Raw genomic sequence first — 230,686 nt, 5'->3', positions numbered from 1 at the left:
AGCGGGTGCAGGAATTGTTGGTTTAGCAATAGGTTTTGGTGCTCAAAGCTTAGTAAAGGATGTTATTACTGGATTCTTTATTATTTTTGAAGACCAGTTTGGTGTAGGCGATTATATAAAAATAAATGCTGCAGAAGGTACAGTTGTAGAAATTGGCTTACGTACAACAAAAATTAATGGTGCTACTGGTGAACAGTTCATCATTCCCAATGGTGCCATAGGCGAAGTCGTCAATTATTCTGTTAACAACTCCAAAATTTTTATAGATTTACAAATGGCCACGGATGCTGATTTTGAGAAAGCAGAAGGGGTTATTAATAAGTATTTAGAGACATTGCCTAAGATGCATAAAGAATTAATTGCAGCTCCGGTATTTCTAGGTGTGCAAAATGTGAAAGGGACAGAAGTAACCATTCGTATAGCTGCTGAAACATTACCGCAGCAACAATATGGAGTAGCACGTACCATACGCCGCGATATTACGAAACTCTTTGAAGAAAATAATATACCAATGGTCTATCCAAAAATGATGTTCTATGGCAAAGATGAGGGGAGAAGTGTGTAAGATGGAGGCAAAAAAATTTGGTTTAAACGATATTGTTGAAATGAAAAAACAACATCCATGCGGTACTAATAAATGGAAAATTATTCGTATGGGGGCGGATGTACGTATCAAATGCGAAGGATGTCAGCATAGTGTCATGATTCCACGTCGTGAATTTGAGAAAAAAATGAAAAAGGTTTTGTTTTCTGCTGAAGAGTTGTAACATCAGGCATATTAGACTTTTTCTAAGTGAATCAATATAATAGATAAGGTTATATGAGAGAAAATTTGAACTGAGTATAGAAAGGTTGTGTCCATCCATGGCATTAACAGCTGGAATCGTTGGTTTACCTAACGTTGGAAAATCAACATTATTTAACGCAATAACAAAAGCGGGCGCATTGGCTGCAAACTATCCATTCGCAACGATCGATCCAAACGTTGGTATAGTTGAAGTACCTGATGCACGTTTAGATAAATTAACAGAATTAGTGGTACCGAAAAAAACTGTGCCAACTGCATTTGAATTTACAGATATCGCTGGAATTGTTAAAGGTGCTTCCAAGGGTGAAGGATTAGGAAATAAGTTCCTAGCTCATATTCGTGAAGTAGACGCAATTTGTCAGGTAGTACGTTGTTTTGTAGACGAAAACATTACTCACGTTTCTGGTGCAGTAGATCCAATTGACGATATTGAAGTTATTAATCTAGAGCTTGCACTAGCTGACTTAGAATCTGTGGATAAACGTTTACAACGAGTTAGCAAAATGGCGAAACAAAAAGATAAAGAGGCTATGATAGAAGAGCCAGTGCTTCTAAAAATTAAAGAGCAACTAGAAAACGGTAAACCAGCTAGAGCAGCTGAGCTATCAGATGATGAATTAAAGGTAATTAAAGGTCTTCATCTACTAACAATTAAACCAATGCTTTATGTAGCAAACGTTTCAGAAGATGAAGTAGCAGATGCAGACAACAACGAGTATGTGAAAAAAGTACGTGAGTATGCATCCGCTGAAGGTGCACAGGTCATTACTATTTGTGCAAAAATCGAAGAAGAAATTTCTGAGTTAGATGATGAAGAAAAAGCTATGTTCTTAGAAGAATTAGGAATTAAAGAATCTGGTTTAGATCAACTAATTCGTACTTCTTATGACTTATTAGGACTAGCTACTTACTTCACTGCAGGTGTACAGGAGGTACGTGCCTGGACGTTCCGTAAAGGAATGAAGGCACCTCAATGTGCAGGTATTATTCATACTGACTTTGAGCGCGGCTTTATTCGTGCAGAAACAGTGGCATATGATGATCTTCTTGAGGCAGGTTCGCAAGCAGCGGCTAAGGAAGCTGGTAAAGTACGTCTTGAAGGTAAAGAATATGAAGTACAAGATGGCGATATTATGTTATTCCGCTTTAATGTATAAAAAACTTACAAGGGCAATCTAAAATGGTTGCCCTTTTTCGATTGCTTAGTTATCAGAATTTTTAATGTATGGAGGCGACTTATGAATGAATCCTGTGCAAATTAAGGAACGTGGTTTAGAGTTTGAGCAACTGGGGATGTTACCACAAGATGTCTTAGATTATATTTATGAACAACGATTATTCAAATTGTTCACTCCAAGAGAATTAGGTGGTATGGATTTAAATTTAGTAGAAGGTGTAAAGATATTTCAACAGATGTCTGCACTTGATGGCAATTTTGGATGGCTCATTACTATTGGTACAGGTGGAAACGCATTTATTCCAACATTCAGTAAGGAAATTTGTGAAAAAATCTATTCTCCTAAAGAAGCAGTTATAGCAGGTAGTGGATATCCAACAGGGATAGCTGTAAAAACAATTGGAGGCTATTATGTAACAGGGCAATGGAAGTATTGTAGTGGTTCTAATTATGCATCAACATTTACGATGAATTGTTTAATTGAAGAAGATGGTTTCAAAACCGAAAAAATTATTAGCTGCTCAGTAAATCCACATGATGTAGAAATTTTGAATGATTGGTCTGCAATGGGTTTAAAGGCAACAGCTAGTCATACAATCCGTGTAAACAATGTTTGGGTACCACAGGAAGCTACTTTTCAATTAGGGGTCATCAGAAATGATTATGGCAATTCAGTACATAGCTTTCCATTTACCACTTTTGCAGAGGCTTCTTTTTTAGGCGTTTGTCTTGGGATGACAGAGAATTTTTTAGAAGAAGCTTTTGCTTTAATAAAGCAACGAAATCATGATGGAAGCAGAACTGAGCGAATTGGAGCCTTCCAATTTTTATTGATGCAGCAGCATAAACGTTTCAAGCAATGCGAGGAACAGTTTTATGCAACATTATCTGTCTTTTGGCAACAGCATCAAAAAGGTGAACAATTAACGGAAGAGGAATTATCACAATTTACTCAATTGGCTAAGGATATAGCTGCTGCTTGCTTAGAGATAGCGAATAATTTAATACGCTGTCTTGGTATGGATGCTATTACAGAAACATCTACGATTAACCGTATTTGGAGAAATTTATATACAGCAGCCCAGCATGGATTTTTAACTCCTTAAAGTATAAATAGAATCTGTAGTTGTTCATTTCTAATCTACAGATTCTATTTAATTATGTAGTCTTATTTTAATGATGATCCTTTTCCTGCAATAGATAAACATACAGCTTTGGTAATTTAGGATCATCCTGTACGATAGCATTACGTGGATATTTACGTAGCTCTTTATACATGGCAAAATCGCCTACAGCTCCAGCTATTAACACCGCCCCTATCAATATTAAAACAGTACTGTTAAGATAAAACCCAACAATGGTTGGAAGTACTCCAGTCGTCCAGAATGGCAGTAATAAAGCTTTTTTCATAGCATGGTTGGGGAGAGGTTGCTCAGTAGTTGCATAGGCAATACCTTGCTCTAAATTTATGCCATATTTTAAAGCTTTAAAGGGAACTCTGCCAAAAATCATAAAGCCAATTAAATGAAAAGCCTCGTGTAGGATAATAAAAATTATATACAGCACAACAAATAGTGCTGTGCCACCAATCATCTTCCAAAAAGAAAAATGGAAATCTTTAAAGCAAATATATTGAATGGCAATAAATAATATGACAAGACCACTTGTAATCACAAAATTGTCGATCATTAACTTCTTTAAATCTAATTCGATAACGATAGGCTCCTTATCGTTGGTTAACATGAAGGCACTCCTTTCATAGATAATGAAATATACTGCCATTATATAACGAATTATTAGTTTGTGACTTGAAAGACATGTACCTATATGTTACAATTCATTGATGTGAGTAATAATTAATTACTTGCTCCTTGCTCCCTTAATTAGGAGAGCCTAAGTCCATAAGGAGGTGTAAACAGATGAGAAAATACGAATTAATGTACATCGTACGTCCGAACATTGAAGACGAAGCGAAGAAAGCTTTAGTTGAACGTTTCAACGAAATGTTAACTTCTAACGGTGCAGAAGTCATCGAATCAAAAGAGTGGGGCAAACGCCGCTTAGCTTATGAAATTCAAGACTTCCGCGAAGGTTACTACCAAATCGTAAAAGTAAACGCTACTTCAGATGCAATCAACGAGTATACACGTCTTGCTAACATCAGCGAAGACATCATTCGCCACATTGCAGTTCGCGAAGAAGCTTAATAATTAATTTTTTACAAAACGCTGAAAAGGAGGTTGTATTCTGATGATTAACCGTGTCGTATTAGTTGGAAGACTAACAAAAGATCCTGAGCTACGTTATACACCGAATGGAGTTGCGTCTACAAGATTTACAGTAGCTGTAAACCGTGCATTCTCAAATCAACAAGGTGAACGCGAAGCTGATTTCATTAGCTGTGTTGCTTGGCGTAAACAGGCTGAAAACCTAGCGAACTTCATGCGAAAAGGAAGTTTAATTGGGGTAGAAGGTCGTATCCAGACAGGCAGTTATGAAGGACAAGATGGTAAGCGAGTATACACAACAGATGTCGTGGCGGATAGCGTACAGTTTTTAGAACCCCGTAATGGTAGCGGTGCTCCTGCTCCTCAATATGGTGGACAAACTTACGGTAATAACCAACCGTCATATGGCGGTGGTCAACCACAACAACAGTTTAGTGGCGCTATGCCAGGGCAGGGTTCCTATGGCGGCGATTCGTATCAGCAAAATCAACCACCTATGAATCAGCCGAATTATACACGTGTAGATGAGGATCCATTTGCGAATAGCAAAGGGCCAATAGAAGTATCTGAGGATGATCTTCCATTCTAATGCTTCTAAATGATAAAAAAAGATAAGGAGGAGACACACTATGGCACCACGTCGCGGAGGCCGCAAACGCCGTAAAGTTTGCTACTTCACTGCTAATAACATTACGCATATCGACTATAAAGATGTAGATTTATTAAAAAATTCATCTCTGAGCGCGGTAAAATTTTACCACGTCGCGTAACTGGCACTAGCGCTAAGTACCAACGTAAATTAACTTCAGCTATCAAAGTATCTCGTATCATGGGATTACTTCCATTCGTAGCAGAAGATAAATAAGATTGATGACGTTAAGGTAACTGACCTTACATCAATTTTAACTACCAGCATATTACGATATTCGTATCGGTATGCTGGTTTTTTGTTATGGTTAAAAAGAAAATTATCAGCTACTTAGGTAAAAGTTCGAATTAAAATTGAAAAAATAATGACAATGTACATAGTGATCTAAGTGATTTTTGTTCAATACTATGAAAAAATGGTACAATAAAGGGTAGTAAGTTTGACTGAAAAAAAGGAAGGTTTTCAATGCCGAATAATCAAACAAAAGCGCTTGTACAAGGCTCAATGATGGTTGCACTTTTTACAATTTTGATGCTAATTTCTGCATATGTACCATTCATCTTTATAGTAGCTTTATTATTCGCTCCACTACCGATTGCTTGGTATAGCGCAAATTACAAGCGTTCCACATCAATACTCGTAGCAATAGTAGGCTGTATCCTAACCACTATAACGAGTGGAATATCCATGCTGCCATTTGCCTTTATTTTAGGGCTAGTAGGTGTCGTTATGGGTAACGCCATTTATTTGAAGAAGAGTAAGCTTTATTTATTTATGTCAACGGGGATTGCTAATCTCCTTTCGATGGCAATTGTTTATGTTGCTTATGTAAAGCTTTCAGGGATTGACTTCATAAGCATGAGTTTAGAGATGGCACGTAAAAATTATGAGCAATCTAATGAATTTGCGAAGAATGTAACAGGCCAAGTAGCCATTAATCCAGAGCAGCTTGAGGCAATGTTTAAAACAATTGAACTGACTATGCCTGCAACGATAACAATCTCAGCATTTTTTGCTGCATTTATTATCATTACAGTCAATTTACCAGCTCTAAAACGACTAGGGGTAGATGTTCCAAAATTTGCTCCATTCCAAAATATGAGATTACCACGCTCTATTTTATGGTATTACATGATTGTTTTATGTATTAATTTATTCATGCGTCCTGAGGCTGGATCTACGCTAGATATTATTGTATTAAATGTTTCTTATATTTTATGGTTGTTACTGATTTTACAAGGAATATCTTTTATCCATTATTTTATCTCTAAAAAGGGGATGCCAAATGGAGTTAAATGGGTAGCAACTTTATTAGCAATTCCATTATCATCCTTTATGATCTTACTCGGTATTGTTGATTTAGGTTTTGACGTACGTTCACTTGTAAAGGGGAAGACTAAAGAATAAGGGGCTGATTGTAATGGGGACATTTAGAAAACGACCAATTCGCTATCCGCTTTTTGTTCTTTCCATATTTGGAACTGTGACGTTCGTGCTTCTATGTATTTGGAATATCGGGATAGGTATCGGTTATGGTGTAGGTTTTGTTTTACTGATGGCCTACACATGGAAAGTAGAGAAGATAGCTTTTGAGGAAACAGAAAAGCACATTGAATCTATCTCCTTCCGTATGAAAAAAGTGGGGGAAGAGGCACTGCTTGAAATGCCAATTGGGATACTGCTGGTTAATGAGCAGTATGAAATCGAATGGTCTAATCCATATATGCAAGGCATTTTAAATATGGAATCATTAGTTGGAGAAGGTATTGTAAATATATCTGATGACATCTATGTATTAATGAAGACCGAGGAGACTAATGAGGCGACGATTACACTACGTGATCGGAAATATCGTGTTTATTATAAAAAAGAGGAACGACTACTGTATTTCTTTGATATAACTGAACAGATTGCCATTGAAAAGCAATACTATGCAGACCGTACAGTAATCGCTATATTGTTTGTAGATAATTACGATGAAATCACGCAAGCCATGGACGATCAACCACGTAGTTTAACCAACACAATGGTTACTTCAATTGTCAATGAATGGGCTGCAGAGCATGGTGTATTTGTCAAACGAATATCATCAGATCGTTTCTTAGCAGTCTTAAATGAATCCATTTTAACGGAGCTAGAAAAGAAAAAATTTGCTATATTAGATACCATTCGAGAAAAAACAGCTCAAAAGAATTTATCATTAACATTAAGTATTGGTGTAGGAGCTGGATCATCCTCATTAGTGGAGCTTGGTGAGTTGGCACAATCCAGTCTTGATCTTGTATTAGGACGGGGTGGAGACCAAGTGGCGATAAAGCAACCTACTGGAAAACTTAAATTCTATGGTGGAAAAACAAATCCAGTCGAAAAACGTACACGTGTTAGAGCGCGCGTTATTTCACATGCATTACGCGATTTAATTCAAGACAGTGACCAAGTGTTTGTTATGGGACATAAAAATCCTGACATGGACTCCATTGGTGCTTCTGTAGGTGTACGGAAAATGGCACAAATGAATGATGTAAAGGGTTATGTCATTATCAATTTTGATGAATTAAATGGTAGCGTTACACGATTAATGAATGAAATAGAGAGTAAATCAGATTTCTATGAAAATTTCCTTACACCAGAGGAAGCCGCTGGTAAAATGACTGAGAAATCGTTGCTCGTTATTGTTGATACACATAAGCCGAATTTAGTAATTGATGCACACCTATTGAAATTAGCTGAAAAGGTGGTTGTAATCGACCATCATCGTCGAAGTGAGGACTTTATCGAAAATCCTACACTCGTTTATATGGAGCCATATGCGTCGTCCACAGCAGAGCTAGTGACAGAGTTACTAGAATATCAGCCGAAGCGTGCAAAAATTAATATGCTAGAAGCTACTGCATTACTAGCGGGTATTATCGTTGATACCAAAAGCTTTACACTTCGAACAGGAGCACGTACATTTGAAGCAGCTTCTTACTTACGAACAAATGGTGCCGATACAGTATTGGTCCAACGTCTCTTGAAGGAGGACGTGGACACATATATAGAGCGCTCCAAAATTGTGCAAACAGTTAAGTTCGTAAAACCAGGAGTAGCTGTTGCTGTAGGTGAGGAATCAAAAGTGTATGACTCTGTCTTAATTGCGCAAACAGCCGATATATTACTAACGATGAAGGATGTTAGTGCATCCTTTGTCATTGCACATCGGGCAGATGGCAAAATTGGTATAAGTGCACGATCACTTGGCGAGGTCAATGTACAGCTAATTATGGAGAGGCTTGGCGGCGGTGGACATTTAACGAATGCTGCCTGCCAAATAGATGCTAAATCCATCGATGGTGTGAAAAAACATTTAGAAGAGGCCATAAATGAGGTCTTTGAAGGGAGTTCTGACTAATGAAAGTAGTATTTTTAAAAGACGTTAAAGGAAAAGGAAAAAAAGGTGAAATTAAAAACGTAGCTGATGGCTATGCACAAAATTTCTTAATCAAGAATGGCTATGCAGCGGAAGCAAATGCGCAAGCTTTAAGCCAAATAGAGGGGCAAAAGAAATTAGAGGCCAAAAATGCTGCTGCCGAATTAGCTGAAGCACAAGCATTAAAGGAAAAAGTAGAAGCACTAACAGTTGAGCTAAAAGCAAAATCAGGTGATGGTGGCCGCTTATTTGGCTCAGTATCTACAAAGCAAATTGCTGATGCATTACAAAAAGTGCACGGCATTAAAATTGACAAACGTAAAATGACTTTACCTGATGGGATTCGTTCACTTGGCTTTACAAATGTTCCTGTAAAACTACATCATGAAGTATCAGCAACGTTAAAAGTACATGTAACGGAAGAATAAGGAGCGACAATCCATGAGTGAACCGATGATGGACCGCGTTCCACCGCATAACCGGGAGGCGGAGCAATCGGTTATCGGTGCTATCTTCCTTGAGCCACAGGCATTAATAACAGCATCAGAAATTTTATTGGCAGATGATTTTTATTTAAATGCCCATAAGAAAATTTTCGAAACGATGTTGCGCTTGAGTGATCAAGGAAAAGCGATAGATGTTGTAACAGTTACAGAAGAATTATCAGCTAAAAAAGAGATTGAGGACGTTGGCGGGCTTTCTTATTTACTAGAGCTCGCCAATGCTGTCCCTACAGCTGCCAATGTCGCTCATTATGCCAAAATCGTTGAGGAAAAGGCCCTCTTACGTCGATTGATTCGAGTGGCTACGAAAATTGTCGAGGACGGCTATACACGTGAAGACGAAGTAGAGGCATTATTAGGCGAGGCAGAGAAGAAAATGATGGAGGTTGCCAATCGAAAGAATGCAGGTGACTTTAAGCATGTTAAAGATGTGCTAGTGGAAACTTTCGATAATATTGAGCAACTGCAATCACAAAAGGGAGAAGTAACAGGTATCCCGACTGGCTTCCGTGATTTAGATAACATTACTGCAGGCTTTCAACGCAACGATTTAATCATTGTTGCTGCTCGTCCATCTGTAGGGAAAACAGCCTTTGCATTGAATGTTGCGCAAAGTGTTGCTGTACAAGCTCGTGAAAATGTTGCAATCTTTTCTTTAGAGATGGGTGCAGAGCAACTGGTCATGCGTATGCTTTGTGCAGAGGGAAATATTGATGCACAAGTTTTACGTACAGGTGCTTTAACTACAGAAGATTGGGGTAAACTAACTATGGCAATGGGTAGTTTATCGAATTCAGGGATTTTTATTGATGATACTCCAGGTGTACGTATCAATGAAATCCGTGCAAAATGTCGTCGTTTAGCTCAGGAGAATGGACTAGGAATGATCTTAATTGATTATTTACAGTTGATTCAGGGGAGCGGCAAGCCAGGAGAAAACCGTCAGCAAGAGGTATCAGAGATTTCCCGTTCTTTAAAGGGATTAGCCCGTGAATTAAAGGTACCTGTTATTGCGTTATCACAGTTATCTCGTGGTGTTGAGCAACGACAAGATAAACGGCCAATGATGAGTGACTTACGTGAATCGGGAAGTATTGAGCAAGATGCTGATATTGTTGCGTTTTTATACCGTGATGATTATTACGATAAAGAATCTGAGAATAAAAATATGATCGAAATTATCATTGCGAAACAACGTAATGGTCCAACAGGAACTGTTACATTGGCCTTTAAAAAAGAATTCAATAAATTCATTAATGTGGATTGGTCACAAATGCCACCTCCACCGCCACGTGATTAGTCAAGTTACTCGTCATTCAGATAAGTTGCCTATTAGTAATGAAATATTACCCTTAGATTAAATTAATCTGAATGTTCGATAATATTCATACCATTCTGTTATTAAACACGAACGTTGAATCAGATTTTTTGATTTTATGTTCGTGTTTTTTCGCTATTTTTTATTGACGAGTTGTTTCTATCATTGTTACAATAATTGAGGCTTGAAAATTGAGATACAAAGGTATCTAACGGAGGTGCTGATTATGACATCAGTAGTAGTTGTAGGAACACAGTGGGGAGACGAAGGAAAAGGTAAAATTACAGATTTCCTTTCGCACAAAGCCGATGCCATCGCTCGTTTTGCCGGTGGAGATAATGCAGGACATACCATTAAAATTGATGGTGAAACTTATAAATTACATTTAATTCCATCAGGGATCTTCTATAAAGATAAAACTTCAGTAATTGGTAATGGATTAGTTGTGAATCCAAAATCATTAGTAACAGAGCTTAAAGGTTTACAAGAGCGTGGTATTAATACAGATAATCTACGTATTTCTAATCGTGCACATGTGATTTTGCCTTATCATATTAAACAAGATATTGCGGATGAAGAAAGTCGTGGAGACAATAAAATCGGCACAACTTGTAAAGGTATTGGACCTTGTTATCAAGATAAAGTAGCACGTATTGGGATTCGTATGGCTGACTTACTTGATAAGGAAATCTTTGAGGAAAAACTACGTCATAATTTAGCCATTAAAAATAAGTTATTTGAGAAATTCTATGAAGTTGAAGGCGTAACATTCGAAGAAATTTTCGAGGAATACTATGGTTACGGACAAGAAATTGCTAAGTATGTTACGGACACGTCTAAAATTTTGAACGATGTCCTAGATGAGGGCGGTAAAGTGCTATTCGAAGGTGCACAAGGAATTTTACTTGATGTCGATCAAGGTACGTATCCATATGTAACATCTTCAAATCCTGTTGCTGGGGGAGTAGCAATTGGGGCAGGTGTTGGGCCATCACGCGTAACAAGCGTTATTGGTGTATCTAAGGCCTATACATCTCGAGTAGGAGATGGACCATTCCCAACGGAGTTGTTCGATGAAGTAGGTCAACAAATTCGTGAGGTTGGTCGCGAATATGGTACAACAACAGGTCGTCCACGTCGTGTAGGCTGGTTCGACACAGTCGTTGTTCGTCACTCACGCCGTGTAAGTGGCATTACTCATCTTGCTCTTAATTCTATCGATGTTTTATCGGGCTTAGAAACAGTAAAAATTTGTACAGCCTATAACTATAAAGGTGAAACAATCACAGAGTATCCAGCAAATCTTCATATTATTGAACAATGTGAGCCGATTTATGAAGAGCTTCCAGGCTGGTCAGAGGATGTAACAAGCTGCAGAACTTTAGAAGAGCTACCTGAAAATGCACGCCGCTATGTGGAGCGTATCAGCGAACTAACGGGCATTCAAATTGCTACTTTCTCTGTTGGACCTGCACGTGAGCAAACAAACGTGTTAGTGGACGTTTGGGAAGCATAATGAAATAAAATGAAAAGGGCGTGCCAAATGCGGCATGCCCTTTTTTAGTGAATATCTTTCTTCTTAAAGCGACCACCTTTTACCTCGGCGATATTACCGATGGCTAGAAAAGCATTGTCATCTATTTCAGCGACGATTGTTTTCAATTTAGATTCTTCTAAACGAGTAATAACGGTAAATATGACTTTCTTGTCATTCCCCGTATAAGCTCCCTCTCCGTGAAGGAAAGTAACGCCACGACCAAGTCGATCCATAATCGTTTGTCCAATTTCATCAATGTCATCACTTATGATATAAACCGATTTAGATTCTTCCAATCCTTGAATAACAATATCAATCATTTTATAGGCAATATAGTATGCAATGATGGAGTACATGGCTTGCTCCCAATTAAAAATAAATCCTGCCACCGTAAAAATAATGATATTGAAGAACATGATGATTTCACCAACTGAAAAAGGTGTTTTGCTATTAGCTAAAATAGCTAATATTTCAGTTCCATCCAATGAACCTCCATAACGAATGACAATTCCGACACCAACTCCTAAAATCATTCCTCCAAAGACTGTTGCCAATAATGTGTCTTCCGTAAATGGATGGATATTATGTAAGGCGAGTGTTGAAAATGAGAGTACGGTAATACCTAGACCTGTGGACAATGCAAAGGTTTTACCAATTTGTTTATAGCCTAAAAAATAAAAGGTAAGTTTAAAATGAAGATGAAAATACCAAGGGGTAATTTTAATAAATGAGATGTGATAATGGAAACACCTACGATGCCACCATCCATAATGTGGTTGGGTACTAAAAACAGTTCCAAGCCCAATGCCATTATAATCGCGCCTAGCGAAACCATAATAATTCTTGCAAAAACTTTACGTATGCTATTTTTCTGAGGTCTCAACATTTTTGTTGTGATCTCAGAGGTTTGTGAATCACTCAATTTAATCGCTCCAATCAAATAGTGTACCTTCTATATATATTTTATCGGAATATTAAAAAAGTAAAAAGTATTAAGTCAAAATTCACTTGAAAAAATTTGAGAATAGTATACCGATGATAGTTAAATTGAATTTTAAGAACCAATATATGAATAAAATTACAGTATTTATAAACTATATAAAATATATTCTATGTAACAATAAGTAGATAAATAATACATTTACATTACAAAAGAGTGAAATCGTTCAAACGTCATTTTCTTTATGGTACATTATAGGGGTGCAAAAAATCCTTGTGGGTAAATCATCCTACAGTAGGGTAAAGTTGGAAGGGGCTTTATTGATGAATTCGTTTTGGAAAAGAAAAGAAGAAAACAATAGATTCACCTACAATTTTTCTTCTTTTAAAAAGGCTTCAATCATTGTAGTTTTAATGACAAGCCTAACGATTAACATGGGATTTGCTAAGGAATATAACAAAGAAAACTTAAATAAAATTTACCACGTATATGTGGGGAATGAATATATTGGTGCAGTATCTGATGAGAAAGCAATTCAAGAAATAATTGCATCAAAAGAAAAAGTGGCAAGTCAGCAATTCAAAGGTTTATCCATTGATGCTAGCTCAGCTGTTAAAATAATCCCAGAACAAGTATTTACAAATGAAACAAAAGATGCAGAAACATTATCAAAACTTAAGCAATCTTTAGTGGCCAAATCAGATGCCTTTACATTATTAGTAAATCACAAACCAGTAGTATCACTAAAGAATACGGAAGCTTATGAGAAAACTGTTCAAATGTTAAAGCTACAATATGTTTCTCAGCAAGAATTAGATAACTTATCAAAACGCCAAGCTAGCAATAATCTACCAGAATTAAAAGATGGTGAGTCTAGACTTCTAAATGTTTCCTTTAAACAAGGAGTTTCAGGGTTAACACAAAAAGTGACACCCACTGATATATTATCACCTGAGCAAGCCGTGAAGTTTTTAATGACAGGCTATCTTGAGCAAGAAACATATAAAATTGAATCAGGAGACGTGTTAGGGTCAGTTGCTAAAAAACATAATTTAACAACAAGTGAACTACTAGCTCTAAATCCGGATATCACAGTAGATACAGTTTTACAAATTGGACAAGAATTAAATGTTACTGTGGCAAAGCCATTTGTGACACTTGAAGTAAAAAAGGAAAAGAAAGTTGCGGAAGTCATTCCGTTTAAAAAAGTAATTGAAGAAGATCCTACTATGTATAAAGGTGAAAAGGTCATCAAGCAAGAAGGTGTTAATGGAAAAAAAGAAACAACTTATGCATTAACATCTGAAAATGGTACACAGACATCAAAAGTTGCCTTAGAGGAAAAAATACTTCAACAACCAGTAGATGAAATTGAAGTAGTTGGTACAAAGGTTATTTCTTCACGTGGAACTGGAGAATTTGCATGGCCAGCAGTCGGGGGCTATATTTCAAGTGGTATGGGTGAACGTTGGGGAGCCTTCCATCGTGGTATTGATATCGCTCGACCAAGTAACTATAATATTTTAGCTGCTGATAATGGTGTAGTTGTTGCTGCTGGCACTTCTGGCACCTATGGTAATCGTATTGTTATTAATCACAATAATGGTTTTACAACACTTTATGGACATTTATCTTCAATTAATGTTGAAGTCGGACAAGTAGTGGAAAAAGGTTCTGTGATTGGTATTATGGGTTCCACTGGAAATTCGACAGGTACACATTTGCACTTTGAAGTTGAAAAGAACGGTTCATTAGAAAATCCGTTATCTTATGTAGGCCGATAAAACATGTTGAATAGAAGGCAGTCCGAATAATGGACTGTCTTTTTCTATTATTTCCCGAGAAATAATTGTTGAATTACATCGCTTTTTGTCACAGTATTAGAGGGATTGAATATCGATTAATGCATAGAATCCGAAAGCATGATAGAGTTAAGAGTAGTGAATTTACAAATACACATTGTTTAAGAATAGATAAGAAGCGAAAGGGAGAGTATGTATGAATAAAACAATTTTAGTTGTTGATGATGAGAAACCAATCGCAGATATTTTGCAATTTAATTTAATAAAAGAAGGCTATAAAGTTATTTGTGCTTATGATGGTGATGAGGCATTAAAGAAAGTAGAGGAAGAGCAACCAGATTTAATGCTTTTAGATATTATGCTGCCAAAGCGTGATGGGATGGAAGTTTGTAGAGAAGTACGTAAAAAATATGATTTTCCGATTATTATGCTAACAGCTAAAGGCTCTGAAATTGATAAAGTATTAGGATTAGAGATGGGTGCAGATGATTATGTCACAAAGCCATTTAGTACAAGAGAGCTGATTGCACGTGTAAAGGCCAATATGCGCCGTTTACAAGTAGTCGCTCCAGCAGCAGAAGAGGCTGAGGAGGAGTCGAATGAGATTGTCGTAGGTTCGCTTGTTATTCAACCAGATGCTTATTTAGTAATGAAGCGTGATGAAGCAATTGAATTGACACATCGAGAATTTGAGTTACTTCATTATTTAGGGAAACATATTGGACAAGTAATGACACGGGAGCACCTCCTACAAACAGTATGGGGCTATGATTACTTTGGTGATGTACGAACTGTTGATGTAACAATTCGCCGTTTACGTGAAAAAATTGAGGATAATCCTAGTCATCCCGCTTGGATTGTCACACGACGTGGTGTAGGTTATTATTTACGAAATCCTGAACAGGAGTAATAGGAATGCAGAAAGTGAGCTTCTTTAAATCCATTCATGTCAAACTAGTGCTGATTTATATTTTATTAATATTGCTTGCTTTACAAATTATCGGTATCTATTTCGCTCGTGAATTAGAAAGAAATTTGAAGAGCAACTTCCAAGATTCCATTTTTCAGCGAGTTGACTTGATGCAATATAGTCTTCGTGAGGAAATTTTAAAGGAACGCGATGAAAGCATGCCTAAACTAGAGGAGAGCCTAAAGTCAATTGTTATGGAGTTTTCTACTGGTTTAAGGGATGTTTCAAATGGTGATATTTTAGAAATTCGTGTCATTGACGATAGACAAAGAATACTTGCAACATCTGAGCTTGAAAACCAGAATTTAATAGGTCAGCGCTCTAATACTGACCTTGTACGTCGAGCGATATCTGCCGAAACACTGTTTGATATTATTAAGCTGGACAATAAGACGAGAAATCGTGTGTGGGTTTTAGCGAATCCCATTCGTGCGGGTGCAGGACCAGATGATGAAATCATTGGTGTACTCTATATTGAAGCCAATATTGAATCCGTTTTTGAACAAATGAATGATATTAATCAGATTTTCCTTGGTGGTACGGCAATGTCCTTGGTCATTACCATCTTCTTAGGTATTCTTGTGGCAAGAACGATTACACAGCCTATTGCTGATATGCGAAAGCAGGCTCAGGCAATGGCGAAGGGGAACTATTCTCGAAAGGTACGTGTATATGGTACAGATGAAATCGGCCAGCTAGCCATCACCTTTAATCATCTAACCAACCGTTTGCAGGAAGCACAATCGACCACAGAAGCTGAACGTCGAAAGCTAGATTCAGTTCTGAGTAATATGACAGATGGTGTAATTGCAACAGATCGTAAGGGACGTATTATTCTCATCAATGACCCTGCATTGGAATTACTGCATATTTCAAGAGATATTACATTAGGGCGTCCTATCGCCTCTGTATTGGGGATTGATCAGGAATATAGTTTTGAAGACTTAATTCATATGAATGATGCCGTGAATTTAAACTTTAGTACAGCAGATGCTCCCTATATACTTCGTGCTAATTTCTCTGTTATTCAAAAAGAAACAGGCTTTATTAATGGTCTGATTACTGTTTTGCACGATATAACAGAGCAAGAAAAGATTGAAATGGATCGTCGGGAATTCGTCTCGAATGTATCACATGAGTTAAGAACGCCATTAACAACAATGCGTAGTTATTTAGAGGCACTTGCAGATGGTGCATGGAAAGATGAAAATATTGCTCCTACGTTTTTAAATGTGACACAAACCGAAACAGAGCGTATGATTCGTCTAGTAAATGATTTACTGCAGTTATCAAGAATGGATAGTTCAGATTACGAGTTGAATAAAGATATTGTCTTATTTAATTCATTCTTTAACCGCATTATAGACCGATTTGAAATGTCTAAGTCTGACAAGGTACATTTTGAACGATTATTCCCTGAAACCTCCTTTTATGTAGAAATTGATACGGATAAAATCACACAAGTTATTGATAATATCATTTCCAATGCTATTAAATATTCTCCAGATGGTGGCAATATTCGCTTTGGCTTTACGGGACAGGATGACATGTTGAAAGTCATGATTTCAGATGATGGCATGGGCATTCCTAAAGAAAATGTTGGCCGTATTTTTGATCGCTTCTATCGTGTGGATCGTGCACGCGCTCGTTCTATGGGAGGAACAGGCTTGGGACTAGCTATTGCGCGGGAAATGATTGAAGCACACGGCGGTAAGATTTGGGCTGAAAGTGAAGAAGGACAGGGTACAACAATTTTCTTCACATTACCATATGATGCAGATGAATTTGGTGAGGCAGGTGAGTGGGAATGAAATATATAGAGCCAGTTAAATCTGTTGTATTATTTCTACTTGTTATGCTGAGTGTGATTTTAACTTTTTTAATTTGGACCTATACACCTGATTATAAATATATTGAAAAAACAGAGGGAGAGGAAATTTTAATTAAGCCGCAAAAGGATATGGAGGATATTATTCGACCATACAAGGCTATTTTCCGTTCTGAAGAAGAGTTTACAGGCACAGTTTCTAATGCAGCTATGAAAGACATGATGAAAGTATTTAAAGGCTGGAATGTTTTAGATTTGGTGCCTGTAAACAATAATCTTTCTGCAAACTATGTGAATCAAATTATTGGCGCTGATCATCGAATGACAATATTTTTTACAGGAGAGATTCCATTTTCAGCTTTTAACACAACCTTTCAGTTCACTGATAAGGAATTACCAGAAACAACGTTCAATCGTATGATTATAGATTGGAGTAATTACAATAGCAAAGAATTGATGTTGTATTACATTAGTGGTAATAACCAATCATTATTCCGCTCACATGTCAGTGTGCCAAACATGAATCAATTTATACAGGAAGTCATAGAGCCTGCCAAAAAATATGAGGTTTTTAAAGAAGTAGAAAGAGAAGGCTATACGTCTCTTTATTTGGCGAACAGTAATATTGAATCTGTAAAATATACGTATTTTATTGAGGATATTACGCCAGAACTATTTAAAAATGTATTATTCCCAGATCCAAATATTGTGCAGCGGAATGTGGAAAGTGCATCCTCTGAAAAATATACAGATGGTATGTCGTTAATGACCTTAGAAACAAATCTTAAATCATTAAACTATGTTTATCCTGCTGCAGAAAGTAGTATTAGAGTCGAGCCATCCAAGCTTTTAAAGGATAGCTTTGAATTTATTAATGAGCATGGAGGATTTACCGCAGATTTCCGCTATGCTTCATCCAATACCAATAAAAATCAAATAGATTATCAAATGTATTTGCAAGGTTTCCCTGTCTATAGCAATCATGTCATTACACGAATGACAACGATTTGGGGAGATAGTCGAATTTTCCATTATAAGCGCCCATACTTCTCATTGGATATGGATATATCATTGGAGAAAGAAATCAAAGAGTTAGCATCAGGTGCGGAAATCGCAGAGAGATTAAAAAGCGCTAACAGTATTCCTCTGTCTGATATCGATGAAATCGTCTTAGGCTATTATTTAACACAAAATCAAGAACAGAATATATTTATATTTGAACCTTGTTGGTTTGTTATTCGTAATGGTACATGGACTAAACTGACTCCTGAAGTATTAGGAGGTGTTAAAAATGGATTGGAATAGAACAAAATCTATTTTTATATTCGTTTTTTTAATACTGAACATCTTCTTGTATTCACTTTATGTCAATCGCTATAATGAAGCAAAAGATATTGAGGTACCAGGTGAAAGAACAATAGAAGCTCGTTTAAAGGATGATAATATTACGTATGGCACGTTACCAAATAATATTGAATCTGCTTCGTATATGACAGCTCAAGTGCATAAATTCACACCAGCCGAATTTAATAATAGTAACCAGCAAGTTAAATTTAAGGATGATAATAATACAAAGGCTCGTGTTATCTTTATGAGGCCTGTTAAATTACGTAATGTAAGTGATGACGCAAGCTTTACAGATTTTGTCCTAGCAAACATCATTGAAGGTGCATCTTATGCTTTATGGAAAATAGACCGCGAAGAACGAGTCGCAATTTTTTTCCAAAAGACAAACAATCGAATGTTCTATTATAGTGGTTCATTAAAAATAAAATGGAATGCTAATAACGAAGTAACAATGTATGAGCAAACAATGATTGATAATATTGAAGAAATGGAACAGCAGGAAACAGTTATTCCTCCACTTCAAATTATTCAAACTTTGTATGCAAAGGGACCGCTCAAGCCAGATTCTCGCATTACACAAATGAAACTAGGTTACTCAACGCTTGTTAAATTGACACGTACTCAGGTATTGGTGCCAACATGGGAAGTTCAAGTGAAATTATCTGATGGGACAAAAGAGGAGTACTTTGTGAATGCAGTAGAAGGTAAAGTCATCGAAATCCAGGAGGACAAGCAAGAGAGCGAAGAAGAAGACTGGGGAGTTGAATAATGCGATTTAGTGTTTTAGCAAGTGGCAGTACAGGGAATTCGATTTATGTAGAGAATGACGATCATGCTTTTATCGTTGATGCGGGTCTTAGTGGGAAAAAGATGGAGCAGTTATTTACAAAAATCGACCGTAATATGAAGCAGCTCAGTGGTATCTTTGTTACACATGAGCATAGTGATCATATTAAAGGAATTGGTGTACTGGCACGGAAATATAATGTACCAATTTACGCAAACGCCAAAACGTGGCAGGCAATGGATGGGCTTATTGGGGACATTCCTGTAGAGCAACGTTTTGAATTTGAAATGGATACAGTGAAGCATTTTGGTTCTTTAGCTGTTGAATCCTTTGCTGTTTCACACGATGCAGCAGATCCAATGTTCTATACTTTTCATGAAAATGATCGCAAGCTTGTTATTATTACAGATACAGGCTATGTCAGTGATCGTATGAAAGGAATTATTCGAGGCGCTGATTCTTTTGTCTTTGAAAGTAATCATGATGTCAATATGCTGCAAATGGGACGCTATCCTTGGTCTATTAAACGTCGTATTTTAAGTGATGTAGGACATGTGTCTAATGAGGATGCAGCAATTGCAATGAGTGAGGTTGTATTTGATAAGACGACCAATATTTATCTTTCACATTTAAGTAAAGATAATAATATGAAAGAGCTAGCACGTATGAGTGTCGCACAAACCTTACAATCTTGTGGCATCCTTGTTGGTGAGCATGTTCATCTATTTGATACGGATGCAGAAGAACCAACAAAATTGGTGACGGTTTAATCATAGGCTATTTAGACAAAATTTGAAGCTGTTCAACGCATAAAAAAATGCATTGAGCAGCTTTTTTTATGCCTATTTTATTTGTTTTTCATCTGATTTTAATGTTTGAATCGTAAGATTAGGGTAACAACTAATTAGATAGCACTCAAAGGAAAGGATGACGAACATGAGCTATTTCCAAGATGATGATAAAAACAGTGATTTCCTTAAAAATGATGAAGTACCAAAATCACCTCTTCAAGAAAGACTAGAGCGCGAGGAGCAAGAAATGCAGACTAAGCGCATGAAAAAGAAAGGTGGAGGAGGTAAAGGCGGCTATTTCTTTAGTGGTCTGGTCGGTGTCATTATAGGTGCTTTACTTGTGTGGCTTATGCTACCGGGACTTGTCAATCAAATGCCTGGAACAACAACAAGTAATACAGGAAAAAATAACACAACAATTAATCAGGTAGCTACAGAAGTAACGACAGATGTGACAACTGCAGTTGATAAAGCCTCACAAGCAGTTGTTGGTATCACAAATATTCAAGAAGTCACAAGCGGAGGTTTTTGGAGCCCACCATCAACGACAACAAAAGAAGCGGGAAGCGGTTCAGGTGTCGTTTATAAAATTGAAGGTGACAAAGCCTTTATCATCACAAATAACCATGTTATTGAAGGGGCAAAGCAGTTAGAGGTCACAATGCCAGACGGAACAAAAGAACCAGCTCAATTAGTGGGTCACGATGTTTGGACGGACCTTGCAGTTATTTCTATTAACTCTAAAAATGTTAAAACAGTTGCGACATTCGGGAATTCGGATGTATTAAAACAAGGCGAAACAGTGATTGCCATTGGTAACCCACTTGGTTTAGACTTCTATGGTTCTGTTACAACTGGTGTTGTTTCTGGTAAAGACCGTTCTGTACCGGTAGACTTAAATGGTGATGGCACAGAAGATTGGCAACAAGAAGTATTGCAAACAGATGCTGCGATTAACCCAGGGAATAGTGGTGGAGCACTTGTGAACTTAGCTGGAGAATTAGTAGGAATTAACTCCATGAAAATTGCTGAATCCTCAGTGGAAGGTTTAGGGTTCTCTATTCCAATTAATTCAGCTATTCCAATTATCGAGGAATTAGAGAAAAATGGAGAAATGAAACGTCCAACAATGGGAGTTTCACTTGCAGATTTAACAGATGTGCCATCATTCTATCAACAACAAACATTAAAATTACCTGCAGAGGTGACAACAGGTGTTGTTGTAACAGATGTCATGAATAACTCACCAGCTTCAAAAGCAGGGGTTCAACAATACGATGTTATTGTAGAGATGGATGGTCAAAAAATTGAAACAACTATTGATTTACGCAAACATTTATATAATGACAAAAAAATTGGTGATAAACTAACATTAAAAGTGTACCGTCAAGGTAAATTAGTCGATCTATCACTAACATTAACAAATGGTAATACATTGTAAAGAAGATGAAAAGCGATGGAGATCTAATCAATCTCCATCGCTTTTTTTATGAGGATGGAGAAAATACTTTTATGAAATATTGTGGATAACTAGAAAATTGTGAATACTAATTCCGCACAGCAAATCGGGAGTAAAAGGCACTTCTTCCATACATGCTATTACTTTGTTACAATAGATTGTGGATAACATAGACTGATTTGTGAATAAGTTTGTGGAAATTTCGGAAAATAAGGAGACATCAAAAAATGGAAAAGTACAGCTGTGAAAGCCATATAGATCACGCTTTAGACATGTTTGTAGCAGAGCAAAAAGTGTTCCCAATTATGGATAAAATCGAAGAGGATAAAAAGTTATCCACAAAGTGTAGCTACTGTGAACAGGCAGCAGAATATATTGTATCAAGTAAATAACTTTACACAATATATAGAGAGTGCTTGTGGATATGTTGATAACTTTTGTGGATAATTTGTTTGTAAATGAATTGTAAAGGTGGATAACGTGTGAATATAACGATTGTATCAGTCGGCAAGCTAAAAGAAAAGTACTTAAAAATGGGGATCGATGAGTACGTAAAACGTCTTGGCGGCTATGCAAAAATGGATTTGGTTGAAGTGCCAGACGAAAAGGCACCTGAACAACTAAGTGAAGCTGAAATGGATATCGTCAAGAAAAAAGAGGGCGAACGCATCCTAACGAAAATCAGTCCAGATGCCTATGTAATTGCCCTAGCCATCAACGGCAAAATGAAAACCTCCGAACAAATGGCTGCCGACATCGAATCCCTCATGACCTACGGCAAAAGCAAAATCGCCTTCGTCATCGGTGGCTCCCTCGGTCTACATGAAGATGTGTTAAAGCGTGCAGATGAGCAGCAATCTTTTGGTAAGATGACACTTCCTCACCAGCTCATGAAGCTTGTGCTAGTCGAGCAGATTTATCGTAGTTTTAGGATTATGAAGGGTGAACCGTATCATAAGTAAGTGCGTTTTTCTTAGTTCTATACATCTAAAAAGCTACATTTTAGAGGAAAGAGAATACCTGAAAGATAATTATATAATGCGAAATTTGTAGAAAAAGTATCAGGCACTATTAATAGTGCCTGATACTTTTTAGTTTTATCGGAAGTAGATTGGGTATTAACTATCATAAGCAAGTTATATAGCAAGAAAGGATTGTAGGAATAATCGAAAGAGAAAGGAGTTATAGCCAACATGTTGTTGAGTAAAAAGTTTTTATTGGTCTTAAGTACAATCGTAGCCTGCATGTTGTCTGGTTGTGGAGAGAAGCAGAAGCTTGAAGATGGATCTGAACTGATCAATAAAAATCAATTTGTTTTTGCTACTTCTGGTGAATTTAAGCCATTTAGTTATATAAATGACGATCTTACAATGTCGGGCTTTGATATTGAGGTTGGTGAAGCGATTGCAAAGGAAATGGGCCTTGAGCCGGTTCAGAAACGAATCAAGTTCAAAGGGATTGTTGAAGGGGTGAAAACGGGAAGAGCGGATGCAGCCGTTGCAAGTCACACGATTAACCCGCAGCGGAGTAAACATGTTTCTTTCTCTACCCCCTATTATTATTCAGGACCGAAAATTTTCACCAGACCGGATAGTAAAATTAGGACTGTTGAAGATTTAGAGGGAAAGGAAGTAGCTGTTGCAAAAGGATCAACATATGCCGATACAGCTTCCAAGTATACAGACAACATCAAAACATATGACAGCGATATTACGGCATTAAAGGCATTAAGCAGTGGGCGTCATGATGCAGTAATTACAGATTTTGTTACAGGAAAAACTGCTGAAAAGGAAGGTTTTAAGATTAAAGGACAACAATTAATTAATCGCAGTGAACAAGCGATTGTGTTGCCTCAGGATAATCCAAAGCTAGTGAAGCGAGTTAATGAATCTTTGGAACAACTTCGGGAAAATGGAACATTGACTCAAATCAGTATCAAATATTTTGGTGAGGACATTACCAAAAAATCAGAATAAACCAATGCTATAAAAGAAAGGAAGTAGTACTTTGCCAAGTTTTTCACATTTTTTTCAAATACTAATGGAAACAAAAGGTGTATTCTTTAAAGCTATGCTTTTAACATTAGAGCTGACGGTGGTTTCTATCTTACTGGGAATCATCATCGGACTAGTCTTTGCCTTATTAAAAATTTCTAATATAAAAATTTTAGAACTTATTTCAGATATATATGTCTATTTGGTTCGAGGAACACCACTGATTGTTCAAATATTTATCCTCTACTTCGGAATTAGCGGGATTTTCCTTCTCCCTGATTTTTGGGCTGCTTCCCTTGCTCTAGCGCTACATAATGGAGCTTATATTTCTGAAATCCTTCGGGGAGCAATTCAGTCAGTCGATAATGGCCAATTTGAAGCAGGACGCTCTTTGGGAATGACAAAGACACTGACATTAAGAAGGATTATTCTCCCACAGGCATTCCGTAGAGCATTGCCGCCTTTAGGCAATCAATTTATCATCAGTTTAAAAGATTCTTCGTTAGCCGCATTTATCTCCATGAATGAGCTGTTTAATGTGGCGACAACACTTGGGTCGAATAATTTCGATGAAATGACCTACTTACTCATTGTAGCAGTCTACTATTTATTGTTGGTAGCGTTGATGACATTTGTAGTGAACCGAACTGAATTAAAATTAGCAGTAAGCGACAGATAGGAGCTGAAAAAATTGGAAACTAAGGAAATGATTAAAATAAGTCAATTGAATAAATCGTTTGGAGACTTACATGTATTGAAAAATATCGACATGACAGTCTATGAGAGCGATGTTGTTTGTCTAATAGGATCGAGTGGGTCAGGGAAAAGCACCCTCCTTCGCTGCTTGAACTTTTTAGAAAGAAAAGATAATGGCAATATTATAATTGAGGGAAATGAAGTCAATCCACGGACAGATGATCTTAACAAGATTAGAGAAAAGGTTGGGATGGTGTTTCAAAATTTTAACTTATTCCCACATAAAACGGTTTTAGAAAATATTATTGAAGCACCTGTTATGGTAAAGGGTGTAGACAAAGAAAAAGCTATCATCAAAGCAAAACAATTACTGAAAAAAGTAGGTTTGGAGGATAAGTCGGATGTCTATCCTAGTAAACTATCAGGGGGGCAAAAGCAACGGGTGGCGATTGCTAGAGCACTTGCGATGGAACCAGACATTATGCTTTTTGATGAGCCAACATCGGCACTCGATCCTGAGCTTGTGGGAGAGGTTTTAACAACCATGAAAGATTTGGCTGAAGAAGGAATGACTATGGTTGTTGTAACCCATGAAATGGGATTCGCAAAAGAGGTAGCTGATTGGATTGTCTATATGCATGATGGGAGAATTATTGAACGCGGCACACCTGAACAATTTTTCAATCATCCAAAAGAGGAGAGAACACGAGAATTTTTAACTGCAACAATGCTTAAATAAAACTAAAAGGTTCTGAACAGTAATGTTAGGATCTCTTATGGTTTTGCATTAAATATTCGATTACTAGATAAAGCTTGTACAGAAAAACTGTACATAGACTCGTTACAGCCAACCTTATCATGAGTAAGTGAAATTTAAATAGCAAAAGGAGAAATTGCAAAGCGCAATTTCTCTTTTTGCTGGAACCGTACTTATTTAATTATAACTCAACTTCGGTAACTTCATTATTACCATTACCATTGCCATTGCCATTGCCGTTGCCGTTGCCATTGCCGTTACCATTACCATTGCCCGGCTTTTCAACCAATACATCAAATGTTAATGTGTGGTCACCATACGTTGCTGTAATTGTCGTAGTACCTTGACCTTTACCTTTTACAGCCCCTGCTTTTACAGTAGCTATTTTATCATTTGCTACTTCGTAGGTTGCAAGCGTAGTAACATCTTTTTCTGTTGTTCTACCCTCAAAAGTAGTTACTTCAGTAATCTTAACCATAACCTCTTTACCTATTCTAGTTTCAACCTGAGCTTGGTCAATTTCTAGTGTTATGATTGGTGTTTCTACAACAGGTGCTTTTACTGTAACATTTACCGTAACTTCATGATCACCATATGAAATAGTAATCGTAGTCGTGCCCTCACCTACAGCAGTTACTAATCCATTTGCTATTGTTGCAACATTTTCATCTCCCACAACATAAGTTGCTTTTGAAGTTACATCTTCCTCTGTTGCTTCACCTTCTGGAGGAGTAGATGTCTCTGTTACCGTAAGTTGTGCAGATTCCCCAGCTGTTAGGTCTAGCTCAGTTGGATTGACAGAAAGTGTTACTTTTGGTTCAACTACATCTTTTTCATATATTAGTGCTTCACCAACATTCCCTGCAGCGTCTTCAATTTTTACTGATACAGCATTAGTTTCTGATGTTACTGGGAATGTGAAGCTACCGTCTTGATTTAATTCAAAAGGAACTGGCGCTTGTATTTCGCCATTCACAGTAGCAATATAGGAAGCTTTTAATTTATCATTTAAATTGTAGTTTAAACCATATAAATATAACTCTTCATTGTAGTCGATATACTTATCTGTTACCTTTCCTGTAGTGACACCTTCAGCTACTGAACCAGTAATTTCTGGTTTAGTTGTTTTCACGATAATTGGTCCAACATAATCGGAAACTACCCCTGATGCCGCAAGACCAGTAAAGTCAATAGTATAGAGACCATCTGGAATTGTTGTGGCAGGTTCTGTTCCCCATGGTTTGTATTGCCCAGCGATATTCAGCGTATAAGAGCCTTTTCCTAGCGCAGTACCTGCATGTAGATAACCGATGTAGCCATCACCATATTCTCCACCTTGAGGATTCATAATATCCCATAGCTCGATATAGTTAGTTGTTACATCGCCAGTTAATGTAAATGAAAGTACAGCTGAATCTTTCGCGCCATCTCCATTAAAGGAGAGGTCTGTTTCTGTAATCTTTAAATCTTTAATTTCAGTTACTGCCTCGCTTCCAAAGTCAGCTGCGAATGGCAATGAAATTTCTGTAGCACCACCGCTGATGTGAATATACCCCAGTATTTCCGAGCCGTTTGGAGCTGTAGCTTGTGAAGCCGTTAATGTAAGATTTAACACTTGCTCACCAACTAGATTAAATGTTGGCTGGTCGACTGTAACAGTTGCATCACCAAATGATTTTGTCACATCAATTGATACATTATAATTACCGCCGTTCCCCTTTATATCTTTTACTAAAACTTGTTTCGTTACGGAAATATCCTGGTCTTTAAGTGATTGTGGACCAAAAGTAACTGTCCCTTTTAAGTTTTCTGAAACAGCTCCTGTTCCATCTAAAATTGCACTATCCAATGCATAGGCAAGAATTTCTGGATGTGCTGCAGCATAAGCATTTACACGACCTGCACCTTGAGAGAACACATCGTATTTTGTTTTATCTAAAACCTTTGCTGTATTAGAAAGCGCCACTTTTATGTCGAACGCATTCCAATCAGGATTTGCTTGTTTAAGTAATGCAACAATACCTGTAATATGCGGTGTTGCCATAGAGGTTCCTGTTTTACGATCATATGCCTCTGCGTAATCTGCATTAGGGAAATCCTTTTTATACATTGGAATCGTTGACATAATGTTTGTTCCAGGTGCACTTACATCTGGTTTAATATCAAAGTTTGGCGTAGATGGTCCACGGGAGCTTGAATCGTTTACTTCATCCCCCAGTGTCTTTGTGGAAGTAAATTGACTAAAGCTAACTTTTCCAGTTCCACCGGCTAATGCAGCACGAATTGCATTGCCATCCGTTTGGGACATATCAAATGTTGGTAGAAAAGCAAAGGAATCACCCAGGAATGTACCTGAAATATTAGGTGCATTTGTTCCACCAGCAAAGTTATGAATAATTGTGGCGACTGCTCCATTTGCCTTTGCATTCGCAATTTTATCAACAAATGCGATACTGCCACGAGAGATTAATGCCACTTTACCTTCTACATCGATTCCCTCATAGTCTTTTACTTCTCCGTTTCCAGGAATAGCAACTAGGTCAAATTCTCCTTGAAGCTGTGTTGCTAAATCCCTTCCAAAAGTTGTGCCCATTAATGGGAGCTGTTTTGTTAAGTTGTAGTCACCAACTGTAACATTCACTTCACCGTTATACATTGTTTCTGGATTTGTTGTGTTACCCACAGCAATTCCTAAACGAGCGGTTGCAGGCGTGCCCATTGTTCCTCGATTTGGGCCGGAGTTCCCTGTTGCAATTACTCCGATTGTTCCAGCCATCATTGCATTATTAATAGCAAATGAACCAGCGTCCGTTTCAGAGTTAGCCCCCCCACCAAGAGAAAGGTTGATTATGTCCATTTTTTCTGTTACAGCCGTTTCAATTGCTTTAACAATACCAGATGTAGCCCCACTTCCATATGCACCAAGAACACGGTAAGCATAAAGGTCTACTTTGGGAGCAATTCCTTTAATGCCGAAATTGTTAGCTCCAATTGCTGCAATGGTTCCAGCAACATGGGTACCGTGAGAAGTATAGAACGAGCTTCCCTTTTCATTAAATTCAGGTGTTCCAGCAGGACGCTCAGAAGGCAAGGTTTCCGATGCATCGTCATCTGCCCGAGGCTTTGTGTAAGTTGATGAATTTGGAATGAAGTTTTTCCCACCTTTGTAAATTCCAGCGAACTCAGGGTGATCTGCGTCAATACCAGTATCTAATACTGCTACCTTTATACCTTGTCCTTCAATTCCTTCATTCCAAAGCTGTTCGATGCCGAGGAAAGAAATACTTGTATTCATTTGAGCCTCTAATTGATCTTCCTTAATCAGTTCTGATGATTTCATTGTATTATCTTCAGATGCGTAAACAATTGCATCAGGTTCAATTAATGTTATTCCTTCTATTGAAAGCAGCTTTGGGAGATCATTTGCTTTCACAGTTGCTGCAAAACCGTTTAAAACAGTATCAAATGTGTAGCCTTGAGTCATTTGAACATTTTTAGTAGCTAATTCTTTCTTAACTTGTGCTTGTTGAGATTTTACATTTGATCGAACTTCATTTGCTCGCGCATTAGAGAACATTTGGCCTTTCAATTGGCTCATTCCTTGCTCTAGTGCCACAGGCTTTTCAGATAAATGTACGATGACTGCAACTTCTTGATTGCCTGATACATTTTGTAAGCTTTCGTGAAGAGTTGGACCATCTTTAGACAAGCTTAGCTGTTCAGCGATAGCCGCCTTTAATTGAAGTATACTTTCACTTTGGCTATCCTGCTTGAATGGCTTCGAATCTTCAGCATTAGCACTCGATAATGGAACCAATAGAAAAAGCACCATAACGAAAGCTATCATACTACTTAAAAACTTCGTAAACTTAAACTTTTTCAAATCTCATTTCTCCCTCCGCTCTTAATTATCACACTTTTCAGTTTAGTGTGATATTTCCAATTTATCACAGGTGAGATAATTCGAATATCGGAATATTGAAAAATCTCAAAATATTGATAATTAGTATTACTTTGTTAAAAATGGATTAATTCTATTTTCCTAGTAATTTAATAAAAAAGTAGAACTTTCAAATGAGTATTGACTTACAGTGATTCATACTTTTTATCATTTAAGAGTTTTATAAAAAATCCATTTGACGTCCTGTATTATTTTTTGTACGATATTGTAGAAAAGAATGCCCGGACTAGAACGGGAGAGGTTCATAGCTGATACCCTCTATAAAAAACTATGGAAACATGACAATATGCCATGTCCATATCGGACGTGGCTTTTTTTATCTGTTTACTTATGTTTTAAATAGAATGATTGGTGATGCCTCTCTTGAAAAGTGTTGGGAAACATTTTACAAGGAGGTTTTTTTATGTCTGGCAGAAGTCATGAAGAAGGATTAAAGGATTTGACCCTATTAGGTAATCAAGGTACAAAGTATTCCTATGATTATGCACCTGAGGTATTAGAGGCAGTGGATAATCTTCATGCTAATCGAGATTATTTTGTTAAGTTTAATTGCCCAGAGTTTACTAGTTTATGTCCGCTTACAAATCAGCCGGATTTTGCAACGATGTACATTTCATATATCCCAGATAAAAAAATTGTTGAAAGTAAATCTCTAAAGTTGTATTTATTCAGTTTTAGAAATCACGGCGATTTCCATGAAGATTGCGTGAATATCATTATGAATGATTTAATTGCATTACTTGATCCAAGATATATAGAGGTTTGGGGGAAATTTACTCCACGTGGGGGTATCTCGATTGATCCATGGTGTAACTATGGGAAGCCAGGAACTAAATACGAAGAAATCGCCAATTATCGTTTAATGAACCACGATCTTAACCCAGAAAAAATTGATAATCGATAAATGAAGCAAGACAGAGGTTTTTAGCTACCCTCTTAAAAAAACTAAGAAGAAAGCAGCACTTTTTCTTAGAGTGCTGTTTTTTCGATATAAGGGAGTCTTTATAGATGAAAAAGGAAAAAGCAATTGTAGTATTTAGTGGAGGTCAGGACAGCACAACTTGTTTGTTCTGGGCAAAAGAACGCTTTGAAGAGATTGAGGCAGTAACTTTCGATTATGGTCAAAGGCATCGTCTTGAAATTGACTGTGCGAAGGTGATAACAGAGGAGCTTGGTATCAAGCATCACATACTTGATATGTCTCTCCTGAATCAACTTGCTCCGAATGCATTGACACGACAAGACATAAAGGTGAAGGACGGAGAAAATGGTGAGCTCCCATCGACTTTTGTGCCTGGCCGCAATCTCCTTTTTCTTTCATTTGCGGGCGTTTTAGCGAGCCAAGTAGGGGCAAAGCATATTGTAACAGGTGTTTGTGAAACTGATTTTAGTGGATATCCGGATTGCCGAGATGTCTTTATTAAATCCTTAAATGTAACGTTAAATTTATCGATGGATGACTCCTTTGTGGTTGATACACCCTTGATGTGGCTGAATAAGGCACAAACATGGGAATTAGCTGATCAGCTTGGTGCACTTGAGTTTGTACGACAAAGAACGTTGACTTGCTATAACGGTGTCATAGCAGATGGATGTGGTGAATGCCCAGCATGTAAATTGCGAAATAAAGGGCTTGATGAGTATTTAAGTTATAGGAAGGAGTCTTAAGGCATGTCAGATTTTAAAATCGTTGAGAGACTCCAGAGAATTGATGTGGATATTCAAAGAAATCAATTGAAATATCATGCAAAGCGTGTTCTCATAAGCAAAGAATTTACCTTCGATGCTGCCCATCATCTACATCATTATGAAGGGAAATGTAAAAATCTACATGGGCATACCTATCGAGCTATATTAGGACTGAGTGGCTACACAGATGAACGTGGTTTGATGATTGATTTCGGCGATATAAAAGAAATATGGAAACATAAAATAGAGATTCATTTGGATCACCGTTATTTAAATGAAACGCTTCCACTCATGAATACGACGGCAGAGAATATTGTTGTTTGGATTTACGAAAAGTTGACTGAGGCTTTGCTTGATGAAGGATATAACGGTGTACGTGTAGAGTTTATCAGGCTTTACGAGACTCCAACAAGCTATGCAGAAGCTAGAAGGGAGTGGATGGAAGTTGAGTAAAGTACCTGTTATCGAGATTTTTGGGCCAACGATTCAAGGAGAGGGTATGGTCGTTGGCCAGAAGACAATGTTTGTAAGAACTGCGGGCTGCGATTATTCCTGTTCTTGGTGTGATTCATCGTTTACGTGGGATGGCAGTGGAAAGCACCTTATTGTCCAAATGACAGCGGAAGAGATTTGGTCTGAGTTGAAACGTTTAGGGGGCAATGGTTTTTCATTTGTCACAATTTCAGGCGGCAATCCTGCACTCAATCCGAATTTAGCAGAGCTTATTGCCATTTTAAAAGAAAATGACATAAAAATCGGGGTAGAAACACAGGGGAGTAGGTGGCAAAAGTGGATGTATGAGATTGATGAACTGACAATTTCACCAAAGCCACCTAGTTCTGGAATGACCACAGACTACTCGGTGCTCTCTTATATCTTCGAAAAACTTAAAGATCGGAACAGCAATCACCATGTATCCCTCAAAATAGTCGTTTTTAATCAAGAGGATTACGATTATGCTAAACAAATTCACCATCGATATCCCATGATTCCTTTTTATCTTCAAGTCGGTAATGATGATCTCACGGCAACTGATAATTCACAATTAATGATGAATTTATTGGATAAATATCGTGCACTGATTGATAGAGTAATGAAGGATGAGGATTTAAGAGATGTTAAAGTACTGCCACAGTTACATGCCCTTGTGTGGGGAAATAAAAGAGGCGTGTAGGGTGCTCTTACAAAAATTAAATTTACTTGAGGAGTAATAGTTTGAGAATATTATTTTATTTATTATCTATTGTTATTGCTAATGTGGTAACGGCAGCATTTGCACCATTCCATTTTGGTATGTTTATTGTTCCAATGGGAACGCTTTTAATTGGGGCAACCTTTATTTTTCGGGATCTAGTACAAAATAAATATGGTAGAAAAAAGACGTATTTATTTATTATTACAGCTTTAATTTTATCAGCTGTGGTGTCATTCCTACTAGGTGATACACTTTTAATTGTGGTAGCCTCAGCGCTATCATTTGTTGTCGCTGAAACGGCTGATACTGAAATTTATACTCGATTAAAATTACCAATGGCTTGGCGTGTGTTCTACAGTGGTATTGTTGGAGGATTTCTAGATTCTGCAATTTTCGTAGTAATCGGCTTAAGTCCACTTGGTGCCAATATATTGCCATGGGAAGCGGTACCTGCCGCCATTTTGGGGCAAATTATTGTGAAGACGATTATACAAATGATTGGCGCAATTATTTTAAATAAAGTTGGGCCAATGAAAGAAAAATATATTATTCCAGAATAATTATTCCTTATTATGAAGATACGGATCACAAGTAAGCTTTTTAAAAACAGGCCCATTCGCTTTATTCGAATGGGTCTGTTTGATTTATATTCTTTCTAAGGTACCTCTTGCATTTTTTATGCTGTTTTCTTTTGTTTAAGGTCTAAATGATAACTAAAGAAAGTTAGTAGACTTGCACTGACGGCAACTATACCACCGACCCATGTGACATTCATCAAATTTCCTTGATGATATACAATGCCGCCTAATGCAGACCCAAAAGCGATGCCTACGTTACTTGCCACGGGCATAAGAGAAGCAGCGAGTCCTTTAGCATCTGGTTTATAAATTTCGGCCAAATCTATTAAATAAAGTTGAGTAGATGTTGTTAAGAGGATGGCCATTAGTGACATTAGTCCGATGTTCGCTAATCCTAAAATAAAATGGTTTGTTGTCCAAAATAAGCTTGTCAATACAATAGCTTGTGCGAGAAAGACAAACCGAAGTCGGCCGATGGCATTGTGAGTGGCAATTTTACCGGCAAGAATGTTGCTGAAAATCGAAAGAAAGCCGTAGCCGAATAAGATTAAACTTATAGAATTATTTGGTGCACCCATTCCCTTTAAAATAGGAACAAGGTACGTAAAGACTGCATAGGTTGCACCAAACCCGAGAGCAGGAATGAAAAAGGCAATTAAAATTCGAGGCTGAATCATTAAAGAAAATTGATCCCGTATTGAGCTTCGTACTTGGCTGAGTCGAGTAGGTAAGACAAAAAAAGATGCCGCAAACGCCAACCCTCCGAGAAGAGTGGTTAACATAAAAGTGGCATTCCAGCCGTACCATTCAGCGATTACAATTCCAATGGGTACTCCAACTACATTGGCCAGTGTAAAACCACCGAAAACAAATGATATAGCAAGGCCGCGTTTATTAATTGGCATGGTTTCGCTTGCAACAATCATGGCTAGAGAGATCAATACACCTGTTACAATCGCGGTCATAACCCGAAGTATAAGGAGCATAATATAGCTCGTTGAAATTACACACAGAGCATTTAAGGCAATGAAGGAACCTATCAAAAACAACATCCATTTACGCTTTGGAAAATGGCTTGTTGCTGACATCACGAGTGGTGTAGCGATGGCAAATGTGATAGCGAACGCAGAAACGAGTGTGCCTGCTTTTGCATTTGTCATATGAAGGCTTGAAGAAATATCAGTTAAGATCCCGACAATAACAAATTCGCTTGTCCCAAGAACAAATGTTAAGAATGCAAGTGTTAAGATAAGTAACCAATGTCGCTTGGATAACTGTGTATGATGCATAAATACCTCTTTCTTTGAAGAATGTAACTGTGCTACTTAGTAGACACACAATTTAAACATCATATCATAAAATGCATTTATGAGAAATTAGATTGGTTTTCTGTAAATAACAGTGTTTGTTTCCGGTCATTTTCCTTTTAAAGAAGGATTTTGTAAATATTACTCGAATTTTTTAAATTGGAAGATTAACTTTACAATTTTATCAATTTGATATCTATACATAATAAGGGGATAAGGGGGATTCACATGATTCAATTCCTTCAGATGGGAGCAAATACAGTTATAAGTTCCCAAAAAGGTAGTGTTACTATTAGCTACGAAATGTCTAATTCGATCGATATTTCGTTAACTGCATTCCTTTTAACGGATGTAAACAAGGTACAAGGAGATAGCGGCATTATATTTTATAATCAACCAACTAGCTTATCTGGTGCAGCTACCCTGATACCACCTGAGAATGTAGGGAATATAAAAATACATAAAATGAATTTCGACATGAGTAAAATCCCTGAAGGTATTACTAAAATAGCTATAACACTTACAGAAGATAATAGCCGAGGTTTTTCAAATGTGAAAAATTTAAAGGCAGAAATACGTACTGATAACAATATTATCAATTTAGCACCAGCTAATTTTGCAAATGAAAATGGAATCGTAGTATTAGAATTATATCTAAGAAATAGTCAGACAAAGGTGAGATCTATTTGGCAGGGATTTGATTCTGGGTTAGAGGGGTTATGTGAAAATTACGGTGTTGAGGTTGAACCTGAAGAACAAAACAAGCTTTCTGAATCAACAACTATAAAAAAACAAATGCTGATAGAACCTGATCAATCATTAAATGTTCCAGAAAGTACAAATAGACAAAACATGTTATCACAGATAAATCTTGAAAAGGTAAAGGGGAATGTCAGTCTCACCAAAGGTCAAAAGCCAGTTATCATTGATAAAACGCCTGAAATTACTGCTACGGTATCATGGCAAACTGGTACTGACTACGATATATATGCTTTAGTCTATACAAAGGATGGTCAGCAGATCGATGTAGCTATGTTTGGGGCGAAAAATACACCCCCACTTAGGAGTTTTCACAACGGGGTAGTCGAACACATGGGGGATGTTGGGAGAGATGCTGGTTCAACAAAAACTGAAGTAATCAAATTGAGATTAAATAATAATGTTTTAGCTGTTGTTCCTGTGGTTTATTCCGCCCAATCAAATGGCACAGGCTCATTCTACAGATATAAGGTGTCTATGAGTATAGATAATCATAATGGAACCTCCGTTACTATTTTTGCTAAAAATGCTAATAATAATGATAGAATTTATTCCTGTGTGCCTGGAATACTTCATAATACTCCAGATGGTGTGATTATCAGCCCATTAGAGCTTTATAGTGAACCAAATTCTGAACGTAGACCTAAGCTGAAGATGGGCTCTTCTAATATGGTAGAAGTTCTAATGGATAAAGGCCCAATAAATGATTACAAGTAAAAGCAAATAAAAAGGAGAGTGGCGAAGCCAATCTCCTCTTATTTATTCTCCTTTAGTTCGTGGGCAATATACGTAGCTAGTAATTCACGGACTTCATCCGTAGAATGTGCACCCAGTAATTGAACTCTCAATTGACTAGCCCCTTTGAAGCCACGTACATATATTTTAAAGAAACGTTGTAATGCTTTAAATGAACGTGTTTCGAATTCCTTGGAATAGTGGTCATGAAGGTTAAGGTGTAAGTATAGTAAATTAAGGTATTCTTTGGCACTATGCTCTTTAGGTTCCTTTTCAAAGGCAAATGGGTTTGAAAACACCCCGCGCCCAATCATTACACCATCGATACCGTATTGCTCAACTAGTTTTAGACCTGTTAAACGATCAGGAATATCACCGTTGATCGTCAGTAATGTGTGGGGAGCAACTTCATCACGTAGTTTTTTGATATCTCCAATTAATTCCCAATGTGCAGCGACCTTGCTCATCTCTTCCCTTGTACGGAGATGAATAGAAAGATTGGCGATATCCTGTTTTAAAATATGTGTAAGCCACTCACGCCATTCTGCTACATCCGTAAAGCCAAGTCTTGTTTTGACACTGACGGGTAAGCCTCCTGCTTTGGCTGCTTGAATAATATCTGCGGCTAGGTCAGGATGAAGAATTAATCCAGCTCCTTTACCTCTTTCTGCTACATTATCAACTGGGCAACCCATATTAATATCAATTCCCTTAAAGCCTAATTCCTTCATACCAATACTCATTTGACGAAAATGTTCAGGGTTGTCTCCCCAAATATGTGCAACAATAGGCTGTTCATCTTCTGTGAAAGCTAAGCGGTTACGTACATTATCTAACCCATCTGGATGACAATAGCTCGTCGTATTGGTGAATTCCGTAAAATATACATCGGGTCTCCCTGCTTCCTGAATGACATGACGAAATACAACATCTGTCACATCCTCCATTGGAGCTAAAATGAAGAATGGCCGTGGTAAATCAAGCCAGAAATTTTTTTGATTCATTGCTAAAAATCCTCTCTTTCCAAAATACTACCTTGCAAAAAGATATCATATTTATTTTATTTCTACATAGTTAATTGGCTTAGCTTAAGGATAGAAATGCATCATTGTAATTAGACTTTGGCTCTCTTAGATTAGAAAGTAATTAAAAATATCCAGCAAAATCCTGTATTATCTATAATGATATAATATGTAATATAATGTAGAAATTTAGGGGGGGAGAGTTGAAGTGGGAAAATATAAATATAAAACAATCGATGTGAATGATGTACCCACAATGGCTGAATTACTCGAAAATAGACAGAGCCTTGAGGGTGAAGTATATCCATTTCTAAACAACAGCTGTCTTCATGCTGAACATATAACAAATATGCTTGAAAACTTATTTGCTCATAATACTATTAAGGGGATTGGAGCATTTATTAAAGATGACCTAGTAGGATATTTAATCGGAGTCATCAAGAATGACTCTCTAAGAGGCAGACATGTATGGGTACCATATGAAGGGTTGGCAATCAGAAAGGATCAATCCGCTGAGCTTATTAGAAAATTATATGCAGAGATTTCAGTGGTATGGCTAGAGCAAGGTTGCTTTATGCATTACACGATAATCCCTCTTGGAAATCAGGCTTACTATGATGCCTACCAACGATTAAGCTTTTCTATACAACAAGTACATGGGGTCATGAACATTGGGGATTATAAACCATTTGAAAATACATGTAATGCAGAGATTAGGGTTGCAAATAAAATGGATAGTGAAATGATGGGGAAAATGTCTAGGATCATTCAATCGTATCAAAATTCCGCACCTACATTTGAGCCTGTATTCCCTGAGGTTGTCATGAGCATAAAAGACTCATATAAAAGTATAGTAGAGGAGAATGATGATACATGTTTCGTTGCAGTAAAGGATGGGCAGGAATTAGGATTTCAAAAATATTATCCTATACATTCAGATTTGATGACACCTGAGCATGCAATAGAGCTAACGATTGCAGGTACTTACTCTTCACAAATGGGAAGAGGTGTGGGAAAAAAGTTGATGAATGAAGGCTGTAGAAGGATGAAAGAGGCGGGCTATGAGAATATCATTACAGATTGGAGAATAACTAATCTTGCTGCATCGGCATTTTGGCCAAAGTGCGGTTTTAAGCCAGTAGCCTATAGAATGGTTAGGTACATTAACAGTGATATAGCCTGGGCAAACTTTAATAACCCAAGTATAGGATTATTGTAAATTTAGTTAGATTTATTAAATTCTGCTGTTATGAAGAATTCAAACAGCTGGCTAGACACTTAAAATTTAGTTTTAGATTGCTTGCCTATACTTCGTAAATATTGACATTTATTTTTTAGACAACTAAGCTTAATGGAAAAATAGTGCTGGGGGGCTGCCAGTGGAATTTATTAAATTAAATTGTCCAAATTGTAATGGGAAAATTGAATATAAAGAAGAGCAAACATTCAAATGTCCTTTTTGTGATACGGAAATCATGTTGAAAGAGAATAAAATTTATTATGTTGATCAAACGATTAATAATTATTATGGAACAGCTTCTCCTCATACACCATCCCGTCCAAAAACAAATTTAAAGCTGCTCTTTATGATACCAATTGTCATGATGTGTGTATTCCTTGGGTATTTTCTTTTAAGTAGTAATCAAACAGAGGATGGAAACCGTGAAGAACTATCCGTTCGAACAATGCCTGAAAGTGAAGTTCTACTGTTCTTTTTAAAAGATATTTTTGATAAAGGTGGGACGATGCCAGCAAAAGAAGAGATTGCAAGTATTCGATATTTGGCTGCCTACTATTCTGACGATCAATGGCATTTTGATTATAGTCTAGAAGATCCTTTTACAAATAAGGAAGCTAAAATTTCTACTTATATCATTATGGATAAATTATTAAATACGCAAAAAATTGAACAAAAGGACTTTGAGGCCTTTACTGGATTAACGGTTTTAAAGCTCATGAATGATTATGAAATATCACAAAGTGAAAAAGTAAGCTTCCAACATCTTGAAAACTTAAAAAGTTATACAGGTAGTTTTAATGAATCATTTAGTAAAATCGCAGGATATTTTAGTGATAAGTCTAATGTTAAAGAGCTCTCTATCCAAATTAGAAGTAATGATGAACTTGCTTTATTATTAGAGTTCCCCAATCTTCAATCTCTAGAACTATCTTATGTGGCTGAAGAGGTGACAGATTTTCAGATTCTAAATAAATTATCGCTGAAATCACTTTCCTTAAAATCAATTAATGATTTAAAGTGGCTGTCTACACTAACTAATCTAGAATCGTTAGCAATAGACATTAGTGAAGCTACAGATTTTAGCCCACTATACTCATTGACTCAATTACAAGAATTAAAACTTACCTCAGTAAGAAATTTAAAAACACTTGATTTTATACAAAATATGCCTAAACTACAATCTTTAGATCTTGAAAACATGAATATCATCAATTTAGATAGACTTAGAAATATGTCATCTTTAACAAAGCTACGTTTAGCTTCTCCTGGTCAAGTGGAATTGTTGGATATGGTTAACAGTCTAACGTCATTGACGGAGTTATCGTTAACTGGCTATCATGGTGATATTTCATCGATTGTAGCGCCCCATTTGAAAAAAGCAGAGCTGAAGAGTTCATTTTTACCACAGCTAGAAGCACCCGCTTTAAGAGATTTGACGGTTTCTATAAGTGGATCGGATTCGCAATTGAATGGTGCAGAACTACTGAAATACCCACAGCTAGAACAGCTTACAGTCATGGAGTATGGAATTCTTACAGGTATTCGTTCATTAAATGACCTACCTCATTTGCAAACAATCAATTTAAATGAGACCCTCTTTTATGAAACCAATGACTTATTCAATTTGCAGCATGTAAAAATGTTAATCTGTAATGAATGTAATTTTCAGGTGAATAGCAAGCCATTTACGAACAACGTGCTGGAGCATTTAACTTTAAATGATGTTTCCATTCAAATTGGTAATGGGGAATGGGTGCAAGAAGTAGATAAGATCATGCCTTACTTTGCTGGCTTTACAAATTTACGTTCATTCACTTTACAAGATAGTTCACTACAATCGTTAAATTTCTTGGGAAATTGGCAACAAATAGAGGTGCTTCATTTAGAAAATAATGCTATTTCGAATGTAGAACCCTTAGTGAATTTGCCCAACTTAAAAAAACTATATATTTTAGGGAATCAGGTACAAAATAAATCTGTATTAGACAAGGGAATTATGATTTATTGAAATAATGTGAATTAATAGCAACCTACGAAATTAATATAGTAGAAATAAAAAGAGACAATGACAGGAATATTCTGTCATTGTCTCTCTTGGATTTGTCCTACAGTTTGGATAGTTTTATAATGAATTGATGCTTAACAAGAGGAGTTGAAAAGGATATGTTCGTACGTAATAAAGGTTTGTTCTTTATGCTATCTCTGCTAGCCATTATTGTTGTTTTGACAGGCTGTGGTACAGCTAAGGATAGTGAGAAAACTGAGGGAAAAACAGCTAAAGAAACACAAGAAACAATGGATTATGCGTCAAAAGTGAAGGAAAATCCAATTGTGACGATTACGATGAGCAATGATGAAAAAATTGTTATTGAATTGGAGCCTACTGTAGCACCAAATACAGTAGCTAACTTTATTGCTTTAGTAAAAGATGGATTCTATGATGGTCTTATTTTCCATCGGGTTATTCCTGATTTTATGATTCAGGGTGGAGATCCTAAAGGGAATGGTACTGGAGGATCTGATTATTCGATTGATGGTGAGTTTACCTCAAATGGATTTGAAAATAATATGAAGCATGAACGTGGTGTTATTTCGATGGCTCGTTCAGATGATCCAAACTCAGCAGGCTCACAATTTTTCATTATGGTAAAGGAAGCATCACATCTTGATGGAAAATATGCTGCTTTTGGCAAGGTGATTGCAGGTATGGAAACAGTTGATGCCATTGTTGGAGCAGAGCGAGATGCTACAAATAAACCACTAGAAGATCAGCAGATGAAAAAGGTAGAGGTGGATACAAAGGGCTTTGATTATCCAGCACCTAAGGTAAACAAATAGTTTTCGTCCCAATGCTATTGGTTAAAATCTATACTATAAATATTAAAAAGGCTAAATCAATTGAGATTTAGCCTTTTATATTTGTTAAAAAATTGAAATTATAAATATTTTTGAGTAATATGAGAAGAAATTTAAGATTGAGCGATGTTTTATATAAAGGATCCTTTATGTTTATGGAAGAAAGGGTGTTTGCATGAGGGTAACAGATGAAAATTTTATAAAACATCTTAAGAAAAAACGAGAAGAAGCACTTCAATATGTCATTGAGGAATATATGGGGATTATCAAAGCGATTATTTATAATGCTCTAAAATCCTATAATGATCCTCAAATAATAGAGGAATGTATTAGTGATACATTTCTAGGGGCTTATGAAAATGCTAAACAATTTAGAGGCGATAAAGAGGATTTTAGAAGATGGATTTGCACGATAGCAAAGTTTAAAGCCATATCGAAACAAAGAAGGTTGTCTAAAACGCCATATTTTTATGAGCTAAATGAAACAGGTGAAGCCGCAATATCGGCTGAAGAGGAATACTTAATCAAGACAACAACAGAGGAAGTGCTCATCATGATGACGCAATTAGAGCAGTTAGACCGGGATATTTTTACGATGAAATACTTTTTAAATATGAAAAACGAAGAAATTGCTACTCATTGTGGTTTAACAAAAGCCGCTATTGATAATCGATTATATCGTGGGAAAAAACGATTACAGCAAATTCGTTTGGGGGGAAGTATGACATGAAAAAGCTATATAAACAATTTAATGATTTAAATCTTGATATAAATATAGAGCCGATGGAAGTGAGCTCACTTGAAAAAGAGAGAGTGAAAAGAAATGTCTTGATAGTTAAAAAGAAAAGGCATTTCATTAAAAATTTTATTGTTGCAGCTACTTTTTTTATTGCATCCAGTATGACAATTGGTTATTCGTTTCCTACATTTGCTGCAAATTTACCATTTATTGGAAGTGTATTCGGATTGTTTATTGATGATGAAAGGTATGTATTTAACAATTATGATCAGTATTCTACAAGTGTCGGAGTGAGCCAAGAAAGTAATGGAGTTGAAGTCACTGTTACAGATGCTGTATATGATGGTGAAAATATTACTATTGCTTACACTATAAAAAGTGAAAAGGATTTAGGAGAAAGGCCAGTTTTATATGGTGACAATCGTGAACTAACTGCTGAGGAATTTGGTAATAGGTATCGATATGGTGGCTATTCAACAAATTATTTGGTTCAAAAAATAAACAGCAATGAGTATGCAGTATTGTATATTTTTGAACTCATTAGAGGCTCTAAGCCCGAGGAAGTTCACATTAATTTTCAAGGAAATCAAATTGTTGATTTAAATAATGTAAATAAGTCAGTAGCAGGAGACTGGGCATTTGAATTTACTTTAGAGAAGCTTGAAAGTGAAACAATAAAGGTGGAAAAAGATAGTATGAAAACAGAAGGGGAAGGTATAAAAATTGAAGCTTTTAAAATAACCAAAACACCTATCGCTACAACATTTTATCTTTCCGAAGAAGTCTTGGTGGAAAAAGAAAATGAAGCTTGGCGAGGAGTTCTCATTGACTATATTGTGACAGATGATTTAGGGAATGATTATAATGTCATTCATTTTAGAGGAACTGGTCATAGTACAGATTTTCAAGGGCGTGGAAATTTCCCTCGTATTGTTGCAAACAAATTTGATGAACAAGCTACCTCGATTATGATCACCCCTGTAGTAGGTGTATACAAAATTAAGGATAGTACAGGGGCATTAGAACCGATAAAAGAGCCATATACATTAAAGCCTATTGCTGTTCCGATAAAGTAAAAAATTAAAAGAGTATGTAAGAAGAACAACCTTACATACTCTTTTTACTTATCATCTTTCTTTGGGATTGAAATAAGCCATAAAAAATCATCTTCTATTAATATTTGAATGTCTTGCCCCTCACGGATTAGTTGCTCAGCTTTATGCTGCTTGGCGCTTATACCCCTACGTTTATTACCAAGCACAACGAAATCAGTATGTTGTGTAACAGCTCCCTGTAAATACCCTCCATAGGCTTTTACTTGTTTGAAGGCTTCGGATCGTGTCATGGTAGAAAGGGCGCCTGTGAATACAATTTGTTTCTTATAAAAGGGGTGGGTTAGATTTTCAACTGGATCAGAAAAGAAAATGATTTCTGAGTTATCCTTATTAATCATATTCGTTACTCCTTAAAAAATTAATCGATAAATAAATCCACAAAATTTTATATGTATGCTACATTAAAATTAAAAATATAAAGAGGTACATAGACATGAATTCGCAATTGACTGCTTTCATTACTCTTAGCTGCACATCAGGTGTACTAAATTTGTATTTATGTTTATACGTATTTCTAAAACGCTACAATTATACAAAAATTGCTCAATTGTTTATTAGTTATACCGCATTAATTGCGGTATATTGTTTTGCCTCTGCTTTTGGTTTAATCGCTACAACATTAAGTGCCATAAAGGTTTGGACGGCCATCCAATATGTAGGTATGGCTTTTTCAACGCCTCTCGGATTATTGTTTATCATGCAATACCTAGGCTTTCATCTGACAAGGAAAAAGATAATGGCTCTTCTTGCCATTCCATTTATTAGCTTAGTCATGGTTGCTACAAATGATATACACCATTTTCATTATAGAGTATTTGAAATAGATCCTATATTAGGGGCACCTTATGTTCATCAGGAAATTGGCATATGGTATATCATTCATGGCATATTTACTTTTGGCTGTATGTTCGTATCCTTCTTATTAGTATTAATCCATTGGAAAGAGACTACTAAGGCCTACCGGCAACAATTAATTGCCTTAATGTGTGGTCAACTTATTCCTATGATAACAGCATTCATCTATTTATTGGGCTTAACACCTCAAGGAGTTGATCCTGTTCCTATGGTATTATGGGCTTCTTCATTTTTATATTTATGGTCTATTAATTCCTCACGGTTATTTAGGGTGATGCCTGTTGCCAAGGATGCAATATTTCATAGTATCAATGATGGGGTTATTGTCTTAGATGAATCTGCTCGATTAATAGAGTTTAACCAAGCCTGCAGCAAGGTATTTCCTCAGCTAACCAGATCCATGATTGGTAGGGATATTAGGAAAACATGGCTTGAAGTAACTGGACAACCGATACCATTTACATTGGAGGCAGTGGTGAATACGCAAGACATCGAGATGGTGCTTTCTGATCATACTTATCAAGTGCGTGTTACAGAGCTGCAACATGTTAATCATGGTAAGGGGTTATTACTTATTTTCACTGATATAACAGAGTTGAAGGAGCTACAAAGACAGTTAGAGCAACTCGCTTTTTACGATGAACTTACACAAATTTATAATCGTCGAGCTTTTTTTCAACAATGTAATCAGGCTTACAGCGAGGCAAGAGAATCATCCTCAGCTTTTACTGTCATTTTAATGGACATCGATCATTTTAAAAACGTCAATGATACGTATGGGCATGCTATCGGTGATCAATTACTAGTTCATGTCGTAAAGGTTTGTCAGAGTGTGTTGAAAAAAGGAGAACTGTTTGCACGGTATGGCGGTGAGGAATTTGTTCTTGCACTCAAGGACTCTACATTATTAGAGGGGCAAGCATTAGCTAATTTGCTCTGTAATAGCGTAGAATCCCAGCCACTTATGACTACTGAGGGAGCAATTCGTGCTACTATAAGCTGTGGTGTAGCAGAAGGCACAAAGGGACAAGAGACACTGTATCAGCTTTTAAACAGTGCGGACAAAGCACTGTATGCGGCAAAACAAGCAGGCCGTAATCGAGTACATGTTTTTCTAGAATAAAAAAGCTAAAATATACAATCATTGAGGCAATGATGTATATTTTAGCTTTTTACTTACCAATTTGTATGGAAAACACCTTGTGCATCAATTCGTTCATACGTATGCGCACCGAAATAATCACGTTGTGCCTGTAACATATTAGCATTAGATGAACCTGTTCGATAACTATCGTAATATGTGAGAGAAGCACTCAAGCAAGGGAACGCGTTTCCTGCTTGGATGCCTTCACAAACTATTTTTCTTAATCCATTTTGATAGTCCATCGTCTTTTCTGCAAAGTACGGATCAATTAATAAATTATTTAGAGAAGGTTGCTTTTGATAGGCTTCACTAATAACATTTAAAAATTCTGCTCGAATAATACAACCACTACGGAAAATTAATGCAATATCTTTTAATGGTAAACGCCATTCATAAAGCTCTGATGTCATTTTATATTGTGTAAATCCTTGCGCATAAGCACATATTTTCCCCATATATAGCGCTTGGCGGACGTATTCAATCCAGACATCTTTATCTAGATTTTGTTGTTTATAATTTGGTCCAGATAGTATTGCCTCTGCTTGAATTCGTTCCTCTTTTAATGATGAAATATAGCGAGCGAATAAGGCCTCCGTAATAATTGATGTAGGAATACCATTGTCTATAGATTGCAGGCTTGTCCATTTCCCAGTACCTTTTTGACCAGCTTTATCAAGTATCATATCAATCAGTGGTAATCCTGTTATCTCATCTTTTTTCCTTAAGATTTCAGCTGTTATTTCGATTAAATAGCTTTTCAATTCGCCCTGATTCCATGTTTCAAAGATAGTAGCAATTTCCTCAACGGATAATCCTATATTTTTTCTTAAAAACGTATAGGCCTCCGCAATGAGTTGCATATCTGCATACTCGATTCCATTGTGTACCATTTTGACGAAGTGACCTGCGCCCTTGGGACCAATATACGTACAGCATGGTGTATCATTCACTTGTGCTGCAATCTTTGTCAGTATAGGTGCTACTTTGTTATAGACCTCTTGATCACCACCAGGCATAATAGATGGTCCTGTCAATGCTCCTACTTCACCACCAGAAATACCAATCCCTAAATACCCGATTTCTAAAGCTTTAAGTTCATCGTATCTACGCTCTGTATCTTTATAATGAGAGTTGCCGCCATCCATAATGACATCGCCCTTTTCAAGGAAAGGCACTACTGATTGAATAACTGAATCAATAGCATTCCCAGCTGTCACCATCAAAAAAATCTTTCTTGGTTTTTCTAAAGCTTGTACAAACTCTTCTATTTCATAGTAAGGAGTAAGCGCTTGTCCTTCAACTTTTTGTAGAAGTTTGTCGGTTAAATCTCGTGTGTAATTATAAACGGCTACTTGCTCGCCCTTATTAGCCATGTTTAAAGCGATATTACTGCCCATAACACCTAATCCAATAACGCCAATTGTATTTAACATTGTACTTGCTCCTTTTTAAATATTTTTTAAACAAATAAACTAAGTAATAAAATAAACCCTAAACCAGCTACAGATACAATTGTTTCTAGCAAGGTCCAAGTAGCGAATGTTTCCTTCATGCTCAATCCAAAATATTCTTTAAACATCCAGAAACCTGCATCATTAACATGTGAAGCAATTAAGCTTCCTGCACCTGTTGCCAACACGACCAAGGCAAGGTTTACATCACTTTGACCTAACATTGGAATGACTAAACCAGCTGTTGTTAAAGCAGCAACCGTAGCTGACCCTAATGAAATGCGTAAAATAGCCGCAATAATCCATGCTAGTAAAATTGGCGATAAGGTAGTTCCATGGAAGAGTTCAGCTACATAATCACCGACACCACCATCAATTAAAACTTGTTTGAAGGCACCACCGCCCCCAATAATTAAGAGCATCATACCGATATGGGATATTGCTGTTGTACATGACTCCATTACTTGCTTAATAGGAATTTCCCTTGCGATACCCATTGTATAGACGGCAACTAATAAGGAAATTAACATGGATGTACCAGCTTCACCGATGAAGCGGATACCTGCTAAGAAGCCATTATCTTCAAAGCCAATTGTTTTTTGTAACAGTGTAATAATAGTAGCAATGGACATTAAAATAACGGGTAATAGTGCAGTAAAAACACTTATTCCAAAACTCGGTGTGTCCTCTAGTTCAAATGTTTTTTGTTCACCTAGAGAGGCAATATTTCCAGTTTTGTTGAATGATTCAGGCACTAACCTTTTCGCTAATTTTGTAAATAATGGTCCAGCTAAAATAACAGTCGGAATGGCGATGATAAAGCCATAAAGCAACACCTCACCAATATTTGCCCCAAATTCGCCAGCAATAACAGTTGGTCCAGGATGTGGTGGCAAAAATCCATGTGTGACAGATAAGGCTGCGGTCATTGGAATTCCTAAATATAAAATAGAAACCTTTAATTGTCTTGAAATAGCAAAGACAATTGGGATTAATAGCACAAGACCTACTTCAAAGAAAAGAGCGATACCGATAATAAAGGATGCTGCTACAACTGCCCATTGAATGTTCTTTTCTCCAAATTTATTCACAAGGGTCATGGCAATACGCTGTGCACCGCCAGAATCGGCAATTAATTTTCCTAGCATCGCTCCAAGACCAAATATTAGTGCCAAGTGACCTAATGTTCCACCTAACCCTGCTTCAATCGTTTTTACGATAATATCCAAAGGCATCCCAAGAGCTAAAGCAACACCGAATGAAACAATGATTAATGAAATAAACGTATTTAATTTAAAGCCCATTATTAAAATTAACAGCGCAATAATACCAATACCTACAATAACTAATGGCATGTATTCTCCTCCTCTTTAGTCGGGCTTAATTAAGCTCCTTTGATACTGAGCAATTGACGTATAGTCGTCTGCTAAAACTCTAGATAAACGAATGAAAATTGGGAGTAGCTGTCTATATTCTTTGGCTGCTTCTTCGATTGGCGTATGTTTATAAGTGTCACCAACCATATCAGCGACAACGTCAAAGGAATCAATTTTTCCTGTAGCATATAAGCCTAAAATACAAGCGCCTAGACAGGAGCTTTCATAGCTTTCAGGTACTACCACTTCGGATTCAAAAATATCCGCCATCATTTGTCTCCAAATCTCAGAGCGTGAAAACCCGCCTGTTGCTTGAATACGAGTGACAGGGCTTTCCATACATTCCAGTAATGCTAAATAGACAGTATATAAATTGTAGATAACCCCTTCGAGGGCAGCTCGTATCATATGTTCCTTTTTATGAGACATAGTTAAACCAAAAAATGAACCACGGACATCTGGATTCCATAAAGGCGCACGTTCACCTGATAGATAGGGATGGAATAGCAGCCCATCAGCACCAGGTCTAACACGTTCAGCAATTTTCGTTAACACTTCATATGGATCAATACCTAGTCTTTTAGCTGTTTCAATCTCAGAAGAGGCAAACTCATCGCGAATCCAGCGTAATACCATACCACCATTGTTTACGGGTCCACCAATGACCCAATGGTTTTCTGTTAGTGCATAGCAAAAAATTCTACCCTTTACATCTGTTTTGGGCCTATCAATTATGGTACGGATAGCACCGCTTGTCCCAATAGTGACAGCAATTTCGCCTTCTCGAATGGCGTTTACACCTAGATTAGAGAGCACGCCATCACTTGCACCAATGACAAAAGGTGTTTGTGGGTCAATACCAATTTGTTTAGCTAAAAGGTCATTGCAATTTAAAAATAGTTGAGTTGTTGGTACGAGTGTGGATAATTGTGCTTTCGCAATACCTGCAACAGCTAAAGCTTCTTCGTCCCAATCTAATGTATGGAGATTCATCATACCCATACACGAAGCTAATGAATAATCGACGACATATTGATCAAAAAACTTTTTAAAAATGTATTCTTTAATACCGATATATTTCTTCGTTTTGCGCGCGATTTCAGGATGTTCATGCACAAGCCAAGTAATTTTGCTTAGTGGTGACATTGGATGAATAGGTGTACCTGTTCTTTTATAAATTTCATGGCCATTCCAGTCAGTTTTAATTTTATGTGCCCATGCTTCACTACGATTATCCGCCCAAGTGATGACAGGTGTTAACGGTTGATCATTTTCGTCCATAGCGATCACACTATGCATAGCACTACTAAAGGAAACAAATAGTAATGGTTTATCAGAATGGACTTTCATAATGTTGGTAATGGCTTGTAGTACAGCTTGAAAGATTTCTTCTGGATTTTGTTCTGCTGTCGAAATATCCGGTGTATATAATGGATACCCAATATTTTCTTGTTGAATAACCTTCCCATGTTGACTAAATAATACGGCCTTAGTGCTAGTAGTCCCTATATCAACACCTAACATATAGTTAGTCATTTTGTGGCTCAACCCCTTTAGATAGCATTTGCTGTGACCGCCATAAATCTTCTACTTTGCCTTGAACATCATCAAAATTTTCATGTAAGGATTTAATCATAAGCTCTCGATCTTTGGCTCTAATAGCGTCAATATAGAGCTCATGATTTTTCACAATACGAGTAAAATCCTCATATTTCTCTTTAAAGCGCATGCGCATAGATAGTAAAATCAAGCCTTCCATTACTGGCTTTAAATTATTCCAAATCATGGTGATATAGGAATGTCCGATGGAACGAATAATTGTCTCATGGAACATAACATCCTGATAAGAAAATTCGTCTGCATCGTTATACTTAATGGCAACCTTCATCATTTCTAATGTTTTGCTAAGTTCTAGTGCTAAGTTAGTTGTATCCATTTTTATGAGACGTTCAAACACAAATGTTTCAATCAGCAATCGAACATCATAAATTTCTTCAATCTCTTTTTCAGATAAACCAATGACAACAGCACCCATTTTCTCTAATCGAATGATATTTTCAGAAGCTAATATTCTTAAGGCTTCACGAATGGGTGAACGGCTTACTTCAAAATCAGCTGCCAGTTTGTTTTCTGAAAGAATGGTACCGCTTTCAATTAAACCTGAAATAATACGCATTCTAAGTTCATATGCTACGCGATCACCTGTAGAAGCCTTAGAAAGCCATTTTTGTGGATATAAATAATCATTATATTCGCTCATAATATCACCCTTTTTGATTTGAGTATACTTGTATACAAGTATTATAGTCAGAAAGAAAATAAGATTGCAAGCGACTTACTAACAATCAAAAATTGAAAAATCCTCAACTCTATACTTAGCTAAAAAAAATAATTAATGCACATTCTTTTTTCCTCCTTGGACAAACTTTAGAATGAAAAGTTCGTAAACCATATATAAGGTTTTAAAGCTTTTCAAATAATCGATGAAGGATGGTTATGTCAAATATGGATACAAATCGTAACAAATCAAATGGTACGAAAAGTGCAAATAAAACAAATCAACAGCGTCAGACACTTCATCGTGAGGAGTTTGGTGCTGAATTTGAGCTTGATTCAGCTTCAGCACAAATCAATAACTTTGCTGAAACACAAGGAAAAACAGATATCAAGCAACCAGTCAGTGAGAGGACTGCATGGCACTAATTTATATTTGACAACTATTCATGACATTGAGAGGAGGACTAAGGCATGTGCCTTAGTTCTTTGAGTATAGCCTGGGAAATATTGTGTTTATTTTCTTCCATACATATTATCAGAGCATTTCATAATACTACATCTAGAACAATGAAAACATTTTTAAGAAGGGAAGATATATACATTGGCTAAGCACTCCGATACAAGTTGGAAGCAGGATCATCCTAGCACATTGTTTAGTAACTCTGTGCAAAAGGCGGATCGTCTATTAAAGCATGCAAAATCACATCCAGAGGAAATAGCAATAGAACATGCATTTAATCAGATTAAGCATGCTGAAAATGCACGTTTCAATGCAGAACAATATGGTGAGCATTTGGATACGGTTCAGCAAAATAAAGAATATCTAGAGCAGATTAAACAACAATTACATGAAATGAAAAATGATACTGAATAAAAAATAACAATATACAACGGCTTAAATTCACGTAGTGAGGTTTAAGCCGTTGTTTAAATGTGATTAAATTAACACCAAACAATGATTTCATAGGGAGTGGTTTGAGCAGGAATACTCCTAGTGGTAGGACCATAAACAACAATGAGGTTTCGATTGGCAGGACTATTGGTAAAAGGCTGCCCATTTTTAAGTGAAATAATCGTAGTAGAAGAAAGGTTTAATTGTAATTGTCCATCACTACTCAGTAATTGTTGATTAAAGAAATCTACCTTTACATTATGATAATTGCTTTCTTTTACAATAATTAAAGCACGGTATTGTGGCGGGTAAATCATCGGTACAGGTGCATCTCCATCATAATATCCTGTTACCCATTCACCAGTAGTGACAATTTCACGATTAACAAAATAGGTGGAGGGAGAAATAATAAAATTGACGACCCCACCAGCACCATCTTCTAAGGTCATTATTTTATAACAACCGTTCTTATCTCCGTTTTGCCCAACAGAAAAATCACTGATTTGAGTGATAACACCCCGAAAAGATTTAAAATTGACCATACCCATTCCCTTCTTACATATTTCTCATTTTTAGCGTATCATTTTAATTTATGTAGCATTGTAAAATTAGGTGACAGACGATAAATAGGATGCTATTTGATAGCAATCAACTTATACTAAACATGCTTACTATTAGGTCAGAGGAGTGGCATCTATTGAATTGGATTTCTAAAAATAAGAAAATCTTTCTATTATTAATTTTCGTTGTTATTGTTGTCGCTGGTATACTGGATATTAAATATGAGGGATTATTCTTTCAGCTATTACCTACATCAATACAAACATTTTTATCTAATTTATTTTGAAATGTGGAGAACCGTACCTAAAAGAGTGCGGTTTTTTCATTACCAGAATTTTTGCCACAACATGCAACCAATTGTTTGGATTATCTACTTTATAAGTAAGAGTACATAAAAGGAGAAAATGCAAATGGACGATGAAAAAATAGTTGCTTTATACATACAACGCTCACAGCAGGCTATTTTGGAAACAAGGAAAAAATATGGAGCATATTGTAGAGTAATAGCAAGAAGAATCTTGGCAAATTTGAGGGATGTTGAAGAATGTGAGAATGATGCCTACCTAGCTGCATGGAACACAATCCCTCCACAGATACCAAGAAAACTATCTATTTTTTTAGGGAGAATCATACGTAATATTGCACTTGATAAGCATAGCTATAATACAGCCAAAAAGAGAAACAATGAGTTTGAGGTCATTCTCACAGAGCTGGAAGAATGTCTAGCTTCTTCTCATACGGTAGAAACATCCTATGAAGCGGGTGAACTTGCTCAATACATTAGCCAATTTTTATATACCTTAGATGAACAATCTAGAAATATATTTATTCAACGATATTGGTACTCCTATTCTATAAAAGATATTTCCTTACACTTTCAAATGAGTAGTAGTAAAGTTAAGTCCAACTTATTTAGGACACGTAATAAACTAAGATTTTATTTGGAAAGCGAGGGATTATATATATGAAAAAAGAGGAGTTATATCGTGAAATTGGATTTATAGAGGAAGAATTAATTGAAGCCGCCAACTATGAAGTAAAGAAGAAAAGTTTTTCTAAAAAATGGCTCGCAGTGGTAATAAGTATGATGATCGTAAGCTCAGTTTCTACTGCCACAATAGCAGCAGCTTACTATAAACATCAAAATAATGAGCTTTATATTCGTTATTTATCAGCAGAGGATATGGAACTAATGCCAGCTACAAAATATGATGCAGATAAATTTCTAAAAGCTCTAGATAGTGACAAAGAGGAGTATATCTATATTGCAATAAATAGACTAGTAGAGAGCTATAATGATGAAAAGTTGAGAAATAAGGCGTTAAAGGCTATTCAGCCATTTATACAAAGTGATAACAAAAAAATTGCAAATTCGGCTATTTTTGCTGTCGATATTTTATCGGGAAGCTTTAAAAGTCAGCAGGTATATAAATTAGCAGATGGGAGCGTCTTCTTTACTTTATTCAATAATTATTCAGATTACGGAAGCCAGAATGTTCTTTGGCGTATAAAAGATGATGTGCTAGAGGCATATTCTAGCTTCTCCAGTCCATCAATGTATATTAAAGAGATAATTCCTTCACCTGATCAGAAATTAATTGCTATTGTCACGAACTCTAATAAAAGTGAATTTGTTGAAGTCATCAATGTGGAAGAGCGAATGGTAAGCCCGGAGTTAGTAGAATCTTCAAGGGTTAAATATGGTGCTGAGCAAGGGTTAGATACTTGGATTCGAACAGATCATGAAAACTATAGCTATGTGGATCATCTTAGATGGAAGGGAGATGCTACAATAGAATTTGAAGCTAGTCTCTCCTATGATGATACGGCGATTATTAAAAACGTGGTAGTCACTTATGAAGTTAGCCAAAAGAAATTAACTGTTAAAGAAATTAAATAAGAAGCAGATAAAAACAGAAAACGTATTTAAAGGTTTTCTGTTTTTTCAATAGTATCGTAGAAATAAATCAATTAAAAAGGGAGTGAATGATATCAATGGCAAAATGGAAAATAGCCTTAGAAACGTTCCTGAAAGAATGGCAAGATAAAGAGGAAGTTGTAGGAGCGCTCATATGTGGGAGCTATATTACTGGAAATCCCTCTAAGCGCTCTGATATCGATGTTCATATTATTTTGGCGGATAATGTGGGGTGGAGGGAAAGAGGGAATCGTGTTATTGATGGTTTTTTAATTGAATACTTTGCGAATCCACCAAGTCAAATTCGTGGGTATTTCCAAGATGATTTTAAAAAAGAAGAACCATGTCGATGGTCCAATTTAAAACAGGTAGAATTTTATTTGATTATACTGGAATAATAAAAGACTTGAAATTTGAGGCAGAGGAATGGCTCGAAGAAAAATATAACACAATGAATAAAACGGTCTTAGAAATAAAAAAATATGAACTATGGGATGCACTAGATAATTTAAAGGATTGTTATGAGCAGGATAGAATGGACTTTTCCTTTACCTACCATAACTCATTAGCCAATTTATTTTTGGTGTACTGTCAGTTTTTAAATCTAGAAACGATACCCTTTTATCAAATCTATGCCTATCTTGAAGATCCAATTTACCTGCAAAAATATAGTAAGTCAGCATTTCCAGATGAGGACTTTAGAGAAATTTTTATGAGAGCAATGCATGAGGACAATGCTGAAAAGATGATGGCGTCATATGAAGCAGTAGTAGAGTATGTGTTCATACAAATGGGTGGTTTTCATATAGATGGCTGGCATATAAAAAGCCCAATCGAAAGTTAATCTGTGGGAAATTGAAAGTTAGTTCAGATACAAGACGAGCTCCATATTTATATGTTATTATACAGATATAATAATAAAAAGAACCTATTTTTTATGAAAATGTCAACCATTTTTAGGCCGATTATTCCAATAAGCTTAAATAATTCAATTTTTACCTAGAACAAAAAGTGATTTTTTTGCTTGAATTATGATTGGAAAGGCTCGAAAAAAGCTGATAACTCTCATATAAATAGTTGATATTTTATTCTTGAACTAATTGTGATAAACTGCAATAAGGTAATAATTGATACAGAAATGGTGTGCTCCGAGGTTGCTCCATGGCTACAGTACTTCTAAAGTGGGAGTGCTTACATCCTTTCTGCAAATCTTAACATATAAGGAAGGTAAAAATGAGTAACAGACAAATTAAATCAGATGTTATCTTAATTGGTGCCGGAATCATGAGTGCAACTTTGGGAACATTACTCAAAGAATTAGCACCAGATTGGAAAATTACAGTGTTTGAAAAGCTTGAAAAAGCAGGCGAGGAAAGTTCTCACGAATTAAACAATGCGGGAACTGGACATGCTGCATTATGTGAGCTGAACTACACATCAGAGAAAAAAGACGGATCAATCGATATCAAAAAAGCGATTAATGTTAATGAACAGTTCCATGTTTCAAGACAGTTTTGGTCGTATCTTGTAAACAATAAGCTGATCAATAATCCACAAGACTTCATTATGCCTTTACCACATATGAGTTTAGTACAAGGGAAAGAAAATGTTGAGTTTCTAAAGAAACGTCATGAAACGATGACAAAAAATCCTTTATTTGAAGGAATGGAATTTTCTAATGACCCTGAAACACTAAAAAAATGGATTCCACTTATTATGGAAAATCGTCCTGCTGGTGAAGACATTGCTGCAACGAAAATTGACACTGGTACAGATGTTAACTTTGGTGCTTTAACACGTATGTTAATTGATCACTTAAAAGCAAAAGATGTAGATGTTAACTATAATCATAGTGTTGAAAGTTTAAAACAAGCTAGTGATGGTACATGGGAAGTACGTGTGCACGATTTAGATGGCTGTAAAATGGAATATCATTCAGCAAAATTTGTCTTCCTTGGAGCTGGTGGAGGAAGCTTAGAATTACTACAAAAATCAGGTATTCCTGAAGGGAAACATATTGGTGGATTCCCAATTAGCGGTCTATTCTTAGCATGTAATAATCCAGAAATAGCTGAACAACATCATGCAAAAGTATACGGAAAAGCAAAAGTTGGTGCTCCACCAATGTCGGTTCCGCATCTTGACACACGTTATATTGATAACAAGAAATCATTACTATTTGGACCATTCGCAGGTTTCTCTCCTAAGTTCTTAAAAACAGGTTCAAATATGGATTTATTTGCTTCTGTAAAACCGCATAATATCACAACTTTATTAGCTGCGGGCGTGAAAGAGATGGGCTTAACAAAGTATTTAATCCAACAGCTTATGCTTTCAAAAGAACAACGTATGGAAGAGTTACGTGAGTTCATTCCAAATGCAAAAAGTGATGATTGGGATATTATCGTAGCTGGACAACGTGTACAAGTTATTAAAGATACAGAAGCTGGCGGTAAAGGAACACTTCAATTCGGTACAGAAGTTGTAAGTGCTTCTGATGGCTCGATTGCAGCTTTACTAGGAGCTTCACCAGGTGCATCTACGGCTGTACATGTTATGCTTGAAGTTCTTAATAAATGTTTCCCTCAACATATCAAGGAGTGGGAACCAAAAATTAAAGAAATGATTCCATCTTATGGTCTATCATTAGCAGAAAACCCTGAGCTTCTAAAAGAAATAAATGCAACAACAGATAAAGCACTTGGCTTAAAATAAGTCATGGTAAGCGTTTAAGAAAGAGCTCTCAATCTATTCTGATTGAGAGCTCTTTTTAATTTGAATAAATTCTTTCCTGGGAAATTTTAAATCCAATTGCCTTCTTTTTAATAAAAGAACCATCAAATTTGCTATAAATCTTGCCCTGTATTTTATGACACTATAGCTCTATGTCCCATTGTGATATAGATGGTAGTTTTCTATACTTTGTATATACAATAAGAAGGGAGCCAATCTATAGATGATTAAACTACAAGATATTGGAACATTTTCAGAACTACCAGAGCTTGCAATGTATATCTATACTGGCGATATTACAGCTTTGCGAGTTGCGAGGGATAAAGGCTGGAATATTGAAGAAGAGATATGTTTAAGTCAGCATACATCATTAAGCCCATTGGATTTAGCGTTGATTGCACAAAGATTGGATGTAGTAAAATTATTAGTTGGATATGGGGTTAATTTAAATGTGGAAAAAAATCCTTCTTTTTTAAGAGCTGTTCGATATTGTAAAGAAAATATAGTACGTTACCTTGTTGAACAAGGAGCAAAATTAGATGGCTATAACCAAGTGGGATCTGGAGCCTATTCTCAGGCCTACTATGGCAATAAAAGAAATATCCCTCTTATTCATGAACTTGGGCTTGATATAAAGCAGCATGGAGGTCCTGTATTGCGTCAGGCTGTGTCGAATTTTGATAAAAAAACAGTCACTTATTTACTTGATCAAGGAGTAGATATTAATTATCAAAAGCCTGATATGGTCTATCCCTATGAAGCAACACCATTAACAGTTGCAACAAGAATGGGAAATATAGCTATGGTGAACTATTTGATTGAACGAGGTGCAAACGTCACTTTAGCGGAGAAAGATGGTGAGAGAGCTTATACAATTGCTGTACGTATGAAAAATATGGAACTAGCAAATTACTTAAAGGCTTTAGAACCAATAGAACTCCATACTATTGAAAACAAAAAAGAGACATTGAAAAAATACAAGTTACCAGATGAATTGATTAATTTTCTGACAGGAGATCGACTACATCTTGAGCTTGCACCAAATGATTATGACATTCACTTTATCGATTTTTTCAAACTAACTGATACAATTGAGATGAAACTAGGTCATAGAGAGCTCCTCCTTCTTTCCGCAAATATCGACAATTACTCTGATTTGCAAATAGTCTGGAACCCAAAAGGAGAAGGCCATATAGGGTGCTATGATGTGGAGCATGAGGAGTATGCTAATTTATGTAGTTTTAAAGAATTTATTGGTAGACCTGAAATATACCTTATCCGTTTTCTTGAAGGAGAACTATAGCAATGTTTTAAGCTACTGATAAAAATGTGAATCAACTGATTAAATGAGCCTCCCTGCTATTCAACTTAAAAGTCGATGAGAGTAAGCATATTCTTTCTAAGAAATATGCTTACTTTTTATTGCTCTATATTCGAAGAGTTGACAAACAAAAAACAATAGAACGTTTAATATATATGGCACAAAAGAACAACAGTAGGGCTATTAACAGGGCGAAGGGGATGCTGAACATAACAGGAAGTTCTACGCCATACCAAAGGCCCATTTTAATTTGATCCACTCCGAATGTTCGTAAAAAACCAGCGAGTATGGATAAGCCAGCGCTTAAAAGTAATCCAACATAAAGTACAGATAATACCACTAAAGCTAATGAGCAAAAAAAAGTCTTTAGCATTTTTAGAAGTATCATTCTTTTTCCCTCCGTATAATGTGGTGCACCTTTGAACTCGAAGCTATCGAATAATCATCCGTATAGTAAAGTGTCCCAATCACACTATTTTCCCCAACATGGACGACTTCCCCTTCCACAAACTCTGCATTCGTATTAGATAATTGTAGGTGTTTTCCACTTATTGTGTGACAGCGTAATATTTTTTTAAATAACGGAAGAAGGGTTATCCTATCCTTTTCTATTACCACATTTTCAGCCCTTAACCTGTCAATTCCGCTTTCTCCCGATAACTTCAAATGAAAGTGATGAGCGATTATTTCCGCAGCCTTGACTATTCCAATGGCATCAAATTGCTCGCTCTGTAATTTCTCTTCAACCATTAGCTTTCCAGAACTATTGATTTTTTGGATAAAACCATTACGTATTTTAATATTCCCAGCATTTGTAAGTTCTCCGATTTGGCAATAATCCTTTAACTTACACGAGCCAGTACTATTAAATATCTGCGCTGTAACTGGATAATAGAAGGAGCTATGACCATGAGTGGACACTTTTATTAAGTGTACTTCTTGTTGTAACGATACAGCGCCTCGAATGTTTAATTGTTCATAATCAGCATCCAAATGTTTAACGGTGCCATTCGTTTGTGTAAGGGTACGGAGTTTTTGAAACATAAAGTCACCTCATTATAATTTAATTAATATATATTTTAATTATTAAAATATATATTAATTAAATTATATGCTACTTCCATTTGTCAAGAACAAAAGCACAGCTTAAATTAAACAATAAAAAAAGGATTTCAATTTGTTGAAATCCTAAAAAATTTTATTCATTAATTGGTTTACTTCGCGTAAGATGTTGGCCATGTCTATGAGTTTATCCTGAGAAAACTTTAAAAAGATTTCTTGAACCTTCATGTCACCAATATTGGTTAAAGCCATTTTGACCACACGTCGATCATTATTTTCTCTAATTCTTTGTATGAGTTCGAGTTTTTCCAGTTTATCGCACATGGAAGTTACAGCTCCGGGTGTTACACTAAAGAATTCAGCAATTTCTGTTGCCTTCATCCCATTATTTATTTTTAGCTGTAGGAGTAATATTAATTGGTTTTGTGATAACGCTTCTCCTTCAGATAAAAGATCTACAAACATTTTCGACTTCTGCTGTATTTCCAGCATTTCTTTCATAATAATTTCTACATTGTTTAGATTTTCTGGCATATAATCACGTCCACTAAAATATTTAATAATTAAATTATATAGCAATTAAATAAATGCTACCAAGTGTAGAATTACTTTAAGAAATATTTATTTTTTAAAAGTCGTACGCATCCATTCGAAAAATCTCTCTTTTTCTTCGAACTGGGGGTAGTGAGCAGATTGTTCATATGCTATGAATTCTTTTTTCTTCGCGATAATTTGGTCGAAGTACTTTTTAGCGCTATTCGATGATGTTTGATAATCATAATCCCCCATTACAAAATAGAAGGGAAGAGTCAGTGAATTGACTTTCGCAGGAAGTGGGGACTGCAAGACTTCGTTTACTAAGACTTCTTGGGATAGGGATATCCCTTTGCTATATCGAATAATATCTAACAAATTATATTCAGTACTAAAAAGCATCCCTAACATATTTCCATCAGGGTTAGTAATAAGTCTTGTAGCTCCACCGTATTTGCTCACTAAATGACGAGGCGTAAATGTTTTACCACTACTAATTTCCTCCATTAACCTCTGTAAATGTGCAACATCCTCTGTGTTACTCTTAAGCTGAGCCTGTTTGATCGTAAAGTGTAAACTGTCCATCTCACTTTCAACGGTATTACTCATTTGACCAATCCCTACATAGGCCTCATATTTATCAGGAGCTTTAGCAGCTGCTTGTGTGGCAATATAGGTACCGTAGGAATGACCAATTAAGATAATTTTTTCTTTATCTAGATGATTAGCAATATAGTCAGTCAGTGCTAGTAAATCCTCCACAAGCAAATCAGATGAAAGATTTGAGTAGTCCTCAAAAAAATGATAAGACTTCCCACTAGCCCTTTGATCATAATTTACCACTGTAAATTCGGTTTCCAATAAATCTTGATATTTTTTAGCGTAGGGTATTTCAGAGCGACCTGGTCCGCCATGGACAAAGATGATGACAGGATTATTTTTGTTATGGCCCCGTATCATGATTTCATGGTCACTGCCGTTAATTTCTACCTGTTCTAGCGTACTGATGCTGTTCATGTCCTCTATAGATGATGTCCATGTTGGAAATACAAGTGCTAATAATAGTAAGGAGGTCATAATCAAGACAAGATATTTAATGAACTTTTTAATCCTTTTCATACAATACCTACTTTACATGCGTTTCATAAAGCTAGCATGATACATTTTTCTTTTATACACATAAAAATACATACTCAGAGGCCACCAAAGTGTCACAAAAATAGGGTAAATCGCCCATATAACGCTTGGTGAAGAAACAACATTTACTGTAATGAAAAAGATACTAATTAGTATCGTAGCTGTAACGGAGAATGCTACAAAGGTTTTTCGTTGCGCGTGATATAAAGCTAGAGGCCACCATATCACTAAAAAAGCAGGATAAATTGCCCAAGGGTATTGAGGAGATACAATCATATTCAATATAGAGTAATAGATGATGGTAGAAGCACATCCAATTAGAGCTGTTTTTAACGTTTTTGCCTTTTCATCTAAGTACATGAGGATTGGCCACCAGATAATTGGATAAATCGCATAGATAAACCATAAATGATCTGGTGCGTAAATATAATTTTCAACTATTAGAAATGTAATAATTAAGGCACTACAAACAATTGAGTATTGTTTATACAATTTTTTAGCCATAAAGAATAACGTAATAGGCCAAAGCAGTAGCAATAAGCATGGATATACAAACCACATTGTTTGAGGAGATATCGTATAATTAACAACCCCTAAAAAAATCATTGTCATCAAGCTCCCCGCTATAGAAAAGTTAATAAAGTTCCTCATGTTTATTCACCCCATTTCTTACGAGACCACACAAAGTACATCGATAAAGGCCACCAAAGAATGGCGAAAATCGGATAGATTGCCCAAATAGTATGTGGTGTGTAATAAAGATTAATAAAAATAAAAAATGCAATGATTAAGCCACTACCCCAAATTGAAAATTCTAAGTTTAATTTAGCCATGTTTTTCTTTGCTGGTTCTTTAACACCTAACTCTTGCTTTAAGTCTTCGATATCTCCAAATTCTACAATGGCTTTATTAATGGCATCCTCTTGTTCTTTACCTTGGTCCATCAAATAAAATACTTTTTCTTCAAGATTTTCAATGATTTCTTGTTTAACCATTTCCGTTTCGTTAGTTCGAGGAATGTCTTTAAAAAGCTCATCAATATGGTTTTTTATTCTTTTCATTCTAAGCCCTCCATAAATAAATCGATTATTTCCTTTACTTCCGACCATTCTTTCACTAGCTCATTTAAATAGGCCTTACCTAATGATGTAATACGGTAATACTTTCTTTTGCCTCCATGTGAGACATCTCCATAATAGGCTTCAATAATTTCTTTTTTTTCGAGACGTTGAAAAACTGCATACAAAGTTGCTTCCTTGATTTGAAACCGATTGTTTGTACGGAGACTTATTTCCTGAGAAATTTCGTAGCCATAACGGTCTTTTTCTGAAATTAACCGTAAAATAATCGAATCCAAATGTCCTCGGATAATATCACTGCGAACCATAAGTCACCTACTTTTTTTATTGCTCTATCTGTCAGAGTAATAGTAGCAAACATTACTCTGTCTGTCAAAGTAATTTATTCCCCTTTTTTTACAATGATGATGAGATTTTCAATAAAAAAACCCATTCGCTGAAAAGCCCAAAAGGACTATTTCATAGCGAATGGAGTTCGAGTACTCTTTTTACATATACAATGCAGCAAGGAAAATCCCTAAAGACTCCTCGTAAATGTCATCAAACTGGCTGATTGGTAAAGGATTTGTACCACTTCCTAATTCAACAGTGAAGCCTGGTCTACGCCAATCTTGAATAAACCAATCTTTATAACCAGCATAGCTTCCAGCAGATTGAACGGGCTCATAGCCACTTACTCTACTAAATTCATTTACAAGCACCTCTGATTCTGGGGGCTCTAGATTTTCAAAACCCCAATATATGACACGTCCCTGTGTATGAAAGGCTAATACTCTTGAAAAATCACGTTGCTTGGTCAAATCAGCCATTGCAATGGCTTCAGGTTCAGATAGTGGTCTTTCACCACCATAATCTCTTGGCCCTGGTGTTTTTGGATTACGGGCACTTTCAAGCTCCCATTTGGCAGGGAATTGGTCATTCAAATCAATTCCATGAATATTTGCTTTCCAGCCAGAAAAATCAGCGTTATCATTATTCCATGCAATTAGTTGATTTCTTAATGCTTCATCATTTGGTGGGCCTTGTATTACTAAATCTACGCCATCAGGATTTACCATAGGAACGATAGAAAGGAATGTTTGCTGATAAAGAGAAAATGGAGAAATTCCACGAATACTACTTTGATTGGTGAGGGCGAGCAAATAGTCATTTAAAAATGTTAGAATAATAGGTGTAGTAATCCATTCGTTTGCATGGAAGGAGCCATTATAGTGTACACGTTTTGCACCATGGCCAATCGACAGCTCAGGTAGCTCCTTCCCTAAAACGGAACTGCCAATGTTTGAGCTATGAAGAAAAGGATATGCATCAAGGAGCTTTCTGAGATCATTTATCATATGGGTATACGTGTAAGTTTGCTTACCTTCAACTAAACGCCATGTGATACGTTGGGGTATGCGAATTATTTGACCGATTTGTAATCGATTTGGATTGAGATCAGGATTAACAAGCAATAGGGCGACTAGGGGGAGGTTTCGGCTCTGGGCAATCTGCCAAAAAGAGTCTCCTTGTTTAATTTGATAGTTGTTGGTCACAAAACCAGGAATACGAACCCGTTGTCCAACTCTTAAAAATTGGGGGTTTATATTTTCATTAGAATCTAAAATGAGTTGAAGAGGAATTTTAAATACCTCACTGAAATGCCAAAGTGAATCTCCTGGTCTTACGATAATATCCACATGTTTTCTCTCCTTAATTAGAAATGGTTCAATATAAAATGTATATGAAAAATACAGAGACTTATTGATACAAAATCAGCAAAATTTCTTTATGATGAATCTAAAATAGGAGAAAATGAGTTATTTTTACATGTATACTAGTAATCATACTAAAGTAAAAGAAAGGTAAAGGTAGGAAAACCAAATGTTAAATAGATTAAAATTGGGTATACGCTCAAAGATTTCATTAGGTTATATCGTAATCATTCTTTGCCTACTTGCGACGGTTGTCATATTAAATAATCAAATTACATCTTTGCAGAAGGAAAGAAATTTTATTATTAAGTACGATTCCAATGTTCTAACTTTAACGAATGAAATTGAAAAATATATTTTGGATATGGAATCAAGTCAGCGGGCTTTCATCATTACGGGTAAGCAGAGTTATCTGGAACCCTATGATAATGCAGCTGAAAATTGGAAAATAGATTTTAATGAACTCTATCAACAAATGAAAGATAAACCAGCTCAGCAGGACAAACTTAAAGAGATAGAGGAAACAATTGAACATTGGGTTGCAACGTCAGGCGAACCAACTATTCAATATAAAAAGGATAATAATGTAGAAGCATTAAATGATTTTTTTAAAGTGGATAATGGTCGTCAGGATATGGAAAAAATGCGCAAACTATTCGATTCATTCCGTGCCACTGAAAATGCTTATACACAGGCAAAGGCAAATCAGTTAGACAAGCAAAATAGTAAATTAACTAGTGCTTTATTTGGGATCTTAATTTTAGTTTCTACAATAGCTATTGCTATCGCTAGTGGCATTTCCCGTTCAATTGTAAAAACGATAACGGAAGTAACACAAACAATTCAAGAAATAGCAGCTACAAAAGGTGATTTTACAAGAAGAATCCATGTGAATACCAACGATGAAGTGAATGAACTTGCTAATGCAACGAATACGCTTTTAGAGTCCGTCGAAAAGAGGGAATGGCTACAAAGCAATGTAGCTGAAATCGTGACAAATTATCAAGGTATTTCAGCAATTACAAAATTAGCGGAGACCTTCCTATCAGAAGTAGCACAGAAAACCCAAGCATCCCTTGGCGCATTTTATGTTCGGGAAGTAACAGAGAACCAAGTACAGTTTGTGAAAAAGGCTGCTTTTGCTGACACGGATGATTGTGTTGGCATGGAGAGTTTCAAAATAGGACAAGGGTTAATCGGTCAATGTGCATTAGAAAAGAGAGTGCTATTCTATGATAATATTCCGAGAGACTATCGTTTAATCAAAACGGGATTAGGTGAAATTAGACCACAAAATATTTTATTGATTCCTGTCATTTTTGAAAATGAAGTTATAGCGGTTGTTGAAATAGCAACAATGGCTAAATTCAGTAAGTTACAGCAAGAATTAGTGAGACAGGTTACTGAAACCTTTGGACTAACAGTTAATAGTGTTTTAGGGCGTATGGAAATTGTACGTCTATTGAATGAATCTAGAGCAATGACAGAGGAATTACAGGTCCAATCAGAGGAGCTTCAAACACAATCAGAGGAATTACAAATGCAGACAGAAGAGCTGACTATGATTAATGAGCAGCTTGAGGAACGCACGAAAGAGGCAGAGTCCAAATCAAGAGAGCTAGAGAAAGCGAAGAAGGAATTAGAAGAAAGTGCAGAGCAGCTTATCCTTAACTCTAATTACAAATCCGAATTTTTAGCGAATATGTCACATGAATTAAGAACACCTTTAAACAGCATATTAATATTATCTGAAATGCTAGCAGAAAATAGCCAACACAACCTAACAGACGAGGAAGCAGAGTTTGCTAAAGTTATTCATTCTTCAGGAGAGGACTTGCTAGCTCTAATCAATGACATATTAGATTTATCTAAAGTGGAGGCCGGGAAGCTTGATATTATTTTTAATGAAGTGAATATGAGCGAAGTACCTGTACAAATTGAACATACCTTTGCGCCAGTTGCGAGGAAGAAAAACTTAGCATTCCATATTTCAAAGGCAGATCATGTAGTGGATGTATTCTATACGGATGAGAAGAGATTCCAGCAAATCTTAAAGAATTTATTATCGAATGCCTTTAAATTTACTGAGCAGGGATCTGTCACATTAGACATTAACCAGCTTAAACCACAACAACTAACAAACAATATGCAGGATATAAGTACGGATTGGTTAGAAATTACTGTTTCAGATACAGGAATAGGTATTCCAAAAGACAAACACCAGCTGATTTTTGAATCATTCCAACAAGCAGATGGAGCTACGGTCCGAAAATATGGTGGAACGGGTCTTGGTCTTTCTATTTGTAAGGAATTTGCAAAATTACTTGGTGGATGGATTACATTACAAAGTACTGAAGGACAAGGTAGTAGCTTTACGTTAACGATTCCGAGTCTACCAAATGGAATAGAAGAGGAGCATTGCCAAAAGCTTGCCATGAACGAAGTGGCTGTGACAACGGTGGAAGAGGAACAAATCAAAGAGCAGCCAGTAGCAATGGAAGAAGCCCTTCAACATGAGGTTGAGGTGTTTCAAGGGAAAAATATTTTAATAGTTGATGATGATAACCGTAATATTTATGCGTTGAAAACGGCATTAGAAAAAAGAGGCATGCATATTCTAGTTGCCAAAGATGGGCTAGAATGTTTAGAGGTCTTGCAGGCTAATCCAGATATCGATCTTGTTCTGATGGATATAATGATGCCTAATATGGATGGCTATGAAGCAATGACTATTATTCGTCAGCAAATGAAACGTATCGATTTGCCAATCATTGCATTGACTGCTAAAGCGATGAAAAATGACCGTGATAAATCATTGCAGGCAGGTGCATCTGATTATATTAGTAAGCCATTAAATTTAGATCAATTAATATCAGTTTTAAGAGTATGGTTAGTTTCTAAGGGGAGTTAATGAACATGGAACAACAATTTCAGCCTTTGGAGCAAAATATACAATTAAATAAGCATACAAATTTAGAAATTGATTTGTTACTAGAAGCTATTTATCGTTTATCGGGTTATGATTTTCGGCAATATAATCGTTCATCCATTTCACGCAGAATCTACAATAGGATGGGGATAAATAACATCCCAACGATTTCACGTGTACAAGAAAAGGTCATTCATGATAAAGAATTTTTAGAGCAGATATTAAATGATTTTTCGATAAATGTAACGGAGATGTTCCGCAACCCTAGCTTTTTTAAGGCCTTTCGTGAAACGGTCATCCCTGTTTTACGAGAATATCCTGAAATCCGTATTTGGCATGCAGGGTGTGCAACAGGTGAAGAAGTATATTCTATGGCTATCTTGCTTCAAGAAGAGGGGCTAATAGAGAGATCTGTAATTTATGCAACAGATATGAACGAGCAAGTATTAGAAAAAGCTAAGAAGGGGGCCTTTCCAATTCATAAAATGCAGGCATATACAAAAAACTATATGCTTGCTGGAGGTGCCCATGCTTTTTCAGAATACTATCAAACAGATTATCAATATGCTTACTTTCATCCAACATTATTGAAAAATATTATTTTTGCTCAACATAATTTAGTAACAGATCATTCATTTAATGAATTTCATGTTGTTCTGTGCAGAAATGTTCTTATTTATTTTTCACCTAAGCTTCAGAGCCAGGTACATCAATTATTTTATGAAAGTCTAAGTGACAAAGGTTTTTTATGCTTAGGGGATAAAGAAACATTGCGATTTGAAGAGGTTATTTCAAAGTATAAGGAGATTTCTGGAAACGAAAGAATTTATCAAAAAATGTATTAATGAGTAAGAGGCTATCTTTAACGGATAGCCTCTGCTTTTTTATATAGTATTAGTGCTAGCTTGAATCATTAAAACACACATGTCATCAGGCTGATTCTCTTGTTTATCCTTAGGCAAAAGGTTATCGATTAGGCATTGTGAATAATCCCACTTGAAGGATGTTAGCGTTTGCAAATGCTTTTCTGATTCTAATTCACAGGGTCCCATTGCCTCTAATACACCGTCTGTAAATAACACGATTTGAATGTCATGCTCATATTGAATATATTGCTTTTTCACTTTTATTTCATCGAAGAAACCGACTGCACAGCTACCCTGATCTAATGGAATACATGTTTTTTCATCAATTAGTGCATATCCAGGAGGATGGCCAGCATTTATGTACTCGACTGTTTTTTGCTCTGTATCAATGATTAAATAAATCGCTGTAAAATAATAAAGATTATTCTCTTTCCCATCTTGTAATAGCGTCATATAACGATTCAGTTCTTGGATGACAAGCTCAGGTTCCACCAATTGCTTAACCGCCTCTCTTAGAACAGAGGAGATGAACATACAAACCAACGCTGCCGATATACCGTGACCCATCATATCCAATAATATAATGGCATAACGATGATCGTCTATTTTGTACCAATAATACATATCTCCTGCCAAATTAGAGGATGGTAAATAAGAAACTTCAATACGGATGTCCTTCTCATTTAACGGTGGGCTAAGAAGACTCCTTTGTACATGGGTTGCTAAATCTAGTTCATATTGTATTTTCTTTTCATGCTGTGTGTGCCAGTCTAATTCTGCCTTTAAACGTAAGGCAACACGCATTCTGGCAAGCAACTCTGTTTTATTAATTGGTTTAGTAATATAATCTACACCACCAATGTCTAGGGCTTCTGCCAGTTTGTTTTTATCCTCGAGTGCTGTAACAAAAATGATTTGAATATCTTTTAATCTCTCATTTTGCTTAATGCGTTTGCAGGCCTCAATACCATCTACTTCCGGCATCATAATATCTAACAAAATTAAATCTACTGAATTTCCTGTCGGATTGGGTGCATCTAATTGTAAATAATCAAATAGCTCATAAGCAGATGAAAGAGAAACACAGTTATCATAACCTGCATTTTTTAGTATTTTCTCAATGACAAATAAATTGACTTGATTGTCATCTACTAGAAGAATGGTCATAGTACTTTCCCCTTACTCTGATTGAATTGTGCAGATTATTTTTCACATATATAAAATACTTTCAACTTTATCATTATACAAAACATCAGAGAATAAAGGTATTTTGGCGATTTGAATGTATGGTTTACTAGGTATATGAAGAAGAAGGGCGTTATATTTTCGCTTTTTTAAATCCTTGGTAGATATCAAATGCATTTGCTAAAACAGCAATAATCATACTGATAAGTAGTATTTTATCAATAGTGAAGGCAACTTTAGCTGAGGTTGTTTCTGTAATAGCCGCAATATAAGGGATAGAGGCGCTGTGAATAAAATCTTGGTGTATCGCTATTAAAATAAACACAATTGTTCCTACACTTTGAAGTAGTGCATTAGTGATGGCGATAGGCATTGTCCACTGTCCTGCACGCCATTTTAATAAGGTTAAAGTTAGACTTAGGATAATACATAGTAAGACCATGGGAACAAACGATTGTAAAGTATTTTGATTAAAGATAGGCATAACAAATTTCAAGCTGCCGTTGTCATTCGTTGTATAAATACCTAAAAGACGATAGGCATTCCAGTAAACAAAAGAAAAAATAAGTATTCCTAAAAGGCTAAAAATCGTATCACTTATAGGAATGATTTTATCTTTGGGAATCTTTTTAATTTGTATTAAATCATCAGGTGACCATGGCTTGGTATCTCTCAGAAAAGGGATCGAAAGCTTTTCAGCCCCAGAACGGTCCTTAATGATAAAAATAACCGTAACCCAAAACAAAACGTGAAATAACACAGCAATAATTGCAACAATCATCCCTACAAATGCTGTAATAATGGTTGTGAGAAGTGCTTCTTCTCCAGAATAGAGAACCATCTTCTCTATTATTTGAACAATGATCGTAATAAGAATTGCCCAAGGAATAATTAGCTTGATGGTTCTTGTATATTGTTCAAAATTCTTTGGACCAATTAAAAAGTGGGGAGTATCCTGATAGCGTGCAGCAACTTCTGAAGGGCTTCCAAGCTTCTTAATTACTTCCTTCACCTCAGATTCTGTATATTGCTCTGGCAACATATCCTCAATAGTAGCCTTTAGTTCAACCTTGATTATCTCACGTTTATTTTTATGTAGCCTTTTAGTCACTTCGTGAATATATGAATCAATTAAAGTCATACATTTTCCTCCTTTAATCATTTTCAGTACTCATTAATTAGTCGTGGTAATATATGTTATTATGGGGTATAAAAATTAATATGAAAAATTCGTGAACAACATGCAACAATTTGAAAATGGAGGGGACATGATGAGGGTTGTAGAGAAATTATTAAAAGAGCAAGATTTTGTAGCCTTTGTGAATATCGTTGTAGGAGCGTATCCAGGAAGATTGAATGGAACACAAATAACAAAAGAACAGCTGAAAAAGCTCTTTATGCAAAATCAGAGCAATGATGAATCTCTTCATTATTATGGACTTTGGGAAAATGACAAACTCATTGGTGGTATGCGACTACATGACTTTCAAATGAATCTGTTCTCTAAAATGCTACCAATTGGTGGGGTAGGACTTGTTGCAGTTGATTTATTACATAAAAAAGAGAAGGCTGCAAAAGAATTAATCCAACATTTCTTTAACATCTTTTTAGAAAAAAATATTCATTTTTTGGCCTTGTATCCGTTTAGACCAGATTTTTATAAAAAAATGGGTTTTGGCTATGGACCGAAAATCTATCAATACTTGGTAGAGCCTTCAACAAAAAGCACCTTAAATATTTGACAGTTGAAGATCAACAACAGCTAGTAGATTGCTACAACAGGGTAGTAGCAAAAAAACATGGGATGTTTCATAAAACACAATCGGAACTATCTTTTATTTTTAATAATCCAGATAACTATGTGATTGCAATGGAACAGGAAGGTACAGTTCAGGGCTATATTGCCTTTTCTTTTAATAAACAAAGCGATAGTAATTTTATGCTAAATAATTTGGTCATTAAGGAGTGGATCTATGAAACTCCGGAGGCTTTGCTAGAGCTTAGTACATTTTTAAACAGTCAAGCAGATCAAGTAAACCGAATCGAATGGAATACACAAGAAGAAAATGTCCATTTCTTTTTAGAGGATGTAAGAAATGGCACAAATCATTTAATTCCAAGTGTCTATCACGCAAGTGCCGTGTCAGGAATTGGTCTAATGTACCGTATAATTAATGTGAAGGGCTTTTTTGATGAGCTACTAACACGCAATTTTAACGGTGTCACTTTGACCTTTAAATTGAATGTTATGGATTCGTTACTGGCAAAAAATAATCAGCAACTTATTGTTGAGGCTGTTAACGGTACAATTAAAATGCTAGAAAGTGATAGCTATGATGTTGAAGTAACGATAGATGTAGCTGAGCTTTCATCACTAGTAATGGGCGTAGTAACGGTCCAAGAGCTATTTATGCTGAGTCGAATACAGATTAGTGATAATCAGTATTTACAGGCTTTACAGCAATTCTTCTATGTGTTTGAAAAGCCCACATGTATATCTGCATTTTAGAATGGGCGTGAGGGCTTTTAATCTTTTTTAATGAGAATGGAAGAACGTGTTGGCCTTTCAAGTGGCGTTATATTAATAATAAAGTAGCTTATGATTAGTATGAGGATAATTAATGAATAAATTAACGTATTTAGAGGATGATCATGCTCCACAATAATTAGTCGAATCATTGCTGTGATACCTATATAGATAAAATAGCGAAGTGGAAAATGGTAATCCTCCTTAAAATATTTAATGATCATTGTGATGAATTCGAAATATAAAAAGAAAATAAGAATATTGGCAAGGAATAGTTTATAATCACCATCTTCCTTAGCGAATAGTAATATTTTAAGAAATTCAATTAGCTCCTTAAATAATAAAAAGCAGAGAATCAGTGCTAATAGTACAAGGCAAACATTGAGAAAGAGCTGTAGAGATTTTGGCACAGCTTTAATGAGCTGTAAATAAGTCGTATTTTTTTGATTCATCCAATTCCTCCAATCGGTTTTGTAAATACATCATCATATGGTCGAGTAGTAGTGTATTATGATATAAATATAACAATTTGTCGTAAATCTTTTCTTAGTATTTTGTAAAGTTTTGGTATATTTTAATGAAAGAAAGTTTTCAAAATAATTTAGTGGTATGCTAAAATAGATGTGCATGAATATAAAATATAAAAGGGGTTTTTAAAATGGCAAAATCTGCAAAAACTGATGCGAAAATTACACCAGAACGTTTAGAAGAAGCGTTAAATGTTCGTGATCGACTTATTATCGAGCTACTGGTACAAGTACTTGATGAAAAGCTAGTAATTGAGCGTCCTGTATTACGTGAACGTCTAGGGAACCTTGTAGATCTTGCAGATCACGATGCAGAGCTTAAGGAAACAATCCACGCAGTAATTAACAAACTATAATGTAAAAGAGGAATGCTACGGATATGCGTAGCATTCTTTTTTATATAGTATTTTATCATGTAAAGCGTTCTACCAAGTCGTACATGCGCTCTGCCTCTGTATGAAGCTCCATAGAGGAGTGCATGATAGATGTCACTGCTGACTTTTGTTCGTCAATAGAAGCGTTAATTTGTTCGGTAGCTGCGGCAGATTGTGTAGCGACACTTGCTATTTCATTGATGGCGTTCATCACGACTATTCGATTTTCCGCCATGTCATTCATTCCTTTGTCTAAAGAAACAAGGTGCTTTGTAATGCCATGAATGGAGTCTGCTAGAAAAGTAAAGGCTCCCTTTACTTCCGTAATCGACATGGCCTGATTTTGTGACAGTTGGAGCGTGTGTATCATTTTTGAATCTGAATTAGCGGTATCGACCTCAATACGCTGTAATAGGTTTCTAACCCGATTAGTAGCTTCATTCGTATCCTCAGATAAATGACGGACTTCCTCAGCTACGACAGCAAACCCTTTGCCATGTTCACCTGCACGGGCTGCTTCAATACTTGCATTTAGCGCTAATAGATTTGTTTGTTCAGAAATGGATGTAATTGTTTGTACGACTTGATGAATTTCTTTCATTTGGCTTGTCAAACTTGAGAAAGTTGTTCTTAATTCCTCAATCACTTGCGTAAACTCACTTGAATTTTGAAGTAATACATCTACTTTTTGTCTACCGTTTTCTTGTGATTGATTAATGATATTCATATTTTCTGTAATCTCACTATATTTATCTGTAGCATTTGAGATAAGTGAGGACAGTGTTTCTACTTTACTAATGGCCATTTCTGCTTCCTCAGCTTGTACTACAGCTCCCTTAGATATATCATTGATGGCTTGATGAATTTCATCAGCAGAAGCAGTCGTCTCCTCAGTAATAGCACTCAGCATTTCTGAAGAAACGCGCATTTGGGACGCACTATCCTTTGTATTGTTGACCATTTCGTGTAAGCTATGTTTCATATTATTCACGTTACTAGCTAGTATACCTAGTTCATCTTCTGTAGTAACAGGTATGTCATCACCAGTTAGCTTGCCTTTAGCAATATCAGATGTAATGACCATAATTTTTCGTATATAGGTTGTCATTCGTCCAGAGAAGAACCAGAAGAGTGATACACCAATAATCGTTGCAAGGATGGTCATGCCTAGTGTGTAGTATAAAACATTATTCGTACCTGCATTAAAGTCCATTTCGTATGTACCAGCTGCTATAATCCAGCCCCAATGCTTGTCCTTTTCTACATAAGTTATCTTAGGCGCAACGATTTCAGGATTTGAGGGAAGGGCCCAATCATAACGTACATATCCTCCTCCAGCATTTGCTGCTTCAATCATTTCTCGTACAAAATAGCGCCCATCCTCTGTTTGTAAATCTGAAATATTTTGTCCTTCTAGGGATGGATGAGTTTCAACCATACCACTATCTTGGAAAGCATAGAAATAAAAATTATCTCCATATTTAACAGGATTATCAATGGATCTTTTGTTATCTTCAATTTTATTACCAACGATCTGTGTTCTAGCACTTTCCTGAGCTTCTTCTAGCGTTAATTTCCCATTTTGAACTTGAGTATCTAACTGTGCAATTAGTTCAAGTATGCCAAGTGTGCCATTTTTAAGACTATCTCGACCTACCTGATCGAGTTCTCCTTTCACCACCATATAATTGACGGTTCCAACTAGTCCTGTTGATAGTAGAATAACTATAATAGCAAGACTAACAAGTTTATTACGTACTGACTTCATAAGATACAACCCCCGTTCCTTCATTCCTTCAATATAGTTCTATTATAATATATAATTTTTTAATAAAATAGAAAATTCTGAAAATAAATACGGTATTTTAAGTGAAATAGGTCCAAAAAAATCACCCCAATCAAGAGTAAAAAACAGCTCTTAATTGGGGTGATGTTGAAGCTTAATATAGCAGGTTTACATCGATTAATACACTTTATCTCCATTGAAAATAGAGTTCTTTACAATTACATAATCAACATTGCGAATAGCCTCTAGCTTTGTGCCACCAGCATATGAAATAGATGACTGTAAATCTTGTTGCATCTCGATTAATGTATCTTTGATGCTACCTTTATGTTCAACGTACATTTTCTTACCTTCGACGTTTTTACGTTCACCTTTTTGGAATTCAGAAGCAGAGCCGAAGTATTCCTTCACTGTTCTACCCTCGATTTCGATTGTTTCACCAGGTGACTCTTCGTGACCAGCGAATAATGAACCGATCATTACCATTGAAGCACCAAAACGTACAGATTTAGCGATATCTCCATGTGTACGAATGCCACCATCAGCAATAATTGGTTTTGTAGCAGCCTTTGCACACCAACGTAGTGCAGCTAGTTGCCAGCCGCCAGTACCAAAACCTGTTTTGATTTTAGTAATACATACTTTACCTGGTCCAATCCCAACTTTTGTTGCATCTGCGCCAGCATTCTCAAGCTCACGCACCGCTTCAGGTGTTCCTACATTACCTGCGATAACAAAGCTTTTTGGTAAATGCTTTTTAATATGCTGAATCATACGAATAACAGCATTTGAATGACCATGTGCAATATCAATTGTAATAAAATCAGGTACCAAATTAGTAGCTGCTAATTCTTCAATAAATGTATATTCCTCTTCTTTTACACCAACGCTAATAGAAGCAATTAAGCCATTTCCTTGCATTTCTAGAATAAAGTTTCGACGAGTTTCTGGTTGGAAACGGTGCATGATGTAAAAGTAACCGTTTTCAGCAAGTTTCTTTGCAAGATTTTCATCGATAATTGTTTGCATATTTGCAGGTACTACTGGAAGTTTAAAAGTGTGACCACCTAAAGTAACAGAAGTATCACATTCTGAACGACTTTCTACAATACATTTTGCGGGAATTAGTTGAATATCCTCATAGTCAAATACGTTATCCATTATATACACTCCTAAAATACGAATATTTTTTAAGATTTAATTTAAATTGTTCGCCATTTGGTAATTTACATGATTTTTGAGTAAATGTCAAAGCTTTTGTGAAAATAAATAAAAAATTTAAAAAGAAAGGAGACAACTTACTTTGAAGATGAAATATTCTAGTTATAATTTGTGTTATGTTTTATAATCCATGTACAATAGAATTGTTTTAAAAAATGACAAAGGAGTGTTGAAAATGGCAGTAGAGGTTTATTTGAATTTTAATGGAAATTGTCGAGAGGCAGTTGCGTTTTACGAAGACGTTTTTAATACGGACAAGGCTGAAATTATGACGTTTGGAGAGACACCACAAAATCCAGACTATCCATTACCAGAAGAAGCAAAAGATCTTGTCATGCATACACGACTTATTGTATTCGGTAGTAGAATTATGTTCTCAGATACATTTCCAGGCATGCCATTTTCCACAGGGAATAATGTCACATTAGCTGTTGTATCCGATGATGAAGAGCAAATGCGTCAAGCATTTGATAAGCTTAAAGAAGGTGGTAACGTGAGAATGGAGCTTCAAGAAACATTTTGGAGCAAATGTTACGGCTCACTTACAGACAAATTTGGCGTTGAATGGCAATTTAGCCATGAGGTAAATGAATAATTAAATAACAAGATAAAAGCACGATGATAGGGCTAAACCAAGTATCATCGTGCTTTCTTATTTAGTAATTAAAACGATCTACATAGCCTTGTAATTCATCTGCCATATCAAGCAATGTTTTAGCAGAAGAGGCGATTTCCTGCATGGAAGATAATGTTTGTTCCGTTGAAGCGGCAACCTCTTCAGATGCAGCTGCGTTTAGTTTTGCATGATCTGACAGTTCAATAGCAGTAGCGGATACCTCCTCTACAACGGCAGACATTTCTTGTGCTGAAGCTGATATATCCTCCATTTTAGGAGCAATTTCTCGAAGACTTCCAACGATACTTATAAATTTCTTTTTCGTATCCTCGGATAGCTGTAAACCTTCTTGAACGTCTGCAGAAGCTTTCGTCATCGTTTGTACAGATTTAGCTGTATCTTGTTGTATGCCAGTAATCAGAGTAGAAATTTGCTCTGCTGATTGATGAGATTGCTCCGCTAATTTACGTACTTCATCTGCTACAACTGCAAAGCCTTTACCGTGTTCACCTGCTCGTGCTGCTTCAATAGCAGCATTAAGAGCAAGAAGGTTTGTTTGGTCTGAAATAGCGCTAATAATTTCTATAATGGAGCCAATTTCTTTTGTACGATCAAATAGGGATTTAATCATCGTATCGGATTGAGCCACTGAATCATGAATGGATACCATTTGATTAACAGTGTGCTCAACAGATTGACTACCTTCTTCCGCTAATTGGATGGCCTGACTGGATAGGTCTGAAACTTGTAGGGCACTATCTGCTACCTCTACAACACCTTTTGCAATTTCCTCAATAGAAACAGCATTTTGATCGATTCCTGTTGTTTGTTTTTCAGTACTAATCGCTACCTGTTGCATAGCCTCTGTCACTTGCTCAGATGCAGCGATATTTTGCTCAGCATTCGCTGAAAGACCTTGTGCCGAGGTTTGAACATGTTGTGAGCTTTGATCAACATTGCGGATCAGTCTTTTTAAGCTAACTTTCATTGAGACAAATGCTTCAGCAAGCTGTCCTATTTCATCTTTCGTATGAATATCAATATACTCTGTCAAATCACCTTCACTAATTTTAAGAGCACTTTGCTGTAGTTGTTTAATTGGGTTAACAATAGATTTAATCATTGAGAGCATAAAGATAATACCAACAATAATAGAAATACCAATAATAAGTAATGTAATAGTAAAGGTTGAGGTAGCAGCGTTAGTAGCCTCTGCAATGAACATTGTACCAATTATCTTCCAGCCTGTGATTTCATTTGTTTCAAAGCGTAAATGACGGTCACCTTCAGTAATAATACCTTCCTGCTTTTCGTAAACTTTTGAAACATAATCTTCTGTTGCCTCTGTGCCGCTTTCCTTATCTTTTTGAGCAATATATAACTTATTATTATCTAACAGAGAGGCAAAGCCCGTTTCTCCGATACGTGTTTGATCTGTCAGTGCACTTAGAAGAGAGATATTTAAATCTAAGGCAATTACGCCAGAATCATCAGGAAGAGCTTGCATAACTGTTACAACGATGTTATTTGTTGATTTTGAGATATATGGAGAAGTGATGGATACATGCCCTTTATTATCAATGGCTTCTATATACCAAGGACGTTTACGAGGATCATAATCACTTGCATAGTCATGGACAGGTTCATCAATGATTCGCCCATCAGCAGTCCCTATATATACTAGCTCCACTTCTGGGTGTGTATTTACATATTCCTGAAAAAGACCTTTTAATTCAGCTTTTTTATCATCTTGTAAATAAGACTGATTTATTTTCTTGGCAAAATATTCGATATCATGAACTCTAGGAGCAATTGTATTGGTAATATTACTATTAAGCATACGCACACTTTCCTTGGCGCTTGCTTGCTGCTCTTCGAGTATTTGATTTTTGGTACTTTTAAAGGAGGTATACCCGATTAAAAGTGCGGGAATGAGAAGTATGACTAAAAATGCAAAGATGAGTTTCTTTCTTAAACTAATTCGTTTCATATAGTATTCCTCCTTAAACGACATTATTGAAGTGTAATATAATTAACTACGAGATGGGTTTTATTACACTAGTAGACTCCTAAGTCGTTCAAATGTTTAATCTGATTCTAAGAGGAAAATGAATAATAATCAACACAATTTTCTGAAAAATCTGGAAAATAAAGTTATGCAACGCTATTATTTGTAGAAAAATATCTTATTTTGTAATTTCCTATCTTTTAGGAATAGAAAAAATCTGAGTTCAATACTATCGTGAACTCAGATCTAGCAGTTAAATAATTAATATTTAAAACGATTAACATAACCCTGCAATTCATCCGCCATATCAAGTAGGGTTTTGGCAGACGAAGCCATATCTTGCATAGAAGATAAAGTTTGTTCCGTGGAAGCAGCAACTTCTTCTGTAGCAGCAGCATTTAATTTTGCGTGATCGGAAAGTTCAATAGCAGTCGCTGAAACTTCTTCTACAACGGCAGACATTTCTTGAGCAGATGCTGAAATATCCTCCATTTTCGGCGCGATGTTTCGAAGACTTTCGATAATGCTCGCGAATTTTCTACTTGTTTCTTCTGTCAATTGTAAGCCCTCTTGAACATCTGTCGACGCTTTGACCATTGTCTCTACAGATTTTGCCGTATCTTGCTGAATAGTAGTTATAAGCGCAGAAATTTGCTCTGCTGATTGATGAGATTGCTCTGCTAATTTGCGTACTTCATCTGCCACTACCGCGAAGCCTTTGCCATGTTCTCCTGCTCTAGCAGCTTCTATAGCTGCATTAAGCGCTAGTAAATTCGTTTGATCTGATATAGCACTAATCATTTCTAAAATGGAACCAATTTCTTTCGTGCGATCATACAGTGCTTTAATCATTGTATCTGATTGAGTTACAGAATTATGGATAGAATTCATTTGCTGTACCGTTTGTTTGACAGATTGTCCACCCTCTTCTGCCAATTGGATAGCATGACTAGATAGGTCAGAAACCTGCATGGAACTGTCTGCCACTTCAACAACGCCTTTAGCAATTTCTTCAACTGAAATGGCATTCTGATCAATACCTGTTGTTTGTTTTTCTGTACTAATTGCCATTTGGTGCATGGCATCGGCAACTTGCTCTGAAGCAGCGATGTTTTGTTCTGCATTAGCAGATAAATTTTGAGCGGCTGTTTGGACATGTTGTGAGCTTTGATCAACATTACGAATTAATTTTTTTAAGCTCACCTTCATAGAGATAAAGGCTTCTCCAAGCTGACCTATTTCATCTTTAGAATGGATTTCAATAAACTCCGTTAAATTACCGTCACTAATTTTTAATGCGCTTTGCTTCAATTGATTAATTGGGTTAACAATAGACTTTATCATAAAGAGCATGAAAATAACGCCAATGAGAATGGAAACAATAATGATAATTAAATTTATATTCAATGTGGATGCTGCAGCTTTTGCAGCTTCCGCAGTAAACATTGTACCAATTACCTTCCAACCCGTTAACTCATTCGTAACAAATTGTAAGTGACGGTCTTTTTCAATGATAGTACCGCTTTCCTGCTCATAAATTTTTGTTATGTAGCTTTCCGTTGCCTCTGTACCACTTTCTTTATCTGGCTGAGCAATGTAAATTTTATTGTTATCTAAAAGAGAAGCGAAGCCCGTTTCTCCAATACGAATATTATTCGTAATGTCACTTAATGTAGAAATATTTAGATCTAATCCTAATACGCCAGAACCATCCGGTAATGCCTGAGTAATTGTGATGACAATGTCACCTGTAGATTGTGTAACATATGGTGCAGTAATTGAGGTCTTCCCATTATTAGCTAAAGCCTGCTTATACCAAGGTCTTGTCCGAGGGTCGAAGCCATCAGGATACTCTTGAACAGGCTGATCAAACAGTTTGCCTTCAGCAGTTCCAATATATATCAGATCTACTTCAGGGTGCATGTTGACATATTCACTTAATAATGACTTCAGTTCTAAAATGCTCTCATCTTGAAAGTAAGTTTCACTAAATTTCTGTGAAAAATATTGTACATCTTTCAATTTAGGTTCAATCATGTTTGTAATATTGGAATTTAGAATGCGTACACTTTCAGTCGCACTTGCGCGTTGCTCCTCTGAAATTTGCTGTTCAGCACTTTGGTAAGATACTATTCCAATCAAGAGTGTTGGGATGAGAAGCATGGCTAAAAACGAAAAAATAAGCTTTTTTCTTAAACTTAGTTGTTTCAATTGTATTATCCTCACATAATATTTTATTCTATACTTTTCCCTTAAAGGTAAATAATACTCATTCTATCAGAAATAAAATAAAAGTTAAGTACTTTGAATTAATTATTTCTTAGTAATGTATATCATTATCAATTGTTTGAAATTTCCCTAAATTGATGGCGTTAGAAGCTATATAAAGCTGCTTTTTGATGTATACTAATGCTCAAAAGAGGAGGGAATGAAGTCATGATTCATCAAATAGGACAAGTAATGTTATATGTTAATGATCAAGATGCAATTGTTAAGTTTTGGACAGAAAAAGTGGGGTTTGTGGTCATTTCTGAACAGGAAGAGGCAGGCATGCGCTGGATTGAAATTGCACCAACTAAGGAAGCTCAAACATCCTTTGTGCTTCATAACAAAGAAATTATTGCTAAAATGCAACCTGATCTAAATTTAGGAACACCTTCTATTATGTTTTACGCTGATAAAATTGAAGAGATGTACCAAGATTTTCAGGCAAAGGGCGTAAAAGTAGGAGATCTAGTCATGATGCCAATGGGTAGGGTTTTTAACTTTGCTGACCCTGAAAATAACTACTTTGCCTTGGTTGAAAAGAAAAAATAAATAACGGAATCTGCTTGTTTTTTGTTAGAGTTAAGTAAAAATGAGCAGATTCCTGTTTTAGATTATTTAATAGCTAGATTTGTCGTCTATGATAAATCCTCACCAAAAATACCAACCGTTTGCCGATCTATTACAAATTCATGGCCATTCCATTTTAAAATATTTTCTACATAGCCTAATCCATCAGCATGATATCTACCTGCAATTTCTTGATATCCTAAAATTTCATACGTTCCATCTCGGTCGTAATCAACAGGATATAGTCCTCCAAAAGGATCTACCCAGCCTTCAATCGGTTGCTTCAAGGTGCCATCTGGATTATAAATTTCAGCTAAGTAGTCGGTTCCTTTATACTGTAAATCAATTGTGTATTTAATAGCAGGATTAAAACTCTGAACAACAGCCTTATAATGATCTACATAATTGACCTTATATTTAAGTTTATTATTAAAAGACTCTGCATCAAAGATGGAACGAACTTGATTGTTGATGGAGGAAAAAATCTCACCATTTACAATTCCGCCGCTACCTCCTGTATCAGACACAACCAGAATATCCTCAATATGATTACCAGTAAAATCGCCCAAGAAAATGGTCGGATTATAGCCCATATTTTGTTTCAATGGAATTTGCTCCATTTGTCTTGTTTGACCATAAAAAATAGACAGTGTTAGATTTCTCCAGAAAGGACTATCAGGCTGTTTAGTGCCCATTAAAAAATGGTTTCAAAAAAACCATCCCCGTTAATATCTCCAAACTTAGTTTGAATAACTTGTGGAGCCGAATGGGTTATGATTCCACCGTTTAGTGGCGAATTTAAATTATTGGTCATATATGCACCTCTTTCATTAGTCTTAGCATATGTTGTAAGAAAAGCTTGGTGCATAAATCAAAGGTAAAAGTTGAAACTTTGTAATACATATTAAACTTACAAAAAAACTTGAATTTCACCCATTGACATTTTCTAATGCGAAAAGTATTATAAGTGTCAACGAATCAGAAAATTCAGTACCAAATAGTATCTCACTACATTCATGTAGCAAGAGATTTTTTTTCATTATCAATCCTTAGTAAATTTATACGATTTATATATATTGGGAAGAAGGAGATTCATTTGAAGAATTTATTTGTAAAGACAGAGCGACAACGATATTGGCTAGATCAACTAGCTGCTATAGCTGAGCCAATCAAGGCAGAGGCTGTTGAGGTAGATGAGCAATCTCGTTTTCCGTTCGAAGCTCATCGATTACTTTTACAAATTGGCTATCCTCAACTTACTTTACCGAAACAATATGGCGGAGAAGGGTTATCTGTTTATGATATGGTGCTTGTACAAGAGACGCTAGCAAGCTATGACGAAAATGCCTCTCTTTCCCTTGGATGGACATTAGGTGTTGTTGGGGAAATTTATGAAACTAAACTATGGACTGATGATCTATTAATAGCTTTTTCTGAAGAAATAAAGAGAGGGGCCATGATTAATAGAGCTGTTAGTGAGGCTGCAACAGGTAGCCCAACGCGAGGAGGGCGGCCAGGGACAAATGCCATTTCTACTAAAGGTGGCTGGCTAATAAATGGGCGCAAGATTTTTACGACTGCATCTCCAGTGCTCGATTATTTCCTTACCTCTGCTTGGATTGAAGAAAAGCAGCAAGTTGGCTTCTTCCTCATTCATAAGGATGCAGCAGGTCTATCCATTGAGGAGAATTGGGAGATGTCTGCAATGCGAGGCACAAGCAGCCACGACCTTGTGTTAAAGGATGTGCTTGTTGCAACAGAGTATTTAGTAGAGTTACCAAGTCATCCGAGTGGTGGCAAAATAAATGGCTGGATACTCCATATCCCAGCAACTTACTTAGGTATTGCACAAGCAGCCCGTGATTATGCTATTCATTTTGCTAATCACCATCAACCGAATAGCCTGAATGCGCCAATTAGTACGTTGCCAAACGTACAACAGCTTTTAGGGGATATTGAATTAAAGCTCCATCAAGCACGTTTTGTCTTATACGGAGTGGCTGAGGCTTACGATGATCCTGCTAGACGTGGACTAATAACAAATGAAATGGCTGTTGCTAAACACACAGTAACAAACATGGCAATAGATATAGTCGATAAAGCGATGCGTGTAGTAGGGGCGAAAAGCTTACAACTATCCAATCCATTACAGCGTTATTACCGCAATGTTCGTGCAGGGCTTCATAATCCACCGATGGATGATATGACGATAATTAAATTAGCGACTGCCGCTATTGAACAGCAGAAATTATATGAAAATCAATCATTAAATCATGTGAACAATAAGGAGAAATGACATATGAAGAAGAATAAGATTTTTCAATTTGCTGCAATTGGTTTGGCCTCTATAGCATTATTAGCAGGTTGTAATTCAGGAGAGTCTGCAGATAAAGATTCTGGTGATGGTGAAAAGGTACGTACAGTAAAAGTAGCCTACGATCAAGCGTCAAAGCCTATTAGTTACATTGACGATAATGGAAATCCAACTGGTTATGATGTAGAAGTAATGAAATTAGTAGATGAATTGCTACCTGACTATCAATTTGAGTATGTAGGTACAACAAGTGATGATTTATTAATTGGTGTGGAGCAAGGGAAATATCAAGTAGGGGTTAAAAACGCATTCTTTACTCAGGAACGAACAGAGAAATTTATTTTCCCGAAGGAATTCTTAGGTTTAAGTAGCGCAGGTTTAGTTTTGCGTAAAGAGGATGAAGGCGTGAAAACATTAGCAGATTTTGCGAAAAAGGGCTATTCTTTAGCACCAATTGCTGCAAATAATGCTCAATATACAATTATCGATGAGTATAATACGGCAAATCCAGATAATAAAGTAAAACTTGAGGCCGGTGACGCCTTTACTGTCGATGTAGTGCAGTGGGTAAATGAGGGCCGTGTTGATGGTGGTGTCATGATTGAAGGCCCATTTAAACAACAAGTACTTGCAGAAGATGGACCATATTATAACCTAAAAGATGACGTTGTCTATAACGAATTTGCTGTTATAAAAACATGGCCACTGTTCAATAAAAAAGAGCAGGAATTTGCTGACGCTTATGATAAAGCAATAGCACAGGTTAAAGAACAAAAGAAAACAAATGAATTAAGTACAAAATTCTATGGCCGTGATTTATTTGAAGTACTGGAAAACGTAAATCGTTAGTTTAAAACGGAACGAATAGTAAGGCTGTTGAGTCAGTAATGCTCAGCAGTCTTTATTCATAAAAACAAAAGTTGGTGAGGAAATGGATAAATATTTTGACGCAACCTACATTTGGAACGCAATCCCAGTGTTATTGCCATTTTTAAAAATCACGTTCTTAGTTGCAGGGTCCTCCATTATCTTAGGTACCCTATTCGGCTTATTGCTGGCGGCTGCTAAGCTATCTTCAGTCAAGTGGCTAACTAAATTCGCCAATCTGTATACAACGATTATGCGTTGTACACCCTCCATTGTTTTGTTATTTCTTGTCTACTATGGTGTCCCAGCATTAGCGGAAAATGTTGGTCTTAATCTCCATTCAATTGAAACGGCCATATTTGTTGTCGTAACATTCACCTTACAATTCACGGCAATAATGTCTGAGGTGATACGGTCTGCCTACTTAGCCATTCCAAAAGGGCAGTTTGAAGCAGCCGTTAGTGTCGGGTTAACACCATTCCAAGCCTACCGTCGAATTATTTTTCCGCAGGCGCTGGTCGTCGCTTTACCGAACTTTGGCAATGGCATGATTGCTCTATTACAGGAAGGTGCACTCGCTTATACAATTGGTCTAATTGATATTGTAGGTAAGGCAAATCTAATTATTGCAAGTAACATCAATGCTCATGCCTTAGAAATTTATATTGCATTGGCTATTATCTATTGGGTGTTATCTATTATTATAGAGAAAATATTTACTATATTAGAAAAGGTATTTGGCAAGGGTAAGAAGACCCTAGAAACAACTTAAGGAGGCGTGAGGGTGAATTATCAATTTTTACTTGAAACATTTTTCGTAGCTTTGTCTGGTGTTCCTATAGCGCTCCTAGTCACAGTTGTTGCTTTGGTGATAGCTTTGCCACTAGGTTTTTTGTTAGCACTAACTAGGATCAATAAAATTCCAGTTATTCATCACCTCGCGAAGATTTATGTTTCTTTTGTTCGAGGAACGCCGATTATTATACAAATTTTTATTATCTATAGCAGTATACCTTTAATGTTAAAAATTATTTTTGAAAAATATCATATTGCGTATGATATTTATAAAATCAATCCAATTTGGTATGCGTTTATTGTATTTGCATTCAGCTCAACAGCCATTTTGATTGAGGTCTTTCGATCGGCGTTAAGTACCATTGAAAAGGGGCAACTAGAGGCTGCACACTCAGTAGGTTTGTCAACATTCCAAGCATATACTCGCATCATCATTCCACAGGCATTAGTAGTGGCATTGCCGAATATTTGCACAGCTACAGTTAATCTTATTAAAGCTACATCGCTAGGCTACGCAATGTCGCTTCCTGAAATTACACTGAAGGCAAAAGTAGCGGCAAACGTTGGCTACAATTATGTAGAGGCCTATTTGGATATCTTTATTGTGTACTTAATTTTATGTAGTACGGTTGAATACTTGTTTAAGCGTTATGAGAAATATTTAAGCAAATACAAAATGGCAAATGTCTAAGGGGTGAATTAGCATGTTAGAAATTAAAAATATTCATAAATCATTTGGTGGCAATGAAATCTTAAAGGGTGTTGATTTAGCCATTGATAAAGGGGACGTTGTTGTTATTTTAGGTCCCAGTGGTTCAGGAAAAACAACATTATTGCGTTGTATCAATTTTTTAGAGAAGGCTGATCAAGGCCATGCGACATTTGGAGATATTCAGGTTGATTTTCAACATGTAAAGAAAAAAGACGTGCATGCAATTCGCCAGCGTGTCGCATTTGTCTTTCAAAACTATAATCTATTCACTAATAAAACAGCATTAGAAAATGTAACGGAAGGATTAATCATTGGACGTAAAATTCCTAAAGCACAGGCTGTGGAAATTGGTAAAAAGGCACTTGATAAAGTAGGTTTATCAGACAAATATGATGCCTATCCAAGTCAGTTGTCAGGAGGTCAACAGCAACGTGTTGGTATTGCACGAGCAGTAGCTTTGAATCCTGATATTATTTTATTTGATGAACCAACGTCCGCACTTGACCCTGAGTTGGTAGGTGAGGTTCTACAGGTCATGAAAAATATTGCAGCGGAGGGTACAACAATGCTTGTAGTAACACACGAAATGGGCTTTGCCAAAGATGTTGCCAATCGCGTAATTTTCATGGATGGAGGAGTGGTTGTAGAGGAAGGTAGCCCTCATGATATTTTCGTCAGCCCAAAAGAGGAGCGAACGAAGAAATTTTTAAAACGTGTTATACCAGAAGACTATACGTTCTATATATAAAACAGCAAGAGAACAGGAGAATCTGTTATTTACAGATTCTCCTGTTACCTATTATTGAAGGAAATACGTTAATTTGTTGATGGAGTAAATGTGAAGCTCATGCATAGCCCTCGTACACGCCGTATAGAAATAGTACCGCTCGCTTTCTCTTGAGTAATTAGCGGCAGATGCATTATAGATGATTACCGCATCAAATTCGATCCCTTTCGCCATGTAAGCTGGAAGTAATAAAATACCCTTCTTAAACTGCTTTGAATTATGGTTGATTAATTGAATATCTACTCGATTGTTTAATTGCTTATAAACGGCAGAGCATTCGGCTGCGGTTTTACAGATGACAGCAATTGTTTCAAATTTAATAGATAAATGGTCGATATTTTGAATAATTTGATCCATTAATTCCAATTCATTTGGCACAATAGTAATCGATGGTTCAGGGCCATTTCGGTTAAATGCTTCTACTTCACTACCATCATTCAATATTTTGGCAGTGAGTTGTATGATTTGCTTTGTCGAACGATAGCTTTTGGTTAATATCATTTTTTCTGCCTGCTCACCATATAATTGAGTGTCGAGTAGAGAAGGATTATTAAAGGTATGTGGATGAATCGTTTGGTGGCCATCACCTAAAATGGTCATACGTGCTTTTGGGAATAACTGCTGTAATACAGTAAGTTGAAATGGCGAATAATCCTGTGCTTCATCTATTAACACATGACGGATCATCCTATTGGTCTGTTGTCCTTCAATTTTGTCCTGTAAATATAAAAATGGTGCAGTATCCTCATAGGCAATCAAACGCTTTGCTAAATTAGGGAGTGTTTGTAGACAAATGTCCTCCCAATTGTCTGGCATAAGGTGTTGTAAATCCCTGTTAATAGAACTATTCAAATCAAAGAGCTGTCGATATGTACCCAACATATGGACAAACTTCAACTTGTTAACAGAGTTACGTAATGGTTTAAAGTGTTTTTTGACAATTTGTCTCGCTAATTTATAGCGTTCTTGATCAAAATCGTCAAATGAGTTTTCAGTATAGCGACCCTCATATAAAAGTTCACTATAAGATTTGGAGTAATCTTCTTTATCTAATAGCTCAGTAGCTTCTTCTACCCATTCCTTTGTACGCTCAGCCTTTTCCAATTTCGTTAGTTGCTGCAATAACCATTCTTTTACTAATTGTAGGCGATCTGGTATCGACATAGTAGAAGGGAAAGAATAGAAGTATTCGGTAATTTCCTGTGCAGTAATAATCCGTTCTCCACGAAAAACGATATTTTTAAATAACAAGCCTTTATCGGATAAATAACTCGCATATTGATCGATTAAATGTTTATAAGCGAGACTCGCTTTAAAAGAAATGATGCTTAATTTTGTTTGATACTGAGCATCATCCTTTTCTGTTAAAAGTTCTTCAAGCTGCTCATAAGGATACTCTAATTGAAACTGTTTACCTAATCGTTTTTCAGCATATTCTATAAACGTTAACTGCTGCATATTGTCTTCCCCTAAATCAGGTAAGACAGAATGAACATATTGATTAAAAAGTTGGTTAGGTGTAATTAGCAGAATTTGATCGGCAGTCATTTCATCACGATAACGATAAAGTAGGTAAGCTACCCGCTGTAAGGCTACAGCTGTTTTGCCACTACCTGCCACGCCTTCAACAATAAGATAGCGTGAATTTACATGGCGAATAATTTTATTTTGCTCTGCTTGGATTGTCGCAACAATACTACGAATATGCTCATTTGCATTTTGCGCAAGGATATCGAGCAGTAGGTCATCACCAATTGTAAGGCCCGTATTAAACATGGATTGTAGTTGACCATTTTTAATAATAAATTGCCGTTTTAACAGCATTTCTCCATGAATTTCTTCATCTAATGTTTCGTAGGATGCATCACCAGGTGTGTAGTCATAATACATACTCGATATAGGCGCTCGCCAATCAAAAATGATGATATTTTCATCCTCTTCATCCAATAATGTGGCTACACCAATATAAATTTTTAAAGGGTCTTGTTGACCATCTTGTACAAAGTCAATACGAGCAAAATAGGGTGACTGTTGTAAACGTTCATATACCTTTACATTACGAATTGCACGTTCCTGTGCTAGCTCTGAGTCAGATAAAAGCTCTGCCTGCTGCTTAATTGCAAAAAAGGTTTCGTCTACATCCTCAGCGGTATCTAGATTGACTCTCACATCGTTCCAAAAGGATTTCTTTAAGGCAACAGCATTTTCTTTGAAGCCTTTTTCTTTATGCTCTAACTCTTTTATTTTATGAACAATAATGTTTAAAGAATCCTCAAGGTGATGCTTTTCTTCTAGCCATTCTTTTTGATTTTCCAACGTTTACTCACATTCCTCTCCATAGTTATTTGCTTCCTTTGACAGTACCCTTCACCTCAATAGATGGTGAGAAGAGGGTAATTGTGATGCTTTTTTAACTGTTTGTCCAACCACAAATTTGAATATAGTGAAAGTATCCAAATGCAGATGATATGGGGGGATTGAAGCAGGAAATTTATCATACATCTACTTCGGAAAGAAGTATAGTCTAGAAATTATTGTAAATTTATGATACAATAAATGTGTAAGGTAATAAGATATTGATAAACAGAGACAGCTCTACAAAAAGGTGAAGCCGTCTTTTTTATATGTAATATTGCTTCATATTATGACTGATTATCATAAATTATTATTAAAAATAATGGATGAAATGCTATTGAGACACTAAAGAATGTGGCATGGCATACGATAAAGAAACTTGAAGGGAGGTGAAAAAAATGAAGGTAATCTTTACAGTGGGGTTGCCTGGTAGTGGGAAAAGTACATTTGTGAAACAGTTAGCTAAAAATGAAAATGCAATTGTCCTATCAAGCGACGCTATACGTCAGGAGTTATTTGGGGATTCAACGAAGCAAAAATCACGTATAGTCTTTCGTACATTATATGAACGTCTTAATGACTTAGTGGCAAAAGGGTTTTCTGTCATTGTGGATGCAACCAATATTGAACGAGAGCGCAGGATGTTTGCACTTCGTAAAATACCAAATAATGTGCAGAAGGTATGTTATTACTTTGATACACCTTATTCAATCTGTGTAGCTAGAAACCAGCAAAGGAAAAGACATGTACCATTAATCGTGATGGAAAAAATGAGAAAGCATTTAGAGTTCCCGACAGTAGGAGAAGGGTTTAATGAATTGCATATTATTCATGAATCAAGTCCCTATGATCTTTCTCGACAACAATTTGTTTCACTCATACAAGGCCACCCCACCTATGAAGAGCTTTTTCAAACACTTCAAGCAGTCCCACTTTTCAAAGAAATTTATCAATTCGATCAAGAAAACCCATTCCATCAATTTTTACTATGTCAGCATACGTATTTTGTGTACGCGTATATCAATGAGTACTACTTAGAAAGCGATAAACTAGCTCTACAAATAGCTGCATTGTTTCATGATGTCGGTAAACCAGCTTGTAAAAAATATAAACCTTTGCAACAGCGTTATGGTTATTTTGGGCATGAAAATGTCTCGGCTCAACTGGTTTGCCATTTTCTATTAGAGTTGGGCTTTGAAAAGGAATTTGTATTAAAGGTTGTTCATTTAGTGCAATTTCATATGTTAATCCAGTATGGGGGAGATAGAGGTGGAAGCCAAATTTATCATTTATTAGATGGTGATTTATTAACAAGGCTTTATTTTTTCCGTGAGGCAGATCAATTTGCCAAGTAAACTTTAGGAAAGGAAGGTGAAAATATGACGAAATTAATGAAGTACCCAAGAAGTTTTCATTTACCATGGAGCAGGGGTTATACCGATGATGATAAAGTTGCTAGAAATGTGAATCATTTTATTGGAAAGGAGGTTGTTGTCACTGAAAAGTTAGATGGAGAAGGTACAACGCTTTACAGAGACTATATGCATGCTAGAAGTATTCATTCAGCCAACCATCCTTCTAGACATTGGGTAAAAACATTTCACGCGAATTTTGCGTATCGGATTCCAAAGGACTGGCGCTTATGTGGTGAAAATGTTTATGCCAAGCATTCTATTTATTATCAAGGATTAACAAGCTATTTCTATTTGTTTAGCATTTGGAATGAAGAAAATATTTGTTTGAGCTGGGATGAAACCGTGGCCTTTGCAGCAGAGTTAGGGATAGAAACAGTGCCCGTTTTATACCGAGGGATTTTTGACGAAGAACAGATAAAACGTACATTCACTGGAAAATCATTCTTTGAAGGGGAACAAGAGGGGTATGTCATTAGAAATACTAGCTCATTCCATTACGAAGATTTCCGCTATAATTTAGGGAAATTTGTGAGACCGCAACATGTTCAAACAAGTGAGCATTGGCTACAAGAAGAAATTATTCCAAATAAATTAAAATCCTAACCAATTAAGAAGAGAAGGGACTGAGTACAATGTAATACTATAGCAAGCATTCAATAATCATCTATTACGAGGTAGGTGCAAGGAGTGCATATCCCTTTCCAATGGGAGTACGGGTTCGATTCCTGTTATCCTCGCCATAAAAAAATGAACTCTCTTCATTAGGACGAGAGTTCATTTTTGTTTGTTTATTTAGTGTAATTATCGAAGTAGCCTTGAATGTAAATCATTGGTGTTCCTTTGTCACCCGAACCAGATGTAAGGTCAGATAGGGAACCGATAAGGTCTGTTAAACGACGCGGTGTTGTTCCTTGTGCAGCCATTTGACCTGTTAAATCTTCATCTTTATTTTGGATGTATTCAGAAATAGCAGCCTTTAGTTCTTCGCCTCGAAGGTCTGCAAAATCATTGTCCGCTAAATATTTTAATTTAACCTCGTTCGGTGTTCCATGTAATCCAGCGGTGAATGCTGGGGATACAACAGGATCTGCAAGCTCCCAAATTTTACCCACAGGATCTTTGAATGCGCCGTCACCATAAATCATAACTTCTACTGTTTTTCCTGTAGCTTCTTTAATTTTTGCTTGGATCCCATCAACAATCGGTTGGCAAGTATGTGGGAATAATTTAACACTATCCTCTGTAGCTTTGTTCGAGCCAAGTAGACCATACTCAGCATTGAAACCAGAGCCATTAATTGATTCAGCTAAAATATTATCAAGGCTGTAAACTTTTTCTGCACCGTTCGCTGTTAGAATACGTTTTGTGCGGAAGCGTGAATGAATATCACATGTTAAGATACTCTTTGTGTAATTTAAAATTGTTTTTGGATTATTTGAGAAGATGACCTCACACGTAGCCCCTTCTGCTTCGATTAACTCTTTATAGTATTCAATATAATCTACACCAGTAAATGTGTGTTTTTTATAGCCAAAATGCTCGCGGAATTCAACCTCATTGAGTGTATCCGTCCATGGGTTAATACCTTTTACATCGAGCTCATCAATATCTACAAGGTGATTACCCACTTCATCAGATGGGTAGCTTAGCATTAATACTACCTTTTTTACACCTTTAGCGATGCCTCGTAAACAATTGGCGAAGCGGTTTCGACTTAAAATGGGGAAAATAACGCCTACCGTATCATCACCAAACTTAGCCGCTACATCTATGGCAATATCATCAATCGTAGCATAGTTTCCTTGTGCACGTGCCACGACAGATTCAGTTACTGTCACAATATCACGATCCTCTATTGTATATCCTTCAATATGTGCAGCATTTAACACTGTATCTACAACAATTTGTTCAATATTATCGCCTTCATTAATAATAGGACCACGAAGACCTCTTACAACTGTACCGATTACACGTTCCAATTTAATCTCTCCTCATTCTATCTAGCGTAAAGTGATATAAAAACCATATGATTTTACTATAAGGCTCGTTAATGATATAAGTAAAATTAATAGTTCATATAATAGCTATAAGAGGTGCTTATATGATAGGGAAATTAGATTTATATCGTGTTTTTAGTGTTGTAGCAAAAAATAATAGCTTTTCTAGTGCGGCAAAAGATTTATATATGACACAGCCAGCTGTAAGTCAGGCAATGATGCAATTAGAAAATGAGCTTGGCACACGTCTTTTTAATCGAACTCCTAAAGGTGTGACATTAACAACAGAGGGTAGCCTACTTTTTGAATATACTAATTCTGCTTTAGGGCTTTTAGATGCTGGTGAAGAAAAGTTACTTGAATTCAAAAATTTAACAACAGGGCAATTAAAAATAGGTGTAGGTGATACGATCTCACGCTTCTTTTTAATGCCTTATTTAGAAGCATTCCATACAATGTATCCGAATATTAAATTGCAAATGCTAAATGGCACAACCTCTGAAATTTGTAATTTTATTAAATCGGGTGAAGTAGATATAGGGTTTTGTAATTTTCCAATTGAAGATTCAACATTACAGTTAACGGTATGTACAGATATTCAGGATATTTTTGTCTGTGGGGAAAAATATAAAACACTTTCATCTAAAAGTTTAAACTATGAGGACCTTTTAAAATTTCCACTTATCTTTCTAGAGAAAAAATCGAATTCAAGGAAGTATGTGGAAGATTATCTTTTTGCAAGAGGCGTTCACATAGAGCCAGAGTTTGAGCTAGGCTCACATGATTTAGTACTCGAATTTGCGCGTAGTAACCTTGGCATTGCATGTGTAACAAAGGAATTTTCAAAGGACTATCTTCAACGTGGACTTCTTTATGAATTAACTTTAAGGGAAAGTATTCCTACGAGAAGTATTGGTATGTGTTATTTGAAGTCAGTACCTCTTTCTAGAGCAGCAATGAAATTTGTTGAAATCATTGAAAGTAAACATTTTAATACGAGAAGAACCATAAAAAGAGCTTAGCGACGAGAAAAGAATCGCTATGCTTTTTTATTAAGATATCAATCAGTATGTCGACATTGCGCTTATTTTTCATGGTAGGTGAGCAAAGATAAGAAAATGTTCGCATAAAGTGCTGTCCTTCAAGGCGCAGAATAGTCATATCTCCATTTTTTAATTCACGTTCTATCACACAGGCAGACAATAAAGAAAGACCAAGTCCCTGCATTACACTCTCCTTCACGCCCTGATTACTGCTAATAGTCAAAAGCGAATGAATCTGTAAACCATTTGCTCTGAATAAATGATCCAGATAATAACGTGTTCCAGAGCCTTCTTCACGCGCAACCCAGCTTTGCTGCTGGAGTTTATCAGCAGTCAGAGGTTGTTGCTTTGTAAGAGGATGTTTACTGTCGCTAACAATAAATAACTCATCTTGCATAAATGGCTTAATGACTAGTTCATTATCATGAGCCTGTCCTTCAATTAGACCTATATCGACTTGCAGTAATTTTGTATATTGAATGATTTCTTTTGTATTGCCAATAATAATTTGAAGTTCAAGTTGTGGGAATTGTTGCTGTAAGCTTGCAATAATTGGAGGTAATATATATTCGCCAATTGTAAAGCTTGCCCCAATGACTAGCGTACCTTGTACCTCTTGATGATAGGCAGCGATATCTTCTTTTGCAGCTTCAGCTATCGCCATGATTTGCTTTGCTCGTTTATAAAGAATTTCACCAGTTGGTGTAATTTGCACCGATTTTGGGGAGCGAATAAATAAGGTTGTTTGTAATTCTTGCTCTAGATTCTTAATGTGTAAGCTAACACTTGGTTGTGAAATATGAAGTATTTCAGAGGTCTTTGTAAAATTATTGACCTCAACCAGTGTGATAAATGTTTTTAAAGCATCCAATTGCATATCTTCACCCCTATTATTAGAAATATTAATAATAATAATTATATATATGTATTTTACTAATAGTGCACTCTTTATTAAAGTAATAATCAACAAGGGAGAAAGAAGTGAACATCATGGTTAATAGACAGCATAAATTAAAATCTACTCTTAATCCAAATTTCTTGAAGGGGATATTGTTAACGCTTCTTATTGCTTTAGTAGCGAAATATATTGCCACATTTCCTTTCCTTTCAATATTGGGACAGTTGGTTATTGCCATTATATTAGGGATGACCTGGCGAGCAACATTTAAAGTACAAGATTCTTGGCAAGTAGGTATTTCATTTTCCAGCAAGAAGCTATTACGCTTTGGTATTATTTTATTGGGTATGCGCTTAAATTTGGCAGATATTTATCATGCGGGTGCTAACGTTTTTTTAATTGCAGTCATTAATCTGCTATTTGCCTTAATTGTTGTGTACGGCCTAACAAAAATATTTAAAGTCGATCAAAAGCTAGGGATATTAACGGCTTGCGGGACTGCCATTTGCGGAGCTGCTGCAGTAGTGGCAATTGCACCTCAAATTAAAGCAAATGAAAAGGAAACGGCGGTAGGGGCAGCGATTGTTGCGTTATTGGGGACTATTTTCACACTTATTTATACGGTACTTTATTCCATCATCGATTTAACACCTACTGCGTATGGGATTTTCGCAGGGGGGACATTACATGAAATTGCGCATGTAATTGCAGCTGCATCTGCTGGTGGAAATGAAGCAATTGATATAGCCGTCATCGTGAAATTAACACGAGTGGCCCTACTCGTACCTGTAGCAATTGTTATTGGTATTTTCTATCGAAGAATGGACAAAAGTGAAGAGAAAAAAGCCTTTTCTTTATCCATCATACCGTGGTTTATTTTAGGATTTTTAGCGATGAGTGCTATCAACTCTTTAGGGATTATACCGGCGAATGTATCGCAAGCATTAGTTGATACTGCTTATATCTTAATTGCGATGGCAATGGCTGGTCTAGGGCTAAATGTTGAAATGAAAACATTTAAGGAGCTAGGTGTAAAGGCATTTATTGCAGGTTTAATTGGCTCGGTCTGTCTATCCGTGCTGGGCTATATACTAGTCATTCTTTTATATTGATTTAATCAATGTTTCTTATACCAAGAAAAAAGACCCTGCATGATCGTTCAACCATGCAGGGCTTTTTAGATAGAATCAGAAGATAATGTATAAGTAATTTAATCGTCGTTTATTAATTTAAGGCTTCAATAGAAGAAGCTAATTCCGCCACCACTATTTTGCTGCCGATAATTGGACTGTCAGCCTTTTCTCCCTCAGAGCCCGAATTTGGGCGTTGATGGGCTGCAGCAAATGCATCGCTATTACGCCATGCTTGGAAATGCTCCTTAGATTCCCAATACATATTAACACTCATTTCATCATAAGTAGGATCATCAGTTGAAATTAATACCTCTACTTTATGAAAGCCTTCAAACTGTTGCAGAGGACCTGGCTTTGTAAAATTTGGTGCCATTCTTGCAGCAAAACCGGGTTTTACTTGAATACGATTAGTTACAATAATCATGCTTTTACCCCCCTTAATTTCATTTACTAGGTTTTTGAATGAATTATCATTGATTATCATTCGCACTCAATGATAAGTGGCTGAGGAAGACATTGTCAATAGATGTCCTCTATATAATCTGTGCTAGTAGTTTATGGGTAATGGATAGGCTGACATTTAACTGACATAATCCAGTGCTATAATGAATATAAGAGTGAACTAGTAGCGAGGTGATTGACTTTGGCAAACATTCTAGTAATAGAGGACGAATATCCAATAAGCCAGGTTTTAAAGGTGTATTTACAAAAAGTGGGTTATAGTGTGACACAATGTTTCAATGGTGGTCAAGCCTTGGTCATGTTTCGTGAAACACAGCCAGATCTAGTGTTGCTAGATATTATGTTACCAGAAAAAAATGGTTGGTCCATTTTAAAAGAAATAAGAGAACGAAGTACTTGCCCAGTTATCATGTTAACAGCATTAGGTGAGGTTAATTACCGTCTAGAGGGGTTTGATCATGGGGCAGATGATTATATTGCCAAGCCTTTTATCGCAGATGAAGTTGTTGCAAGAGTGAGGGCTGTTTTAAGACGTGCTGTAGGTAGTTCTGATTCAGCTACTAGTAAGCAGTATGGGTCTCTAGTGATTGATTGTAAAGCGCATAAAGTGCTTTTGGGTGGAGAAGAGATTGTATTAACGCCAAGAGATTTATCAGTGCTCATGTTTTTAGCTGACCACCCTAATCAAACATTTACCCGGGATCAGCTTATAGATCAAGTTTGGGGATGGGAGTATGAGGGTAGTGATCGTGCTGTAGATTTAGCTATAAAGAGGCTTAGGAAGGCTTTAAAAGAATGGGATGAAGCGGAAGGAGAAATAAAGACACTACGTGGATTGGGGTATCAGCTAAGTGTTCAAAAAAAATAAGCGAATATCCTTACTTCAATATTGGACGAGCCGATATTTACTGACACTTTTTATAGGCTTAGCTATTATATCTTTAATCTCAGCAGCGTGGATTCGACATACAACATTTGAAAATCGATTAGAATTAATGGAGTTTTTAGCAGACGAAACGGTCTATCGTTTAACGGATACAACAAATCCTAATAATGGACCTATAAATGGTATTCCAGGTTTCATAGGGGATCGTCAGCGTTTTAATATGAAAGAGATCGATCCGATTTTGTATGTTGTAGATACAGAGGGAAATATACTGACTAGCAACCGTCCTGTACCACCTGGTAGTGCTAAAAATGTAGCTGGCTTGTTAGATGGAAAAGAAGGTACTAAGGAAATAAAGGATGGACTTGAACCTGAATATGTAGTGAAAAGAAAGATAGAAAATAATCATGAGTTATTGGGCTGGGCCCTGGTGATGGAGAAGAAGGATAATTTAACAAGAGTTAACCAAGCATATGGACAGCTTGCCATATTAATTGGAGCATTAGCATTATTAGGCTGGATCGCTATTTACTTTCTGTCAAAGCGTTTGGCCCATCCCATTAAACAAGTAGCAGAGGCTGCCAAGCATGTACAGGAAGGCAATTATGCAATTGATTTGCCTCAATATAGTAAGGAAAAGGAAATCTATGAGCTTGTTTCCTCCTTTAAAAATATGGCAAATAAATTAGAACAGCTGGAGAAAACTCGAACGGAATTACTAGCAGGTGTCACCCATGAATTGAAAACACCTGTCACTTCTATAAGTGGTTTATTACAGGCTGTAAGAGATGGTGTTGTAACGGGACAGGATGCTATGGAATTCATTGAAATGGCTATGGTCGAAACGACAAAAATGAAAACAATGGTCGGTGACTTACTTGCCTTTAACCATTTTGCTGTCGATGCTATTCCTGTGCAGATAGAGTCAGTAGATGTTAATCAGCTACTGCGAGAGGCGGTGGCACAGTGGGAAGTCATGCAGGAAGATGAACATGTAAAAGTTAATTTACATTTGTTAGAAAAACCTGTGCTTGTACAGATAGATATTGTTCGTATCCAACAGATCATTACAAACCTATTAACCAATGCTAAACAGGCGATGGACAAAGGAACAATAACCTTGAGGTTGATAGATCATGGCGAGGCTCTGTCAGTGATGGTGAAGGACACAGGACATGGAATCCCTCTAGAGGATCAGTCATTTATTTTTGAGCGCTTTTATAGAGGGGAAAATAAAAAATATACTGTTCGCGGCTTGGGTTTAGGATTACCACTTAGTAAAATGATGGCCCAATCTGTTGGGGGCGATTTGCGATTAATTGAAAGCAATCCCTCTGGAACACATTTTGAATTAGTATTGCAAAAGGCTACTACGCTATAAGAGCGTAGTAGCCTTCTTAGTGTTGGTTTAATCCGTCTCCCAGAAATCTGCTTTGTTTTGTAAAAGAGAGTTGAAGAATTTGTAAAGCTGACATCTGCCTGACACAAAAGCCCTTTATAGTAAACGATGTAGACGGGAAATGAACAAAGGGACGAGCAGCATTAAAGGTTAGTCAGTCTGACACTAATACAAGTAGGGAGAGTGATGAAATGCCAATAGTTACTTCATTTAATCCAAATGGTCGCCAAGAAATAAAGCAAGCGATCTCCTATCCAGATTATGCATTATTAAAAGCCAAGCTTCAGCATGTTATGCAGCGTGATCATCATGCTGGCTTAGACGGTAAATATTTAATTCGTAGTACGTACTTCGATAATTTTGCCAATAAAGTGTTAAATGAGAAAAAGAAGGCTTTATTAATCGAGATAAATATCGAGTACGCATATACGGCAAGTCTAATAATGTTATTAATCTTGAGCGGAAGAGTAAGCGTAACAATGTGACCTTTAAAACAAAATGTTCAATATCTCAAGCTGAGTATGAAAAACTACGTATTGGCGAGATAGCCTGGATGAAGAATGATGACCGAGCGCTAATTCTAGATTTATATCATGAGATGAATTACAACCAGTTGCGACCTACTACGGTAGTGGATTACGAGAGAGAAGCCTATATCTATCCGTTTGGCAATGTGCGTGTGACATTTGATAGTAAGGTGCAATCGAGTCTACGCAACACGGATATGTTTAATCAAAACTTGCCTATGGTCGATGTGCTGGAGCCTAATCTTGTTATTTTAGAGGTAAAGTACGATGAATATCTACCAGACATCATCAAATATTTACTACAGTCAGTGGATACTCGTGCTGAGGCCTATTCAAAATATCAACTTAGTCGTATGTACGGCTAATAATAAAGGAGAATGAACAATGGATACAATTAAATTTAGTGATATTTTTAAATCCAACTTTTTAGAAAAAACAACCTCGTTTTCATTAATCGATTCAATTATTGGTTTAGTAGTAGCGTTTTTTATTGGGCTTTTCATTTATGCTGTTTATAAGAAGACCTTTAATGGAGTCATTTACTCACATTCATTCAATATCTCACTACTTATAATGACAATGGCAACAGCACTAGTGATTATGGGAATCAGTTCAAATGTTCTGCTGTCACTTGGTATGGTTGGTGCCTTATCTATTGTACGTTTCCGTACACCTATTAAGGATCCCATGGATTTAGTCTATATTTTCTGGGCAATTGTTTCAGGTATTTTATGTGGTGCTGGCTTTATTCCATTAGTGATTATTGGTGCTATTTTAATCGGACTTGTATTGCTAATATTCGTTAATAAAATAACGGTAGAAAATCCGTATTTACTAATTGTAAAGTTTGAAGAGGAATTGGCTAATGCTGAAATTGAGCGAATTATTGCTGCGCAAACAAAAAAATTCGCTCTCAAATCGAAATCCATTATGCAACAGAATGAAATCGAAACAACTTATGAAATTCGTGTAAAACAAAATGATGCAAAATTGATGGAAGAACTAACAAAGGTAGCTGGTGTAAAATCAGCCATTATGCTGAGCTATGATGGGAATTTCACAGCGTAATGACCTCATTAACAAATAGAACTACGATGAGAGGTGACGGCTATGATTAAAACACGAATTGTCTATCTATGCATGGTGATTTTACTCCTTCTCTTTGTCGTGATATATGCTGTACTTCCGAATGTAGGCATTGAAACGAAAAATTCTGAGTTCTCCTATGAGAATATAGTATTTAATAAAAATAAAGTAACAACAGTTGATATTGAAATTGCTGAGGAAGATTGGGCTGACATGCTCGAAAATGCTTCTGCTGAAGAATTAAAACAAGCAGATATTACAGTAAACGGCAAGAAAGTTGAGAATGTTGCTATTCGTACAAAGGGCAATCTATCATTACGATCGGTTGTCAATAGTGACTCAGATCGCTATAGCTTAAAAATCGATTTTGATTATTATGATGATACACAAAGCTTGTATGGCTTAAAAAAATTTAATTTAAACAATAATTATAGTGACTCTACATTAATGAGAGAGTATATCTCCTATGAACTGATGGAGCAAATGGGTTTACCAACACCAGCACACTCCTATATGTATGTCACAGTGAATGGTGAGGAGCGTGGTTTGTTCTTAGGGGTAGAAGCTGTGGATGAGACATTCCTGGCTAATAATTACGGCTCTAATGATGGTTTTTTATTTAAGCCAGATGGGACAGGCAGCGATTTAAAATATATAAGCGACGATATCGAAGACTATACAGGTATCGGATTAAAAACAAATGAAGGTAATATTAATCAATCCAAATTAGTTGAAATGCTAGACGCAATTAATAATGGTGGAGACATAGAAAAGTATATCGATGTGGATGAAATGTTACGTTATTTTGCCGTCAACACAGCACTTGTGAATTTAGATAGTTATCAAGGGAATATGAAACATAACTATTATTTATATGAACAGAACGGTGTGTTTTCTATTATTCCTTGGGATTACAACATGTCCTTTGGTGGCTTTGGGGCTGGAGGCGGTAGAATAGCAGGAGGAAACGGTGAAAATCAAGCTGACGTTACTACTAATATGGAAAAACCAGTGGCACAAAACAATGGACAACCCGATCAAACTGGCGATGGGGGTATGCAGCAACAACGAGGTGGCGGCGTTGACATGGGAATGGGCATGTCGGGCAATCTAATAAATGATAGTGCTATTAATTTTAGTGTGACAACACCTGTTTCTGGCACAACATTAGAGGAGCGGCCACTCTTGAAGGCATTGCTTTCGAATGATGAATATCGTGACAAATATGAAGGTTATTTAGAAGAACTAGCGACAACTTATTTAACAGAAGAGTATGTGCAATCCATTACTAAAAAATTAGCTGTGCTATTAACTACTTATGTGGAGGCGGATCCAACCAAATTCTCTACTACGGAGCAGTTTTTAGAAGCAGTTGAAGGTGAAAATAGCTTGCCGGAATTTGCCAAACAGCGCTCAGAATCTATATTAAAGCAACTGTCTGGGGAGCTTGTTGTGGAAGCATCTACGTCTTCTCAGGGCAATATGGGTATGCCAATACCAAGTGAAAATGGTGAAATGGATTGGATGCCAGATGATTTTGATCCAAGTCAGCTACCAGAGGACTTTGATCCATCAAAGAGCCCACCTTTTAATAGAGAGGGCGAGGGTCCGAGAAATGGACAAAATGGAGAACAAATGCAACCTCCTGATGGAAATGGAGCCCCAATGGGAATGCCTGGTGCGAATAGTGAAGCTGCGAATCACGAGCCTGTTATTGATAAAAATACAATGTTTACAGCCATTACATGCCTAGTGCTACTCCTTCTTGCACTTCTCTTTGTTGTTAAATTTAAACGTAGAGGTCGTTAGAAAATAACCATATCCAATATCTTTGGGTATGGTTTTTGCTTTTTATCGTGTTAAAATAAAGCATTCTTTTTTGAGGAGTCCTTTCATATGAATGAACAGCAATTTGATAAACATTTGCATATAAACACGGTGGGAGAGCAATATGGCTTTCCTAAGCTTGCACACTATCATCGTTATGAGCCAACACCCTACAGAGGATTGGAGCAATTATTCGCTGCGTATCAGATGCCTGACAATCCAGTATTTATTGATATGGGGTGCGGGAAAGGGCGAGTTCCTATTTATGTGCACCATAAGTTCCATATACCAACCATTGGGATAGAAATGGATGCAGGGTTTTATACGGAGGCTGAAGAAAATAAACGTAGTTATCTTCAAAAAATGAGAGCACATGCCCCTATTAAGTTTATTCATACAATAGCCGAATCATATGAAATAAAGTCACGTGATAATGTGTTTTTCTTTTTTAATCCTTTTTCAATCCATATTTTTCGCACAGTCATTCACAATATTTGGAAATCCTATGAGCAGCGAATGCGAGATATTCATATAATTTTATATTATCCGCCTTACGATTATTTACAATTTTTACATCATGGAACACCATTTGAGTTGCTTCATGAAGTGCATTTAGAAAATGAAACAAATATTAATGAGCGCCTTTGTGTCTTTGAATTAAAAAAAGCTTAGAGTATGGGGAAACCCACTCTAAGCTTTTTCCTATTAGCAGTACAGATATAAGCAATTAGTTATTCGTATTCTTTTGATTATTTTCAGGGAAATAATTGTAATAGAGGAAGAGGTTCTATAAATTAAGCAGACTTTATGTTAAAAAAACAATTTCATCTGATAGTTTTGTACTAGTCTATAGTTTGAATTAAAAGATAATTCATAAATAACTAATTATACTGAAAAATCACTCTAGACTAAATATAAAGAATGTTTTACAATGAAAAAGGCTTATATGAATAATATTTTCTTTTGTTTTTAGATAGTTATAAATAATTATTTTGGCTATTGAGTAAATGAATTTAATTGTTTATAATTATCAGAAATATCTAATATTTGAGAAATTTTCAGGGGGAATTTAATTATGAGAGAGAGCAAAAAGCTTAAGAAGTTCGGTTCACTTTTAGTAGCATCTTCATTACTTGCTGGTGTTCTTGCTGGTTGCGGTAACGGAGACGATTCAAGTTCTGGCGGAGGCTCATCATCAGGCGGAGGTTCATCTGATGGCGATACAATTAAAATCGGTGCCAACTTAGAGCTTTCAGGGAATGTAGCATCTTATGGTTCCTCTATTGGGCTAGGTGCAGAACTGGCTGTAAAAGAAATTAATGATGCTGGCGGTATTGATGGTAAGAAAATTGAACTGATTAAAGTAGATAATAAATCAGAGAACTCTGAAGCAACTTCAGCTGCTATTAAACTAGCAACGCAGGATAAAGTAGTAGCAATGCTAGCACCTGCAACTTCAGGTAATACAGTAGCTACTGTTCAAATTGCAAATGATAATAAAATTCCTATTGTTACAGGTTCTGGTACAGCACCAAATATCACAGTAAATGAGGATGGCAGTGTTAATGAATATGCTTTCCGTACATGCTTTATTGACCCATTCCAGGGGATTGTAGCAGCTAATTTTGCTTCAGGTGAGCTAGATGCGAAAAATGTAGCTATTTTTGCAGATAATGCATCAGACTATGCAAAAGGTTTAGCAAAATCCTTTAAAGAAACGATTACGAAGAGTGGCGGAAAAGTTGTAAAAGAAGAAGCTTATGTAGCGAAGGATACAGATTTCCGTACACAATTAACAAATATTAAAGCGGCAAATCCAGACTTTATCTTTATCCCTGGATATTATGAAGAAGTAGGTTTGATTGTTAAACAAGCACGCGAAATGGGCATTGATGTACCTCTGATGGGTGCTGATGGTTGGGATTCTCCAACTTTAATTGAATTAGCTGGCGCGGATGCATTGAATAACACATTCATCACAAACCACTATTCTGCTGAAGACCCAGATCAAAAAATTCAAGATTTCGTAAAGGCATTTAAAGCGGCAAATGGTGACAAAGCGCCTGACGCATTCAACGCACTTGGTTATGACACAATTTACTACATTGCTGATGCAATTAAACGTGCAGGCTCTACAGATGGGGAAGCAATTAAAAATGAATTAGCTGCAACAAAAGATCTTTCTTTAGTAACAGGTACTTTCTCAGTTGACGAAAATCATAACCCAATTAAAACAGCAACAGTTCTTGAATTTAAAGACGGTAAACAAGTGTTCAACTCTAAAGTTAATCCTTAATGTTTTGTAAGCAAGGGGGAGGCGGGTAAACACGCCTTCCTTTTTTGTGTGTTAGATAACTAGAATCGTAGAGCAAAACATAACTTTTAGTATCGATCTATGTACTTATTTTTCAATTTTCAGAAAATTTAAAGGAGTGAATGCGCATGGAATGGATACAGCAACTTGTGAACGGTATTTCACTTGGAAGTATCTACGCGTTAATAGCGTTAGGGTATACGATGGTATACGGTATTATCAAGCTGATTAACTTTGCTCATGGTGATGTCTTCATGATTGGGTCATTTATTGGCTTTTACGCTATTGCTAAATGGGAGCTTGGTTTCTTCCCAGCATTATTATTGGCGATGTTAGTTTGTGCAATTTTTGGTGTATTAATTGAACGTATTGCCTATAAACGTTTACGAAATGCGACACGTATCGCAGCTTTAATTACAGCGATAGGTGTATCGCTATTAATTGAATATACAACAATTTTCTTCAGAGGTGCACAACCAGCAGCATATCCTGAAGTTTTCAAAAATAAATCATTAGATATTTTTGGCGTTCAAATCAGCAGTACTTCCATCTTAATTTTATCAGTCGCAGTTGTACTGATGATTCTTTTACAATTCATCGTACATAAAACAAAAATCGGTAAAGCGATGCGTGCTGTTTCCCACGATGCAGATGCAGCTCGCTTAATGGGTATTAACGTTGACAATACAATCTCTGCAACGTTTGCGATTGGTTCAGCTTTAGCTGGTGCAGCAGGTGTTATCTTTGGGGTTTATTATACAAAAATTGACCCGTTAATGGGTGTTATTCCTGGGGTTAAAGCATTTATCGCAGCTGTTCTTGGTGGTATTGGTATCATCCCAGGCGCTATGGTTGGTGGTATGTTACTAGGTGTTGTAGAGTCCTTAGTAAGTGCACTTGGCTTCTCGTTATGGCGTGATGCAGCGGCATTCGTTATTTTAATTTTAATCTTAATCTTCAGACCATCGGGTATCTTTGGTAAAAACGCCCGTGAGAAAGTGTAGGTGAGCGGTTTTATGAAAAAGTCTAAAGTTTTCTGGGGCTATGCCGTAATAGCGCTAGTCATCTATGCAGTTGTACAATTGTTGATTACAACAGAAGTAATTGATTTGTACTATAAAAATATGTTGATCACAATGTGTATTAACATCATGTTGGCTGTCAGCTTGCATATTGTAATTGGTGTTACTGGACAGTTTTCAATTGGGCATGCTGGATTCCTTGCAGTGGGAGCGTATGTATCGGCTATTATTACAACAAAGTTAATGTTACCATTCCCATTGGCCATCTTATTAGGGGCTGCTGCAGCAGCAGTTGCTGGTTTAATCGTAGGGATTCCAACGCTTCGTTTAAAAGGGGATTACTTAGCGATTGCTACACTTGGATTTGCAGAGATCATTCGTATTATCTTTTTAAATACGGATTATGTTGGTGGCGCAGCAGGGATGCAGGTTAAATATTTATCGAACTGGACATACGCATTCTTTGGCGTAGTGTTAACGATTCTAGTTATCTCAAACTTTACAAATTCTCGTCATGGGCGTGCGTGTATTTCCATTCGAGAAGATGAAATAGCAGCAGATGCGATGGGTATTAACACAACTTACTATAAAGTTGTTGCATTTGCGATTGGGTCTTTCTTCGCAGGTCTAGCAGGAGCCATTTTTGCACATAACTTTTACATTATTCAACCGACAACATTCGGTTTCTTAAAATCATTTGATATTTTAATTTACGTTGTACTTGGTGGTTTAGGAAGTCTTTCTGGTTCAGTGATTGCTGCGATTTTCCTAACAGTCGTGTCTACTTATCTAGCAAACTTCCCAGAAACGCGTATGATTATTTACAGTTTAGTATTAATTATCGTGATGCTTTATCGTCCAACAGGCTTAATGGGAACGAAAGAGATAACACAATTATTTAAGTTTGGTAAAAAGGGAGGTACGAAATAATGACTGGAAACCTTCTTATCAATGTTGAAAATATGGGTATTCAATTCGGTGGTTTAAAGGCAGTACAGGGTGTTAATATGTACCTTAACCAAGGCGAGTTGGTAGGACTTATTGGGCCAAACGGAGCTGGAAAAACAACTAGCTTTAATATGTTAACAGGGGTATATACACCTACGGAAGGTACAATTACTTTTAATGGTCTGAAATTGAATGGACTTGCACCCTATCAGGTTACACAGAAAGGGATCAGCCGTACGTTCCAAAATATTCGATTATTTAAAGAGCTATCTGTTCTTGACAATGTAAAGGTAGCCAATCATTCACTTGCAAAGCATTCTATGTGGGCTTCTATTTTTCGTTTACCTACGCATTTCAAAGGTGAGGCCGAAATGGAGCAACAGTCCATTGAGTTCTTAAAAATCTTTGGCTTAGATGTCTATAAAGATGAGCTAGCTAAGAATTTGCCATACGGGATGCAACGTCGTTTAGAGATTGCTCGTGCGTTAGCAGCAAATCCCAAACTGCTTCTATTGGATGAACCAGCAGCAGGGATGAACCCACAAGAAACTCACGATTTAATGGAGCTAATTGCATTTATTCGTAAAGAGTTCGGTTTAACAATATTGCTGATTGAGCATGATATGAGCTTAGTTATGGGTATTTGTGAGCGCATTTACGTACTTGATCACGGACAATTAATCGCTGACGGGACACCAGAAGAAATTCGCAACAATCCAAAGGTAATAGAAGCATACCTTGGAGAGGAGGTTATCGGCTAATGCTAAAAGTACAAAATATCGATGTTTTTTATGGCAATATCCAAGCATTAAAGGGCCTCTCTTTAGAAGTAAACGAGGGTGAAATTGTAACGTTAATCGGTGCAAATGGTGCTGGAAAAAGTACGCTCTTAAAGACATTGTCAGGTTTATTAAAGCCAAAAGGTGGCATTATCGAATACGAAGGCTTTTCGATAGCTGGGAAAGCGGCACAGACTATTGTTAAATCAGGGATTTCTCACGTTCCAGAAGGACGCCGTGTTTTTGCCAATATGTCAGTTGAGGAAAACTTAGAGCTTGGTGCGTATCTGCGTAATGATAAAGCAGGTATTAAAAAAGATATGGATCATGTTTTCGAGTTATTTCCACGATTATTAGAGCGCCGAAAACAGCAGTCAGGTACATTGTCTGGTGGGGAACAGCAGATGCTGGCGATGGGGCGCGCCTTAATGGCAAAACCAAAACTGTTATTAATGGATGAACCTTCGATGGGTCTTGCACCGTTGATGGTGAAAAATATCTTCAATATTATTGAGCAGGTTAATAAAGAAGGAACAACCGTATTACTTGTAGAGCAAAATGCTAATATGGCATTATCTGTCGCTAACCGTGCATATGTACTTGAAACAGGGCGTATTGTTTTATCTGGTTCAGCAAAAGAGCTACAAGAGAGTGAGCAAGTAAAGGCAGCTTATTTAGGCGGATTATAAAAATGGTAGGACATCTCACGTTGAGATGTCCTTTTTGGCTTGTATGTTGAAAGAAAATCAGAGGTAGCATTTCCACTTTACTTTTTGGTAAGGTTGAAAAAAGGAGTGATGCTTTTTGAAGTATTCAGCACAATATTTTATTGAACATTTAAAGTTAGCCGAACATCCTGAAGGGGGCTATTACATTTCATCGTTTCGTGCATCAGACGATATAGCAGTGAGAGATGTACAGAGACCGATTTATACTAGTATATATTTCCTTCTGCGCTCACAGGATATTTCACATTTACATCGTCTACAATCGGACGAGCTATGGTATTATCACGCTGGAAGCCCACTAACAGTTCATATGATTTTCCCAGATGGGACATATGAAGCGAAGAAGCTTGGCTTGAATATAGAAGCGGGGGAAGTCCCTCAGCTTGCAGTACCAAAGCATACAATTTTCGGCTCGTCGGTGGAGGAATCTGAGACGTTTAGTTTAGTCGGATGTATGGTGGCGCCAGGCTTTGACTTTGAGGACTTTGAATTGTTCACACAGGAAGAGCTTTTAGTAGATTATCCTCAGCACAAGGAAGTTATTTATAAAATGGCCTACAAAACAATTGAATAGAAAAACAGCCGTCTCAATTATTTTGAGACGGCATGATTCGTTCACCACAGTATTTCTTCAGGATAATTAAGTTGAATTTGAATATCATGTAATGCTTGTTTCGTTGCCATAGCTGCTTCCATCAGGTGGGATTTTAATGCTACATATTCATGGTCCTCTACCATTAATCGCACAGCAAATGCAGCTAAATGTGCCTGACGTTCCTCTTTACTTAATTCAATATACTCTAGATTTAAAACATCAACGTATTGTGTTGCAAAACGGAAAGTTAAGGGGTTTTTAGCATGTAACATTCTTAAAAACACAACATAATCTTCGTCACTTACCTCCTGTTCTAAACATTCAGCAATAGCCGCTTGAAATTTACGTATAATAGCTATCTCATGATTCCATATAGAAGCATTGTTTAATTTTTGGTGCAGTTCAATAAAATCATTTAATGCGATTGCACTAAAGATAATTTCTGGCCAAAGAATTTCTGTTGAAAAATAGACATTCTTATTTGGAAAGATGAGTTCATGTTGTGTTAGAACACTCTTATTAAGTCCATTACTAACAAACTCTAGGTGATGCTCACCAAGCATAGCATGTCTTAGTTTATAGCAAACGCTTAAAATACGTAGTCGAGGACCCTGATAATCATAGTATTTATTTTCGTCACCAGTTACTTTATAAATAGCATTAATTAGTTCATTTAAATCCCAATAATCCGCGCTAATTCGTACCCCTGTTAGTTGTTCTGTGCTTTGAATGGATATCATAGTCCTCGTCCCTCCCTTTGGATGTATCTATTTTGGTGTGTAATTGAGTAGTTTGAATAGTTCTGTTCGTTCCTTCTCAGTTAAATCACGCCATTGCCCTACCTTTAAATTACCAAGCTTAATATTCATAATACGAATGCGTTGTAGACGCTTAACGGAATACCCTAGTGCTGAGCACATTCGACGAATTTGGCGGTTTAAGCCTTGCTCTAAAATGATTTTAAATACTTTATCTGAAATCTTTTCCACATGGCATGGTAAGGTTGTTGTATCTAAAATATCGACACCTGCACCCATTTTTTGGATGAATTGCGCAGTTATAGGCTTATCAACTTGAACAATGTATTCTTTTTCATGATGATTTTCAGCACGTAGAATTTTATTGACGATATCACCATCATTCGTTAATAATAATAGCCCCTCTGATTCCTTATCAAGACGCCCGATATGAAAAATACGTAGAGGATGATTGACAAAATCAACAACATTGCCTTTTATATGACGCTCTGTCGTACTTGTAATGCCGACAGGTTTATTTAGAGCAATGTAAACAAGCTGTTGTTCTTTCTTTACCTCTTTTCCATCCACGCAAACAACGTCTCCTGTTTCAACTTGACTACCAACCGTTGCCAGTTCTCCGTTAATTGTTACCTTTCCTTCTGCTATCCATTTATCAGCGCCACGACGAGATATGATGCCTGTTTCACTTAAATATTTATTAATACGCATATTGTTCTCCTATATTTTATATTATTTTTAAGTATACCTTAACGTCGCACATACAGTGAATGCTAGAAGCTTTTCTAGCAAAAATAAATTAGTTGGAAAAGTTTTTGAAAAAGTTGAAATTATTTTATGTTTCTGACAATATATTAGGTGAGAGGGTTTCTATGAAAATATTGTTATTCCGATATAAAATAACGTTTTTTGTAGATAGTTCTCATTAAATTGTGTAAAGGGGAGAAGTAAAATGGTTTATGCATTTCCAAACACTGAAGGATCGGTAGTTCAATTCAAAGAGAAATATGATAATTATATCGGTGGCGAATGGACACCCCCAGTGAAGGGTCAATACTTTGATAACGTTACTCCTGTTACTGGACAAGTTTTTACACAAATAGCACGTTCCACAGCTGAGGATATTGAACATGCATTAGATGCGGCACATGCTGCTAAGGATGCATGGGGTAAAACATCACCAACAGAACGCGCAAACATTTTACTTAAAATTGCGGACCGTATCGAGCAAAATTTAGAAAAGCTAGCCGTTGCTGAAACATGGGATAACGGTAAAGCGGTACGCGAAACATTAAATGCAGACATCCCTCTTGCAATTGATCATTTTCGTTATTTTGCTGGGGTATTACGTGCTCAAGAGGGCTCAGTAAGCCAAATAGATAACGATACAGTTGCTTATCATTTCCACGAGCCAATTGGCGTAGTTGGCCAAATTATACCTTGGAACTTCCCGTTATTAATGGCTGTATGGAAGCTTGCGCCAGCACTTGCAGCTGGAAACTGTGTCGTATTAAAACCTGCAGAACAAACACCAGCATCTATTATGGTGCTTTTAGAATTAATAGAAGATTTACTACCACCAGGTGTCATTAATGTTGTAAATGGATTTGGCTTAGAAGCAGGGAAACCGCTTGCATCAAATCCACGCATTGGTAAGATTGCCTTTACAGGTGAGACAACAACAGGGCGTTTAATTATGCAATACGCTTCTCAAAATCTTATTCCAGTAACATTAGAACTGGGTGGTAAGTCGCCAAACATTTTCTTTGAAGATATTATGGATAAAGATGATGCCTTTTTAGATAAAGCTGTTGAAGGCTTTGTGCTATTCGCTCTAAATCAAGGGGAAGTATGTACTTGTCCTTCACGTGCACTGATTCAGGAATCTATTTACGATAAATTTATGGAGCGCGTATTACAGCGAGTAGAAGCCATTAAAGTTGGCAACCCACTTGATCCAAACACAATGATGGGTGCACAGGCATCTAGTGAACAAATGGAAAAAATTCTTTCTTATTTAGATATTGGTAAGCAAGAAGGTGCAGAATGTCTAATTGGAGGAGACAAAAATAATGTAGGTGAAGGCTTCGAAAATGGCTACTACATTAAACCAACTGTTTTCAAAGGACATAATAAAATGCGTATATTCCAAGAAGAAATTTTTGGACCAGTAGTTGCTGTCACGACATTTAAAACGAAAGAGGAAGCATTGGAAATTGCGAATGATACATTATATGGTTTAGGATCAGGTGTTTGGACGAGAGATATAAATACGGCATATCGCTTCGGTCGTGAAATTCAAGCTGGTCGTGTTTGGACAAACTGTTACCACGCATATCCTGCACATGCTGCATTCGGTGGCTACAAAATGTCGGGTGTTGGTCGTGAAAATCATAAAATGATGTTAGCGCATTACCAACAAACGAAAAACTTATTAGTTAGCTATAGCGAAAACAAACTTGGTTTCTTCTAATTCGTAGGGAGGTGCATGAGCGTGGTTGAACGTGTATTAGCTACGGAAGAAGCGCTAGCACTAATCGATCTATTAAAAGAGAAACATGGGCCCGTTATGTTTCATCAATCAGGCGGATGCTGTGATGGCTCCTCACCAATGTGTTATCCAGAAGGGGATTTGCTAATAGGAGATCAGGATGTGTGCCTTGGTGTAGTGGGTGGTGCCCCTTTCTATATGCACCAAAATCAATATGATTACTGGAAGCATACACAAATCATATTGGATGTGGTGGACGGCAGAGGCGGCATGTTTTCACTCGAGGGCGTAGAAGGAAAACGTTTCCTAACAAGGTCAAGAGCCTTCAACTCTGAAGAACTGCAAGAGCTAGGGTTAATTTAACAAGTTATCTGTACAGCGGCACAGTTTTTCTGCCGCTGTTTTTTTGTCTGGAAGTAGAAAAGTTATTGTATGGAAAGGGAGGCTTTAGGACACATGACTCTTTTCTTATAGGAATGATGAATATTGATTTTTGGCGTTCAAGTGTTTTGATATTAATTTTTATGGAAAAGAGTATGTAAAGCGATATTATTGGATGAATTTTTTAGGAAAAGGAATAGATTTAATCGATCCTTTAAGGTCATGGTAAATAATAGTTTCTTTGTGGTTTTTGCTAACATCGGCCATACCTCCTTTATAGGTTGTTAATATTTTCTATTAAATCAAATAAAGTAAGTAACATACATTAAATTATGTTTACTTTTTATGTTAATTGTTACAAAGAGGGTGAATCTTTCTCACATTATGTTACGTAAAACGGGTAAAGGAGTGTGATAAATATGGATTATGTGATGATTGAAAATGAATTTGCCAATACAGTAGAGGAGGTATCAAAGGCTGCAGGCTGGACGGTGGACCGTAAAATTGTGTTAGCTATTGCTAGTACATTTGTAGCCTCAGGAAAAACCTTTGATGCAACGAAGTATAAAAATGTTTTACAAGAGATGAAGAAGCAATCTTCATGGCTGTCTCCTTTACGGACAACCGTTGGATATAGTATTGCTGCCAACCTCATGGAGCAAGATGATGCAGAAAAGGCAGTGAAGAATTTACTTACAAATGTAAGCATCTTAAAGGAAGCGAAATTCAGAAGCGGCAATTTTAGCTATATCGGAGCACAATTCTTGACGGAGGATGAACAGGATAAAAAGACGCATGCACAGGTGGCAAGAGCCTTATTTGATGCTATACGTAAACATCATCCATTTTTAACCTCATATGAGGACATTCCTTATGCCATATTATTAAGCAGTCCATCTGATGATGTTGAATTGCGCGCGGATACCATGAATCGATACTATAAAGAACTAAGAACATATAATTTTAATGCTGGCAATGAGCTCCAATGGCTTTCACAGGTATTAACATTTTTATCACCCAAATTTGATGGTCAGCTAGTACCCGATGTTGTAACCCTTCGTGATGGGCTCAAAAAGCAAAACGTTAAAGTCAAGGCTATGCATTATCCTTTACTTGGCTTTTTAGCCATACTTAATCTGGATAAAGCACAACTTCAAGGGTTGATTGATTTATACCATGAATTAAAAGACATGAAGTTATTAAAGTGGCATCGTGAATTTGTGCTCTTTATGGCTGTACAATTTGCTATTTATGATATGGCAAAGGTACAAAAGTCTTTGTCCATGACCATTATGTCTTCTATTGAGCTATTAATCCAAGCACAGCAAGCAGCAATGATTGCAGCGGTTAGTGCAGCTGCCATTGCGTCTAGTTCAAGTTCTTCGTGATAGAATAAAGAAGAACATGATTATTTGGAGGTGCATTTGAAGGATGAAGGATACAAAACTTTGGATTAATGGTCAGTGGCATGATGCAGAGGAAAGCTATGAGCTAGCTTCTCCATATAGCGGTGAGGTTATTGCTCATGTAGCTAAAGCATCTATTCAAGATGTAGAGAAAGCTATCGAAGGTGCGCAGCAGGCATTCCAATCGTTTAAAAAGACAACAGCCTACGAACGTGCCGAAATATTATATAAAGTCGTTGATATAATGCGACAAAGAAAAGAAGAACTTGCAGAGATTTTAGCCTTAGAGGCTGGAAAACCTATTGTTGCAGGTTTAGCTGAAATTGACCGTACAATCGCAACCTATCAATTTGCAGCTGAAGGAGCTAAACAGGCAAAAGGTGAGACGGTTCCAATGGATGCAGCCCCTGGAGCAGGAGATCGAATAGGCTGGACAAAAAGAGAACCTTTAGGTGTAATATCAGCCATTACGCCATTTAATTTTCCGTTCAATTTAGTGGCACACAAGTTAGGCCCAGCGTTTGCAGTGGGCAATACAGTTGTATTAAAGCCAGCAACACAAACGCCACTAAGTGCTATCGTTATGGCAGAAATTTTCCGAGATGCAGGATTACCCGATGGGGCATTACAAATTGTGACAGGAAGTGGGGGTGAGCTTAGTGATACGCTTGTCACACATCCATATGTCAAAAAAGTAACCTTTACAGGTAGTGGTAAGGTTGGTTTGAAGATTAAAGAAAAAGTAGGCTTACGTAAAGTAACTTTAGAGCTGGGTTCTAATGCTGCAGTAATTGTCGAACCATCTACGCCAATAAATAAAATTATCAGTCGTTGTGTAAGCGGTGCTTTTAACTTTGCTGGACAAGTATGCATTTCGTTACAACGTATATATGTGCATTCCTCTATTATTGATGAATTTACTAAAGCATTTGTTGCAGAAACAGAAAAGCTTATAGTAGGAGATCCATTAGAGAAGACAACAGATGTTAGTGCCATGATAAATCCAAATGAAGTGGAACGTATTAGGGAATGGATTGAGGAGGCACAAGAACAGGGGGCTATGATTGCAACTGGAGGCGTATTTACTGAACGTACTTTAACGCCAACAGTTATGACGAATGTGTCAGCTGATATGAAAATTGTTTGTCAGGAAACATTCGCACCAATCGTCTCAATTGTTTCATATGAAACATTAGACGACGCAATTCGACTTGTAAATGAGTCGGACCTTGGCCTAAATGCAGGTATTTACACGAATATATTGTCAGATGCTTTATATGCAGCAGATGAATTACAGGCTGGTGCTGTCATTATTAATGATATTCCGACATTCCGAGTAGATAACATGCCATATGGTGGAGTAAAGATGAGTGGTTATGGACGTGAAGGAATTAAGTGGGCTATAGAAGAAATGACTGATATGAAATTTATTTCGATGAAAAAATCGTTCTAAATTTGCATCAGCTCTTTTTCTGCGATACGATGACGAAAGAACAACATGAGAAGGGAAGTTGCAAGAATTATGCCAAACAACGCTGTACCCATGAGCCAATCACGTACGGTTCAATCGCGTCTCGTATTACCCCCAGACACAAATAATCACAATTCTATTTTCGGTGGAAGAGTGTTAGCTTATATTGATGAAATTGCTGCTATTACAGCAATGAAACATGCGAAAGGCCTTGTAGTGACAGCTTCTATTGACTCGGTTGATTTTTTATCCGCTGCACATGTAGGAGATATTCTTGAAATCGAGAGTATTGTTTCGTCTACAGGACGTTCTTCAATGGAGGTTTATGTTCGCGTTGTTTCTCGCAATATTGAGACTGGCGAGGAAAAATTAACGACAGAATCATTTGTCACAATGGTTGCAGTAAATGAGGAAGGGAAACCCGTACCAGTTCCCTCAATCTATCCTGAAACAGATGAAGAGAAGCGTTTATTTGAAACTGGGCCAGCAAGACGAGAGCACCGTAAACAAAAACGTGCATTGCCGCATTAAGGAAAAAGGGAACTCCAAATGAGTTCCCTTTTTTATTTTACATATTTAGTTCATTGACAACATTAATGAGCGAGTCGGAAGAAGAAGAGACTAGTGTAGCACCTTGCGATAATTCAGTGATTAAATTAGATATAGCTGAAATATCTCTAGATGTATTTACGTATTGCTGCTGAATGCCAGAAACTGCATCAGCAATATCATTAAATGACTTGGATAAACTTTCTTGTGTATTGACACTATGTTGAATTTTTTGATCAACATTAGTAACTGAATTAGCCATAGTCGTAATATTACTTTCTGTTTCCTTAATAAGGTGAGAAACATTTTGGACTGCATTTTTTGTTTCCTCCGCAAGTTTACGAACTTCCTCAGCCACTACTGCAAAGCCTTTCCCATGTTCTCCAGCTCGTGCAGCCTCAATAGAAGCATTTAATGCTAATAAATTGGTTTGATCAGCAATGCCTGTAACTAGCCCAACGATTTCAGAAATTTTTTGTGAAGAGGTACGTAGTTGGTTCATCGTTACCTCAAGACCATTGACACTTTGCAAAATAACTTGGATTAAATCATTTTGTTCTTTCAATTGCTGTTGGCCTCGTCTTGATTTTTCTTGTGTATCTGCTACGAAGTTCAATCCTTGCTTGGTTGCTACAGCAATATCATCTGTTTGTGAGGAAATCACTAATAATGATGCGGCTGTTTCTTCACTAATGGCATTAAGCTCTTCTGCAGTACTTTGGATCGTCGTTACAAGGGAATTTTTTGTTGCATCTGCTGCTGAGCGAATACGTTCTTCCTCTTTTTCATATGCCTCAATCACGAGTTGTTGCTCAAAATTAATGATTTTACAAAAAGCGTTTATAGCACGAATAGCATCTGTTTTAGAAATATCCACCTCGTTCACAAAGTTTGCAAAAGTAGTAGTGAGTGACTGGAATGAGGCAATATACCACTTTGACTGCAAGCCAATTCGAACGTGAGCCTCAGCAATGGCTTTTCGTTCAGCAATGTAGGCATCATTAATATGACTTTCAAAAATGTCACTTAAATGTTTATGTAACGTGATTTTCAAACGATCAATATGTGATGTTCTATTAATAATATCAAGTAAATCTTGGCTCAAACTAATGGCTGCATAAAATTTCTCCACCATTTCAGGAATTAAGTCTTTAGCTAAAGGCTGTAGCTGCTTAATGATAGCTAAATCCTCAAGTGTTAAATTTAAAAGTTGTAATTGTTTTTGAAGATTGGGGTGGTTCAATACATCTAACTGTACACCGCTCTTAAAATTTTCAGGTGTTAATGTAATTGCGTAGCTAGAACTACTATTTTTTGAAAACCAACTCATTATTATTTGCTCCATTCTTAATATCCATAATAAATTGTAAGTAAATAAGCACTTTTGAAATTTGTTAGGTTTGTATATTTAATAAATAAATGGGATTAAATCTATTTTACTATTATTTGCTGAATATTTGGTTAAAAAATTGGATATTTCTTTATTTTTTTACTTTATTGTTAGTCCAAATGGTGAAGCGATGTAAATTTGAATTTAAAATAGGAAACCTGTAAAATACGAACTGTTTAGCAATCTAAAAATCGTACGAAAATAAAAAATGGAAGGAGGGGTGGTATGGAGAAAAAACGTTTTAAATTTGTTATTCCTGTCATGGTGATTGTTGCCATTGGTTCTGTTTATATGCTACGAAACTATCATGCTGAGGTACCAGATGTTGAGCAATTATTAATTACCATATGTGCAGCTTTGGGATCAGGGGTATTAGCCTACTTTTTATTTCCACAGCAGGGTGATAATAAGATTGATGACAGAGGACCGTATTAATAGATTAAAAAAACTGCTCGTTTTCATTAAAACGAGCAGTCTTTTTATGGTTTAAACAGTTTAAACCAGCCTTTATGTTTAAAGACAGCCAACATAAAGATAACGATAATTATCATAATCCCAAGTACAATAAAATAGCTGTATTGCCCATGTAGTTCAGGCATGTTATCGAAATTCATCCCATACACACCAGCAATGAAGGTAAGTGGTATAAAGATAGTTGATACAATTGTTAAAGTCATCATAATGCCATTCATTCGGCTAGAACTCATAGCCATATAACTATCCCGCATGTCTGCTGTAAGCTCTCGATTAGATTCAACCATCTCTGTTAGCTTAAGTAGATGGTCGTAGATATCTCCAAAATAAGCTCTCTCCGATTTTTTTAGTGAGAAACGGTAAGAATTGAGAATGCGATATAAAAGATCACGCATTGGTAAAATAGTACGTCTTAAGTCAAGCAAGTCACTACGGAACTCGAAGACAATTTTCATGGCATTTACATTACTTTGGTATGTAAGTTCACCTTCTAAAGCATTTAGATGATCTTCAATTTTGTAAACGAGTGGAAAATAACTATCAACAATTTTATCGATAGTTTGATACGTTAGGTATACAGTACCTCGCTCCCAATTCTTCGGTTGGGTTTCCAGCATCTTTTGCACCTTCTCTATCTCAGGGACAGGATTTTTATGGAAGGTTATGATGAATTTATTGGAGGCAAAAATATTAACCTCCTCCGCAGCTAACGTCTCTTCGTTTACCCGATGAATGACAAAGAAATGAAAATCATCATAAAAATCGAGCTTAGGACGCTGCAACCTCATTAAGCAATCTTCAATAGCGAGAGGGTGAAAGTGGAAAAATGTATCCAACAATGATTCCTCCTCGGCTGTAGGACAATTAAAATCAACCCAATACCATTCAAATTCTTGCTGATGTATCTCTTCTAATGGAAAATCCTTTAACAATTGTTGTTGCTTTGTAATGCCAATGGTGCTTATCACGGTTTTCACCTCAAATTATTTACTACAAAATGTTAGCGCTCCTCTTTAAAGCATACCCAACCACCGAACAAAGTAGTGGCAAAAAATCTAGAAGGTTTAGTAAAACCTGCACTTTGTAAAAGTATTAAAATTTCTTCTTCACTCATAAAAGAAAGGGAACGAATGGATTTTTCCATCTCTGCTACATCGGATAAAGAAAGTCTAGTATGCTGTAGCCAATAAGAACGCCATAAATCAAATTGTAGTTCTGTTTCTAAAGAGCCTAGCTGACCATATTTTGAAACAAGGACAAATGGTGCTCCAGGTTTCAAATGTCTTGCTATTTCTGTTATTGTTTCGAGCTTTTCTTTATAATCATGAATAAAATGCAAGACGAGAACACAACTTGCCGCATCATACTGAGTAGAGGGCAGCGAAGCATCAAGTATTGTAGCCTGATGGAATGACATATCATTAGGAAGAGTGAGTAAACGCTCTTTAGCTATAGTAAGCATGGATTCTGATGGATCAATGCCAGTGAATGACCAGTGAGGTCTTCCTTCTGCAAGCTGTATAATTTCATTGCCACTTCCTGCTCCCACGACTAGCATGTTAGCATTTTCTGATAGCCTAGAATGATAAAAAGTTTGTATTAAACGTAGCATGGCATCATAACTAGGCAATGTACGGCGAATACCCTTTTCATATTCATTTGCTAATGTGTTGTTAAATTCCAACGCTCCTCACAGCCTTTCAAAAAAATTTTAAAAAATCTTTCTTAATGTGAAACTATTGCGGGTATAGTTCCGTAAATAGTAGTACATAAAACATAGAATAAAGTTCAAAGAAAGGGTTGATATATATGGAGACTAAATGGTCTAAAGTAATCATACACGCAAGTGCATTTTTTGCGCCATGGTTAGTGCCCATTATTTTCTTTTTAATTAGTTCGGATGAGGAAGTAAAGGCAATTTCTATTCAAGCACTGCTATTCCAAATTGTCATGGGTGTTTTAATTGCTATCTCTGTTGGTTTAAGCTTTGTCCTTATTGGCTTACCATTTTTAATCATTTTCGGCATTATGGTATTTGTGGTACCGATCATCGGTATCGTAAAAGCATTGTCTGATGAACCTTGGCGTTATCCAATTGTTGGTCGCTGGGTATAATTTTCATAGACGCAAGTATATGCTAGTTGCATATGCTTGCGTTTTTTCTATGACGAATAAGGGTACATTAGGTGTATAAGGAAATTATTAAACCGTAAACAAATGATCGAAAAAGGGCTCTTTTCGGCTCTTAAAAAGCCTTTTTCTAGACTTTCCACTTTTCTATGGGCGAAATCATTGCAATTTTTTTCAAGCGTTTTGTATAATATACTCAAAGAAAGTCAAAGATAGTCAAAGTCAGTGAAGCAAGCGAGGTGTATTCCTAAAATGCGTAATATATCAGACATCATAGAGGGTTACTTAAAGCAAGTGCTTGAATTAGGTGGGGAAGGGCATATTGAAATTAAACGTAGTGAAATCGCTGATAAATTTCAATGTGTACCATCACAAATAAATTATGTTATTAATACAAGATTTACTGCCGAGCGGGGTTACCTTGTTGAGAGCAAACGTGGTGGTGGTGGATACATTCGAATTTTACGTGTCCGCGCGAATTCACAGATTGATCTAATCGACGATGTTCTCAGGCAAATTGAAGGTGGGGCATCACAAACAATGGCAGAAGATTTGGTTTATCGACTCATTGATGAGCAGGTAATTTCCAAGCGAGAAGCGAAATTAATGTTAGCAGCAATTGATCGCTCCACGATCGACTTGCATCTCCCATTAAGAGATGTCATTCGATCAAAAATATTGCGAGCAATGCTGACAACAATAAAATATGAACAACAAAAATAGTGAGGTGATGGAAATGATATGCGAACATTGTAAACAACGTAATGCGACAGTTACAGTAACACAAGTTCAAAGTGGGCAAAAAGTAGAGCATCATTATTGTGACGTCTGCGCCTCACAATTCCATCCATTTCATGCAGAGTTTAAACAAGAGCCAGTATCTATTCAACAGTTATTGTCTAACTGGTTTGGCTCTCCTACATGGCAAAAGGTGGGGGAAAAACAACAGGTACAACCACAACAGCAAACATGCCCACAATGTGGATTTTCGTATAAGCAATTTTTAAAAGAAGGAAAATTCGGGTGCCCAAGCTGTTATGACACATTTGGAGATCATTTGCCAAAGCTTTTTAATCGTATTCAGGCAGGTCCCCAACACATTGGAAAAATGCCTGGTGCTCGCAGTAATGTGTATGTTATTAAAAAGCAAATAGAAGATATCCGCAAGCGTATGAAATCCGCCGTAGATGAAGAACAGTTTGAAGAAGCGGCGAAGCTACGTGATGAAGTTAAAGAGCTAGAGAAGCATCTACAATTTGAAGGTGGTGATGTGACATGATGATTGAATCATTTTTAGAGCGTGCGACACCAACTTGGATGCATATCAAAGATGATTACTCAGATATCGTCATTAGTACACGGATCCGCCTTGCACGAAATTTAGATGGCTATCGTTTTCCATTAGCGTTTTCAGAAAATGAGGCACTGCAAGTGGAACAGGCCGTTACACATGCTGTCAGCGATAGCCCAACTCTTCAAAATGATTATGCTTATTTTGCTATAAAGGATTTAACCCCTTTACAGCGTCAAATTCTTGTAGAAAAGCATTTGATTAGCCCGCAACTGGCTAAAAAAGAGCAAGTGGGCTCTATACTACTCTCTGAAGACGAATCCGTTAGCATTATGGTGAATGAAGAGGATCATTTACGCATTCAATGTATGACAGCAAGTTTTCAACTTCAAAGTGCTTATGAACAAGCAAATAAGATTGATCGTATCCTAGAGAAAGTATTACCGTATGCTTTTCGAGATACTTTTGGTTATTTAACAAGCTGTCCAACGAATATTGGTACGGGTCTACGAGCATCCGTCATGATGCATTTACCCGCTCTTACATTAACTGGGCAAATGAATCAAATTATAAATGCCATGACACGCTTAGGAATGACTGTAAGAGGTATATATGGTGAAGGAAGCGAAAATTTAGGGAATGTTTATCAAGTGTCTAACCAAATTACACTTGGGAAGACAGAGGAAGATATTTTAGCAGATATACAAAGTGTCGCTGAAAAGATTATTCAAAAAGAGCGGCATGCAAGAGGTAAATTAATGGAAAAGGCAGAGCTTGCGCTAGAAGATCGCGTATATCGAGCTTTAGGTACCCTTACACATGCAAGAATTTTAACAAGTGAGGAAGCTGCTACTTGCCTATCTAATGTTCGTTTAGGAGTAGATTTACAATTGATTGATGGTATACAAACAACGACCTTAAATGAATGTGTTGTTAGTATGCAACCAGGTTTTTTACAGCACTATGCAGGTGAGGCATTACCACCTGCTGAGCGGGATCGTGTACGAGCGGAGATGCTTCGTGAGACATTATCTCAAGAACATGCGAATAAGCCTATAAATGGGGAAAAAGGAGAGGATTTATATGATGTTTAATCGTTTTACACAACGCGCGCAAAAAGTATTACAGCTTGCTCAGGAAGAGGCTATTCGTTGGAAGCACGAATCTATCGGTACAGAGCATATTCTATTAGGGCTTATACGTGAAGGCGGCGGTATTGCTGCGAAAGCGTTAGAAGCCATTGATATTAGTCCTCAAATGATTGAAGCTGGCATTGAAGAATTAGTTGGTAAAGGCAAAGAAGATGTCGGTCCAATCGTTCATTATACACCAAGAGCTAAAAAAGTAATTGAATTATCTGTTGATGAGTCACGTAAACTAGGTCACTCCTATATCGGTACAGAGCATCTATTATTGGCGCTTATACGTGAGGGTGAGGGCGTGGCAGCTCGCGTTTTAAACAATGCGGGAGTCGGTTTAAATAAAGCTCGCCAGCAAGTATTATTGCTATTAGGTAATAATGATAATGCACAATCTGGTCAACAAGCAGCCCAAGCTGCCAATACACCAACATTAGATAGCCTAGCACGTGATTTAACACAAATTGCACGTGAAGGTACTTTAGACCCTGTTATTGGCCGAAGCAAGGAAATTACACGAGTTATTGAAGTTTTATCGCGTCGTACGAAAAATAACCCTGTATTGATTGGTGAGCCAGGTGTTGGTAAAACAGCGATTGCTGAAGGATTGGCACAGCAAATTATTAATAACGAGGTGCCAGAAATCCTTCGTGACAAACGTGTAATGACACTAGATATGGGGACAGTTGTTGCAGGTACAAAATATCGTGGAGAATTTGAAGATCGTTTGAAAAAAGTGATGGATGAAATTCGCCAAGCAGGCAACATCATTTTATTTATTGACGAATTGCATACATTAATTGGTGCGGGCGGTGCTGAAGGTGCGATTGATGCATCAAATATCTTAAAACCTTCTTTAGCACGTGGGGAGCTTCAATGTATTGGTGCCACAACACTTGATGAGTACCGCAAGTACATTGAAAAGGATGCGGCCTTAGAGCGTCGTTTCCAACCAATCCAAGTGGATGAGCCGACAGTGGAAGAGGCTATTCTAATTATTCAGGGCTTACGCGATCGTTATGAAGCACATCACCGTGTGAAAATTACAGATGAAGCCATTGAAGCAGCGGCAAAAATGAGTGATAGATATATTTCTGATCGATTCTTACCAGATAAAGCGATTGACTTAATCGATGAAGCAGGTTCTAAAGTACGCTTACGCTCATTCGCAGTACCACCAAACTTAAAGGCGCTTGAGGATAAGCTTGAAAATGTTCGTTCTGAAAAAAATGCAGCCGTATCAGGTCAAGAATTTGAAAAGGCAGCAGCGCTAAGAGATACAGAGCAAAAGCTGAAGGATGAAATTGAAGCTACTCGAAAAAATTGGAAAGAAGAGCAAGGTAAAGCCGAATCTAAAGTGACTGTGGATGATGTAGCAGCAGTTGTATCAATGTGGACAGGAATCCCAGTAGCTAAAATTGCTTCTGAAGAATCTTCGAAGTTATTACAGCTTGAAGAAGAGTTACACAAACGTGTAGTAGGGCAAGGAGAAGCAGTAGAAGCGATTTCTCGTGCAATACGTCGTGCAAGAGCAGGCTTAAAAGATCCAAAACGACCAATTGGCTCATTTATCTTCTTAGGACCTACAGGCGTTGGTAAAACAGAGCTTGCAAGAGCACTTGCTGAGGTAATGTTTGGCGATGAGGATGCGATGATTCGTGTTGACATGTCCGAGTACATGGAGAAACATTCGACTTCTCGTTTAGTAGGTTCACCTCCGGGCTATGTAGGCTTCGATGATGGTGGCCAACTGACAGAGAAAGTTCGCCGTAAGCCATATTCAGTCGTTTTATTAGATGAAATTGAAAAGGCACACCCTGATGTATTCAATATTCTATTGCAAGTGCTTGAAGATGGTCGTTTAACAGACTCTAAGGGACGTGTAGTAGACTTCCGCAATACAGTGGTCATTATGACTTCAAACGTTGGTGCGGATGCATTAAAATACCAAAAGAACCTTGGTTTCAATGTAGGTGGTGCAGAGTCTAAGCATAAAGACATGAAAGGTACGATGTTAGAAGAATTGAAAAAAGCATTCCGTCCAGAATTCTTAAACCGTATCGATGAAATGATTGTCTTCCACGCATTAGAAAAAGAGCACTTAAAAGAAATCATTGCGATGATGGGCAATGCTTTAACAAAACGCTTGCAAGAGCAAGACATTTCGTTAGAGCTGACTGATGCAGCACTTGAAAAAATTGCTGAAGAAGGCTATGACCCTCAATATGGTGCTCGTCCTTTACGTCGTGCATTACAAAAACAAGTAGAGGATCGATTATCAGAAGAATTACTAAAGGGTAATGTAGAAAAGGGTAATCAGGTTGTCATTGATTACGTAAACGATGAGTTTGTTGTAAAGAAAAAAGAGGGAGTTTCCATCTCTAAATAATTTCAAGGAAAGACAGTAAGGCTTTAAGTGCCAAGCTGTCTTTTTTTCTGTACAATTAAGGATAAGAACAAATATTCGAGGTGAAAGCAATTTGGCAAAGAAAAAAACGAAATTTGTATGTTCAGGCTGTGGCTATGAATCTGCTAAATGGATGGGAAGATGCCCTGGATGTGGAGAATGGAATAAGATGGTGGAAGAAGTAGAAATGGTTGCAAAAGGCCCACGTGGAGCATTTCAACATTCTGCTACAGTTACTCAAAAGGCAATCCCGATTATCCAAGTAGAAGCTACTGAAGAATCGCGCGTAGCAACAGAAATGGGCGAACTCAATCGTGTATTAGGCGGTGGCATTGTACCTGGTTCTCTAGTATTAATTGGGGGCGATCCTGGAATAGGGAAATCAACATTACTATTACAGGTTTCCGCATTACTCTCGAATAAAGGGCATCGCGTACTTTATATTTCCGGAGAGGAATCCATTCGTCAAACGAAATTACGAGCAGAGCGTTTAGGAGTGATTTCTCAAGAGCTTTACATATACTCCGAAACAAACCTAGAGTTTTTAAACCAAACCATTGATGAAGTACAACCTAAATTTGTCATTGTCGATTCCATACAAACGGTTTTTCATCCAGAAGTAACCAGCGCCCCAGGTAGTGTCTCACAGGTTCGTGAATGTACAGCCGAGCTGATGCGAATCGCTAAAACAAAAGGCATTGCTATTTTTCTAGTAGGGCATGTCACAAAAGAGGGGCAAATTGCTGGGCCACGTATTTTAGAGCATATGGTGGATACTGTACTATACTTTGAAGGGGAAAGACATCATAATCATCGTATTTTACGAAGCCAAAAAAACCGCTTCGGATCTACAAATGAAATTGCTATATTTGAAATGCTTCAAGGTGGGTTAAAGGAAGTTCTAAACCCTTCTGAGTTATTTTTACAGGAGCGTTCACAAGGTGCGGCGGGGTCAACTATTGTAGCCTCAATGGAGGGGACAAGGCCAATTCTTGTTGAAATTCAATCCTTAGTTACACCTACAAGCTTTAACTATCCTAAACGTATGGCCACAGGTGTCGATCAAAATCGAGTACAATTGCTAATGGCTGTACTAGAAAAGCGTATGGGTTTCATGCTACAAGCTCAGGATGCATATATTAAAGTTGCTGGTGGTGTCAAGCTGGATGAGCCAGCAATAGATTTAGCGGTGTTGACAAGCATTGTATCTAGTTTTAAGGATCAGGCAGTGCGTGCAACGGATTGCTTTATTGGTGAGGTCGGACTGACAGGTGAGGTCCGTCGGGTATCACGTATAGAACAGCGAGTCATTGAAGCGGCGAAGCTTGGATTTAAAAGAGCTTTCATTCCTTCTTCGAATATTGGTGGTTGGGAATTTCCGCAGGGAATTGAAATTGTTGGTGTAGAAACAATAAAAGATGCACTAAATGCATGCTTTAGAGAGTTATAAAGGAGGTTGTGCATGTTGGATATTATTCTGACATGCATTTTCCTTCATTTTTGATGCTAATATTGGAAACTCAAATAAAAGAATAATCGTCCTAAATAATAGCTGATGAATGAATAAAGGATTTTCATCTAGTACGAACAAAATAGAAGTTTGTAAAATTTTGTCTAACTATCTTATCCTTGTTTCACACATCAAAAATAATGAGATTTTGACTGAGCTCATGAAAGATTTTCTACCGTAAACTATGTATAATCTTAACTAACAATTAGGAGGTGACAGCTTGTGAAAAAATTTGTTCAAATTGCGTTTTTACTGATTGGAGGAGCATTGGGCCTTGTTTTCTTACCGCCATTATACGAATTGCTTCATTTATCATCTAATCCTTGGCTAGATAATCCTTATGTATCAGTAGCTCTAGGCGCACTTTTACTGTTTACACTATCTTTTGCATTTTCCGATTACTTTGTAAGGCTCATTAGCTGGATGGAAGAAGTTCTGTTTAAGGTTCCTATCGGAGATTTATTATTTGGTACGTTTGGTTTAATAATTGGGTTGATTGTCGCTTACTTTTTAGGCTTTGCCATTGATAGTGTACCATTCCCTGTTATTTCGGAAGTACTTCCAATTATCCTGTCATTTGTATTAGGGTATTTAGGGTTCCGTCTAGGTTTTAGAAAAAGAGATGAGCTCATACAGCTTTTTACATTACGTAGTACCAATACGAAGAAAAAAGCTGCTGAAGGTGCTGAAGCTCAAGAGGTTCGTGGAAGCTACAAACTGCTAGATACAAGTGTAATTATTGATGGTCGTATTGCTGATATTTCTGAAACAGGCTTCATTGAGGGTATATTAGTTGTACCTCAATTTGTGCTCACAGAGCTTCAGCATATAGCTGATTCATCTGATACCTTAAAGCGCACAAGAGGTCGGCGTGGTTTAGATATTTTAAAAAAATTACAAGATGAGCGTAAGACAAAAGTTGAAATTACGGACGAGGATTTTGAAGATGTACAAGAGGTAGATTTAAAGCTTGTCCGTCTTGCAAAAAAAATGGGCAATGATACATGCATCGTTACCAATGATTTTAACCTGAATAAAGTCTGTGAGCTCCATCATGTAAAAGTGTTAAATATCAATGATTTAGCGAATGCAGTGAAACCTGTAGTTATACCAGGTGAAGATATGCAGGTTGTGGTTATAAAGGATGGCAAAGAGCATAACCAAGGAGTTGCCTATTTAGATGATGGTACGATGATTGTGGTTGAAGGTGGTCGTAGTTACATCGGACAGGCAATTACAGTTACAGTTACTAGTGTGCTGCAAACATCGGCAGGTCGTATGATATTTGCTAAGCCGAAGGACGATTAGGATGTGGGGAAATGCAATATGAAGTGGTTCTACCTGCTGCCGGAAGTGGGAAGCGTATGGGTGCAGGGCAAAATAAATTATTTTTAAAGCTTTTAGAGAAACCTATTCTGGTACACACGCTAGAAGTGTTTCAACAAGATCCCGCTTGCACAGGTATTTGGCTCGCTGTAAAACCAGAAGAGCGTGGATTTATTCAAAAAATGCTAGAGGACTATAGGATTACCAAAGTGAAGGGTTTACCTGATGGGGGTGCTGAGCGACAGCATTCGGTTCATTCTTGCATGAAAGAGATGCAACAGGTAGATATTGTGCTTGTCCATGACGCAGCACGCCCGTTTATTACGCATGATATCATTGCAAAGCTTGTACAGAACGCGCATCATCATGGTGCAGCAATTGCAGGGGTTCGTGCGAAAGATACGATGAAAAAAGTATCAATGAATGGCATTATAGAGGAAACGGTTGATCGAGAAAGCCTTTGGATGGTGCAAACTCCACAAGCATTCCGTTTTGAATTAATTATGGAAGCGGAGGACGTAGCTGAAAAAGTAGGTTTTCTTGGGACAGATGAGGCAATGCTAATGGAGCGTCTCGGACATCAGGTACACATCGTAGAAAGTAGTTATGAAAATGTAAAAATGACAACACAAGAAGACTTAGTATTTGGTGAGGCAATCTTGCGTAAGCGTGGATCATTCAATCATTAGGAAATATTATTTATAGAGGCTATTCATTCGTAGTTTGTTAAGGATGGATAGTCTTTTTTATTTGTTTTGTTTGGGAAAAATTATATGGTCAGAATGCCTTATTGCTTCGTAATCTGTTCATCCATATATGTATGATAATAATGACATAACTGCTAGTCGAATTAGAAACGAAGGCGTAGAAGAGAATAAAAAGTTGGAATGCTCCAATAAAGTGGATTTTATCCATATGTGATTGTTTTATGTGTAAAATGAAATAGTGGATATATGATTAATAAGGTAATAGAATAGATGAAAAGATGTGAGGGGTGTTTATTGTGTCATTAAATGATTGGTTGAATCAAAAGGTTCCAGAAATTACAGGTTCATTAACTAGTATAAATAAACAGTACATCGACGTTGACAACTCAATAGGCTTTGATGGACGAGATCGGGTTATAAAAATAATAGATAATTTCCATGAGGTGCTGTTTCCTGGCATTTATATGACAAGACCTATTGATGAAACAAGGGTGAACGTAGTTTGCAGTAATAAGCTGCGTGAAACAGCATTAGATTTGCGGGATATTATCGAAAAAGTATTATTTTATAATATGGAGGATAGTGATCCTGCCAATTGCGAGAAGTATTGCCGTGAACAAGCAGACAAAATTGTTATGAATTTGATTAATCGATTTCCTGCCATTCGCCAAGTGCTACAAACAGATATTCAAGCGGCATATAATGGTGACCCAGCAGCTCTTTCCACAGAGGAAATTTTGCTAAGCTATCCATCTATTGTGGCTGTTTATATTCACCGCATCGCACATGAGTTATACGAAATGGGTGTACAAATTGTGCCTCGAATTATGTCAGAATATGCGCACCGATTAACGGGTATCGATATTCATCCAGGGGCTACAATAGGAGAATCATTCTTTATTGACCACGGAACAGGTGTAGTTATCGGTGAAACTTGTACTATCGGTAAGAATGTAAAAATTTATCAAGGTGTAACATTAGGTGCACTAAGCTTCCCATTAGATGAAAATGGTAATCCAATTAAGGGCATTAAGCGTCATCCGAATATTGCCGACAATGTTGTCATTTATGCTGGTGCTACTATCTTAGGGGGCGAGACGACGATTGGGCACGATTCCGTTTTAGGAAGTAATATTTGGCTAACACACTCTGTTCCCCCTTATTCACGTGTTTATAATTCACAGCCATCTCCGAATATTAGCAACAGTCAAATGAAAAATATAGAGTATCATATTTAAAGAATGTGGGGCAGTCTAGAGAGTGTAGCTTTCTAAACTGCCCATTACTGCTATAGGAGGATAATTATTAAAGCGCTTTTCAAACAACCTAGGGCAAATTTTGATATGATAATGATAAATATTAATTAAAGGAAGATGAATATGTTTCGAATTGGACAAGGTTTTGACGTACATGCATTTGAAGAAGGTCGTCCATTAATTATTGGTGGCATTACCATTCCGCATGAAAAAGGACTAGTAGGACATTCAGATGCGGATGTTCTCTTACACACTGTCACAGATGCGGCTCTAGGAGCAATTGGAGAAGGGGATATTGGCCGTCATTTTCCAGATACAGACCCTGCATTTAAGGACGCGGACTCAGCAAAATTATTAGAGTACATTTGGAAGATCGTTGAGGATAAGGGTTATTCTCTAGGTAATGTCGATTGTACCATTATGGCACAGCGTCCTAAAATGGCCCCCTATATTGGACAGATGCAACAACGTATCGCTGAATTATTACACGCAGAGCCTTCACAGGTAAATGTTAAAGCAACTACAACTGAACGATTAGGTTTTACAGGTCGCGAGGAAGGTATTGCGGCAATGGCAACAATTCTATTGATCAAGAAATAAATGTGGATGAACCCCGCTTTTATTTCCTGTAACAGAGTGGTAAAATGAACAAAGTCAATTTTTGATCGAAAATTTAGGAGGCTTTTAATTATGACGAAAGAAGTTCGCGTTCGTTACGCGCCCTCTCCAACAGGTTATTTACATATCGGTGGAGCGCGTACAGCATTATTCAATTATTTATATGCAAAACATCATAACGGTAAATTCATTGTACGTATTGAAGATACGGATATTGAACGTAATGTAGAGGGCGGAGAAGCATCTCAGCTAGATAACCTAAAATGGTTAGGTATTGAATATGATGAGTCCATTGATATTGGTGGACCTTATGCGCCTTATCGTCAAATGGAACGTCTTGATATTTATAAAGAGCACGCTGAAAAACTATTAGAGCAAGGTGTAGCCTACAAGTGTTTCTGTTCTTCTGAAAAGCTTGAAGCATCTCGTGAAGAACAAAAAGCAAGAGGTGTAGCTGCTCCTACTTATGATGGTACATGTCGCCACTTATCAGCAGATGAAATCGCTGCTAAAGAAGCGGCAGGTGAGCCATACACAATCCGTATGCGTGTACCTGAAAGTGTAACATACGAATTTGAAGATTTAGTTCGTGGACAAGTTACCTTTGAGTCTAAAGATATTGGTGATTGGGTGCTTGTAAAAGCAAATGGTATTCCAACATATAACTATGCAGTTGTTTTAGATGATCACTTTATGGAAATCTCTCACGTTTTCCGCGGTGAGGAGCATTTATCGAATACACCAAAGCAAATGATGATTTTTGATGCATTTGGTTGGGAATATCCACGTTTTGGACATATGACATTAATTATTAACGAAAACCGTAAAAAACTATCTAAGCGTGATGAATCGATTATTCAATTTGTTACGCAATATAAAGATTTAGGTTATCTTCCTGAAGCGATGTTTAACTTCTTTGCGCTACTTGGTTGGTCTCCAGAGGGAGAAGAAGAGATTTTCTCAAAAGAAGAATTTATCAAAATTTTTGATGAAAAACGTCTTTCAAAATCACCATCTATGTTTGATAAACAAAAGCTAACATGGATGAATAATCAATATATTAAAAAATTGTCTTTGGAAGAAGTTGTAGCATTATCTTTACCACACCTACAAAAAGCAGGCTTATTACCTGAAGAGCTTACTGCAGAGCAACATGCTTGGGCGACGGATTTAATCGCACTTTATCATGACCAAATGAGCTTTGGTGCAGAAATTGTCGAATTATCTAGCCTATTCTTTAACGACCATATTGAATATGATGAAGAAGCAAAAGAGGTTTTAGCAGGAGAGCAAGTACCTGAAGTAATGGCGGCATTTAAAGCACAATTGGAAGAGCTAGAAGAGTTTACACCAGATGCGGTAAAAGCTGCGATTAAAGCTGTACAAAAGACAACTGGTCATAAAGGTAAAAATCTGTTCATGCCAATCCGTGTTGTGACAACAGGTGAAACACATGGACCAGAGTTACCGAACGCCATTTGTTTAATTGGTAAAGAGAAAGCAATTGACCGTGTAGAAAAATTTGCACAATAAAGATAAATTTATTGACAATTCATTCTTTCGTTGTAAAATGTATTTACATTGAAAAAGCGTTGATAAGGAGAAGTAAGTGGCGCATGCTCTTAAGAGAGGACCATCATCGGCTGAAAGTGGTCTGAGCCTAGGCAAAACTGAAATGCACCTTTGAGCATAAAGCTGAACGAGAGTAGGCTTTATCGAGTCATCCCCGTTAATGGATGTCCAAAGTGGAAGGCTTTTTGTCTTCAATCAGAGTGGAACCACGCAAATCGAGCGTCTCTGTCATTCCTTTTAGGAGTGATAGAGGCGCTTTTTTTATTCAACAGAAAAGGAGAGTGAAATACAATGGGTATTCAAATTTTTAACTCATTAACACGACAAAAGGAAACCTTTGTACCGCTAGAAGAGGGCAAGGTAAAAATGTATGTCTGTGGTCCTACGGTTTATAACTATATCCATATTGGGAATTCACGTCCTGTAATTGTTTATGATACAGTACGTCGTTATTTTCAATATAAAGGCTATGATGTAAAGTTTGTTTCCAATTTTACGGATGTAGACGATAAAATTATTAAAGCAGCAAATGAGCTTGGTGAAGAAGTACATGAATTAACAGAGCGTTTTATTGCAGCCTATTTTGAAGATGTTACAGCACTGGGATGCAAAAAGGCAGATGTTCATCCACGTGTGACAGAGCATATGGACGATATCATTCAATTTATTCAAGTGCTAATTGAAAAGGGCTACGCTTATGAGTCTGCTGGAGATGTGTATTACCGTACTCGTAAATTTGATGGCTACGGTAAATTATCACACCAATCAGTTGACGATTTAAAAATCGGTGCTCGTATTGAAGCGGGCGAGAAAAAGATGATGCGCTAGATTTTGCTTTATGGAAAGCTGCTAAGCCAGGTGAGATATTCTGGGAAAGCCCATGGGGAGATGGCCGTCCAGGGTGGCATATTGAGTGTTCTGTAATGGCTCGTGAACATTTAGGAGATACTATTGATATTCATGCTGGTGGGCAGGATTTAACTTTCCCTCACCACGAAAATGAAATTGCTCAATCAGAGGCACACAATGATAAAACATTTGCGCGTTATTGGATGCATAACGGGTATATTAATATTGATAATGAAAAGATGTCCAAATCTCTTGGGAATTTTATTCTTGTGAATGATATCCGTAAACAAATTGACCCGCAGATATTGCGTTTCTTCATGCTATCTGTCCATTATCGTCATCCAATTAACTTTGCGAAGGACCTAGTAGAAGCTGCTGCGTCAGGTTTAGAGCGCATTCGTACAGCATACAACAATGTGAAGCATCGCCTTACGACTACTGTAAGCTTAGGTGATCATTCAGAAGAATGGCTGAACAAAATTGCGGAACAGAAAGCGCATTTTGAAGAGGCAATGGATGATGATTTTAATACAGCCAACGCTATTTCTGTATTATTTGAAGTAGCTCGTATTGCTAATATTTACTTAAATGAAGCCAATACTTGCAAGAAGGTATTAGAAACCTTTATTGAAACCTTTGAAGTACTAGGTGACGTCTTAGGTATTGAATTTGCAAAAGAAGAAGAACTATTAGACGAAGAAATTGAAGCATTACTACAAGAGCGCGTCGAGGCACGTAAAAATCGTGATTTTGCTCGCTCTGATGAGATCCGTGACCATTTGCAAGCCCAAGGTATCATTTTAGAAGATACACGACAAGGAACTAGATGGAAACGAGGGTAATTAAGTTGGATAAACTTCGCAATGAAGATGTTAAACAATTAAAAGCGCTGGCGTTAGCCTATATGGGTGATGCCGTATTGGAACAAAAGGTCCGAGAATATTTGCTACGCTCTGGTCGTGTTAAACCAAACACACTACATCGAGAGGCAACTCGCTACGTCTCAGCAAAAGCGCAATCGATGATCGTTCATCGCATGATGGATGAAAATTATTTAACAGAGGAGGAATTGGCTGTGTTCCGCCGTGGACGCAATGCCAAATCCGGCTCTGTACCAAAAAATACGGATGTCCAAACCTATCGTAATAGCTCAGGCTTTGAGGCGGTGCTTGGTAGTTTATATTTATTGAATGAACTAGAACGCGTCTACGAAATCATTGCATATGCTATTCAAATAATCGAGGAATCAAAAGGAGTGTCTAAATAATGGCAGAACAGAATGGTGAAATTATTGCCGGTAAAAACCCAGTGTTAGAAGCACTTCGTTCAGGCCGCGATATGAATAAAGTATGGATTGCAGAAGGAGTAAAAAAATCTGGCGTCAATGAACTGCTAGATTTAGCCCGTGAACGTGGTGTCATAGTTCAATTTGTCCCAAAAAAGAAAGTTGACCAATTATCAAGTGCTAATCATCAAGGTATCGTTGCTTCTGTTGCCGCTTATAAGTATGCTGAACTAGAGGATTTATTTGCAGCCGCAGCTAATAAACAGGAAGATCCTTTTTTCTTAATCTTAGATGAGTTAGAGGATCCTCATAATCTAGGGTCTATTATGAGAACGGCTGATGCTATAGGAGCACATGGTATTATTATTCCTAAGCGCCGATCAGTGAGTCTAACAGCAGTAGTGGCAAAGGCATCTACAGGAGCGATTGAACACGTTCCAGTTGTACGTGTAAACAATCTTGCTCAAACTATAGATGAATTAAAAGAACGCGGTGTATGGATTGCAGGGACAGATGCAAAGGGATCTGCAGATTATCGAAAAATGGATGCAACATTACCATTAGCCATCATTATCGGTAGTGAGGGCAAAGGGATGGGGCGTTTATTAAAAGAAAAATGCGATTTTTTATATCACTTACCGATGGTTGGGCATGTCACATCACTGAACGCATCAGTAGCAGCGGCTTTATTAATGTACGAAGTGTATCGTAAACGTCAAGAAGCGATTGAATAACAATGAAAAACATTTTGCTTGTTGATGGCTATAATATGATTGGATCTTGGAAAGAGCTGCGGCCATTGCGTGATACAAATTTTGAGGATGCGCGAAGAAGGTTGATAGAACTCATGGCTGAATATAAAGCAGCAATGGGTTGGCGCGTAATTATTGTTTTTGACGCCCATCTTGTACCAGGAGTAGAGCAATCTTATATAGAAAATGATGTAGAAGTCATTTATACACGAAGAAATGAAACAGCAGATGAACGTATTGAAAAAATGACACATGAATTAAAGGCTAGAAATGTACAAATTCATGTAGCAACTTCTGATATGGCAGAGCAAAGTGTTATATTTGGGAATGGTGCCTTAAGGAAGTCGGCTAGAGAGCTAGAAATTGATACAAGTATTATCCAACATAAAATTACTCATGATGTGAAGCGGAAGCAAGAAAGTAAGCCGCCTTCTCGTATAGAATTAAAGCCGGATGTTGCGCTCGCCTTTGAAAAATGGCGACGAGGGTTGAAATGATTGATTGACGCATATTTTCCAATTCCGTTATACTGTTTCTAATTATCTGTTGTGGCTGAGGTGATACCATGTTTAAAAATAGCATTGTACAAGTGACACAAGATTTTGAACGATTCAATGATGAAGAGCTTATTGAAATGGTGCATCAAGGTAATACAGATGCGTTGGATTATTTAATTACAAAATACCGTTTGTTAGTAAGAGCGAAGGCAAGATCCTATTTTTTAATCGGAGCAGATAAGGAAGACATTGTACAAGAGGGCATGATAGGCTTATATAAAGCGATTCGTGATTTTAAAGGAGATAAGCTTGCATCATTCAGAGCTTTTGCAGAGTTATGTATTACAAGACAGATTATCACAGCTATTAAAACAGCAACTAGGCAAAAGCATATACCTCTAAATTCCTATATCTCTTTGGACAAGCCTATATTCGACGAAGAGTCAGACCGAACGCTTATGGATGTACTAACGGGTGCTATTATGGATGATCCAGAAGAATTGATGATTCATAGAGAAGAGTTTGGATATTTAGAAGAAAAGATGAGTGAGATTTTAAGTGAATTAGAGCTACAAGTTTTAGCCTTATATCTAGACGGCCAGTCTTATCATGAAATTTCCGCCAAATTAAATCGTCATGTGAAATCTATCGATAATGCATTGCAGCGGGTAAAACGTAAATTAGAACGTCATTTAGTCCTTGAGGAAATGTCTTAGCCCATTTAGGCCTTTATTGACATTGACAAATATAGGTGTTAGTCTTAAAAAGACAAAGTGCCGAAAAAGGTGATTAAATGGCAAAAAAAGTCGTGCTAAATTGTGAGAAATGTGGTTCGAGAAATTACACGTTCCCAGCTAAAGAAGGTTCAACTGTACGTCTCGAATTAAAGAAATTTTGCTCGCATTGCAATGAACATACAATGCATAAACAAACGCTATAAAATGATATGTAAATAGACAGATTTGATTGATTCGGAGGTTAAGCTAGAATGGGCAAGATCAAAAGCTTTTTCAGCGATGTAATGTCAGAAATGCGCAAAACAAGCTGGCCGAAAAGTAAAGAACTGACGAAATATACAGTCGTTGTAATTTCAACTGTTGTCATTATGGCTTTATTTTTTGTGTTAGTTGACTTAGGTATTTCATCATTATTCCGCTGGTACTTAGATTTATAATTTAGTAAATAGCATATTTTTGAAATAGCCCGTCCATTGCAATAACGGGTTTTTTCGTTTGTTTTATCTTCATTCATTCAGCAGAAAACCCCATCTAATGGGATCGGTGGGATGGGTGAAGTGAAGCGCAAAGCAGTAAAATCTCCTCATTATGATAAATACTACTAGGAGAGTATGATAGTAGCGATAGATGACTATGCTAGTTTCGGTATATATCATCGAGCTTTCGCAAGTAATTAGCGAAAGCTATATTTTTCTAATGAGATGTTTGTGAAAAGAGTAAAAATGCATTGAGCGTATCGCGATTCATTTTCACTTTTATTTGTAAGGGAGGGACGGACGAGGAGTCCTAGTAGTTATGGAGAAAAATTGGTATGTTGTTCATACGTATTCAGGGTATGAAAACCGTGTAAAAGCAAACCTAGAGAAACGTGTAGAAACAATGGGAATGCAAGATAAAATCTTCCGTGTGATTGTTCCTGAGCATGAAGAAACAGAAATGAAAGATGGAAAAAAACGTACAATGATGCGTAAAGTTTTCCCTGGTTATGTGTTAGTAGAGTTAATCATGACAGATGATTCTTGGTATGTAGTTCGAAATACGCCTGGTGTTACGGGCTTTATCGGTTCATCTGGTGGAGGAGCAAAACCAACACCGTTATTACCTGAAGAAGCAGATCGTTTACTACAACAAATGGGTATGACTGATAAAGTTGTAGAAGTGGACATTACTGTTGGTGAAGCAGTAGAAGTATTAGAAGGGCCGTTTGCTCATTTCCAAGGACGTGTTGAAGAAATTGACACAGAAAAAGGTAAAATTAAAGTGACGGTTGATATGTTTGGTCGCGAAACGATTATGGAGCTAGATTTCGAACAAGTTCAAAAATTATAGTTCTAACATTAGAACATTACATGCTAATTGGTAGATGTTTCGCAGATTTTGTTAATTACTACTTGCTTAAAAAAATTAAAAGTGGTATCATTTCATAGGTCAGACTGTCATACTTTTGTTTGACGTCTGTAATGATAATTTTAATGTTATCGGCACTTAGCTGACAGACAGATATTGAGTGGGAGGGGCAACCCAATTACCACATCACGGACTTAAGGAGGTGTGTCTCGTGGCTAAAAAAGTTATTAAAGTTGTTAAACTTCAAATCCCTGCTGGTAAAGCTAACCCAGCTCCACCGGTTGGTCCTGCATTAGGTCAAGCGGGTGTGAACATCATGGGATTCTGTAAAGAATTTAATGCGCGTACTGCTGATCAAGCTGGTCTTATTATCCCAGTTGAAATTTCAGTATTCGAGGATCGTTCTTTCACTTTCATTACAAAAACTCCACCTGCAGCAGTTCTACTTAAAGTAGCAGCTGGTATCCAATCTGGATCTGGTGAACCAAACCGTAAAAAAGTGGCAACGGTTAAACGTGATAAAGTTCGCGAAATCGCTGAAACTAAAATGCCAGACCTTAACGCTGCTTCAGTAGAAGCTGCTATGTTAATGGTTGAAGGTACTGCACGAAGCATGGGTATTGTTATCGAAGACTAATCCCATTTACTTGATGTTTTGTTTTTTGGAAGGTTGCGAAGTTTCTTTGTGAACACGCAACCTTTATTCGTGGGAGGTAAAATCCGCTATAACCACAATCAAGGAGGAAATATATAATGGCTAAAAAAGGTAAAAAACTGCAAGATGCAGCAAAATTAATTGATCGTAACGCACTTTACACTGCACAAGAAGCAATCGAACTTGCTCAAAAAACTAGCACAGTAAACTTCGACGCTACTGTAGAAGTTGCTTTCCGCTTAGGTATTGATACTCGTAAGAACGACCAACAAATCCGTGGTGCAGTAGTACTACCAAACGGTACTGGTAAAACTCAACGCGTATTAGTATTTGCAAAAGGTGAAAAACTTAAAGAAGCTGAAGCAGCTGGTGCTGACTATGTAGGCGATGCAGAATACATCCAAAAAATCCAACAAGGTTGGTTTGACTTCGATGTAATCGTAGCAACTCCTGACATGATGGGTGAAGTTGGTAAACTTGGTCGTGTATTAGGGCCTAAAGGTTTAATGCCAAACCCTAAAACTGGTACAGTTACTTTTGATGTAACAAAAGCTATCGAAGAAATCAAAGCTGGTAAAGTAGAATACCGTGCTGATAAAGCTGGTATTATCCACGCTCCTATCGGTAAAGTTTCTTTCTCAGCAGAAAAATTAGTAGAAAACTTCTTAGCTGTTTTTGATGTAGTTCAAAAAGCAAAACCTGCTGCAGCTAAAGGTACTTACATGAAATCTGTAAATGTTACAACTACAATGGGTCCAGCGGTTAAAATTGACGCTTCTAACGTAGTAGTAAAATAATTTATATATATGTATTGACGATAGTGGCTATACGTGATACTATAGTTGCTGTTGTGAATTATCCATTTGTACCGTAGACAGTAGGAGTGACTTGTCACTTAATGTTCCTACCGAGGACATCGGAATTCAGATTCTTATTTAAAGATGATGACTTTCAGCCTCTGTGTCTATTTGACTCGGAGGCTTTTCTTTTGTCGGTATAAATGACCCATTCTAATAGGAGGTGTCATCATGAGCAAAGCAATCGAAAACAAACAAGTACAAGTTCAAGAGATTACTGAAAAATTCCAAGGCGCTGCTTCTGTAGTAGTTGTGGATTACCGTGGTCTTAATGTTGCACAAGTAACAGAGCTTCGTAAACAACTTCGTGAAGCTGGCGTTGAGTTCAAAGTTTACAAAAACACTTTAACTCGTCGTGCTGCTGAAGCTGCTGGCCTTGAAGGAATCAACGAAGTATTAGTTGGTCCTAACGCAATTGCGTTCTCAAATGAAGATGTTGTAGCGCCTGCTAAAATCATCAACGAGTTCGCTAAGAAAAACGAAGCTTTAGAAATTAAAGCTGGTATTATTGAAGGTACTATTTCTTCTGTTGAAGATGTTAAAGCACTTGCAGAACTTCCATCACGCGAAGGTCTACTTTCTATGCTTTTATCTGTACTTCAAGCTCCAGTGCGTAACTTCGCACTTGCAACAAAAGCTGTTGCAGAACAAAAAGAAGAACAAGGCGCGTAATTTAAGACGCACTAATACTTCTGCGGCCTGATCGCAAAAAAATAAAACATTATCCAATTAGGAGGAAATTATAATGAATAAAGAGCAAATCTTAGAAGCTATCAAAGCTATGACAGTTCTTGAATTAAACGATTTAGTAAAAGCTATCGAAGAAGAATTCGGTGTAACAGCTGCTGCTCCAGTAGCAGTAGTTGCTGGTGGTGCTGCTGCAGCTGAAGAAAAAACAGAATTTGACGTAGTATTAGCATCTGCTGGTGCAGAAAAAATCAAAGTAATCAAAGTGGTTCGTGAAATCACTGGTTTAGGTCTTAAAGAAGCTAAAGAAGTAGTAGATAACGCTCCTAAAGCTCTTAAAGAAGGCGTTTCTAAAGATGAAGCTGAAGAAATCAAAGCTAAACTTGAAGAAGTTGGCGCATCTGTAGAAGTTAAGTAATCTCGCGTTACTTTTTAACAAAAGGAAAGCTCGTCATTTTGGCGAGCTTTTTTCTTCATTCTGAGGAGGCGTGAAAATGTCAGATCACTATTATACAAGTAAGCCTCAAACTGAAAGTAAACCACGTCACTGGACATTCAAGTTACTAGGGCATACGTTTTCATTCGAAACGGATGCAGGTGTATTTAGTAAAAGCGAAGTAGATTTTGGATCCCGTGTTTTAATAGACGCTTTTCAAATGCCTGATATTGATGGTGCGATTTTTGATGTAGGTTGTGGATACGGGCCGATAGGGTTATCGATTGCCAAAACTAATCCAGACCGTACCGTTTTTATGATGGATATTAATGAACGTGCAGTTGCGCTTTCGCAAAAAAATGCGCAAGTGAACGGTGTTCAAAATGTGCGAATATTTGTGAGTGACGGCCTATCGATGGTTGATAAAGATGTAGATGCAGCAGCTATCTTAACAAATCCACCAATTCGTGCGGGGAAGGAAACGATTTTCCGCTTTTACGATGGAGCTTACGATCGGCTAGTGTCTTCGGGTGAACTCTGGGTAGTCATTCAGAAGAAACAAGGAGCGCCATCGACAGTAAGTTACTTAGAAGAAAAGTTTTCAGAAGTCGATGTAGTAGAAAAGAAAAAAGGGTACTGGATAGTACGCGCAAAAAAATAAATGAAATATGTATAATTTATTGACTTGACAAATCGGCTATGATAATATGATACAATGCAAAAATATTATTTTGAGGTCGTATGCCCTTTTTGTATAGAATTGTTTTAATATGGGTATACTTGCCAAGATAAGTTTAGTTAACCGAAAATGAGATCTTTTTGAAGACTCGTTTTCTTTTTGTCTTTCGAAATCATACACTATTTGTATGATTTTGCAAAGACCTAATATCGCTTTATTGAGGGGTGAATGAGTTGACAGGTCAACTAGTTCAGTACGGACAACACCGCCAGCGTAGAAGCTTTGCGCGTATTAAAGAGGTGCTTGAGCTTCCAAATCTGATTGAGATTCAAACGGCGTCTTACGAGTGGTTCCTTGAAGAAGGTTTACGTGAAATGTTCCGTGACATTTCGCCGATCGAGGACTTTACAGGTAATCTTTCATTAGAATTCATCGATTATTCATTAGGTGAGCCTAAATATGATGTTGATGAGTGTAAAGAGCGAGATGTTACTTACGCAGCTCCATTACGTGTGAAAGTACGTCTTTACAACAAAGAAACAGACGAAGTGAAAGAACAAGATGTCTTCATGGGTGATTTCCCGTTAATGACAGAAACAGGTACGTTCATTATCAACGGTGCTGAACGTGTTATCGTTTCACAATTAGTTCGTTCACCAAGTGTGTATTTCCATGATAAAACTGATAAAAACGGTAAAAAAGGCTTTGGAGCTACAGTTATTCCAAACCGTGGTGCTTGGTTAGAGTATGAAACTGATGCGAAAGACGTAGTTTATGTGCGAATTGATCGTACTCGTAAGCTACCAGTAACAGTGTTACTACGTGCATTAGGTTTCGGTTCAGATCAAGAAATTATCGATATTATCGGTGATAACGAGTATCTGCGTAATACGTTAGAAAAAGATAACTCTGAAAGTACAGAAAAAGCGCTTTTAGAAATCTACGAACGTTTACGTCCAGGTGAGCCACCAACAGTAGAAAGTGCGAAGAGTTTATTATACTCTCGTTTCTTCGATGCTAAACGTTATGATTTAGCGAATGTTGGTCGCTACAAAATGAATAAAAAGCTTCACATTAAAAATCGTTTATTCAACCAAACGATTGCTGAAACGCTTGTAGATCCAGAAACAGGCGAAATTTTAGTAGAAAAAGGTACAGTACTAGATCGTCGTACTTTAGATAAAATTCTACCTTACCTAGAAGATTCATCAAAAGGTATTGGTTACCGCACTTTATCACAAGTCGGTGGAGTGCTTGAAGATGATGTAACCATCCAATCTATTAAGATTTATGCTCCAAAGGATGAAGCTCAAAAAGAAATTAATATCATTGGTAATGCGTACATTGATGAAGAAGTGAAGAATATTACACCTGCTGATGTTTTATCTTCAGTAAGCTATTTCTTTAACTTACTTTACCAAGTAGGTGCAACAGATGATATTGACCATTTAGGTAACCGTCGCCTACGTTCTGTTGGTGAGTTACTACAAAATCAATTCCGTATCGGTTTGTCTCGTATGGAACGTGTAGTACGTGAGCGTATGTCAATTAATGACACAGCTGCGATCGTACCACAACAATTAATCAATATCCGTCCAGTGATTGCGTCGATTAAAGAGTTCTTCGGAAGCTCTCAATTATCACAATTCATGGACCAAACAAACCCATTAGCAGAGTTAACGCATAAACGTCGTCTATCTGCATTAGGTCCTGGTGGTTTAACGCGTGAGCGTGCTGGCTTCGAAGTACGTGACGTTCACTACTCTCACTATGGTCGTATGTGTCCGATCGAGACACCAGAGGGTCCAAACATTGGGTTAATCAACTCATTATCTTCATTTGCCAAAGTTAATAAATTTGGCTTCATTGAAACACCTTATCGTCGTATTGACCACGAAACAGGTCGAGTAACGGAGCAAATTGATTATTTAACAGCTGATGAAGAAGATAACTACTATGTAGCACAAGCAAATTCACCGTTAAATCCAGATGGTACTTTTGTAAATGATGAAGTAGTAGGTCGTTTCCGTGGTGATAACACGGTATTCAATAAAGCGCAAATGGACTACATGGATGTATCTCCTAAACAAGTTGTCTCTGCAGCGACTGCATGTATACCGTTCTTAGAAAACGATGACTCGAACCGTGCACTTATGGGTGCCAACATGCAACGTCAAGCAGTTCCACTACTTAACCCAGAAGCACCATTCGTTGGTACTGGTATGGAACATGTTGATGCGCGTGATTCAGGTGCAGCTGTAGTAGCGAAGTATGATGGTATTGTTGAGCACGTTGAAGCTCGCTCTATCCATGTACGCCGCATTGAAGTTGTAGACGGCAAAGAGGTTAAAGGCGATTTAACAAAATATAAATTACAGAAGTTCATTCGTTCTAACCAAGGTACTTCATATAACCAACGCCCACTTGTAAAAGTAGGCGAACGTGTGAAACCTCGAGACATTTTAGCAGATGGTCCCTCAATGGAAAAAGGCGAACTAGCTCTTGGACGTAACGTACTGGTTGCATTCATGACTTGGAACGGCTTTAACTATGAGGATGCTGTTATTATGAGTGAGCGCCTTGTAAAAGACGATGTCTATACATCTGTTCATATCGAAGAATATGAATCAGAATCTCGTGATACAAAGCTTGGACCAGAAGAAATCACTCGTGATATTCCAAACGTCGGAGAAGATGCACTTCGTAACCTAGACGAACGTGGTATTATCCGTATTGGTGCGGAAGTACGTGACGGTGATATTCTTGTTGGGAAAGTAACGCCTAAAGGGGTTACAGAATTAACTGCTGAAGAGCGTTTATTACATGCAATCTTCGGTGAAAAGGCTCGTGAGGTTCGTGATACTTCATTACGTGTACCACACGGTGCTGGCGGTATCATTCTTGATGTTAAAGTATTTAACCGTGAAGATGGCGATGAATTACCACCAGGTGTTAACCAATTAGTTCGTGCTTATATTGTTCAAAAACGTAAAATTCGTGTTGGGGACAAAATGGCCGGACGTCATGGTAACAAAGGGGTTATCTCTCGTATCTTACCAGAAGAAGATATGCCATTCATGCCAGATGGCACGCCTGTTGATATCATGTTAAATCCACTTGGTGTACCTTCCCGTATGAATATCGGACAAGTTTTAGAGTTACACTTAGGTATGGCTTCTCGTTATCTAGGCGTTCACATGGCAACACCAGTATTTGATGGTGCTAATGAAGAAGACGTTTGGGAAACAATGGAAGAAGCTGGGATGAACCGTGACGGTAAAACAATCCTGTATGATGGACGTTCTGGTGAACCATTCGATAATCGTGTATCAGTAGGTATCATGTATATGATCAAACTTGCTCACATGGTTGATGATAAACTTCATGCACGTTCAACTGGTCCTTACTCACTTGTTACGCAACAACCACTTGGTGGTAAAGCGCAATTTGGTGGACAACGTTTTGGTGAAATGGAGGTATGGGCACTTGAAGCTTATGGTGCTGCGTATACACTTCAAGAAATCTTAACGGTTAAATCTGATGACGTTGTTGGTCGTGTGAAAACATATGAAGCCATCGTTAAAGGTGAAAGTGTACCAGAGCCAGGTGTTCCTGAGTCATTCAAAGTATTGATTAAAGAACTTCAATCTCTTGGTATGGATGTTAAGATGTTAACAGTTAATGATGAAGAAGTAGAGCTTCGCGATTTAGACGAAGAAGACGATCTTCAGCCAGCTGATGCACTTAACATTGCACCACAGCCAGATACAGAAGAAGAGCCAGTAGAGTCTTTTGAATAATGGAAAACCAAATTCACAAATGTGAATATGGTCAAACTTATTTTTCAAATTAGCCGGGCAGGATTTAACGCCCTGCCTGGCTTTTTCTTTTAATAAATCATTCTATTTCTAATCCTTTGCCAAAGAGGCAATCTTTGCAAACGATTATCGAGCTGCGTAAAAGAGTCTTTATAAAGACCTATACTAGAGGGAGGTAGGCTCCTTGATAGACGTTAATGAATTTGAATATATGAAAATTGGTTTAGCATCACCTGACAAGATTCGTTCTTGGTCATATGGAGAGGTTAAAAAACCTGAAACAATTAACTACCGTACACTAAAACCAGAAAAAGATGGTTTATTCTGTGAGCGTATTTTTGGTCCAACTAAGGACTGGGAGTGTCACTGTGGGAAATATAAACGTGTACGCTATAAAGGCGTAGTTTGTGATCGTTGTGGCGTTGAAGTAACACGTGCTAAAGTTCGTCGTGAACGTATGGGACATATCGAATTAGCAGCACCAGTTTCTCATATCTGGTACTTCAAAGGTATTCCTAGCCGTATGGGTCTAATTTTAGATATGTCACCTCGTGCTCTTGAAGAAGTTATCTATTTCGCTTCATACGTTGTGATCGATGCAGGTGCTACTAATTTAGAAAGTAAACAATTACTATCTGAAAAAGAGTATCGTGCATACCGTGAAAAATTCGGTAATACATTCGAAGCATCAATGGGTGCAGAAGCAATCAAAAAATTATTAGGTAAAATCGACCTAGAAGATGAAACGCAATCTTTAAAAGAGGAGTTAAAATCTGCTCAAGGTCAAAGACGTACTCGTGCCATTAAACGTCTAGAAGTTGTTGAATCTTTCCGTAACTCAGGAAACTCACCTGAATGGATGATTCTAGATGTACTACCTGTTATTCCACCAGAGCTTCGTCCAATGGTGCAATTAGATGGTGGTCGTTTCGCGACTTCAGATTTAAACGATTTATACCGTCGTGTAATTAATCGTAATAACCGTTTAAAACGTTTATTAGATTTAGGTGCTCCGAGCATCATCGTACAAAATGAAAAACGAATGTTACAAGAAGCTGTTGATGCATTAATCGATAATGGTCGTCGTGGACGTCCTGTAACAGGTCCTGGTAACCGCCCGTTAAAATCACTTTCACATATGTTGAAAGGTAAACAAGGTCGTTTCCGTCAAAATCTACTTGGTAAACGTGTTGACTACTCTGGTCGTTCGGTTATCGTAGTAGGTCCAAACTTAAAAATGTACCAATGTGGCTTACCAAAAGAAATGGCTATCGAATTATTCAAGCCATTCGTTATGAAAGAATTAGTAGAGCGTGGTCTTGCTCATAACATTAAATCTGCTAAACGTAAAATCGAACGTTTAAATAACGACGTATGGGACGTTTTAGAAGATGTTATCCGTGAGCATCCAGTATTACTAAACCGTGCACCAACGCTTCACCGTCTTGGAATTCAAGCATTTGAACCAACACTAGTTGAAGGTCGTGCTATTCGTCTTCACCCATTAGTATGTACAGCCTATAATGCTGACTTCGATGGTGACCAAATGGCGGTTCACGTACCATTATCAGCTGAAGCTCAAGCTGAAGCTCGTCTTCTAATGCTTGCTGCACAAAACATCCTGAATCCAAAAGACGGTAAACCTGTTGTAACACCTTCTCAAGATATGGTATTAGGAAACTACTACTTAACACTTGAACGTGAAGGCGCACGTGGTGAAGGTACTGTTTTCTATGGTCCAAATGAAGTTTTAATTGCCTATGATACAGGTCATGTACACTTGCATACACGTATCGCAATTAAAGCAAGTTCATTAAATAATCCGACATTCACTGAAGAACAAAATAATATGTTCTTATTAACAACTGTCGGTAAAGTAATCTTTAATGAAATCTTACCGGAATCATTCCCTTATATTAATGAGCCAACTGATTTCAACTTAGAGCAAGTAACACCAGAAAAATACTTTGCTAAGTTAACAATTGATGAAGAAACACTTAAAGAGCTTGAATCAGATAGTGCTTATAATAATTTAGATGAAAAAGGGAAAATTGATGCACAACGTACAGCTGTATTGCGTAAATACTTTGCATCAGTACCTGTTGTAAACCCATTCCGTAAGAAATTCTTAGGAAATATCATTGCTGAAGTATTTAAACGTTTCCACATTACGGAAACATCTAAAATGCTTGACCGTATGAAAAACCTAGGTTTCAAATATTCAACACGTGCAGGTATTACTGTAGGTGTATCTGATATCGTGGTATTACCTGATAAAGGTGAAATTTTAGCAGAAGCTCAAGAGAAAGTAGATAAAGTTCAAGCGCAATTCCGTCGTGGTTTCATTACTGAGGATGAGCGTTATGATCGCGTTATTTCAAGCTGGAGTGCTGCAAAAGATGAAATTCAAGCGAAGCTGATGAAGTCACTTGAGAAAACAAACCCAATTTTCATGATGTCTGATTCAGGTGCCCGTGGTAATGCATCTAACTTTACTCAGCTAGCTGGTATGCGTGGTCTGATGGCCAACCCGGCTGGTCGTATTATCGAACTTCCAATCAAATCTTCATTCCGTGAAGGTTTAACAGTATTAGAGTACTTCATCTCAACTCACGGTGCTCGTAAAGGTCTTGCCGATACAGCCCTAAAAACTGCCGATTCAGGTTACTTAACGCGTCGTCTTGTTGACGTTGCACAAGATGTTATCGTTCGTGAAGATGACTGTGGTACTGACCGTGGCTTAACGATTGGTGCACTAATGGAAGGCACAGAGTTAATTGAAGCTCTAGATGAACGTATTGTTGGTCGTCATACGAAGAAAACAATCTTCCACCCTGAAACTGGTGAAGTAATTCTTGCAAAAGACGGTTTAATCGACCAAGATATCGCTCGTGCAATTATCGAGGCTGGTATTGAAGAAGTGACAATCCGTTCAGCATTTACATGTAATACAAAACACGGCGTTTGTAAAAAATGTTACGGCATGAACTTGGCGACAGGTGAGAAGGTTGAAGTTGGGGAAGCAGTTGGTATTATTGCGGCTCAATCAATCGGTGAACCAGGTACACAGTTAACAATGCGTACATTCCATACAGGTGGGGTTGCCGGTGATGATATTACACAAGGTCTTCCACGTATCCAAGAGATCTTTGAAGCACGTAATCCAAAAGGTCAATCTGTTATTTCAGAAATTGCTGGTACGGTTTCAGATATCACAGAAATTCGTGAAGGCTTAAAAGAAATTACAATTCAAGGTGACGTAGAAACTCGTAAGTATCAAGCACCTTATAACGCACGTTTGAAAGTTATCGAAGGTGATAATGTAGAACGTGGTCAAGTTTTAACAGAAGGTTCTATCGATCCAAAACAATTGCTAAAAGTCAAAGACGTTTCAACTGTTCAAGAATATTTATTAAAAGAAGTTCAAAAAGTATACCGTATGCAAGGGGTAGAAATTGGGGATAAACACATTGAGGTAATGGTTCGCCAAATGCTTCGTAAAGTGCGTGTAATTGAAGCTGGAGATACAGAATTACTACCTGGCTCATTACTAGATATCCACCAATTCTCAGAGGCAAACGTAGACGCTGTTATGAATGGCAAAAACCCTGCAACTTGTCGCCCTGTTATCCTTGGTATTACAAAAGCTTCTCTTGAAACAGAATCATTCTTATCTGCAGCATCGTTCCAAGAAACAACACGTGTGTTAACAGATGCAGCAATTAAGGGTAAACGTGACGAACTTCTTGGATTAAAAGAGAACGTAATTATCGGTAAACTTGTTCCTGCAGGTACTGGTATGCAACGTTATCGTCAAATCCGCATCGAAAAAGATGAGCTTGACACAGAAGTCGTTTCTGCTGAATAAACATTAAATTAGGCCGAAGAGATGCATATTTTCATCATCTCTTCGGACTTTTTCAAGATATTAGTTGACAGTGTAAATGAGTAATGATAATATATTGAAGGTTGATAGTTAACTGTCTGTACTTCGGAGGATATGTAAATGTCTTATGATAAAGTAAGGGCTAGTCAAACAATCATAGGTACAAAGCAAGCAGTAAAAGCAATGCGAGCTGGTTCAGTGAAAGAACTTTTTGTGGCACTTGATGCAGACAATTGGGTAACCGATTCGGCCATATCTTTCGCGAGAGAAATCGGTATACCAGTTATTCTTGTTGAGTCCAAAAAGGAACTGGGCAAAGCCTGTGGAATCCATGTTGGAGCTGCGGTAGTTGCGATTACTGTAGAGTAGTTTTTGTGTAAAATGCACAAAGACTTTGTTTTTACCCAAAAAATGAACCACCTGGATGTGTGGTATTAAAAAAAGAAGGAATGAAGGGAGGAAAAATCGATGCCTACAATTAACCAATTGGTACGTAAGCCTCGTAAATCTAAAATCACGAAATCAAATTCACCAGCGTTAAACAAAGGATATAACTCATTTAAAAAATCTTTAACTGATGTTAAATCTCCACAAAAACGTGGTGTTTGTACTCGTGTAGGTACAATGACGCCTAAAAAACCAAACTCAGCGTTACGTAAATACGCTCGTGTACGTTTAACTAACCAAATCGAGGTTACAGCGTACATTCCTGGTGAAGGCCACAACTTACAAGAGCACAGTGTTGTTCTTATCCGTGGCGGTCGTGTAAAAGACTTACCGGGTGTTCGTTACCATATCGTTCGTGGTGCTCTTGATACTGCTGGTGTAAACGGTCGTATGCAATCACGTTCTTTATACGGTACAAAACGCCCTAAAGAAAAAAAATAATTTAAATCCCACTATATATTTACTCAATGAAAGGAGGAAAACACATGCCTCGTAAAGGTCCTGTTTCCAAACGTGACGTGTTACCAGATCCAATTTATAATTCAAAACTAGTAACTCGTTTAATCAATAAAATGATGATTGATGGTAAAAGAGGTACTTCTCAAAAGATTTTATACGGTGCGTTCGAACTAGTTAAAGAACGTTCTGGTCAAGATCCAATCGAAGTATTCGAAGCTGCTCTAAATAACGTAATGCCAGTTCTTGAAGTACGTGCTCGCCGTGTTGGTGGTTCTAACTACCAAGTACCAGTTGAAGTACGCCCAGAACGTCGTACAACTTTAGGTCTTCGTTACCTAGTTAACTATTCTCGTCTTCGTGGTGAAAAAACTATGGAAGAGCGTTTAGCTAACGAAATCCTTGATGCTTCTAACAACACTGGTGCATCAGTTAAGAAACGTGAAGATATGCACAAAATGGCAGAAGCGAACAAAGCATTCGCTCACTACCGTTGGTAATCTAAACATAGCATAAGCCCAATATGGAAGGAGAAATACCTAATGAAACGCGAATTCTCACTAGAGAATACTCGTAATATTGGGATCATGGCTCACATTGATGCTGGTAAAACAACAACAACTGAGCGTATCCTTTATTACACAGGTAAGATTCACAAAATCGGTGAAACTCATGAAGGCGCTTCTCAAATGGACTGGATGGAGCAAGAGCAAGAACGTGGTATCACAATCACTTCTGCTGCGACAACAGCTCAATGGAAAGGCAACCGCGTAAACATCATCGATACTCCTGGACACGTAGACTTCACTGTAGAAGTAGAACGTTCTTTACGTGTACTTGACGGCGCAGTAACTGTACTTGATGCTCAATCTGGTGTTGAACCTCAAACAGAAACTGTATGGCGTCAAGCTACAACTTACGGTGTACCACGTATCGTATTCATTAACAAAATGGATAAAATGGGTGCAGATTTCCTATATTCTGTAGGTACTTTACACGAGCGTTTACAAGCAAATGCTCATCCAATCCAATTACCAATTGGTGCGGAAGATGAGTTCAAAGCAATTATTGACCTAGTTGAAATGGATGTAACTTACTACGATAACGAAGAAGGTACAGCATTACGTGAAGGTCAACCAATTCCTGAAGAATTCAAAGCGCAAGCTGAAGAATACCGTGAGAAGTTAATCGAAGCAATCGCTGAAGTTAACGAAGAAATCATGGAAAAATACTTTGCTGGTGAAGAAATTACAAAAGAAGAGCTTAAAGCGGCTATCCGTAAAGCGACAATCGCTGTAGAATTCTACCCAGTAATCTGTGGTACAGCATTCAAACACAAAGGTGTTCGTAAAATGCTTGACGCAGTTATCGATTACTTACCATCACCAGTTGATGTACCAGCTATTAAAGGTACAACTCCAGATGGTGATGAAACTGAACGTCCATCATCAGACGAAGCGCCATTCTCAGCTTTAGCATTTAAAGTTATGACTGACCCATTCGTAGGTAAATTAACGTTCTTCCGTGTGTACTCTGGTGTTCTTGAATCAGGTTCATACGTACAAAACTCTTCAAAAGGTAAACGTGAACGTGTAGGTCGTATCCTACAAATGCACGCTAACAGCCGTGAAGAGATTTCAAAAGTATTTGCTGGTGATATCGCAGCTGCTGTAGGTCTTAAAGATACAACAACTGGTGACACTCTTTGTGAAGAGAAAAACCTTGTTATCCTTGAGTCTATGGAGTTCCCAGAACCAGTTATCTCTCTTTCTGTAGAACCAAAATCAAAAGCTGACCAAGATAAAATGGGTCAAGCTTTACAAAAACTACAAGAAGAAGATCCAACATTCCGTGCACATACAGACCAAGAAACTGGTCAAACAATTATCTCAGGTATGGGTGAGCTTCACCTTGATATCTTAGTTGATCGTATGCGCCGTGAATTTAAAGTAGAAGCTAACGTAGGTGCTCCAATGGTATCTTACCGTGAAACATTCCGTGGCTCTGCTCAAGTTCAAGGTAAATTCACTCGTCAATCAGGTGGTCGTGGTCAATACGGTGACGTATGGATCGAGTTCTCTCCAAATGAAGAGGGTAAAGGCTTTGAATTCGAAAATGCTATCGTTGGTGGTGTAGTACCACGTGAATATATTCCAGCTGTAGAAGCAGGTCTTCGTGACTCGCTTGACCGCGGTGTAATCGCTGGTTACCCATTAATCGACATCAAAGCGAAATTATTCGATGGTTCATACCATGATGTTGACTCAAACGAAATGGCATTTAAAATCGCTGCATCTATGGCACTTAAAGCTGCTGCATCAAAATGTAGTCCAGTTCTTTTAGAGCCTATGATGAAAGTTGAAGTTGTAATTCCTGAAGAATATCTTGGTGATATCATGGGTAACATCACTTCTCGCCGTGGTCGCGTAGAAGGTATGGAAGCTCGCGGTAACGCTCAAGTTGTTCGTGCGATGGTTCCACTTTCAGAAATGTTTGGATATGCAACAACTTTACGTTCTGCAACGCAAGGTCGTGGTGTATTCTCAATGGTATTCGATCATTATGAAGAAGTACCAAAATCAATCTCTGAAGATATCATCAAAAAAAATAAAGGTGAATAATTGAAATTTCATCTTGCATAAAGTATAACTAATTTGTAAGCTATGATTGCAGGATAGGGGATGGGCCCGTTCTCTATCAGCATTCATTCTATAAATTTTAAATCTAAAACATACAATTTTGAGGAGGCAATCTCTAATGGCTAAAGAAAAATTTGACCGTTCTAAAACGCATGCTAACATTGGTACAATCGGACACGTTGACCATGGTAAAACTACTTTAACTGCTGCAATCGCTACAGTTCTTTCTAAAAAAATGGGTGGTACAGCTAAATCTTACGCTGATATCGATAACGCTCCAGAAGAAAAAGAACGTGGTATCACAATCAATACTTCTCACGTAGAATACGAAACTGAAACTCGTCACTATGCACACGTTGACTGCCCAGGACACGCTGACTATGTTAAAAACATGATCACTGGTGCTGCTCAAATGGACGGCGGTATCTTAGTAGTATCTGCTGCTGACGGCCCAATGCCACAAACTCGTGAACACATCCTTTTATCTCGTCAAGTAGGTGTTCCATACTTAGTAGTATTCATGAACAAATGTGATATGGTTGACGACGAAGAATTATTAGAATTAGTAGAAATGGAAATCCGTGACCTACTATCTGAATATGACTTCCCAGGTGACGATATTCCTGTAATCAAAGGTTCTGCTCTTAAAGCTCTTGAAGGTGAACCAGAATGGGAAGAAAAAATCGTTGAATTAATGGACGCTGTAGATTCTTACATCCCAACTCCAGAACGTCAAACTGACAAACCATTCATGATGCCAGTAGAGGACGTATTCTCTATTACTGGTCGTGGTACAGTTGCAACTGGCCGTGTTGAACGTGGTCAAGTTAAAGTTGGTGACGTAGTTGAAATCATCGGTATCGCTGAAGAAGCTAAATCTACTACTGTAACTGGTGTAGAAATGTTCCGTAAATTATTAGACTATGCTGAAGCTGGTGACAACATCGGTGCTTTACTACGTGGTGTTGCTCGTGAAGAAATCCAACGTGGTCAAGTATTAGCTAAACCAGGTTCAATTACTCCACACACTAACTTCAAAGCTGAAGTTTACGTTTTATCAAAAGAAGAGGGTGGCCGTCATACTCCATTCTTCTCTAACTACCGTCCTCAGTTCTACTTCCGTACAACTGACGTAACAGGTATCTGTAACTTACCAGAAGGCGTTGAAATGGTAATGCCTGGTGATAACATCGAAATGACAGTTGAACTTATCGCTCCAATCGCTCTTGAAGAAGGTACTAAATTCTCTATCCGTGAGGGTGGCCGTACTGTAGGCGCTGGCGTAGTTGCTTCTATCCAAAAATAATTTTAGCTCTTGCTAATTCCAAACCAATCTGTAGGGACGCCTACAGATTGGTTTTTTGTGTTAAAATAAAGAAAAATTAGAGTTTTAATTAGTGTATGTGTACATAACCACAAGCATGTCCTCTAGCGTAAATAATTAAAGGGAAAGGGGAACTGAGTATGGACATGAAAATTTTGCTGATTGAAGACGATCCTTCTATTTTTAGCATGATTCAAGAACGTTTTGAGCAGTGGTCACTAAACGTGGTTGGACCTAAAAATTTTCAGAAGGTGATGGATGACTTTATAGAGGAGAAGCCCCATCTCGTGCTAATTGATATTCAATTGCCTGCCTATGACGGCTTTCATTGGTGTCGTGAAATTCGTCATTTATCCAAAGTGCCAATCCTTTTTCTTTCTTCCCGAGATCACCCGATGGATATGGTGATGGCTATGCAAATGGGGGCTGATGATTTTATTCAAAAGCCTTTTCATATGGAAGTTTTACTCGCAAAAGCACAGGCTATTTTACGTAGAACCTATGATTACGTTGAAGAAAAAATGGATGTTACACGTTTTAACGATGCCATAATTGATTATGCGAGAAGTGAAATTATGTATAATGGTGCCATTGCTTCTTTAACAAAAAATGAACTTTTTATTTTAAGAATATTAGTGGAGCAGGCTAATCATATCGTTTCAAGAGACGAGCTAATGAGAAAACTATGGGATGACGAACGTTTCGTAAACGATAATACTTTGTCTGTAAACGTTAATCGGTTACGTGCAAAGCTAGAGGATATTGGTTTACATGAGGTAATACTAACAAAAAAGGGACTTGGTTATATGGCAGTAAGCTGAGGGATGTGAGGGAAGTTGTTATTATTATTTGTTAGAGAACGCTTTGCTTGGATAGGATTTTTTATTTTTACTCTGATAATTCTAAATGTGCTATTTTCTTTAGATGTTGGTTTAAATGGAGTTTCTATTTGGTATGTAAACGTTAGTTTACTTGTATGTTTTATACTCTTTTTTTGGTGTCGCTATGTCATCGAAGTTGGGAAATTAAAAGATTTCCTGGGAAATATGGATAGCCACCTTGATGATGCACATAGAAATAGTTTAGCTTTATCTCCTTTTCAAGAAGTATACTTTCGAAAAATGGAGGATGCCTTTTTTGAAAAGAATTTAGAGTTAAATCAAGCCAAAGTGCAGATACAGGAACATTCTGATGAACTATTAGCTTGGGTCCATGAAGTAAAAGCACCTTTAACTGCCATTAATTTAATGTTTGAACATATTGAGGATTTACAGCTACGTCGAAAATTAGAGAATGAATGGCTAAGACTACATCTTTTGGTTGATCAACAACTGCATCAAACAAGATTATACGCTATTGAAAAAGATAATTATTTAAATGAGATTGAACTAAAGCCCATTATTTATAAAGAAATCCGAGCTATGCAAGCTTGGTGTCTTGAAAAAGGCATTGGCTTTGAAATTGGTGAACTGACAGAGATGGTTATGACAGATGGCAAGTGGCTAGCTTTTATTATTCGACAAATTCTTTCGAATGCCATCAAGTATAGCCCAGTAAATTCTGAGATAACAATCTTTACAGAACATGATTCTTCAGGTGCAACATTACTACATATTAAAGATATAGGTAGGGGTATACCTTTAGACGATTTACCTCGGATTTTTCAAAAATCTTATACAGGAACAGCGGGAAGGGAATCCTCTCAATCTACAGGTATGGGTCTCTATTTAGCATCTAATGTAGCCCATAAAATTGGTATTCGTATTAATGTTCAATCTAAAGTTGGTGAAGGCTCGCTATTTACACTACGTTTCCCCTTACAAAATGAATATGCGAAACTAACAGGTAGATGACGAAAATGTCACCTACCTTTTTATATTGTCATGTAAAACGCACGAATGATTAGGTTTGACAGGGTACACTTGAACTATAGAAAGGGGCGTTATGAAGTGACAGTTTTAATAGGACGTAAAATAAAGAAAGTGTATGGAAAAAAATCAACGGCTCAGGAAGTATTAAAGGGTATTGATGTAGAAGTGAATAGAGGAGAATTTGTAGGTATTATGGGTCCTTCTGGCTCTGGTAAAACAACGCTTTTAAATGTCTTATGCTCAATTGACTTTGCGACAGAAGGTGTTATTGAGATAAACGGTCATAGTTTACGTGGTATGAAAGAAAAGGCTTTAGCAAACTTCCGAAGAGAGCAGCTGGGATTTATATTTCAAGACTATAATTTATTAGATACCTTGACAGTAAAAGAAAATATTCTTCTACCGTTAGCCATCAGTAAGTTACCAAAAGCTGTTGCCGAAAGTCGAGTGAAGGAACTCACTTCTTTGTTGGGAATCACGGAAATTTTAAATAAATACCCCAACGAAATATCAGGTGGACAAAAACAGCGTACCTCTGCTGCACGTGCACTTATTACCAATCCGTCATTGGTATTTGCAGACGAGCCCACTGGTGCACTAGATTCTAAATCAGCTACAGCCCTGCTTCAAAATCTACAAAATATAAATGAAACAAAAGAAGCGACAATTATGATGGTTACACACGATGCAGTAGCCGCAAGTTTCTGTACACGTGTGTTATTTCTAAAGGATGGCCTTATCTATAGTGAACTTTATAAGGGCGATAAAACAAGGCAGGCCTTTTTCAAAGAAATCATGCATACACAAAGTGTGCTAGGCGGTGACGGGTATGAGTCTTAGTAAGTTAGTACTTCGAAGTATGAAGAAAAATATGAAGCACTACTATCTATATTTCTTTGCACTTATTTTTAGTGTTACCTTATACTTTTCGTTTGTCACCTTGCAAAATAATACGGAGGTGTGGGCTGCTGTTCAAATGAGTGGAACAGCTACGGCCGGATTTAAGGCAGCAACTTATATTCTTTATTTTATCGTTTTATTCTTCGTTCTGTATGCAAACCATTTATTTATGAAGCGTCGTAGTAAGGAAATAGGTTTGTATCAACTGATCGGCATGACTAAGGGGCTAATCGTGCGTTTATTAGCGGTTGAAAACATTCTCTTATTTGTTGGAGCCGTTATTATAGGTATGTTGGCAGGCTTCTTTAGCTCTCGTGTGTTTGCAATGATTTTGCTTCGAGTGCTTGAAAAAGAAGCTCTTGTAACCATGACTTTTAGTACACAAGCTTTAATGCAGTCGATGATTGTTTTTACTATCTTATTAATCATTGTTCTTATACAGATGGCTTGGATGATTCATCATGTGTCATTGTTATCATTATTTAGTGCAGCAAAACAAGCAGATGAGCGTGTGAGACGTTTTAGTGCGTTCCAGATGGTTATTGGCTTTTTGGGTCTTATACTGATTGTTTATGGCTACTATGCATCGACAAAGTTGTTCGATATCGAATCTGCTGGTAATTTATTTATCAATATGATAATTATTTTAGCTACTACAATTGGTGGAACATTCCTTGTTTTTCGTTTCTCTGTAGCATTTATTATGAATACTATTCGCCTAAAGAAAAAAGGGCATTTATCCATAAAGGATGTATTAGCATTAACGCCCATCATGCATCGTATGAAGAGCAATGCAAAGTCATTAACACTAATCACTGTGTTAACAGGCGTTTCTCTAGGCGTGACGACTCTTTCCTATATCGCCTACTACTCCTCGGAAGCATCTGCATATAGCCAAGTACCTGGTGATTTCATATTGCTTGAAGAGCAAGGGGAGGAATTTTTAGAGAAGTTAGAGGAAAATAATATTGCTTATGATAAAATTGACTACCGTCTTCAGGGAGTAACCGCTGCTGTAGGTCAATTGATGTCTAAAAAACAGCAGGATAACCCTTTATATACAATGGAAGGCACAATTTATACCATTCCACTTTCAGATTACCAGCAGAGTGTTCCAGAAGCTAAGCTTTCAGGGAATGAGGTTATCTTAACAAACTATGGTGGTTATATGGCTGAAATGTTCCCGTTAGAGAAAGATCATGATTTAGTAGTATCTGCAGGAGAACTTGAAGAAACTTTTCATGTCGTTGATATCCATGATAAAAGCGTGATAAGTGGTATTGTAACGGCTGGGGGTGGTGGACCTATCTTTGTTGTGACAGATGATATGTTTAAAAGTTTAACTACACAGGCAGCTCTTTATCCTTGGCATCATCAAACAACAATTACTTTAAAATCTAACGAAGATATTGCAACAGCAGAAAAATTATATATTCAATCAAATGCAGGTATTATTACGGCTGTAGATGATAAAGGGAAGACAAAGCAATATACACAATCATCCTATGAAGGAAAACGTAAAGACAATATTGAATCATTGGGTCTTACCATCTTTACAACAGCATTTTTAGGGTTAGCGTTTTTAATGACCACAGGTAGTATTCTATACTTTAAACAAATGTCTGAGGCGGAGGAAGAACGTGATTCCTATACAATCCTACGAAAGATTGGTTTTGCTGAAAAAGATATCATGAAAGGTATTTATATGAAACAGGCCTTTAATTTCGGTGTTCCATTAGTTATTGGGTTATTGCATAGCTACTTTGCTGTTAAGTCAGGATGGTTTTTATTTGGGACAGAGTTAACAGCTCCCTTGTGGATTGCAATGTGCTGTTATATAGCTTTATATACGATTTTTGCTATTCTATCGGTAGGCTACTATAAAAAGGTTGTACGTCAGTCGTTGTAATATTAAATAAGAGGAAACTCGGAAACAGTGTGGTGGTTATCATTACACTGTTTTTTTAGTGCAAAGAATATAGAAATTACAAAAAACCTTGACTTTCAATTATCAGAATAATAAAGTTTAACATGTTAGTAATTTAGTGTATGAAAGTAGAGTGTAACAATGAATGCAGTAATTGCGGCTGTTGCCGTTATGTTAATATTAAGCTTGCTTCGCATCAATGTAGTTCTCTCGTTAGTTCTAGGAGCATTTGTAGGTGGTCTAACTAGTGGGATGGGCATTGAGTCAACAGTCCAATCATTTACAGAGGGATTAGGAGCAGGAGCAACCATTGCATTAAGTTATGGCTTACTTGGTGGTTTTGCAATCGCCATTGCCAAAACAGGAATACCCGAATTAATGATAGCCGGGATGTTAAAAATATTAAAGGGTGAAAGTAATAGAAAAGGACTTGTGAAGGTATTAATTTTCTTCCTTATTTTTGTGATGTCTATTTTATCTCAAAATGTTATTCCTATTCATATTGCCTTCATTCCATTATTAATACCTCCTATTTTAAAGATTTTAAATATGCTAGAAGTCGATCGACGTATAATTGCAACGTTGATTGCAGTAGGCTTAATTGGTACTTATAGTTTTGTACCTGCTGGTTTTGGAGCAATCTTTCAAGATATCGTTGCTACACAAGTGTCAGAGGCAGGAATGGCTGTTTCTTCACGTGATGTCCCTGCAGCAATGGGTATTCCCGTATTAGGAATGCTAATCGGATTGATAATTGCCTTCGCTGTATACCGCAAACCAAGACATTATAAGCATAGTGAAGTGGAGACGGAATCTTTAAATGTAAACGTCAGCAAATTCATTATGTTTTCTACAGCTCTGGCACTAGTAATATCACTATGCGCTCAAGTGTTAACAGACTCAATGATTGTAGGCTCGTTTGCAGGTATTATGATTATGTATTTTACAGGTGCTCTTAAATGGAGAGAAGCAGATGAGATTCTTTCTGAAGGAATGAAGATGATGGCCTTTATTGGCTTTGTTATGATTGCGGCAAATGGTTTTGCGGCGGTAATCAATGCAACAGGTGATGTGGACAGCTTAATTACAAATTCACTTACTGTATTAGAAGGAAATAGAAGTCTTGCTGTCTTCATCATGTTAATCATAGGATTAGTTGTGACGATGGGGATTGGTTCGTCCTTCGCTACAGTGCCTATAATCGCGACACTATTTGTTCCGCTAGCACAAGGTTTAGATATGAGTCCTTTAGCGATATTATGCTTAATCGGTACAGCTGGTGCTCTAGGAGACGCAGGTTCTCCAGCATCCGATTCTACATTAGGGCCAACAGCAGGCCTTAATGTTGATGGCCAGCATCATCATATTTGGGATACCTGTGTTCCTACGTTTATTTTCATTAACATACCACTAATCCTATTTGGTTGGATTGCCTGTGTGTTCTTTCTATAATAAGGAGGTAGTTTCTATAATTATATAGAAACTACTTTTTTCTTTTTTGAGTTATTTGAAATGTGCGAAAATGTTGATATGACAACCTTAAGTGTTGCAATATGTATAGAAATTTTATATACTAATAAACGGCTTAATAAAGCGAAGAAATAGTAGTACTAAGAATATCTGCAACATTTAAAAGAATTTAGCGAAAAGACTTGCTTATTCTTTTTTTATTGTATATAATGTTGAATGTTGGTCTTTGACTGCGATGAAGCGAGAGGTTGCCGACACACCCGGCCGCTTTGCCATGGCGGTGTGTGGGAAAATTTTCGTGGAGAATGTCTAGAAAATAGGCGAGAAGGAGGGAAAATAATGGCAAAACAAAAGATTCGTATTCGTTTAAAAGCGTATGATCACCGTATTTTAGATCAATCTGCTGAGAAAATTGTGGAAACTGCAAAACGTTCAGGTGCAAGTGTATCAGGTCCGATTCCACTTCCAACTGAGAAGTCTGTGTACACAATTCTTCGTGCGGTTCACAAGTACAAAGATTCTCGTGAACAATTCGAAATGCGTACGCATAAACGTCTGATCGATATCGTTAACCCAACACCACAAACTGTTGACGCGTTAATGAAACTTGATTTACCATCTGGCGTTGATATCGAAATCAAACTTTAATGGTAAAAACAATATAACTTTTAAAACTTACAGGAGGTGTGACAAATGGCTAAAGGAATCTTAGGTAGAAAAATTGGTATGACACAAGTTTTCGCTGAAAACGGCGATTTAATCCCGGTAACAGTTATCGAAGCTACTCCAAACGTAGTTCTTCAAAAGAAAACTGTTGAAACAGACGGCTACGAAGCAATTCAAGTTGGTTTCGAAGACAAGCGCGTTAAGCTTTCTAACAAACCAGAACAAGGTCACGTAGCAAAAGCGAACACTGCTCCTAAGCGCTTCATTCGTGAATTCCGCAACGTGAACGTGGAAGAATACGAAGTTGGTCAAGAAGTCAAAGTAGAAATTTTCGCAGAAGGCGATGTAATCGATGTAACAGGAGTTACTAAAGGTAAAGGTTTCCAAGGTGTTATCAAACGCCACGGACAATCTCGTGGTCCTATGGCCCACGGTTCTCGTTACCACCGTCGTCCTGGTTCAATGGGTCCAGTTGCTCCGAACCGCGTATTCAAACAAAAGAAATTACCTGGTCAAATGGGTGGCAATGTAGTTACAATCCAAAACTTAGAAATCGTGAAAGTTGACACAGATCGTAACTTACTACTTGTTAAAGGTAATGTTCCTGGTTCTAAAAAAGCTCTAGTTACAGTAAAAACTGCAATTAAAGCTAAGTAATCACTTAAGGAAAGGAGGAAACAGGAATGACAAAAGTATCTGTACTTAGTCAAACAGGTGCTTCAGTTGGTGAAATCGAATTAAACGATGCGATCTTCGGAATCGAGCCAAATGAAGCAGTATTATTCGACGCAGTAGTTGCTCAACGCGCTTCTCTTCGTCAAGGTAATCACAAGGTTAAAAACCGTTCTGAAGTTGCTGGTGGTGGTCGTAAACCATGGCGTCAAAAAGGAACTGGTCGTGCTCGTCAAGGTTCTATCCGTTCTCCACAATGGCGCGGCGGTGGTATCGTATTCGGTCCTACTCCACGTAGCTATTCTTATAAATTACCTAAAAAAGTTCGTCGTTTAGCTCTTAAATCTGCTTTATCAGCTAAAGTAGTAGAACAAAACTTCTTAGTTCTTGATGCTCTAACTCTAGCAGCACCAAAAACAAAAGAATTCACAAAAATCCTTAAAGATCTTTCTTTAGAGAAAAAATCTTTATTCGTAACTGCTGACCTAGATGAAAACGTAGCATTATCTGCTCGTAACATCCCAGGTGTAACAGTTTTAACTGCAAACGGAATCAACGTTCTTGATCTATTAGGTCATGATAAAGTTGTATTCACTAAGTCTGCAGTAGAAAAAGTTGAGGAGGTGCTTGGATAATGGAAGCACGTGATATTTTAAAACGTCCGGTCATTACTGAGCGTTCTTCAGAACTTATGGCAGAGAAAAAGTATACTTTCGAAGTAGACACTCGCGCTAACAAAACTCAAGTAAAAGACGCTGTAGAAGAAATCTTTGGCGTAAAAGTTGAGAAAGTAAACGTTCTTAACTACAAAGGTAAATTCAAACGCGTAGGCCGTTACGGTGGTTACACTAACAAACGTCGTAAAGCGATCGTTAAACTAACTGCTGATAGCAAAGAAATTGAATTATTCGAAATGTAATCCTAACGGATTTATGATTTGAACACTCAAGAAGGAGGGAAAACACAATGGCGATTAAAAAGTATAAACCTACCTCTAATGGTCGTCGTAACATGACGTCATTAGACTTTGCGGAAATTACAACTAACAAGCCTGAGAAATCATTGCTTGAACCAACTAAACGCAAAGCTGGTCGTAACAACCAAGGTAAAATCACTGTTCGTCATCATGGTGGTGGTCATAAGAAGCAATACCGTGTTATCGATTTCAAACGTGTTAAAGATGGCATTCCGGCAAAAGTTGCTACTATTGAATATGATCCAAACCGTTCTGCGAATATCGCATTAATCAACTACGCTGATGGAGCAAAAGCTTACATCTTAGCACCAAAAGGTCTAGAGGTTGGTCAAACAATCGTTTCTGGTCCAGATGCTGATATTAAAGTAGGTAACACTTTACCATTAGCAAACATTCCAATGGGTACTACAATCCATAACATCGAGTTAAAACCTGGTAAAGGCGGACAATTAGTACGTTCAGCTGGTACTTCTGCGCAAGTACTTGGTCGTGAAGATAAGTACGTTATCGTTCGTTTACAATCTGGTGAAGTACGTTTAGTTTTAGCTACTTGCCGCGCTACAATCGGTCAAGTTGGTAACGAACAACACGAACTTGTACACATCGGTAAAGCAGGTCGTAGCCGTTGGTTAGGTAAACGCCCAGAAGTTCGTGGTTCTGTAATGAACCCTAACGATCACCCACACGGTGGTGGTGAAGGACGTTCTCCAATCGGACGTAAATCACCAATGACTCCTTGGGGTAAACCAGCACTTGGTTACAAAACTCGCAAGAAGAAAAACAAATCGGATAAATTTATCATCCGTAGTCGTAAAAAATAAAGTGGTTAAACTACGGTTCTATGTGAGAGCCGTGGTGGAATCACGGAGGGAGGTTCCTACATGGGTCGCAGCTTGAAAAAAGGACCTTTTGTCGATGACCACTTAATGAAAAAAGTGGAAGCGCAAGAGGCTTCTGAGAAAAAACAAGTTATCAAAACTTGGTCACGCCGTTCTACAATCTTCCCGAACTTCATCGGTTTAACGATTGCTGTATATGATGGACGTAAACATGTTCCTGTATACGTAACAGAAGATATGGTAGGCCATAAACTTGGTGAGTTCGCACCGACACGTACTTATAAAGGTCACGGTGCAGACGACAAGAAAACAAGACGCTAATTTTGAGAGGAGGTAAATCCTAATGACACAAGCTAAAGCTATCGCTCGTACAGTACGCATTGCTCCTCGCAAAGTACGTCTAGTTGTAGACTTAATCCGAGGTAAGCAAGTTGGTGAAGCAGTTGCAATTTTACGTCATACTCCAAAAGCGGCGTCTCCAGTCGTTGAGAAAGTATTAAAATCTGCAGTTGCTAACGCTGAGCACAACTACGATCTTGACATCAACTCTTTAGTAGTTTCTGAAGTATTCGTTGACGAAGGTCCAACTTTAAAACGTTTCCGTCCACGTGCACAAGGACGTGCAAGCGCAATTAACAAACGCACAAGCCACATTACTCTAGTGGTATCTGAGAAGAAGGAGGGTTAATCCGTGGGTCAAAAAGTACATCCAATAGGACTACGCGTTGGTATTATTCGTGACTGGGAGTCAAAATGGTACGCTGAAAAAGACTATGCAACTCTACTTCACGAAGACATCAAAGTGCGTAAATATATTGAAACGGCTCTTAAAGACGCTTCAGTTTCTAAAGTAGAAATCGAACGTGCTGCAAACCGTGTAAACATTACAATTCACACTGCGAAACCAGGTATGGTAATCGGTAAAGGTGGTACTGAAGTTGAAAATCTTCGTAAATACCTTAGCGATTTAACTGGTAAACGTGTACACATCAACATCATTGAAATCAAACGTGCAGATCTTGACGCTCGTCTAGTAGCTGAAAACATCGCTCGTCAATTAGAAAATCGTGTATCATTCCGTCGTGCGCAAAAGCAAGCGATCCAACGCACAATCCGCGCTGGTGCAAAAGGAATTAAAACACAAGTATCTGGTCGTTTAGGTGGCGCTGATATCGCGCGTGCTGAACACTATAGTGAAGGAACTGTTCCACTTCATACTCTACGTGCTGACATCGATTATGCACACGCAGAAGCTGATACTACTTACGGTAAATTAGGCGTTAAAGTATGGATCTACCGTGGTGAAGTTCTTCCTACGAAGAAATCTGTGGAAGGAGGCAAATAATATGTTATTGCCTAAACGCGTTAAATACCGTCGTGAACACCGCGGCAACATGCGTGGCGAAGCGAAAGGCGGTAAAGAAGTAACTTTCGGCGAATGGGGCTTACAAGCTCAAACTGCTAGCTGGATTACTAACCGTCAAATCGAATCTGCTCGTATCGCGATGACTCGTTACATGAAACGTGGCGGTAAAGTTTGGATTAAAATCTTCCCACATAAACCTTACACTAAAAAACCTCTAGAAGTCCGCATGGGTTCTGGTAAAGGTTCTCCTGAAGGTTGGGTAGCAGTAGTTAAACCAGGAAAAGTAATGTTCGAAATTGCTGGCGTATCTGAAGAAGTTGCACGTGAAGCACTTCGTTTAGCATCACACAAACTTCCTGTTAAATGTAAGATCGTAAAACGTCAAGAAACTGGTGGTGAATCTAATGAAAGCTAATGAAATCCGTGACCTTGCTACTTCTGAAATAGAATTAAAAGTGAAATCACTGAAAGAAGAGCTTTTCAACCTTCGCTTCCAATTGGCGACTGGTCAATTAGAAAACACAGCTCGTATTCGTGAAGTGCGTAAAGCAATCGCGCGTATGAAAACTGTTATTCGTGAAAGAGAAATCAGTGCAAATAACTGATAAAGGAGGTTTTCAAGTATGACTGAGCGCAATCAACGCAAAGTTTACACGGGCCGCGTTGTTTCAGATAAAATGGACAAAACTGTTACTGTTTTAGTTGAAACTTACAAAAAGCACAAGCTTTATGGTAAGCGTGTAAAATACTCTAAAAAGTTTAAAGCTCATGATGAGTTAAACACAGCGAAAATCGGTGATATCGTACGTATCATGGAAACTCGCCCGCTATCAGCTACTAAACGTTTCCGTCTAGTAGAAGTTGTAGAAAAAGCGGTTATTATTTAATAACTATTTCGGAACAACCAATTTCCGAAGGGAGGTAACCTAAGTGATCCAACAAGAAAGTCGTATGAAAGTTGCTGACAACTCAGGTGCACGTGAAGTTCTTACAATTAAAGTGCTTGGTGGCTCTGGCCGTAAAACTGCTAACATCGGTGATATCGTTGTTTGTACAGTTAAGAAAGCAACACCAGGTGGCGTTGTCAAGAAGGGTGACGTTGTTAAAGCTGTTATCGTTCGTACTAAATCAGGCGTTCGTCGTAAAGACGGCACGTACATCAAATTTGATGAAAATGCTTGTGTAATTATTCGTGATGATAAATCACCACGCGGAACTCGTATTTTCGGACCTGTTGCACGTGAACTACGTGACAGCAACTTCATGAAAATCGTTTCTCTAGCTCCAGAAGTTCTTTAATTTCATGACAGTGCCAATCAAGGAGGTGCGACAGCATGCATGTAAAAAAAGGTGACAAGGTTAAGGTAATCACTGGTAAGGATAAAGGCAAAGAAGGCGTAATCCTTGCTGCTTTCCCAAAACAAGATCGCGTTCTTGTTGAAGGTGTGAACATCGTGAAAAAACACGTTAAACCTAACCAATTGAATCCACAAGGTGGTATTGTTAGCCAAGAGGCTGCAATTCACGTTTCGAACGTAATGCTAATCGATCCTAAATCTGGCGAGCCGACTCGTGTAGGTTATAAAATCGAAAACGGTAAAAAAGTTCGTGTAGCAAAAAAATCAGGTGCAGTAATCGACTAATTAGTATAAATAGAAGGGAGGTACACACATGAGCCGCCTAAAAGAAAAATATTTAAATGAAGTTTCTCCAGCTCTTATGAGCAAATTTGGATATAAATCAGTTATGCAACTACCGAAAGTTGAGAAAATCGTTATCAACATGGGTGTTGGTGATGCAGTTCAAAACTCTAAAGCGTTAGATGCAGCTGTTGAAGAATTAACAATTATCACTGGTCAAAAACCAGTAGTAACTAAAGCTAAAAAATCGATCGCAGGTTTCCGTCTTCGTGAAGGTATGCCTATCGGTGCTAAAGTTACATTACGCGGTGAGCGTATGTATGAATTCTTGGACAAATTAATTTCTATCTCACTACCTCGTGTACGTGACTTCCGTGGTGTTTCTAAAAAAGCATTCGATGGTCGCGGTAACTACACTCTAGGTGTTAAAGAACAATTAATTTTCCCAGAAATCGATTACGATAAAGTTTCAAAAGTACGCGGTATGGACATCGTGATCGTAACGACAGCGAACTCTGACGAAGAAGCTCGCGAGTTATTGACACAATTCGGTATGCCGTTCCAAAAGTAATCAAACAAGGAGGGCGAAAACGTGGCTAAAAAATCTATGATCGTTAAACAACAACGTAAGCAAAAGTTTAAAGTGCAAGAGTATACACGTTGTGAACGCTGTGGTCGTCCACATTCAGTATATCGCAAATTCAAACTTTGCCGTATTTGTTTCCGAGAACTTGCATATAAGGGACAAATTCCTGGCGTGAAAAAAGCCAGCTGGTAATCCCCTAATTTGGGAAGGAGGTAAATGTAATGACAATGACTGATCCGATTGCAGATATGCTTACTCGCATTCGTAATGCGAACATGGTTCGTCACGAGAAGTTAGAAGTACCAGCTTCCAACGTGAAAAAAGAAATCGCTGAAATTTTAAAGCGTGAAGGTTTCGTACGTGACGTAGAATACGTGGAAGACAACAAACAAGGTATCATCCGTATTTTCTTAAAATATGGAAAAGATAACGAGCGCGTTATCACTGGCTTAAAACGTATTTCTAAACCTGGTTTACGTGTATATGCTAAAACAAATGAAGTACCTAAAGTATTGAACGGTCTTGGTATCGCTTTAGTGTCAACTTCACAAGGTTTATTAACAGATAAAGAAGCTCGCGCTAAACAAGTTGGCGGCGAAGTTCTAGCATACGTTTGGTAATTAGCAATAAATGAATGGAGGTGCAACTAAATGTCTCGTGTAGGTAAAAAAATTATCGAGGTACCAGCTAACGTAACTGTTACTGTTGCAGCTGACAACACTGTTACTGTTAAAGGTCCTAAAGGCGAACTTGTTCGTTCTTTCCACCAAGATATGAAAATTGAGCAAGAGGGTAACGTAATCACTGTAGTACGTCCTTCTGATTCAAAAGAACACCGCACAAACCACGGTACTACTCGTGCGCTTCTTGCGAACATGGTTACTGGTGTTTCTGCAGGTTTCGAAAAAGCTTTAGAACTTATCGGTGTAGGTTACCGTGCGCAATTACAAGGTAATAAACTTGTACTTAACGTAGGTTACTCTCATCCAGTAGAGTTCACACCTGAAGATGGTCTACAAATTGAAGTTCCTTCAAACACTAAGATCATCGTTAAAGGTATCAGCAAAGAACGCGTTGGTGCTCTTGCATCTAACATCCGTGACGTTCGTCCACCAGAGCCTTATAAAGGTAAAGGTATTCGTTATGAAGGCGAATATGTTCGTCGTAAAGAAGGTAAAACAGGTAAATAATGCAGCTTAAGCATTAGAAAGGAGTGACCCTTGTGATTACGAAACAAGATAAAAATCAGGTTCGTAAAAAACGTCATGCTCGCGTTCGTTCTAAAATTTCGGGTACTGCTCAGCGTCCACGCTTAAACGTATTCCGTTCTAACAAGAACATTTACGCGCAACTTATCGATGACGTAGCAGGCGTAACAATTGTTAGCGCATCTTCTCAAGAAAATGGTTTCGAAGGTGCTGGTAGCAATGTTGACGCAGCAACTAAAGTCGGTGAAACAATCGCAAAACGCGCTGCGGAAAAAAATATTACTGCTGTAGTATTTGACCGTGGTGGTTACTTATATCATGGACGTGTTAAAGCTTTAGCTGAAGCTGCACGTGAGAACGGTTTAGAATTTTAATAAGAAGGAGGGACACATTTCATGAGTCGTATTGACGCAAACAAACTTGGAGAACTTGAAGAACGCGTAGTTACTATTAACCGCGTTGCTAAAGTTGTTAAAGGTGGACGTCGCTTCCGCTTCACAGCATTAGTTGTAGTTGGCGATAGAAACGGTCATGTAGGTTTCGGTACTGGTAAAGCTCAAGAGGTGCCAGATGCTATCCGCAAAGCTGTTGAAGATGCGAAGAAAAACTTAATCGAAGTGCCACGCGTAGGTGGAACAACTCCACACTTAGTGCAAGGTCGCTTTGGTGCAGGAGAAATCCTAATCAAACCTGCTGCTCCTGGTACAGGGGTTATCGCTGGTGGTCCAGTACGTGCTGTACTAGAACTTGCTGGTATTACTGATATTCTTTCAAAATCACTTGGATCTAACACACCAATTAACATGGTGCGTGCAACAATTCAAGGTTTAACTGAATTAAAACGCGTAGAGGACGTAGCTAAATTACGTGGTAAATCAGTGGAAGAACTATTAGGATAAGGGGGGAAAGATAATGGCTAACAAATTAGAAATCACCCTTACTAAATCTGTGATTGGTACTAAACCTGCACAACGCAAAACTGTTGAAGCTTTAGGTTTACGTAAATTACACCAAACTGTAGAGAAAGCTGATAACGCAGCTACTCGCGGTATGCTTGATAAAGTAGCTCACTTAGTTACTGTAAAAGAAATTTAATTTCCAATTATTGAACAAGGAGGTGCCACCCACTATGAAACTGCATGAGTTAAAACCAGCAGAAGGTTCTCGTAAGCAACGCAACCGCGTTGGTCGTGGTATCGGTTCTGGTAACGGTAAAACAGCAGGTAAAGGTCATAAAGGTCAAAACGCTCGTTCTGGTGGCGGTGTACGCCCAGGCTTTGAAGGCGGTCAGAACCCATTATTCCGTCGTTTACCAAAACGTGGCTTTACGAACATTAACCGTAAAGAATACGCGATCGTTAACCTTGATGCTTTAAACCGTTTCGAAGACGGTGCAGAGGTAACTGCTGCATTATTACTTGAAACTGGTCTAGTGAGCAATGAAAAAGCTGGAATTAAAGTTCTAGGCAACGGAACTCTTAATAAAAAGCTTACTGTCAAAGCTCATAAATTCTCAGCTTCAGCGAAAGAAGCAATCGAGAATGCCGGCGGAACTACTGAGGTGATTTAATGTTTCAGACAATCTCTAACTTTATGCGTGTTCGAGATATAAGAAATAAAATCATTTTCACACTTTTAATGTTAATCGTTTTTCGTATTGGAACTTTCATTCCAGTACCTAACGTTGACGCTAATGTATTAAAGGCAACTGATGAGTTTAACCTCGTTGGTTTCCTGAATACTTTTGGCGGTGGTGCTTTAAAGAACTTCTCCATCTTTGCAATGGGGATTATGCCTTACATCACAGCCTCAATTATTGTTCAGTTATTGCAAATGGACGTAGTACCGAAGTTTGCTGAGTGGGCAAAGCAAGGTGAAGTCGGAAGACGTAAACTTGCGCAATTTACACGCTACTTTACTATTATTCTTGCTTTTATTCAATCATTCGCGATGTCATTTGGTTTTAATAGAATGTATGGCGGGTCATTGATTAAGGAAGAAGGAGTTTTAACATATGTTATAATCTCTATTGTATTAACAGCGGGTACAGCATTCCTAGTATGGCTTGCTGATCAAATTACTGCGCATGGCGTTGGTAATGGTATTTCTGTTGTAATCTTCGCAGGTATCGTTGCGGCATTACCTACAGGTATCAACCAAATCTATGCACAACAAATCGAGGGTGCGGGTGATAAGCTATTTATCAACCTAATTATCCTTGGTCTACTTGTTTTAATCTTGCTTGCGGTTGTTATTGGAGTTATCTACGTGCAACAAGCACTACGTAAAATTCCAATTCAATATGCAAAACGAGTTACTGGGCGAAATCAACAAACTGGTGGTCAACAAACTCATTTACCGTTAAAAGTAAATGCTGCAGGGGTTATTCCTGTAATCTTTGCTTCAGCGTTTCTGATGACACCTCGTACGTTAGTTCCGTTCTTCGGTGAAAATAATGTTACTACTTTCATTAATAACACGTTTGATCATACAAAACCTGTTGGAATGATTATTTATGTGGCATTAATCATCGCATTCACATATTTCTATGCATTCGTACAAGTGAATCCAGAAAATGTGGCAGATAACTTGAAAAAGCAAGGTGCTTATATTCCAGGTATTCGTCCTGGTGAAAACACTCAAACGTATTTAACAAGCGTGTTATATCGTCTGACATTTGTCGGCGCGATTTTCTTAACTGTTATTTCAGTAATGCCGGTTATATTCATAAACTTTATGAATCTACCTGCCTCAGTGCAGATCGGTGGTACTAGTATTATTATCGTAGTCGGCGTAGCGCTCGAAACGATGAAGCAGCTAGAATCTCAACTTGTTAAACGTCACTACAAAGGCTTTATGAAATAATGTTGGTTTTTAGGGAACGTTCCATCGTTTCCTTTAATCAGCAAACCTTTTGTGGGAGGAATATTTCCTAATGAATATCGTTTTAATGGGTCTGCCAGGTGCTGGTAAAGGTACGCAGGCAGATAAAATTGTTGAGAAGTACGCAATTCCTCATATTTCTACAGGCGATATGTTCCGTGCTGCAATTAAAGAAGGTACTGAACTAGGCTTACAAGCTAAGTCGTTTATGGATCAAGGTGCACTTGTACCTGATGAAGTAACGATTGGTATTGTTCGTGAGCGACTGGCTAAACCTGATTGTGAAAAAGGATTCTTATTAGATGGTTTCCCACGTACTGTTCCTCAAGCTGAAGCCTTAGATAGCATTCTTGCTGACCTAGGTAAAGCTATTGAGCATACATTAAACATTCAAGTTGAAAAGGATGAGTTAATTGCTCGTCTTTCAGGTAGACGTATTTGTAAAACTTGTGGTACATCCTATCATTTAATTTTCAATCCTCCTGCTGAGGAAGGGAAATGTGATAAAGATGGTGGCGAGCTTTATACACGTGCAGATGATAATCCTGAAACGGTTGCGAACCGTCTGGAAGTAAATATGAAACAAGCACAACCTCTACTTGATTTCTATCAAGCTAAAGGCGTGTTAACTAATATAGATGGACAGCAAGATATTAACAAAGTGTTTGCTGATCTTGATGCTCTATTACAGAGCAGCCGCAGCTGATACCCGGCTCCGGGCGCAGAGTACTGCTTCCGCGGGAGGCATGCGGGAGCAACAACGAAACATAATTTTTTTGAGAGTTGCAAAAGCATATTGTGCCCGGTATATATTTCTTCTTAAAAGTGCAACATACCTTTTGGAGGAGTATAATGGGTTTCGTGGAAGCATCTGTGTAACGGGTATGAATATCTCATCCAAGACATTCCGGTATTCGTGTAAACATGGGAGATTCAGTGCCCTTACTGGTTCTGTATATTCCGTGGATTGTGTGAAGCGAAACCAGACGAGCGTCTTTCAAACATCTCTCATACAATCCAAACATATGTTGAAACGAGGTTGCTTCTAAAGTTGCAGCAGATATCCGTTTGATGTAACGATGAGAACTTTAATTTGCATATAGAGAGGAGACAGAGTAGATGGCGAAAGATGATGTAATTGAAGTCGAAGGGACAGTTGTTGAGACTTTGCCAAACGCGATGTTTAAGGTAGAATTAGAAAATGGACATGTGATTCTAGCACACGTATCTGGTAAGATTCGTATGCACTTTATCCGTATTCTACCTGGAGATAAGGTTACTATTGAGTTATCTCCTTATGATTTAACTCGCGGTCGTATCACATACCGTTTTAAATAATCTTTTGCGCTCCGGACTACTAAGGAGGTTAGGTTAGATGAAAGTGAGACCATCTGTGAAACCGATCTGCGAAAAATGTAAAGTAATTCGCCGACGCGGTAAAGTAATGGTAATCTGTGAAAATCCTAAACATAAACAAAAACAAGGTTAATTCTAAAGGAGGTGCACAACGTACATGGCACGTATTGCTGGTGTTGATATTCCTCGCGACAAACGCGTGGTAATTTCATTAACGTACATTTTCGGTATTGGTAAAACTACAGCTCAGAAAGTACTAGCTGATGCAGGTATTTCAGAAGATACACGCGTACGCGACTTAACTGAAGATGAGTTAAACAAAATCCGTGAACAATTAGATTCATACAAACTTGAAGGTGACTTACGTCGCGAAACTTCATTAAATATTAAACGTCTGATGGAAATCGGTTCATTCCGTGGTATCCGTCACCGTCGTGGCTTACCTGTTCGTGGTCAAAATACGAAGAACAATGCGCGTACGCGTAAAGGTCCTCGTAAAACAGTTGCGAACAAGAAAAAATAATTGGTAAAGGAGGTTCCTTCTTAACATGGCTCGTAAACAACAAACTCGTAAACGTCGTGTGAAAAAGAATATCGAATCTGGTATCGCACACATTCGTTCTACATTTAACAATACAATCGTAACGATTACAGATATGCAAGGTAACGCTGTATCTTGGTCAAGTGCTGGTGCTCTTGGTTTCCGTGGTTCACGTAAATCTACACCATTCGCTGCTCAAATGGCTGCAGAAACTGCTGCTAAAACATCCCTTGAACATGGTCTGAAAACGTTGGAAGTAACTGTTAAAGGTCCTGGTGCTGGTCGTGAAGCTGCTATTCGTGCACTTCAAGCTGCTGGTTTAGAAGTAACTGCTATTAAAGACGTTACTCCAGTTCCTCATAATGGTTGCCGTCCGCCAAAACGTCGTCGCGTGTAATGGGTGCGTCTCATATTGTATGAGAACATCATTTTTTGTACAGACTGTCTTGTGCAGATAATAAACGATACGTCATTGACGATCGAATCTATGATGGAAAGAACCTATACATTCGATGTTTTGAAGGAGGGTAAATAAAATGATCGAAATTGAAAAACCAAAGATTGAAACGGTGGAGATCAGCGAAGATTCCAAATATGGAAAGTTTGTTGTAGAACCGCTTGAACGCGGATATGGAAACACTTTGGGTAATTCTTTACGTCGTATCCTTCTGTCTTCATTACCAGGAGCTGCTGTCACTTCAATTCAAATTGATGGTGTTCTTCACGAATTCTCAACTGTAGAAGGCGTAGTAGAAGATGTAGCTTCAATCATTTTGAACGTGAAAAAACTAGCTCTTAAAATCTACTCTGACGAAGAAAAAGTTATTGAGATTGATGTTAAAGGCGATGGTACAGTTACGGCTGCTGACATTACACATGACAGTGACGTAGAAATTTTAAACCCAGATCTATATATTGCAACAATCGCTAAAAACGGTCATTTACGTATGCGTATGTATGCACAACGCGGCCGTGGTTACACTCCTGCTGATCAAAACAAACGTGAGGATCTTCCTATCGGCGTGATCCCGATCGACTCTATTTACACTCCAGTATCACGCGTCAATTTCCAAGTGGAAAATACTCGTGTTGGTCAGTCTTCTGACTACGACAAACTTTCTCTTGATGTGTGGACAGATGGCAGCATCGGTCCGAAAGAGGCGATTTCGCTCGGAGCAAAAATTTTAACCGAGCATCTTAACATCTTCGTTGGCATGACAGATGAGGCACAAACTGCTGAAATCATGGTCGAAAAAGAAGAAGATCAAAAAGAAAAAGTTTTAGAGATGACTATCGAAGAGCTTGATCTTTCTGTTCGTTCTTATAACTGTTTAAAACGCGCTGGTATTAATACAGTACTAGAACTTGCGAATAAATCGGAAGACGACATGATGAAAGTTCGTAACCTTGGACGCAAGTCATTAGAAGAAGTAAAAGCGAAGTTAGAAGAGCTTGGTTTAGGATTACGCAAAGAAGACTAAGCGATTTAAACACAACTAACAAGATCAGATTTTTTTCTATAAAGGAGGGAAACATCCATGGGTTACAGAAAACTTGGTCGTACAAGTTCTCAACGTAAAGCGATGTTACGTGACTTAGCTACTGATTTAATCATCAACGAGCGTATCGAAACTACTGAGGCTCGCGCTAAAGAAGTACGTAAAGCTGTTGAAAAAATGATTACTTTAGGTAAACGCGGAGATTTACATGCACGCCGTCAAGCTGCTGCATTTATCCGTCGTGAACTAGTAACAACGACTGATGCAGAAGGTAACGAATCAACATCATTTGCACTTCAAAAGTTATTTGATGATGTTGCACCACGTTATGCTGAGCGTCAAGGTGGTTACACTCGTATTCTTAAAGTAGGTCCTCGTCGTGGCGACGGTGCACCTGTTGTTGTGATTGAACTAGTTTAATCATAAGAGAAAACTTGTGGTGAAGAGGGTGGGAATCACCACCCTCTTTCTTTATAAATGATTTATACGACAAATAATTAAGCTGAGCGTTATGATGAGCGGACACTTATTAGTGTGGCGTCTCGTTTAGCTCTCCGCACCTCATTCAGGAGAAATAGGGCTTGAGCACCCATATTTCTTGTAAATGTAACGACTAGCGCATTTCTATCGAATGAGGTGCGCGCTTTTTTATTAGATTAGATGGCGCCAATTTGTGGTGCTTTTTTTAATATATGGGTGTTATCTTGTTATTTATTAAACCAATATCAATTTGAGTTGTTATTGTAGTATTTTTCTTTTATCGACATACGGATTGTAGTAGAATTCATACATAAAAAAGTGTAAGTTAATTAGTAGAGCTGAGCGTAGGGAGAGGAGTTCTAGATATGCCTGAAATTTTATCTTTAAATAATGTAACTTTTTCATATACACCAGAAAATCCAAATAGTCGTAATGCTGTTGAAAATGTTAGCTTTGCTGTGGAAGAAGGTGAGTGGATTGCTATAGTAGGACATAATGGTTCTGGTAAGTCCACTATTGCCAAGCTGATGAATGGTTTATTGTTTCCTCAACAGGGAGATGTACGAATATTGCGAGAACCCTTGAATGAAGAAAATCTTTGGGAATCTCGCTCCTTAATGGGAATGGTCTTTCAAAACCCTGACAATCAATTCGTTGGAGCAACGGTACAGGATGATGTAGCATTTGCCTTGGAAAACAACGGTATCCCCTTTGAAGAAATGGTAAAACGTGTACATGCGGCACTCGAACAGGTAAAAATGAGTCAGTTTTTAGACCATGAGCCACATCATTTATCTGGTGGACAAAAACAGCGTGTAGCCATTGCTGGGGCACTTGCATTAAAGCCGAAGCTTTTAATTTTAGATGAGGCTACATCCATGTTAGATCCTCAAGGGCGTGCAGAGGTGTTACAAACGGTTCAAACATTACGTGCAGAAACAGGATTAACAGTTTTATCTATTACCCATGATTTAGAAGAGGCAATGTTAGCGGATCGTGTTCTTTTTATGAATGATGGTAAGAAATTTGCAGATGGTACACCTGCTGAAATCTTTGCACTTGGGGACAAGCTAGTTGAATTTGGACTAGATTTGCCATTTGCCTTGAAGTTATCAAAGCTATTGCAAAAGGAAGGTGTTCCATTAATGGGGCAACATATGACAGAAGAAGAGTTGGTGAATGATTTATGGACATCAAACTTCAACAAGTAAGCTATGCCTATGCACAAGGAACGCCCTTTGAAAAACGGGCATTATTCGATGTGGATTTTGACATTCCATCTCATACTTATCAAGCGATAATTGGCCATACCGGTTCTGGGAAATCAACGATTTTGCAGCATTTTAACGCGCTACTAAGACCTACTTCAGGAGAAGTACATATAGGGGATCGTCTTATTGTAGCTGGGAAAAAAGCAAAGGATTTAAAAACTGTAAGACAAAAGGTCGGCATTGTCTTTCAATTTCCAGAGCATCAACTATTTGAAGAAACCGTGTTGAAGGACATTATGTTTGGCCCAATGAACTTTGGTATATCAGAGGAGGAGGCTGAAGCTCGTGCAAGAGAACTTGTCAGCTTAGTCGGTTTGCCAGATAACGTTTTGGATAAATCACCGTTTGATTTATCAGGTGGTCAAATGCGTCGAGTAGCGATTGCAGGCGTTTTGGCGATGGACCCTGAGGTTATTGTCTTAGATGAACCAACAGCAGGTCTTGATCCACGTGGTCAAAAGGAAATTATGGATATGTTTTATCAGCTCCATCAAGAACGTCATCTCACAACCATTCTAGTAACCCATAGTATGGAGGATGCAGCTCGATATGCAGATAATATTGTGATTATGCATGAAGGAAAGAATGTCTTAAGTGGATCACCACGAGTTATTTTTAAAGATGTTGCAACATTAAAGGAATTCCGTTTAGAGCCACCACGTATTGTCCGCTTTCAGCAAAAGATTGAGCACATGAGGGGGCATTCCTTGTCTAAGGTTTGCTTAACAGAGGAAGAGCTTGCTGCTGAAATTGCTCAAGCCCTTAGAGAGGAGCGTGCAGAGTCATGATGGAAAAAATGATCTTTGGTCGCTTCTTACCTGGTGATTCACCTGTACACAAACTTGATCCACGGTCAAAGCTGATCTTTGTGTTCGCCTTTATTATTATTGTGTTTTTAGCCAATAATACCGTGACATATGCTATGTTACTCGCATTCACGCTACTGATTGTATTAGTATCGCGCATTCGTCTATACTTTTTAATAAATGGACTCAAACCAGTACTCTTTTTGATGGCCTTCACATTCATTCTCCATATTTTCATGACGAAGGAAGGCGTCCCTGTGTTTGAATCAAAATTCATTACGATTTATGACGAAGGGATTAGGCGGGGAATATTTATCTCAATTCGTTTTCTAGTATTAGTATTTATGACGTCAATCTTAACTTTAACTACATCACCGATTTCCATTACAGATGGTATCGAGGTTCTACTGAATCCCTTAAAAGCAATAAAAGTACCCGTACATGAATTGGCTTTAATGATGTCCATCTCATTACGCTTTATTCCAACCTTAATGGATGAGACGGATAAAATTATGAAGGCACAAATGGCAAGAGGCTCTGATTTATCATCTGGGCCAATTAAGGACCGTATAAAGGCAGTAGTACCATTGCTTGTGCCTCTCTTTGTCAGTGCATTTAAACGGGCTGAGGATTTAGCAACAGCGATGGAAGTAAGAGGCTATCGCGGTGGTGAAGGACGCACTAGGTACCGTAGGTTAAAATGGGATATGGGGGACACATTTGCGATTGTGTTATTAGTAGCAATAGGCGTATTGCTATTCTTCTATAGAAGTTAAAGGAGTAGGCTATATGCGACGATTAAAAGTAATTATAAGCTATGATGGCACACTTTTTTCGGGCTATCAGGTACAGCCAGGTGAACGCACAGTGCAGGCTGAGCTTGAGCGTGTTCTAGCTATTATGCATAAGGGAGAACAGGTTAAGGTAACTGCAAGTGGTCGTACAGATGCTAAAGTACATGCGACAGGGCAAACATTGCATTTCGACACACCACTTGCCATTCCAGCAGAAAAATATAGTAAGGCTTTGAATGTGCAACTGCCAAGAGATATTCGTGTATTATCGGTTGAGGAAGTGGCACATGACTTTCATGCGCGTTACGATGTGGCTGGAAAAAGATATCGCTATATTTGGTCTTGTGAGCCTATCCAAAGTCCATTCCGCAGATATTATACTGTGGAGACAAATGGGGTCAAACCTAACGTAGAGGCGATGCAAGAGGCAGCTAAGGCTATTATTGGTACACATGACTTTTCTTGTTTTTGCGCGGCGAATACAAGCGTGAAAGATAAAGTACGCACAGTAACATTGTTACAATTTGAATGGCATGGTGAAGAGCTACATATGGTGATTGAAGGGAATGGCTTCTTATATAATATGGTACGTATTATTGCAGGTACTCTTTGGGAGGTTGGGATAGGTCGACGTAAGATTGACAATGTGTCCTATGTAGTTGCTTCAGGTAATCGTGATAAGGCAGGAAAAACCGCTCCACCACAAGGGCTATACTTAGAAAAAGTGTTCTATTAGTGGCGTTCTATAATTCTGAACAACTTCACCAGGTGTTTAATGAAATTGCTTGACTTTAAAAGTCATTCATTATATGATAACAGATGGTATTTTCATTACCACCACAAATAAGCCCCGAAACTTATAGTGTAGTCTAATGAAAAATAACGGTAATCGATCGATTAGGAGGATATATACATGCGTACAACATTCATGGCTAAAGGTCACGAAGTAGACCGTAAATGGTTAGTAGTTGATGCAGAAGGCCAAACTCTTGGACGTTTAGCTTCTGAAGTAGCTGCAATCTTACGTGGTAAACATAAACCAACATTCACACCAAACGTTGACACAGGTGATCACGTAATCATCATCAACGCTGACAAAATCCATTTAACTGGTAACAAATTAGAGGGTAAATTATACCGTCACCACACTCAATTTGCGGGTGGTTTAAAAACACGTACTGCTGGTGAAATGCTAGATAAGTACCCAACAAGAATGATCGAATTAGCAGTTAAAGGAATGCTTCCTAAAAACTCTTTAGGTCGCAAAATGTTCACTAAACTTAATGTTTACACTGGAACAGAGCATCCACATGCTGCACAAAAACCAGAAGCATACGAGCTTCGCGGATAATATAAATTAAGAGGAGGATATTACTTTGGCACAAGTTCAATACATCGGCACTGGTCGCCGTAAAAGCTCTGTAGCTCGCGTACGTTTAGTACCAGGTACAGGTAAAATTGTTATCAACAAACGTGAAATCGAAGAATACGTACCATTCGCTGCATTACGCGAAGTAATTAAACAACCATTAGTAGCTACTGAAACTACAGGAAGCTATGATATCCACGTAAACGTTAACGGTGGTGGATACACTGGTCAAGCTGGTGCTGTTCGTCACGGTATCGCTCGTGCTCTACTTCAAGTAGACCCAGATTTCCGTGCTGCATTAAAATCAGCTGGATTACTTACTCGTGATTCACGCATGAAAGAACGTAAAAAACCAGGTCTACGCGGCGCTCGTCGTGCACCTCAGTTCTCAAAACGTTAATATCGTTGTTATATCAACGATTTCAAGCTCTTCTCAGGTTTACCTGAGAGGAGCTTTTTTTACGTCGATAACAAAAACAATAGGATTTGTTCAGAATTTGTTTAACAGCCCTATGATAGGATGCCTAAGAGGACTAATGAAATACAGGTGAAAGTCATATTGCATAATGGATTTCATTCTAACTAACTGATAGTTTGATGTTATATATAATTGTGTTCAAAATAGGGGAGGGGTGATAGTGAAAAAAAATATTAGCATTACTTTGACCATTATCATGCTATTTATTATCGTATACTTTATTGGCAATGGAGAGTATTTTGTTAGTAGTAGTCAGCCGATTGCGCAGAATGGGATCGTTACGATTGAAGAAAAAGAACTACAAGAAAAGACTATTTTAAAACTAGATGGAGAATGGTCTTTCTATCCAAATATCTTAATAGCATCAAGCGATTCATTCGACGCGTACGAGAGCGAGAAAATACCAATTGAGGTGCCAGCTACTTGGAATAGCTTTGTAGAACCAAATGAGGAAGGACTTACTGTAGGAACGTATCATGTTAAGATAAATGTACCAGTTGAAGGGGAATATGGATTATATATTCGTTCAATTCGTCAATCAAACCGTGTTTTCATAAATGGAAAAGATGTAGGTAGTAAGGGGAATCCGAGTGAAACCTTAAAGGACTTTAAGTTCGAAAATGATGATAAATATACGGTGTTTGCACAAAGTGAGAATCTAATGCTTGATATAGTAATTCATGTCGGGAATTATAATTATCCAAAATCTGGTATTACTTTTCCTATTGAGTTTGGAACAAAGGAAGCTATTCAAAGAGATTTTAGCATGAAAATTTTAGCAGAATCGTTTGTATGTATTGGTTATATTGTATTCGGTGCAATTTATATTATATCGTATAGTCAAAATCGGAAGCGTAAAGAAGAATTGTTTTTGGGGTTATTCACTATATTATTCGGACTGTACATGTCGTTTACAAATGAAAAAGTATTTTTCCTTATTTTTACACATTTAACTATAAATGAACAATTGCGTTTACAATTAGGGATTTTACCACTTGTTGATGTTTGTTTAGCATTATTTCTCTATTATTTGTATCCGGAGTTTATGAGGAAAAAAGCGATTTATATTATTAGTATTTTGTTAGGTTTACTTTTTTTTATCTATGGGATTTACAACCCGATGACAAAAAATAGCATGATTATACCAATAGAAAATCTAGTTCTTTCCCAAATAATCTTTGCAGTAATTTTTATTCCAGTTGGGCTTTATAATGTGTTTGTGCTATTACGTGTGCTTGTGAAAGGTGTAGATGGCTCACATTATATTCTAATTCTTTTAGTATCTCTTACTTGTTATACTTTTTTAATGGTAATGTATTACATTTTCGATATACCTATGGTTTATAGTGAACAATTATTGTTTATTTTTACGCTATATAGTTTTGCATCTCTGCTTAGCTTCCGAGCAAATACATCTTTTAAGGAAGTTCAAGCGTTATCGGAAGAGCTTTTGATGCATAATCAAATGAAGGATGAGTTTTTATTGAAAACGTCTCATGAATTACGTACGCCCTTAAATGGTATTTTAAATATATCCAAATCATTAATGGAAGGTGTACAAGGACCTTTAAAGCGTGAGCAACAAGAAAATGTCATTTTAATACATAATGTCGCGCAACGTTTAGGTTATTTAGTAGAGGATTTATTGATTTCTTCGAATCATATGACCGGAGAAGTTCGTGTTATCCCTCGTGTTGTTCCGATAAGCGTAATTGATGAAGTAATTGAGGAAATTCGTAGTTTAATGTCGAGTGATACATCCATAAGGTTAATAAGTGCAGTAGATTCTAATTTACCCCATATGTATACAGATGAATTACGATTGAAACAAGTGCTTTATAATTTACTCTATAATGCTCTGCAACATACAAAACATGGACAAATTACAGTCTTAGCTAGTGTACGTAATGATTATATGGAAATACAAGTAAGGGATACTGGAATTGGTATACCATCACAAGACTTAGATCGAATTTTTAATTCTTTTTATCAAGTAAAGAAAGGTAAAAAAAGTGGGGGTCTTGGGTTAGGATTAAGTATCTCAAAAAATATAGTAGAACAGTTAAATGGGGAAATTCATGTAACAAGTACATTAGGTGTTGGAACAATTTTTACATTTACGGTGCCACTTGCCACACTCGAAAAACTAGATATTGAAACACAACACCAGATAGGCAATCGAGCAGATAATACTATACTACAGCTAGATTTACCATTAATGCATAAAGGTAATGACAAAGCCATACTCATTGTTGATGATGATCATGTGAATATAAAAGTACTAGTGGACGCATTAATTCAAAAAGGCTATACCGTTATTGGAGTAGATAATGGGTTTGATGCGATAGATTATATAAAGAAACATAAAGTAGATTGTATGTTAGTCGATTTAATGATGAATGGTATGTCAGGCTACGAATTATGCAAACAAGTACGAAAGCAATACGATATGTTGGAATTACCGATTATTGTTTTAACAGCAATTATGCAGCATTCGGATTTAGTGTTATCTTTACAAGTTGGGGCAAATGATTATCTGCAAAAACCGATTGCGATGGATGAATTACTAGTGCGTATTCAATCATTACTAGCAGTTCGACAATCTTCCATTGATGCGATTGAAGATGAAATGAATTATTTATATGCGCAAGTAACTCCTCATTTTGTCTACAATACACTTAACACTATTATCGGCTTAAGCTATACAAATATAGAGAATACACGAGAGGCGTTATACAGTTTAGCCACCTATTTCCGTGCCAAGCTAAATGTCCATTATCGTAACAGCATGGTTTCAATAGAAGATGAAATAGATCTTGTAAAAGCATATCTCTATATTGAAAAAATGCGCTTTGGTGATCGTCTTATAGTTGCGTATGATATTGATGAGTCCATTCAATCTTTGATTCCAGCATTATCAATTCAGCCTATAGTTGAAAATGCAGTTTTTCACGGGATTTCGAAGAAAAAAGAAGGTGGTACTATTGAGGTGAGTGTGCAACGAGAAGGTCAATTTATACGTATTAAAATTTATGATAATGGGGTCGGTATCTCAGAAGAAAAGTTGCAACGATTAGTAAATGAAGAAAACTCACGTATTGGATTTACGAATCCTTTGAAAAAATTTAAGCTTATGAGAAATGCCAGTTTTCGTATATATAGTGAAGAAGGAAAAGGAACTACTGTTATTATTCTATTACCAGAAGAGAATTCGTAACCTTTACAAATGGCGTACCGTTTAAAGATGATTTGGTCTTTACGGAGTCAGAGGCAGACAAAACATCTATCCTAAGACTCTTTCTACTTTCGAGGAAAGAGTCTTTTTGTCATTCCATCATAAAAAGCAATCTGTGAAGTAACCCAAAGATTGCTTAACGTTATTTCTTTTGAAATTGCAGGTGAAATTGATGCAACAGGTAAGCTAATTCCGAAGTGAGGCCATCTAGAAAAGTATATGAAAATATCTCCTATAGTGTTAACTGTTATTTCGTTCGGGTACAGCTTCTTTTAAAATTTGCTCAATCTCATAAAAGCCTAGTTTTTTTGCATGCTGCAATGGTGTGACACCATCTTGATCTCCAATAGTTATATCAGCACCATGATCCACCAATAATTGCACAATTTCTTGATGTTTCTCCCCGCCATTGCCTAATATGACTGCCTCCAATAGAGCTGTCCAATGCAAATTATTAATGTGATTGACATGAATGTCCGAGTGATTAAGTAGCTCTCGGACCACCTCAATATGTCCACGTTCGGATGCAGGGATGATGGCAATTCCACCAAAGCGATTAGTTAGCTTTGTATCTGCCCCTGCAGATATGGCAAGTTTAACGATTTCTAAATAGCCTGATGCCCCTGCATGTAAAAGTACGTTCTCAAGGTTATTATCTCTAATATTAATATCAGCACCATGTTGAATGAGCACCTTCACAGTATCCACCTGGTTATTATAAGTGGCAGCTAAGACAAAGGTTCTTCCATTCTGATCCGTTGTATTAATATTGATGCCTTTTTGCAGAAGTGCTAATACTTTATCAATATCACCGTTCGCTGCTGAAAGTATTAATTGATCATTCATTTTTCCACCCTCTTTTCTTTGGTTAAAACAGCCAAATGACTAATGGTATATCACTGTAGCCTACTTTTCCGTTTATAAAAATATGGTAACATGTTGCGAATTATACGAGTAATATTAAAAAGATATGCTAGGCTTAGCTTTTTCCTATAATAAATAATGTTGAAGTACTCGTTTGTGAGAAATGTCGATCACCCATAAATTAAGTATATGTAGAAAAAAATAAATAGCTTTTTACATAAACCTCACTATTAGTGTACAGATTTAATATATATTAAAAATATTTTCGTATAAGTTTATGTTTTTTTAAGAAATTATTTAGGGGGAGTTTAACATTCCACTTTAATATAGTTTTTAGAAGGTACAACAAACCTTTCATTTTTAAAATTGTCATTATGGGTTTGATGTAATTCAAAATATAAACTAACCGATGGAGGTAAGTAGGTATGAAAAAATTATTAATAGTATCTGTTGCAGCTATTGCATTACTGGCAGCGTGTCAAGATAAGGAGCCTGCAAAAGGCAATAAGACAAATAGTGAGGAAGTTAAAACAGAAAGTACAGTAACAGAAAATACTGCCAAAGAGCAATTAACAAAGGGACAAGAAATGGCTAATGTTCTAAGTGGTACAAATTGGCAAGGTACAAAGGTTTATGATCAAGATCACAATGATTTAACGGCGGAGAACGCAAACTTCATTGGCTTAGCAAAATATGATGCCCAGACAGGTCATTATGAATTCTTTGACGCGGCTACAGGTAAAAGCCGTGAGGATAAAGGGACATTCTTTATCACAAATGATGGGAAACAAAGAATATTAATTTCCGAATCAAAAAACTACCAAGCAGTTGTCGAGATCACTGAGCTAAACGATAGTATCTTTACTTATAAGAGAATGGGTAAAGATGCTGCGGGCAATGATGTAGAAATATTCGTGGAACATATTCCATATAAAGAAAAAGAACTGGCATTTACTGATTCCGATAAAACGTTAGATGCTTCAACAGGTGAAATTGTTACAGACGTTGACGGAGATAAAATTCTCGCTGATACACTATGGCATGGAACAGTTGTGTTAGATGAAGCGGGTAATGATGTAACAGAATTCAATTCAAATTTCATTAGCATTGCAAAGTATGATGCAAATACAAATAAATATGAGTTCTTTAATCCTGAAACAGGTGAAAGTCGTGGAGACTATGGTTACTTTAATGTCATTCATGATAATAAAATAAGAGCGCATGTTTCTGTCGGTGATAATAAGTATGGTGTAGCTCTTGAAATTACAGAAATCAACGATAAGAAGTTCACGTATAAACGAACAGGTAAAGACAAAGATGGCAATGATATAACTGTATTTGTAGAGCATGAGCCATATACAGGTGAATTCAAACCTACTTTTACAAACCAATAAAATTGTTCTTCCTCCCTTAATATAGAAGAAATTAAAACTCTCAAGTTTGTGACTTGGGAGTTTTTTTTACTTTCTGGCATAGTTCATCCACTAATTTCGTACACTAAATGTAAAAGGGTGGTGTATATGGGTGAAGCGCTGGCTTGCACTAGGAGTAATTATGCTTATGAGTATAGTGGTCGTGGCATATGAAACAAATGCTTCGGACCGTAACTTCTTCTTACCGGACCCACTTGGTGGCATAAAAATTGTCATTGATGCAGGGCATGGTGGTGAGGACGGAGGAGCTTCAAAGGGCGAAGTGATTGAAAAGGATATTACACTTGCAATTGCTCAGCATGTAGAGAAGCAATTAAAGAAAAAAGGCGCAACGGTTATAATGACACGAACAAAAAATGGTGATGTAATCGATGAGCATGCGCCATCAGAAAAATATGGAACAATGAGAGAACGGAAAAAGCAAGATATCTTCCTAAGAAAGGATATCGTGGAAAAGGAAAAGCCTGATGTATTTATAACTATTCATGCAAATGCCATTCCTGAAACAAAATGGCGTGGCGCACAGGTATTTTACCATAAGGAAGGACATGCTGATGGAGAGATTCTTGCCAAGAGTATTCAACAATCCATTCGCACTAATTTAAAAAATACAGACCGTGAAGCATTGTCTATTAAGCAAATCTATTTATTGAAAAAAGCGGAAGTACCTGCAGCTTTAGTGGAGACTGGTTTTATTAGTAATGATGAGGAACGAGCATTATTAGTGGACAAAAACTATCAAGAAAAAATGGCAGATGCCATAGTTGAAGGTATAGAAGACTATTTATTAGCCAAAATTGAGTAGAGCAACATCTACAACGTAAATCAAATCATTATGATATACTAATATTGAGACAATATAAGGGGAGTGTTCGTCGTGATTACTGAACAACAAGTACGAGAAATACTGGGACAACTACAAGATCCATTTTTACATAAATCGCTTGCAGAAACAGATGGTATTACGAACGTAGCAATAAAAGAAGAAAAAAATCATGTCAGTGTAAAAATTGCCATTGCTAAACTGAATACACCGGAACAATTACAACTACAAATGAAAGTTGTTGAGGTGTTGAAAGAAGCAGGTGTAAACACTGTTGGTATTCGTTTTGAAGAACTATCAACAGAAAAATTGCAAAGCTTCCGTGGCACAGCAACAGAGTCGGAAGCACAAGATATTTTATCTCCATTAAGCACAGTCCAAGTAATTTCAATTGCTTCTGGTAAAGGTGGAGTTGGTAAATCGACAGTATCAGTAAACTTAGCTGTTGCTTTAGCTCGTCTAGGAAAGAAAGTCGGCTTAATTGACGCAGATATTTATGGATTTAGTGTACCTGATATGATGGGTGTAACGGATATGCCTAAGGTAGTCGATAATCGTATTTTCCCAGTAGATCGCTTTGGGGTAAAAATGATTTCAATGGGCTTCTTTGTAGAAAATAACGCACCGATCGTATGGCGCGGACCAATGCTTGGTAAAGTATTAGACCAATTCTTCCGTGATGTTGAGTGGGGTGAATTAGATTATCTATTATTAGATTTACCTCCTGGCACAGGTGACGTTGCATTAGATATCCATCAAATGTTGCCATCATCAAAAGAAATTGTTGTAACAACTCCACACCCAACAGCAGCATTTGTTGCAGCTCGTGCAGGGGCAATGGCGCTTCAAACAGACCATGAAATTTTAGGAGTTATCGAAAACATGGCTTGGTTTGAATCTAAATCAGGTGACCGAGAATTTGTCTTTGGGCAAGGGGGAGGACCAAAGCTAGCTGACGAACTACGTACAGAGTTACTTGGACAAATCCCGCTTGGGCAACCAGATTGGACAGATGAAGATTTTGCTCCTTCTGTATACGCTGAAAAACATACAACAGGACAAATTTATTTAGACATCGCGACGAAAATCATCGATAAATTAAATAAATAATAAAAAACGGATTTCCACCAGTTTTATGGGGAAATCCGTTTTTACATTACCAAGGTTACTCGGTACTTTTTTGTCCCTTATCCGATCCGCCACCACTATCGCCACTCGCTTCTTTCTTATCGCCACTTCCTGATGAACCTGTTTCGCCACTTTTCTTAATAAGTTCCTGCCATTTAGATTGCATTAAAGGGCTTTCGATCGTTTCCTTTACAACTTCCTCCATTTGCTTGCGCATATTGGATGATTTAAGGATAGTCTCCAACTGCTTTTGCATATCGGGTTGCCCGAAAAATGCCTCCATATCCTTTTGGAAAGTCGGATCTTTTATTAAGTTCTTCATAATATCCTGTTGCTGTTTTTGCATACTTTTCGCAACAGTTTCTTTAAACTTTGGATCTTCAAAGGTTTTTTTCCAAAAGTCTTCTGCTTCCTTGGAAAGTAAAGTTTCCTCGGTAGCTTTTTTCACTTCATCATGCTCTAAAATCAAGAGCTCACGGAAACTCGGCTCTTCTAAAAGCTGTCGCAATGCCTTTTTACCATCCTCTGTTTGTAAAGAGTCAATCATGATTTTTTTTATTTCATCATAGGACATGGTAGAGGTTTTATCTTGTGAACAGGCAGAAAGAAAAAGCATTAGAATCAGTAATAAGGTGAATTTTCGCATCGACAATCAGTCCTTTCTCTAGATAGACTCTTTCAATTATTGTTCACATTTCTCAGGACTTTATGTATTGGTTAGGATGAGAAATAGCTTTTTTAACAAGGCATTGATAAAATAAGGACAGATATATTGAGAAATTGGGGGACTTTTAGTTGTGACGATACGAAATTGGGCAAAGTTTTTCTTCTTTGCAATGCTCGTTGGTGGTGCAGTCAACGGAGTTTTTAGTTTATTTATTCGCTGGGAATTCTTCCAACCATACATAGCAAACGGTCAATGGGGTGAGTTTTTCGCTGGACTTTTATGGATGGTTTTCTTAGGGTTTACAATGAGTGTTATAGCGCAAGCTGGCTTTTTTGCTTATTTAACACTTCATCAGGTAGGTGTTAATATTTTTAGAACACTGACATTATGGAATTGGGTACAGCTATTATTAATTGCCATAACGATTTTCGATATAATTTTCTTCCGCTTTATTCCTGGTGTGAAGGATGGGCAAAGCTGGTTGTTCTATGTAGGACTATTAATTGTCCTCATTTTTGGGGCAATAGCAACAGCTGTTCAAAAAGTAAAATTAACAGGGAAAAAACATGTAATGATTTCGGCACTATTCTTTATGATTGTCATTACAACGTTGGAATGGACAATTGCCTTGATGGGTCGCGATGAAAATATTAATGAGTATGTTGCGCTTTTATTATTCCCATTATTGGCGGTTAATGCGTATCAATTATTAGTATTACCTAAATATAATGCAAAATCTGATGAAGATCGTCAAAAATTAGAAGCACGACGCCAAGCTCGTCGTGAACAGGCTAAAAACGCATAAGGAAAAAATTGCCTCGCTGTATTGGAGGCAATTTTTTTATGGCGCTTTTTTAGTTTGAACCTTATAACCAAATATATTTTCTTCAATCGACATAAACTTATGCTGTTGTATGAGAGTGTTAAGCTCTTTAAAGGATATTTGATTATTTTGATGGAGCGGGAAAAAGACAAAATCACCTTTTTGTAATTTCGGAGTTTTTTCACCTTGCCAAATAAGCGAAGGAGATAGTAAATTCATTTGTTGTTGGAATAAGGCTTTCTGTAAATCCTGTGAATATTGATGATTTCGGGTAGCAAACCATAAAGGTTTTTCTTTTAAATATTTTTCGTAAGTATCAATATCCTTTTGGATGAGCGCAATGTCAATGGGTTCTTCTACTGAATCATCCGGCCCAAGTAATCCTGTAGGCAATTTTCGTTGTTGGATAATTTTTAAATGATCGGGTGACCGTTTTATCCAATCAGCATCTAAAAGTAGAAGTGGATAAGGCTCTTTCACCGTTTGGAGCCATTCTAATAGAGAGTCATCAGAGAAAGAGATCTCTACAATAAGAGATGTGCCATAATGTCCTTTTGTGACCACTACTGGTGCATTCGCAATATTAAATACAGAAATCATCGTTGAATTTATAGGCTTTAAAAAGGCAAAGAGCATTACAATTAAAAGCAGCGAAATCAACGTTTTACGGACCATAATGATAACCTCGTTTCTAAAATTTAAAATAAAAAATGAATCTCTTTAAAAAAACTTATGATTTAGTGTTGACTTTCATGAATAATCGATGTTATTATGTATAAGTCGCCAAGAGGTGACAACGAAATAAAGAAACATGAACCTTGAAAACTGAACAAGCAAAACGTAATCAATAAGGTTTTAAGTAGCTAGCTTCGGTTAGTGAACAAAACAAAAATTTTGGACATCAAACATGATGCCAGCAAAACAATTTGAGCTAATCAAATTTCTTTTATGGAGAGTTTGATCCTGGCTCAGGACGAACGCTGGCGGCGTGCCTAATACATGCAAGTCGAGCGAACAGAAAAGGAGCTTGCTCCTTTGACGTTAGCGGCGGACGGGTGAGTAACACGTGGGCAACCTACCCTATAGTTTGGGATAACTCCGGGAAACCGGGGCTAATACCGAATAATCTCTTTTGCTTCATGGTGAAAGACTGAAAGACGGTTTCGGCTGTCGCTATAGGATGGGCCCGCGGCGCATTAGCTAGTTGGTGAGGTAACGGCTCACCAAGGCGACGATGCGTAGCCGACCTGAGAGGGTGATCGGCCACACTGGGACTGAGACACGGCCCAGACTCCTACGGGAGGCAGCAGTAGGGAATCTTCCACAATGGGCGAAAGCCTGATGGAGCAACGCCGCGTGAGTGAAGAAGGTTTTCGGATCGTAAAACTCTGTTGTAAGGGAAGAACAAGTACAGTAGTAACTGGCTGTACCTTGACGGTACCTTATTAGAAAGCCACGGCTAACTACGTGCCAGCAGCCGCGGTAATACGTAGGTGGCAAGCGTTGTCCGGAATTATTGGGCGTAAAGCGCGCGCAGGCGGTCCTTTAAGTCTGATGTGAAAGCCCACGGCTCAACCGTGGAGGGTCATTGGAAACTGGGGGACTTGAGTGCAGAAGAGGAAAGTGGAATTCCAAGTGTAGCGGTGAAATGCGTAGAGATTTGGAGGAACACCAGTGGCGAAGGCGACTTTCTGGTCTGTAACTGACGCTGAGGCGCGAAAGCGTGGGGAGCAAACAGGATTAGATACCCTGGTAGTCCACGCCGTAAACGATGAGTGCTAAGTGTTAGGGGGTTTCCGCCCCTTAGTGCTGCAGCTAACGCATTAAGCACTCCGCCTGGGGAGTACGGTCGCAAGACTGAAACTCAAAGGAATTGACGGGGGCCCGCACAAGCGGTGGAGCATGTGGTTTAATTCGAAGCAACGCGAAGAACCTTACCAGGTCTTGACATCCCGTTGACCACTGTAGAGATATAGTTTCCCCTTCGGGGGCAACGGTGACAGGTGGTGCATGGTTGTCGTCAGCTCGTGTCGTGAGATGTTGGGTTAAGTCCCGCAACGAGCGCAACCCTTGATCTTAGTTGCCATCATTTAGTTGGGCACTCTAAGGTGACTGCCGGTGACAAACCGGAGGAAGGTGGGGATGACGTCAAATCATCATGCCCCTTATGACCTGGGCTACACACGTGCTACAATGGACGATACAAACGGTTGCCAACTCGCGAGAGGGAGCTAATCCGATAAAGTCGTTCTCAGTTCGGATTGTAGGCTGCAACTCGCCTACATGAAGCCGGAATCGCTAGTAATCGCGGATCAGCATGCCGCGGTGAATACGTTCCCGGGCCTTGTACACACCGCCCGTCACACCACGAGAGTTTGTAACACCCGAAGTCGGTGAGGTAACCTTTTGGAGCCAGCCGCCGAAGGTGGGATAGATGATTGGGGTGAAGTCGTAACAAGGTAGCCGTATCGGAAGGTGCGGCTGGATCACCTCCTTTCTAAGGATTATTTCGGAATACAAACCTTGGGTTTGTAAGATTACGTTTTGCGTTCAGTTTTGAAGGTTCATTCTATTTGAATGAAACACTTCAAAACTTGTTCTTTGAAAACTGGATAAAACGACATTGAAATTGTAACAAACACATTTATTTTTTAAGTTTTTTATAGGCTTAATAACTTGGTTAAGTTATTAAGGGCGCACGGCGAATGCCTTGGCACTAGGAGCCGAAGAAGGACGGCACTAACACCGATATGCTTCGGGGAGCTGTAAGTGAGCTTTGATCCGGAGATTTCCGAATGGGGGAACCCACTACGTTTAATCGCGTAGTATCTTGACGTGAATACATAGCGTCTTGAAGGCAGACCCAGGGAACTGAAACATCTAAGTACCTGGAGGAAGAGAAAGAAAAATCGATTCCCTGAGTAGCGGCGAGCGAAACGGGAAGAGCCCAAACCAAGAGGCTTGCCTCTTGGGGTTGTAGGACACTCTATACGGAGTTACAAAAGAGCGAGTTAGATGAAGCGACTTGGAAAGGTCCGCCAGAGCAGGTAAAAGCCCTGTAGTCGAAAGTTCGTTCTCTCCTGAGTGGATCCTGAGTACGGCGGAACACGTGAAATTCCGTCGGAATCCGGGAGGACCATCTCCCAAGGCTAAATACTACCTAGTGACCGATAGTGAACCAGTACCGTGAGGGAAAGGTGAAAAGCACCCCGGAAGGGGAGTGAAAGAGATCCTGAAACCGTGTGCCTACAAGTAGTTAGAGCCCGTTAATGGGTGATAGCGTGCCTTTTGTAGAATGAACCGGCGAGTTACGATTACGTGCAAGGTTAAGCTTTAGAAGGCGGAGCCGCAGCGAAAGCGAGTCTGAATAGGGCGAAATAGTACGTGGTCGTAGACCCGAAACCAGGTGATCTACCCATGTCCAGGGTGAAGGTGAGGTAACACTTACTGGAGGCCCGAACCCACGCACGTTGAAAAGTGCGGGGATGAGGTGTGGGTAGCGGAGAAATTCCAATCGAACTTGGAGATAGCTGGTTCTCTCCGAAATAGCTTTAGGGCTAGCCTCGTGATGAGAATACTGGAGGTAGAGCACTGTTTGGACTAGGGGGCCATCCCGGTTTACCGAATTCAGACAAACTCCGAATGCCAGATATTTATACACGGGAGTCAGACTGCGAGTGATAAGATCCGTAGTCAAAAGGGAAACAGCCCAGACCACCAGCTAAGGTCCCAAAGTAATCGTTAAGTGGAAAAGGATGTGGCGTTGCACAGACAACCAGGATGTTGGCTTAGAAGCAGCCATCATTTAAAGAGTGCGTAATAGCTCACTGGTCGAGTGACGCTGCGCCGAAAATGTATCGGGGCTAAACGATTCACCGAAGCTGTGGATTGACATCTACGATGTCAGTGGTAGGAGAGCGTTCTAAGTGCGTTGAAGTCAGATCGGAAGGACTGGTGGAGCGCTTAGAAGTGAGAATGCCGGTATGAGTAGCGAAAGACGGGTGAGAATCCCGTCCACCGTATGACTAAGGTTTCCTGAGGAAGGCTCGTCCGCTCAGGGTTAGTCGGGACCTAAGCCGAGGCCGATAGGCGTAGGCGATGGACAACAGGTTGATATTCCTGTACCACCTCCTCACCGTTTGAGAAATGGGGGGACGCAGTAGGATAGGGTAAGCGCGCCGTTGGTTGTGCGCGTCCAAGCAGTAAGGCGTGTGTGTAGGCAAATCCGCACACTGTAACGTTGAGCTGTGATGGCGAGTCCGTATGGACGAAGTTCCTGATTTCACACTGCCAAGAAAAGCCTCTATCGAGGTGAGAGGTGCCCGTACCGCAAACCGACACAGGTAGTCGAGGAGAGAATCCTAAGGTGTGCGAGAGAACTCTCGTTAAGGAACTCGGCAAAATGACCCCGTAACTTCGGGAGAAGGGGTGCTCTTGAGCGTGCAAGCGCATGAGAGCCGCAGTGAATAGGCCCAGGCGACTGTTTAGCAAAAACACAGGTCTCTGCAAAACCGTAAGGTGACGTATAGGGGCTGACGCCTGCCCGGTGCTGGAAGGTTAAGAGGAGTGGTTAGCGCAAGCGAAGCTGCGAATTGAAGCCCCAGTAAACGGCGGCCGTAACTATAACGGTCCTAAGGTAGCGAAATTCCTTGTCGGGTAAGTTCCGACCCGCACGAAAGGCGTAACGATCTGGGCACTGTCTCAACGAGAGACTCGGTGAAATTATAGTACCTGTGAAGATGCAGGTTACCCGCGACAGGACGGAAAGACCCCGTGGAGCTTTACTGTAGCCTGATATTGAATTTTGGTACAACTTGTACAGGATAGGTAGGAGCCAGAGATCTCGGAGCGCCAGCTTCGAAGGAGGCGTCGGTGGGATACTACCCTGGTTGTATTGAAATTCTAACCCATGCCCCTTAGCGGGGCAGGAGACAGTGTCAGGCGGACAGTTTGACTGGGGCGGTCGCCTCCTAAAAGGTAACGGAGGCGCCCAAAGGTTCCCTCAGAATGGTTGGAAATCATTCGTAGAGTGTAAAGGCACAAGGGAGCTTGACTGCGAGACCTACAAGTCGAGCAGGGTCGAAAGACGGGCTTAGTGATCCGGTGGTTCCGCATGGAAGGGCCATCGCTCAACGGATAAAAGCTACCCCGGGGATAACAGGCTTATCTCCCCCAAGAGTCCACATCGACGGGGAGGTTTGGCACCTCGATGTCGGCTCATCGCATCCTGGGGCTGTAGTCGGTCCCAAGGGTTGGGCTGTTCGCCCATTAAAGCGGTACGCGAGCTGGGTTCAGAACGTCGTGAGACAGTTCGGTCCCTATCCGTCGTGGGCGTAGGAAATTTGAGAGGAGCTGTCCTTAGTACGAGAGGACCGGGATGGACACACCGCTGGTGTACCAGTTGTCTTGCCAAAGGCATCGCTGGGTAGCTATGTGTGGACGGGATAAGTGCTGAAAGCATCTAAGCATGAAGCCCCCCTCAAGATGAGATTTCCCATTACGCAAGTAAGTAAGATCCCTCAAAGACGATGAGGTAGATAGGTTCGAGGTGGAAGTGTGGTGACACATGGAGCTGACGAATACTAATCGATCGAGGACTTAACCAAAACGTTTGAAGCATTCAATGCACCGTTTATCCAGTTTTGAAAGAGCAAATCTTTCAATTAAATACAAAGTCTAGTGATGATGGCAAAGAGGTCACACCCGTTCCCATACCGAACACGGAAGTTAAGCTCTTTAGCGCCGATGGTAGTTGGGGGCTTCCCCCTGTGAGAGTAGGACGTCGCTAGGCGCAAAAAGTCGCTACTGATACACTCAGTAGTGGCTTTTTTTTTGAGCCGATTATTTATTTATAAATACATAAAAGAAGGCACCCATTGAGGATGCCTTCTTGTTTTGATACTTAACTTAATGCGTATGAACTGTAGTAGCTCGCAGTTCGATACGGCGAATTTTCCCTGATGTCGTTTTTGGTAACTCATCAATAAAGACGATACTACGAGGGTATTTATAAGGGGCTGTTAACGCTTTTACATGCTCCTGTAGCTCCTTTGTTAACTCCTCTTCATTACATTCTTTGAAGCCTTCTCGTAAGATAACAAATGCCTTTACAATATGCCCCCTAATTTCATCTGGCGCAGCTACAACTGCACATTCTTGTACAGCTTCATGTTTGTTTAATGCATCTTCAACTTCAAATGGTCCGATCGTATAACCAGATGAAATAATAATGTCATCTCCACGACCTTCAAACCAGAAGTAACCGTCTTCATCACATTTTGCTTGATCACCTGTAATATACCAATCCCCACGAAATGCAGCTTGTGTGCGCTCTGGTTCTTTATAATATTCTTTAAATAAAGCTGGTGAAGATTTGTGAACAGCAATATCACCAACTTCTCCAACTGGCGCTTCATTCCCTTCATTGTCGATAATACGTACAATATTACCTGGAGTTGGAACACCCATAGATCCAGGACGTAATTCTGTGTTTTCGAGTGTACCAATTAATAATGTGTTTTCTGTTTGTCCATAGCCGTCACGTACTTTTAGTCCAAAATGATTCATAAATGTTTCGATAACTGGACGATTTAAAGGTTCACCAGCAGAAACGGCACTACGTAGAGATGATAGATTGTAGTCTTGTAAATTATCGATTTTCGCCATAATTCGGTATTCAGTCGGTGTACAACATAGAACATTAACTTTTTCATCCTGCATTAATTGAAGATAGGTTTTTGCATCGAATCCACCATGATAGACAAATGCAGTAGCACCGAGCATGATTGTGGATAAAAAAGGACTCCATATCCACTTTTGCCAACCAGGAGCAGCTGTTGCCCACACGAGGTCTCCTTCACGTACACAAAGCCATTTTGAAGCTGCAGTTCTAATATGTGCATATCCCCAGCCATGTGAATGAACAACGCCTTTAGGTTTACCAGTTGTACCAGATGTATAAGAAAGGAATGCCATGTCATCACGTGTAGTAGCTACGGCTGTAAATGTAGCTGGCTGGCTGCTTGCTAATTCATCTAAAGAAGTCCAATCTCCTTTCGCAGCACCGATCACTAGTTTATTTTTCAATGCGTCTACAGAAGAAGCAATTTGATCAACTTCACTAGTAAAAGCCTCATAAGCAATAACTGCACTAGCAGAAGAATGTTCCATCCGATATTCTAAATCGCTTGCACGTAGCATCTCTGAACATGAAATGGGTACGATACCAGCCTTTAAGCAGCCTAGAAAAACGAAATAGGCTTCTGGAAGTCGAGGAATAATAACTAATACACGATCACCTTTTTGAAGCCCCTTCTCCGTAAAAGCGTTTGCGTATTGATTCATTTTTTGGTTAAGCTCCACATAAGAAACTGTACGTCTCTCTTGTTGTGTATTTAACCAACGTATTGCTTGGCGATCACTATCTTGCGAAAACTTTTCTAATTCCTCTGTGATGTTATAAAATTCAGGTGCAATTAAATCATTTGATACCATCTTGAACATCCTCCCCCAGAAAATTTGATAGAAAATTCATAAAACTATTTTTATTTTAACAATTACAATAATATACAGCAAGAATATTTAGTACGTTAAATAGAAATATTAGAATTAATAGAGAACTATTATGCTTTCAGACGAATATAGGAGGATACTTCGACAAAAAATATAAAAATTTTCACAAAATGTGTTGCATTATTTATAATGCTTGCTATAATAATAAATGTACTTAAGAGGTTGTCTAAAACCAAAGTGAATAGCATTGTTCCGAAGTAGCTCAGTTGGTAGTAGCACCTGACTGTTAATCAGGTTGTCGCAGGTTCGAGTCCTGCCTTCGGAGCCATTTTTTTGTCCTTTTTTCAAATGCTATAATACATAAAAAAATTTGTGGAAAAGCATTGCAATTATTAATGAAAAATGTTATTATAATTCTTGTCTTGTTTGAGACATAATATTGGCCCCTTGGTCAAGTGGTTAAGACACCGCCCTTTCACGGCGGTAACACGGGTTCGAATCCCGTAGGGGTCACCATTTAAAACATAGGCTTTATAAAGAATATAAACTGTGATATAACACCTGTTTCTATGGAGGATTAGCTCAGCTGGGAGAGCATCTGCCTTACAAGCAGAGGGTCGGCGGTTCGAGCCCGTCATCCTCCACCATTCTTATTGTGTTATTTCGGAGGGGTAGCGAAGTGGCTAAACGCGGCGGACTGTAAATCCGCTCCTTAGGGTTCGGCGGTTCGAATCCGTCCCCCTCCACCAGTTTTATAAATGATTGGGGTATAGCCAAGCGGTAAGGCAACGGATTTTGATTCCGTCATGCCTAGGTTCGAATCCTAGTACCCCAGCCATTTTTTCTTTTATGAGCCATTAGCTCAGTTGGTAGAGCATCTGACTTTTAATCAGAGGGTCGAAGGTTCGAGTCCTTCATGGCTCACTTTTTTAGAATGAAAATTATTCAAAAGTGTTAAATTAACTACAGATAACTAATCTCTTGCTGAAAACAGTAGGAGATTTTTTTATGTTATTTATAAATGAATAAATATACAACTTTTTGTCGAGTTGAGCCAAGTGGTATGTAGGCTTTACAATAATCTTATAACTTTTAGGGGGTATAAAAACATGAATAAACTTAATATTTCTATTATTGGAGTACCAACAGATTACGGACAAACACGCCGTGGGGTAGATATGGGACCAAGTGCTATTCGATATGCAGGTATTGTTGAACGTTTAGAGGCTATCGGACACGATGTACAGGATCAAGGGGATATTCGTGTTAGTCAAAAGCTTGCTGACGGAGCTGTGGATGAAAAATTACTAAATTTAGAGGAAGTTGTAGATGTTAGTACTGCATTAGCAAATAGTGTGCATGAAGTAGTGGAACAAAAGAAATTCCCACTCGTATTTGGTGGAGACCATAGCATTGCTATTGGAACATTAGCTGGATTAGGTGAGCATTACAAAAATCTCGGTGTTATCTGGTATGACGCTCATGCAGATTTAAATACACCTGAAACAACACCTTCAGGCAATATACATGGGATGCCGTTAGCTGTTAGTATTGGGCTAGGACATGAACGTTTAGTGCAAATTCGCAACTATGCTCCAAAAATTAAGCCAGAAAACGTGATTATTATTGGAGCTCGTTCAGTAGACCCAGGAGAACGTGAATTGATACGTCAACAAGGAATTAAAGTATATACAATGCATGAAATCGACCGACTTGGCATGACACGTGTGATGGAAGATGCACTTGCTTATTTAAAGGAACGAAATGTTGATGGCTTACATTTATCACTTGATTTAGACGGATTAGATCCACTTTATACGCCAGGTGTGGGTACACCAGTTCCAGGCGGAATTACGTACCGAGAAAGCCATTTAGCAATGGAAATGTTACAAGAATCAGGCATGGTAACTTCAGCAGAGTTTGTAGAGGTAAATCCTATATTAGATGAAAAGAATACAACAGCAAATGTGGCTGTTGCATTAATGGGATCTTTATTTGGCGAAACACTAGTTTAAAGAAAATTTGACAAAAAATTGCCTGTTGCCACATTGCATAAAAATCTTTTGCTATAATTGAATTAAAACGAAACTTTTCTTATTGGTGCTTCGTATAGTATAAGACAGTTGTAAAGGTGGAGAAGTCAACACAATGGATGCGTTAGTAAATAAGAGAATAAAACAAGTGCTTAAAGGCGATCAAAACGCATTTGCCGATATTGTGAGTCTCTATCAGCACAAACTGTACCAAGTATGCTATCGAATGTTAGGCAACAAACAAGAGTCTGAAGACATTGCTCAAGAGGCTTTTGTGCGAGCTTATATGAACTTGCATACATTTGATCAGAAAAGAAAGTTTTCAACGTGGCTTTATCGCATAGCGACAAACCTCTGCATTGACCGTATTCGAAAAAAGAAACCGGATTATTATTTAGATGCAGAAGTAGCTGGTACAGAAGGGCTTGATATGTATTCGCAAATCGCAGCAGATGACCAGCTACCAGAGGAGCAGTTAGAACAAATGGAGCTGCAAGATCGCATTCAATATGAAATTGGACGATTGCCGGATAAATACCGTTCGGTTATAGTATTGAAATATATAGAAGAGTTATCGTTACAAGAGATTAGCGAGATTTTAGATATGCCGCTTGGAACGGTGAAAACGAGGATTCACCGCGGACGTGAGGCATTACGTAAGCAATTAAACAATCTGTAGGAGGGGGAGCGTCATGAATACTTGTCCAGAGCATATTATAGACTATATGCATGATTATTTAGACGGTGACATTAGTCGTGAGCATGAGCAAGAGTTGAAACAACACTTGCATACATGTAATGATTGTAAACAGTTGATGCAAGAATTGAGTGAAACAATCGCCTTTGTGAAGAGTGCTTCCCACATTACAGCGCCTCCGAGTTTTGAAGCAGCAGTTATGGCTCGTTTACCAAAACCAAAAAGTCGAGTAGGTATACAAAAATGGATTCGCCGGCATCCGTTCTTTGTGGCAGCAGCAGTATTTTGCTTATTCATGAGTGCTACATTATTGGGTAGCTTCATGGATGACCAGCATTTCTCGGTGACCAAGCAACCTAATTTAGTTGTGGATGGTCAAACAGTGATTGTCCCTGAAGGAGAAGTGGTAAAAGGCGATATTGTTGTGAAAAATGGCGATTTGATTGTTGAAGGTGAAGTTGATGGCAACGTCACAGTAATCAACGGGCAATATATGGCATCTTCAGCGGTAGTTTCAGGGAGAATCGAAGAAATTGACGAAGTATTTGAATGGTTATGGTATACAATTAAAAATTCTGTTAAGACAGCCATGACATTTGAGGAAAAAGAAGAAACTAAATAACACTCTATACGTCCTAAAAAATAGTGCACGTGAGAGGCTGAAAGGTCTACTCTTCTGAGTAGACTTTTTATTTGAAAAAAGTTACATTTGATAAGAATGTGATATACTTGAATGTGTATGGATTCGTAATGAAAAGTGGGGGATGCCACGTGCAAATTATCGAACATTTCACGGATTTAACACCTGTGAATATTGTTATTAACTTCATTGATGTACTGCTCGTTTGGTACGTTGTTTATAAAGTCTTAACCCTCATTAAAGGTACGAAGGCTGTCCAATTACTTAAGGGAATATTCGTCATTATTATTGCACGAATTGCAACAGACCTTTTAGGGTTACAAACACTTGGCTGGATGCTACAACAAGTTATTGAGTTTGGTTTCCTAGCGATTATTATTATTTTCCAACCTGAAATCAGACGTGGTTTAGAACAAATTGGACGAGGAAAGCTATTCCAACGTTCATCAAGTCAAGAAGAAGAAGAACAAACAAGACTTATTGAGGCTATGAAGAAGTCTGTAAGTTATATGGCTAAACGTCGAATAGGTGCGTTAATTTCTATTGAAAAAGAAACAGGTCTTAATGAATATATTGAAACAGGTATAGGGCTAAATGCTGAAATTTCATCAGAATTACTGATTAATATCTTTATACCAAATACCCCGCTACATGATGGGGCTGTTATTATGCAAAAAGATAAAGTTACAGCAGCGGCTTGTTATTTACCTTTATCTGAAAGCCCATTTATTTCAAAAGAGTTAGGGACACGCCACCGTGCTGCTCTTGGCTTAAGTGAAGTTACAGATGCTATTACAATTGTTGTGTCAGAAGAAACAGGCGCAATTAGTATAACATTAAATGGTAATCTCCATCGAAATCTATCTCTAGAGGAGTTTGAAACATTATTAAGAAAAATGTGGTTCGGATCAGTACAAGAATCAAATGCATCCTCTAAGTTGACTTGGAGGGGGAAAAAGAATGGATAAAATGATGGATAGCCCTTGGGTACTTAGAATCATCGCGCTATTTTTAGCGTTTTTGCTTTTTTTCTCAGTGCGTACTGAGTTGTCACCTTTAAATAAAGCTACCTCAAATGAACAAACGGATGTTATTCGTGATGTTCCAGTGGATGTTTATTACGATAATGAGAATCTTATTGTGACAGGTTTACCTGAAACTGTGGATGTAACAATAGAAGGTCCGATGGCATTGGTTTTAAAAGCAAAGGGAGCTAAGGATTTTTCTATATTTGCGGATTTGAGCAATTTATTGCTGGGAGAGCATGATGTAAAACTGCAATACGAAAATATTTCAGAAAAGTTAAAGGTGACATTAGACCCTGCAACTGTTCATGTGAATATTGAGGAAAAGGTCACGCAGGAGTTCCGAGTGGACCCTGAAATGAACAAACGTTTAATCGAAGAAGGTTTTATCTTAAAAGAAATGACGGCCAACCCGCCAACTGTTTATGTAACAGGTGCAAAAAGTGCTATTGAAAGCATTAGTTATGTAAAAGCAACTGTTACAGGAGAGCAGGGCTTGAAGCAATCATTCACGCAGGAAGCAGCTGTAAAAGTATTAGATAGAGATTTAAATAAGTTAGACGTGACTATTGAACCTGAAATTGTGAAAGTTCAAGTAGATATAGCGGAGTATAGTCGAGAGATCCCAGTTGTCCTTAAGGAAACAGGGCAAGCTGCCGAAGACATTACCATTAACTCATTAACATTTACACCGAAAATGATCAAAGTGTATGGTAGAAAATCAATTATTGACAGTTTAACAGCCATTCCAATAACAGTTGACCTGTCAAAAATTACTGAGTCCAAAACTTATGAATTTGATGTAAAATTACCAGATGGTGTGACAAAAATATCTGACAAGAAAATAAAAGTGAAGGCAGATATTACAAAGGTTGAACAAGAAGAACAGCAGAAAACACCAGCTTCTACAGAGGAAACGCCACCTCCAACTGAAGAACCTGATGTGACAGATGAGAGTACTACAACTGATAAAAATACGTCAACTGAGGAATCGGAAGATATTGATTCTTAAACAATATGTGACTATAATTTTATTTTGATTCTAAATCAAAAATCCAATCAGGTTTGTAATTCAGGTTTCATCAAACAAACTGGCAGAGTGGAATATTAATAATTACCAATGAAATGAACAAAAGCAGACTTTTCCAAAAGTAAGCGGACAAGTGTCTAATGCTTGATAGAAACTCACTAGGCACTGTCTTGCATTGAAGGAGAGAATAAGTAGAATGGGTAAATATTTTGGAACAGATGGCGTCCGTGGCGTCGCGAATAGTGAATTAACACCAGAATTTGCATTTAAACTTGGTCGTATAGGCGGCTATGTTTTAACAAAAGATGCAACTGACCGTCCAAAGGTTTTAATTGGTCGTGACACACGTATTTCAGGCGAGATGCTTGAAGGTGCACTTGTGGCTGGTCTTTTATCAATTGGGGTAGAGGTAATGCGTCTGGGTATTATTTCAACACCAGGTGTGGCATACCTTACTCGAATTATGAGCGCAGATGCAGGCGTCATGATTTCAGCTTCACATAACCCAGTTGCAGATAACGGTATTAAATTTTTCGGTCCTGATGGCTTTAAGCTAACAGATGTACAGGAAGCGGAAATTGAAGCGTTAATTGATGCGCAAGAGGATACATTACCACGTCCTATAGGAGCAGATTTAGGATCAGTAAGTGACTATTTCGAAGGTGGTCAAAAATATATTCAATACTTAAAGCAAACAGTGGATGAAGAATTTGATGGTATCCATGTAGCGCTTGATTGTGCACATGGTGCAACTTCATCTTTAGCTACACATTTATTTGCTGATTTAGAAGCTGACATTTCTACAATGGGTGCTTCTCCAACTGGCTTAAATATCAATGATGGTGTAGGCTCAACACATCCAGAAGGACTAGCTAAATTTGTTACTGAAAAAGGTGCAGATGTTGGTTTAGCCTTTGATGGCGATGGAGACCGTTTAATTGCTGTAGATGAAAACGGAAAAATTGTTGACGGTGACCAAATTATGTTTATCATTGGTAAGCATTTAAATGCGGTGGGGCGTTTAAAGAAGCAAACAATTGTTTCAACAGTAATGAGCAATATGGGCTTCTATAAAGCTGTGGCTGACAATGGTATGCAAAGTGTACAAACAGCTGTAGGTGATCGTTATGTTGTGGAAGAAATGCGTGCGAATGAATACAATTTAGGTGGCGAGCAATCAGGGCATATCGTCTTTCTAGATTTTAATACAACAGGTGATGGCTTACTGACAGGAATTCAGCTTGTCAACATTATGAAAGCGACGGGTAAAAAGCTTTCAGAACTTGCAGCTGAAATGAAAATCTACCCTCAGCGTCTTGTCAATGTGCGTGTAACAGATAAGCATGCTGTGACTGATAATGCGAAAGTAGCTGCAGTAATTGCAGAGGTAGAAGCTGAAATGGCTGGAAATGGTCGTGTTTTAGTACGTCCTTCAGGTACAGAGCCATTAGTACGTGTCATGGTGGAAGCAGCAACAGAAACGGATTGCGAGCGTTTTGTAGAACGTATTGCAGATGTTGTACGTGTAGAAATGGGCCTAACAGAATAAGAAATAGAGTGTAAACCCGATTTCCGTAAACAGGAAATCGGGTTTACTTATTTGAAAGGAATGTTTTAAATAAGCGAGATGGGGAACAGTAATTAGGAGTCACAATAACAAGGAGTGTTTAATTGATATGGCTAAAATTGCTACAGTTATAACAGATATGTTTGAGGACATTGAGTTTACAAGCCCTAAAGAAGCTTTGGAAGCAGCTGGGCATCAGCTAGTAACAATTGATATCGAAGCAGGCAAGGAAGTTAAGGGTAAGCATGGAGAGTCCGTGAAAATTGATAAAGGCATTGATGAAGTAAAAGCTACAGATTACGATGCATTATTTATTCCTGGTGGTTTTTCTCCCGATATATTACGTGCGGATGATCGTATAGTAGCATTTGCAAAGTCCTTTATGGATGAAATGAAGCCTACCTTTGCCATTTGTCATGGACCACAACTTCTTATTACTGCAAAGACATTAAATGGGCGTGACGCCACAGGTTATAAATCCATCCAAGTGGATTTAGAAAATGCAGGGGCAATCTTCCATGATGAAGAAGTATTTGTCTGTCAAAAACAGCTTGTAACAAGTAGAACGCCAGATGATCTTCCTGCATTTAATAGAGAAATTGTTAAATTATTAGACAGTAAATAAAGGATAGGCACAAGCATTTTAAATGCTTGTGCCTAATTTCTATTACAATGCTTATCAAAGTGCTTATGTATCGCTTTGTCTACATATTTGTCACGAAAAAGCTTTAGGACTAGGTGTTTTTTATAACGAAAATTTGACGGATAGCATATGATTGAGTATGATGGAGAAGTTGAAGATGAGGTCCGACCTTATCCTTTAACGAACGCCTAAGGAGGGAAGAAAGCGTAAAATCGGAAAACAATTATAGCGCCTGAGCTGAAGAAATCGGACGAAAAGATCTTCAGCAGACGAGGTGGAGGTTTATCGAAAATTCGGCGGATGCCTCCCAATCGACATACCCGATTGTCATTTTCCATTTTGAAAGCATTTGAGTGATTGAATGTACAGAAAGTGGAGAAGGTATTGTAAAAGCAATAGATAAATAGATGAAGCTTCACATATCGAAGATCTCTATTCAGTTGGCTGAGTAGCTTGTGTGTATTGGAGTGCTTTATTTTTATAAAAATAAAGCTTCGCTTATACATTCAAAAAAATCGATAGGATGAGGCCTAGTTTGTCATTGCATTAAATTGACATTATCGGAGGACGAGAATTATGTGTGGAATTGTAGGATATATTGGTGAATCAGATGCAAAGGAAATTCTATTAAAAGGCTTAGAAAAGCTAGAGTACCGTGGTTATGATTCAGCGGGTATTGCAGTACGTAACGAGGAAGGCGTAACGGTTTTCAAAGAAAAAGGGCGTATTGCAGATTTACGAGAAGCGGTAGATGAAGATGTTGCTGCGAAAATTGGTATTGGTCATACACGTTGGGCAACACATGGTGTGCCAAATCGTTTAAATGCTCACCCACATCAAAGTGCATCAGGACGCTTTACACTTGTGCATAATGGGGTTATTGAAAACTATCACTTATTGCAAAAAACATATTTAAAAGGCATTCCAATGAAATCTGATACAGATACAGAGGTTATTGTGCAATTAGTAGAGTTATTTGTGAAAGATGGTCTAAGCACTGCAGACGCCTTCCGTAAAACATTGTCTCTATTACATGGCTCCTATGCACTGGCATTATTAGATGCAGAGGCAGCAGATACAATCTTTGTAGCAAAAAATAAATCACCACTTCTAGTTGGAATTGGTGAAGGTTTCAATGTTGTTGCGTCAGATGCAATGGCGATGCTACAGGTAACAGATCAATACGTAGAGCTTCACGATAAAGAGGTAGTTATCGTACACAAAGCAAGTGTGGAAATTACAAAATTAGATGGTACTGTAGTAGAGCGTGCACCATATACTGCTGAGCTTGATATGAGTGATATTGAAAAAGGCACATATCCACACTATATGTTAAAAGAAATGGATGAGCAGCCTACAGTTATTCGTAAAATCATTCAAGCATATGAAGGTGACAACGGTGATTTAACGATTGATGCGGAGATTTTAGAAGCCTTACGAGCAGCAGATCGTTTATATATTATTGCAGCGGGCACAAGCTATCATGCGGGTCTTATTGGTAAACAATATTTTGAAAAAATGGCTGGTATCCCTGTAGAAGTGCATATTTCTAGTGAATTTGGCTATAACATGCCATTACTTTCAGAAAGACCATTATTTATCTTCATTACACAATCAGGGGAAACAGCAGATAGTCGTCAAGTACTTGTAAAAATTAAAGAGTTGGGCTATCCAACATTAACGATTACAAATGTACCTGGCTCTACGTTATCACGTGAAGCTGACCATACATTGTTATTACATGCAGGTCCAGAAATTGCTGTAGCTTCTACCAAAGCTTATGTGGCACAAGTAGCAGTACTTGCATTAGCAGCCTATGTGACAGCAAAGGCAAATGGCAAAGGCTTAGAATTTGATTTAAAACAAGAGCTTGCGATTGCCGCTAATGGCATCCAAACAATTATTGATTCAAAAGATGTGTTAGAAGACATTGCAGAAGATTACTTAAAAATCGCACGCAACGCATTCTTCATTGGCCGTAATATGGACTTCTATGTCAGCCTTGAAGGTGCCTTAAAACTAAAAGAAATTTCGTACATCCAAGCAGAAGGCTTTGCTGGTGGAGAACTGAAGCATGGAACAATTGCCTTAATCGAAGAAGGTACACCTGTGTTTGCGCTTGTCACACAAGCTTCAGTAGGATTAAACATCCGTGGTAATGTCAAAGAAGTAGCAGCTCGTGGTGCATATCCATGTATTATCGCGATGGCAGGCATTGATGAAGATGGCGACCGTTTAGTCATTCCGCATGTTCATGAATTACTAACACCGCTTGTATCAGTAGTACCTTTACAATTAATTAGCTACTATGCTGCACTTCACCGCCGCTGTGATGTAGATAAACCACGTAACCTAGCTAAATCGGTAACTGTTGAGTAAGAACAAAAATTAGATTTAATTGAGTTATAATTAATCTTGTCACATAATTATAATTAAAAATGACATCAAATATTACCTTGATACAGCTAGAATGCTTGCTGTATCAAGGTTTTCTTTTTTCTTATTGACCTATTCATAATAGTCATAAATTATAAAAATAATTATAAAACTACATAAGCTATTTATAATTAAAATTGACATAAATCCACATTTATTAGTCGGAATAAATTTGGAAATGTTCTTTAACCAAAAAATTGATAAATGTCATTGCTATACTTTTTTAATCATCCCTATATAAAGTGGAAACAGGCGTTCTTATTCGTTGGATGATAAAACGGATATAAAAAGAAACCGAGATCGTGGTACGATTAAATAGACAGACAGCGGTGATGCTACCTGAACATGTGTAGCCACTGCGTGAACGGCAGGCTGAAGATAATATTATACCAGAGCCAAAACATGATGAATATGACTTTAAAGAATCCGCACATCAAATCCAAATGGCTGTACAAACGCATAGTATTGTTAGAATTCAGTATTGGAAGAATGGCGATTTGGATAGGTTGAAGGAACAATCAAGTTATTGCCCTTGAACAATACAGCCTATGTCACAGTTCTATCTTCACAAGGGAATAAGCAGATGTATATCCCACACATCATGAAAATCCATTTATATGCCACGTAAGTTTGTAATAAAAATTGACTAGAATCGGCTCTCCTCTATATATTTTTTAGAGGTTAGATAATTTTTTTATTTGATATTTATGTAAAACCGATTGCGAAGTAATGTACTTAAACTAACGAAGCAGGAAAGTATTCAAAGAATTGTATTAAAAGAAAAAAGAAAAAGAACAAATTTATAAAATAAGTTTGAGGTTTTTTTCAAGTAATGTAAGTCAGATTTAATCTAATCAACTCTTACAAAAGGTAAGGGGAACCAGCACTTTTATCAAGGAATGCGTCTTTCTTTATCTAAAGGGCCAGATTGTGGAATAAGGAAGGTAATCAGATGATTCTTCTCGAAATTATTAGTTATGCCATATAGATGATTGGAGAGAATATAAAATGGATGTAAGGACACTTTTGTTACAACAATGGGCAAGCTGCTTAGATAAAGAAGACTGGTTCCCACCACTTGAAAAAGTACTTGAGAATATTACTTTGGAACAGGCAATTTGGAAACCAGTAGAGGGGGCACATTCCATTTGGGAATTAGTTTGTCATTTACTTTTCTATGAAAAGAGAATTCTGTTACGCTTTCTTGGTGAAACAGCAAATGAACCAAAGGCAGAAAATAATGACGCTACATATCGATTACCAACTGAGACCTTTCTAAATTGGAAGGAAACAAGACAAGAATACTTTTCTGTTCATCGTGAACTAGAAAAAATACTAGCAAAATCAGAACTTGAAGATTTGTATAGACCAATTCCCGATGACAATCCATTAGTGCTTGAACTGAAGAGTTTAGCAATGCACAATGCATATCATATTGGGCAAATTGTATTCCTCAGTAAAATGCAAGGAGCCTGGGCAGGGAAACGCAGCTTTTAAAAAAGCTTCATTAGGTTTACAGTTATTCCATTGACGGGCGCAATTGTTGAACAACATAGCTGAAAAATGATCAAACTTTTTTATAAAAATCATACTTATCTATAAAGAGTACCTTCATTTTGATCAATCTTTATTCCAAAGCCATGTGTTTTGGGTTTTAAATAAAGTCATACCGTTTGTAAATAAATTACACCATTTTACCCCTTTGGATACTATTATTCTAAAGGGGTGTTTTTATCCATAACGAAACACACCTTGAAACCGAATAGGAGAGCAACATTTCAAATAATGCCCCTTGATATAATTCTCTATGTAATCTAACTATGTTTGAACAAGGAGATGGAAGCATGGGTAAGTTAACAGGCAAAATCGCTTTAGTTACAGGATCAAGTCGAGGAATTGGCCGCAGTATTGCATTGCGTCTGGCACAAGAGGGAGCCTTTGTCGTCGTTCATTATGGGAAAAGACGTACTGAGGCAGAAGCAGTTGTTCACCAGATCGAACAAAGCGGAGGAAATGCTTTGGCGATTGGTGCTGACCTTAGTACTCTAGATGGTATTCAAGATTTATTTACTACTTTGGATGATACTATTCGGGAATATATGGGCGGTTGCGGATTCGATATTCTTGTCAACAATGCTGGAATTGGTCAAATTATCAGTTTAGAAGAGACGACGGAAGAATCATTTGACGAGGTAATGAAGATAAATGTTAAAGCACCACTTTTTGTTACTCAGCAAGCTTTGCCACGTTTAAAAGATGGGGGGCGTATTATTAATATTTCATCTTTTGTGACACGTGCAGCTTCACCAAGTGTCTTCACGTACAGTATGTCCAAAGGTGCAATCGACACGTTTACGCGTCTTCTAGCCAAACAACTAGGGAGCCGGAATATTACGGTAAACGCCATCCAACCTGGGATTATTAATACAGAAATGAATGCTGAGACTTTGAAAAACCTTGATGGACAAAAATATGCGGCTGGTCTTTCAATTTTCAACAGATGGGGAGAGCCCGGGGATGTGGCAGATATTGCCGCCTTTCTTGCTTCATCAGACAGCCGTTGGGTAACTGGTCAATTGCTCGATGCAAGTGGAGGATCACATCTATAGAACATTAATTATCAAGCTTTGTATGGCATAGTCCTCCTCAATCAGGCGCTATTGTTGTATAGGCTGTTCTGTTCATCTTGAATTCACGGAGCGGAGAATTGTTAAGTTAATTAAAAACAAAGTAAAAGCGGTCCTCCACAGATATGATGTGGAAGGCCGCTTTTTTGTTATAAGCACAGTCACCATTTATTATTGGTTACATCTGATTCACTTAATCGTATAGTAATAGATTAAGAGATCTATTTAGCTTACGAAGCATTACGCAATGATTTCAGAATTAAACTCAAAATGAAAACTAGTATAATTGCTCCAATGAGGGCAGGGAAGATATAGAAATCGGAAATTTTAGGACCCCAACTTCCAAGAAGCATACCACCAATCCATGCGCCGATAATACCTGCAATAATATTACCAATAATTCCACCTGGGATATCTTTACCCAAAATTATACCTGCAAGCCAACCGATAAGCCCGCCAATTATTAAAAACCAAATGAAACTCATACTATCCATCTCCTATTTTGTATTTTAAATATTTTGTTATAGTGTTTTATAACCTTTTTTGAACTCTTTCAAACTATAAGGAGAGAAAAAATAAAAATTTGGGGAAGTTTCAAGGGAGATATCAGACATTGGCGCATTTCTGTAATAAGAGGAGCATCTTTATTTTAATGATAGTAATAAATTCATGTTTATTCTATTTTCATCCTGAACGCCGAAATCCAATATCAAATCACAAGTTTATTTTAACCAAGAATTACAAAATGGAGACTTAGCGTATAAGCATGGATTAACAACAGGACTTTCCTGATGTGTGTATAAGATTTTATTATTGATTTACATAAACCTTCCACCGATTTTGGTGGAAGAATTTTATGCATTCTAAAATTCCTTTGAAATATAGTATAATCTAGAAATTAAGCTGGATTCAAACTAGGTTTTCCTCTGATATTTAGTAAGTTCTTATGATTTTTCTAGTTAAAACAATCATAACAGTCAAATTACCATGAGCTAAGTTATATTCTCTTAAATATGGCAACAAAGGGATTTAAATAAAAGTAGGATGAAAGTTATATGAATTATACTAGTTGAAAAGGGTGAAGGTTAAGTATATTGAACAAAAAAAAGATACCATTACAAACAAAAATATTGGGATTGATTAGCACGTTAATTCTTTTTATTGTTTTTCTGCTCGCCAGTATATTTGCTTATTTACAATATGTCGATGCAAGGACTCAAGTTAAACAATTGGCATTGCAAACGGCTATGACAATCTCTCTTATGCCAGAACTTAAAGAATCCATTGGGAAAAGTGATTTAGAGCTACGTTTTCGTCCAATTGCTGAGCAAGTAATAGATCAGGTAAATGCAGAAAATATTATTATTGAAGATCGGGAGAAGATTATTTATTCGCACAGAAGCCCAAGTCAGGTTGGTCAGAAGAGTTTTGATCATACAAATAATTATGGGTTAATATTTGGTGGTTCTAATAATTTTGAATTGGAACGAGAGAGTGGTTCTGTTTTAATAGGAAAGGTTCCTATCATAGCAGACAATGGAGAATATACTCGTGTAATTGGGACCGTATCGGTTGAATACGCAGAAAAAGAAATCTTTCAAAATATTTATAAACGAATTAAGTCCATTCTCATTGCTTCTCTGATTGTTTTAATTTTAGGAATCATTGGTGGTATTTTTTTAACCAAAAGTATTAGAAAAGATACTATGGGATTGGAACCGCATGAAATCTCCTCACTATATAGAGAAAGAAGTGCCATTCTGTTATCAGTAAAGGAAGGAATCATTGCAATCGATCAAAAGGGTTTCTTAACCTTAATCAATCATTCTGCTAGTTCAATGTTGAACCTCAAGAATGAATCCTCTATTGGTGAACATATTCAATTTGTCTTACCAGCAATTAATATCGATCATGTATTACAGAAAGGTAAGCCCATTCATAATGTAGAGATATTAATTAATGATAAAGTATTTATTTTTAATTTTATTCCCATTATCGAAAATGAAAAGATTATGGGTGTGGTTTCTAGTTTTCGTGATAAAACGGAGCTTAAAAAGCTTATTGATACGATCACAGAGGTTCGCGCATATTCTGAGGGACTTCGTGCGCAAACGCATGAGTACTCAAATAAACTTTACTTATTATCAGGATTAATCCAATTAGAGAGATATCAGGATGCGTTTGAATTTATACAAAAGGAGTCAGCCAATCACCAACACCAAAACCGAATCCTATTTAATCAAATTCAAGATATAAATGTTCAAGCTATATTATTAGGGAAACTGGGCAATGCATCGGAAAAGAAGATTGCCTTTGAAATTGATCCTGATAGTTATGTAGATGTCTTACCAAGTCACATTGAAATCACGGATATCATCACAATCATTGGAAATCTTATTGATAATGCATTTGATGCCGTAGCCGATCGAAAAGAGAGAAGGGTGTCTTTCTCAATTACAGGAATTGGGAGTGATATCATTATAGAAGTAGCAGATAACGGAAAGGGAATTGCTGAAGATATGTTAGATTTTATATTTGATTTACGTAGTTCATCTAAAGGAAAAAATAGGGGGTACGGTTTATTTAATGTTAAACAAATTGTAGAATCTTTAGGTGGAACAGTAGAAGTAAAAAATGACAAAAACGGTGGGGCCATTTTCACGGTATTCCTACCGAAATAATGAAGCTTACTCAATGAGATAATCTACAGTACTCCTGATGTTGGAGGTACTTCCCTTTAAGTCGGGTTTCTAAATGTCAGCACAGGGAGATAAAAGAAGGAGAGGGGAAAAATGATTAAGGTTGTCATTGCTGAAGATGATTTTCGTATTGCACAAGTGCAAGAACAGTTTTTGCATAAGGTACCAGATGTAAAGGTTGTTCAGAAGGCATTGAATGCAAAGGAAACGATGGACATACTAGAGAAATATGAAGTTGACTTGCTTTTTTTGGATATCTATATGCCCGATGATCTTGGAACAAATTTGTTAGCAAAAATTCGCGATCATTATCCAACAATCGATATTATTATAGTGACTGCTGCAACAGAAAAAACGATGTTGGAGACGGCAGTTAGATATGGTGTGAGTAACTATTTGTTGAAGCCTGTGACAATGGAGAAATTTGTTGAAGCGGTGGAAGAATATAAAAAAAAGAAAAAACTTCTAAGTCATCGTGATGAGGTCGACCAAACATTGATTGATCAATACTTTGGTGTTGCCAATCAATTGTCCTCATCTCAAAAAGACTTACCTTCAGGTGTTGATCGTCATACTTTAGAAAAAGTGAAAGAGGTAATGAAGGAACTAAAAGGTGGTATTTCCATCGAGGAGATGGGTGAACAAATCGGTGCATCTCGAACAACTGCTAGAAGGTATTTAGAGTTTCTTGTTTCAATTGATGTCTGTACGGCAAAACATGAATATGGAGTTGTTGGAAGGCCTGAGAGGAAATATTACTATAAAGAATAACAACAAGGTTAACTTAAAAATAAGGACAAGGGATGAACAATGAGAAAAAAAATAATGTTTATTTTCGTGCTTGTTGTCATGCTTTGCTTTGGTTGTTCACAAGATGAGGGGCATGAAGCAATAACAGATACAGTAACATTCATTGCCCCAAGCTCTATTGGTGGAGGTTGGGACAAAACAGCAAGAGCCATACAGGATATTTTACTGAGTAACAATTTGATTGATGAGGATATTCATGTACTGAATAAAATAGGTGCTGGTGGAGAGCTAGGATGGAAATATACTAAACAACAAAAAAAACATGTGCTAGCAATGAATTCAAGCTTACTCATTACCAATCATTTGTTGGGGCAAAGTAAGCTAACCTACAAAGATTTTACACCCATTGCCACTTTGGCTACAGAATGGAATGTCGTAATTGTCTCCAAGGATTCAAAAATAAAAAGTGCAAAAGGTTTAATGGAAGAGCTCAAAGAAACACCTCAAGCGTATAAAATAGGAGTTTCTCCGAGATTAGGCAATGATGATCAAATTTCTTTTGTATTAGCGAGTAAACAGGCAGGAGTGCATCCTGAAAAACTAGATTTTTTAGTTTATGAGAATAGTGATGAAGTTGTTGATGCATTATTAAAAAAGCAAATAGATGTGGCAACGATGACTTTGTCCGAGGCTAAAAAATATTATGATTTGAATCAGGTACAATTGCTTGTCATTTCCTCGGAGAAACGTTTAAAGGAGCTCCCAGAAATTCCTACATGGAAGGAAGAGGGAATAGATGTAGTTTTTAAACACTGGCGCGGTATTATGGGACCACCTAATATGTCAAAAAAGGAAATCGAATTTTGGGAGACGACATTTGCAAAAATGGTCAAAACTATAGAATGGAAACAAACTTTGCAGACGTATATGTGGGAAGATTTTTATATGAACAGTAGAGATACATCTAGATTTCTTGATGATGAAAATAAGAAATATGAGAAATTATTGGAGATTTACTGAGTAAATTTATTCTTATTATGCATAGTAATATATTTGCTTTATTAGGTTGACTATTGAGATCTATGTGTTTTCCTTTCTATCGTCTTATACGATGGTGGAGAGAATACATAGTCCAAGGTTAGCCTCTTTTTTGTTTATCAAAAATAGACAGGTATACAATGCTTTTCGTGAACAAAATGTACAAAATAGCTATAAAGAAATTAATAAACATTAATTTGTAAACGATTACATTTGGTCGATGTTAATTTATTATAAGGTGTAATATTCGGAAAATTAGTTATTTAACGAATTGATAAATAACTTCACAAAGCATTTGGGGGGAGTATTATGCTAGCAATTTTAGGTTTTTTAATGATAATAGTATTTATGATTTTGATTATGACGGGCCGTCTTACAGCAATGATTGCATTAATTGTAGTGCCAATTACGTTCGCAGTTATTGGTGGATTCGGAAGTGAAATGGGACCTATGATGTTGGATGGGATTAAAAGTGTCGCTCCAACAGGGATTATGATTTTATTTGCAATTCTTTTCTTTGGTATTTTGATCGATGCTGGCGTATTTGATCCAATCATTAAAACGATTCTTAGGCTAGTAAAAGGGGATCCTGTAAAAATTGCTATCGGAACAGCCGTATTAGCCCTTTTTATTTCTTTAGATGGTGATGGTACGACAACATACATGATTACTATTTCTGCCTTTCTACCGCTTTATAAAAGAATTGGCATGCGACCAATTGTATTAGCTGGTATTGCCGTTTCAGCTTCGGGTGTGATGAACCTTCTACCTTGGGGAGGACCAACAGCAAGGGTTATGACAGCCTTGAATCTGGAAATGTCTGAGGTTTTTACACCAGTGATTCCAGCGATGATTGGCGGGGCTATCTTTGTTCTGTTCATGGCATTTACGTTCGGAAGACAGGAAAGAAAGCGGATTGGTATTATAGAATATGATTATGAAGCGGCAGCTCAGTCTGCTGCTACAGTCGAAGATGACTATTTGAAACGTCCAAAACTAATTATCTTTAACTATACTTTGACAATTGTTCTTTTAGTAGCGTTAATTATGGAGTTATTACCACCTGTTGCATTATTCATGCTTGGTTTTGCGATTGCGATTACTGTAAACTATCCAAAATTGAAAGATCAGAAGGAACGTGTTGCGAATTATGCTGACAATGCATTATCTGTTGTTTCTATGGTTTTTGCAGCTGGGATATTTACAGGCATTCTTTCAGGTACATCAATGGTAGATGCAATGGCAAACTCAGTGATTCATTATATTCCAGATGCAATGGGTTCTCATTTTGCTGTTGTTACAGCCATTCTCAGCGCACCTTTTACATTTTTTATGTCTAATGATGCTTTTTACTATGGAGTACTGCCGTTACTTGCAAAGGCAGGAGCAGTATATGGCATTGATCCAGCCCTAATCGGTAGAGCTTCTCTTTTAGGTATGCCAGTACACCTTCTAAGTCCGCTTGTTCCCTCTACGTATTTATTAGTAGGAATGGTTGGAGAGGATTTCGGAACACTACAACGTATCTTCTTAAAGTGGGCATTCGGTTCTACAATTGTCATGATTATTGTCTGTGTAGTGTTGGGGATTTTCCCCCTTTAAAAGCTACGGTTCATGGGGTGAAAAAGATTACCTAGTAAAAATCCTTTATTTATAAGTGTAAGAGAAGCCTATTTTAATGGGCTTCTTTTTTTCTATTCTTATTCGAGTACCCGCCATAAATTAAAAATTGTTTAGAAGGATGTTTCAGAAAGGGGTTTTAAAGCGTTTTTATTCGTAAAAAGGACAATCATCATATACGATAAAAATAATTAAGACTTAGGATTCTGCAATTAAAAAGAAATTATTCAAATAGGAGAAAGGTGGTTTGAAATATGAAAATCCGTAAGATTGACCATGTGGGGATAATCGTCAATGATCTTCCTGCAGCGAAAGCATTTTTTCTTGACTTTGGCCTTGAGGTGTTAGGGGAAGGAAAAGTGGAGGGTGAATGGGTGAAGAGGATGGAGCGGGTAATAGGGCTTCAAGATATAAAAGAGGACGTTGCAAAATTGCGAACGTCAGATAGTTACGCAAATATAGAAATAGTAATGCTGCGAACGCCAGACGGTGAGACGAATATTGAACTAGTAAAATTTAACGCGCCATCAAATGAAATAGGCATCCAGCATCCTTTAGCAAATACTTTGGGTATCCAGCATATTGCCTTCAATGTTGAAGATATTGAAGCCCTCGTTAACAAATTGACAAAGAAGGGCGCAGAACTTATTAGTGACATTTATAGGTACGAAAACGCCTATAAACTATGCTACGTTCGTGGGCCAGAAGGAATTATTTTAGAGCTCGCTGAAGAAATCAAATTGAATAGTAATTAACAGCTTGTTAATATGAAAAGAAACCACTGAAATGGTTTCTTTTTTTCTATAGGGAGCTAATACTTATGCTTACATTTCCCCATTTTCTCTCTTGAGATTCTAATTGATCATATAGTCGAAATAGAATAAACCCTAAAATGAATAATTCTTCACTAAAAAAACCAAAAGGCATTCATAATCCTGATTATTGACATTTATCCAAATAAATTATTGCGTTTTTTTCATTGTTTCGCCCTTTCATAAAATCTATAATAACTCTGTAAATGATAATCATTTTCAATTAAAGGTAAATCTGAAAGGGGCAACAAATATGAAGCAATATATAGGAAAGAGAATTATACTATGGGGGAGTTTCCTCCTGTTGCTAATGATATTAGCGGCATGTAGTTCTAATGGCAACACATCTGATGCGCAGAAAAAGGAAAACGAGAAAATAACTCAATCTGATGTGAAAGCAGAGGAAAGTGAGTCAACTGTTCAATATACAACGATTACAGGTGAACAGGTTGAAATACCTGCAAATCCAAAACGAGTCGTTTATATTGGTCAGACAATTGGTGATTTCTTGGCGATGGATATTCCCGTTGTTGGTAATAATCTTCCTAAAGATTCTCCTAGTTACTATGAAGGCAAACTTGAAGGGATAGTTGATATTGGTAATCCTGCTGACTTAGAGACGATTTTGACTTTAAAACCTGATTTGATTATTAATGGCTATTACAAGGCGGATCCAAATCTTAATGAAGAATTGTCAAAAATCGCTACTACGATTCCCTTTAATCCTGCTCTTCCTTATACAGAACGAGTAAAAGAGATGGGGAATATCCTAGATAAGCAGGAAGAAGTAGCTCAATTGCTTGCTAAGTTTGAAACAGAGTCTAAAGAAATGTTTGACAAGTTTCAATTAACAGAAGGGGAAACCGCAACAGTTTTCTATCAGCTAGGAAAGACGCTTTATGTTATGGGTGATCGTAGCCTAGGTGCTATTATTTATGGGAAAAATGGCTTTGCTGTCCCACCAGCAGTACAAAAGAATATTATTGATGTAGAAGGGGTATCTTTCCTAGAGGTTTCCGAAGAGGTGCTTCCTGAGTTTGCTGGTGATCATTTGTTTGTAATTGTACAAGAGGATAGTGAAAGTGAAGCAGAAGCTGATCGGCTGCTACAAAGCCCGATATGGGGAACTTTGCCTGCTGTCAAAAAGGGAAAAGTTTATGTTGTTCCTAATGAATGGAATACAGATAATTTATTAGCTTTGAAGCAATTGTTCCAAAAGCTACCAGAGTGGATGCGCAAACAGTAAAAATTGTATCCGTCCAATCAATTTTTAAACCGCTAGTATTCTAAATAGCACATACTCGAACAATCGTTGATAGTGGGTCATTATATGTTACAATGACGATAATGAGAATCATTTTCAATGTTTGGAGAGTTGCTTATGAATCTGACATCCTTATATATTAGACTACAACACTATGATCGATTTCGAGTTGATCGATTAATGTCAGCTACTAGCCATAATGAGGGAATAAATAATCATGAAACAAATTTATGCACATTATTGATAGCACTCAGTCCTGCCATACGACTGTATGTAGACAAAATGGCAATCGATCTACGACAAGGAAGCTGTACGCTCATTTTGCCTATACAAAGCTACACGGTAGAGTCAAGTAACAAAGAGGCACAGCTTGCTCGCTTTACCTTTGAAACCTTTGAAGTAGAAGGAATGACTTTGAACCGAATTGCTCATCCACCCCTGCTTCATGGTTATCCCTATCATCTGTTGTTTTCTCAAGTCAAGCAGGTATTAGGAAATGAAGCATCGAACAATAATCAATTTTGTTCCTCTCTATCCACATTAGAAATGGCCATGTTGCAAGGTAGACTTCAGCAAATACTAGCTATGATGGTTCAGTTAGATGAACAAGCTAACCAGTTACAGCACGAAGAAAAGACAAAATTGGTTCAACAAACTGTACAGTACATAGAACAGCACTATGATGAGGACTTGACAGTTGAACAATTAGCTAACATGGCTGGAATGGTAAGATGGCAATATAGTCAAAAGTTTAAAATATTGACCGGTAAAAAGCCGACGGATTATTTGACTCATGTACGTATAAACCAGGCAAAAAAAATTCTAAGTAATTCAACTGAGCCATTGAGAAAAATAGCTCGACAAATTGGGTTTAAGGATGAATATTATTTTAGTCGATGCTTTCATAAATTAACCGGAAACACCCCACGTGAATATGCAAACATTCAACTTCATACTCCAGAAAGAACAGTTATCGATTCATTTGGTAGAAAGATTCATGTTCCTAAAGATGCAACACGTATTGTGACTGATGGCAAATTTACACTTGGGGAATTACTTGTTCTAGGCATACCTCCTATAGGGGCGGCCATCTCAATCATGAAAGATAACGTGGTTTATCACAATAAATTAAGGAACATTCATAGTATTGGGCATTGGGTAGATCCGGATAAAATCGCACAGCTGCAGCCAGAGGTATTATTGCTTAGCTATTTTCATCCTGAACATGATTTGCAGAAACTAGATGCGATTGCTCCTACTATTATACTGAATAGCAAGTTTAGTCTATTTGAGCGGTTACGATATATCGCTAAACTATTTGAACGGAGTAAAGCGGCAGAGAAGTGGATTTCTACATATGAGAACAAAGTAAGATTGGTACGTAGGCAATTAGCAGATGTTTATGTTGCTGGGGAGACGGCTACTGTTTATCTCAAGTTAGATACTAAATATTATGTTATGTGTCAGACTGGATTGGCTGCAAGCTTGTATGAATCTCTTGGCTTTCGTCCTACTCCTCAGGTAATGCAGCTAATCGAGCAAGGGCAAGCATGGATAGAAATTCAGCAGCATCAAATAAATCACTATGCTGGAGAGCGTAATTTTATTTTGGCTTCCCCCCAAGAATTACTGACGATTACTCACTGCCCACAAATCGCCACGTTAATCGAGCTAGCTCCTGGTAAGACTCATTTCATAGACTTTACATGGAATCATTGTGATCCCATTACACGTGAACGGTTATTAGAGGTTCTACCGTCTATTTTTAAGAAGAAAGTTATTCGATAATTAAAAAGTAAAACTCGATCCATTAATTGGATTGAGTTTTTGCCATTAATCGTATAATTGCTCACAAATAAATTTAAAAAATATCCTGATATAAAAATCTTTAAAGGCTGTATGAAATTTCTGGTATAATTACATATATCTATGTTTATTTTAAGGAGTGATTTTATGAAAAAGCTATTTATAATAACTAGTTACTTAGGGTTTTTTATAGTAGGAGGTTTGACTTTTACCTACTTTTCAACAACGGAAGCAGCAAGTGACATGAAAAAGATTAGCGTGTTTCAGGATCCAATTAATTATTATGTAGATAAGGTTGAGAAAGTACCGCCAGAAGGTCAATCTGGATTTAATTATCAAGGCACGATATATGTCCCAATGCGATTTATTGCTGAATCTTTAGGTGAAAAAGTAACATGGGATGGGAAAACAAAATCCGTTTATATTGGTGATGTTCCAAAATTCATCGCTTTAAAAGATGTAAAACCTATTGGAAGTGATGAAGACCACTTTTTCCACAATCCAAGCTCTGTCATTATTAGTACAGGTGAAAAATTTGAGCGATCCTATCAGCTTGGTGGTTATCATGGGGGAGGCGCAGTTCAAGACCATACAGTGGAATACTTAGCCAATGGAAATTACAAGGGATTCGAAACCTATTTGGCACCAATTAAAAAATTAGCAGCTAATTCCTTCGGTATAGGTTTCTTGAAAATTTACGCAGATGGGAAATTAGTTTATGATAGTGGAGCAATCAAAGATAAGGTAAAGGTTCATGTTAATTTAGATGGAGTTTCAAAAGTGAAGTTTGAACTTGAAGGCAGTGGTTTAGGTATATTAGATCCTAAATTTATTCAATAAACCTTCTCTACTAATAAACGAAAAAGACGATGACATAATAATTTGTCATCGTCTTATTAAATTTGACCTCTTCATAACTATTTCAAAATAGAGAAATGTCAATACATATTTGTAAATATTTACACTTTTACTTATAAAATAGTTGGATAGTATATGGTATAATTTCATACGATACTTATACATAAAATAGGAAAAGGGAGAGAAAAGAATTTGATGAAAAAGATGATGAAACGAACGAGTGCAGCGTTGCTTGGTGCCTCATTAATGCTGACGACAGTTGTCCCTGTGATTCATGCTGAAGAGCAAAAAAAACCCCTAGTACCGTCGATAAGCGAATGGGCAATAGAAACATTAAATGAGGGCGAAAAATACGGGATTTACTCAACTGAATGGTACTTCGATGGTTTTCTTCAGGAAATTCCAGTGGACAAAGTAAATGAACTACTAGCTTTAACAGAAAAGAAGGTTGCCTCTCTAGGCTTAGCTGAAAATAAACAATACAAACCAGTAAGTGTGAAAAACAATAATACACGTGGTGATATTGTCAATCGCTTGTATAATATTGTAGCACGGTATGATTTACCTGTTGGTACAGATGCTGTTCAATTTATGAAAGAGCAAAATATATTACAAGGCTCTCCCAATGGACTTCAGTTAGAGAAAAAGGCAACCACTCAACAGGCTGTTTTGCTAGCTGTTCGTTTCATTCAGAGTACATATGCACTTGCAGAGCAAGGCTCTAAAGGGGTGGCCTGGGTAGTAGAGGACGAGGATACGCTTATCTACTTATTAGGCTCTATTCATTTAGGAACACCAGACTTATATCCATTCGATAAAAAATTAGTAACGGCATTTGATGAATCTGATGCACTGCTAGTAGAGGCGAATATCTTGGATACGGAAGCACTTGAATACTATTCAGAGAAAGCAATGTATACAGATGGCTCAACATTGAAAGATGCTGTTGCACCAGAAACATATGCGAAGCTTGAACAAGTGGCAAAGCTTTATGATCTGCCAATGGACCAGCTAACAGTTCAAAAGCCGTGGATGCTTTCGAGTGCATTATCGATGCTAGCTATGGACGATTCCTTTGGTATGACACCTCAAGAGATGGCTATGCACGGTATCGATGTCTACTTTTTATTAAATGCACAGTTGCAACAAAAGCCAGTGATTGAATTAGAAGGTACAAGAGCACAGGTTGATATGTTTGAAGGATTATCACCAGAGGCACAGGAGCAGTCATTAGTCGCTGTACTGGATAGTATCATTCATCCAGCGGAAGAAAATCAATCTGAAGTACTTCAAGAGTGGTTTACAAGCTGGAAGCAAGGGAATGTTGAAGAGTTTGCAAAAAGCTTCCAAGCAATGGAAGGTACATCATCTGAATTTAATGAAATGCTATTTGGTCTACGTGATGAACAAATGGCCAAGAAAATCATGAATGTACTGGAAGAAAAAGAAGGTAAGTACTTTGTTGTTGTTGGTTCAGGTCACTTCCTAATCGATAAAAATATTCGCTATCATTTAGAGAAAAACGGCTACAAGGTAAAGCCATTTTATCAATAAAATAGATTGCCCTCGTAAAAGGATAGATTATTTTCTGTCTTTTACGAGGTTTTTTTATGCATGTAAGACAATAATGGTCATATGACCCTAACAATCTAAATAATCGGATTATTGTTGCAACGTAAAAAAAATCGTGTTAGTATTAGTAAAACGTTTTACTAAAACGTTTTACTTGTGAAGGGGATGAACATATTGAGAAATAAACGAATTGCAACGATTGGGGATGCAATGGTCGTTTTTAATCCATCTAAGACAGGTCCTCTACGTTTCGTTCCTTCCTTTGAGCGAGCTGTGGGTGGTGCAGAATTAAATTTTGCGATAGGTGTTACGCGTTTAGATATGGAAGCAAAATGGATTAGTTGTATTGGAGACGATGAATTTGGCAAATTAATTTATAACTTTGCGCGTGGTGAAGGGATTGATGTATCACATGTCTTACGAACACCACATATTCCAACATCTATCTATTTTAAGGAGATTCGGGAAGACGGTGCAGGTAAATCGTTTTACTACCGCAACCCATCACCTTTACTTGAGCTGACAGAAGATCGTATTGATGAGTCAGTACTGGATGATGTGGACTTATTACATATTAGCGGCGTGTATTTAGCGGTATGTGAACATAACATTGAAGTTGCATTGAAATTAATTACTTTAGCACAGGCGAAAAATATTCCAATATCTTTTGATCCAAATTTACGTTTAAAACTATGGACTATAGAAGATGCCCGAGCGGTATACGAAAAAGTGTATCCATCTATCAATCTTCTGTTAACAGGACAGGATGAATTTGAGCTTTTATTTGAAGGGCGTACAATTAAAGACGTTCAAGAGAGTTATAAAATAGATGAAATTATTGTGAAAAAAGGTGAACAAGGCGCCACGGTTTATACAGCCACTGAACAGTATGATCGAGAAGCATTTTCCATTCGTGCCATTGATACAGTTGGAGCAGGGGATGCATTTGATGCTGCCTATGTCTATAGCTATTTAAATGGTGATGATATCGTAGAACGCCTCCGTTTAGCTAATGGTGCAGGTGCATTGGTAGCAACAATTAAAGGAGATAATGAAGGGCTTCCATCCCTGCAAGAATTAAGGCAATTTATTGGTGATGAAAAACTAATTGAGCGTTAGGAGTTGTCAGGAATGCAAAAAATCGAAATTTTGAAAGCGTTGTCAGATGCGAAAATTGTAGCTGTTATTCGTGGGAATTCACCTGAAGAAGCGACGGAAATTTCAAAAGGTGCTATCTCAGGTGGTATTCGAGCAATTGAAATAACGTATACAACGCCTTTTGTTGAAGAAACTTTTAAAGCATTACGCAATAGCGATGCAATAATTGGAGCTGGCACAGTATTGGATGTTGAAACTGCACGCCACGCGATTTTAAACGGTGCTAAATTTGTTGTTAGTCCAAGCTACAACGCTGCAATTGCAAGGCTTTGCAATCGCTATAGCATTCCATATTTACCAGGCTGTATGACCATTACAGAAATGGTGACAGCACTTGAAGGTGGAAGTGACATTATTAAACTATTCCCGGGAAATCAATTTGAACCAAACTTTATTAAAGCCGTTAAAGGGCCTCTACCACATATCACAATTATGCCTACAGGTGGTGTTGGTTTGGCTAATATGAATGAATGGTTAGAAGCAGGCGCAGTTGCAGTTGGGATTGGAAGTGATTTAAATAAAGCATTTGTAAAAGATGGCTATGCAGGTGTAGTGGAACGTGCCAAAGCATATATCGAAAATCTATCAAACTAGGAGGTAATGACGTATGAATATGACATTTAGATGGTATGGTCGTGGCAATGATACAGTGAAATTAGAAGATGTGAAGCAAATACCAAATGTAAAAGGTATTGTTTGGGCACTCCATCACCTACCAGCAGGAGAGGTATGGACTAAAGAGGCTATTCAAGATGAAGTTGACTATATTCAATCGTTCGGATTCCATACAGATGTCGTGGAAAGTGTCAATGTCCATGAAGATATTAAATTAGGATTGTCAACACGTGATCAATATATAGAAAACTATAAACAATCTATTCGCAACCTTGGTGAAGTGGGTGTCAAAGTTATTTGCTATAACTTCATGCCCGTATTTGATTGGACACGTACAGATTTATTCCATCCATTAGAAGATGGCTCAACGGCTCTCTATTTTGATAAGGAAAAGGTCATGAACTTAGATCCACAAGAACTGGTGAATGAAGTAAGCGCATCTTCGGATTTAACCCTTCCAGGATGGGAACCAGAACGATTAGCTCGACTTTCAGAATTATTTGAGCAGTACAAAGAAGTAGATGAAGTTAAACTTTGGGATAACTTAACTTACTTCTTACAAGCTATTTTACCAGTTGCGGAAGAGGTAGGTATTCAAATGGCGATTCATCCAGATGATCCACCGTATTCAATCTTTGGCTTACCTCGCATTATTACAGGAGCAGAAAGCTATGAAAAATTAATTAAAATCTCTGATTCCATGGCAAATGGCTTTACGTTCTGCTCAGGTTCAATGGGAGCAGACCCACAAAATGATATGGTAGCCATCGCTGAAAAATATGCATATCGTGCTCCGTTTGCTCATATCCGCAATGTCAAGATTATGGAAAATGGTAGTTTCTTTGAAACATCACATTTTACATCGGATGGTTCAATCGATATTAAAAATATTGTACGTACATTAAATGACCAAAACTATGAAGGTTATGTACGTCCAGATCATGGTCGTCATATTTGGGGAGAACAATGTCGTCCAGGCTACGGCTTATATGATCGAGCACTTGGCATTATGTATTTAAATGGACTTTGGGATGCTTATGAAAATCTGAAGAAATAGGTGACGTGTATGAAAGCACTACAAGTAATCAAACCTTTTGAAATGGCTTTAATTGACGTAGCAGAACCAGTAATAACAAAGTCAACAGATGTCCTTGTTCAAACAGAATATGTTGGTATTTGTGGCTCAGACATGCATATTTATCATGGCTCGAATCCATTAGCGACATTGCCTCGTGTACCTGGGCATGAAGTTGCTGGCCGAGTGTTAGAGGTTGGTCAAGACGTACAAGGTTTAAAAGCTGGTGACAAGGTTGTAGTCGAACCAATTCGTTATTGTGGTGAGTGCTATGCTTGCCGTAAAGGACAACCAAATGTCTGCGAACAACTTTCTGTTTTTGGTGTTCATGAAGATGGAGGCATGCGTGAGCGTTTTGTTGTAGCTGAAAAGCAATTGCATAAAGTAGCAGACCACACTTCTTTAGAAGAGGCAGTCTTAATTGAACCTTATACAATTGGCGCGCAGGCAGTATATCGTGGTGAATTACAGGCTGGTGAGACACTATTGATTCAAGGGGCCGGACCGATTGGCATTTGTATTTTAAAGATGGCTAAATTAATAGATGCACGCGTGATGATTTCTGATCTGGATCCAGCAAAGCTCTCATTTGCAAAAGAACTTGGTGCAGATGTAGTTGTTAATGTAAACGAGCAAGATTTATTAGAGGCTGTTAACCAATGGACAGATGGAGTAGGTGTCAATGTATCTATTGATGCAGTTTGTATTCCACTAACATTTAAGCAATCTATCGATGCTGTTTCAGTTGCTGGGAGAGTAGTAGTCCTTAGCTTTGGAGAGGAAGCCATTGAGCTTGCCCCACTACCAATTACGAAAAAGGAATTATCGATAAAAGGCTCACGTTTACAAACATTCCAATTTGAAAATGTAGTGAAGCTTGTTGATGCTGGAAAGCTACAGCATCAAGGTTTAATTTCACATACTTTCTCATTACATGAAGCAAAAGAAGCATTTGAATATATAGAAAAAAACCAAAATGAAGTACGTAAAGTTATTTTAAAAGTAGGTGAGTAAGGTGCATGAAGCATTGCAAAATAAAGTGGCTGTTGTAACGGGTGGTAGTGGAGTTCTTTGCTCAGAGATGGCAATAGAATTGGCTAGGCAAGGTATGCGAGTTGCTATTTTAAATCGTACGGCGCAAAAAGGAGAAGCAGTCGTCCGATCGATTACAGAAAATGGCGGAGAAGCAATTAATTTTTCTGTGGATGTTTTAAACAAAGAGTCGTTAATAGCAGCGAGACAAGCAATTTTACAGCAATATGGTCAAATTGATGTACTGATTAATGGAGCGGGCGGCAATCATCCAGATGCCATTACGGCTGATGAAGTATATAAAGAACAATCGACTACACCAAATTTCTTTGAATTAACACCAAGTGGTTTTGAAAGCGTATTCTCGAATAATTTTACAGGAACATTTTTGGCTGCCCAAGTTTTTGGTGAAGCATTGCTGAGAACGAAGGGGACGATTATTAATATTTCATCCATGAGTTCCTATGCCCCTATGACAAAAGTGCCTGCATATAGCGCGGCAAAGGCAGCGATTAATAACTTTACGCAATGGATGGCGGTGCATTTTGCAGAAGCAGGTTTACGTGTTAATGCCATTGCACCTGGATTTTTTATTACCGAACAAAACCGTAATTTATTGCTAACAGAAGATGGTTCATTAACTGCACGTTCAGAAAAAATCATTACAGCTACACCACAAAAGCGTTTTGGAAAACCACAAGATTTATTAGGAACTTTATTATTTTTAGCTGATGATACATACTCAGCATTTGTCACTGGCGTAACAATTCCTGTTGATGGTGGATTTATGGCTTATTCAGGCGTTTAACAAAGGGGATTTATTTCAAATTTAGGGGTGAATGATATGAAACAACAAGGTATTTTTGGAGACGGCAAAACGGTTGTAATTGTCATGCTATTTTTAGCGGGTGTCATTAACTATTTAGATCGTTCAGCACTATCAATTGCAGCACCATTTATTCAAGAAGATATTCATCTAACGTCAACCCAATTAGGGATTATCTTTAGTAGCTTCTCTGTTGGGTATGCCATTTTTAACTTCTTAGGTGGAATGGCTTCCGATAAATTTGGTGCCAAGTTAACGCTATTTGTAGCGATGATTGTATGGTCTTTATTTAGTGGAGCAATGGTTTTAGTCGTTGGGTTCGCATCGTTGATTATTGTTCGTATTGTATTTGGTATGGCGGAAGGGCCATTGTCATCAACCATAAATAAAATGGTGAATAACTGGTTTCCTGCGGATAAACGTGCCTCTGTAGTAGGGCTAGCCAATAGTGGTACGCCACTTGGTGGTGCAATCGCAGGTCCAATCGTTGGTTATATTGCATTAGCATATGGATGGAAATATTCATTTATTGCGATCATGATCCTTGGATTTATTTGGGCAATCGTATGGTTTAAAGTGGTGAAAGAAAAGCCAAACAAAGAAGACAGTGTAGAATCAATGGCAAACTTAGAGATTGCAGCAGAAGATATCAATCATAGTCGTGGTCTATCTTATTATTTAAAACAACCAACAGTATTATTTACTGCTTTTTCGTTCTTTGCCTATAACTATATCCTATTCTTTTTCTTAACTTGGTTCCCAAGCTATCTAGTAGAAGCTCGTGGAATGGCTGTAAAAGATATGAGTATTGTAACGGTTATTCCGTGGATTTTAGGATTCCTAGGTTTAGCATTGAGTGGAATTGTCTCAGATTTCATTTACAAACGCTTTATGCGTAAGGGAGTTTTATTCTCTCGTAAAGTCGTTCTAGTGACATGTTTATTCTTAGCAGCTGTATCGATTGGCTGTGCAGGTATTGTAACAACAACAGTTAGTGCTGTTGCGCTTGTTGCTACCTCTGTTTTCTTCTTATATTTAACAGGGGCTATTTACTGGGCAATCATTAATGATGTGGTGGAATCTAAGTATGTTGGATCTGTTGGCGGCTTTATGCACTTCCTTGCAAACACAGCTGGTATTATTGGGCCAACTTTAACAGGTTTCCTAGTAGACAGAACAGGAACATTCTCCGCAGCTTTCCTACTTGCAGGTGGCTTAGCGGTCATCGCTTCATTAGCAGTTATTAAATTTGTTACACCAATTGTTCATAAAGAATTAGCTTAAAAATAGAAAGGATGGATTCAAATGAACAATCAATCAGTTATTAAAATTCATCCGATGGACAATGTTGCCATAGCCTTGAGTGATCTTCCTCAAGGCTTTTTACTTCCATTGGATGGAAAGGAAATAACGTTACAGCAACAAGTACTACGTGGGCATAAGATCGCCATCAAGACTCTTTCTAAAGATGCACACATCACGAAATATGGTTTTTCAATTGGTCATGCGACAGAAGAAATCCTAGCAGGTAGCTGGGTTCATTCCCATAACATGAAAACCAATTTATCGGGTGAATTAAGCTATGAATTTAATCCAAAAACACATACCGTAGCCGAGTCTCGTCATGCACAGCGCACGTTCAAGGGGTATCGTAGAAAAGATGGTCAGGCTGGTGTACGAAATGAAATTTGGATTATTAATACGGTTGGATGTATTAACAAAGTAGCTGAAAACTTGGCGAAGTTAGGCAACCAATTATTGAAGGTTGACAATTTTGATGGTGTACAGCATTTCGCTCATCCATATGGTTGCTCACAACTTGGTGATGATTTAACGTATACACAAAAAATCTTAGCTAATTTAATTCATCACCCTAATGCAGGGGCAGTCATTGTATTAGGGCTAGGATGTGAGAACAATTATATTGAGCTCTTTAAGAAAACAATTGGTCATTATGATGAACAACGCGTTTCCTTTTTAAATGTTCAAGAATCAGCAGATGAAATGGAAGAGGGTCAACAACTGCTTGAAAAAGCCTTTGACTATGTGACGACATTTGACAGACAAACATTACCTATTTCAGAACTGAAAATTGGTTTGAAATGTGGTGGTAGTGATGGTTTCTCTGGCATTACCGCTAATCCGATGATTGGTGTATTTTCTGACCAGTTGATCTCAGCTGGAGGTGCAACGGTGTTAACGGAAGTTCCAGAGATGTTTGGTGCTGAACAAATTTTAATGGAACGTGCAAAAGATGCCTCTGTTTTTGAGGATATTGTGCATTTAGTAAATGACTTTAAACAGTATTTTATGAAATATAATCAACCTGTCTATGAAAATCCCTCTCCAGGAAATAAAGCGGGTGGAATAACAACATTGGAAGAAAAATCACTTGGCTGTATACAAAAAGGGGGCTTTCAAGAGGTAAAAGAAGTGCTTGATTATGGCGAACGTATGACAACAAAGGGGCTACATTTACTAAACGGTCCAGGAAATGATCTTGTTTCAACAACAGCATTGGCCTCAACAGGCTGCCAAATCGTCCTTTTCTCAACTGGTAGGGGAACACCCTTTGGAGGACCTACACCAACAGTCAAAATTTCAACAAACACACCACTTTATGAACGAAAAAAAATTGGATTGACTTTAACGCAGGGCAGTTAGTGGATGGGAAGCCGATGGATGTATTAGTCGATGAATTTATGGATTATATAGTAGCGCTAGCTTCAGGTGAAGTGCAAACGAATAATGAGAAATATGGATTCAAAGAAATCGCCATTTTTAAAGATGGCGTGACGATGTAGGAGATAAATGAAATGAAACATCCTATTAAAATTATGCAAATAGGTGATGGGAATTTTATCAGAGGCTTTTTTGACCTAGCAGTTGAAAAACTACAAGTCCCTTGCAGTATTGTTTCTGTCGCAGCAACAGCAAGAGGAAAAACAGTTAAACTGCTAGAAGAACAACAGCTGCAATTCACTGTGATGGAACGTGGGCTAAAAAACGGTGAGGTCGTAGAAGAAGAAACCACTGTTAAGATTATTCAAGATACTATTCTTCCATATGAGAACTGGCCTACATTTTTACAATACGCACAGTCTGAGACATTAGAAATGATTGTGTCTAATACAACAGAGGCAGGGATTTATTATGAAAATATTCCTTATCCTACGGCTTGTCCAACAAGCTATGCAGCAAAGTTAACCGTCTTTCTAGAACAATATTACAAACATTTTCAAGGTGAAAAACAAGTGGCAATTGTGCCTTTGGAATTAATAGAACAGAATGGCTCTACATTAAAAACAATTTGTCTACAGCATGCTAAAGACTGGAAGTTGCCTACAGCATTTAATGATTGGCTTACTACGTTAACTTTTTGTAATACACTTGTAGACCGTATTGTAACAGGTTATCCACAGGATTATCAGGGGGAGGATGCCCTTTACACAGTTTGTGAACCGTATTTCTTATTTATAATTGACCAAAAAGAGCCATTTAAACATTGGCCAACAAGTCATGATTTCCCTTTTGTCTTTGATGATTTAGACATGTATCGAAAACGCAAAGTTGCCATTTTAAATGGTAGTCATATTTTGCTTTCAGCATTCGGCAAGATTTTTAACTATAAAACTGTAAGAGAGGCATTTTCACATGCAGGTGTCCGAGCCTTTATTGAAAAAGTAACAAACGATTTTACCCAACGCTTCCAAGTGGATGAGCACTATCAGCAAGATGTCTTTGAACGTTTTTTAAACCCATTTATTGAGCATCAGCTATATGATATTCAATTAAATGAGTTATCCAAGTGGCAAACACGTATTGCCCCTTACGCTGAAACAGAAATATACTATCAAGCTTTAGCAATAGGGATATATGCAATGAATCCAACACGCTTTTCCGTGCGTGAATCTGATCAAATTATTGAAAAACTGACTGAAATCCATAACTATTTTGAACAAGGTCAGTCAGAGCCAATGCAACAATTTATCGAACAATATTTCCAGTGTGATGCAGCAGAGGTTATTCAGCAATTATCTACAATTACTAGTTTATTGGAGGCAATAGCATGCGACAATTAATCATTAATGAACCGTTTCAAATGGTGGAACGTGAAGTAGACAAGCCTAGTATTGAAGGAAGTCATGATGTTTTATTAAAAATCACGCATATTGGTGTATGTGGAACAGACACACATGCTTTTGCAGGTGAACAACCATTCTTTAGTTATCCACGAGTGTTAGGCCACGAACTAGCTGCAATCGTGGAAGAAGTCGGTGAAGCAGTTAAGGACATCCAAGTAGGAGATCGTGCAACAGTTATTCCATACATCCATTGTGGAGAGTGTGTTGCATGTCGTCGAGGTCAAACAAACTGCTGTAAATCTTTGAAAGTATTAGGTGTACATATGGATGGTGGTATGGGCGAATATATCGTAGTTGATGACAGTATTGTAATTACTGATAATGCTGTGTCAGGTGACCAATTAGCCATTGTGGAGCCATTAGCTATTGGTGCCCATGCAGTACGTCGTTCGGAACTAACAGAAAATGATACGGTACTTGTTATCGGTGCAGGGCCAATTGGATTAGGAGCAGCACGTTTTGCTAAGTTACGCGGTGCAAAAACAGTATTAATGGATTTGAACGAAGAACGTTTAAAAGAAGGACAGGCATGGTCGGAAGCGGATGGTGTGATTGTTGGTAGCCATGACATAATGGCGCAGTTACATGAAAAATTTAATGGTGAACTTCCTACAGTTGTCTTTGATGCAACAGGCAATCAACAATCAATGGAATCCTCATTTCAATACGTAGAAAATAGTGGCACATTAGTGTTTATTGGTTTAATGAAGAAAACCATTACATTTAATGATCCTGAATTTCATTCAAAGGAATTAACATTGAAGAGCAGCCGTAATGCTACGTTAGAAGATTTTGAGACGGTTATGAACTACATGCAGTCAGGAGCTATAAAGAAAGGCTATGTTACGAAGCATATTGCATTCGATGAAGCTATTTCTTACTTTGAGGCAAAACAATACAACACAAATAAAGCACAAATCTATTTTAAATAATGGGGAGGATTTTCAATGAATATTTCTGTACCAGCATTAAAAAAAATAGTAGTTCAAAAATTCACAACTGAAGGTGTTGAAGCTGAAACAGCAGCGCAAGTAGCAGATGTTTTGATTTATGCCGATTTACGTGGTGTCAGTTCTCACGGTGTTATGCGCGTGGAGCATTATATAACACGTTTACAGGCAGGTGGAATAACGAAAAACCCTCATTTTTCAGTAGAAAAAAGAGGCACAAATCACCTTCTTTTTAAGGGGGATAATGGCTTTGGGCATATCATTTGTAAGGAAGCTATGGATGAAACCATTAAAGTGGCTAAGGAACATGGCTCATGTACAACGATTATTCAAGAGAGTAGCCATTGTGGGGCACTCGGCTATTTTCTTGAACAAGCCACGAGTGAAAATTTAATTGCTATTATGTGCTCTCAAACGGACTCCGCAGTTGTTCCTTTTGGCGGAAAAGAGCCTTACTTTGGTACGAATCCAATTGCTTATGGTTTTCCAACCAACGATAAACCGATTATTTTGGACATGGCAACAAGCAATGTAGCGCTAGGGAAAATTCTATATGCACGTGAAAAAGGGGAGACAATTCCAAATACATGGGGAGTTGATGCACAAGGAGCACCAACTACAGACCCACACCAAGTAAAATCTTTAACACCGTTTGCAGGGCCAAAAGGATATGGTATGGCACTTGTAGTAGATGTTCTTTCTGGAATTTTAGCAAGTGCAGCTTTTGGTCCTCACATTTCAAAAATGTATGGTGATTACGAACAGAAACGTAATCTAGGACAATATTTATATGTATTAGATCCAAATATTTTTGGAGATGTAAATCAATTCAAAGCAAATATCTCGAAAATGATAAATGAATTACATGATGCGCCAACAGCACCAAATTTTGATCAGGTACTAGTGCCTGGTGAAATTGAACAGATACGTAGTTTGGAAACAATGGATAAGGGCATTGACTTACCTGAACAAGTATATAACTATTTGACTAGTTAATTTAACCAGTAAAGTATGCTATGCTACATAATACCAAGGAGAGTTTTCATATTATAGGTAGGAGATTGATTTTAGTGAAAAAAACAACAATTGCCGATGTTGCACAATATGCAAATGTTTCGAATAGTACAGTATCGCAATATTTGAATAAGCGATATGAATATATGAGTACAGAGACTCGTAAGAAAATTGAAGAGGCTATTGAAGCATTGCAATATCGTCCAAATTTAATGGCTCGTAGCTTAAAACAGAAATCTACCTTTACAATTGGTATTATTGTGGCGAATATTATCCATGACTTTTCAACAAAAATAATAAATGCATTGGAAGCAGAGTTCGATAAAGAAGGCTTTCATATGATTGTGTGTAACTCAGCGGATAACCCTAAAAAAGAGAAAAAACATATCGAAACTTTACTAGAAAAACAGGTGGATGGCTTAATCGTTTTTCCAACAGGAGAAAACAAAAATCTCTACATAAGGCTTCATCAACAAGCAATGCCAATCGTTTTTATTGACCGTTTTATTGAGGGAGTAGATATTCCTGCTGTATTGCTTGATAATTTTTCTGCCATGGATACGGCAGTGGAGACATTTCGAAAGCAACCAATAGCCATTATCACTACTTCTTTAGCCTTACCGATTACTCCTCGTGTCGAACGTTTAGAAGGATTTCGTCAAGCGCTCAGAAATAGGAATCTGTTGATCGATGAGCGCTATATAAAAAATGGTGAGCCAGCTCAGATGACAGAGATTTTTAATCAATTATTTACGTTGGAGCAACCACCAAGAGGAATCATTGCGGCAAATGATCGTATTTTCCAAGAATTAATGCTTTATATTAAAAAAAGAAACTTACATGTGCCTAATGATGTACAAGTAATTGCTGTGGATGATGTACCATATGCCAATTTTTTAACACCTTCCATTACAACATTGCAACAGCCCATTTTACCAATGGCACAGAAAGCGGCATCATTGCTCTTAGCAAAAATTAAAAAAGAACATCTAGCTGATGACCACAAACTATATCGCTTCAAACCGATATTAATCGATCGAGATTCAACTAACTAAAAAGGCAACCCAAAGCTATGAACTTAGCTAAGGGTTGCTATTTTTAGTTGCACAGCTATTCATCGATAGATATGATTATCTAAAGGAATACTTTTATGTCAAAAAAGACCAATCATTCATTTTGGTGATAGAAAGGGGACTTATGAGCATTGCTAGGAAGTATTGGCTCATTCTATTTGGCTTTGGTTTCTCGTATTTAGGAAATTGGGTGAATCTAGTTGCGCTCAATTTATTAGTTTGGCATTTAACAGAATCGCCTACTGCTATGGCAAGTATATTTATTGTAGGACCGATTGCTCGAATTTTAACAAGCTTTTTTGCAGGCTCCATCATTGATCGATCGAATAAACAAAAATTAATGATCTATAGTGATATTATTCGTGGCATATTGATTTTATTGTTACCTTTTACGTCCTCTATTTGGCTCATCTATTGTGTTTTATTTTTATCTAATATAGCAAGTAGCTTTTTTGGGCCAAGTAGTACCTATTATATTTCGAAATATATACCAGATGAAGATAAACAATCCTTTAATGCAATATTAGGAATGTTTAGCTCAGGCTCATTTTTAATTGGGCCAGCATTGGCTGGGTTTATCATTGCCATTTCCAATATTTCTATAGCGTTTTGGTTTAATGCTTTGACGTTCTTTATCTGTGCACTCTCCATTTTTAAGCTTCCCGCAGTAGAAGATCATCAGGACATGCACCGAAAACCCATTACTTGGAGGATGCTAAAAGAGGATTATGGTATTGTCTACGCCTATATAAAAAAAGAGCAAGTCTTTGCCAAAGTATTTCTTTATTTTCAAGGTGCATTGATGATTGCCTTTGCATTAGATTCACAGGAAGCTACATTTATTAAACAAAACCTTCAAGCTTCAGATAGTCTATATGGTGTCATCGTTAGTATCGCTGGAATTGGAGCTATTATTGGTGGAGCAATGGCTGCTCGCTATGCTAAAAGATTTTCAACAAGACAATATATTGTCTATGGTCTGCTTTTGACCACACTTTGCTATACATTGTTTTACTCTTCACCGAATGTGGCAATGGCGATTATTAGCTTTATAGCATTAGGAGTATGTATGTCATTTTGTAATGCGGGCTACAGCACCTTTTATCAAATAAGTGTACCGACATCAATTATGGGCCGTTTTGGTAGTGTTTCAACGATGGTCATTAATGTGCTACAGATTGTCTTTACGTTAGCCTTAGGGTTGCTATCGGAATGGCTCTCCCTACAAATGGTCTGCATTGTCTTTGGAATTGTAGCTATTTTCCTCTCCCTAGTTTTATATGTATTTATGCATTCAAAATCTGCCTATGAAGGTTTGAAGGAAGAGATTGTCTAAAAATCCTGTCAGGTGGAAACTTAATTGCTTTTAATGAAGGTA

The 230,686-nt window shown here is 37.6% G+C and carries 222 protein-coding genes, 6 tRNA genes, 3 rRNA genes, 8 pseudogenes, 1 riboswitch and 2 other annotated features (1 of these 242 running past the window's edge); of the genes and pseudogenes, 196 read left to right on the top strand and 43 right to left on the bottom strand.

Annotated elements, in window-relative coordinates; all coding sequences use genetic code 11:
* From LBYS11_RS22950 to LBYS11_RS22935, 4 genes are all read left to right on the top strand, one after another.
* A protein-coding gene (locus tag LBYS11_RS22950; protein WP_048395224.1) for a mechanosensitive ion channel family protein crosses the window boundary here: on the top strand, positions 1-565 show its 3' portion. 308 nt of this gene lie to the left of the window's left edge; the window shows 565 of its 873 coding nt (coding positions 309-873); the start codon falls outside the window, past its left edge; the stop codon is at positions 563-565.
* Between the two features lies 1 nt (position 566).
* Positions 567-767: a DUF951 domain-containing protein gene (locus LBYS11_RS22945; RefSeq protein WP_103119043.1), complete on the top strand. Its 201-nt coding sequence runs from the start codon at positions 567-569 to the stop codon at positions 765-767.
* 97 nt (positions 768-864) lie between these two features.
* A complete protein-coding gene (gene ychF / locus LBYS11_RS22940) occupies positions 865-1,965 on the top strand; it encodes a redox-regulated ATPase YchF (protein WP_016994923.1) in 1,101 nt (366 codons plus the stop codon).
* 85 nt (positions 1,966-2,050) lie between these two features.
* Entirely contained in the window at positions 2,051-3,091 is a 1,041-nt protein-coding gene (locus LBYS11_RS22935; protein WP_103119042.1) for an acyl-CoA dehydrogenase family protein, read from the top strand.
* 67 nt (positions 3,092-3,158) lie between these two features.
* Here the strand turns inward: LBYS11_RS22935 and LBYS11_RS22930 are convergent, their stop codons facing one another.
* On the bottom strand, positions 3,159-3,728 hold the full coding sequence (locus LBYS11_RS22930) for a DUF3267 domain-containing protein (RefSeq protein WP_103119041.1): 570 nt from the start codon (positions 3,726-3,728) through the stop codon (positions 3,159-3,161).
* Positions 3,729-3,904: 176 nt separating this feature from the next.
* Between LBYS11_RS22930 and rpsF the strand changes: the two genes are divergently transcribed.
* The 8 genes and pseudogenes from rpsF (at position 3,905) to LBYS11_RS22890 (ending at position 11,608) form a co-directional block, all read left to right on the top strand.
* Entirely contained in the window at positions 3,905-4,192 is a 288-nt protein-coding gene (gene rpsF, locus LBYS11_RS22925; RefSeq protein ID WP_016992320.1) for a 30S ribosomal protein S6, read from the top strand.
* Positions 4,193-4,235: 43 nt separating this feature from the next.
* Positions 4,236-4,802 (top strand): single-stranded DNA-binding protein, encoded by a 567-nt coding sequence (gene ssb, locus LBYS11_RS22920; RefSeq protein ID WP_054548816.1) that lies wholly within the window; start codon positions 4,236-4,238, stop codon positions 4,800-4,802.
* A 40-nt stretch (positions 4,803-4,842) separates the two neighbouring features.
* Positions 4,843-5,078, top strand: a pseudogene (rpsR, locus tag LBYS11_RS22915) (30S ribosomal protein S18).
* Between the two features lie 249 nt (positions 5,079-5,327).
* Positions 5,328-6,269 carry a YybS family protein gene (locus LBYS11_RS22910; RefSeq protein WP_066038355.1) on the top strand — a complete coding sequence of 314 codons (942 nt, stop codon included), beginning with the start codon at positions 5,328-5,330 and terminating at the stop codon, positions 6,267-6,269.
* Between the two features lie 13 nt (positions 6,270-6,282).
* On the top strand, positions 6,283-8,253 hold the full coding sequence (locus tag LBYS11_RS22905) for a DHH family phosphoesterase (protein ID WP_004233367.1): 1,971 nt from the start codon (positions 6,283-6,285) through the stop codon (positions 8,251-8,253).
* Complete coding sequence (rplI, locus tag LBYS11_RS22900; RefSeq protein ID WP_004233368.1) at positions 8,253-8,699, top strand: 50S ribosomal protein L9; 447 nt, start codon at positions 8,253-8,255, stop codon at positions 8,697-8,699. The genes LBYS11_RS22905 and rplI overlap by 1 nt, the downstream gene beginning before the upstream one ends.
* Before the next feature lie 13 nt (positions 8,700-8,712).
* Positions 8,713-10,074, top strand: coding sequence for a replicative DNA helicase (gene dnaB, locus LBYS11_RS22895; RefSeq protein ID WP_004233370.1), 1,362 nt, complete (start codon positions 8,713-8,715; stop codon positions 10,072-10,074).
* 244 nt (positions 10,075-10,318) lie between these two features.
* A complete protein-coding gene (locus LBYS11_RS22890) occupies positions 10,319-11,608 on the top strand; it encodes an adenylosuccinate synthase (RefSeq protein WP_004233375.1) in 1,290 nt (429 codons plus the stop codon).
* 44 nt (positions 11,609-11,652) lie between these two features.
* On the opposite strand, the gene LBYS11_RS23890 is transcribed toward LBYS11_RS22890, so the two are convergent.
* Positions 11,653-11,862, bottom strand: a complete 210-nt coding sequence (locus LBYS11_RS23890; RefSeq protein ID WP_233732869.1) for a YitT family protein — start codon at positions 11,860-11,862, stop codon at positions 11,653-11,655.
* Positions 11,863-11,919: 57 nt separating this feature from the next.
* Positions 11,920-12,440 (bottom strand): annotated as a pseudogene (locus tag LBYS11_RS23885) (YitT family protein); the annotation flags it as partial.
* Positions 12,441-12,892: 452 nt separating this feature from the next.
* Between LBYS11_RS23885 and LBYS11_RS22880 the strand changes: the two are divergent.
* From LBYS11_RS22880 to LBYS11_RS22825, 12 genes are all read left to right on the top strand, one after another.
* Positions 12,893-14,353, top strand: coding sequence for a M23 family metallopeptidase (locus tag LBYS11_RS22880; protein WP_103119040.1), 1,461 nt, complete (start codon positions 12,893-12,895; stop codon positions 14,351-14,353).
* Positions 14,354-14,567: 214 nt separating this feature from the next.
* The gene (yycF, locus tag LBYS11_RS22875; RefSeq protein WP_036077923.1) at positions 14,568-15,281 is read left to right on the top strand and encodes a response regulator YycF; all 714 of its coding nucleotides are present in this window, start codon (positions 14,568-14,570) and stop codon (positions 15,279-15,281) included.
* Positions 15,282-15,286: 5 nt separating this feature from the next.
* A complete protein-coding gene (gene walK, locus LBYS11_RS22870) occupies positions 15,287-17,152 on the top strand; it encodes a cell wall metabolism sensor histidine kinase WalK (protein ID WP_048395245.1) in 1,866 nt (621 codons plus the stop codon).
* A complete protein-coding gene (locus tag LBYS11_RS22865) occupies positions 17,149-18,474 on the top strand; it encodes a YycH family regulatory protein (protein ID WP_054548820.1) in 1,326 nt (441 codons plus the stop codon). Before walK ends, LBYS11_RS22865 begins: the two co-directional genes overlap by 4 nt.
* Entirely contained in the window at positions 18,461-19,285 is an 825-nt protein-coding gene (locus LBYS11_RS22860; RefSeq protein ID WP_048395249.1) for a two-component system regulatory protein YycI, read from the top strand. Before LBYS11_RS22865 ends, LBYS11_RS22860 begins: the two co-directional genes overlap by 14 nt.
* Complete coding sequence (locus LBYS11_RS22855) at positions 19,285-20,073, top strand: MBL fold metallo-hydrolase (protein WP_048395252.1); 789 nt, start codon at positions 19,285-19,287, stop codon at positions 20,071-20,073. The genes LBYS11_RS22860 and LBYS11_RS22855 overlap by 1 nt, the downstream gene beginning before the upstream one ends.
* Before the next feature lie 166 nt (positions 20,074-20,239).
* Entirely contained in the window at positions 20,240-21,535 is a 1,296-nt protein-coding gene (locus LBYS11_RS22850; RefSeq protein WP_103119039.1) for a S1C family serine protease, read from the top strand.
* Between the two features lie 245 nt (positions 21,536-21,780).
* Entirely contained in the window at positions 21,781-21,945 is a 165-nt protein-coding gene (locus tag LBYS11_RS22845; protein ID WP_004233391.1) for a CxxH/CxxC protein, read from the top strand.
* A gap of 90 nt (positions 21,946-22,035) precedes the next feature.
* Positions 22,036-22,515: a 23S rRNA (pseudouridine(1915)-N(3))-methyltransferase RlmH gene (gene rlmH / locus LBYS11_RS22840; protein WP_004233392.1), complete on the top strand. Its 480-nt coding sequence runs from the start codon at positions 22,036-22,038 to the stop codon at positions 22,513-22,515.
* Positions 22,516-22,746: 231 nt separating this feature from the next.
* A complete protein-coding gene (locus tag LBYS11_RS22835) occupies positions 22,747-23,529 on the top strand; it encodes a transporter substrate-binding domain-containing protein (RefSeq protein WP_054548827.1) in 783 nt (260 codons plus the stop codon).
* A 31-nt stretch (positions 23,530-23,560) separates the two neighbouring features.
* The gene (locus tag LBYS11_RS22830) at positions 23,561-24,226 is read left to right on the top strand and encodes an amino acid ABC transporter permease (RefSeq protein WP_004233396.1); all 666 of its coding nucleotides are present in this window, start codon (positions 23,561-23,563) and stop codon (positions 24,224-24,226) included.
* 27 nt (positions 24,227-24,253) lie between these two features.
* A complete protein-coding gene (locus LBYS11_RS22825; protein ID WP_167444822.1) occupies positions 24,254-24,982 on the top strand; it encodes an amino acid ABC transporter ATP-binding protein in 729 nt (242 codons plus the stop codon).
* Positions 24,983-25,181: 199 nt separating this feature from the next.
* On the opposite strand, the gene LBYS11_RS22820 is transcribed toward LBYS11_RS22825, so the two are convergent.
* Positions 25,182-28,883: a S8 family serine peptidase gene (locus tag LBYS11_RS22820; protein ID WP_103119038.1), complete on the bottom strand. Its 3,702-nt coding sequence runs from the start codon at positions 28,881-28,883 to the stop codon at positions 25,182-25,184.
* 309 nt (positions 28,884-29,192) lie between these two features.
* A riboswitch (PreQ1 riboswitch) is annotated at positions 29,193-29,239 on the top strand.
* 125 nt (positions 29,240-29,364) lie between these two features.
* On the opposite strand from LBYS11_RS22820, the gene queF reads away from it, so the two are divergent.
* The 5 genes from queF (at position 29,365) to LBYS11_RS22795 (ending at position 32,405) form a co-directional block, all read left to right on the top strand.
* A complete protein-coding gene (gene queF, locus LBYS11_RS22815; protein WP_004233404.1) occupies positions 29,365-29,865 on the top strand; it encodes a preQ(1) synthase in 501 nt (166 codons plus the stop codon).
* A gap of 104 nt (positions 29,866-29,969) precedes the next feature.
* Positions 29,970-30,629: a 7-cyano-7-deazaguanine synthase QueC gene (gene queC / locus LBYS11_RS22810; RefSeq protein ID WP_103119037.1), complete on the top strand. Its 660-nt coding sequence runs from the start codon at positions 29,970-29,972 to the stop codon at positions 30,627-30,629.
* 3 nt (positions 30,630-30,632) lie between these two features.
* Entirely contained in the window at positions 30,633-31,103 is a 471-nt protein-coding gene (gene queD / locus LBYS11_RS22805; RefSeq protein ID WP_004233408.1) for a 6-carboxytetrahydropterin synthase QueD, read from the top strand.
* On the top strand, positions 31,096-31,824 hold the full coding sequence (gene queE, locus LBYS11_RS22800; protein WP_004233410.1) for a 7-carboxy-7-deazaguanine synthase QueE: 729 nt from the start codon (positions 31,096-31,098) through the stop codon (positions 31,822-31,824). The genes queD and queE overlap by 8 nt, the downstream gene beginning before the upstream one ends.
* 41 nt (positions 31,825-31,865) lie before the next feature.
* Positions 31,866-32,405, top strand: coding sequence for a VUT family protein (locus tag LBYS11_RS22795; RefSeq protein WP_054548832.1), 540 nt, complete (start codon positions 31,866-31,868; stop codon positions 32,403-32,405).
* 116 nt (positions 32,406-32,521) lie between these two features.
* Here LBYS11_RS22795 and LBYS11_RS22790 read toward each other — a convergent pair whose 3' ends face one another.
* On the bottom strand, positions 32,522-33,712 hold the full coding sequence (locus tag LBYS11_RS22790; RefSeq protein WP_103119036.1) for an MFS transporter: 1,191 nt from the start codon (positions 33,710-33,712) through the stop codon (positions 32,522-32,524).
* A gap of 246 nt (positions 33,713-33,958) precedes the next feature.
* Between LBYS11_RS22790 and LBYS11_RS22785 the strand changes: the two genes are divergently transcribed.
* Positions 33,959-35,206, top strand: a complete 1,248-nt coding sequence (locus LBYS11_RS22785) for a TerD family protein (RefSeq protein WP_103119035.1) — start codon at positions 33,959-33,961, stop codon at positions 35,204-35,206.
* Between the two features lie 38 nt (positions 35,207-35,244).
* On the opposite strand, the gene LBYS11_RS22780 is transcribed toward LBYS11_RS22785, so the two are convergent.
* Positions 35,245-36,228, bottom strand: coding sequence for a tRNA dihydrouridine synthase (locus LBYS11_RS22780; RefSeq protein WP_066038344.1), 984 nt, complete (start codon positions 36,226-36,228; stop codon positions 35,245-35,247).
* 226 nt (positions 36,229-36,454) lie between these two features.
* Here LBYS11_RS22780 and LBYS11_RS22775 point away from each other — a divergent pair, with 226 nt between their 5' ends.
* From LBYS11_RS22775 to LBYS11_RS22755, 5 genes are all read left to right on the top strand, one after another.
* On the top strand, positions 36,455-37,465 hold the full coding sequence (locus LBYS11_RS22775) for a GNAT family N-acetyltransferase (protein WP_103119034.1): 1,011 nt from the start codon (positions 36,455-36,457) through the stop codon (positions 37,463-37,465).
* 160 nt (positions 37,466-37,625) lie between these two features.
* Positions 37,626-39,494, top strand: a complete 1,869-nt coding sequence (locus tag LBYS11_RS22770; RefSeq protein ID WP_103119033.1) for a leucine-rich repeat domain-containing protein — start codon at positions 37,626-37,628, stop codon at positions 39,492-39,494.
* Between the two features lie 155 nt (positions 39,495-39,649).
* Entirely contained in the window at positions 39,650-40,324 is a 675-nt protein-coding gene (locus LBYS11_RS22765; protein WP_103119032.1) for a peptidylprolyl isomerase, read from the top strand.
* A 193-nt stretch (positions 40,325-40,517) separates the two neighbouring features.
* Entirely contained in the window at positions 40,518-41,072 is a 555-nt protein-coding gene (locus LBYS11_RS22760) for a sigma-70 family RNA polymerase sigma factor (RefSeq protein ID WP_103119031.1), read from the top strand.
* Complete coding sequence (locus tag LBYS11_RS22755) at positions 41,069-42,157, top strand: DUF4179 domain-containing protein (protein ID WP_103119030.1); 1,089 nt, start codon at positions 41,069-41,071, stop codon at positions 42,155-42,157. Before LBYS11_RS22760 ends, LBYS11_RS22755 begins: the two co-directional genes overlap by 4 nt.
* 44 nt (positions 42,158-42,201) lie before the next feature.
* On the opposite strand, the gene LBYS11_RS22750 is transcribed toward LBYS11_RS22755, so the two are convergent.
* Positions 42,202-42,534, bottom strand: a complete 333-nt coding sequence (locus LBYS11_RS22750; protein ID WP_103119029.1) for a BRCT domain-containing protein — start codon at positions 42,532-42,534, stop codon at positions 42,202-42,204.
* A 95-nt stretch (positions 42,535-42,629) separates the two neighbouring features.
* Here LBYS11_RS22750 and LBYS11_RS22745 point away from each other — a divergent pair, with 95 nt between their 5' ends.
* Positions 42,630-44,174, top strand: a complete 1,545-nt coding sequence (locus LBYS11_RS22745; RefSeq protein ID WP_103119028.1) for a histidine kinase N-terminal 7TM domain-containing diguanylate cyclase — start codon at positions 42,630-42,632, stop codon at positions 44,172-44,174.
* Between the two features lie 53 nt (positions 44,175-44,227).
* Here the strand turns inward: LBYS11_RS22745 and gnd are convergent, their stop codons facing one another.
* The 4 genes from gnd to LBYS11_RS22725 are packed head-to-tail and all read right to left on the bottom strand — an operon-like array spanning position 44,228 to position 49,282.
* The gene (gnd, locus tag LBYS11_RS22740; RefSeq protein WP_103119027.1) at positions 44,228-45,628 is read right to left on the bottom strand and encodes a decarboxylating NADP(+)-dependent phosphogluconate dehydrogenase; all 1,401 of its coding nucleotides are present in this window, start codon (positions 45,626-45,628) and stop codon (positions 44,228-44,230) included.
* Positions 45,629-45,654: 26 nt separating this feature from the next.
* Positions 45,655-47,001: a GntP family permease gene (locus LBYS11_RS22735; RefSeq protein WP_103119026.1), complete on the bottom strand. Its 1,347-nt coding sequence runs from the start codon at positions 46,999-47,001 to the stop codon at positions 45,655-45,657.
* A gap of 15 nt (positions 47,002-47,016) precedes the next feature.
* Positions 47,017-48,558, bottom strand: coding sequence for a gluconokinase (gene gntK, locus LBYS11_RS22730; protein ID WP_103119025.1), 1,542 nt, complete (start codon positions 48,556-48,558; stop codon positions 47,017-47,019).
* Positions 48,551-49,282 (bottom strand): GntR family transcriptional regulator, encoded by a 732-nt coding sequence (locus tag LBYS11_RS22725; RefSeq protein WP_036077885.1) that lies wholly within the window; start codon positions 49,280-49,282, stop codon positions 48,551-48,553. The genes gntK and LBYS11_RS22725 overlap by 8 nt, the downstream gene beginning before the upstream one ends.
* A gap of 236 nt (positions 49,283-49,518) precedes the next feature.
* Here LBYS11_RS22725 and LBYS11_RS22720 point away from each other — a divergent pair, with 236 nt between their 5' ends.
* Entirely contained in the window at positions 49,519-49,725 is a 207-nt protein-coding gene (locus tag LBYS11_RS22720; protein WP_048395291.1) for a hypothetical protein, read from the top strand.
* Between the two features lie 175 nt (positions 49,726-49,900).
* Complete coding sequence (locus LBYS11_RS22715) at positions 49,901-50,173, top strand: hypothetical protein (RefSeq protein ID WP_004233441.1); 273 nt, start codon at positions 49,901-49,903, stop codon at positions 50,171-50,173.
* A gap of 68 nt (positions 50,174-50,241) precedes the next feature.
* Here LBYS11_RS22715 and LBYS11_RS22710 read toward each other — a convergent pair whose 3' ends face one another.
* Positions 50,242-50,733 (bottom strand): hypothetical protein, encoded by a 492-nt coding sequence (locus tag LBYS11_RS22710; RefSeq protein WP_103119024.1) that lies wholly within the window; start codon positions 50,731-50,733, stop codon positions 50,242-50,244.
* A 155-nt stretch (positions 50,734-50,888) separates the two neighbouring features.
* Here LBYS11_RS22710 and LBYS11_RS22705 point away from each other — a divergent pair, with 155 nt between their 5' ends.
* The 7 genes from LBYS11_RS22705 (at position 50,889) to LBYS11_RS22680 (ending at position 56,706) form a co-directional block, all read left to right on the top strand.
* Positions 50,889-51,038 (top strand): hypothetical protein, encoded by a 150-nt coding sequence (locus LBYS11_RS22705; protein WP_231595739.1) that lies wholly within the window; start codon positions 50,889-50,891, stop codon positions 51,036-51,038.
* Between the two features lie 124 nt (positions 51,039-51,162).
* Positions 51,163-51,720, top strand: a complete 558-nt coding sequence (locus LBYS11_RS22700; protein ID WP_054548847.1) for an RNA polymerase sigma factor — start codon at positions 51,163-51,165, stop codon at positions 51,718-51,720.
* Positions 51,717-52,652, top strand: coding sequence for a hypothetical protein (locus LBYS11_RS22695; RefSeq protein WP_048395297.1), 936 nt, complete (start codon positions 51,717-51,719; stop codon positions 52,650-52,652). Before LBYS11_RS22700 ends, LBYS11_RS22695 begins: the two co-directional genes overlap by 4 nt.
* A 95-nt stretch (positions 52,653-52,747) precedes the next feature.
* Positions 52,748-53,068 (top strand): nucleotidyltransferase domain-containing protein, encoded by a 321-nt coding sequence (locus LBYS11_RS23880; protein WP_233732254.1) that lies wholly within the window; start codon positions 52,748-52,750, stop codon positions 53,066-53,068.
* Positions 53,020-53,514: a hypothetical protein gene (locus LBYS11_RS23875; protein WP_233732252.1), complete on the top strand. Its 495-nt coding sequence runs from the start codon at positions 53,020-53,022 to the stop codon at positions 53,512-53,514. Before LBYS11_RS23880 ends, LBYS11_RS23875 begins: the two co-directional genes overlap by 49 nt.
* Before the next feature lie 389 nt (positions 53,515-53,903).
* A complete protein-coding gene (locus LBYS11_RS22685; RefSeq protein ID WP_004233452.1) occupies positions 53,904-55,385 on the top strand; it encodes a malate:quinone oxidoreductase in 1,482 nt (493 codons plus the stop codon).
* A 241-nt stretch (positions 55,386-55,626) separates the two neighbouring features.
* The gene (locus tag LBYS11_RS22680) at positions 55,627-56,706 is read left to right on the top strand and encodes an ankyrin repeat domain-containing protein (RefSeq protein WP_103119023.1); all 1,080 of its coding nucleotides are present in this window, start codon (positions 55,627-55,629) and stop codon (positions 56,704-56,706) included.
* A gap of 402 nt (positions 56,707-57,108) precedes the next feature.
* On the opposite strand, the gene LBYS11_RS22670 is transcribed toward LBYS11_RS22680, so the two are convergent.
* The 7 genes from LBYS11_RS22670 to LBYS11_RS22640 form a co-directional block, all read right to left on the bottom strand.
* Positions 57,109-57,768, bottom strand: coding sequence for a hypothetical protein (locus LBYS11_RS22670; protein ID WP_048395305.1), 660 nt, complete (start codon positions 57,766-57,768; stop codon positions 57,109-57,111).
* A 144-nt stretch (positions 57,769-57,912) separates the two neighbouring features.
* Positions 57,913-58,320, bottom strand: coding sequence for a MarR family transcriptional regulator (locus LBYS11_RS22665; protein WP_054548503.1), 408 nt, complete (start codon positions 58,318-58,320; stop codon positions 57,913-57,915).
* A gap of 87 nt (positions 58,321-58,407) precedes the next feature.
* Entirely contained in the window at positions 58,408-59,439 is a 1,032-nt protein-coding gene (locus LBYS11_RS22660; RefSeq protein WP_103119022.1) for an alpha/beta fold hydrolase, read from the bottom strand.
* A gap of 12 nt (positions 59,440-59,451) precedes the next feature.
* Positions 59,452-60,069, bottom strand: a complete 618-nt coding sequence (locus LBYS11_RS22655; RefSeq protein ID WP_233732250.1) for a hypothetical protein — start codon at positions 60,067-60,069, stop codon at positions 59,452-59,454.
* A gap of 41 nt (positions 60,070-60,110) precedes the next feature.
* On the bottom strand, positions 60,111-60,518 hold the full coding sequence (locus LBYS11_RS22650) for a permease prefix domain 1-containing protein (protein ID WP_048395459.1): 408 nt from the start codon (positions 60,516-60,518) through the stop codon (positions 60,111-60,113).
* Positions 60,515-60,844 carry a PadR family transcriptional regulator gene (locus LBYS11_RS22645; protein ID WP_004233468.1) on the bottom strand — a complete coding sequence of 110 codons (330 nt, stop codon included), beginning with the start codon at positions 60,842-60,844 and terminating at the stop codon, positions 60,515-60,517. Before LBYS11_RS22645 ends, LBYS11_RS22650 begins: the two co-directional genes overlap by 4 nt.
* A 180-nt stretch (positions 60,845-61,024) precedes the next feature.
* Positions 61,025-62,215: a M14 family metallopeptidase gene (locus LBYS11_RS22640; RefSeq protein WP_103119020.1), complete on the bottom strand. Its 1,191-nt coding sequence runs from the start codon at positions 62,213-62,215 to the stop codon at positions 61,025-61,027.
* A 184-nt stretch (positions 62,216-62,399) separates the two neighbouring features.
* On the opposite strand from LBYS11_RS22640, the gene LBYS11_RS22635 reads away from it, so the two are divergent.
* A complete protein-coding gene (locus LBYS11_RS22635) occupies positions 62,400-65,141 on the top strand; it encodes an ATP-binding protein (protein WP_103119019.1) in 2,742 nt (913 codons plus the stop codon).
* A 5-nt stretch (positions 65,142-65,146) separates the two neighbouring features.
* Positions 65,147-66,004, top strand: coding sequence for a CheR family methyltransferase (locus tag LBYS11_RS22630; RefSeq protein WP_026023366.1), 858 nt, complete (start codon positions 65,147-65,149; stop codon positions 66,002-66,004).
* A 39-nt stretch (positions 66,005-66,043) separates the two neighbouring features.
* Here LBYS11_RS22630 and LBYS11_RS22625 read toward each other — a convergent pair whose 3' ends face one another.
* Both LBYS11_RS22625 and LBYS11_RS22620 read right to left on the bottom strand, forming a co-directional pair.
* On the bottom strand, positions 66,044-67,192 hold the full coding sequence (locus LBYS11_RS22625) for a SpoIIE family protein phosphatase (protein WP_103119018.1): 1,149 nt from the start codon (positions 67,190-67,192) through the stop codon (positions 66,044-66,046).
* 151 nt (positions 67,193-67,343) lie between these two features.
* Positions 67,344-68,351 carry an HAAS signaling domain-containing protein gene (locus LBYS11_RS22620; protein ID WP_103119017.1) on the bottom strand — a complete coding sequence of 336 codons (1,008 nt, stop codon included), beginning with the start codon at positions 68,349-68,351 and terminating at the stop codon, positions 67,344-67,346.
* A 100-nt stretch (positions 68,352-68,451) separates the two neighbouring features.
* Between LBYS11_RS22620 and LBYS11_RS23870 the strand changes: the two genes are divergently transcribed.
* Both LBYS11_RS23870 and eis read left to right on the top strand, forming a co-directional pair.
* Positions 68,452-68,952, top strand: coding sequence for a GNAT family N-acetyltransferase (locus tag LBYS11_RS23870; protein WP_233732249.1), 501 nt, complete (start codon positions 68,452-68,454; stop codon positions 68,950-68,952).
* Positions 68,949-69,719 (top strand): GNAT family N-acetyltransferase, encoded by a 771-nt coding sequence (eis, locus tag LBYS11_RS23865; protein WP_233732246.1) that lies wholly within the window; start codon positions 68,949-68,951, stop codon positions 69,717-69,719. The genes LBYS11_RS23870 and eis overlap by 4 nt, the downstream gene beginning before the upstream one ends.
* A 17-nt stretch (positions 69,720-69,736) precedes the next feature.
* On the opposite strand, the gene psiE is transcribed toward eis, so the two are convergent.
* On the bottom strand, positions 69,737-70,189 hold the full coding sequence (gene psiE / locus LBYS11_RS22610; RefSeq protein ID WP_004233484.1) for a phosphate-starvation-inducible protein PsiE: 453 nt from the start codon (positions 70,187-70,189) through the stop codon (positions 69,737-69,739).
* Positions 70,190-70,395: 206 nt separating this feature from the next.
* Between psiE and LBYS11_RS22605 the strand changes: the two genes are divergently transcribed.
* Positions 70,396-70,620 (top strand): hypothetical protein, encoded by a 225-nt coding sequence (locus tag LBYS11_RS22605; RefSeq protein ID WP_016992248.1) that lies wholly within the window; start codon positions 70,396-70,398, stop codon positions 70,618-70,620.
* A gap of 55 nt (positions 70,621-70,675) precedes the next feature.
* On the opposite strand, the gene LBYS11_RS22600 is transcribed toward LBYS11_RS22605, so the two are convergent.
* Complete coding sequence (locus tag LBYS11_RS22600) at positions 70,676-72,406, bottom strand: methyl-accepting chemotaxis protein (protein WP_054548511.1); 1,731 nt, start codon at positions 72,404-72,406, stop codon at positions 70,676-70,678.
* Positions 72,407-72,601: 195 nt separating this feature from the next.
* Positions 72,602-73,585: a GMP reductase gene (gene guaC, locus LBYS11_RS22595; protein ID WP_103119016.1), complete on the bottom strand. Its 984-nt coding sequence runs from the start codon at positions 73,583-73,585 to the stop codon at positions 72,602-72,604.
* A gap of 235 nt (positions 73,586-73,820) precedes the next feature.
* On the opposite strand from guaC, the gene LBYS11_RS22590 reads away from it, so the two are divergent.
* Complete coding sequence (locus LBYS11_RS22590) at positions 73,821-74,240, top strand: VOC family protein (RefSeq protein WP_016992246.1); 420 nt, start codon at positions 73,821-73,823, stop codon at positions 74,238-74,240.
* Positions 74,241-74,301: 61 nt separating this feature from the next.
* On the opposite strand, the gene LBYS11_RS22585 is transcribed toward LBYS11_RS22590, so the two are convergent.
* Both LBYS11_RS22585 and LBYS11_RS22580 read right to left on the bottom strand, forming a co-directional pair.
* Positions 74,302-76,251, bottom strand: coding sequence for a methyl-accepting chemotaxis protein (locus LBYS11_RS22585; RefSeq protein WP_103119015.1), 1,950 nt, complete (start codon positions 76,249-76,251; stop codon positions 74,302-74,304).
* 279 nt (positions 76,252-76,530) lie between these two features.
* Positions 76,531-78,480 carry a methyl-accepting chemotaxis protein gene (locus tag LBYS11_RS22580; RefSeq protein ID WP_048395471.1) on the bottom strand — a complete coding sequence of 650 codons (1,950 nt, stop codon included), beginning with the start codon at positions 78,478-78,480 and terminating at the stop codon, positions 76,531-76,533.
* 225 nt (positions 78,481-78,705) lie between these two features.
* Between LBYS11_RS22580 and LBYS11_RS22575 the strand changes: the two genes are divergently transcribed.
* Positions 78,706-79,086 (top strand): VOC family protein, encoded by a 381-nt coding sequence (locus LBYS11_RS22575; protein WP_048395473.1) that lies wholly within the window; start codon positions 78,706-78,708, stop codon positions 79,084-79,086.
* A gap of 86 nt (positions 79,087-79,172) precedes the next feature.
* Here LBYS11_RS22575 and LBYS11_RS22570 read toward each other — a convergent pair whose 3' ends face one another.
* The gene (locus LBYS11_RS22570) at positions 79,173-79,799 is read right to left on the bottom strand and encodes a hypothetical protein (protein WP_233732245.1); all 627 of its coding nucleotides are present in this window, start codon (positions 79,797-79,799) and stop codon (positions 79,173-79,175) included.
* A 401-nt stretch (positions 79,800-80,200) separates the two neighbouring features.
* Between LBYS11_RS22570 and LBYS11_RS22565 the strand changes: the two genes are divergently transcribed.
* The 5 genes from LBYS11_RS22565 to LBYS11_RS22545 all read left to right on the top strand — a co-directional run bounded on the left by LBYS11_RS22565 (position 80,201) and on the right by LBYS11_RS22545 (position 84,540).
* Positions 80,201-81,400 carry an acyl-CoA dehydrogenase family protein gene (locus LBYS11_RS22565; RefSeq protein ID WP_103119014.1) on the top strand — a complete coding sequence of 400 codons (1,200 nt, stop codon included), beginning with the start codon at positions 80,201-80,203 and terminating at the stop codon, positions 81,398-81,400.
* A 3-nt stretch (positions 81,401-81,403) separates the two neighbouring features.
* On the top strand, positions 81,404-82,267 hold the full coding sequence (locus tag LBYS11_RS22560) for a transporter substrate-binding domain-containing protein (RefSeq protein WP_048395478.1): 864 nt from the start codon (positions 81,404-81,406) through the stop codon (positions 82,265-82,267).
* 82 nt (positions 82,268-82,349) lie between these two features.
* A complete protein-coding gene (locus tag LBYS11_RS22555; RefSeq protein WP_048395479.1) occupies positions 82,350-83,057 on the top strand; it encodes an amino acid ABC transporter permease in 708 nt (235 codons plus the stop codon).
* Positions 83,058-83,069: 12 nt separating this feature from the next.
* Positions 83,070-83,771, top strand: coding sequence for an amino acid ABC transporter permease (locus LBYS11_RS22550; protein ID WP_004233514.1), 702 nt, complete (start codon positions 83,070-83,072; stop codon positions 83,769-83,771).
* A gap of 13 nt (positions 83,772-83,784) precedes the next feature.
* A complete protein-coding gene (locus LBYS11_RS22545) occupies positions 83,785-84,540 on the top strand; it encodes an amino acid ABC transporter ATP-binding protein (protein WP_048395482.1) in 756 nt (251 codons plus the stop codon).
* Positions 84,541-84,591: 51 nt separating this feature from the next.
* Here LBYS11_RS22545 and helD read toward each other — a convergent pair whose 3' ends face one another.
* A complete protein-coding gene (gene helD / locus LBYS11_RS22540; RefSeq protein WP_103119013.1) occupies positions 84,592-86,895 on the bottom strand; it encodes an RNA polymerase recycling motor HelD in 2,304 nt (767 codons plus the stop codon).
* A 437-nt stretch (positions 86,896-87,332) separates the two neighbouring features.
* Here helD and LBYS11_RS22535 point away from each other — a divergent pair, with 437 nt between their 5' ends.
* Together LBYS11_RS22535 and LBYS11_RS22530 are read left to right on the top strand one after the other, a co-directional pair.
* On the top strand, positions 87,333-88,289 hold the full coding sequence (locus LBYS11_RS22535) for an AAA family ATPase (RefSeq protein ID WP_103119012.1): 957 nt from the start codon (positions 87,333-87,335) through the stop codon (positions 88,287-88,289).
* A gap of 24 nt (positions 88,290-88,313) precedes the next feature.
* Positions 88,314-88,952, top strand: a complete 639-nt coding sequence (locus tag LBYS11_RS22530; protein WP_048395489.1) for an RNA ligase family protein — start codon at positions 88,314-88,316, stop codon at positions 88,950-88,952.
* A gap of 185 nt (positions 88,953-89,137) precedes the next feature.
* On the opposite strand, the gene LBYS11_RS22525 is transcribed toward LBYS11_RS22530, so the two are convergent.
* Positions 89,138-90,328, bottom strand: a complete 1,191-nt coding sequence (locus tag LBYS11_RS22525; protein ID WP_054548521.1) for a coenzyme F420-0:L-glutamate ligase — start codon at positions 90,326-90,328, stop codon at positions 89,138-89,140.
* Positions 90,329-90,450: 122 nt separating this feature from the next.
* Here LBYS11_RS22525 and LBYS11_RS22520 point away from each other — a divergent pair, with 122 nt between their 5' ends.
* On the top strand, positions 90,451-91,368 hold the full coding sequence (locus tag LBYS11_RS22520; RefSeq protein ID WP_066038322.1) for a LysR family transcriptional regulator: 918 nt from the start codon (positions 90,451-90,453) through the stop codon (positions 91,366-91,368).
* On the opposite strand, the gene LBYS11_RS22515 is transcribed toward LBYS11_RS22520, so the two are convergent.
* Positions 91,337-92,266: a LysR family transcriptional regulator gene (locus LBYS11_RS22515; protein WP_103119011.1), complete on the bottom strand. Its 930-nt coding sequence runs from the start codon at positions 92,264-92,266 to the stop codon at positions 91,337-91,339. The genes LBYS11_RS22520 and LBYS11_RS22515 overlap by 32 nt on opposite strands.
* A 113-nt stretch (positions 92,267-92,379) precedes the next feature.
* Between LBYS11_RS22515 and LBYS11_RS22510 the strand changes: the two genes are divergently transcribed.
* A complete protein-coding gene (locus tag LBYS11_RS22510) occupies positions 92,380-93,399 on the top strand; it encodes a YeiH family protein (protein WP_054548943.1) in 1,020 nt (339 codons plus the stop codon).
* 112 nt (positions 93,400-93,511) lie between these two features.
* Here the strand turns inward: LBYS11_RS22510 and LBYS11_RS22505 are convergent, their stop codons facing one another.
* A complete protein-coding gene (locus LBYS11_RS22505; RefSeq protein ID WP_048395499.1) occupies positions 93,512-93,844 on the bottom strand; it encodes a heme oxygenase in 333 nt (110 codons plus the stop codon).
* 219 nt (positions 93,845-94,063) lie between these two features.
* Between LBYS11_RS22505 and LBYS11_RS22500 the strand changes: the two genes are divergently transcribed.
* The 12 genes and pseudogenes from LBYS11_RS22500 (at position 94,064) to LBYS11_RS22445 (ending at position 105,972) form a co-directional block, all read left to right on the top strand.
* Positions 94,064-94,750: a response regulator transcription factor gene (locus LBYS11_RS22500; RefSeq protein ID WP_103119010.1), complete on the top strand. Its 687-nt coding sequence runs from the start codon at positions 94,064-94,066 to the stop codon at positions 94,748-94,750.
* The gene (locus LBYS11_RS22495; protein WP_103119009.1) at positions 94,734-96,149 is read left to right on the top strand and encodes a sensor histidine kinase; all 1,416 of its coding nucleotides are present in this window, start codon (positions 94,734-94,736) and stop codon (positions 96,147-96,149) included. The genes LBYS11_RS22500 and LBYS11_RS22495 overlap by 17 nt, the downstream gene beginning before the upstream one ends.
* Positions 96,150-96,358: 209 nt before the next feature.
* Positions 96,359-97,059: pseudogene (locus LBYS11_RS22490) on the top strand (polyphosphate polymerase domain-containing protein).
* Positions 97,060-97,078: 19 nt separating this feature from the next.
* A complete protein-coding gene (locus tag LBYS11_RS22485; protein WP_103119008.1) occupies positions 97,079-97,762 on the top strand; it encodes a DUF4956 domain-containing protein in 684 nt (227 codons plus the stop codon).
* Positions 97,763-97,804: 42 nt separating this feature from the next.
* Positions 97,805-99,589, top strand: coding sequence for a CotH kinase family protein (locus LBYS11_RS22480; protein ID WP_103119007.1), 1,785 nt, complete (start codon positions 97,805-97,807; stop codon positions 99,587-99,589).
* Between the two features lie 87 nt (positions 99,590-99,676).
* Positions 99,677-100,279: a hypothetical protein gene (locus LBYS11_RS22475; RefSeq protein WP_054548946.1), complete on the top strand. Its 603-nt coding sequence runs from the start codon at positions 99,677-99,679 to the stop codon at positions 100,277-100,279.
* Positions 100,280-100,682: 403 nt separating this feature from the next.
* Complete coding sequence (locus tag LBYS11_RS22470) at positions 100,683-101,903, top strand: ABC transporter substrate-binding protein (protein ID WP_016992165.1); 1,221 nt, start codon at positions 100,683-100,685, stop codon at positions 101,901-101,903.
* 146 nt (positions 101,904-102,049) lie between these two features.
* Positions 102,050-102,925, top strand: a complete 876-nt coding sequence (locus LBYS11_RS22465) for a branched-chain amino acid ABC transporter permease (protein WP_016992164.1) — start codon at positions 102,050-102,052, stop codon at positions 102,923-102,925.
* A gap of 12 nt (positions 102,926-102,937) precedes the next feature.
* Complete coding sequence (locus LBYS11_RS22460; protein WP_048395511.1) at positions 102,938-103,873, top strand: branched-chain amino acid ABC transporter permease; 936 nt, start codon at positions 102,938-102,940, stop codon at positions 103,871-103,873.
* Positions 103,873-104,652, top strand: coding sequence for an ABC transporter ATP-binding protein (locus LBYS11_RS22455; RefSeq protein WP_048395513.1), 780 nt, complete (start codon positions 103,873-103,875; stop codon positions 104,650-104,652). Before LBYS11_RS22460 ends, LBYS11_RS22455 begins: the two co-directional genes overlap by 1 nt.
* Entirely contained in the window at positions 104,652-105,359 is a 708-nt protein-coding gene (locus tag LBYS11_RS22450; protein ID WP_048395515.1) for an ABC transporter ATP-binding protein, read from the top strand. Before LBYS11_RS22455 ends, LBYS11_RS22450 begins: the two co-directional genes overlap by 1 nt.
* Before the next feature lie 115 nt (positions 105,360-105,474).
* Entirely contained in the window at positions 105,475-105,972 is a 498-nt protein-coding gene (locus LBYS11_RS22445; RefSeq protein ID WP_054548948.1) for a cupin domain-containing protein, read from the top strand.
* A gap of 41 nt (positions 105,973-106,013) precedes the next feature.
* On the opposite strand, the gene LBYS11_RS22440 is transcribed toward LBYS11_RS22445, so the two are convergent.
* Complete coding sequence (locus tag LBYS11_RS22440) at positions 106,014-106,733, bottom strand: DUF6904 family protein (RefSeq protein ID WP_103119006.1); 720 nt, start codon at positions 106,731-106,733, stop codon at positions 106,014-106,016.
* Between the two features lie 27 nt (positions 106,734-106,760).
* Positions 106,761-107,462: a 23S rRNA pseudouridine(2604) synthase RluF gene (gene rluF / locus LBYS11_RS22435; RefSeq protein WP_103119005.1), complete on the bottom strand. Its 702-nt coding sequence runs from the start codon at positions 107,460-107,462 to the stop codon at positions 106,761-106,763.
* Positions 107,463-107,703: 241 nt separating this feature from the next.
* Between rluF and adh the strand changes: the two genes are divergently transcribed.
* Both adh and LBYS11_RS22425 read left to right on the top strand, forming a co-directional pair.
* Entirely contained in the window at positions 107,704-109,224 is a 1,521-nt protein-coding gene (gene adh, locus LBYS11_RS22430; protein WP_004233561.1) for an aldehyde dehydrogenase, read from the top strand.
* Positions 109,225-109,245: 21 nt separating this feature from the next.
* Positions 109,246-109,605, top strand: a complete 360-nt coding sequence (locus LBYS11_RS22425; RefSeq protein ID WP_103119004.1) for a DUF779 domain-containing protein — start codon at positions 109,246-109,248, stop codon at positions 109,603-109,605.
* 152 nt (positions 109,606-109,757) lie between these two features.
* On the opposite strand, the gene LBYS11_RS24060 is transcribed toward LBYS11_RS22425, so the two are convergent.
* Entirely contained in the window at positions 109,758-109,883 is a 126-nt protein-coding gene (locus LBYS11_RS24060) for a hypothetical protein (protein WP_255409636.1), read from the bottom strand.
* Positions 109,884-110,042: 159 nt separating this feature from the next.
* Between LBYS11_RS24060 and LBYS11_RS22420 the strand changes: the two genes are divergently transcribed.
* From LBYS11_RS22420 to LBYS11_RS22410, 3 genes are all read left to right on the top strand, one after another.
* A complete protein-coding gene (locus LBYS11_RS22420; RefSeq protein ID WP_048395523.1) occupies positions 110,043-111,011 on the top strand; it encodes a DUF4003 family protein in 969 nt (322 codons plus the stop codon).
* A 43-nt stretch (positions 111,012-111,054) separates the two neighbouring features.
* On the top strand, positions 111,055-112,482 hold the full coding sequence (locus LBYS11_RS22415) for an aldehyde dehydrogenase family protein (RefSeq protein ID WP_066038318.1): 1,428 nt from the start codon (positions 111,055-111,057) through the stop codon (positions 112,480-112,482).
* Positions 112,483-112,551: 69 nt separating this feature from the next.
* Entirely contained in the window at positions 112,552-113,031 is a 480-nt protein-coding gene (locus LBYS11_RS22410) for an acyl-CoA thioesterase (RefSeq protein WP_004233566.1), read from the top strand.
* A gap of 37 nt (positions 113,032-113,068) precedes the next feature.
* Here the strand turns inward: LBYS11_RS22410 and LBYS11_RS24165 are convergent, their stop codons facing one another.
* Together LBYS11_RS24165 and LBYS11_RS24160 are read right to left on the bottom strand one after the other, a co-directional pair.
* The gene (locus LBYS11_RS24165; RefSeq protein ID WP_233436352.1) at positions 113,069-113,713 is read right to left on the bottom strand and encodes a methyl-accepting chemotaxis protein; all 645 of its coding nucleotides are present in this window, start codon (positions 113,711-113,713) and stop codon (positions 113,069-113,071) included.
* Positions 113,714-113,833: 120 nt separating this feature from the next.
* Positions 113,834-114,379: pseudogene (locus LBYS11_RS24160) on the bottom strand (protoglobin domain-containing protein); the annotation flags it as partial.
* Positions 114,380-114,664: 285 nt separating this feature from the next.
* Here LBYS11_RS24160 and LBYS11_RS22400 point away from each other — a divergent pair.
* Positions 114,665-114,874 carry a hypothetical protein gene (locus LBYS11_RS22400; RefSeq protein ID WP_048395528.1) on the top strand — a complete coding sequence of 70 codons (210 nt, stop codon included), beginning with the start codon at positions 114,665-114,667 and terminating at the stop codon, positions 114,872-114,874.
* A gap of 44 nt (positions 114,875-114,918) precedes the next feature.
* Here LBYS11_RS22400 and corA read toward each other — a convergent pair whose 3' ends face one another.
* Entirely contained in the window at positions 114,919-115,881 is a 963-nt protein-coding gene (corA, locus tag LBYS11_RS22395; protein WP_103119003.1) for a magnesium/cobalt transporter CorA, read from the bottom strand.
* Positions 115,882-115,913: 32 nt separating this feature from the next.
* Positions 115,914-116,597 (bottom strand): class I SAM-dependent methyltransferase, encoded by a 684-nt coding sequence (locus tag LBYS11_RS22390; RefSeq protein ID WP_054548954.1) that lies wholly within the window; start codon positions 116,595-116,597, stop codon positions 115,914-115,916.
* Positions 116,598-116,722: 125 nt separating this feature from the next.
* On the opposite strand from LBYS11_RS22390, the gene LBYS11_RS22385 reads away from it, so the two are divergent.
* From LBYS11_RS22385 to LBYS11_RS22025, 73 genes and pseudogenes are all read left to right on the top strand, one after another.
* Positions 116,723-117,028 (top strand): DUF4870 domain-containing protein, encoded by a 306-nt coding sequence (locus tag LBYS11_RS22385; RefSeq protein WP_048395538.1) that lies wholly within the window; start codon positions 116,723-116,725, stop codon positions 117,026-117,028.
* Between the two features lie 267 nt (positions 117,029-117,295).
* Positions 117,296-117,766, top strand: a complete 471-nt coding sequence (locus tag LBYS11_RS22380; RefSeq protein ID WP_004233573.1) for a CtsR family transcriptional regulator — start codon at positions 117,296-117,298, stop codon at positions 117,764-117,766.
* 13 nt (positions 117,767-117,779) lie between these two features.
* Positions 117,780-118,322 (top strand): UvrB/UvrC motif-containing protein, encoded by a 543-nt coding sequence (locus LBYS11_RS22375; RefSeq protein ID WP_004233574.1) that lies wholly within the window; start codon positions 117,780-117,782, stop codon positions 118,320-118,322.
* Positions 118,319-119,428, top strand: a complete 1,110-nt coding sequence (locus LBYS11_RS22370) for a protein-arginine kinase McsB (RefSeq protein WP_048395539.1) — start codon at positions 118,319-118,321, stop codon at positions 119,426-119,428. The genes LBYS11_RS22375 and LBYS11_RS22370 overlap by 4 nt, the downstream gene beginning before the upstream one ends.
* Positions 119,418-121,862: an ATP-dependent Clp protease ATP-binding subunit gene (locus LBYS11_RS22365; protein ID WP_048395540.1), complete on the top strand. Its 2,445-nt coding sequence runs from the start codon at positions 119,418-119,420 to the stop codon at positions 121,860-121,862. Before LBYS11_RS22370 ends, LBYS11_RS22365 begins: the two co-directional genes overlap by 11 nt.
* 91 nt (positions 121,863-121,953) lie before the next feature.
* Positions 121,954-123,330: a DNA repair protein RadA gene (gene radA, locus LBYS11_RS22360; protein WP_103119002.1), complete on the top strand. Its 1,377-nt coding sequence runs from the start codon at positions 121,954-121,956 to the stop codon at positions 123,328-123,330.
* A 282-nt stretch (positions 123,331-123,612) separates the two neighbouring features.
* Complete coding sequence (locus tag LBYS11_RS22355) at positions 123,613-124,698, top strand: PIN/TRAM domain-containing protein (protein ID WP_004233578.1); 1,086 nt, start codon at positions 123,613-123,615, stop codon at positions 124,696-124,698.
* Between the two features lie 11 nt (positions 124,699-124,709).
* Positions 124,710-125,405, top strand: coding sequence for a 2-C-methyl-D-erythritol 4-phosphate cytidylyltransferase (gene ispD / locus LBYS11_RS22350; protein ID WP_048395541.1), 696 nt, complete (start codon positions 124,710-124,712; stop codon positions 125,403-125,405).
* 314 nt (positions 125,406-125,719) lie between these two features.
* Positions 125,720-126,661, top strand: a complete 942-nt coding sequence (epsC, locus tag LBYS11_RS22345; protein ID WP_004233580.1) for a serine O-acetyltransferase EpsC — start codon at positions 125,720-125,722, stop codon at positions 126,659-126,661.
* 141 nt (positions 126,662-126,802) lie between these two features.
* The gene (gene ispF / locus LBYS11_RS22340; protein WP_004233581.1) at positions 126,803-127,279 is read left to right on the top strand and encodes a 2-C-methyl-D-erythritol 2,4-cyclodiphosphate synthase; all 477 of its coding nucleotides are present in this window, start codon (positions 126,803-126,805) and stop codon (positions 127,277-127,279) included.
* A 90-nt stretch (positions 127,280-127,369) separates the two neighbouring features.
* Entirely contained in the window at positions 127,370-128,830 is a 1,461-nt protein-coding gene (gene gltX / locus LBYS11_RS22335) for a glutamate--tRNA ligase (RefSeq protein WP_054548956.1), read from the top strand.
* A gap of 50 nt (positions 128,831-128,880) precedes the next feature.
* Positions 128,881-129,099: a binding site (T-box leader), on the top strand.
* Positions 129,100-129,160: 61 nt separating this feature from the next.
* Positions 129,161-130,560: pseudogene (cysS, locus tag LBYS11_RS22330) on the top strand (cysteine--tRNA ligase).
* Positions 130,545-130,985, top strand: coding sequence for a Mini-ribonuclease 3 (locus LBYS11_RS22325; RefSeq protein ID WP_175400791.1), 441 nt, complete (start codon positions 130,545-130,547; stop codon positions 130,983-130,985). The pseudogene cysS and the gene LBYS11_RS22325 overlap by 16 nt, the downstream one beginning before the upstream one ends.
* Positions 130,985-131,737, top strand: a complete 753-nt coding sequence (gene rlmB / locus LBYS11_RS22320) for a 23S rRNA (guanosine(2251)-2'-O)-methyltransferase RlmB (RefSeq protein WP_054548957.1) — start codon at positions 130,985-130,987, stop codon at positions 131,735-131,737. Before LBYS11_RS22325 ends, rlmB begins: the two co-directional genes overlap by 1 nt.
* Before the next feature lie 2 nt (positions 131,738-131,739).
* On the top strand, positions 131,740-132,252 hold the full coding sequence (locus LBYS11_RS22315; RefSeq protein ID WP_103119001.1) for an NYN domain-containing protein: 513 nt from the start codon (positions 131,740-131,742) through the stop codon (positions 132,250-132,252).
* A 68-nt stretch (positions 132,253-132,320) separates the two neighbouring features.
* The gene (sigH, locus tag LBYS11_RS22310) at positions 132,321-132,968 is read left to right on the top strand and encodes an RNA polymerase sporulation sigma factor SigH (protein ID WP_004233587.1); all 648 of its coding nucleotides are present in this window, start codon (positions 132,321-132,323) and stop codon (positions 132,966-132,968) included.
* A 77-nt stretch (positions 132,969-133,045) separates the two neighbouring features.
* Positions 133,046-133,192: a 50S ribosomal protein L33 gene (gene rpmG, locus LBYS11_RS22305; protein ID WP_004233588.1), complete on the top strand. Its 147-nt coding sequence runs from the start codon at positions 133,046-133,048 to the stop codon at positions 133,190-133,192.
* A gap of 48 nt (positions 133,193-133,240) precedes the next feature.
* Positions 133,241-133,426 (top strand): preprotein translocase subunit SecE, encoded by a 186-nt coding sequence (gene secE / locus LBYS11_RS22300; protein WP_004233589.1) that lies wholly within the window; start codon positions 133,241-133,243, stop codon positions 133,424-133,426.
* A 358-nt stretch (positions 133,427-133,784) separates the two neighbouring features.
* On the top strand, positions 133,785-134,318 hold the full coding sequence (gene nusG, locus LBYS11_RS22295; protein WP_004233590.1) for a transcription termination/antitermination protein NusG: 534 nt from the start codon (positions 133,785-133,787) through the stop codon (positions 134,316-134,318).
* Between the two features lie 229 nt (positions 134,319-134,547).
* A complete protein-coding gene (rplK, locus tag LBYS11_RS22290) occupies positions 134,548-134,973 on the top strand; it encodes a 50S ribosomal protein L11 (RefSeq protein WP_004233593.1) in 426 nt (141 codons plus the stop codon).
* A 116-nt stretch (positions 134,974-135,089) separates the two neighbouring features.
* On the top strand, positions 135,090-135,788 hold the full coding sequence (gene rplA, locus LBYS11_RS22285; protein ID WP_004233594.1) for a 50S ribosomal protein L1: 699 nt from the start codon (positions 135,090-135,092) through the stop codon (positions 135,786-135,788).
* Between the two features lie 53 nt (positions 135,789-135,841).
* Positions 135,842-135,987, top strand: a sequence feature (ribosomal protein L10 leader region).
* Between the two features lie 32 nt (positions 135,988-136,019).
* A complete protein-coding gene (rplJ, locus tag LBYS11_RS22280; protein ID WP_103119000.1) occupies positions 136,020-136,520 on the top strand; it encodes a 50S ribosomal protein L10 in 501 nt (166 codons plus the stop codon).
* A gap of 73 nt (positions 136,521-136,593) precedes the next feature.
* Positions 136,594-136,953 (top strand): 50S ribosomal protein L7/L12, encoded by a 360-nt coding sequence (gene rplL / locus LBYS11_RS22275; RefSeq protein WP_004233598.1) that lies wholly within the window; start codon positions 136,594-136,596, stop codon positions 136,951-136,953.
* Positions 136,954-137,029: 76 nt separating this feature from the next.
* The gene (locus LBYS11_RS22270) at positions 137,030-137,632 is read left to right on the top strand and encodes a class I SAM-dependent methyltransferase (RefSeq protein ID WP_036077767.1); all 603 of its coding nucleotides are present in this window, start codon (positions 137,030-137,032) and stop codon (positions 137,630-137,632) included.
* A gap of 242 nt (positions 137,633-137,874) precedes the next feature.
* A complete protein-coding gene (rpoB, locus tag LBYS11_RS22265) occupies positions 137,875-141,450 on the top strand; it encodes a DNA-directed RNA polymerase subunit beta (protein ID WP_175400790.1) in 3,576 nt (1,191 codons plus the stop codon).
* Between the two features lie 202 nt (positions 141,451-141,652).
* Entirely contained in the window at positions 141,653-145,336 is a 3,684-nt protein-coding gene (rpoC, locus tag LBYS11_RS22260; RefSeq protein ID WP_048395560.1) for a DNA-directed RNA polymerase subunit beta', read from the top strand.
* Between the two features lie 138 nt (positions 145,337-145,474).
* A complete protein-coding gene (locus tag LBYS11_RS22255) occupies positions 145,475-145,723 on the top strand; it encodes a ribosomal L7Ae/L30e/S12e/Gadd45 family protein (protein ID WP_004233607.1) in 249 nt (82 codons plus the stop codon).
* A 99-nt stretch (positions 145,724-145,822) separates the two neighbouring features.
* Positions 145,823-146,242 carry a 30S ribosomal protein S12 gene (gene rpsL / locus LBYS11_RS22250; RefSeq protein ID WP_004233609.1) on the top strand — a complete coding sequence of 140 codons (420 nt, stop codon included), beginning with the start codon at positions 145,823-145,825 and terminating at the stop codon, positions 146,240-146,242.
* 44 nt (positions 146,243-146,286) lie between these two features.
* Entirely contained in the window at positions 146,287-146,757 is a 471-nt protein-coding gene (gene rpsG / locus LBYS11_RS22245; protein WP_004233610.1) for a 30S ribosomal protein S7, read from the top strand.
* Between the two features lie 42 nt (positions 146,758-146,799).
* Positions 146,800-148,878 carry an elongation factor G gene (gene fusA, locus LBYS11_RS22240; RefSeq protein ID WP_066038311.1) on the top strand — a complete coding sequence of 693 codons (2,079 nt, stop codon included), beginning with the start codon at positions 146,800-146,802 and terminating at the stop codon, positions 148,876-148,878.
* A 136-nt stretch (positions 148,879-149,014) separates the two neighbouring features.
* Entirely contained in the window at positions 149,015-150,202 is a 1,188-nt protein-coding gene (gene tuf, locus LBYS11_RS22235) for an elongation factor Tu (protein ID WP_004233614.1), read from the top strand.
* Between the two features lie 164 nt (positions 150,203-150,366).
* Complete coding sequence (locus tag LBYS11_RS22230; protein WP_048395586.1) at positions 150,367-151,041, top strand: response regulator transcription factor; 675 nt, start codon at positions 150,367-150,369, stop codon at positions 151,039-151,041.
* An 87-nt stretch (positions 151,042-151,128) separates the two neighbouring features.
* Complete coding sequence (locus tag LBYS11_RS22225) at positions 151,129-152,073, top strand: sensor histidine kinase (RefSeq protein WP_233732242.1); 945 nt, start codon at positions 151,129-151,131, stop codon at positions 152,071-152,073.
* Between the two features lie 96 nt (positions 152,074-152,169).
* The gene (locus LBYS11_RS22220) at positions 152,170-152,931 is read left to right on the top strand and encodes an ABC transporter ATP-binding protein (protein ID WP_048395566.1); all 762 of its coding nucleotides are present in this window, start codon (positions 152,170-152,172) and stop codon (positions 152,929-152,931) included.
* Complete coding sequence (locus LBYS11_RS22215; protein ID WP_103118998.1) at positions 152,921-154,900, top strand: FtsX-like permease family protein; 1,980 nt, start codon at positions 152,921-152,923, stop codon at positions 154,898-154,900. Before LBYS11_RS22220 ends, LBYS11_RS22215 begins: the two co-directional genes overlap by 11 nt.
* Positions 154,901-155,059: 159 nt before the next feature.
* Positions 155,060-156,370, top strand: a complete 1,311-nt coding sequence (locus tag LBYS11_RS22210; protein WP_103118997.1) for a Na+/H+ antiporter family protein — start codon at positions 155,060-155,062, stop codon at positions 156,368-156,370.
* A 357-nt stretch (positions 156,371-156,727) separates the two neighbouring features.
* Positions 156,728-157,036 carry a 30S ribosomal protein S10 gene (gene rpsJ / locus LBYS11_RS22205; protein ID WP_004233624.1) on the top strand — a complete coding sequence of 103 codons (309 nt, stop codon included), beginning with the start codon at positions 156,728-156,730 and terminating at the stop codon, positions 157,034-157,036.
* 45 nt (positions 157,037-157,081) lie between these two features.
* On the top strand, positions 157,082-157,711 hold the full coding sequence (gene rplC / locus LBYS11_RS22200; protein ID WP_004233625.1) for a 50S ribosomal protein L3: 630 nt from the start codon (positions 157,082-157,084) through the stop codon (positions 157,709-157,711).
* A gap of 26 nt (positions 157,712-157,737) precedes the next feature.
* Positions 157,738-158,361 (top strand): 50S ribosomal protein L4, encoded by a 624-nt coding sequence (gene rplD / locus LBYS11_RS22195; protein WP_004233626.1) that lies wholly within the window; start codon positions 157,738-157,740, stop codon positions 158,359-158,361.
* Entirely contained in the window at positions 158,361-158,645 is a 285-nt protein-coding gene (gene rplW / locus LBYS11_RS22190; protein ID WP_004233628.1) for a 50S ribosomal protein L23, read from the top strand. The genes rplD and rplW overlap by 1 nt, the downstream gene beginning before the upstream one ends.
* Before the next feature lie 47 nt (positions 158,646-158,692).
* On the top strand, positions 158,693-159,523 hold the full coding sequence (gene rplB / locus LBYS11_RS22185; RefSeq protein WP_009373990.1) for a 50S ribosomal protein L2: 831 nt from the start codon (positions 158,693-158,695) through the stop codon (positions 159,521-159,523).
* Positions 159,524-159,583: 60 nt separating this feature from the next.
* Positions 159,584-159,862 carry a 30S ribosomal protein S19 gene (rpsS, locus tag LBYS11_RS22180; RefSeq protein ID WP_004233637.1) on the top strand — a complete coding sequence of 93 codons (279 nt, stop codon included), beginning with the start codon at positions 159,584-159,586 and terminating at the stop codon, positions 159,860-159,862.
* A 22-nt stretch (positions 159,863-159,884) separates the two neighbouring features.
* Positions 159,885-160,229, top strand: coding sequence for a 50S ribosomal protein L22 (gene rplV, locus LBYS11_RS22175; RefSeq protein ID WP_004233639.1), 345 nt, complete (start codon positions 159,885-159,887; stop codon positions 160,227-160,229).
* A 3-nt stretch (positions 160,230-160,232) separates the two neighbouring features.
* Entirely contained in the window at positions 160,233-160,886 is a 654-nt protein-coding gene (gene rpsC, locus LBYS11_RS22170; protein ID WP_004233642.1) for a 30S ribosomal protein S3, read from the top strand.
* Between the two features lies 1 nt (position 160,887).
* Positions 160,888-161,322 carry a 50S ribosomal protein L16 gene (rplP, locus tag LBYS11_RS22165; RefSeq protein ID WP_004233644.1) on the top strand — a complete coding sequence of 145 codons (435 nt, stop codon included), beginning with the start codon at positions 160,888-160,890 and terminating at the stop codon, positions 161,320-161,322.
* Positions 161,312-161,512, top strand: coding sequence for a 50S ribosomal protein L29 (gene rpmC, locus LBYS11_RS22160; protein WP_004233646.1), 201 nt, complete (start codon positions 161,312-161,314; stop codon positions 161,510-161,512). The genes rplP and rpmC overlap by 11 nt, the downstream gene beginning before the upstream one ends.
* Positions 161,513-161,530: 18 nt before the next feature.
* A complete protein-coding gene (gene rpsQ / locus LBYS11_RS22155; RefSeq protein WP_004233648.1) occupies positions 161,531-161,794 on the top strand; it encodes a 30S ribosomal protein S17 in 264 nt (87 codons plus the stop codon).
* Between the two features lie 43 nt (positions 161,795-161,837).
* Positions 161,838-162,206, top strand: a complete 369-nt coding sequence (gene rplN, locus LBYS11_RS22150) for a 50S ribosomal protein L14 (RefSeq protein ID WP_004233650.1) — start codon at positions 161,838-161,840, stop codon at positions 162,204-162,206.
* 35 nt (positions 162,207-162,241) lie between these two features.
* Positions 162,242-162,550 (top strand): 50S ribosomal protein L24, encoded by a 309-nt coding sequence (gene rplX / locus LBYS11_RS22145; RefSeq protein ID WP_004233652.1) that lies wholly within the window; start codon positions 162,242-162,244, stop codon positions 162,548-162,550.
* 28 nt (positions 162,551-162,578) lie between these two features.
* Positions 162,579-163,118: a 50S ribosomal protein L5 gene (gene rplE / locus LBYS11_RS22140; protein WP_004233654.1), complete on the top strand. Its 540-nt coding sequence runs from the start codon at positions 162,579-162,581 to the stop codon at positions 163,116-163,118.
* A gap of 21 nt (positions 163,119-163,139) precedes the next feature.
* The gene (locus LBYS11_RS22135) at positions 163,140-163,325 is read left to right on the top strand and encodes a type Z 30S ribosomal protein S14 (RefSeq protein WP_004233656.1); all 186 of its coding nucleotides are present in this window, start codon (positions 163,140-163,142) and stop codon (positions 163,323-163,325) included.
* Positions 163,326-163,354: 29 nt separating this feature from the next.
* Complete coding sequence (rpsH, locus tag LBYS11_RS22130) at positions 163,355-163,753, top strand: 30S ribosomal protein S8 (protein WP_008181717.1); 399 nt, start codon at positions 163,355-163,357, stop codon at positions 163,751-163,753.
* Between the two features lie 30 nt (positions 163,754-163,783).
* Positions 163,784-164,323, top strand: coding sequence for a 50S ribosomal protein L6 (gene rplF / locus LBYS11_RS22125; RefSeq protein ID WP_048395570.1), 540 nt, complete (start codon positions 163,784-163,786; stop codon positions 164,321-164,323).
* A 32-nt stretch (positions 164,324-164,355) separates the two neighbouring features.
* The gene (rplR, locus tag LBYS11_RS22120) at positions 164,356-164,715 is read left to right on the top strand and encodes a 50S ribosomal protein L18 (protein ID WP_004233662.1); all 360 of its coding nucleotides are present in this window, start codon (positions 164,356-164,358) and stop codon (positions 164,713-164,715) included.
* 21 nt (positions 164,716-164,736) lie between these two features.
* Positions 164,737-165,240 (top strand): 30S ribosomal protein S5, encoded by a 504-nt coding sequence (gene rpsE / locus LBYS11_RS22115; RefSeq protein WP_004233664.1) that lies wholly within the window; start codon positions 164,737-164,739, stop codon positions 165,238-165,240.
* 13 nt (positions 165,241-165,253) lie between these two features.
* Positions 165,254-165,436 carry a 50S ribosomal protein L30 gene (gene rpmD, locus LBYS11_RS22110; protein WP_004233668.1) on the top strand — a complete coding sequence of 61 codons (183 nt, stop codon included), beginning with the start codon at positions 165,254-165,256 and terminating at the stop codon, positions 165,434-165,436.
* Positions 165,437-165,470: 34 nt separating this feature from the next.
* The gene (gene rplO / locus LBYS11_RS22105) at positions 165,471-165,911 is read left to right on the top strand and encodes a 50S ribosomal protein L15 (protein ID WP_004233670.1); all 441 of its coding nucleotides are present in this window, start codon (positions 165,471-165,473) and stop codon (positions 165,909-165,911) included.
* Positions 165,911-167,206 (top strand): preprotein translocase subunit SecY, encoded by a 1,296-nt coding sequence (secY, locus tag LBYS11_RS22100; RefSeq protein WP_004233672.1) that lies wholly within the window; start codon positions 165,911-165,913, stop codon positions 167,204-167,206. The genes rplO and secY overlap by 1 nt, the downstream gene beginning before the upstream one ends.
* 70 nt (positions 167,207-167,276) lie before the next feature.
* Positions 167,277-167,930 carry an adenylate kinase gene (locus LBYS11_RS22095; RefSeq protein ID WP_004233689.1) on the top strand — a complete coding sequence of 218 codons (654 nt, stop codon included), beginning with the start codon at positions 167,277-167,279 and terminating at the stop codon, positions 167,928-167,930.
* Positions 167,931-168,179: 249 nt separating this feature from the next.
* Positions 168,180-168,257 (top strand): annotated as a pseudogene (locus LBYS11_RS22090) (type I methionyl aminopeptidase); the annotation flags it as partial.
* 86 nt (positions 168,258-168,343) lie between these two features.
* Entirely contained in the window at positions 168,344-168,562 is a 219-nt protein-coding gene (gene infA, locus LBYS11_RS22085; protein ID WP_004233690.1) for a translation initiation factor IF-1, read from the top strand.
* A 37-nt stretch (positions 168,563-168,599) separates the two neighbouring features.
* Positions 168,600-168,713, top strand: coding sequence for a 50S ribosomal protein L36 (gene rpmJ, locus LBYS11_RS22080; RefSeq protein WP_000868344.1), 114 nt, complete (start codon positions 168,600-168,602; stop codon positions 168,711-168,713).
* 24 nt (positions 168,714-168,737) lie between these two features.
* A complete protein-coding gene (gene rpsM, locus LBYS11_RS22075; RefSeq protein ID WP_004233729.1) occupies positions 168,738-169,103 on the top strand; it encodes a 30S ribosomal protein S13 in 366 nt (121 codons plus the stop codon).
* Positions 169,104-169,128: 25 nt separating this feature from the next.
* The gene (gene rpsK / locus LBYS11_RS22070; protein ID WP_004233731.1) at positions 169,129-169,518 is read left to right on the top strand and encodes a 30S ribosomal protein S11; all 390 of its coding nucleotides are present in this window, start codon (positions 169,129-169,131) and stop codon (positions 169,516-169,518) included.
* Between the two features lie 139 nt (positions 169,519-169,657).
* Positions 169,658-170,602 (top strand): DNA-directed RNA polymerase subunit alpha, encoded by a 945-nt coding sequence (locus tag LBYS11_RS22065; protein WP_004233733.1) that lies wholly within the window; start codon positions 169,658-169,660, stop codon positions 170,600-170,602.
* A gap of 57 nt (positions 170,603-170,659) precedes the next feature.
* Complete coding sequence (gene rplQ, locus LBYS11_RS22060) at positions 170,660-171,040, top strand: 50S ribosomal protein L17 (RefSeq protein WP_008181938.1); 381 nt, start codon at positions 170,660-170,662, stop codon at positions 171,038-171,040.
* Positions 171,041-171,465: 425 nt separating this feature from the next.
* Positions 171,466-172,311, top strand: a complete 846-nt coding sequence (locus tag LBYS11_RS22055; RefSeq protein ID WP_103118996.1) for an energy-coupling factor ABC transporter ATP-binding protein — start codon at positions 171,466-171,468, stop codon at positions 172,309-172,311.
* Positions 172,287-173,159 (top strand): energy-coupling factor ABC transporter ATP-binding protein, encoded by an 873-nt coding sequence (locus LBYS11_RS22050; protein ID WP_103118995.1) that lies wholly within the window; start codon positions 172,287-172,289, stop codon positions 173,157-173,159. The genes LBYS11_RS22055 and LBYS11_RS22050 overlap by 25 nt, the downstream gene beginning before the upstream one ends.
* A complete protein-coding gene (locus LBYS11_RS22045; protein WP_103118994.1) occupies positions 173,156-173,953 on the top strand; it encodes an energy-coupling factor transporter transmembrane component T family protein in 798 nt (265 codons plus the stop codon). Before LBYS11_RS22050 ends, LBYS11_RS22045 begins: the two co-directional genes overlap by 4 nt.
* Positions 173,954-173,966: 13 nt before the next feature.
* Entirely contained in the window at positions 173,967-174,707 is a 741-nt protein-coding gene (gene truA, locus LBYS11_RS22040; protein ID WP_103118993.1) for a tRNA pseudouridine(38-40) synthase TruA, read from the top strand.
* A gap of 177 nt (positions 174,708-174,884) precedes the next feature.
* Entirely contained in the window at positions 174,885-175,322 is a 438-nt protein-coding gene (gene rplM / locus LBYS11_RS22035) for a 50S ribosomal protein L13 (protein ID WP_004233742.1), read from the top strand.
* Between the two features lie 25 nt (positions 175,323-175,347).
* The gene (gene rpsI, locus LBYS11_RS22030; protein ID WP_004233744.1) at positions 175,348-175,740 is read left to right on the top strand and encodes a 30S ribosomal protein S9; all 393 of its coding nucleotides are present in this window, start codon (positions 175,348-175,350) and stop codon (positions 175,738-175,740) included.
* A 238-nt stretch (positions 175,741-175,978) separates the two neighbouring features.
* Complete coding sequence (locus LBYS11_RS22025) at positions 175,979-179,035, top strand: sensor histidine kinase (protein WP_103118992.1); 3,057 nt, start codon at positions 175,979-175,981, stop codon at positions 179,033-179,035.
* Between the two features lie 258 nt (positions 179,036-179,293).
* On the opposite strand, the gene LBYS11_RS22020 is transcribed toward LBYS11_RS22025, so the two are convergent.
* On the bottom strand, positions 179,294-179,899 hold the full coding sequence (locus LBYS11_RS22020; RefSeq protein WP_103118991.1) for an ankyrin repeat domain-containing protein: 606 nt from the start codon (positions 179,897-179,899) through the stop codon (positions 179,294-179,296).
* 584 nt (positions 179,900-180,483) lie between these two features.
* On the opposite strand from LBYS11_RS22020, the pseudogene LBYS11_RS22015 reads away from it, so the two are divergent.
* The 3 genes and pseudogenes from LBYS11_RS22015 to LBYS11_RS22005 all read left to right on the top strand — a co-directional run.
* A pseudogene (locus LBYS11_RS22015) lies at positions 180,484-181,311 on the top strand (DUF4822 domain-containing protein); the annotation flags it as partial.
* A gap of 130 nt (positions 181,312-181,441) precedes the next feature.
* On the top strand, positions 181,442-182,155 hold the full coding sequence (locus tag LBYS11_RS22010) for an N-acetylmuramoyl-L-alanine amidase (RefSeq protein WP_004233756.1): 714 nt from the start codon (positions 181,442-181,444) through the stop codon (positions 182,153-182,155).
* 72 nt (positions 182,156-182,227) lie between these two features.
* On the top strand, positions 182,228-183,283 hold the full coding sequence (locus tag LBYS11_RS22005; protein ID WP_004233758.1) for a P-loop NTPase: 1,056 nt from the start codon (positions 182,228-182,230) through the stop codon (positions 183,281-183,283).
* A 55-nt stretch (positions 183,284-183,338) separates the two neighbouring features.
* Here LBYS11_RS22005 and gerD read toward each other — a convergent pair whose 3' ends face one another.
* On the bottom strand, positions 183,339-183,947 hold the full coding sequence (gene gerD / locus LBYS11_RS22000; protein ID WP_004233763.1) for a spore germination lipoprotein GerD: 609 nt from the start codon (positions 183,945-183,947) through the stop codon (positions 183,339-183,341).
* Positions 183,948-184,098: 151 nt separating this feature from the next.
* On the opposite strand from gerD, the gene LBYS11_RS21995 reads away from it, so the two are divergent.
* Positions 184,099-184,773: a KinB-signaling pathway activation protein gene (locus LBYS11_RS21995; protein WP_054548969.1), complete on the top strand. Its 675-nt coding sequence runs from the start codon at positions 184,099-184,101 to the stop codon at positions 184,771-184,773.
* Between the two features lie 36 nt (positions 184,774-184,809).
* Here the strand turns inward: LBYS11_RS21995 and LBYS11_RS21990 are convergent, their stop codons facing one another.
* Positions 184,810-185,466, bottom strand: coding sequence for a hypothetical protein (locus tag LBYS11_RS21990; RefSeq protein WP_004233766.1), 657 nt, complete (start codon positions 185,464-185,466; stop codon positions 184,810-184,812).
* Positions 185,467-185,736: 270 nt separating this feature from the next.
* Here LBYS11_RS21990 and LBYS11_RS21985 point away from each other — a divergent pair.
* The 3 genes from LBYS11_RS21985 to rrf all read left to right on the top strand — a co-directional run bounded on the left by LBYS11_RS21985 (position 185,737) and on the right by rrf (position 190,582).
* Positions 185,737-187,288 (top strand): 16S ribosomal RNA (locus LBYS11_RS21985).
* A gap of 181 nt (positions 187,289-187,469) precedes the next feature.
* Positions 187,470-190,397 (top strand): 23S ribosomal RNA (locus LBYS11_RS21980).
* Positions 190,398-190,466: 69 nt separating this feature from the next.
* Positions 190,467-190,582, top strand: a 5S ribosomal RNA gene (rrf, locus tag LBYS11_RS21975).
* The 16S, 23S and 5S rRNA genes sit together here, the layout of an rRNA operon.
* A 116-nt stretch (positions 190,583-190,698) precedes the next feature.
* On the opposite strand, the gene mbcS is transcribed toward rrf, so the two are convergent.
* Positions 190,699-192,285, bottom strand: coding sequence for an acyl-CoA synthetase MbcS (mbcS, locus tag LBYS11_RS21970; protein WP_066037912.1), 1,587 nt, complete (start codon positions 192,283-192,285; stop codon positions 190,699-190,701).
* A gap of 269 nt (positions 192,286-192,554) precedes the next feature.
* On the opposite strand from mbcS, the gene LBYS11_RS21965 reads away from it, so the two are divergent.
* The 16 genes from LBYS11_RS21965 to LBYS11_RS21890 all read left to right on the top strand — a co-directional run bounded on the left by LBYS11_RS21965 (position 192,555) and on the right by LBYS11_RS21890 (position 204,983).
* Positions 192,555-192,631, top strand: a tRNA-Asn gene (locus LBYS11_RS21965).
* 113 nt (positions 192,632-192,744) lie between these two features.
* Positions 192,745-192,819: transfer RNA gene (locus tag LBYS11_RS21960), tRNA-Glu, on the top strand.
* Between the two features lie 55 nt (positions 192,820-192,874).
* Positions 192,875-192,950 (top strand) — tRNA-Val (locus LBYS11_RS21955).
* Between the two features lie 18 nt (positions 192,951-192,968).
* A tRNA-Tyr gene (locus LBYS11_RS21950) sits at positions 192,969-193,052 on the top strand.
* A gap of 14 nt (positions 193,053-193,066) precedes the next feature.
* A tRNA-Gln gene (locus LBYS11_RS21945) sits at positions 193,067-193,141 on the top strand.
* Between the two features lie 13 nt (positions 193,142-193,154).
* Positions 193,155-193,227: transfer RNA gene (locus tag LBYS11_RS21940), tRNA-Lys, on the top strand.
* A 185-nt stretch (positions 193,228-193,412) separates the two neighbouring features.
* Positions 193,413-194,318, top strand: coding sequence for an arginase (gene rocF / locus LBYS11_RS21935; RefSeq protein WP_004225412.1), 906 nt, complete (start codon positions 193,413-193,415; stop codon positions 194,316-194,318).
* A gap of 133 nt (positions 194,319-194,451) precedes the next feature.
* The gene (gene sigW, locus LBYS11_RS21930; protein WP_004225410.1) at positions 194,452-195,015 is read left to right on the top strand and encodes an RNA polymerase sigma factor SigW; all 564 of its coding nucleotides are present in this window, start codon (positions 194,452-194,454) and stop codon (positions 195,013-195,015) included.
* 13 nt (positions 195,016-195,028) lie between these two features.
* Entirely contained in the window at positions 195,029-195,655 is a 627-nt protein-coding gene (locus LBYS11_RS21925) for an anti-sigma factor family protein (RefSeq protein ID WP_009370547.1), read from the top strand.
* Between the two features lie 149 nt (positions 195,656-195,804).
* Positions 195,805-196,641, top strand: a complete 837-nt coding sequence (gene cdaA / locus LBYS11_RS21920) for a diadenylate cyclase CdaA (protein WP_009370548.1) — start codon at positions 195,805-195,807, stop codon at positions 196,639-196,641.
* A complete protein-coding gene (locus LBYS11_RS21915) occupies positions 196,634-197,710 on the top strand; it encodes a CdaR family protein (protein ID WP_103118989.1) in 1,077 nt (358 codons plus the stop codon). Before cdaA ends, LBYS11_RS21915 begins: the two co-directional genes overlap by 8 nt.
* Before the next feature lie 214 nt (positions 197,711-197,924).
* Positions 197,925-199,277, top strand: a complete 1,353-nt coding sequence (gene glmM / locus LBYS11_RS21910) for a phosphoglucosamine mutase (RefSeq protein WP_103118988.1) — start codon at positions 197,925-197,927, stop codon at positions 199,275-199,277.
* Positions 199,278-199,404: 127 nt separating this feature from the next.
* Positions 199,405-199,920, top strand: coding sequence for a type 1 glutamine amidotransferase domain-containing protein (locus tag LBYS11_RS21905; RefSeq protein WP_054549732.1), 516 nt, complete (start codon positions 199,405-199,407; stop codon positions 199,918-199,920).
* A gap of 594 nt (positions 199,921-200,514) precedes the next feature.
* Positions 200,515-202,317, top strand: coding sequence for a glutamine--fructose-6-phosphate transaminase (isomerizing) (gene glmS / locus LBYS11_RS21900; RefSeq protein ID WP_054549731.1), 1,803 nt, complete (start codon positions 200,515-200,517; stop codon positions 202,315-202,317).
* Positions 202,318-203,382: 1,065 nt separating this feature from the next.
* On the top strand, positions 203,383-203,871 hold the full coding sequence (locus LBYS11_RS21895; protein ID WP_103118987.1) for a DinB family protein: 489 nt from the start codon (positions 203,383-203,385) through the stop codon (positions 203,869-203,871).
* A 347-nt stretch (positions 203,872-204,218) separates the two neighbouring features.
* Positions 204,219-204,983, top strand: coding sequence for an SDR family oxidoreductase (locus LBYS11_RS21890; RefSeq protein WP_066037914.1), 765 nt, complete (start codon positions 204,219-204,221; stop codon positions 204,981-204,983).
* A 248-nt stretch (positions 204,984-205,231) separates the two neighbouring features.
* On the opposite strand, the gene LBYS11_RS21885 is transcribed toward LBYS11_RS21890, so the two are convergent.
* A complete protein-coding gene (locus LBYS11_RS21885) occupies positions 205,232-205,486 on the bottom strand; it encodes a GlsB/YeaQ/YmgE family stress response membrane protein (RefSeq protein WP_016991561.1) in 255 nt (84 codons plus the stop codon).
* A 606-nt stretch (positions 205,487-206,092) separates the two neighbouring features.
* Here LBYS11_RS21885 and LBYS11_RS21880 point away from each other — a divergent pair.
* The 21 genes and pseudogenes from LBYS11_RS21880 (at position 206,093) to LBYS11_RS21780 (ending at position 230,644) form a co-directional block, all read left to right on the top strand.
* Entirely contained in the window at positions 206,093-207,682 is a 1,590-nt protein-coding gene (locus LBYS11_RS21880) for an ATP-binding protein (protein ID WP_103118986.1), read from the top strand.
* 111 nt (positions 207,683-207,793) lie between these two features.
* The gene (locus LBYS11_RS21875; RefSeq protein WP_054549728.1) at positions 207,794-208,471 is read left to right on the top strand and encodes a response regulator; all 678 of its coding nucleotides are present in this window, start codon (positions 207,794-207,796) and stop codon (positions 208,469-208,471) included.
* Between the two features lie 39 nt (positions 208,472-208,510).
* Entirely contained in the window at positions 208,511-209,470 is a 960-nt protein-coding gene (locus LBYS11_RS21870) for a tripartite tricarboxylate transporter substrate binding protein (RefSeq protein WP_199768285.1), read from the top strand.
* 327 nt (positions 209,471-209,797) lie between these two features.
* Positions 209,798-211,090 carry a CitMHS family transporter gene (locus LBYS11_RS21865; protein ID WP_054549726.1) on the top strand — a complete coding sequence of 431 codons (1,293 nt, stop codon included), beginning with the start codon at positions 209,798-209,800 and terminating at the stop codon, positions 211,088-211,090.
* Between the two features lie 272 nt (positions 211,091-211,362).
* The gene (locus LBYS11_RS21860) at positions 211,363-211,863 is read left to right on the top strand and encodes a VOC family protein (protein WP_103118985.1); all 501 of its coding nucleotides are present in this window, start codon (positions 211,363-211,365) and stop codon (positions 211,861-211,863) included.
* Between the two features lie 310 nt (positions 211,864-212,173).
* Positions 212,174-213,166 carry an ABC transporter substrate-binding protein gene (locus tag LBYS11_RS21855; protein WP_048393947.1) on the top strand — a complete coding sequence of 331 codons (993 nt, stop codon included), beginning with the start codon at positions 212,174-212,176 and terminating at the stop codon, positions 213,164-213,166.
* 135 nt (positions 213,167-213,301) lie between these two features.
* Positions 213,302-214,972: a helix-turn-helix domain-containing protein gene (locus LBYS11_RS21850; RefSeq protein WP_103118984.1), complete on the top strand. Its 1,671-nt coding sequence runs from the start codon at positions 213,302-213,304 to the stop codon at positions 214,970-214,972.
* 165 nt (positions 214,973-215,137) lie between these two features.
* Positions 215,138-215,830 carry a stalk domain-containing protein gene (locus LBYS11_RS21845; RefSeq protein ID WP_048393950.1) on the top strand — a complete coding sequence of 231 codons (693 nt, stop codon included), beginning with the start codon at positions 215,138-215,140 and terminating at the stop codon, positions 215,828-215,830.
* A 222-nt stretch (positions 215,831-216,052) separates the two neighbouring features.
* Positions 216,053-217,402, top strand: a complete 1,350-nt coding sequence (locus LBYS11_RS21840; RefSeq protein WP_233732238.1) for a TraB/GumN family protein — start codon at positions 216,053-216,055, stop codon at positions 217,400-217,402.
* 183 nt (positions 217,403-217,585) lie between these two features.
* A complete protein-coding gene (locus tag LBYS11_RS21835; RefSeq protein ID WP_054549722.1) occupies positions 217,586-218,539 on the top strand; it encodes a sugar kinase in 954 nt (317 codons plus the stop codon).
* A 12-nt stretch (positions 218,540-218,551) separates the two neighbouring features.
* Positions 218,552-219,172: a bifunctional 2-keto-4-hydroxyglutarate aldolase/2-keto-3-deoxy-6-phosphogluconate aldolase gene (locus tag LBYS11_RS21830; RefSeq protein ID WP_066037922.1), complete on the top strand. Its 621-nt coding sequence runs from the start codon at positions 218,552-218,554 to the stop codon at positions 219,170-219,172.
* A 13-nt stretch (positions 219,173-219,185) separates the two neighbouring features.
* Positions 219,186-220,250 (top strand): mannonate dehydratase, encoded by a 1,065-nt coding sequence (gene uxuA / locus LBYS11_RS21825; protein ID WP_103118982.1) that lies wholly within the window; start codon positions 219,186-219,188, stop codon positions 220,248-220,250.
* A gap of 9 nt (positions 220,251-220,259) precedes the next feature.
* Positions 220,260-221,282 (top strand): zinc-binding alcohol dehydrogenase family protein, encoded by a 1,023-nt coding sequence (locus LBYS11_RS21820; RefSeq protein ID WP_103118981.1) that lies wholly within the window; start codon positions 220,260-220,262, stop codon positions 221,280-221,282.
* The gene (locus LBYS11_RS21815) at positions 221,275-222,108 is read left to right on the top strand and encodes an SDR family oxidoreductase (RefSeq protein ID WP_103118980.1); all 834 of its coding nucleotides are present in this window, start codon (positions 221,275-221,277) and stop codon (positions 222,106-222,108) included. The genes LBYS11_RS21820 and LBYS11_RS21815 overlap by 8 nt, the downstream gene beginning before the upstream one ends.
* Before the next feature lie 36 nt (positions 222,109-222,144).
* On the top strand, positions 222,145-223,410 hold the full coding sequence (locus LBYS11_RS21810; protein ID WP_048393958.1) for an MFS transporter: 1,266 nt from the start codon (positions 222,145-222,147) through the stop codon (positions 223,408-223,410).
* 21 nt (positions 223,411-223,431) lie between these two features.
* A pseudogene (locus LBYS11_RS21805) lies at positions 223,432-224,930 on the top strand (UxaA family hydrolase).
* A 12-nt stretch (positions 224,931-224,942) separates the two neighbouring features.
* The gene (locus LBYS11_RS21800) at positions 224,943-226,208 is read left to right on the top strand and encodes a mannitol dehydrogenase family protein (protein ID WP_103118979.1); all 1,266 of its coding nucleotides are present in this window, start codon (positions 224,943-224,945) and stop codon (positions 226,206-226,208) included.
* On the top strand, positions 226,196-227,203 hold the full coding sequence (locus LBYS11_RS21795; protein ID WP_054549717.1) for a zinc-binding alcohol dehydrogenase family protein: 1,008 nt from the start codon (positions 226,196-226,198) through the stop codon (positions 227,201-227,203). Before LBYS11_RS21800 ends, LBYS11_RS21795 begins: the two co-directional genes overlap by 13 nt.
* 15 nt (positions 227,204-227,218) lie before the next feature.
* Entirely contained in the window at positions 227,219-228,217 is a 999-nt protein-coding gene (gene allD, locus LBYS11_RS21790) for an ureidoglycolate dehydrogenase (protein ID WP_103118978.1), read from the top strand.
* A gap of 74 nt (positions 228,218-228,291) precedes the next feature.
* Positions 228,292-229,290 (top strand): LacI family DNA-binding transcriptional regulator, encoded by a 999-nt coding sequence (locus LBYS11_RS21785; RefSeq protein ID WP_103118977.1) that lies wholly within the window; start codon positions 228,292-228,294, stop codon positions 229,288-229,290.
* A gap of 142 nt (positions 229,291-229,432) precedes the next feature.
* Positions 229,433-230,644: an MFS transporter gene (locus tag LBYS11_RS21780; RefSeq protein WP_103118976.1), complete on the top strand. Its 1,212-nt coding sequence runs from the start codon at positions 229,433-229,435 to the stop codon at positions 230,642-230,644.
* Positions 230,645-230,686: the final 42 nt, after the last annotated feature.

Origin of the sequence: Lysinibacillus sp. YS11, from assembly GCF_002896375.1 — a bacterium.
Classification (GTDB): Bacteria; Bacillota; Bacilli; order Bacillales_A; family Planococcaceae; genus Lysinibacillus; species Lysinibacillus capsici.
The sequence above is the reverse complement of the archived record's forward strand: the minus strand, read 5'-3'. Positions and strand labels throughout refer to the sequence as shown.

Excerpts from the sequence above, each read along its gene's own strand:
- LBYS11_RS22945 (WP_103119043.1), top strand. The coding sequence starts at position 567 with ATGGAGGCAAAAAAATTTGGTTTAAACGATATTGTTGAAATGAAAAAA.
- ychF (WP_016994923.1), top strand. The coding sequence starts at position 865 with ATGGCATTAACAGCTGGAATCGTTGGTTTACCTAACGTTGGAAAATCA.
- LBYS11_RS22935 (WP_103119042.1), top strand. The coding sequence starts at position 2,051 with ATGAATCCTGTGCAAATTAAGGAACGTGGTTTAGAGTTTGAGCAACTG.
- LBYS11_RS22930 (WP_103119041.1), bottom strand. The coding sequence starts at position 3,728 with ATGTTAACCAACGATAAGGAGCCTATCGTTATCGAATTAGATTTAAAG.
- rpsF (WP_016992320.1), top strand. The coding sequence starts at position 3,905 with ATGAGAAAATACGAATTAATGTACATCGTACGTCCGAACATTGAAGAC.
- ssb (WP_054548816.1), top strand. The coding sequence starts at position 4,236 with ATGATTAACCGTGTCGTATTAGTTGGAAGACTAACAAAAGATCCTGAG.
- LBYS11_RS22910 (WP_066038355.1), top strand. The coding sequence starts at position 5,328 with ATGCCGAATAATCAAACAAAAGCGCTTGTACAAGGCTCAATGATGGTT.
- LBYS11_RS22905 (WP_004233367.1), top strand. The coding sequence starts at position 6,283 with ATGGGGACATTTAGAAAACGACCAATTCGCTATCCGCTTTTTGTTCTT.
- rplI (WP_004233368.1), top strand. The coding sequence starts at position 8,253 with ATGAAAGTAGTATTTTTAAAAGACGTTAAAGGAAAAGGAAAAAAAGGT.
- dnaB (WP_004233370.1), top strand. The coding sequence starts at position 8,713 with ATGAGTGAACCGATGATGGACCGCGTTCCACCGCATAACCGGGAGGCG.
- LBYS11_RS22890 (WP_004233375.1), top strand. The coding sequence starts at position 10,319 with ATGACATCAGTAGTAGTTGTAGGAACACAGTGGGGAGACGAAGGAAAA.
- LBYS11_RS23890 (WP_233732869.1), bottom strand. The coding sequence starts at position 11,862 with ATGGATCGACTTGGTCGTGGCGTTACTTTCCTTCACGGAGAGGGAGCT.
- LBYS11_RS22880 (WP_103119040.1), top strand. The coding sequence starts at position 12,893 with ATGAATTCGTTTTGGAAAAGAAAAGAAGAAAACAATAGATTCACCTAC.
- yycF (WP_036077923.1), top strand. The coding sequence starts at position 14,568 with ATGAATAAAACAATTTTAGTTGTTGATGATGAGAAACCAATCGCAGAT.
- walK (WP_048395245.1), top strand. The coding sequence starts at position 15,287 with ATGCAGAAAGTGAGCTTCTTTAAATCCATTCATGTCAAACTAGTGCTG.
- LBYS11_RS22865 (WP_054548820.1), top strand. The coding sequence starts at position 17,149 with ATGAAATATATAGAGCCAGTTAAATCTGTTGTATTATTTCTACTTGTT.
- LBYS11_RS22860 (WP_048395249.1), top strand. The coding sequence starts at position 18,461 with ATGGATTGGAATAGAACAAAATCTATTTTTATATTCGTTTTTTTAATA.
- LBYS11_RS22855 (WP_048395252.1), top strand. The coding sequence starts at position 19,285 with ATGCGATTTAGTGTTTTAGCAAGTGGCAGTACAGGGAATTCGATTTAT.
- LBYS11_RS22850 (WP_103119039.1), top strand. The coding sequence starts at position 20,240 with ATGAGCTATTTCCAAGATGATGATAAAAACAGTGATTTCCTTAAAAAT.
- LBYS11_RS22845 (WP_004233391.1), top strand. The coding sequence starts at position 21,781 with ATGGAAAAGTACAGCTGTGAAAGCCATATAGATCACGCTTTAGACATG.
- LBYS11_RS22835 (WP_054548827.1), top strand. The coding sequence starts at position 22,747 with ATGTTGTTGAGTAAAAAGTTTTTATTGGTCTTAAGTACAATCGTAGCC.
- LBYS11_RS22825 (WP_167444822.1), top strand. The coding sequence starts at position 24,254 with ATGATTAAAATAAGTCAATTGAATAAATCGTTTGGAGACTTACATGTA.
- queF (WP_004233404.1), top strand. The coding sequence starts at position 29,365 with ATGTCTGGCAGAAGTCATGAAGAAGGATTAAAGGATTTGACCCTATTA.
- queC (WP_103119037.1), top strand. The coding sequence starts at position 29,970 with ATGAAAAAGGAAAAAGCAATTGTAGTATTTAGTGGAGGTCAGGACAGC.
- queD (WP_004233408.1), top strand. The coding sequence starts at position 30,633 with ATGTCAGATTTTAAAATCGTTGAGAGACTCCAGAGAATTGATGTGGAT.
- LBYS11_RS22790 (WP_103119036.1), bottom strand. The coding sequence starts at position 33,712 with ATGCATCATACACAGTTATCCAAGCGACATTGGTTACTTATCTTAACA.
- LBYS11_RS22785 (WP_103119035.1), top strand. The coding sequence starts at position 33,959 with ATGATTCAATTCCTTCAGATGGGAGCAAATACAGTTATAAGTTCCCAA.
- LBYS11_RS22780 (WP_066038344.1), bottom strand. The coding sequence starts at position 36,228 with ATGAATCAAAAAAATTTCTGGCTTGATTTACCACGGCCATTCTTCATT.
- LBYS11_RS22765 (WP_103119032.1), top strand. The coding sequence starts at position 39,650 with ATGTTCGTACGTAATAAAGGTTTGTTCTTTATGCTATCTCTGCTAGCC.
- LBYS11_RS22760 (WP_103119031.1), top strand. The coding sequence starts at position 40,518 with ATGAGGGTAACAGATGAAAATTTTATAAAACATCTTAAGAAAAAACGA.
- LBYS11_RS22755 (WP_103119030.1), top strand. The coding sequence starts at position 41,069 with ATGAAAAAGCTATATAAACAATTTAATGATTTAAATCTTGATATAAAT.
- LBYS11_RS22750 (WP_103119029.1), bottom strand. The coding sequence starts at position 42,534 with ATGATTAATAAGGATAACTCAGAAATCATTTTCTTTTCTGATCCAGTT.
- LBYS11_RS22745 (WP_103119028.1), top strand. The coding sequence starts at position 42,630 with ATGAATTCGCAATTGACTGCTTTCATTACTCTTAGCTGCACATCAGGT.
- gnd (WP_103119027.1), bottom strand. The coding sequence starts at position 45,628 with ATGTTAAATACAATTGGCGTTATTGGATTAGGTGTTATGGGCAGTAAT.
- LBYS11_RS22735 (WP_103119026.1), bottom strand. The coding sequence starts at position 47,001 with ATGCCATTAGTTATTGTAGGTATTGGTATTATTGCGCTGTTAATTTTA.
- gntK (WP_103119025.1), bottom strand. The coding sequence starts at position 48,558 with ATGACTAACTATATGTTAGGTGTTGATATAGGGACTACTAGCACTAAG.
- LBYS11_RS22725 (WP_036077885.1), bottom strand. The coding sequence starts at position 49,282 with ATGAGCGAATATAATGATTATTTATATCCACAAAAATGGCTTTCTAAG.
- LBYS11_RS22720 (WP_048395291.1), top strand. The coding sequence starts at position 49,519 with ATGTCAAATATGGATACAAATCGTAACAAATCAAATGGTACGAAAAGT.
- LBYS11_RS22710 (WP_103119024.1), bottom strand. The coding sequence starts at position 50,733 with ATGGTCAATTTTAAATCTTTTCGGGGTGTTATCACTCAAATCAGTGAT.
- LBYS11_RS22700 (WP_054548847.1), top strand. The coding sequence starts at position 51,163 with ATGGACGATGAAAAAATAGTTGCTTTATACATACAACGCTCACAGCAG.
- LBYS11_RS22695 (WP_048395297.1), top strand. The coding sequence starts at position 51,717 with ATGAAAAAAGAGGAGTTATATCGTGAAATTGGATTTATAGAGGAAGAA.
- LBYS11_RS23880 (WP_233732254.1), top strand. The coding sequence starts at position 52,748 with ATGGCAAAATGGAAAATAGCCTTAGAAACGTTCCTGAAAGAATGGCAA.
- LBYS11_RS23875 (WP_233732252.1), top strand. The coding sequence starts at position 53,020 with ATGGTCCAATTTAAAACAGGTAGAATTTTATTTGATTATACTGGAATA.
- LBYS11_RS22685 (WP_004233452.1), top strand. The coding sequence starts at position 53,904 with ATGAGTAACAGACAAATTAAATCAGATGTTATCTTAATTGGTGCCGGA.
- LBYS11_RS22680 (WP_103119023.1), top strand. The coding sequence starts at position 55,627 with ATGATTAAACTACAAGATATTGGAACATTTTCAGAACTACCAGAGCTT.
- LBYS11_RS22670 (WP_048395305.1), bottom strand. The coding sequence starts at position 57,768 with ATGTTTCAAAAACTCCGTACCCTTACACAAACGAATGGCACCGTTAAA.
- LBYS11_RS22665 (WP_054548503.1), bottom strand. The coding sequence starts at position 58,320 with ATGCCAGAAAATCTAAACAATGTAGAAATTATTATGAAAGAAATGCTG.
- LBYS11_RS22660 (WP_103119022.1), bottom strand. The coding sequence starts at position 59,439 with ATGAAAAGGATTAAAAAGTTCATTAAATATCTTGTCTTGATTATGACC.
- LBYS11_RS22655 (WP_233732250.1), bottom strand. The coding sequence starts at position 60,069 with ATGACAATGATTTTTTTAGGGGTTGTTAATTATACGATATCTCCTCAA.
- LBYS11_RS22650 (WP_048395459.1), bottom strand. The coding sequence starts at position 60,518 with ATGAAAAGAATAAAAAACCATATTGATGAGCTTTTTAAAGACATTCCT.
- LBYS11_RS22645 (WP_004233468.1), bottom strand. The coding sequence starts at position 60,844 with ATGGTTCGCAGTGATATTATCCGAGGACATTTGGATTCGATTATTTTA.
- LBYS11_RS22635 (WP_103119019.1), top strand. The coding sequence starts at position 62,400 with ATGTTAAATAGATTAAAATTGGGTATACGCTCAAAGATTTCATTAGGT.
- LBYS11_RS22630 (WP_026023366.1), top strand. The coding sequence starts at position 65,147 with ATGGAACAACAATTTCAGCCTTTGGAGCAAAATATACAATTAAATAAG.
- LBYS11_RS22625 (WP_103119018.1), bottom strand. The coding sequence starts at position 67,192 with ATGACCATTCTTCTAGTAGATGACAATCAAGTCAATTTATTTGTCATT.
- LBYS11_RS22620 (WP_103119017.1), bottom strand. The coding sequence starts at position 68,351 with ATGACTTTAATTGATTCATATATTCACGAAGTGACTAAAAGGCTACAT.
- LBYS11_RS23870 (WP_233732249.1), top strand. The coding sequence starts at position 68,452 with ATGCAACAATTTGAAAATGGAGGGGACATGATGAGGGTTGTAGAGAAA.
- psiE (WP_004233484.1), bottom strand. The coding sequence starts at position 70,189 with ATGAATCAAAAAAATACGACTTATTTACAGCTCATTAAAGCTGTGCCA.
- LBYS11_RS22605 (WP_016992248.1), top strand. The coding sequence starts at position 70,396 with ATGGCAAAATCTGCAAAAACTGATGCGAAAATTACACCAGAACGTTTA.
- LBYS11_RS22600 (WP_054548511.1), bottom strand. The coding sequence starts at position 72,406 with ATGAAGTCAGTACGTAATAAACTTGTTAGTCTTGCTATTATAGTTATT.
- guaC (WP_103119016.1), bottom strand. The coding sequence starts at position 73,585 with ATGGATAACGTATTTGACTATGAGGATATTCAACTAATTCCCGCAAAA.
- LBYS11_RS22590 (WP_016992246.1), top strand. The coding sequence starts at position 73,821 with ATGGCAGTAGAGGTTTATTTGAATTTTAATGGAAATTGTCGAGAGGCA.
- LBYS11_RS22585 (WP_103119015.1), bottom strand. The coding sequence starts at position 76,251 with ATGAAACGAATTAGTTTAAGAAAGAAACTCATCTTTGCATTTTTAGTC.
- LBYS11_RS22575 (WP_048395473.1), top strand. The coding sequence starts at position 78,706 with ATGATTCATCAAATAGGACAAGTAATGTTATATGTTAATGATCAAGAT.
- LBYS11_RS22570 (WP_233732245.1), bottom strand. The coding sequence starts at position 79,799 with ATGGGCACTAAACAGCCTGATAGTCCTTTCTGGAGAAATCTAACACTG.
- LBYS11_RS22560 (WP_048395478.1), top strand. The coding sequence starts at position 81,404 with ATGAAGAAGAATAAGATTTTTCAATTTGCTGCAATTGGTTTGGCCTCT.
- LBYS11_RS22555 (WP_048395479.1), top strand. The coding sequence starts at position 82,350 with ATGGATAAATATTTTGACGCAACCTACATTTGGAACGCAATCCCAGTG.
- LBYS11_RS22545 (WP_048395482.1), top strand. The coding sequence starts at position 83,785 with ATGTTAGAAATTAAAAATATTCATAAATCATTTGGTGGCAATGAAATC.
- LBYS11_RS22535 (WP_103119012.1), top strand. The coding sequence starts at position 87,333 with ATGAAGGTAATCTTTACAGTGGGGTTGCCTGGTAGTGGGAAAAGTACA.
- LBYS11_RS22530 (WP_048395489.1), top strand. The coding sequence starts at position 88,314 with ATGACGAAATTAATGAAGTACCCAAGAAGTTTTCATTTACCATGGAGC.
- LBYS11_RS22520 (WP_066038322.1), top strand. The coding sequence starts at position 90,451 with ATGATAGGGAAATTAGATTTATATCGTGTTTTTAGTGTTGTAGCAAAA.
- LBYS11_RS22515 (WP_103119011.1), bottom strand. The coding sequence starts at position 92,266 with ATGCAATTGGATGCTTTAAAAACATTTATCACACTGGTTGAGGTCAAT.
- LBYS11_RS22510 (WP_054548943.1), top strand. The coding sequence starts at position 92,380 with ATGGTTAATAGACAGCATAAATTAAAATCTACTCTTAATCCAAATTTC.
- LBYS11_RS22505 (WP_048395499.1), bottom strand. The coding sequence starts at position 93,844 with ATGATTATTGTAACTAATCGTATTCAAGTAAAACCCGGTTTTGCTGCA.
- LBYS11_RS22485 (WP_103119008.1), top strand. The coding sequence starts at position 97,079 with ATGGATACAATTAAATTTAGTGATATTTTTAAATCCAACTTTTTAGAA.
- LBYS11_RS22480 (WP_103119007.1), top strand. The coding sequence starts at position 97,805 with ATGATTAAAACACGAATTGTCTATCTATGCATGGTGATTTTACTCCTT.
- LBYS11_RS22475 (WP_054548946.1), top strand. The coding sequence starts at position 99,677 with ATGAATGAACAGCAATTTGATAAACATTTGCATATAAACACGGTGGGA.
- LBYS11_RS22470 (WP_016992165.1), top strand. The coding sequence starts at position 100,683 with ATGAGAGAGAGCAAAAAGCTTAAGAAGTTCGGTTCACTTTTAGTAGCA.
- LBYS11_RS22465 (WP_016992164.1), top strand. The coding sequence starts at position 102,050 with ATGGAATGGATACAGCAACTTGTGAACGGTATTTCACTTGGAAGTATC.
- LBYS11_RS22460 (WP_048395511.1), top strand. The coding sequence starts at position 102,938 with ATGAAAAAGTCTAAAGTTTTCTGGGGCTATGCCGTAATAGCGCTAGTC.
- LBYS11_RS22455 (WP_048395513.1), top strand. The coding sequence starts at position 103,873 with ATGACTGGAAACCTTCTTATCAATGTTGAAAATATGGGTATTCAATTC.
- LBYS11_RS22450 (WP_048395515.1), top strand. The coding sequence starts at position 104,652 with ATGCTAAAAGTACAAAATATCGATGTTTTTTATGGCAATATCCAAGCA.
- LBYS11_RS22440 (WP_103119006.1), bottom strand. The coding sequence starts at position 106,733 with ATGATATCCATTCAAAGCACAGAACAACTAACAGGGGTACGAATTAGC.
- rluF (WP_103119005.1), bottom strand. The coding sequence starts at position 107,462 with ATGCGTATTAATAAATATTTAAGTGAAACAGGCATCATATCTCGTCGT.
- adh (WP_004233561.1), top strand. The coding sequence starts at position 107,704 with ATGGTTTATGCATTTCCAAACACTGAAGGATCGGTAGTTCAATTCAAA.
- LBYS11_RS24060 (WP_255409636.1), bottom strand. The coding sequence starts at position 109,883 with ATGTTAGCAAAAACCACAAAGAAACTATTATTTACCATGACCTTAAAG.
- LBYS11_RS22420 (WP_048395523.1), top strand. The coding sequence starts at position 110,043 with ATGGATTATGTGATGATTGAAAATGAATTTGCCAATACAGTAGAGGAG.
- LBYS11_RS22415 (WP_066038318.1), top strand. The coding sequence starts at position 111,055 with ATGAAGGATACAAAACTTTGGATTAATGGTCAGTGGCATGATGCAGAG.
- LBYS11_RS22410 (WP_004233566.1), top strand. The coding sequence starts at position 112,552 with ATGCCAAACAACGCTGTACCCATGAGCCAATCACGTACGGTTCAATCG.
- LBYS11_RS22400 (WP_048395528.1), top strand. The coding sequence starts at position 114,665 with ATGGAGAAAAAACGTTTTAAATTTGTTATTCCTGTCATGGTGATTGTT.
- LBYS11_RS22385 (WP_048395538.1), top strand. The coding sequence starts at position 116,723 with ATGGAGACTAAATGGTCTAAAGTAATCATACACGCAAGTGCATTTTTT.
- LBYS11_RS22380 (WP_004233573.1), top strand. The coding sequence starts at position 117,296 with ATGCGTAATATATCAGACATCATAGAGGGTTACTTAAAGCAAGTGCTT.
- LBYS11_RS22375 (WP_004233574.1), top strand. The coding sequence starts at position 117,780 with ATGATATGCGAACATTGTAAACAACGTAATGCGACAGTTACAGTAACA.
- LBYS11_RS22370 (WP_048395539.1), top strand. The coding sequence starts at position 118,319 with ATGATGATTGAATCATTTTTAGAGCGTGCGACACCAACTTGGATGCAT.
- LBYS11_RS22365 (WP_048395540.1), top strand. The coding sequence starts at position 119,418 with ATGATGTTTAATCGTTTTACACAACGCGCGCAAAAAGTATTACAGCTT.
- ispD (WP_048395541.1), top strand. The coding sequence starts at position 124,710 with ATGCAATATGAAGTGGTTCTACCTGCTGCCGGAAGTGGGAAGCGTATG.
- ispF (WP_004233581.1), top strand. The coding sequence starts at position 126,803 with ATGTTTCGAATTGGACAAGGTTTTGACGTACATGCATTTGAAGAAGGT.
- gltX (WP_054548956.1), top strand. The coding sequence starts at position 127,370 with ATGACGAAAGAAGTTCGCGTTCGTTACGCGCCCTCTCCAACAGGTTAT.
- LBYS11_RS22325 (WP_175400791.1), top strand. The coding sequence starts at position 130,545 with ATGGAAACGAGGGTAATTAAGTTGGATAAACTTCGCAATGAAGATGTT.
- rlmB (WP_054548957.1), top strand. The coding sequence starts at position 130,985 with ATGGCAGAACAGAATGGTGAAATTATTGCCGGTAAAAACCCAGTGTTA.
- LBYS11_RS22315 (WP_103119001.1), top strand. The coding sequence starts at position 131,740 with ATGAAAAACATTTTGCTTGTTGATGGCTATAATATGATTGGATCTTGG.
- sigH (WP_004233587.1), top strand. The coding sequence starts at position 132,321 with ATGTTTAAAAATAGCATTGTACAAGTGACACAAGATTTTGAACGATTC.
- rpmG (WP_004233588.1), top strand. The coding sequence starts at position 133,046 with ATGGCAAAAAAAGTCGTGCTAAATTGTGAGAAATGTGGTTCGAGAAAT.
- secE (WP_004233589.1), top strand. The coding sequence starts at position 133,241 with ATGGGCAAGATCAAAAGCTTTTTCAGCGATGTAATGTCAGAAATGCGC.
- nusG (WP_004233590.1), top strand. The coding sequence starts at position 133,785 with ATGGAGAAAAATTGGTATGTTGTTCATACGTATTCAGGGTATGAAAAC.
- rplA (WP_004233594.1), top strand. The coding sequence starts at position 135,090 with ATGGCTAAAAAAGGTAAAAAACTGCAAGATGCAGCAAAATTAATTGAT.
- rplJ (WP_103119000.1), top strand. The coding sequence starts at position 136,020 with ATGAGCAAAGCAATCGAAAACAAACAAGTACAAGTTCAAGAGATTACT.
- rplL (WP_004233598.1), top strand. The coding sequence starts at position 136,594 with ATGAATAAAGAGCAAATCTTAGAAGCTATCAAAGCTATGACAGTTCTT.
- LBYS11_RS22270 (WP_036077767.1), top strand. The coding sequence starts at position 137,030 with ATGTCAGATCACTATTATACAAGTAAGCCTCAAACTGAAAGTAAACCA.
- LBYS11_RS22255 (WP_004233607.1), top strand. The coding sequence starts at position 145,475 with ATGTCTTATGATAAAGTAAGGGCTAGTCAAACAATCATAGGTACAAAG.
- rpsL (WP_004233609.1), top strand. The coding sequence starts at position 145,823 with ATGCCTACAATTAACCAATTGGTACGTAAGCCTCGTAAATCTAAAATC.
- rpsG (WP_004233610.1), top strand. The coding sequence starts at position 146,287 with ATGCCTCGTAAAGGTCCTGTTTCCAAACGTGACGTGTTACCAGATCCA.
- fusA (WP_066038311.1), top strand. The coding sequence starts at position 146,800 with ATGAAACGCGAATTCTCACTAGAGAATACTCGTAATATTGGGATCATG.
- tuf (WP_004233614.1), top strand. The coding sequence starts at position 149,015 with ATGGCTAAAGAAAAATTTGACCGTTCTAAAACGCATGCTAACATTGGT.
- LBYS11_RS22230 (WP_048395586.1), top strand. The coding sequence starts at position 150,367 with ATGAAAATTTTGCTGATTGAAGACGATCCTTCTATTTTTAGCATGATT.
- LBYS11_RS22215 (WP_103118998.1), top strand. The coding sequence starts at position 152,921 with ATGAGTCTTAGTAAGTTAGTACTTCGAAGTATGAAGAAAAATATGAAG.
- LBYS11_RS22210 (WP_103118997.1), top strand. The coding sequence starts at position 155,060 with ATGAATGCAGTAATTGCGGCTGTTGCCGTTATGTTAATATTAAGCTTG.
- rpsJ (WP_004233624.1), top strand. The coding sequence starts at position 156,728 with ATGGCAAAACAAAAGATTCGTATTCGTTTAAAAGCGTATGATCACCGT.
- rplC (WP_004233625.1), top strand. The coding sequence starts at position 157,082 with ATGGCTAAAGGAATCTTAGGTAGAAAAATTGGTATGACACAAGTTTTC.
- rplD (WP_004233626.1), top strand. The coding sequence starts at position 157,738 with ATGACAAAAGTATCTGTACTTAGTCAAACAGGTGCTTCAGTTGGTGAA.
- rplW (WP_004233628.1), top strand. The coding sequence starts at position 158,361 with ATGGAAGCACGTGATATTTTAAAACGTCCGGTCATTACTGAGCGTTCT.
- rplB (WP_009373990.1), top strand. The coding sequence starts at position 158,693 with ATGGCGATTAAAAAGTATAAACCTACCTCTAATGGTCGTCGTAACATG.
- rpsS (WP_004233637.1), top strand. The coding sequence starts at position 159,584 with ATGGGTCGCAGCTTGAAAAAAGGACCTTTTGTCGATGACCACTTAATG.
- rplV (WP_004233639.1), top strand. The coding sequence starts at position 159,885 with ATGACACAAGCTAAAGCTATCGCTCGTACAGTACGCATTGCTCCTCGC.
- rplP (WP_004233644.1), top strand. The coding sequence starts at position 160,888 with ATGTTATTGCCTAAACGCGTTAAATACCGTCGTGAACACCGCGGCAAC.
- rpmC (WP_004233646.1), top strand. The coding sequence starts at position 161,312 with ATGAAAGCTAATGAAATCCGTGACCTTGCTACTTCTGAAATAGAATTA.
- rpsQ (WP_004233648.1), top strand. The coding sequence starts at position 161,531 with ATGACTGAGCGCAATCAACGCAAAGTTTACACGGGCCGCGTTGTTTCA.
- rplX (WP_004233652.1), top strand. The coding sequence starts at position 162,242 with ATGCATGTAAAAAAAGGTGACAAGGTTAAGGTAATCACTGGTAAGGAT.
- rplE (WP_004233654.1), top strand. The coding sequence starts at position 162,579 with ATGAGCCGCCTAAAAGAAAAATATTTAAATGAAGTTTCTCCAGCTCTT.
- rpsH (WP_008181717.1), top strand. The coding sequence starts at position 163,355 with ATGACAATGACTGATCCGATTGCAGATATGCTTACTCGCATTCGTAAT.
- rplF (WP_048395570.1), top strand. The coding sequence starts at position 163,784 with ATGTCTCGTGTAGGTAAAAAAATTATCGAGGTACCAGCTAACGTAACT.
- rpsE (WP_004233664.1), top strand. The coding sequence starts at position 164,737 with ATGAGTCGTATTGACGCAAACAAACTTGGAGAACTTGAAGAACGCGTA.
- rpmD (WP_004233668.1), top strand. The coding sequence starts at position 165,254 with ATGGCTAACAAATTAGAAATCACCCTTACTAAATCTGTGATTGGTACT.
- rplO (WP_004233670.1), top strand. The coding sequence starts at position 165,471 with ATGAAACTGCATGAGTTAAAACCAGCAGAAGGTTCTCGTAAGCAACGC.
- secY (WP_004233672.1), top strand. The coding sequence starts at position 165,911 with ATGTTTCAGACAATCTCTAACTTTATGCGTGTTCGAGATATAAGAAAT.
- LBYS11_RS22095 (WP_004233689.1), top strand. The coding sequence starts at position 167,277 with ATGAATATCGTTTTAATGGGTCTGCCAGGTGCTGGTAAAGGTACGCAG.
- infA (WP_004233690.1), top strand. The coding sequence starts at position 168,344 with ATGGCGAAAGATGATGTAATTGAAGTCGAAGGGACAGTTGTTGAGACT.
- rpmJ (WP_000868344.1), top strand. The coding sequence starts at position 168,600 with ATGAAAGTGAGACCATCTGTGAAACCGATCTGCGAAAAATGTAAAGTA.
- rpsM (WP_004233729.1), top strand. The coding sequence starts at position 168,738 with ATGGCACGTATTGCTGGTGTTGATATTCCTCGCGACAAACGCGTGGTA.
- rpsK (WP_004233731.1), top strand. The coding sequence starts at position 169,129 with ATGGCTCGTAAACAACAAACTCGTAAACGTCGTGTGAAAAAGAATATC.
- LBYS11_RS22065 (WP_004233733.1), top strand. The coding sequence starts at position 169,658 with ATGATCGAAATTGAAAAACCAAAGATTGAAACGGTGGAGATCAGCGAA.
- rplQ (WP_008181938.1), top strand. The coding sequence starts at position 170,660 with ATGGGTTACAGAAAACTTGGTCGTACAAGTTCTCAACGTAAAGCGATG.
- LBYS11_RS22055 (WP_103118996.1), top strand. The coding sequence starts at position 171,466 with ATGCCTGAAATTTTATCTTTAAATAATGTAACTTTTTCATATACACCA.
- LBYS11_RS22050 (WP_103118995.1), top strand. The coding sequence starts at position 172,287 with ATGGACATCAAACTTCAACAAGTAAGCTATGCCTATGCACAAGGAACG.
- LBYS11_RS22045 (WP_103118994.1), top strand. The coding sequence starts at position 173,156 with ATGATGGAAAAAATGATCTTTGGTCGCTTCTTACCTGGTGATTCACCT.
- truA (WP_103118993.1), top strand. The coding sequence starts at position 173,967 with ATGCGACGATTAAAAGTAATTATAAGCTATGATGGCACACTTTTTTCG.
- rplM (WP_004233742.1), top strand. The coding sequence starts at position 174,885 with ATGCGTACAACATTCATGGCTAAAGGTCACGAAGTAGACCGTAAATGG.
- LBYS11_RS22020 (WP_103118991.1), bottom strand. The coding sequence starts at position 179,899 with ATGAATGATCAATTAATACTTTCAGCAGCGAACGGTGATATTGATAAA.
- gerD (WP_004233763.1), bottom strand. The coding sequence starts at position 183,947 with ATGCGAAAATTCACCTTATTACTGATTCTAATGCTTTTTCTTTCTGCC.
- LBYS11_RS21990 (WP_004233766.1), bottom strand. The coding sequence starts at position 185,466 with ATGGTCCGTAAAACGTTGATTTCGCTGCTTTTAATTGTAATGCTCTTT.
- mbcS (WP_066037912.1), bottom strand. The coding sequence starts at position 192,285 with ATGGTATCAAATGATTTAATTGCACCTGAATTTTATAACATCACAGAG.
- rocF (WP_004225412.1), top strand. The coding sequence starts at position 193,413 with ATGAATAAACTTAATATTTCTATTATTGGAGTACCAACAGATTACGGA.
- sigW (WP_004225410.1), top strand. The coding sequence starts at position 194,452 with ATGGATGCGTTAGTAAATAAGAGAATAAAACAAGTGCTTAAAGGCGAT.
- LBYS11_RS21925 (WP_009370547.1), top strand. The coding sequence starts at position 195,029 with ATGAATACTTGTCCAGAGCATATTATAGACTATATGCATGATTATTTA.
- LBYS11_RS21915 (WP_103118989.1), top strand. The coding sequence starts at position 196,634 with ATGGATAAAATGATGGATAGCCCTTGGGTACTTAGAATCATCGCGCTA.
- glmM (WP_103118988.1), top strand. The coding sequence starts at position 197,925 with ATGGGTAAATATTTTGGAACAGATGGCGTCCGTGGCGTCGCGAATAGT.
- LBYS11_RS21905 (WP_054549732.1), top strand. The coding sequence starts at position 199,405 with ATGGCTAAAATTGCTACAGTTATAACAGATATGTTTGAGGACATTGAG.
- glmS (WP_054549731.1), top strand. The coding sequence starts at position 200,515 with ATGTGTGGAATTGTAGGATATATTGGTGAATCAGATGCAAAGGAAATT.
- LBYS11_RS21895 (WP_103118987.1), top strand. The coding sequence starts at position 203,383 with ATGGATGTAAGGACACTTTTGTTACAACAATGGGCAAGCTGCTTAGAT.
- LBYS11_RS21890 (WP_066037914.1), top strand. The coding sequence starts at position 204,219 with ATGGGTAAGTTAACAGGCAAAATCGCTTTAGTTACAGGATCAAGTCGA.
- LBYS11_RS21885 (WP_016991561.1), bottom strand. The coding sequence starts at position 205,486 with ATGAGTTTCATTTGGTTTTTAATAATTGGCGGGCTTATCGGTTGGCTT.
- LBYS11_RS21875 (WP_054549728.1), top strand. The coding sequence starts at position 207,794 with ATGATTAAGGTTGTCATTGCTGAAGATGATTTTCGTATTGCACAAGTG.
- LBYS11_RS21870 (WP_199768285.1), top strand. The coding sequence starts at position 208,511 with ATGAGAAAAAAAATAATGTTTATTTTCGTGCTTGTTGTCATGCTTTGC.
- LBYS11_RS21865 (WP_054549726.1), top strand. The coding sequence starts at position 209,798 with ATGCTAGCAATTTTAGGTTTTTTAATGATAATAGTATTTATGATTTTG.
- LBYS11_RS21860 (WP_103118985.1), top strand. The coding sequence starts at position 211,363 with ATGAAAATCCGTAAGATTGACCATGTGGGGATAATCGTCAATGATCTT.
- LBYS11_RS21855 (WP_048393947.1), top strand. The coding sequence starts at position 212,174 with ATGAAGCAATATATAGGAAAGAGAATTATACTATGGGGGAGTTTCCTC.
- LBYS11_RS21850 (WP_103118984.1), top strand. The coding sequence starts at position 213,302 with ATGAATCTGACATCCTTATATATTAGACTACAACACTATGATCGATTT.
- LBYS11_RS21845 (WP_048393950.1), top strand. The coding sequence starts at position 215,138 with ATGAAAAAGCTATTTATAATAACTAGTTACTTAGGGTTTTTTATAGTA.
- LBYS11_RS21840 (WP_233732238.1), top strand. The coding sequence starts at position 216,053 with ATGATGAAACGAACGAGTGCAGCGTTGCTTGGTGCCTCATTAATGCTG.
- LBYS11_RS21835 (WP_054549722.1), top strand. The coding sequence starts at position 217,586 with ATGAACATATTGAGAAATAAACGAATTGCAACGATTGGGGATGCAATG.
- LBYS11_RS21830 (WP_066037922.1), top strand. The coding sequence starts at position 218,552 with ATGCAAAAAATCGAAATTTTGAAAGCGTTGTCAGATGCGAAAATTGTA.
- uxuA (WP_103118982.1), top strand. The coding sequence starts at position 219,186 with ATGAATATGACATTTAGATGGTATGGTCGTGGCAATGATACAGTGAAA.
- LBYS11_RS21820 (WP_103118981.1), top strand. The coding sequence starts at position 220,260 with ATGAAAGCACTACAAGTAATCAAACCTTTTGAAATGGCTTTAATTGAC.
- LBYS11_RS21810 (WP_048393958.1), top strand. The coding sequence starts at position 222,145 with ATGAAACAACAAGGTATTTTTGGAGACGGCAAAACGGTTGTAATTGTC.
- LBYS11_RS21800 (WP_103118979.1), top strand. The coding sequence starts at position 224,943 with ATGAAACATCCTATTAAAATTATGCAAATAGGTGATGGGAATTTTATC.
- LBYS11_RS21795 (WP_054549717.1), top strand. The coding sequence starts at position 226,196 with ATGCGACAATTAATCATTAATGAACCGTTTCAAATGGTGGAACGTGAA.
- allD (WP_103118978.1), top strand. The coding sequence starts at position 227,219 with ATGAATATTTCTGTACCAGCATTAAAAAAAATAGTAGTTCAAAAATTC.
- LBYS11_RS21780 (WP_103118976.1), top strand. The coding sequence starts at position 229,433 with ATGAGCATTGCTAGGAAGTATTGGCTCATTCTATTTGGCTTTGGTTTC.